Annotated in this window: 192 protein-coding genes, 1 tRNA gene, 1 other RNA gene and 3 pseudogenes (2 of these 197 running past the window's edge); 90 read left to right on the top strand and 107 right to left on the bottom strand. The window is 70.1% G+C overall.

The window, feature by feature from the left end; genetic code table 11:
- Nucleotides 1-2,776: the 5' portion of a BTAD domain-containing putative transcriptional regulator gene (locus ACIRRY_RS09545; RefSeq protein ID WP_403969848.1), read on the bottom strand. It extends 533 nt beyond the left edge of the window; only the first 2,776 of its 3,309 coding nucleotides appear in the window; it begins with the start codon at nt 2,774-2,776; its stop codon lies beyond the left edge, outside the window.
- A gap of 213 nt (nt 2,777-2,989) precedes the next feature.
- On the opposite strand from ACIRRY_RS09545, the gene ACIRRY_RS09540 reads away from it, so the two are divergent.
- Entirely contained in the window at nt 2,990-3,790 is an 801-nt protein-coding gene (locus tag ACIRRY_RS09540; protein WP_403969845.1) for a site-2 protease family protein, read from the top strand.
- Here the strand turns inward: ACIRRY_RS09540 and ACIRRY_RS09535 are convergent.
- From ACIRRY_RS09535 to ACIRRY_RS09525, 3 genes are all read right to left on the bottom strand, one after another.
- On the bottom strand, nt 3,780-3,977 hold the full coding sequence (locus tag ACIRRY_RS09535) for a hypothetical protein (protein WP_403969842.1): 198 nt from the start codon (nt 3,975-3,977) through the stop codon (nt 3,780-3,782). The genes ACIRRY_RS09540 and ACIRRY_RS09535 overlap by 11 nt on opposite strands.
- 78 nt (nt 3,978-4,055) lie before the next feature.
- The gene (gene npdG, locus ACIRRY_RS09530) at nt 4,056-4,796 is read right to left on the bottom strand and encodes an NADPH-dependent F420 reductase (RefSeq protein WP_200691542.1); all 741 of its coding nucleotides are present in this window, start codon (nt 4,794-4,796) and stop codon (nt 4,056-4,058) included.
- Nucleotides 4,797-4,833: 37 nt separating this feature from the next.
- Nucleotides 4,834-5,907, bottom strand: a complete 1,074-nt coding sequence (locus ACIRRY_RS09525; protein ID WP_403969839.1) for an exo-alpha-sialidase — start codon at nt 5,905-5,907, stop codon at nt 4,834-4,836.
- Nucleotides 5,908-6,012: 105 nt separating this feature from the next.
- On the opposite strand from ACIRRY_RS09525, the gene ACIRRY_RS09520 reads away from it, so the two are divergent.
- Both ACIRRY_RS09520 and ACIRRY_RS09515 read left to right on the top strand, forming a co-directional pair.
- Nucleotides 6,013-6,615: a hypothetical protein gene (locus tag ACIRRY_RS09520; RefSeq protein ID WP_403969836.1), complete on the top strand. Its 603-nt coding sequence runs from the start codon at nt 6,013-6,015 to the stop codon at nt 6,613-6,615.
- Between the two features lie 149 nt (nt 6,616-6,764).
- Nucleotides 6,765-8,072 (top strand): MFS transporter, encoded by a 1,308-nt coding sequence (locus ACIRRY_RS09515; RefSeq protein WP_403969834.1) that lies wholly within the window; start codon nt 6,765-6,767, stop codon nt 8,070-8,072.
- A 1-nt stretch (nt 8,073) separates the two neighbouring features.
- Here ACIRRY_RS09515 and ACIRRY_RS09510 read toward each other — a convergent pair whose 3' ends face one another.
- Nucleotides 8,074-8,304 carry a hypothetical protein gene (locus tag ACIRRY_RS09510; RefSeq protein WP_403969831.1) on the bottom strand — a complete coding sequence of 77 codons (231 nt, stop codon included), beginning with the start codon at nt 8,302-8,304 and terminating at the stop codon, nt 8,074-8,076.
- 58 nt (nt 8,305-8,362) lie between these two features.
- Here ACIRRY_RS09510 and map point away from each other — a divergent pair, with 58 nt between their 5' ends.
- Nucleotides 8,363-9,220, top strand: coding sequence for a type I methionyl aminopeptidase (map, locus tag ACIRRY_RS09505; RefSeq protein WP_403969828.1), 858 nt, complete (start codon nt 8,363-8,365; stop codon nt 9,218-9,220).
- A gap of 122 nt (nt 9,221-9,342) precedes the next feature.
- A complete protein-coding gene (locus ACIRRY_RS09500) occupies nt 9,343-9,990 on the top strand; it encodes a heme oxygenase (biliverdin-producing) (protein WP_403969825.1) in 648 nt (215 codons plus the stop codon).
- Between the two features lie 27 nt (nt 9,991-10,017).
- Here ACIRRY_RS09500 and ACIRRY_RS09495 read toward each other — a convergent pair whose 3' ends face one another.
- Genes ACIRRY_RS09495 through ACIRRY_RS09485 form a run of 3 tightly spaced genes read right to left on the bottom strand, consistent with a single transcriptional unit; the run spans nt 10,018 to nt 12,379 of the window.
- Entirely contained in the window at nt 10,018-10,611 is a 594-nt protein-coding gene (locus ACIRRY_RS09495; RefSeq protein WP_403969822.1) for a hypothetical protein, read from the bottom strand.
- The gene (locus ACIRRY_RS09490) at nt 10,601-11,710 is read right to left on the bottom strand and encodes an AAA family ATPase (RefSeq protein WP_403969819.1); all 1,110 of its coding nucleotides are present in this window, start codon (nt 11,708-11,710) and stop codon (nt 10,601-10,603) included. The genes ACIRRY_RS09495 and ACIRRY_RS09490 overlap by 11 nt, the downstream gene beginning before the upstream one ends.
- A gap of 48 nt (nt 11,711-11,758) precedes the next feature.
- Complete coding sequence (locus ACIRRY_RS09485; protein WP_403969816.1) at nt 11,759-12,379, bottom strand: ATP-binding protein; 621 nt, start codon at nt 12,377-12,379, stop codon at nt 11,759-11,761.
- Between the two features lie 193 nt (nt 12,380-12,572).
- On the opposite strand from ACIRRY_RS09485, the gene ACIRRY_RS09480 reads away from it, so the two are divergent.
- Both ACIRRY_RS09480 and ACIRRY_RS09475 read left to right on the top strand, forming a co-directional pair.
- Nucleotides 12,573-13,457, top strand: coding sequence for a helix-turn-helix domain-containing protein (locus ACIRRY_RS09480; protein ID WP_403969813.1), 885 nt, complete (start codon nt 12,573-12,575; stop codon nt 13,455-13,457).
- Nucleotides 13,454-13,657 (top strand): DUF397 domain-containing protein, encoded by a 204-nt coding sequence (locus ACIRRY_RS09475; RefSeq protein WP_403969810.1) that lies wholly within the window; start codon nt 13,454-13,456, stop codon nt 13,655-13,657. The genes ACIRRY_RS09480 and ACIRRY_RS09475 overlap by 4 nt, the downstream gene beginning before the upstream one ends.
- 18 nt (nt 13,658-13,675) lie before the next feature.
- Here the strand turns inward: ACIRRY_RS09475 and ACIRRY_RS09470 are convergent, their stop codons facing one another.
- The 3 genes from ACIRRY_RS09470 to ACIRRY_RS09460 all read right to left on the bottom strand — a co-directional run bounded on the left by ACIRRY_RS09470 (nt 13,676) and on the right by ACIRRY_RS09460 (nt 17,357).
- Complete coding sequence (locus tag ACIRRY_RS09470; protein ID WP_403969807.1) at nt 13,676-14,320, bottom strand: PhzF family phenazine biosynthesis protein; 645 nt, start codon at nt 14,318-14,320, stop codon at nt 13,676-13,678.
- 64 nt (nt 14,321-14,384) lie between these two features.
- Nucleotides 14,385-15,869: an HtaA domain-containing protein gene (locus ACIRRY_RS09465; RefSeq protein ID WP_403969804.1), complete on the bottom strand. Its 1,485-nt coding sequence runs from the start codon at nt 15,867-15,869 to the stop codon at nt 14,385-14,387.
- A gap of 60 nt (nt 15,870-15,929) precedes the next feature.
- Entirely contained in the window at nt 15,930-17,357 is a 1,428-nt protein-coding gene (locus ACIRRY_RS09460; RefSeq protein ID WP_403969802.1) for an HtaA domain-containing protein, read from the bottom strand.
- A gap of 120 nt (nt 17,358-17,477) precedes the next feature.
- Here ACIRRY_RS09460 and ACIRRY_RS09455 point away from each other — a divergent pair, with 120 nt between their 5' ends.
- The 8 genes from ACIRRY_RS09455 (at nt 17,478) to ACIRRY_RS09420 (ending at nt 25,380) form a co-directional block, all read left to right on the top strand.
- Complete coding sequence (locus tag ACIRRY_RS09455) at nt 17,478-18,482, top strand: hemin ABC transporter substrate-binding protein (protein ID WP_403969799.1); 1,005 nt, start codon at nt 17,478-17,480, stop codon at nt 18,480-18,482.
- Nucleotides 18,479-19,564, top strand: coding sequence for a FecCD family ABC transporter permease (locus ACIRRY_RS09450; RefSeq protein WP_403969796.1), 1,086 nt, complete (start codon nt 18,479-18,481; stop codon nt 19,562-19,564). The genes ACIRRY_RS09455 and ACIRRY_RS09450 overlap by 4 nt, the downstream gene beginning before the upstream one ends.
- Nucleotides 19,565-19,615: 51 nt before the next feature.
- On the top strand, nt 19,616-20,143 hold the full coding sequence (locus ACIRRY_RS09445; RefSeq protein WP_403969793.1) for a hypothetical protein: 528 nt from the start codon (nt 19,616-19,618) through the stop codon (nt 20,141-20,143).
- Nucleotides 20,140-20,958 (top strand): heme ABC transporter ATP-binding protein, encoded by an 819-nt coding sequence (locus tag ACIRRY_RS09440; RefSeq protein WP_403969790.1) that lies wholly within the window; start codon nt 20,140-20,142, stop codon nt 20,956-20,958. Before ACIRRY_RS09445 ends, ACIRRY_RS09440 begins: the two co-directional genes overlap by 4 nt.
- A gap of 161 nt (nt 20,959-21,119) precedes the next feature.
- Nucleotides 21,120-22,256, top strand: a complete 1,137-nt coding sequence (gene efeO, locus ACIRRY_RS09435; protein ID WP_403969787.1) for an iron uptake system protein EfeO — start codon at nt 21,120-21,122, stop codon at nt 22,254-22,256.
- 9 nt (nt 22,257-22,265) lie between these two features.
- Nucleotides 22,266-23,552, top strand: coding sequence for an iron uptake transporter deferrochelatase/peroxidase subunit (gene efeB / locus ACIRRY_RS09430; protein ID WP_403969785.1), 1,287 nt, complete (start codon nt 22,266-22,268; stop codon nt 23,550-23,552).
- Nucleotides 23,553-23,555: 3 nt separating this feature from the next.
- Complete coding sequence (efeU, locus tag ACIRRY_RS09425; protein ID WP_403969782.1) at nt 23,556-24,428, top strand: iron uptake transporter permease EfeU; 873 nt, start codon at nt 23,556-23,558, stop codon at nt 24,426-24,428.
- Nucleotides 24,388-25,380: a hypothetical protein gene (locus tag ACIRRY_RS09420; protein WP_403969779.1), complete on the top strand. Its 993-nt coding sequence runs from the start codon at nt 24,388-24,390 to the stop codon at nt 25,378-25,380. Before efeU ends, ACIRRY_RS09420 begins: the two co-directional genes overlap by 41 nt.
- 31 nt (nt 25,381-25,411) lie before the next feature.
- Here ACIRRY_RS09420 and ACIRRY_RS09415 read toward each other — a convergent pair whose 3' ends face one another.
- The 4 genes from ACIRRY_RS09415 to ACIRRY_RS09400 all read right to left on the bottom strand — a co-directional run bounded on the left by ACIRRY_RS09415 (nt 25,412) and on the right by ACIRRY_RS09400 (nt 29,767).
- The gene (locus ACIRRY_RS09415; RefSeq protein WP_403969776.1) at nt 25,412-26,149 is read right to left on the bottom strand and encodes a bifunctional DNA primase/polymerase; all 738 of its coding nucleotides are present in this window, start codon (nt 26,147-26,149) and stop codon (nt 25,412-25,414) included.
- Nucleotides 26,150-26,299: 150 nt separating this feature from the next.
- Nucleotides 26,300-27,292: a small ribosomal subunit Rsm22 family protein gene (locus tag ACIRRY_RS09410; protein WP_403969773.1), complete on the bottom strand. Its 993-nt coding sequence runs from the start codon at nt 27,290-27,292 to the stop codon at nt 26,300-26,302.
- A 64-nt stretch (nt 27,293-27,356) separates the two neighbouring features.
- A complete protein-coding gene (locus ACIRRY_RS09405) occupies nt 27,357-28,544 on the bottom strand; it encodes a serine hydrolase domain-containing protein (protein WP_403969770.1) in 1,188 nt (395 codons plus the stop codon).
- Nucleotides 28,481-29,767: a multidrug effflux MFS transporter gene (locus ACIRRY_RS09400; RefSeq protein ID WP_403969767.1), complete on the bottom strand. Its 1,287-nt coding sequence runs from the start codon at nt 29,765-29,767 to the stop codon at nt 28,481-28,483. Before ACIRRY_RS09400 ends, ACIRRY_RS09405 begins: the two co-directional genes overlap by 64 nt.
- 87 nt (nt 29,768-29,854) lie before the next feature.
- On the opposite strand from ACIRRY_RS09400, the gene ACIRRY_RS09395 reads away from it, so the two are divergent.
- Both ACIRRY_RS09395 and ACIRRY_RS09390 read left to right on the top strand, forming a co-directional pair.
- Nucleotides 29,855-30,853: a Gfo/Idh/MocA family protein gene (locus ACIRRY_RS09395; protein ID WP_403969764.1), complete on the top strand. Its 999-nt coding sequence runs from the start codon at nt 29,855-29,857 to the stop codon at nt 30,851-30,853.
- Between the two features lie 16 nt (nt 30,854-30,869).
- Nucleotides 30,870-31,277 (top strand): annotated as a pseudogene (locus ACIRRY_RS09390) (SDR family oxidoreductase); the annotation flags it as partial.
- 216 nt (nt 31,278-31,493) lie between these two features.
- Here ACIRRY_RS09390 and ACIRRY_RS09385 read toward each other — a convergent pair.
- The gene (locus tag ACIRRY_RS09385; protein WP_403969761.1) at nt 31,494-32,711 is read right to left on the bottom strand and encodes a D-alanyl-D-alanine carboxypeptidase family protein; all 1,218 of its coding nucleotides are present in this window, start codon (nt 32,709-32,711) and stop codon (nt 31,494-31,496) included.
- A gap of 275 nt (nt 32,712-32,986) precedes the next feature.
- Between ACIRRY_RS09385 and ACIRRY_RS09380 the strand changes: the two genes are divergently transcribed.
- A complete protein-coding gene (locus ACIRRY_RS09380; protein WP_403969758.1) occupies nt 32,987-34,465 on the top strand; it encodes an ABC transporter permease in 1,479 nt (492 codons plus the stop codon).
- A gap of 130 nt (nt 34,466-34,595) precedes the next feature.
- The gene (locus ACIRRY_RS09375; RefSeq protein WP_403969755.1) at nt 34,596-35,348 is read left to right on the top strand and encodes an ABC transporter ATP-binding protein; all 753 of its coding nucleotides are present in this window, start codon (nt 34,596-34,598) and stop codon (nt 35,346-35,348) included.
- A gap of 443 nt (nt 35,349-35,791) precedes the next feature.
- Here the strand turns inward: ACIRRY_RS09375 and ACIRRY_RS09370 are convergent, their stop codons facing one another.
- Together ACIRRY_RS09370 and ACIRRY_RS09365 are read right to left on the bottom strand one after the other, a co-directional pair.
- On the bottom strand, nt 35,792-36,781 hold the full coding sequence (locus tag ACIRRY_RS09370; protein ID WP_403969752.1) for an aldo/keto reductase: 990 nt from the start codon (nt 36,779-36,781) through the stop codon (nt 35,792-35,794).
- Nucleotides 36,782-36,855: 74 nt separating this feature from the next.
- On the bottom strand, nt 36,856-37,182 hold the full coding sequence (locus tag ACIRRY_RS09365) for a nuclear transport factor 2 family protein (RefSeq protein ID WP_403969749.1): 327 nt from the start codon (nt 37,180-37,182) through the stop codon (nt 36,856-36,858).
- Nucleotides 37,183-37,329: 147 nt separating this feature from the next.
- Here ACIRRY_RS09365 and ACIRRY_RS09360 point away from each other — a divergent pair, with 147 nt between their 5' ends.
- The 5 genes from ACIRRY_RS09360 to ACIRRY_RS09340 all read left to right on the top strand — a co-directional run bounded on the left by ACIRRY_RS09360 (nt 37,330) and on the right by ACIRRY_RS09340 (nt 41,532).
- On the top strand, nt 37,330-37,899 hold the full coding sequence (locus tag ACIRRY_RS09360) for a DoxX family protein (RefSeq protein ID WP_403969746.1): 570 nt from the start codon (nt 37,330-37,332) through the stop codon (nt 37,897-37,899).
- Between the two features lie 42 nt (nt 37,900-37,941).
- Nucleotides 37,942-38,334 carry a MazG-like family protein gene (locus ACIRRY_RS09355; protein WP_403969743.1) on the top strand — a complete coding sequence of 131 codons (393 nt, stop codon included), beginning with the start codon at nt 37,942-37,944 and terminating at the stop codon, nt 38,332-38,334.
- A 37-nt stretch (nt 38,335-38,371) separates the two neighbouring features.
- Complete coding sequence (locus ACIRRY_RS09350) at nt 38,372-39,787, top strand: hypothetical protein (RefSeq protein WP_403969740.1); 1,416 nt, start codon at nt 38,372-38,374, stop codon at nt 39,785-39,787.
- 100 nt (nt 39,788-39,887) lie between these two features.
- The gene (locus ACIRRY_RS09345) at nt 39,888-40,766 is read left to right on the top strand and encodes an NAD(P)-dependent oxidoreductase (RefSeq protein WP_403969737.1); all 879 of its coding nucleotides are present in this window, start codon (nt 39,888-39,890) and stop codon (nt 40,764-40,766) included.
- 304 nt (nt 40,767-41,070) lie between these two features.
- A complete protein-coding gene (locus ACIRRY_RS09340) occupies nt 41,071-41,532 on the top strand; it encodes a DUF4232 domain-containing protein (protein ID WP_403969734.1) in 462 nt (153 codons plus the stop codon).
- Between the two features lie 32 nt (nt 41,533-41,564).
- Here the strand turns inward: ACIRRY_RS09340 and ACIRRY_RS09335 are convergent, their stop codons facing one another.
- The 5 genes from ACIRRY_RS09335 to ACIRRY_RS09315 all read right to left on the bottom strand — a co-directional run bounded on the left by ACIRRY_RS09335 (nt 41,565) and on the right by ACIRRY_RS09315 (nt 47,519).
- Nucleotides 41,565-42,182 carry a GTP-binding protein gene (locus tag ACIRRY_RS09335; protein ID WP_403969731.1) on the bottom strand — a complete coding sequence of 206 codons (618 nt, stop codon included), beginning with the start codon at nt 42,180-42,182 and terminating at the stop codon, nt 41,565-41,567.
- On the bottom strand, nt 42,163-42,537 hold the full coding sequence (locus tag ACIRRY_RS09330; RefSeq protein WP_403969728.1) for a DUF742 domain-containing protein: 375 nt from the start codon (nt 42,535-42,537) through the stop codon (nt 42,163-42,165). Before ACIRRY_RS09330 ends, ACIRRY_RS09335 begins: the two co-directional genes overlap by 20 nt.
- On the bottom strand, nt 42,534-42,974 hold the full coding sequence (locus tag ACIRRY_RS09325; RefSeq protein WP_403969724.1) for a roadblock/LC7 domain-containing protein: 441 nt from the start codon (nt 42,972-42,974) through the stop codon (nt 42,534-42,536). The genes ACIRRY_RS09330 and ACIRRY_RS09325 overlap by 4 nt, the downstream gene beginning before the upstream one ends.
- The gene (locus ACIRRY_RS09320; protein WP_403969721.1) at nt 42,971-46,321 is read right to left on the bottom strand and encodes a nitrate- and nitrite sensing domain-containing protein; all 3,351 of its coding nucleotides are present in this window, start codon (nt 46,319-46,321) and stop codon (nt 42,971-42,973) included. The genes ACIRRY_RS09325 and ACIRRY_RS09320 overlap by 4 nt, the downstream gene beginning before the upstream one ends.
- A 739-nt stretch (nt 46,322-47,060) precedes the next feature.
- Nucleotides 47,061-47,519, bottom strand: a complete 459-nt coding sequence (locus ACIRRY_RS09315) for a sigma-70 family RNA polymerase sigma factor (protein WP_403969718.1) — start codon at nt 47,517-47,519, stop codon at nt 47,061-47,063.
- A 91-nt stretch (nt 47,520-47,610) separates the two neighbouring features.
- On the opposite strand from ACIRRY_RS09315, the gene ACIRRY_RS09310 reads away from it, so the two are divergent.
- From ACIRRY_RS09310 to ACIRRY_RS09290, 5 genes are all read left to right on the top strand, one after another.
- Nucleotides 47,611-47,949, top strand: a complete 339-nt coding sequence (locus tag ACIRRY_RS09310; RefSeq protein WP_403969715.1) for a hypothetical protein — start codon at nt 47,611-47,613, stop codon at nt 47,947-47,949.
- Between the two features lie 153 nt (nt 47,950-48,102).
- On the top strand, nt 48,103-54,435 hold the full coding sequence (locus ACIRRY_RS09305; protein WP_403969712.1) for a protein kinase: 6,333 nt from the start codon (nt 48,103-48,105) through the stop codon (nt 54,433-54,435).
- Nucleotides 54,436-54,462: 27 nt separating this feature from the next.
- On the top strand, nt 54,463-57,420 hold the full coding sequence (locus ACIRRY_RS09300) for a helicase-related protein (RefSeq protein ID WP_403969709.1): 2,958 nt from the start codon (nt 54,463-54,465) through the stop codon (nt 57,418-57,420).
- A complete protein-coding gene (locus tag ACIRRY_RS09295) occupies nt 57,420-61,550 on the top strand; it encodes an Eco57I restriction-modification methylase domain-containing protein (protein ID WP_403969706.1) in 4,131 nt (1,376 codons plus the stop codon). The genes ACIRRY_RS09300 and ACIRRY_RS09295 overlap by 1 nt, the downstream gene beginning before the upstream one ends.
- Nucleotides 61,551-61,582: 32 nt before the next feature.
- Complete coding sequence (locus ACIRRY_RS09290) at nt 61,583-62,725, top strand: EcsC family protein (protein WP_403969703.1); 1,143 nt, start codon at nt 61,583-61,585, stop codon at nt 62,723-62,725.
- Nucleotides 62,726-62,776: 51 nt separating this feature from the next.
- Here ACIRRY_RS09290 and ACIRRY_RS09285 read toward each other — a convergent pair whose 3' ends face one another.
- From ACIRRY_RS09285 to ACIRRY_RS09265, 5 genes are all read right to left on the bottom strand, one after another.
- Nucleotides 62,777-62,962 (bottom strand): DUF397 domain-containing protein, encoded by a 186-nt coding sequence (locus ACIRRY_RS09285; protein ID WP_403969701.1) that lies wholly within the window; start codon nt 62,960-62,962, stop codon nt 62,777-62,779.
- Entirely contained in the window at nt 62,959-63,813 is an 855-nt protein-coding gene (locus tag ACIRRY_RS09280; protein WP_403969698.1) for a Scr1 family TA system antitoxin-like transcriptional regulator, read from the bottom strand. Before ACIRRY_RS09280 ends, ACIRRY_RS09285 begins: the two co-directional genes overlap by 4 nt.
- Nucleotides 63,814-64,414: 601 nt before the next feature.
- Nucleotides 64,415-64,960: a hypothetical protein gene (locus ACIRRY_RS09275; RefSeq protein ID WP_403969695.1), complete on the bottom strand. Its 546-nt coding sequence runs from the start codon at nt 64,958-64,960 to the stop codon at nt 64,415-64,417.
- On the bottom strand, nt 64,957-66,102 hold the full coding sequence (locus tag ACIRRY_RS09270) for an ImmA/IrrE family metallo-endopeptidase (protein ID WP_403969693.1): 1,146 nt from the start codon (nt 66,100-66,102) through the stop codon (nt 64,957-64,959). The genes ACIRRY_RS09275 and ACIRRY_RS09270 overlap by 4 nt, the downstream gene beginning before the upstream one ends.
- A 108-nt stretch (nt 66,103-66,210) precedes the next feature.
- Nucleotides 66,211-68,610: a DUF2786 domain-containing protein gene (locus ACIRRY_RS09265; protein WP_403969690.1), complete on the bottom strand. Its 2,400-nt coding sequence runs from the start codon at nt 68,608-68,610 to the stop codon at nt 66,211-66,213.
- A gap of 299 nt (nt 68,611-68,909) precedes the next feature.
- Here ACIRRY_RS09265 and ACIRRY_RS09260 point away from each other — a divergent pair, with 299 nt between their 5' ends.
- The 5 genes from ACIRRY_RS09260 (at nt 68,910) to ACIRRY_RS09240 (ending at nt 74,997) form a co-directional block, all read left to right on the top strand.
- Complete coding sequence (locus tag ACIRRY_RS09260; protein ID WP_403969687.1) at nt 68,910-69,200, top strand: type II toxin-antitoxin system Phd/YefM family antitoxin; 291 nt, start codon at nt 68,910-68,912, stop codon at nt 69,198-69,200.
- Nucleotides 69,193-69,645: a PIN domain-containing protein gene (locus tag ACIRRY_RS09255; protein WP_403969684.1), complete on the top strand. Its 453-nt coding sequence runs from the start codon at nt 69,193-69,195 to the stop codon at nt 69,643-69,645. The genes ACIRRY_RS09260 and ACIRRY_RS09255 overlap by 8 nt, the downstream gene beginning before the upstream one ends.
- A 102-nt stretch (nt 69,646-69,747) precedes the next feature.
- Nucleotides 69,748-71,565, top strand: coding sequence for a DUF4357 domain-containing protein (locus ACIRRY_RS09250; RefSeq protein ID WP_403969681.1), 1,818 nt, complete (start codon nt 69,748-69,750; stop codon nt 71,563-71,565).
- Complete coding sequence (locus tag ACIRRY_RS09245) at nt 71,562-72,821, top strand: McrC family protein (protein ID WP_403969678.1); 1,260 nt, start codon at nt 71,562-71,564, stop codon at nt 72,819-72,821. The genes ACIRRY_RS09250 and ACIRRY_RS09245 overlap by 4 nt, the downstream gene beginning before the upstream one ends.
- A gap of 40 nt (nt 72,822-72,861) precedes the next feature.
- A complete protein-coding gene (locus ACIRRY_RS09240; protein ID WP_403969675.1) occupies nt 72,862-74,997 on the top strand; it encodes a UvrD-helicase domain-containing protein in 2,136 nt (711 codons plus the stop codon).
- A 28-nt stretch (nt 74,998-75,025) separates the two neighbouring features.
- On the opposite strand, the gene ACIRRY_RS09235 is transcribed toward ACIRRY_RS09240, so the two are convergent.
- The 5 genes from ACIRRY_RS09235 to ACIRRY_RS09215 form a co-directional block, all read right to left on the bottom strand.
- Entirely contained in the window at nt 75,026-76,678 is a 1,653-nt protein-coding gene (locus ACIRRY_RS09235; RefSeq protein WP_403969672.1) for an N-6 DNA methylase, read from the bottom strand.
- 109 nt (nt 76,679-76,787) lie between these two features.
- Nucleotides 76,788-79,805: a pPIWI_RE module domain-containing protein gene (locus ACIRRY_RS09230; RefSeq protein ID WP_403969669.1), complete on the bottom strand. Its 3,018-nt coding sequence runs from the start codon at nt 79,803-79,805 to the stop codon at nt 76,788-76,790.
- Between the two features lie 41 nt (nt 79,806-79,846).
- Nucleotides 79,847-83,485: a hypothetical protein gene (locus ACIRRY_RS09225; RefSeq protein WP_403969666.1), complete on the bottom strand. Its 3,639-nt coding sequence runs from the start codon at nt 83,483-83,485 to the stop codon at nt 79,847-79,849.
- Nucleotides 83,478-84,638, bottom strand: coding sequence for a hypothetical protein (locus tag ACIRRY_RS09220; RefSeq protein ID WP_403969663.1), 1,161 nt, complete (start codon nt 84,636-84,638; stop codon nt 83,478-83,480). The genes ACIRRY_RS09225 and ACIRRY_RS09220 overlap by 8 nt, the downstream gene beginning before the upstream one ends.
- On the bottom strand, nt 84,635-85,927 hold the full coding sequence (locus ACIRRY_RS09215) for a PD-(D/E)XK nuclease family protein (RefSeq protein WP_403969660.1): 1,293 nt from the start codon (nt 85,925-85,927) through the stop codon (nt 84,635-84,637). The genes ACIRRY_RS09220 and ACIRRY_RS09215 overlap by 4 nt, the downstream gene beginning before the upstream one ends.
- 526 nt (nt 85,928-86,453) lie before the next feature.
- Here ACIRRY_RS09215 and ACIRRY_RS09210 point away from each other — a divergent pair.
- Nucleotides 86,454-87,953 carry a serine/threonine-protein kinase gene (locus ACIRRY_RS09210; protein WP_403969657.1) on the top strand — a complete coding sequence of 500 codons (1,500 nt, stop codon included), beginning with the start codon at nt 86,454-86,456 and terminating at the stop codon, nt 87,951-87,953.
- A 94-nt stretch (nt 87,954-88,047) separates the two neighbouring features.
- Here ACIRRY_RS09210 and ACIRRY_RS09205 read toward each other — a convergent pair whose 3' ends face one another.
- From ACIRRY_RS09205 to ACIRRY_RS09160, 10 genes are all read right to left on the bottom strand, one after another.
- Nucleotides 88,048-90,057: an N-6 DNA methylase gene (locus tag ACIRRY_RS09205; RefSeq protein WP_403969654.1), complete on the bottom strand. Its 2,010-nt coding sequence runs from the start codon at nt 90,055-90,057 to the stop codon at nt 88,048-88,050.
- Nucleotides 90,058-90,804: 747 nt separating this feature from the next.
- On the bottom strand, nt 90,805-92,157 hold the full coding sequence (locus tag ACIRRY_RS09200; protein WP_403969651.1) for a TIGR02679 family protein: 1,353 nt from the start codon (nt 92,155-92,157) through the stop codon (nt 90,805-90,807).
- The gene (locus tag ACIRRY_RS09195) at nt 92,154-96,416 is read right to left on the bottom strand and encodes a TIGR02680 family protein (RefSeq protein ID WP_403969648.1); all 4,263 of its coding nucleotides are present in this window, start codon (nt 96,414-96,416) and stop codon (nt 92,154-92,156) included. Before ACIRRY_RS09195 ends, ACIRRY_RS09200 begins: the two co-directional genes overlap by 4 nt.
- Complete coding sequence (locus ACIRRY_RS09190; protein ID WP_403969645.1) at nt 96,416-97,792, bottom strand: TIGR02678 family protein; 1,377 nt, start codon at nt 97,790-97,792, stop codon at nt 96,416-96,418. Before ACIRRY_RS09190 ends, ACIRRY_RS09195 begins: the two co-directional genes overlap by 1 nt.
- Nucleotides 97,792-99,498, bottom strand: coding sequence for a TIGR02677 family protein (locus ACIRRY_RS09185; protein ID WP_403969642.1), 1,707 nt, complete (start codon nt 99,496-99,498; stop codon nt 97,792-97,794). The genes ACIRRY_RS09190 and ACIRRY_RS09185 overlap by 1 nt, the downstream gene beginning before the upstream one ends.
- A 123-nt stretch (nt 99,499-99,621) precedes the next feature.
- On the bottom strand, nt 99,622-101,394 hold the full coding sequence (locus ACIRRY_RS09180; RefSeq protein ID WP_403969639.1) for a helix-turn-helix domain-containing protein: 1,773 nt from the start codon (nt 101,392-101,394) through the stop codon (nt 99,622-99,624).
- Between the two features lie 529 nt (nt 101,395-101,923).
- Entirely contained in the window at nt 101,924-102,463 is a 540-nt protein-coding gene (locus tag ACIRRY_RS09175) for a hypothetical protein (protein WP_403969636.1), read from the bottom strand.
- A gap of 142 nt (nt 102,464-102,605) precedes the next feature.
- Nucleotides 102,606-103,421: an SAM-dependent methyltransferase gene (locus ACIRRY_RS09170; protein ID WP_403969633.1), complete on the bottom strand. Its 816-nt coding sequence runs from the start codon at nt 103,419-103,421 to the stop codon at nt 102,606-102,608.
- Nucleotides 103,422-103,694: 273 nt separating this feature from the next.
- Nucleotides 103,695-103,874, bottom strand: coding sequence for a TIGR04141 family sporadically distributed protein (locus ACIRRY_RS09165; protein ID WP_403969630.1), 180 nt, complete (start codon nt 103,872-103,874; stop codon nt 103,695-103,697).
- Nucleotides 103,868-104,197: a hypothetical protein gene (locus ACIRRY_RS09160; protein WP_403969627.1), complete on the bottom strand. Its 330-nt coding sequence runs from the start codon at nt 104,195-104,197 to the stop codon at nt 103,868-103,870. The genes ACIRRY_RS09165 and ACIRRY_RS09160 overlap by 7 nt, the downstream gene beginning before the upstream one ends.
- Before the next feature lie 102 nt (nt 104,198-104,299).
- Between ACIRRY_RS09160 and ACIRRY_RS09155 the strand changes: the two genes are divergently transcribed.
- Nucleotides 104,300-107,686: a type ISP restriction/modification enzyme gene (locus tag ACIRRY_RS09155; RefSeq protein WP_403969624.1), complete on the top strand. Its 3,387-nt coding sequence runs from the start codon at nt 104,300-104,302 to the stop codon at nt 107,684-107,686.
- Here ACIRRY_RS09155 and ACIRRY_RS09150 read toward each other — a convergent pair.
- The gene (locus ACIRRY_RS09150; protein WP_403969620.1) at nt 107,659-107,886 is read right to left on the bottom strand and encodes a hypothetical protein; all 228 of its coding nucleotides are present in this window, start codon (nt 107,884-107,886) and stop codon (nt 107,659-107,661) included. The genes ACIRRY_RS09155 and ACIRRY_RS09150 overlap by 28 nt on opposite strands.
- Nucleotides 107,887-108,202: 316 nt before the next feature.
- On the opposite strand from ACIRRY_RS09150, the gene ACIRRY_RS09145 reads away from it, so the two are divergent.
- On the top strand, nt 108,203-110,053 hold the full coding sequence (locus tag ACIRRY_RS09145; RefSeq protein WP_403969617.1) for a DUF262 domain-containing protein: 1,851 nt from the start codon (nt 108,203-108,205) through the stop codon (nt 110,051-110,053).
- Nucleotides 110,054-110,197: 144 nt separating this feature from the next.
- Here ACIRRY_RS09145 and rnpB read toward each other — a convergent pair.
- From rnpB to ACIRRY_RS09125, 4 genes and pseudogenes are all read right to left on the bottom strand, one after another.
- An RNA gene (rnpB, locus tag ACIRRY_RS09140) (RNase P RNA component class A) lies at nt 110,198-110,616 on the bottom strand.
- Nucleotides 110,617-110,755: 139 nt separating this feature from the next.
- A pseudogene (locus ACIRRY_RS09135) lies at nt 110,756-111,538 on the bottom strand (DMT family transporter); the annotation flags it as partial.
- 22 nt (nt 111,539-111,560) lie between these two features.
- On the bottom strand, nt 111,561-112,388 hold the full coding sequence (locus tag ACIRRY_RS09130; RefSeq protein ID WP_403969614.1) for a helix-turn-helix domain-containing protein: 828 nt from the start codon (nt 112,386-112,388) through the stop codon (nt 111,561-111,563).
- 49 nt (nt 112,389-112,437) lie between these two features.
- The gene (locus ACIRRY_RS09125) at nt 112,438-113,103 is read right to left on the bottom strand and encodes a TetR/AcrR family transcriptional regulator (RefSeq protein ID WP_403969611.1); all 666 of its coding nucleotides are present in this window, start codon (nt 113,101-113,103) and stop codon (nt 112,438-112,440) included.
- Nucleotides 113,104-113,149: 46 nt separating this feature from the next.
- On the opposite strand from ACIRRY_RS09125, the gene ACIRRY_RS09120 reads away from it, so the two are divergent.
- Nucleotides 113,150-114,739, top strand: coding sequence for an FAD-dependent monooxygenase (locus tag ACIRRY_RS09120; RefSeq protein WP_403969608.1), 1,590 nt, complete (start codon nt 113,150-113,152; stop codon nt 114,737-114,739).
- A 33-nt stretch (nt 114,740-114,772) separates the two neighbouring features.
- Complete coding sequence (locus tag ACIRRY_RS09115) at nt 114,773-115,318, top strand: hypothetical protein (RefSeq protein WP_403969605.1); 546 nt, start codon at nt 114,773-114,775, stop codon at nt 115,316-115,318.
- On the opposite strand, the gene ACIRRY_RS09110 is transcribed toward ACIRRY_RS09115, so the two are convergent.
- A complete protein-coding gene (locus ACIRRY_RS09110; RefSeq protein ID WP_403969602.1) occupies nt 115,269-116,705 on the bottom strand; it encodes an RNB domain-containing ribonuclease in 1,437 nt (478 codons plus the stop codon). The two genes, ACIRRY_RS09115 and ACIRRY_RS09110, sit on opposite strands and share 50 nt — an antisense overlap.
- Nucleotides 116,706-116,781: 76 nt before the next feature.
- Between ACIRRY_RS09110 and yaaA the strand changes: the two genes are divergently transcribed.
- Together yaaA and ACIRRY_RS09100 are read left to right on the top strand one after the other, a co-directional pair.
- Nucleotides 116,782-117,564, top strand: coding sequence for a peroxide stress protein YaaA (gene yaaA, locus ACIRRY_RS09105; RefSeq protein ID WP_403969599.1), 783 nt, complete (start codon nt 116,782-116,784; stop codon nt 117,562-117,564).
- 93 nt (nt 117,565-117,657) lie between these two features.
- On the top strand, nt 117,658-118,296 hold the full coding sequence (locus ACIRRY_RS09100; RefSeq protein ID WP_403969597.1) for a bifunctional 4-hydroxy-2-oxoglutarate aldolase/2-dehydro-3-deoxy-phosphogluconate aldolase: 639 nt from the start codon (nt 117,658-117,660) through the stop codon (nt 118,294-118,296).
- On the opposite strand, the gene ACIRRY_RS09095 is transcribed toward ACIRRY_RS09100, so the two are convergent.
- Genes ACIRRY_RS09095 through ACIRRY_RS09085 form a run of 3 tightly spaced genes read right to left on the bottom strand, consistent with a single transcriptional unit; the run spans nt 118,271 to nt 121,149 of the window.
- The gene (locus ACIRRY_RS09095; protein ID WP_403969594.1) at nt 118,271-119,515 is read right to left on the bottom strand and encodes a bifunctional RNase H/acid phosphatase; all 1,245 of its coding nucleotides are present in this window, start codon (nt 119,513-119,515) and stop codon (nt 118,271-118,273) included. The genes ACIRRY_RS09100 and ACIRRY_RS09095 overlap by 26 nt on opposite strands.
- Before the next feature lie 12 nt (nt 119,516-119,527).
- Nucleotides 119,528-120,271, bottom strand: a complete 744-nt coding sequence (locus tag ACIRRY_RS09090) for a zinc ribbon domain-containing protein (protein ID WP_403970867.1) — start codon at nt 120,269-120,271, stop codon at nt 119,528-119,530.
- The gene (locus tag ACIRRY_RS09085; protein WP_403969591.1) at nt 120,268-121,149 is read right to left on the bottom strand and encodes a Nif3-like dinuclear metal center hexameric protein; all 882 of its coding nucleotides are present in this window, start codon (nt 121,147-121,149) and stop codon (nt 120,268-120,270) included. The genes ACIRRY_RS09090 and ACIRRY_RS09085 overlap by 4 nt, the downstream gene beginning before the upstream one ends.
- Before the next feature lie 198 nt (nt 121,150-121,347).
- On the opposite strand from ACIRRY_RS09085, the gene ACIRRY_RS09080 reads away from it, so the two are divergent.
- Entirely contained in the window at nt 121,348-122,655 is a 1,308-nt protein-coding gene (locus ACIRRY_RS09080) for a hypothetical protein (protein WP_403969587.1), read from the top strand.
- 126 nt (nt 122,656-122,781) lie between these two features.
- Nucleotides 122,782-122,952, top strand: a complete 171-nt coding sequence (locus ACIRRY_RS09075) for a hypothetical protein (RefSeq protein WP_403969585.1) — start codon at nt 122,782-122,784, stop codon at nt 122,950-122,952.
- Between the two features lie 57 nt (nt 122,953-123,009).
- Here the strand turns inward: ACIRRY_RS09075 and ACIRRY_RS09070 are convergent, their stop codons facing one another.
- Genes ACIRRY_RS09070 through ACIRRY_RS09060 form a run of 3 tightly spaced genes read right to left on the bottom strand, consistent with a single transcriptional unit; the run spans nt 123,010 to nt 125,963 of the window.
- Nucleotides 123,010-123,960: a 3-oxoacyl-ACP reductase gene (locus ACIRRY_RS09070; RefSeq protein ID WP_403969582.1), complete on the bottom strand. Its 951-nt coding sequence runs from the start codon at nt 123,958-123,960 to the stop codon at nt 123,010-123,012.
- Nucleotides 123,961-123,969: 9 nt separating this feature from the next.
- The gene (locus ACIRRY_RS09065) at nt 123,970-125,055 is read right to left on the bottom strand and encodes a Zn-dependent alcohol dehydrogenase (RefSeq protein ID WP_403969579.1); all 1,086 of its coding nucleotides are present in this window, start codon (nt 125,053-125,055) and stop codon (nt 123,970-123,972) included.
- 38 nt (nt 125,056-125,093) lie between these two features.
- Entirely contained in the window at nt 125,094-125,963 is an 870-nt protein-coding gene (locus ACIRRY_RS09060; RefSeq protein WP_403969576.1) for a MaoC/PaaZ C-terminal domain-containing protein, read from the bottom strand.
- Nucleotides 125,964-126,248: 285 nt separating this feature from the next.
- Here ACIRRY_RS09060 and ACIRRY_RS09055 point away from each other — a divergent pair, with 285 nt between their 5' ends.
- The 4 genes from ACIRRY_RS09055 to ACIRRY_RS09040 are packed head-to-tail and all read left to right on the top strand — an operon-like array spanning nt 126,249 to nt 129,461.
- Nucleotides 126,249-127,193: an ABC transporter ATP-binding protein gene (locus ACIRRY_RS09055; RefSeq protein ID WP_403969573.1), complete on the top strand. Its 945-nt coding sequence runs from the start codon at nt 126,249-126,251 to the stop codon at nt 127,191-127,193.
- A gap of 50 nt (nt 127,194-127,243) precedes the next feature.
- Nucleotides 127,244-127,396 (top strand): hypothetical protein, encoded by a 153-nt coding sequence (locus ACIRRY_RS09050; RefSeq protein WP_403969570.1) that lies wholly within the window; start codon nt 127,244-127,246, stop codon nt 127,394-127,396.
- Nucleotides 127,393-128,109 (top strand): ABC transporter permease, encoded by a 717-nt coding sequence (locus ACIRRY_RS09045; RefSeq protein WP_403969567.1) that lies wholly within the window; start codon nt 127,393-127,395, stop codon nt 128,107-128,109. The genes ACIRRY_RS09050 and ACIRRY_RS09045 overlap by 4 nt, the downstream gene beginning before the upstream one ends.
- Before the next feature lie 17 nt (nt 128,110-128,126).
- The gene (locus ACIRRY_RS09040; protein ID WP_403969564.1) at nt 128,127-129,461 is read left to right on the top strand and encodes a sensor histidine kinase; all 1,335 of its coding nucleotides are present in this window, start codon (nt 128,127-128,129) and stop codon (nt 129,459-129,461) included.
- On the opposite strand, the gene ACIRRY_RS09035 is transcribed toward ACIRRY_RS09040, so the two are convergent.
- Nucleotides 129,439-131,001, bottom strand: a complete 1,563-nt coding sequence (locus ACIRRY_RS09035; protein WP_403969561.1) for an alpha-L-arabinofuranosidase B — start codon at nt 130,999-131,001, stop codon at nt 129,439-129,441. The two genes, ACIRRY_RS09040 and ACIRRY_RS09035, sit on opposite strands and share 23 nt — an antisense overlap.
- A 335-nt stretch (nt 131,002-131,336) precedes the next feature.
- Here ACIRRY_RS09035 and ACIRRY_RS09030 point away from each other — a divergent pair, with 335 nt between their 5' ends.
- The gene (locus ACIRRY_RS09030; RefSeq protein WP_403970865.1) at nt 131,337-131,969 is read left to right on the top strand and encodes a response regulator; all 633 of its coding nucleotides are present in this window, start codon (nt 131,337-131,339) and stop codon (nt 131,967-131,969) included.
- 26 nt (nt 131,970-131,995) lie between these two features.
- Here ACIRRY_RS09030 and ACIRRY_RS09025 read toward each other — a convergent pair whose 3' ends face one another.
- From ACIRRY_RS09025 to ACIRRY_RS09015, 3 genes and pseudogenes are all read right to left on the bottom strand, one after another.
- Nucleotides 131,996-132,751, bottom strand: a complete 756-nt coding sequence (locus ACIRRY_RS09025) for a class I SAM-dependent methyltransferase (protein WP_403969558.1) — start codon at nt 132,749-132,751, stop codon at nt 131,996-131,998.
- 343 nt (nt 132,752-133,094) lie between these two features.
- Nucleotides 133,095-133,304, bottom strand: a pseudogene (locus ACIRRY_RS09020) (IS1380 family transposase); the annotation flags it as partial.
- Between the two features lie 101 nt (nt 133,305-133,405).
- A complete protein-coding gene (locus ACIRRY_RS09015) occupies nt 133,406-133,741 on the bottom strand; it encodes a hypothetical protein (protein ID WP_403969555.1) in 336 nt (111 codons plus the stop codon).
- 203 nt (nt 133,742-133,944) lie between these two features.
- Between ACIRRY_RS09015 and ACIRRY_RS09010 the strand changes: the two genes are divergently transcribed.
- Complete coding sequence (locus ACIRRY_RS09010) at nt 133,945-134,472, top strand: SigE family RNA polymerase sigma factor (protein ID WP_403969552.1); 528 nt, start codon at nt 133,945-133,947, stop codon at nt 134,470-134,472.
- Nucleotides 134,462-135,055, top strand: a complete 594-nt coding sequence (locus tag ACIRRY_RS09005) for a hypothetical protein (RefSeq protein WP_403969550.1) — start codon at nt 134,462-134,464, stop codon at nt 135,053-135,055. The genes ACIRRY_RS09010 and ACIRRY_RS09005 overlap by 11 nt, the downstream gene beginning before the upstream one ends.
- A gap of 228 nt (nt 135,056-135,283) precedes the next feature.
- Here ACIRRY_RS09005 and ACIRRY_RS09000 read toward each other — a convergent pair whose 3' ends face one another.
- Nucleotides 135,284-135,514 (bottom strand): hypothetical protein, encoded by a 231-nt coding sequence (locus ACIRRY_RS09000; protein WP_403969547.1) that lies wholly within the window; start codon nt 135,512-135,514, stop codon nt 135,284-135,286.
- A 666-nt stretch (nt 135,515-136,180) separates the two neighbouring features.
- On the opposite strand from ACIRRY_RS09000, the gene ACIRRY_RS08995 reads away from it, so the two are divergent.
- Nucleotides 136,181-136,987 carry an SDR family oxidoreductase gene (locus ACIRRY_RS08995; protein ID WP_403969544.1) on the top strand — a complete coding sequence of 269 codons (807 nt, stop codon included), beginning with the start codon at nt 136,181-136,183 and terminating at the stop codon, nt 136,985-136,987.
- Between the two features lie 36 nt (nt 136,988-137,023).
- Complete coding sequence (locus tag ACIRRY_RS08990) at nt 137,024-137,908, top strand: helix-turn-helix transcriptional regulator (protein ID WP_403969541.1); 885 nt, start codon at nt 137,024-137,026, stop codon at nt 137,906-137,908.
- A gap of 237 nt (nt 137,909-138,145) precedes the next feature.
- On the opposite strand, the gene ACIRRY_RS08985 is transcribed toward ACIRRY_RS08990, so the two are convergent.
- The 4 genes from ACIRRY_RS08985 to ACIRRY_RS08970 all read right to left on the bottom strand — a co-directional run bounded on the left by ACIRRY_RS08985 (nt 138,146) and on the right by ACIRRY_RS08970 (nt 142,548).
- Nucleotides 138,146-138,976 carry a hypothetical protein gene (locus ACIRRY_RS08985; RefSeq protein ID WP_403969538.1) on the bottom strand — a complete coding sequence of 277 codons (831 nt, stop codon included), beginning with the start codon at nt 138,974-138,976 and terminating at the stop codon, nt 138,146-138,148.
- Nucleotides 138,976-139,524, bottom strand: coding sequence for a SigE family RNA polymerase sigma factor (locus tag ACIRRY_RS08980; RefSeq protein ID WP_403969536.1), 549 nt, complete (start codon nt 139,522-139,524; stop codon nt 138,976-138,978). Before ACIRRY_RS08980 ends, ACIRRY_RS08985 begins: the two co-directional genes overlap by 1 nt.
- A gap of 51 nt (nt 139,525-139,575) precedes the next feature.
- A complete protein-coding gene (locus ACIRRY_RS08975; RefSeq protein ID WP_403969533.1) occupies nt 139,576-141,276 on the bottom strand; it encodes an MFS transporter in 1,701 nt (566 codons plus the stop codon).
- Nucleotides 141,277-141,351: 75 nt separating this feature from the next.
- The gene (locus ACIRRY_RS08970; RefSeq protein ID WP_403969530.1) at nt 141,352-142,548 is read right to left on the bottom strand and encodes a lipid-transfer protein; all 1,197 of its coding nucleotides are present in this window, start codon (nt 142,546-142,548) and stop codon (nt 141,352-141,354) included.
- Between the two features lie 210 nt (nt 142,549-142,758).
- Between ACIRRY_RS08970 and ACIRRY_RS08965 the strand changes: the two genes are divergently transcribed.
- On the top strand, nt 142,759-144,492 hold the full coding sequence (locus tag ACIRRY_RS08965; protein WP_403969527.1) for an MFS transporter: 1,734 nt from the start codon (nt 142,759-142,761) through the stop codon (nt 144,490-144,492).
- Between the two features lie 137 nt (nt 144,493-144,629).
- Nucleotides 144,630-145,280 (top strand): class I SAM-dependent methyltransferase, encoded by a 651-nt coding sequence (locus ACIRRY_RS08960; RefSeq protein ID WP_403969525.1) that lies wholly within the window; start codon nt 144,630-144,632, stop codon nt 145,278-145,280.
- Nucleotides 145,281-145,282: 2 nt separating this feature from the next.
- Here the strand turns inward: ACIRRY_RS08960 and ACIRRY_RS08955 are convergent, their stop codons facing one another.
- Entirely contained in the window at nt 145,283-146,260 is a 978-nt protein-coding gene (locus ACIRRY_RS08955) for an alpha/beta fold hydrolase (protein WP_403969522.1), read from the bottom strand.
- 119 nt (nt 146,261-146,379) lie between these two features.
- Here ACIRRY_RS08955 and ACIRRY_RS08950 point away from each other — a divergent pair, with 119 nt between their 5' ends.
- The 3 genes from ACIRRY_RS08950 to ACIRRY_RS08940 all read left to right on the top strand — a co-directional run bounded on the left by ACIRRY_RS08950 (nt 146,380) and on the right by ACIRRY_RS08940 (nt 149,290).
- Nucleotides 146,380-147,297, top strand: coding sequence for an N-acetylmuramoyl-L-alanine amidase (locus tag ACIRRY_RS08950; protein ID WP_403969519.1), 918 nt, complete (start codon nt 146,380-146,382; stop codon nt 147,295-147,297).
- A gap of 86 nt (nt 147,298-147,383) precedes the next feature.
- Nucleotides 147,384-148,166, top strand: coding sequence for a hypothetical protein (locus tag ACIRRY_RS08945; RefSeq protein WP_403969516.1), 783 nt, complete (start codon nt 147,384-147,386; stop codon nt 148,164-148,166).
- A gap of 119 nt (nt 148,167-148,285) precedes the next feature.
- On the top strand, nt 148,286-149,290 hold the full coding sequence (locus ACIRRY_RS08940; protein WP_403969513.1) for an LLM class F420-dependent oxidoreductase: 1,005 nt from the start codon (nt 148,286-148,288) through the stop codon (nt 149,288-149,290).
- Here ACIRRY_RS08940 and ACIRRY_RS08935 read toward each other — a convergent pair.
- Nucleotides 149,287-149,865: a hypothetical protein gene (locus ACIRRY_RS08935; protein ID WP_403969510.1), complete on the bottom strand. Its 579-nt coding sequence runs from the start codon at nt 149,863-149,865 to the stop codon at nt 149,287-149,289. The genes ACIRRY_RS08940 and ACIRRY_RS08935 overlap by 4 nt on opposite strands.
- Nucleotides 149,866-150,027: 162 nt before the next feature.
- Between ACIRRY_RS08935 and ACIRRY_RS08930 the strand changes: the two genes are divergently transcribed.
- On the top strand, nt 150,028-150,318 hold the full coding sequence (locus ACIRRY_RS08930; protein ID WP_403969508.1) for a hypothetical protein: 291 nt from the start codon (nt 150,028-150,030) through the stop codon (nt 150,316-150,318).
- A gap of 138 nt (nt 150,319-150,456) precedes the next feature.
- Here ACIRRY_RS08930 and ACIRRY_RS08925 read toward each other — a convergent pair whose 3' ends face one another.
- From ACIRRY_RS08925 to ACIRRY_RS08915, 3 genes are read right to left on the bottom strand one after another with little or no spacing between them, the layout of a single operon-like run.
- Complete coding sequence (locus ACIRRY_RS08925) at nt 150,457-151,524, bottom strand: prenyltransferase (protein WP_403969505.1); 1,068 nt, start codon at nt 151,522-151,524, stop codon at nt 150,457-150,459.
- The gene (locus tag ACIRRY_RS08920; RefSeq protein WP_403969502.1) at nt 151,521-152,255 is read right to left on the bottom strand and encodes a class I SAM-dependent methyltransferase; all 735 of its coding nucleotides are present in this window, start codon (nt 152,253-152,255) and stop codon (nt 151,521-151,523) included. Before ACIRRY_RS08920 ends, ACIRRY_RS08925 begins: the two co-directional genes overlap by 4 nt.
- A complete protein-coding gene (locus ACIRRY_RS08915; RefSeq protein ID WP_403969499.1) occupies nt 152,249-153,652 on the bottom strand; it encodes a glycosyltransferase family 4 protein in 1,404 nt (467 codons plus the stop codon). Before ACIRRY_RS08915 ends, ACIRRY_RS08920 begins: the two co-directional genes overlap by 7 nt.
- Nucleotides 153,653-153,862: 210 nt before the next feature.
- Between ACIRRY_RS08915 and ACIRRY_RS08910 the strand changes: the two genes are divergently transcribed.
- Nucleotides 153,863-154,525, top strand: a complete 663-nt coding sequence (locus tag ACIRRY_RS08910; RefSeq protein WP_403969496.1) for a TetR family transcriptional regulator — start codon at nt 153,863-153,865, stop codon at nt 154,523-154,525.
- Between the two features lie 34 nt (nt 154,526-154,559).
- On the opposite strand, the gene ACIRRY_RS08905 is transcribed toward ACIRRY_RS08910, so the two are convergent.
- Both ACIRRY_RS08905 and ACIRRY_RS08900 read right to left on the bottom strand, forming a co-directional pair.
- Entirely contained in the window at nt 154,560-155,459 is a 900-nt protein-coding gene (locus ACIRRY_RS08905; RefSeq protein ID WP_403969493.1) for a hypothetical protein, read from the bottom strand.
- Nucleotides 155,456-155,830 carry a peptidase inhibitor family I36 protein gene (locus ACIRRY_RS08900; protein WP_403969490.1) on the bottom strand — a complete coding sequence of 125 codons (375 nt, stop codon included), beginning with the start codon at nt 155,828-155,830 and terminating at the stop codon, nt 155,456-155,458. Before ACIRRY_RS08900 ends, ACIRRY_RS08905 begins: the two co-directional genes overlap by 4 nt.
- 195 nt (nt 155,831-156,025) lie before the next feature.
- Here ACIRRY_RS08900 and ACIRRY_RS08895 point away from each other — a divergent pair, with 195 nt between their 5' ends.
- Nucleotides 156,026-159,259, top strand: a complete 3,234-nt coding sequence (locus ACIRRY_RS08895) for an AfsR/SARP family transcriptional regulator (protein ID WP_403969487.1) — start codon at nt 156,026-156,028, stop codon at nt 159,257-159,259.
- A gap of 10 nt (nt 159,260-159,269) precedes the next feature.
- On the opposite strand, the gene ACIRRY_RS08890 is transcribed toward ACIRRY_RS08895, so the two are convergent.
- Complete coding sequence (locus tag ACIRRY_RS08890) at nt 159,270-159,503, bottom strand: ferredoxin (RefSeq protein ID WP_403969484.1); 234 nt, start codon at nt 159,501-159,503, stop codon at nt 159,270-159,272.
- Between the two features lie 7 nt (nt 159,504-159,510).
- Nucleotides 159,511-161,004 carry an aldehyde dehydrogenase gene (locus ACIRRY_RS08885; protein WP_403969481.1) on the bottom strand — a complete coding sequence of 498 codons (1,494 nt, stop codon included), beginning with the start codon at nt 161,002-161,004 and terminating at the stop codon, nt 159,511-159,513.
- Nucleotides 161,005-161,120: 116 nt separating this feature from the next.
- Between ACIRRY_RS08885 and ACIRRY_RS08880 the strand changes: the two genes are divergently transcribed.
- A complete protein-coding gene (locus ACIRRY_RS08880) occupies nt 161,121-162,155 on the top strand; it encodes an MBL fold metallo-hydrolase (protein WP_403969478.1) in 1,035 nt (344 codons plus the stop codon).
- 69 nt (nt 162,156-162,224) lie between these two features.
- On the opposite strand, the gene ACIRRY_RS08875 is transcribed toward ACIRRY_RS08880, so the two are convergent.
- Nucleotides 162,225-164,435 carry an ATP-binding protein gene (locus tag ACIRRY_RS08875; RefSeq protein ID WP_403969475.1) on the bottom strand — a complete coding sequence of 737 codons (2,211 nt, stop codon included), beginning with the start codon at nt 164,433-164,435 and terminating at the stop codon, nt 162,225-162,227.
- A 111-nt stretch (nt 164,436-164,546) separates the two neighbouring features.
- Nucleotides 164,547-165,275 (bottom strand): alpha/beta fold hydrolase, encoded by a 729-nt coding sequence (locus ACIRRY_RS08870; RefSeq protein ID WP_403969472.1) that lies wholly within the window; start codon nt 165,273-165,275, stop codon nt 164,547-164,549.
- A gap of 160 nt (nt 165,276-165,435) precedes the next feature.
- Between ACIRRY_RS08870 and ACIRRY_RS08865 the strand changes: the two genes are divergently transcribed.
- Both ACIRRY_RS08865 and ACIRRY_RS08860 read left to right on the top strand, forming a co-directional pair.
- Complete coding sequence (locus tag ACIRRY_RS08865; protein ID WP_403969469.1) at nt 165,436-166,299, top strand: helix-turn-helix domain-containing protein; 864 nt, start codon at nt 165,436-165,438, stop codon at nt 166,297-166,299.
- Nucleotides 166,296-167,537, top strand: coding sequence for a hypothetical protein (locus ACIRRY_RS08860; RefSeq protein ID WP_403969466.1), 1,242 nt, complete (start codon nt 166,296-166,298; stop codon nt 167,535-167,537). Before ACIRRY_RS08865 ends, ACIRRY_RS08860 begins: the two co-directional genes overlap by 4 nt.
- On the opposite strand, the gene ACIRRY_RS08855 is transcribed toward ACIRRY_RS08860, so the two are convergent.
- Entirely contained in the window at nt 167,525-168,472 is a 948-nt protein-coding gene (locus ACIRRY_RS08855; protein WP_403969463.1) for a glutamate ABC transporter substrate-binding protein, read from the bottom strand. The genes ACIRRY_RS08860 and ACIRRY_RS08855 overlap by 13 nt on opposite strands.
- A 508-nt stretch (nt 168,473-168,980) precedes the next feature.
- Here ACIRRY_RS08855 and ACIRRY_RS08850 point away from each other — a divergent pair.
- The 3 genes from ACIRRY_RS08850 (at nt 168,981) to ACIRRY_RS08840 (ending at nt 170,815) form a co-directional block, all read left to right on the top strand.
- Complete coding sequence (locus ACIRRY_RS08850) at nt 168,981-169,397, top strand: transglycosylase SLT domain-containing protein (RefSeq protein ID WP_403969460.1); 417 nt, start codon at nt 168,981-168,983, stop codon at nt 169,395-169,397.
- A 73-nt stretch (nt 169,398-169,470) separates the two neighbouring features.
- Nucleotides 169,471-170,163 carry a YoaK family protein gene (locus tag ACIRRY_RS08845; protein ID WP_403969457.1) on the top strand — a complete coding sequence of 231 codons (693 nt, stop codon included), beginning with the start codon at nt 169,471-169,473 and terminating at the stop codon, nt 170,161-170,163.
- A 67-nt stretch (nt 170,164-170,230) separates the two neighbouring features.
- The gene (locus tag ACIRRY_RS08840; RefSeq protein ID WP_329351033.1) at nt 170,231-170,815 is read left to right on the top strand and encodes a TerD family protein; all 585 of its coding nucleotides are present in this window, start codon (nt 170,231-170,233) and stop codon (nt 170,813-170,815) included.
- Between the two features lie 57 nt (nt 170,816-170,872).
- On the opposite strand, the gene ACIRRY_RS08835 is transcribed toward ACIRRY_RS08840, so the two are convergent.
- Nucleotides 170,873-172,108, bottom strand: a complete 1,236-nt coding sequence (locus ACIRRY_RS08835) for a cytochrome P450 (protein WP_403969454.1) — start codon at nt 172,106-172,108, stop codon at nt 170,873-170,875.
- 225 nt (nt 172,109-172,333) lie between these two features.
- Between ACIRRY_RS08835 and ACIRRY_RS08830 the strand changes: the two genes are divergently transcribed.
- Complete coding sequence (locus ACIRRY_RS08830) at nt 172,334-173,503, top strand: steroid 3-ketoacyl-CoA thiolase (protein ID WP_403969451.1); 1,170 nt, start codon at nt 172,334-172,336, stop codon at nt 173,501-173,503.
- Between the two features lie 173 nt (nt 173,504-173,676).
- On the opposite strand, the gene ACIRRY_RS08825 is transcribed toward ACIRRY_RS08830, so the two are convergent.
- A complete protein-coding gene (locus tag ACIRRY_RS08825) occupies nt 173,677-174,564 on the bottom strand; it encodes a LysR family transcriptional regulator (protein WP_403969449.1) in 888 nt (295 codons plus the stop codon).
- A 139-nt stretch (nt 174,565-174,703) separates the two neighbouring features.
- On the opposite strand from ACIRRY_RS08825, the gene ACIRRY_RS08820 reads away from it, so the two are divergent.
- Nucleotides 174,704-175,597 carry an SDR family oxidoreductase gene (locus ACIRRY_RS08820; protein WP_403969446.1) on the top strand — a complete coding sequence of 298 codons (894 nt, stop codon included), beginning with the start codon at nt 174,704-174,706 and terminating at the stop codon, nt 175,595-175,597.
- On the opposite strand, the gene ACIRRY_RS08815 is transcribed toward ACIRRY_RS08820, so the two are convergent.
- Both ACIRRY_RS08815 and ACIRRY_RS08810 read right to left on the bottom strand, forming a co-directional pair.
- The gene (locus ACIRRY_RS08815; RefSeq protein ID WP_403969443.1) at nt 175,581-175,787 is read right to left on the bottom strand and encodes a DUF397 domain-containing protein; all 207 of its coding nucleotides are present in this window, start codon (nt 175,785-175,787) and stop codon (nt 175,581-175,583) included. The two genes, ACIRRY_RS08820 and ACIRRY_RS08815, sit on opposite strands and share 17 nt — an antisense overlap.
- Entirely contained in the window at nt 175,744-176,607 is an 864-nt protein-coding gene (locus ACIRRY_RS08810; RefSeq protein ID WP_403969440.1) for a helix-turn-helix domain-containing protein, read from the bottom strand. The genes ACIRRY_RS08815 and ACIRRY_RS08810 overlap by 44 nt, the downstream gene beginning before the upstream one ends.
- A 122-nt stretch (nt 176,608-176,729) precedes the next feature.
- Between ACIRRY_RS08810 and ACIRRY_RS08805 the strand changes: the two genes are divergently transcribed.
- The 3 genes from ACIRRY_RS08805 (at nt 176,730) to ACIRRY_RS08795 (ending at nt 179,767) form a co-directional block, all read left to right on the top strand.
- On the top strand, nt 176,730-177,140 hold the full coding sequence (locus ACIRRY_RS08805; protein WP_403970863.1) for an ATP-binding protein: 411 nt from the start codon (nt 176,730-176,732) through the stop codon (nt 177,138-177,140).
- A gap of 105 nt (nt 177,141-177,245) precedes the next feature.
- Nucleotides 177,246-177,686, top strand: a complete 441-nt coding sequence (locus ACIRRY_RS08800) for a hypothetical protein (protein WP_403969437.1) — start codon at nt 177,246-177,248, stop codon at nt 177,684-177,686.
- Nucleotides 177,683-179,767, top strand: coding sequence for a hypothetical protein (locus ACIRRY_RS08795; protein ID WP_403969434.1), 2,085 nt, complete (start codon nt 177,683-177,685; stop codon nt 179,765-179,767). The genes ACIRRY_RS08800 and ACIRRY_RS08795 overlap by 4 nt, the downstream gene beginning before the upstream one ends.
- A gap of 63 nt (nt 179,768-179,830) precedes the next feature.
- On the opposite strand, the gene ACIRRY_RS08790 is transcribed toward ACIRRY_RS08795, so the two are convergent.
- Nucleotides 179,831-181,891 (bottom strand): bifunctional glycosyltransferase 87/phosphatase PAP2 family protein, encoded by a 2,061-nt coding sequence (locus tag ACIRRY_RS08790; RefSeq protein ID WP_403969431.1) that lies wholly within the window; start codon nt 181,889-181,891, stop codon nt 179,831-179,833.
- Nucleotides 181,892-182,214: 323 nt separating this feature from the next.
- Here ACIRRY_RS08790 and ACIRRY_RS08785 point away from each other — a divergent pair, with 323 nt between their 5' ends.
- Both ACIRRY_RS08785 and ACIRRY_RS08780 read left to right on the top strand, forming a co-directional pair.
- Nucleotides 182,215-183,360 carry a DUF2330 domain-containing protein gene (locus ACIRRY_RS08785; protein WP_403969428.1) on the top strand — a complete coding sequence of 382 codons (1,146 nt, stop codon included), beginning with the start codon at nt 182,215-182,217 and terminating at the stop codon, nt 183,358-183,360.
- Between the two features lie 38 nt (nt 183,361-183,398).
- Entirely contained in the window at nt 183,399-184,070 is a 672-nt protein-coding gene (locus tag ACIRRY_RS08780; RefSeq protein WP_403969425.1) for an O-methyltransferase, read from the top strand.
- Nucleotides 184,071-184,091: 21 nt separating this feature from the next.
- On the opposite strand, the gene ACIRRY_RS08775 is transcribed toward ACIRRY_RS08780, so the two are convergent.
- On the bottom strand, nt 184,092-184,484 hold the full coding sequence (locus ACIRRY_RS08775; RefSeq protein ID WP_403969422.1) for a hypothetical protein: 393 nt from the start codon (nt 184,482-184,484) through the stop codon (nt 184,092-184,094).
- Between the two features lie 82 nt (nt 184,485-184,566).
- On the opposite strand from ACIRRY_RS08775, the gene ACIRRY_RS08770 reads away from it, so the two are divergent.
- A complete protein-coding gene (locus ACIRRY_RS08770; RefSeq protein WP_403969419.1) occupies nt 184,567-184,995 on the top strand; it encodes a DUF1992 domain-containing protein in 429 nt (142 codons plus the stop codon).
- On the opposite strand, the gene ACIRRY_RS08765 is transcribed toward ACIRRY_RS08770, so the two are convergent.
- Together ACIRRY_RS08765 and ACIRRY_RS08760 are read right to left on the bottom strand one after the other, a co-directional pair.
- Nucleotides 184,984-185,718, bottom strand: coding sequence for a hypothetical protein (locus tag ACIRRY_RS08765; RefSeq protein ID WP_403969416.1), 735 nt, complete (start codon nt 185,716-185,718; stop codon nt 184,984-184,986). The genes ACIRRY_RS08770 and ACIRRY_RS08765 overlap by 12 nt on opposite strands.
- A 5-nt stretch (nt 185,719-185,723) precedes the next feature.
- Complete coding sequence (locus tag ACIRRY_RS08760; protein ID WP_403969413.1) at nt 185,724-186,362, bottom strand: hypothetical protein; 639 nt, start codon at nt 186,360-186,362, stop codon at nt 185,724-185,726.
- Nucleotides 186,363-186,551: 189 nt separating this feature from the next.
- On the opposite strand from ACIRRY_RS08760, the gene ACIRRY_RS08755 reads away from it, so the two are divergent.
- Nucleotides 186,552-187,178 (top strand): dihydrofolate reductase family protein, encoded by a 627-nt coding sequence (locus ACIRRY_RS08755; protein ID WP_403969410.1) that lies wholly within the window; start codon nt 186,552-186,554, stop codon nt 187,176-187,178.
- 10 nt (nt 187,179-187,188) lie between these two features.
- Complete coding sequence (locus tag ACIRRY_RS08750) at nt 187,189-187,680, top strand: GNAT family N-acetyltransferase (RefSeq protein WP_403969407.1); 492 nt, start codon at nt 187,189-187,191, stop codon at nt 187,678-187,680.
- Here ACIRRY_RS08750 and ACIRRY_RS08745 read toward each other — a convergent pair.
- A complete protein-coding gene (locus tag ACIRRY_RS08745; protein ID WP_403969405.1) occupies nt 187,673-189,754 on the bottom strand; it encodes a DHA2 family efflux MFS transporter permease subunit in 2,082 nt (693 codons plus the stop codon). The two genes, ACIRRY_RS08750 and ACIRRY_RS08745, sit on opposite strands and share 8 nt — an antisense overlap.
- Before the next feature lie 158 nt (nt 189,755-189,912).
- Between ACIRRY_RS08745 and ACIRRY_RS08740 the strand changes: the two genes are divergently transcribed.
- Nucleotides 189,913-190,932 (top strand): peptidoglycan-binding protein, encoded by a 1,020-nt coding sequence (locus ACIRRY_RS08740; protein ID WP_403969402.1) that lies wholly within the window; start codon nt 189,913-189,915, stop codon nt 190,930-190,932.
- Nucleotides 190,933-190,999: 67 nt separating this feature from the next.
- Here ACIRRY_RS08740 and ACIRRY_RS08735 read toward each other — a convergent pair whose 3' ends face one another.
- Nucleotides 191,000-191,659, bottom strand: a complete 660-nt coding sequence (locus ACIRRY_RS08735) for an HAD-IA family hydrolase (protein ID WP_403969399.1) — start codon at nt 191,657-191,659, stop codon at nt 191,000-191,002.
- 273 nt (nt 191,660-191,932) lie between these two features.
- Nucleotides 191,933-192,514, bottom strand: a complete 582-nt coding sequence (locus ACIRRY_RS08730) for a TMEM165/GDT1 family protein (protein ID WP_403969396.1) — start codon at nt 192,512-192,514, stop codon at nt 191,933-191,935.
- 400 nt (nt 192,515-192,914) lie between these two features.
- On the opposite strand from ACIRRY_RS08730, the gene ACIRRY_RS08725 reads away from it, so the two are divergent.
- From ACIRRY_RS08725 to ACIRRY_RS08715, 3 genes are all read left to right on the top strand, one after another.
- A complete protein-coding gene (locus ACIRRY_RS08725; RefSeq protein ID WP_403969393.1) occupies nt 192,915-193,568 on the top strand; it encodes an HNH endonuclease family protein in 654 nt (217 codons plus the stop codon).
- A gap of 84 nt (nt 193,569-193,652) precedes the next feature.
- Nucleotides 193,653-195,281 carry an alkaline phosphatase D family protein gene (locus ACIRRY_RS08720; protein WP_403969390.1) on the top strand — a complete coding sequence of 543 codons (1,629 nt, stop codon included), beginning with the start codon at nt 193,653-193,655 and terminating at the stop codon, nt 195,279-195,281.
- A gap of 89 nt (nt 195,282-195,370) precedes the next feature.
- Nucleotides 195,371-197,317: an FAD/NAD(P)-binding protein gene (locus ACIRRY_RS08715; protein ID WP_403969387.1), complete on the top strand. Its 1,947-nt coding sequence runs from the start codon at nt 195,371-195,373 to the stop codon at nt 197,315-197,317.
- Here the strand turns inward: ACIRRY_RS08715 and ACIRRY_RS08710 are convergent.
- Nucleotides 197,289-197,837: a superoxide dismutase family protein gene (locus ACIRRY_RS08710; RefSeq protein WP_403969382.1), complete on the bottom strand. Its 549-nt coding sequence runs from the start codon at nt 197,835-197,837 to the stop codon at nt 197,289-197,291. The genes ACIRRY_RS08715 and ACIRRY_RS08710 overlap by 29 nt on opposite strands.
- A 229-nt stretch (nt 197,838-198,066) precedes the next feature.
- Between ACIRRY_RS08710 and ACIRRY_RS08705 the strand changes: the two genes are divergently transcribed.
- On the top strand, nt 198,067-198,708 hold the full coding sequence (locus ACIRRY_RS08705; protein WP_403969380.1) for a DedA family protein: 642 nt from the start codon (nt 198,067-198,069) through the stop codon (nt 198,706-198,708).
- Between the two features lie 249 nt (nt 198,709-198,957).
- Here the strand turns inward: ACIRRY_RS08705 and ACIRRY_RS08700 are convergent, their stop codons facing one another.
- Entirely contained in the window at nt 198,958-199,182 is a 225-nt protein-coding gene (locus ACIRRY_RS08700) for a DUF2277 domain-containing protein (RefSeq protein ID WP_403969378.1), read from the bottom strand.
- 120 nt (nt 199,183-199,302) lie between these two features.
- On the opposite strand from ACIRRY_RS08700, the gene ACIRRY_RS08695 reads away from it, so the two are divergent.
- Nucleotides 199,303-200,208 (top strand): ketopantoate reductase family protein, encoded by a 906-nt coding sequence (locus ACIRRY_RS08695; RefSeq protein ID WP_403969375.1) that lies wholly within the window; start codon nt 199,303-199,305, stop codon nt 200,206-200,208.
- Nucleotides 200,209-200,216: 8 nt separating this feature from the next.
- Here the strand turns inward: ACIRRY_RS08695 and ACIRRY_RS08690 are convergent, their stop codons facing one another.
- Both ACIRRY_RS08690 and ACIRRY_RS08685 read right to left on the bottom strand, forming a co-directional pair.
- Nucleotides 200,217-200,717 carry a GNAT family N-acetyltransferase gene (locus tag ACIRRY_RS08690; protein ID WP_403969372.1) on the bottom strand — a complete coding sequence of 167 codons (501 nt, stop codon included), beginning with the start codon at nt 200,715-200,717 and terminating at the stop codon, nt 200,217-200,219.
- Nucleotides 200,718-200,913: 196 nt separating this feature from the next.
- The gene (locus tag ACIRRY_RS08685) at nt 200,914-201,480 is read right to left on the bottom strand and encodes a hypothetical protein (protein ID WP_403969369.1); all 567 of its coding nucleotides are present in this window, start codon (nt 201,478-201,480) and stop codon (nt 200,914-200,916) included.
- Nucleotides 201,481-201,543: 63 nt separating this feature from the next.
- Here ACIRRY_RS08685 and ACIRRY_RS08680 point away from each other — a divergent pair, with 63 nt between their 5' ends.
- Both ACIRRY_RS08680 and ACIRRY_RS08675 read left to right on the top strand, forming a co-directional pair.
- Nucleotides 201,544-201,900 (top strand): hypothetical protein, encoded by a 357-nt coding sequence (locus ACIRRY_RS08680; protein ID WP_403969366.1) that lies wholly within the window; start codon nt 201,544-201,546, stop codon nt 201,898-201,900.
- A 45-nt stretch (nt 201,901-201,945) separates the two neighbouring features.
- The gene (locus ACIRRY_RS08675) at nt 201,946-202,341 is read left to right on the top strand and encodes a nuclear transport factor 2 family protein (protein ID WP_403969364.1); all 396 of its coding nucleotides are present in this window, start codon (nt 201,946-201,948) and stop codon (nt 202,339-202,341) included.
- A gap of 33 nt (nt 202,342-202,374) precedes the next feature.
- Here the strand turns inward: ACIRRY_RS08675 and ACIRRY_RS08670 are convergent, their stop codons facing one another.
- Together ACIRRY_RS08670 and ACIRRY_RS08665 are read right to left on the bottom strand one after the other, a co-directional pair.
- Nucleotides 202,375-202,785: a hypothetical protein gene (locus tag ACIRRY_RS08670; RefSeq protein ID WP_403969361.1), complete on the bottom strand. Its 411-nt coding sequence runs from the start codon at nt 202,783-202,785 to the stop codon at nt 202,375-202,377.
- Between the two features lie 113 nt (nt 202,786-202,898).
- Nucleotides 202,899-202,973: transfer RNA gene (locus ACIRRY_RS08665), tRNA-Val, on the bottom strand.
- 204 nt (nt 202,974-203,177) lie between these two features.
- Between ACIRRY_RS08665 and ACIRRY_RS08660 the strand changes: the two genes are divergently transcribed.
- Nucleotides 203,178-203,963 carry a DUF4097 family beta strand repeat-containing protein gene (locus ACIRRY_RS08660; protein WP_403969358.1) on the top strand — a complete coding sequence of 262 codons (786 nt, stop codon included), beginning with the start codon at nt 203,178-203,180 and terminating at the stop codon, nt 203,961-203,963.
- 71 nt (nt 203,964-204,034) lie between these two features.
- On the top strand, nt 204,035-205,423 hold the full coding sequence (locus ACIRRY_RS08655) for a hypothetical protein (protein WP_403969355.1): 1,389 nt from the start codon (nt 204,035-204,037) through the stop codon (nt 205,421-205,423).
- 63 nt (nt 205,424-205,486) lie between these two features.
- Here ACIRRY_RS08655 and ACIRRY_RS08650 read toward each other — a convergent pair whose 3' ends face one another.
- The 3 genes from ACIRRY_RS08650 to ACIRRY_RS08640 all read right to left on the bottom strand — a co-directional run bounded on the left by ACIRRY_RS08650 (nt 205,487) and on the right by ACIRRY_RS08640 (nt 210,273).
- Nucleotides 205,487-206,656: an amidase domain-containing protein gene (locus tag ACIRRY_RS08650; protein WP_403969353.1), complete on the bottom strand. Its 1,170-nt coding sequence runs from the start codon at nt 206,654-206,656 to the stop codon at nt 205,487-205,489.
- 109 nt (nt 206,657-206,765) lie between these two features.
- Nucleotides 206,766-208,046, bottom strand: coding sequence for a hypothetical protein (locus ACIRRY_RS08645; RefSeq protein WP_403969350.1), 1,281 nt, complete (start codon nt 208,044-208,046; stop codon nt 206,766-206,768).
- Between the two features lie 43 nt (nt 208,047-208,089).
- Nucleotides 208,090-210,273, bottom strand: coding sequence for a transglycosylase domain-containing protein (locus ACIRRY_RS08640; protein WP_403970861.1), 2,184 nt, complete (start codon nt 210,271-210,273; stop codon nt 208,090-208,092).
- 300 nt (nt 210,274-210,573) lie between these two features.
- Between ACIRRY_RS08640 and ACIRRY_RS08635 the strand changes: the two genes are divergently transcribed.
- Nucleotides 210,574-210,786 (top strand): zinc ribbon domain-containing protein, encoded by a 213-nt coding sequence (locus ACIRRY_RS08635; protein WP_403969347.1) that lies wholly within the window; start codon nt 210,574-210,576, stop codon nt 210,784-210,786.
- A 50-nt stretch (nt 210,787-210,836) separates the two neighbouring features.
- On the opposite strand, the gene ACIRRY_RS08630 is transcribed toward ACIRRY_RS08635, so the two are convergent.
- The 3 genes from ACIRRY_RS08630 to ACIRRY_RS08620 are packed head-to-tail and all read right to left on the bottom strand — an operon-like array spanning nt 210,837 to nt 215,490.
- Complete coding sequence (locus ACIRRY_RS08630) at nt 210,837-211,652, bottom strand: HAD family hydrolase (RefSeq protein ID WP_403969345.1); 816 nt, start codon at nt 211,650-211,652, stop codon at nt 210,837-210,839.
- Nucleotides 211,652-214,309 carry a phosphoribosyltransferase domain-containing protein gene (locus tag ACIRRY_RS08625; RefSeq protein ID WP_403969342.1) on the bottom strand — a complete coding sequence of 886 codons (2,658 nt, stop codon included), beginning with the start codon at nt 214,307-214,309 and terminating at the stop codon, nt 211,652-211,654. The genes ACIRRY_RS08630 and ACIRRY_RS08625 overlap by 1 nt, the downstream gene beginning before the upstream one ends.
- A 14-nt stretch (nt 214,310-214,323) precedes the next feature.
- Entirely contained in the window at nt 214,324-215,490 is a 1,167-nt protein-coding gene (locus ACIRRY_RS08620) for an HpcH/HpaI aldolase/citrate lyase family protein (protein WP_403969339.1), read from the bottom strand.
- Between the two features lie 176 nt (nt 215,491-215,666).
- Here ACIRRY_RS08620 and ACIRRY_RS08615 point away from each other — a divergent pair, with 176 nt between their 5' ends.
- Nucleotides 215,667-216,434 (top strand): TerD family protein, encoded by a 768-nt coding sequence (locus tag ACIRRY_RS08615; protein ID WP_403969336.1) that lies wholly within the window; start codon nt 215,667-215,669, stop codon nt 216,432-216,434.
- A 91-nt stretch (nt 216,435-216,525) separates the two neighbouring features.
- Here the strand turns inward: ACIRRY_RS08615 and ACIRRY_RS08610 are convergent, their stop codons facing one another.
- From ACIRRY_RS08610 to ACIRRY_RS08585, 6 genes are all read right to left on the bottom strand, one after another.
- Nucleotides 216,526-217,260, bottom strand: coding sequence for a Tellurium resistance (locus ACIRRY_RS08610; RefSeq protein ID WP_200689781.1), 735 nt, complete (start codon nt 217,258-217,260; stop codon nt 216,526-216,528).
- Nucleotides 217,261-217,369: 109 nt separating this feature from the next.
- Nucleotides 217,370-218,515 carry a DUF475 domain-containing protein gene (locus ACIRRY_RS08605; protein WP_403969333.1) on the bottom strand — a complete coding sequence of 382 codons (1,146 nt, stop codon included), beginning with the start codon at nt 218,513-218,515 and terminating at the stop codon, nt 217,370-217,372.
- A 154-nt stretch (nt 218,516-218,669) separates the two neighbouring features.
- Nucleotides 218,670-219,248, bottom strand: coding sequence for a TerD family protein (locus ACIRRY_RS08600; protein WP_403969330.1), 579 nt, complete (start codon nt 219,246-219,248; stop codon nt 218,670-218,672).
- A 290-nt stretch (nt 219,249-219,538) separates the two neighbouring features.
- The gene (locus ACIRRY_RS08595) at nt 219,539-220,114 is read right to left on the bottom strand and encodes a TerD family protein (RefSeq protein WP_403969327.1); all 576 of its coding nucleotides are present in this window, start codon (nt 220,112-220,114) and stop codon (nt 219,539-219,541) included.
- 113 nt (nt 220,115-220,227) lie between these two features.
- Nucleotides 220,228-220,686 carry a peroxiredoxin gene (locus tag ACIRRY_RS08590; protein ID WP_200689780.1) on the bottom strand — a complete coding sequence of 153 codons (459 nt, stop codon included), beginning with the start codon at nt 220,684-220,686 and terminating at the stop codon, nt 220,228-220,230.
- A 138-nt stretch (nt 220,687-220,824) separates the two neighbouring features.
- Nucleotides 220,825-221,262, bottom strand: coding sequence for a DUF3052 domain-containing protein (locus ACIRRY_RS08585; RefSeq protein ID WP_019060358.1), 438 nt, complete (start codon nt 221,260-221,262; stop codon nt 220,825-220,827).
- Nucleotides 221,263-221,631: 369 nt separating this feature from the next.
- Between ACIRRY_RS08585 and aceE the strand changes: the two genes are divergently transcribed.
- Nucleotides 221,632-224,379, top strand: coding sequence for a pyruvate dehydrogenase (acetyl-transferring), homodimeric type (aceE, locus tag ACIRRY_RS08580; protein ID WP_403969323.1), 2,748 nt, complete (start codon nt 221,632-221,634; stop codon nt 224,377-224,379).
- A gap of 109 nt (nt 224,380-224,488) precedes the next feature.
- Nucleotides 224,489-225,355, top strand: coding sequence for a potassium channel family protein (locus ACIRRY_RS08575; protein ID WP_403969320.1), 867 nt, complete (start codon nt 224,489-224,491; stop codon nt 225,353-225,355).
- A gap of 327 nt (nt 225,356-225,682) precedes the next feature.
- Here the strand turns inward: ACIRRY_RS08575 and ACIRRY_RS08570 are convergent, their stop codons facing one another.
- Nucleotides 225,683-225,961: a small hydrophobic protein gene (locus ACIRRY_RS08570; protein WP_403969318.1), complete on the bottom strand. Its 279-nt coding sequence runs from the start codon at nt 225,959-225,961 to the stop codon at nt 225,683-225,685.
- A 265-nt stretch (nt 225,962-226,226) separates the two neighbouring features.
- On the bottom strand, nt 226,227-226,650 hold the 3' end of the coding sequence (locus ACIRRY_RS08565) for an MFS transporter (protein WP_403969315.1). It continues 1,196 nt past the right edge of the window; the window shows 424 of its 1,620 coding nt (coding positions 1,197-1,620); its start codon lies off the right edge, out of view — the gene reads right to left on this strand; its stop codon occupies nt 226,227-226,229.

The following is a 226,650-nucleotide window of genomic DNA, read 5'->3' as shown; positions in this document are numbered from 1 at the left end:
GGTGCTGCTGCTCGATCACCTCGCGCAGCAGGCGTTCGCCCCGCTCGAACTCGCCGGCCTCGATGAGCGCGCTGCCCAACCGGGCACCGAGTACGGCCGTCTGCCCGTGGGCACCGAGCAGTTCGGCCTGTTCGATCGCGGCCTCGTAGTCGAGGGCGGCCCGTCGGTAGTCACCGGTGCGTTCCCGGGCCTCGGCGCGGGCGGAGAGCGCCTCGGCGGTGCCCCAGCCGTCGCCGAGGCGGCGGAAGATCTCCAGCGACTCGTCGGCGTCCCGGGCCGCGTCGCCCGCCCAGTCGGTGCGGTTGGCGAGCATGTTGGCGCGCATCTGGAGCGTGGTGGCCAGCTCCCACTCCATGCCGGGGGCGGTACGGCAGGTGTGGACATCGGCGTCGAAGATCGCGGGCAGCCGTTCCACGCTGCCGGTCAGCAGCACGGCGAAGAACCAGAACATGCCGGGCATACGGCAGGTCTGCGGCTGGCCCGGTTCGTAGACCTCGGTGATGAGGCGCAGCTTCTCCTTCGCGGCCGGTGCCTCCCAGGCGTCCAACTCCGTGTCCATACAGGCCAGATGCGCGAGATGGAGGCCGCGCCGGGCCTCGGCGAGGAGTTCTCCGGTGAGCGGGGGCGGGACGTCGGTGCACCGCTGCCAGACCGGGGCGGCGCGCTGGACGGGGGCGGCGAAGGGGTCCGGGCCCAGGGCCATCACCTCGACGCACCAGTTGCGGGCCTCCATGCGGACGTCGCGCATGTGCCAGTACCAGGTCAGCGACAGGACGAGGCAGATCCCCTCCTGCTCGTCGCGCTCGGCGACGGCGTGCCGCAGGGCGGTGCGGAGGTTCTCGTACTCCAGCTCCAGCCGTCCCACGGCGGCGAGTTGGCCGGGGCCGCGCAGCAACGGGTCGGTGGTGCGGGCGAGTTCGCGGTAGTACGTCAGATGGGCGCGGGCGGCGCGGGGGCGGCGGCCGGCCTCGTCGAGGCGTTCGCCCGCGTACTCGGCGACGGTCTCCAGGAGCCGGTAGCGCATCTCCCCGTCGCCCGAAGGGGCGGCCACCACAAGGGACTTGTCGACCAGCGAGCCCAGCGTCTCGAACGCGACGGGCCCGCACACAGCCTCGGCGGCGGCGAGGTCGCAGCCGCCGGCGAAGACGGACAGGGTGGTCAGCACGTCCCGTTCGTCCGCGTCGAGCAGGTCCCAGGACCAGTCGACGACGGCCCGCAGGGTCTGCTGGCGGGGCAGCAGCGTACGACTGCCCGAAGTGAGCAGCCGGAAGCGGTCGTCGAGCCGGTCGGCGATCTGACGCGGCGTCAACATCCTCAGCCTGGCGGCCGCCAGCTCGATGGCCAGCGGCATCCCGTCGAGCCGCCGGCAGATCTCGGCGCAGGCCTCGGGGTCGTCCGCGACCGTGAACCCCGGCCGGGCGGCGGCACCCCGGTCGGCGAGCAGCCGTAGCGCGACGGGGTCGGGGAGTGGCTCCACCGGGCGCAGCAACTCGCCCGGTACGCCCAGGGGTTCGCGGCTGGTGGCGAGCACGGTCAGTTCGGGGCAGCGCTCCAGCAGGGCCTCGACGAGGCGGGCGGCGGCGTCCACGACGTGCTCGCAGTTGTCGAGGACGATCAGCATCCGGCGCCGGCCGCAGTGCTCCGCGAGCCGATCGAGCGGGTCGTCGTGGCGCTCGCCGCCGGCGGCCCGGATCGCCTCGGCGCCGGCGCCGTACATCACCGTCTCGCGCGCCCCGACCGCGGTGAGCACGGCCGTCGCCACGGCCTCGGGGGCGTCGACGGGGGCGAGTTCGGCCAGCCACACCCCGTCCCGCGCCGCGTCCCGCACCCCTTCCGCCACCTCCTGCGACAGCCGCGTCTTCCCGGCACCGCCGGGCCCGAGCAGCGTCACCAGGCGGGCGGCGGCGAGATCGCCCCGGATGACGTCGATGTCGGCTTCCCGGCCGACGAAGGAGGTCAGGCGGGCACGGAGGTTGCCAAGGAGAGGGGTGGTGGATGGGAGGGAGGGTGTGGGGTCGCGGTGACCGGCGTCGCCCTGCGCACCGTCATCCGGACTGAGCAACTCCCCGTGCAGCGCCCGCAGTTCAGGGCCGGGGTCGGAGCCGAGGCGGTCCGCCAGGAGTTGGCGTACGTCCTCGTAGGCGGCCAGGGCCTCCGCTGTGCGGCCGGTGGCGCGGAGGGCGCGGAGGCGGAGGCACTGGAGAGGTTCGTCGAGGGGGTGGGTGTCGCACAGGGCGGTCAGTTCGGGGAGGGCGGTGTCCGCGTCGTCGAGGGCCAGGGCCGCTGTCAGACGGGCACGGCGGGCGTCGAGGTGGCGGGTCGCCCAGCGGGCCGCCTCCGCCGTGCGGTCGGGGAGGTCGGTGAGGGGCGGGCCGGTCCACAGGGCCAGGGCGTCGTCCAGCACCTCCGCCGCCTTCGTCGCGTTGCCGTCGGTCAGCGCCCGCAGCCCCTCCCCCGTCAGCCGCTCGAAACGGTGCAGGTCGATGTCGTCGGGGGCGGCGGCGAGCCGGTAGCCGGTGTCCGCCGAGGTGATCGCGTCGGCGCCGAGCGCCCGGCGCAGCCTGCCCACCAGCGCCTGGAGCGCGCCGAGCGCGTCGGCGGGCGGGTCGGCGCCCCACACCTCGTCCACCAGCACGCCCGCGGGCACCGGCCGGCCGGGCCGCAGGGCGAGCACCGTGAGCAGGGCGCGCAGCCGTGCCCCGCCGACCGGGACGGGCGTGCCGTCGGAGCGGAGTGCCTGGGTGGTGCCGAGAATGCGATAGCGCACGGGGTCCATTGTCTCTGGTGGCGACGGAAGCGGTCACGGGGTTGTGGCGGCGCGGCGCCGGGCACGGGGCCGTCCCGGAGGGGTGACGGGGTCGTAGATCGCGTGCCAGAGTCCCATGTCCCCACCTTCCCCGGAACCGACCACCGCTCGCGAGACGTTTTCCCCTCGGGCCCGGTACCGTCGGGCTTCGCGTCCACCGAACCCAGCAGGGAGCCCGCCCCCATGACCGCCACCACCACCCGCCCGAGCGACCGGCGGATCAGTCCCGTCTTCCTCGGGATCCTGGCCGTCACGGCGGTGACCGGCTGGGCCACCTGGACCGGGTTCGCCGAGCAGCCGGGCGTCGCCGTCTTCCTGCTCGTGACGGCGGCCTGGATCGTCTCCCTGTGTCTGCACGAGTACGCGCACGCGCGCACCGCCCTGCACAGCGGTGACATCTCGGTCGGCTCGAAGGGCTATCTCACCCTCAACCCGCTGAAGTACACGCACGCGCTGCTCAGCATCGTGCTCCCGGTGATCTTCGTCATCATGGGCGGCATCGGTCTGCCCGGTGGCGCGGTGTTCATCGAGCGGGGCCGCATCCAGGGCCGCTGGAAGCACAGCCTGATCTCGGCGGCGGGCCCGCTGACGAACGTGCTGTTCGCGGCCGTCTGCACCGCGCCGTTCTGGCTGCACTCGCTCGACGGGGTGCCGCGGGACTTCCGGTTCGCGCTGGCGTTCCTCGCGCTGCTCCAGGTCACGGCCGCGCTGCTGAACTTCCTGCCGGTGCCGGGCCTGGACGGCTACGGCGTGATCGAGCCCTGGCTGTCGTACAACGTGAAGCGGCAGGTGGAGCCGTTCGCGCCGTTCGGCCTGCTGTTCGTGTTCGCGCTGCTGTGGGTGCCGTCGATCAACACGTACTTCTTCGATGTCATCGACGCGATCCTGCGCGGGCTCGGCATCAGCGACTTCGAGACCTACTGCGGGCAGAACCTGTACCGCTTCTGGCAGGGCACCAACGAGTTCTGCTCGGTCAGCCAGTGACGGACCTGCCCCGCTTGAGGTAGTACCAGCACATGTTGGACGAGAGGCCCGCGAGCAGTACCCACACGATCCCGAGCAGGCTGCCCTCCACGAAGGAGACGACCGCCGCGGCCACGGCGAGCAGACAGACGACGAGGGCGTAGAGGGCGAGTCGCCGGGTTGGGTCGGGTGGGAGCAAGAGGTGCATGGGATCGGCTCCTGTCGGAAGACGGCTGAACAGATGGGGACACTGGCGGGTCGGCCGCCACCAGTGTCCCCCACCCGCTCAGACGTCCGTGACGCGCAGTCCCGCGTGGGCCTTGTAGCGGCGGTTGACGGAGATCAGGTTCGCGACCAGGGACTCCACCTGGTGGGCGTTGCGCAGCCGGCCGGCGAAGACACCGCGCATGCCGGGGATACGGCCGGCCAGCGCCTGCACGATCTCGACGTCGGCGCGCTCCTCGCCCAGCACCATGACGTCCGTGTCGATCTCGGCGATCTCGGTGTCCATGAGCAGCACCGCCGACAGGTGGTGGAAGGCGGCGGCGACCCGCGAGTCCGGCAGCAGGGCGGCGGCCTGTTCGGCGGCGCTGCCCTCCTCCGGCTTCAGCGCGTAGGCGCCCTTCTTGTCGAAGCCGAGCGGGTTGACGCAGTCGACGACGAGCTTCCCGGCCAGTTCCTCGCGCAGCGACTCCAGCGTCTTGCCGTGGCCGTCCCAGGGCACGGCGACGATCACGACGTCGCTGCGGCGCGCGGTCTCCGCGTTGTCGGCGCCCTCGACCCCGTGGCCGAGTTCCTCGGCGGCGGCCTGTGCGCGGTCGGCGGCGCGGGAACCGATGATCACCTTCTGGCCGGCCTTGGCGAGCCGGTAGGCGAGGCCCTTGCCCTGCGGCCCGGTCCCGCCGAGCACGCCGACGACCAGTCCGGAGACGTCGGGGAGGTCCCACGGGTCCTTGGCGGGGGCCTTCGCGGGGGCGGTCCCGGAGGCCGTCGCGGGGGTCTGTGCAGCACTGTCGGTAGAGGTCATGGGCCGACTTTACGTCCGCCTCCGCACCCGTATCGGCTCAGGTGAGGTCCGTCACGGGCACCCGGCGGAACGTGATCGTCTCGTACGGCCCGAAGTCGCCGGTCTCGTAGAGGAGTCCGACCGTGTCGTCGTCGACACGGACGAGGTCGGAGTAGGCGGCGGGCAGACCGTCGACCGTGAACACCGGGCGCCAGGTGGTGCCGTCGTCGGTGGAGGCGCGCAGGGTCAGCAGGGCGCGGGCGGCCGGGTCGCCGGGGCCGGAGTACACCAGCACGTCGGGGTCGCGGAGTTGGAGGACGCTGGCCTCGCACACGGGGGCGGTGATGCCCGCCTGCGGGCGGAAGGGTTTGACGAGGGTCCTCCCGCCGTCCGCCGAGTACGCGTCGGCGCGGTTGCCGGGGGACGTCGAGTCGTTGCGGGTGTTGAAGTAGACGCGTCCGTCCGGGAGTTCGGCGGCGGTGGTCTCGTTGCAGTTGATGTAGCCGTCCGCGTTCTCGTCGAGGTAGCCGAGGTACCAGGTCCCGCCCTTGTCGTCGCTGAGCAGGCAGTGGCCGCTGTTGTACTTGGCCTCGTTGCCCACGTCCTTGCCGGTCGGCGGGATCGTGTGGTTGGCGGCGACGACCACGCGGCCGGTGCTCAGCTGGATCGCGTGTCCGGGCGTGGTGGCGTACCAGCGCCACTCGGGCTTCTTCACCTGCGCGGTGATCTCCGTCGAACTCGACCAGGTGACCCCGTCGTCGTCGCTGTAGCGCACCCAGATCCGCCGTCCGTCGGCCGGTGTCACCTGGCCGCGCAGGATGGCGTCCTCGGTGGCGGTCGCGGTCGCGCGGACGTAGACGAGCAGGACGCGGCCGGTGTCGAGGACGACGGGGGCCGGATTGCCCGCGAGGTGGGGGCCGTTGGTGGCGGCGGCGGTGAGCGGGCCCCAGGTGCGGCCGCCGTCCGTGGAGCGCCGCAGGACGATCTCGATGTGGCCGTGGTCGCTCGCGGAGTCGACGCGGCCCTCGCAGAACGCCAGGAGGGTGCCGGCGCGGGAGACCACGACCGCCGGGATCCGGTAGCTCGCGTAGCCCCCTTCACCCGCGCGGAAGGGAACGGTGACTTCTGTCATGAGTTGACTCCTTGTGTGGCCTATGAGCCCGCACCATCCCCAAGTTGGGCGAATTCGTGGTGAACTCCGCGTCACGAACGGCCGGTTGCGGCAGGATGCTCGGCCATGGACGCCGTACGGGTCGCGCTGTTGCGTGAAGTGCTCGCCGGGACCGAGTGGTTGGGGGCGACGCGGAGGTTCGCGGGGGTGTTGCGCGGGTCCGTCGTGTCGCACGGGGGTGGGCTGTTGCTGGTGGGCACGTCCGCGTACGAGCCGTGGCATCTCGCGGCGCATCTCGTCGACGAGGCGGCCTGGTCGGGTACGCCGGAGCTGGCGCCGACTCTCGTACGGCATGACGCGTGTCCCTCCGATCCGGCGCATCTGTCGGTCGGGCTGGGGCGGATCGAGGCGGCCCGGCGGGGTGAGACGTTGCTCGTGGTGTCGCCGGAGGGGCCGGGGGGTCCGCTTCTGGAGCGGGTGTCCGATGCGCGGCGGGCCGGGGCGACCGTCCTGGCGCTGGGCTCCTCGGACCGTGAACTGGCGTCCCTGGCCCACGAGTCGCTCGCCGTACCGGAGGGCACGGATCTGGACCTGGACACCGTGCAGCACCTGGTGAGCGCGGCGGCCGGGGAGAATGTGGTGCCGGTGACTCGGGGGCGACGGCGATTCCGGGACCAGGTGTCGCGGCTGACGGAGCATTTGACGGCACCGCCGCCTGCCCGCTGGTAGTTCTTTCCCCACCCACCCGTCTCGGTCGGTCGAGAGGTGGACGTGAAAAGCGGGTGATTTCCCACCCGGCCGTCCGGCTCGCCCAGCTGACAGGTGGACAGGAAAAAGCGGTTGCCCGGCCGCCACCCCCCAGGTGATCGTGGCGGATTGTGACCGCCGACTCCCCCGCACCCCCCACCCGCCTCCGCGCCCTCCTCCCCGATCTCGCCCCCTGGCACGCCTCCGTCGACTTCCGCAGGCTCTGGCTCGCCGGGCTGGTCTCGAACTTCGGGAGTTTTCTGACGTTCGTCGCGGTCCCGGTGCAGCTCAAGGAACTCACGGGTTCCGCGGCGGCGGTGGGCGCCGTCGGGGCCGTAGAACTCGTGCCGTTGATCGTGTTCGGGCTCTACGGCGGTGCGCTCGCCGACGCGTGGGACAAGCGGAAGCTGATCGTGTGGACCGAGGTCGGGCTCGGTGTGCTGTGCGGGGCGCTGCTGTTCAACTCGCTGCTGCCGGAGCCCGCCGTCTGGCCGCTGTACGTGATCGCCGCCCTGACCTCCGTCCTCGGTTCGATCCAGCGGCCCGCGCTGGACTCGCTGTGGCCGCGGATCGTGGCGCATGAGCACATGACGGCCGCGTCCGCGCTCAACTCGCTGCGCTGGACGGTCGGCGGGGTCACGGGCCCGGCGGTGGCGGGCGTGGTCGTGGCGTTCGCGGGGCTGCCCTACGCGTTCGCGGCGGACACGCTGACGTACGCGATATCCGTGGTCCTGATCTTCCGTATCGCCGCCTCCCCCGGCGCCCACGAGGCGCGGAAGCCCTCGCTGCGGTCGATCGCGGAGGGCGCCCGGTACGCGTGGAGCCGCAAGGAGCTGCTCGGTACGTACGCGATCGACCTCGCGGCGATGTTCTTCGCGATGCCGCTGGCGGTGCTGCCGTTCCTCGCGGACGATCTGCACGCCGAGTGGGCGCTGGGGCTGATGTACTCGACCGTTCCGGCCGGGGCGCTGCTGGTGAGCGTGACCAGTGGCTGGACCTCGCGGATCCACCGGCACGGGCGGATGGTGGTGCTGGCCGCCGCGCTGTGGGGCGCGGCGATCGCCTGCGCGGGCGCGGTCGGCAACGTCTGGCTGGTGCTGCTGTTCCTCACCCTCGCGGGCGGCTGCGACATGGTCAGCGGCATCTTCCGCGGGGTGATGTGGAACCAGACGATCCCGGACGAGCTGCGCGGCCGGCTCGCCGGGATCGAGCTGCTGTCCTACTCGGTGGGCCCGCAACTGGGGCAGGTCAGGTCCGGTGGGATGGCCGCGCTGTCCGGGGTGCGGACGTCGGTGTGGGCGGGCGGGCTGATGTGCGTGGGCGCGGTGGGACTGCTGGCCGCGGGACTGCCGAAGCTGATGTCGTACGACGCCAGGACGGACGAGCACGCGCTACGGCTGAAGAGGCAGCGCGCCGCCGACGCCACCGCCCCCGCCTGATTCAGTCCTCGTCGGCGCTGCCCTTGGCCGCGTCGTGCCACTTGGGGTCGGTCTCCCACTCCAGGTTGCGCTCGCGGGCCGTCTCCATCGCGTGCTCGGCCTCCGCGCGGGTGGCGTACGGCCCGAAGCGGTCCTTGGCGGGGCACTCCGGCCCCTCCTCGACCTTCTTGTGTTCGAGGCAGTAGTACCACTCGCCGGGCTTCCCGACCGTGCGCTTCTTGAACAGGGCCATCAAGGGCTCCTTTCCCTACGGCCATGTTCCCCCATGTCCGCTGGTTAGACTCGCTGGTATGTCTGGCCAGTCGCTGCTCGTACCAGGGGAGCTCTCCCCCACCCGTCCCGTGCCCGGAAACATCCGTCGCCCCGAGTACGTCGGCAAGCCCGCGCCGACCCCGTACACCGGGCCGGAGGTGCAGACCCCCGAGACGATCGAGGCGATGCGGACCGCCGGGCGGATCGCCGCGCGGGCGATGGCGGAGGCCGCGAAGATCATCTCGCCGGGGGTGACCACGGACGAGATCGACAAGGTCGCGCACGAGTACATGTGCGACCACGGCGCCTATCCGTCGACGCTCGGCTACCGCGGCTTCCCCAAGTCCCTGTGCACCTCGCTCAACGAGGTGATCTGCCACGGCATTCCGGACTCCACGGTGCTGCGCGACGGCGACATCATCAACCTCGACGTGACGGCGTACATCGGCGGGGTGCACGGCGACAACAACGCGACGTACCTGGTGGGGGACGTCGACGAGGAGAGCCGGCTGCTGGTCGAGCGCACGCGTGAGTCCCTGGACCGGGCGATCAAGGCGGTCCGGCCGGGCCGGCAGATCAACATCATCGGCCGGGTCATCGAGTCGTACGCCAAGCGCTTCGGGTACGGCGTGGTCCGGGACTTCACCGGCCACGGCATCAACTCGTCGTTCCACTCCGGGCTGATCGTCCCGCACTACGACAGCCCGCACGCGACGACGGTCATCCAGCCCGGGATGACGTTCACGATCGAGCCGATGCTGACGCTGGGGTCGTACGAGTACGACATGTGGGACGACGGGTGGACGGTCGTCACGAAGGACCGGAAGCGGACGGCGCAGTTCGAGCACACGCTGGTGGTGACGGAGTCGGGGGCGGAGGTCCTCACCCTGCCGTAGCGCCTGAGCATCGCCTCGGGACCCGTCCCCTGCTGGGGGCGGGTCTTTTCTTGTACGCTTTTACCGACAGGGCGTCGGTAACCTGTTGACTTAGGTAAGCCTTGCCTTAGAGGATAGGGCTCATGGACTCCTTCTCGACAGTCATCCGCACCGCCTCCCACGAACAGCATGTGGAGGCCGAGACCTCCACCTTCATGAGCGATCTGCTCGGCGGCCGGCTCAGCGTGGACGCGTACGCCCGGTACACCGAGCAACTGTGGTTCGTCTACGAGGCGTTGGAGACCGGGGCCGGGCGGCTGGCGGCGGATCCGGTGGCCGGGCCGTTCATCCGGGCCGAGTTGTTCCGACTGCCCGCGCTGGAGCGGGACCTGGCGCATCTGCGGGGTGCGGACTGGCGTTCCGGGCTGACCGCGCTGCCGGCCACCCAGGCCTACGCGGACCGGGTGCGCGCGTGTGCCGAGGAGTGGCCGGCCGGGTACATCGCCCACCACTACACGCGTTACCTCGGGGATCTCTCCGGAGGCCAGATCATCCGGGACAAGGCGGAGCGGACGTGGGGGTTCGCGCGGCGGGGTGACGGGGTCCGGTTCTACGTGTTCGAGGGCATCGGCAACCCGGCGTCGTTCAAGCGGGGCTACCGGGAACTGCTGGACGGCATACAGGCCGACGATCTGGAGAAGCAGCGGATCGTGACCGAGTGCAAGCGGGCGTTCGCGTTGAACACGGGGGTGTTCCGGGCGTTGGGTGAGGAGTTTCCGCTGTCGGCGTGACGTCGGGCCGAGCCTGCGAGGCCACTGTCACAGGAAGCGGAGTCGTTCCATCGCCGTCCGCAACTCACCGACCCAGCAGGCATAGGCGGGAATCCGCTGAAGCACCGTCAAGGACACGCGCTGGCCCAGCCGATCGAAGTCGTACTCGGGCCGGTGCCGTGGGCCGAACGCCTCGGCCAGGGCCTTCTTCGGATCCGGCACCTTCTCGACGTCGCGAGGTGACCGGATCAGGGTCCGTACCGATGCCTCCGCCGTCGCCGTGGGCAGCGCGGCGGCGTCGGCCAGCATCCAGGCCTCCGTCTCCCGCACCGGGACGATCCCGACGAGCCGGTGCGCTTCGCGGCCGAGCCTGGCCCGGACGGACTCGACCTTGCCCCGTTCGTTGTGGTCGTGATGGATCAGCACGATGTCCATGTGTTCCAGGAGCAAGGCGACCTCTTCGACCACCTGGTCGCGCGGCGCGACCGTGAAGCGGCTTCCGGGCGCAGTGCCTCCGAAGTCGAATCCGGGAGCGGACTCCGGCTCCAGCGCCGCCACTTGGCGGTCGATGAGCGGCAACAGGAACCACTGGTCGCTGAGCCCCTCGGTGAGCAGCGCGATGCTCAAGTACCTAAGCCCCATGCGCGTATCCCACCGGGTCCAGGTACTGGCGTACTTCCATGGGCGTGACGTAAGTACCACGCTCACCGGTCACGCCGACCTTCCGGGCCCGCGTCAATCTGGTCGGCGATTGCCCTCTCTCCAGCCGGGTGACCGTGTCCATGAACACCACGTCCTGAGAAGCCTCGTCCAGCAGCGAGGCCAGCACGACCGGGGAGTGGGAGGTGACGATGATCTGACGGAGCGCGTCACGATCGTCTTCGGTGGGTTCCTCGTATGCGGCGGGATCCGTGACGCTTGCCTTCAGCCGCTCCAGCAGACGGGGGACGCGATTCGGGTGCAGGCCGTTCTCGGGTTCTTCGACCATCAGCACACCTGGATGAGCCGGATCATGTGCGGCGGCGAGCAGGGCGAGCACCCGCAGCGTCCCGCCGGAGACGACTCGCGGGGCCATCCTCGGCTCATGCTTGTGCTGGATCCAGATGTCCCACAGGGCTTGGGTCTTGTCCTGTACGACGTCGATCTCGCGTACATCGGGAAGGACGGCCGCCACGTCTGCCAGGAAGGCGGACCTCCGCTCCGGTGTCCTCCACAACCGGCCGAGTACGGCACCGAGGTTGCGACCGTCTTCGGTCAGCACCTCGTTGTCGTACGCGTCGGCGGGTTGGCGCATGGCGTTGGGCAGGGGATCCAGCAGTCGCCAGCCGTTGGTTGCTTGCTTCAGAGCGTCGTACACCGCACTGTCAAGGTCAGGGCCATCGACCACCACCGAAACGGCCAACGGCTCCGGCGCCTCGCGGTAGCGAATGTACGCGGTGACCTCGTGCGGAACCAGCCCGAACTCCGGAGTCTCCAGCAGAACGGTCACTCCGATGCGAATCTCCTCCACCAGGCTCCCGTCCGGACGTCGCCGGAACAGCTCACGGGGCCCGCCCCGCCTGGCGCGACGGACCAGCGTCCGACTGGTGGGGCTCCAGACAAGATGACCCAGCAGGTCGATGGCCTCCAGCAGGTTGGACTTGCCGGAGCCGTTCGCTCCCAGCAGGACCAGGAACGGCGGCACGTCGAGTGAGAAGTTGTCGAAGGTCTTGAAGCCGTCGATCTCGATCCGGGTGATCACCGCTGCTCCTCACTCACCGCGTCTGCGCGAACCGGCTGCGGTCCAACACTATCCGCCCTGCCTCCGCCGTACGGCCAGCGGCTCGGCCGCGTGTACGCGCAGCTCCGGGCCCTCGTCCAGCCTCAGTACGACCGTGGATTCGTGCGATTCGCTCTGCTCGGTGTGAACGTCGAGGACCGCACGCCAGGCACCCCACACCCGCACATGCTGCCCGGGGCGGACCATGACCGCCGCGACCTCCGTCTCGACAGGCTCGGCCACGATGTCCGGTGCCTTCAGCTCCGCGAACACGGTTTTGCCGACCCCGCCCGCACGTTTCTCAACTCCCCAGCGGTGGGCGAGTGCCTCGACCAGGAGCAGCCCGCGCCCACCCGTCTCCTCGTCCCCGGGCTCCCGTAACTCGGGCGTCCCCGCTCCGGCGTCGCTGACCTCCAGCCGCAGCATCCCCTCGTCCACCATGCGTGCGATCCGTACGCCTACCTGGCGATCGCTCGGCACGGGTACGCGCAGCGCGTTGGTCACGAGTTCCGAGAGCACCAACTCGGCGTTGCTCAGGACCTCTTGATCAACACCCCAGCCACCGAGCACCGCGAGCAGCGTGACCCTCGCTCTCGGCACGCTGCGATGACTGCGGGGCAGCCGGAAGGTGACTTCGTTCGGTGCGGCCATGCGGTGGCCTCCTTGGGACTCGGCGACTGTGGCGAACTCCCCGCAGCGCGGCTCCGGTTGGAGTCGCGGACATCAGCAGAATGCCCAAGGATGATGCGAGTCTGCAACGTTGCTGACTCGGATGATGCCTATTTTCACTCCTTCGAGTTAAGTCACCACCATCCCATCTGCCGTCCTGCTAGAAGGTGTTGTCATGCTTGCGAAAAGCACCACCCCGAACCCTTCAACCGTCCTCGGCCGCCAACTCGGCGACGAATTGCGCAGGTTGCGGGAAGCGGCGGAGCTGACCACCGCCCAGGCGGCCGAAGCACTGGACTGCACCAAGGGCAAGATCAGCAGGATCGAGAACGGCCGGGTCGCTGTCCGGCTCCCGGATCTGACGGCGATGTTGCTTGCCTACGGAGCGACGAACGCCGAGCTTCGCGATCGGCTCTCGGAGCTGGCCCGGAAGGCCAACCGCCGTCGCAGGCAAGGGTGGTGGAACGAGTACGGATCAGTGCTCGCGGACACCTACCGCGATTACATCGCCCTGGAGACCATGGCCGGGACGATCCATACGTTTCAGGCGCAACTGGTCCCCGGCCTGCTCCAGACTCCGGAGTACACCCGTGCCGTCACCGTCGCCTCGCGGCAATGGCAGACGGCGGACGAGATCGAGAAGTTCGTCCAGGTGCGTCTCGCCCGTCAGGAACGCCTCGCCGGAGACTCCCCGCTGCACCTCTGGGCAGTCCTGTCGGAGGCCGTGCTCCTCCAGCAGGTCGGCGGACCGGACGTGATGAAAGGGCAGTTGGCACAACTGCTGGCCGCCTCGGAGCAGTCGAATGTGACCATCCAGGTGCTGCCGTTCTCCCACGGCGCCCATGCGAGTATGTTCGGGCCGTACGTAGTCTTGGGTTTCCCCGAGGAGGCAGCACTCGACGTAGTGCTGGCGGACAACCCGACCGGCTCCACGTGGTTCGAACGGGAGACTGAAGTCGCCCGGTACCAGGAGCTGTTCGACGCCGCGCGCACGTCCGCGCTCTCTCCCGTGGAATCCCTCGCCGTCATCCGACACAGGGCCAAGGAGCACAGGGCATGAACACCGCACGCCACAACACGCCGGACCTGTCGGGCGCGAGGTGGCGGTGCAGTAGCTACAGCGGTGGTAACAACGAGTGCCTCGAACTCGCCCCTGACATCCCCGCCTTCGCCCCCGTCCGCGACAGCAAAACCCCCACCGGCCCGGTCATACCCTTTGGCCGCACCGCCTGGAGTTCCTTCGTCGCGCAGGTCAAGTAACCCTGTTCCCAAGGGCGTTCAGCGCTCCAGAACCACCCGCCCCCCGACCTCCACCCATCCCCCCGGCTGCGGAGCCGTAAGTATCTGCGACCCCGCGCCCTGCGTGATGTTGAGGGCGCGGCCCAACTGGTCGGTCAGGAGCAACGCCGCCGCGCCGGTCGCCTCGTCCTCGTGGATGCCGTCGTCCCGGCCGGGGAAGGCGCGGGCGCGGACGCGGCCCGCCGCTTCGTCCTCCCAGGCCCAGGCGTAGATCCACTCGCCGGGCGGGGGGACGGGCAGGGCGTCCACCTCGGCGGCGGTGGCGTACTGGCGCAGGGTGCGGGGCGGGGCCCACTCCGGGAGGGCCTCGATCCAGCTGAACTCGCCGTCGAGGCGGGTGCCGACTATGCCCGCGGGAGTGACCAGTTCGGGTATGTCCAGGAGCCAGGCCGTGCCGACGCAGGGGTGGCCGGCGAAGGGCAGGCGGGTGGTCGGGGTGTAGATGTCGATGATTCCGCGCTCGGGGTCGTCGACGAACACCGTCTCGCTGAAGCCGAGTTTCCCGGCGAACACCTGCCGCTCGTCCGGGTCCGGCATGACGGAACCCTCGCGGACGACGCCGAGTTCGTTGCCGTATCCGCCGCTGGGACCGCAGAAGACACGCAGTACGTCGTAGTCAGTCACGGGGGAATTGAAGCATCGCCGGGGCTGTCCCGTACATCGAGCACGGGACCGCCCCGACCAAGCCCTACGCCTGAGTACGGCGCCTGCGCATCGCGAACACCACGCCCGCGCCCGCCGCCACGGTGACCGCCGCCGCCGTGCCGAGTGCCGCCGCCGGTATGCCGGAGCCCGTCGAGGCGAGGGAGCCGGTCGCGCCGCCCGTCGTCGAACCGGTGACGCCGCCCGAAGTCGAGCCCGTCGTACCGGAGTTGCCGGAGGAGCTGCCCGTGCCGCCCGACGACGAGGAGCCGTCGGAGGGGAGGGTGGCGTCCGCGGTGAGGGCCACCGACAGGTCGAGCGGGTCGAGTTCCGCGCCGGTCTGGTAGAAGCCGCCGAAGGCCTTCGCGCCGGCCGCGGTGAGGGTGGTGGTGACGTCGTCGAGGGTGATGACGTCGTCCTTCGCGGTGAGGTCGGTCGAGCCCGCCTTCAGGTCGGCCAGGACGACGTCCTCGGACTTCTCGCCGAGGCTCGTCACGTCCGCCGTCAGCTTGCCGGAGCCGCCGTCGAGGGTCGCCTTGAGGTCGGTGAAGGTGAGGTCGAGGCCGTAAGTGCCGTTGTCCTCATGACCCTTGAAGTTCACCGCGCCCTCGAAGGCGGCGGAGAGGGTGTCGGCGTCCGTGTCGTAGCTGCCGGTCGCGCCGGTGAAGGTGAAGACACCGTTGCCGGTGGCCTGGGCCGCCCCGCCCGAGGTGGTGATCTCGCCGTTGGCGACGCTGCCGACGACGTAGGAGCGGAAGGACTCCTTGACGCCCCAGGCGAGGGTGCCGTCCGCGATCTCGCCCTTGGTGGCGGCCGGTTCGGAGGCGGTGTCCGAGGGGCTCGCGGTCTCGGAGGGCGGGGTGGACGGGGTGGCCGTATCCGTGGACGTGGGGCTGGGCGTGGTGGACGCGGGCGTCGACGGCGGCGGCGAACTGGGCGCGCTCGGGGTCGGGGACGTCGTCGACACGGGCTTGACCGCCGACAGCGGGTCGCCGGCCGCGTTCGCGTACGTATCGCTGCCGAGGAACGTGCCCGCGGCGGCGGTGAGCGTGGTGGCGAGGTTCGCCAGGTCCTGGCCGGTGGGCGCGGCGACCGTGGCGAGCGTCACGTCCTGCTGCTTGGCGCCGCCGTCCGCGACGAGGTCCGCGGTGAGGGTGCCCGCCGCGCTGTCGTACTGGAAGTCCGACATCTCGCGCACGAAGCCGTGCAGCGTCGACTTGGCGGTGATCGCGCCCTTGAACGTGAGGTGCACGGCGTGGCTGGTCGTGTCGTAGGTGCCTGCGCCGGCGGTGAAGGTGAAGGTGCCGTTGTCGACGCCCTGCGAGGCGCCGTCCGTGGTGGTGAAGGAGCCCTGCGCGTAGGTCTTCACATAGGTGCGGTACGACTGCTTGATGCCCCAGGTCAACTCGTAGCCGCTGAGCGGGACTTCGGCCGCCGACGTGGTGGTCGTGGCGAGCGCGGTGGCGCCGAGCGCGGCGGCGGTCGCGACGGCCGCGGCGAGGGCGAAGGAACGACGAGGTCTGACGGGCATGGCCGTGGTTCTCCTTGGGGTGAGTGGATGGTCCGTCAACAGGCGGACCGAGTAGGGGGGTTACTCCGCTTCCGGCGACGCGCTGTCGGTCGCCGGGCGGGTGCGGCGCCTGCGGACGACGACGAGCGCGGACACCGCGGCCACCACGAGCAGGGCGCCGGCCGCGAGGCCGATCGGCAGGGCGGCCGAAGTGCCGTCGCCGGCAGCGGAGTTGTCGGCGACCGGCTCGGCGGAGACCGAGGGCTCGGCCGACTGCTCCTCCGGGGTCCCGCTCGCCGTGGGTGCACTGCCCAGGTCGGGCAGCGCGGGCAGTTTCGCGTCGTCGGTGAGGGCGACGGCCAGGGACACCGGGTCCATGTCGGTGCCCGCCTGGTACATCCCGGCGAAGGCCTTGGCGCCCTGCGCGGTGAGTGTCGCGGGTGCCTCGGTGAGCTTCGCGAGCCCCTTGACCGCCTTGAGGTTCTTGGCGGTGAAGGTGACCAGCGGCACCTTCTTGCCGGTGAAGTCGGCGCTGGTGACGTCGGCGTAGAGGGTGCCCTTGCCGTCGTCCTCGACGGTCGTCCGGACCCCGCTCAGCTTCAGATCCAGGCCCTCGGTGCCGGTGAAGCGGACCGCGCCCTTGAACGAGGCCGTCAACTGCCCGCTCTTGTAGGTCCCTTCACCGCTCGGGAAGCGGAAGAGGGCGCCGCCGTCCTCCGCTCCCGCCGACAAGGTCCACTTGCCCTTCGCGATGTCACCGGTGACGTACTCCCGGAAGGTGCGGCGCACCCCCCAGTCGACGGCGCCGTCCACGATCGCGCCGCTCGAACTCTCCTTCTTCGCGGCGGACTTGGTCGGTGTCGGGGTGGGCGTGGCCTTCTTCGTGGCCGCCGCCCTCACGTCCGCCGAGAGGCTGACCGGGTCCAGGACCGTGCCGGCCGTGTAGTAGCCGGCGAAGGACCTGGCGCCCTGCGAAGTGAGCGTGGCGGGCAGGTTGTCGAGGACGACGGAGGTGCCGGCGCCCTTCATGTTGATGCCGCCCAGGGAGAGGTTGGCGAAGGGCACCTGGGAGGACGTCGTGACCGTCCCCGTTCCCTTCGCCTTGCTGGTGACGTCCAGATAGAGCGTGCCGCCGGAGCCCGTGATGCGGACCGTGGGGCGGCTCAGGGTGAGGTCCAGCTCGTAGGTGCCGTCGGTCTTCTTGTGGCCGACGAAGTGCACCCCGCCCGCGAAGGACGAGCGGAACGTGCCCGTCGAGCCGTCGTACGAACCCGTCGCCGAGGGGAAGCGGAACTGGCTGCTGCCCACCGTCGCCGCGCCGCCCGTGAGGGAGTAACTCCCGTTCGCGATGGGCCCGGTGACATAGCTCTGGAACGAGGACTTGATGCCCCAGTCGAGCCGGCCGCCCTGCACGGTACGGCTCTCGGCGTGGGCGAGGGCCGTGGGGAGGAGGGCGCCGAGGACAGCCGTGAGCAACACGGTGACCAGGGCTTTGAGGCGCGCGGGCATGGATGGGTCCTCCGGTGACGACAGCCGGTAGCGAACGAAGGTAAGGCTAACCTAAGCTTTCTTCACCAGAAACGACAGAGTCCGAAGCAACAGAGAGAGACGGGCGGGACCGTGCCACGCTTGCGCACACGACTGGCGGGAGCACTGTTGACCGTGCTCGCGCTCACGCTCACCGGATGCGGGGGCACCGGGACGTCCGCGACCACGGCGTCCTCCGCGTCCTCGAAGGCCGCCGTCGCGGCCAACCGCGTGGAGCCGCTGACCGACACACCGGAGCCCCGGCTCCCGGTCACCGTCGGCTCGGCGGACGGCAAGAAGGTCACCGTCAGGAACGCGCGGCGGATCGTGCCGCTCTCCGGCAGCCTCAGCGAGATCGTGTTCACGCTCGGGCTCGGCGACCGGGTCGTGGCCCGGGACATCACCGCCACCTTCCAACAGGCCGCGAAACTCCCCCTGGTGACCCGCAACCACGACGTGTCCGCCGAGAGCCTGCTGTCCCTCAAGCCCGATCTCGTGCTCGCCGAGAAGACCACCGGACCGGCCGAGGCCATGGGCCAGATCCGCGCGGCCGGCATCCCCGTCCTGGTCGTCGACCCGGCCCAGGGTCTGGCGGACGTCGGCCCGCGCATCCAGGCGGTGGCCGACGCGCTGGGCGTACCGGCCGCGGGCAAGGAGCTGACCCAGCGCTCGGAGGACCGGATCGCCGCCGTGCGCAAGGCGATTCCGCAGCACAAGGAGAAGCCGCGGGTCGCGTTCCTGTATCTGCGCGGGTCCGCCTCCGTGTATCTCATCGGCGGCAAGGGCTCCGGCGCGACCTCGCTGCTGGAGGCGGCCGGGGCGGTCGACGCGGGCGCGGAGTCGGGGCTGAAGCAGGACTTCACCGCCATCACCACCGAGGCGCTCGCGCAGGCCGCACCCGACGCGATTCTCGTCATGACCAAGGGACTTGAGTCGGTCGGCGGGATCGACGGGCTGGTGAAGATCCCCGGTGTCGCGCAGACCCCGGCCGGGATGAACCGGCGGGTCGTGTCGATCGAGGACGGGGTGCTCCTCAACTACGGGCCGCGTACCGACCAGGTGCTCACGTCGATCGTGGCGCAGCTGTACGGGGGCGGGGCCAAGTGACCGTACTGGACAAGGGGGTTGAGGCAGCTGTTACGCCAACTCCCGCGCGTCGCAAGCGCAGTGCGGCCTGGCTGCTCACCGTCGGGCTGGTCGTGGCGCTGCTCGTGCTCGTTCCGGTGGCGGCGGGTCTTGGCGCGTATCCGATTCCGACGGGGGATGTCCTGTCGTCGGTGCAGCACCGACTGGGGCTCGGCGGGGGCGCGTTGGACCGCGTGCCGGAGTCGGTGCTGTGGAACGTGCGGTTCCCGCGGATCGTGCTCGCGCTGCTCGTCGGGGCGTCGCTGGGGTGCGCGGGGGCGTTGATGCAGGGCGTGTTCGGGAATCCGCTCGCCGAGCCGGGGGTCATCGGGGTGTCCTCGGGGGCGGCGGTGGGCGCGGTCGCGGTGATCGCGTTCGGGCTGGACTTCCTCGGGACGTGGACGGTGTCGGCGGTGGCGTTCGTCTCCGGGCTCGCCACGGTTCTGCTGGTGTACGCGATGTCACGCTCGGGCGGGCGTACGGAAGTGGTCACGCTGATCCTCACCGGGATCGCGCTGAACGCGTTCGCGGGAGCGTTGATCGGTCTGTTCCTGTTCTTCGCGGACACGGCGGCGGTCAACCAGATCACCTTCTGGCAGCTCGGTTCGCTCTCGCAGGCGACCTGGCCGAAGGTGCTCGCGATCCTGCCGTGCGCGGTGATCGGGCTGACGCTCGCGCCGCTCCACGCCGGCCGCCTCGATCTGCTCGCGCTCGGTGAACGCCCCGCGCGGCATCTGGGAGTTGACGTCGAACGGCTTCGGATCGTCCTGGTGCTGGTCATCGCGCTGCTGACGGCGGCGGCGGTCAGTGTCTCCGGGATCATCAGCTTCGTCGGGCTGGTCGTGCCGCATCTGCTCCGCATGGCGGCGGGGCCCGGTCATCGTTTTCTGATTCCGGCCAGTGCGCTGCTCGGTGCGTTGGCGTTGTTGGGGGCGGATTTGACGGCTCGTACGGTTGCGGCGCCGGCGGAGTTGCCGCTCGGTGTGTTGACGGCGTTGCTCGGTAGTCCGTTCTTTTTCTGGCTGTTGCGGAGGACGCGGCGCAGGCAAGGGGGGTGGGCGTGATGCGGGTTGTGTGGGACGCGGTGTTTGTTGCCCGGTCGAGAATGCCACGGGATGTGCGTTGGGGGGGTGCGGGCCGGTGGGGGCTGGTCGCGCAGTTCCCCGCGCCCCTTCTGCTCCGGCCGTCAGTTGTCCGCCGACCACCGGCTCCTCTCCGGCCACCCCTTCCGCTCCGGCCGCCAGTCGTCCGCCGACCACCGGTTCTCCTCCGGCCACCCCTTCCGCTCCGGCCGCCAGTCGTCCGCCGACCACCGGTTCTCCTCCGGCCACCCCTTCTGCTCCGGCCGTCAGTCGTCCGCCGACCACCGGCTCCTCTCCGCCCGTCCCATCTCCTCCGGCCGCCAGTCGTCGGCCGACCACCGGCTCTTCTCCGGCCACCCCTTCCGCTCCGGCCGTCAGTCGTCCGCCAACCGTCGGTTCTCCTCCGGCCGTCGGTTCTCCGCCCGCTGGCGGTTCTCCGCCGCTCGCCGACTCTTCTCCGCTCGCCGACTCTTCTCCGTCGCGACGGTGCCCAGCGCCCGTGAACCATCCCGGCGGTGCCGAACAGCCCCCATCCCCCACCCCCAAGGAACCCCCGCATGAGACTCCTCCGCGGTCGACCCGTGCCTCCCGTCCCCGCCGAACCGGGTGACGTACTCGCCGAGGCCGAGGATCTCCACGTTCGGCTCGGGCAACGGGAAGTCCTCCACGGGGTGTCCGTGCCTGTCCGGGCCGGTGAGGTGTTGGCGTTGGTCGGGCCCAACGGGGCGGGGAAATCTACCCTGTTGGGTGCGCTGGCGGCCGATCTTCCGGTCGCGGCAGGGGTCGTACGGATTCACGGGCGGCCCGCGACGGGGTGGTCCGCTCCCGAACTCGCGCTGCGGCGGGCCGTGTTGCCCCAGTCGGCCACGCTGTCCTTTCCGTTCACCGTCGAGGACGTCGTACGGATGGGGCGGGCGCCGCACGCCACGACGCCCGCCGAGGACGATCTCGCCGTGGCGGAGGCGATGGCGCGGACGGAGGTCACGGGCTTCGCGCTGCGGCCGTTCTCGGCGCTCAGTGGTGGTGAGCGGGCCCGGGTCGCGCTCGCCCGGGTGCTGGCTCAACGTGCGCCGCTGTTGCTGCTGGACGAACCGACGGCCGCGCTCGATCTACGGCATCAGGAACTGGTGCTGCGGCTGTGCCGGGAAAGGGCGCACGCGGGGGACGCGGTGGTCGTGGTGCTGCACGATCTCGCGCTGGCCGCCGCCTACGCGCACCGGGTCGCGATCCTGCGCGCCGGTCGTGTCGCCGCCGACGGTCCGCCCGGGGACGTATTCACCGAGAAGTTGCTTTCGGACGTCTACGACCAGCCGGTTGAGGTGTTTCCGCATCCGCGCACGGGGGCGGTCGTGGTGACACCGAAACGCCCCGCTTGACTCTCCCTTGACCGTTCGTTGACGTTTGTTTTTGGCCGTTGAGATCAAGCCGTGTCTGTGATTTTTCTGTGGGCAGTGAATGCCCACCCGGACGGGTATGACTGAGGTAAGCCTCAGGTAAGTTAGGGCAGCCTCACCACACTCTCCCGCTTGGAGCCTGCATGCGTGCCGTCCGACTTCCCGTCGCCACCGCCGTCGCCGCCGCGGCCGCACTGACCGCCGTGACGGCGTGCACCGCGAAGAGCGATGCCAAGGACGGCGACGCGATCCAGGTGACCGCCGCCGACTCCAAGTGCACGACCTCCACCAAGTCGATCCCGGCCGGCCAGGTCACGCTGAAGATCGAGAACACCGGCTCGAAGGCGACCGAGGTCGAGATCCTCTTCCCGGACGACCGGATCGTCTCCGAGAAGGAGAACATCGGGCCGGGCACCAAGTACACGCTCACCGCCGAGGTGAAGGCCGGGTCGTACGAGATCGCCTGCCGGCCGGGGATGAAGGGGCACGGCGTCCGGCAGAAGCTCACCGTCACCGGTGGCTCGGTCGCCAAGCGCGACCCCAAGCTGGACGCGGCCGTCGCCGCCTACCGCGAGTACGCGCAGGAGCAGGCCGACGCGACGATCCCGAAGGTGGAGACGTTCGTCAACGCCATCAAGGCGGGCGACCTCACCGCCGCCAAGAACGCCTACGCCCCCTCCCGCGTCGGCTGGGAGAGCACCGAGCCGATCGCCGAGTCGTTCGGGGACATCGACCCGAAGACCGACACCCGCGCCGACGGCCTGGAGAAGGGCCAGAAGTGGACCGGCTGGCACGCGCTGGAGAAGGCGCTGTGGCAGGACAAGAAGATCGGCGCCGAGCAGAAGACGCTCGCCGACGAACTGCTCACCGATCTGAAGGACTGGCAGAAGCGGGTCGGCAAGGCCGAGATCACCCCGACCTCGATGGCCAACGGCGCCAAGGAACTCCTCGACGAGGTCGCCACCGGGAAGGTCACCGGCGAGGAGGACCGCTACTCGCACACCGACCTGAGCGACTTCAAGGCCAACGTCGACGGTGCGAAGAAGGCGTACGAGCTGCTCAAGCCGGTCGCGCAGAAGAACGACGCGGCGCTGACCACCGAGCTGGACAAGCAGTTCGCCGCGATCGACACGCTGCTCGACAAGTACCGGTCGGACAAGACCTCCGACGGCTTCGTGTCGTACGACACGGTCACCAAGGACCAGCAGAAGGAGCTGTCGGACGGGGTCAACGCGCTTGCGGAGCCGCTGTCCAAGCTCGCCGCCGCCGTCGTGAAGTAGGGGATCACCATGGCCGAGACCCCGAAATCCGAGACCCCGAAATCCGAGAGCCCGTCCCGGCGTTCGCTCATCGGCTGGGGCGGTGCCGGGCTCGCGCTCGGTGCCGTCGCGGCCGGTGGCGCGGTCGCGATGAGCCGGGTCGGTGAGGACGTCGATCCGGCGGGCGCCGAGACGGGTGCGGCCGTCGCCTTCCACGGCACGAACCAGGCGGGCATCGCCACGCCCGTGCAGGACCGGCTGCACTTCGCCGCGTTCGACGTGAAGACCGACGACCGGGCCGAGTTCGTGCAGATGCTGAAGGACTGGACGGCCGCCGCCCGCCGGATGACCGGCGGGCACGCGGTCGGCGACGGGGCCTACGGCGGGCTCGCCGAGGCGCCGCCGGACGACACCGGTGAGGCGCTCGGCCTGAAACCCTCGCGGCTGACCCTCACCATCGGCTTCGGGCCGTCGTTCTTCGAGAGGTTCGGTCTCCAGGACGCCCGTCCCGAAGCCCTCGTCGACCTGCCGCAGTTCCCCGGCGAGAACTTCGACAAGTCCCGTACGGGTGGCGACCTCTGTGTGCAGGCCTGTGCGGACGATCCGCAGGTCGCCGTGCACGCGATCCGCAACCTGGCCCGGATCGGCTTCGGCAAGGTCGCCATCCGCTGGTCCCAACTGGGCTTCGGGAAGACCTCGTCGACGACACCGGGGGCTCAAACCCCGCGCAATCTCATGGGGTTCAAGGACGGCACCCGCAATATCGCGGGCACGGAGACGGACCGGCTGAAGAAGTTCGTATGGGTGGCCGAGGGCGACACCACCAAGAACTCGGCCTGGATGACCGGGGGTTCGTATCTCGTCGCCCGGCGCATCCGGATGAACGTCGAGACCTGGGACCGGACCTCGCTCCAGGAGCAGGAGGACGTCTTCGGCCGGGACAAGGGCGAGGGCGCGGCCGTCGGCAAGGCGAAGGAGCACGACCCGCCGTTCCTGAAGGCGATGAAGCCCGACGCGCACGTCCGGCTCGCGCACCCCGACACCAACGGCGGGGTCACGATCCTGCGCCGGGGCTACTCCTTCACCGACGGCACCGACGGCCTCGGCCGGCTCGACGCGGGCCTGTTCTTCCTGGCCTACCAGCGCGACGTACGCAAGGGATTCATTCCGCTGCAACGCCGGCTGTCGGCGACCGACGCGCTCAACGAGTACATCCAGCACGTGGGTTCGGCGGTCTTCGCCGTCCCGCCGGGCGTCCGTGACCAGGACGACTGGTGGGGCAGCACGCTGTTCTCCAAGAACGCGAAGGAGTCGTAGACCGTGTTCTCGAACTATCTGATCGGTCTGCGCGAGGGGCTGGAGGCCAGTCTCGTCGTCTGCATCCTGATCGCCTATCTCGTCAAGACGGACCGGCGGGACGCGCTGAAGCCGATCTGGATCGGCATCGTCGTCGCGGTGCTCATCGCGATGGGCTTCGGCTGCGCGCTCGAATTCGGTTCGCAGGAGATGACGTTCCAGGCGCAGGAGGCGCTCGGCGGCTCGCTGTCGATCCTCGCGGTCGGTCTGGTGACGTGGATGGTGTTCTGGATGCGGCGCACCGCCCGGCATCTGAAGGCCGAACTGCACGGCAAGCTGGACGCCGCCCTAGCGATGGGCACCGGCGCGCTGGTCGCCACCGCGTTCCTGGCGGTGGGCCGCGAGGGCCTGGAGACCGCGCTGTTCGTGTGGGCGTCGGTGCACGCGGCGAGCGACGGCACCCCGCGCCCGCTGGTCGGTGTGGGACTGGGTCTGGCCACGGCGGTGTTCCTGGGCTGGCTGTTCTACCGGGGCGCGCTGAAGATCAACCTCGCCAAGTTCTTCACCTGGACCGGCGCGATGCTCGTCGTCGTGGCGGCGGGGGTGCTGGCGTACGGCTTCCACGACCTCCAGGAGGCGGACTGGGTCCCGGGGTTGACGAAGCTGGCCTTCGACATCAGCGACACGATCCCGCCGGACAGCTGGTACGGCACCCTCCTCAAGGGCGTCTTCAACTTCCAGCCGGACCCGACCGTCCTCCAGGTCACGGTGTGGCTGCTGTACCTGATCCCCACGATCACCCTCTTCTTCGCCCCGGTAGGGTTCGCCTCCGGGAAGGGGAAGGTGAAGACACCTGATGAGCAGGGATCGCAGCCCTCGAAGGCTCCGCAGGCTTGACCGGCGCGTACTCATAGCGGCCTCGATGACCGCTTTGTCGCTGACGGCGAGCGGTTGTGTGGTGGTCCACGGCGAGCGGGAGGTGCTGCCCGCCACCACCCGCGCCGAAGCGGCCACGGCGCTCCAGCAGTTCACGACCGCGTACAACGCGGCGGACAAGGCGTACGACAGTTCCCTGGACGCCGCTCATGTCACCGGCGCGCTCGGTGACATCGACGCGGCGCGGCTGAAGGCGGGGCACACCAACTCCCCGGCCGGGAACGCGAATTACTCGCCGCTGGAGCTGACGGACGCCAAGTTCACCATCCCGAAGAAGGCCGGCTGGCCGCGCTGGTTCGTCGCCGACACCGCCGCCAACAAGGGTGGCAGCGCCCGCTGGTTGCTGGTGTTCACCCGCAACGACCTGTCCGAGCCGTGGCAGGTGGCGTATCTGACGCTGCTCGCGGCCGGCGCCGTACCGAAGTTCGCGACCGACAAGGACGGCTGGGCCGAGGCCGTACCGGCGAACTCGACCGAACTGACCGTCGCCCCGGGCGAGTTGAGCCAGAGCTACGCGACGTATCTGAAGAGCGGCGGGACCGCCTTCGCGGACGGCACGCACACCAGCGCGTGGCGCGCGGACCGGGCGAAGAACGCCTCGAAGCCCGGCCTCGCCACCCAGTACCTCGACGAACCGCTGACCAGCGGTGACTACGCCCCGCTGGCGCTGCGGACGGCGGACGGCGGGGCGCTGGTGTTCTTCACCACGCGGTACTTCCAGAAGGAGACCGCGGCGGAGGGCACATCGGTGCCGACCCAGAACAAGGACGTCCAGGCGCTGACGACGGGCGAGGTCGAGCAGTCCCTCACCCTCCAACTCATCTCCAACGAGGTGGCGTTGGACCCGAAGCGGGGCGGCAAGGTGTCGGTGCTGGGGCGGATCGAGGGGTTGACCTCCGCGCAGGGCGGCTGACCCCGGAGGCCCGCGACAAGCCCCTGTCGACCTAACGGCCCAGTGGCCAGGCGGCGTTGGCGTGGTGGTCCGGTTCCTGGCCCGCGTACCGGGCGCACGCGTCCGTGAGGGTCTCCAGGAGGGTCAGCGGGTCGGGCAGGGGGTGCTCGGGGCCGCGGACCCAGTACACGGACTGGTTGTCGCCGGGGAGTTGGGCCGGGGGGACGAGGACGTAGGAGCCGCGGCAGTGCCAGCGCAGGCCGGGGTGTTCGTCCATCGTCTCGGGGTGGCAGTCCAGTTCACACGGCCACCACTCGTCCTCGTCCTCGGGGGTGCCGCGGGTGAGGGTGAAGAAGAGCAGCCGTCCGTCGTCGCTCGCGGCGACCGGGCCGACCTCGATGCCGGCGGCGAGCAGCCGCTCCAGGGCCTCCTGGCCCGCTTCGAGGGGGACGTCCAGGACGTCGTTGACCATGCCGGTCGCGGTGATGAAGTTGGCCTGCGGCTGGTGACGGGCCCAGCGCTCGATCTGGGCGCGGTCGGTCGTGGACTGCGTCTGCCAGGCGAAGGACACCGGGTGCCGGGCCGGTGTGGGGCAGCCCACACGGTCGCACGAACATCGGTAGCCCGGGGCGGGGTGCGCGGCGGGCGCGAGCGGCAGTCCCGACTCGGCGGCGGCCAGCAGCAGGGCTTCACGCCCGCTGCCGTCGGGGGCCTCCTGCGGGCGGCGTCCGCGCAGCCACGAGGAGAGTCTGCCCTGCCGACCGGTCCGGCCACCGAACGTCGCGCTCATCTATCTCCTCGCCTTGCTGCTTGCCCTGTCGTTGTGCGGAGAACTTCCCCTATGGTCCCACCATCCTGCGCCCCGAGAGGCCGGACCTCACATCCGGGGTGGGTGGGACGAGACACACGAGTCAGATGTGTGTCGCTTTCGGCGAAAGTGTCACGCTTTTTCCGGCCAGGGGTCTCCCCAGCTCACGTCCCGTGCCGCCTTGTACAGGTCGCCGTGGCGTTTGGTGACCGTCGTCCGACGCAGCTGCTCGTCGGCCTCGCAGAGGTCGAGGAGTACCTGGCCCTTGCGGATCTGCGGGCGTCTTACGACGCGGGCGGGGGCGGGGTCGACCTCGACGGGGAGGCGGGCGGCGGCGACGTAGCTGAACTTCTCGTCCTCGTACGGCAGGGAGCCGCCCTTGACCTGGCGGTGCAGGGAGGAGCGGCTGACCCGTGCCGAGAAGTGGCACCAGTCCTCGCCGGGGGTGATCGGGCAGGCGGCGCTGTGCGGACAGGGGGCGGCGATGTGGAAACCGGCGGCGATCAGGCGGTCGCGGGCCTCGATGACGCGGGTGTAGCCGGCGGGGGTGCCGGCCTCGACGATCACGACCGCCTGTGCGGCGGACGCGGCGGCGTCGACGAGGGCGGTCCGGTCGGGGGCGGTGAGTTCGTTGAGGACGTAGGAGACGGTGATCAGGTCGGTGGCGTCGAGGGTGAGGGCCGGGCCGATGCGGGCGCGGCGCCAACTGGTGTCGCGCAGGGCCGAGTTGGTGGCGGCGAGTTCCTTGCCCAGGGCGAGGGCGGGCTCCGCCCAGTCGAGGACGGTCACCGGGCGGTCGCCGGGCCAGGTGGCGCTGACCGCCCAGGTCGCGGCGCCGGTGCCGCCGCCGATGTCCGTGTGGGCGGTGGGGGTCCAGTCGGGTACAGCGTCCGCGAACGCGTCCAGCGCGGAGCGTACGGCTTCGAAGGTCGCCGGCATCCGATAGGCCGCGTAGGCCGCGACGTCCGCACGGTCGCGCAGGATCGGGGCGTCGGTGGGGGTGGCTCCGCGGTAATTGGCGATCAGCCGTTCCACGGCACCGGTGGCCTGCCTGGGCGGAAGCCCGTCGAGCAGGGACGCGAGTGCGGTACGGAGGGTTTCAGCTGGGGCCACGGGGTCGTTCACCCGCCGATTCTAAGTTGCCCGGGGTGGGTGCGGGCCCCGCTCCAGGTTGCCGGGGTGGGTGCGGTCAGCCCCGCACCGCCCGCGCCACCCGCGTCCCCGCCGCCGCCCTCGGCCCGCTGTCCGACCCCCGTCTCCGCGGGTGGACGGTGTTCGCGAGGAGGACCAGGAACGTGTCCGTGGACGGGTCCAGTACCAGTGACGTGCCCGTGAACCCGGTGTGGCCCACCGCCCCCCGTCCCGCCAACTCCCCCATGAACCACGCCTGATCGACCCCGAAGCCCAGCCCCGGCGGGGTCAGCAGGAGTTCCACGAAGTCCGTGCCGAGGATACGGGCGGGGCCGTAGGAACCGCCTGCCAGCAGGGTGCGGCAGAAGACCGCCAGGTCGCGGGCCGTCGAGAAGAGGCCCGCGTGGCCGGCCACGCCGCCCAGTGCCCACGCGTTCTCGTCGTGGACGACGCCCCGCAGCATGCCCCGGTCCGCCTTGGCCCAGGGGCGGCGCTGGTCCTCCGTCGCCGCCGCGCCCGGGCAGGGGCCGAAGTCCGTCGAGGTCATGCCCAGGGGGCGGGTGATGCCGTCGTGGACGAGGACGTCGAGGGTGCGGCCGCTGATGCGTTCCAGGACGAACTGGAGGAGGAGCAGGTTCAGGTCCGAGTACACGTACTCGCCCGGCTCCGCCACCGGCGCCTCCGCCCGCAGCATCGCCAGACGTTCCGCGTCGTCCGCGCAGTCGTAGAGCGGGAGTTCGGGGCGCAGTCCCGAGGTGTGGGTGAGGAGTTGGCGGACCGTGATGCCGTGGCGGGCCGCCGCGCGGAAGTCCGGGAGGTAGGCGCCCACGCGGGCGTCGATACCCAGCGTGCCCCGCTCGATCTGCTGCATCGCGGCCACCGCCGTGAAGAGCTTGGCGAGGGAGGCCAGGTCGAAGGAGGTGTCCACGGTGGCCGGGACGCGGGCGGCCGGCGGCAGTTCCACCCCCCGGTCGGTCTCGGGGTCGTAGGCGGAATACCGTACGGCCCAGCCCGCCGCCTCCTCCACGGCGATCACCGGGCCGCGGCCCGCGACCACGACGGTGGCCGCCGCCCAGGGGCGGTCGCCGGTGGTGAGGTCGTGGACCTCCCGGACCAGATGACGGAGTTCCTCGGGGTCGAGGCCCGCCCGTTCCGGGGTGTCGTGGCGCAGTCTCGGGGCGCTCAGCTCCCCACTCCCTCCGCGGTCGTACGTGTGTTCCAAGGACGGCACATTCCCACGAAACATGCCACCGCGACCAATGCGGCCACCAGTTGGACGACCGCCATCGGGACGGCGGTGTGCTCGCCCGCGATGCCGACGAGCGGGGAGGCCACCGCGCCGATCAGGAAGGAGGAGGTGCCCAGCAGCGCGGAGGCGGACCCCGCGGAGTGGCGGGTGCGCATGAGCGCGAGGGTCTGGGCGTTGGGGAGGGTCACTCCCATCGCCGACATGAGGACGAACAGGGCCGTGGCTATCGGGACCAGGCCCACCTCCCCGAACACCCCCGTCGCCATCAGCAGCAGCGCGGTCGCCGCCAGCACCACCACCGCCAGGCCCGCGGCCAGGGCCTTGTCCATGGAGACCCGGCCCACCAGCAGCTTTCCATTGATCTGGCCCACCGCGACCAGGCCGACCGAGTTGACGCCGAACAGCACGCTGAAGGTCTGCGGGGAGGCGCCGTAGATCTCCTGGACGACGAAGGGGGAGGCCGAGATGTAGGCGAAGAGGGCCGCGAAGGTGAAGCCGCCCGTGAGCATGTAGCCCGTGAAGGGGAGGTCGGCGAGGAGGGCGCGCATGCCGCGCAGGGCCTCGACGGTGCCGCCCGCGTGGCGGTCGGCCGGGGCGAGGGTCTCGGGGAGGCGGGTCCAGACGAGGACCGCCAGCGCCGTCCCGACGAAGGTCAGGATCACGAACACGCCCCGCCAGTCCGTCACCCGGAGGATCTGGCCGCCGACCAGCGGCGCGACGATCGGGGCGACCCCGGAGACCAGCATCAGGGTGGAGAAGAAGCGGGCCATCGCGACACCGTCGTAGAGGTCGCGTACGACCGCTCGGGCGATCACTATGCCGGCCGCGCCCGCGAGGCCCTGGAGGAGGCGGAAGGCGACCAGGGATTCGACGTTCGGCGCGAACGCGCACAGCGCCGTCGCCAGGACGTAGACCGCGAGGCCCGTCAGGAGCGGGCGTCTGCGGCCCCACTTGTCGCTCATCGGGCCCACCACCAACTGGCCCAGCGCCATGCCCGCCAGGCAGGCGGTGAGCGTGAGCTGGACGGTCGCGGCCGGTGCGTGCAGGGAGCGGGTGACCTCGGGGAGCGCGGGGAGGTACATGTCCATCGCCAACGGGGGCGTCGCGGTGAGGCCGCCGAGGATGAGGATGACGAGGAGGCCCGCTCGGCGGGTCGCCTTGAGCGACGACGGTACGGCGGACTGCGGCACGGCCTGCGCCTGCGCCCTCTGCTCGGGCATGTGCCCCTCCCTCCCTGGCTGATCCGCCACCTATGCTCTCAGCTCGTACAGGGTGCCGAGGTACTGGTGAGCGAGGGTGGGACCACGATGACGGAAGAGAACGTGCGCTGGGGAGTCCTGGCGACCGGCGGGATCGCCGCCGCGTTCACGGCGGCGCTGGTCGATCTGCCGGACGCCGAGGTGGTCGCGGTGGCCTCGCGGACGGAGCCCTCGGCGAAGGCCTTCGCGGAACGGTTCGGGATCGAGCGGGCCTACGGCGACTGGGACGCGCTGGCGGCGGACGGGGACATCGATGTCGTCTACGTCGCCACCCCGCACTCGGCGCACCGCGCGGCGGCCGGTCTCTGTCTGGAGGCCGGGCGGAACGTGCTCGTCGAGAAGGCCTTCACCCTCAACTCCCGTGAGGCCACGGAACTTGTGGAACTGGCGAGGGCGCGTGGCAGCTTCCTGATGGAGGCCATGTGGATGTACTGCAATCCGCTGGTACGGCGGCTGAAGGCGCTCGTCGACGACGGCGCGATCGGTGAAGTGCGCACGATCCAGGCCGACTTCGGGCTTGCCGGACCGTTCCCGCCCGCGCACCGGCTGCGCGATCCGGCGCAGGGCGGCGGCGCGTTGCTGGACCTCGGGGTGTACCCGGTGTCGTTCGCGCATCTGCTGCTCGGTGAGCCCGCCGACATCAAGGCGTCGGCCGTGCTCTCCCCCGAGGGCGCCGATCTCCAGACCGCGGCCCTGTTCTCCTGGGACAGCGGCGCGCTGGCGGCGCTGCACTGCTCGATCGTCGGCGGTACGGGGACCTCGGCGTCGGTGACCGGTTCGCTGGGCCGGATCGACATCCCGGACGGCTTCTTCCACCCGGAGCGGTTCGCGCTGCACCGGGACGGCCGTGACCCCGAGGAGTTCGTCCTCGACCCGGCGGACGGACCGCGCAACACGCTGCGGCACGAGGCGTCCGAGGTGATGCGGGCACTGCGGGCCGGCGAGACCGAGTCACCGCTGGTGCCGCTGGAGGGCACGCTCGCGGTGATGCGCACGCTGGACGCGGTGCGGGAGCGGATCCGGGTGCGGTACCCGCAGGAGGGGTGACGCGAGGTGTGACGCCGGGTTCCTATGTGCAGGGTGTCGGTACCGGCGGATGAAGGAGCGGGTGCCGCAGGGCGGGCGGATCATCAACAACGGGTCGATCTCCGCGCACGCGCCCAGGCCGCACTCCGTGGCCTACACCGCGACCAAGCACGCGCTGACGGGGCTCACCAAGTCCCTTTCGCTGGACGGGCGGCCGTACTCGATCGCGGTCGGGCAGATCGGCATCGGGAACGCGGCGACCGACATGACGCGGCGGATGGAGACCGGGGCGTTGCAGGCGAACGGGGTGGTGGCCCCGGAACCGGTGATGGATGTCGCGGATGTGGCGCGCACCGTGCGGCACATGGCGGAGCTGCCGTTGGCGGCGAATGTGCAGTTCGCGACGGTGTTGGCGACCTCGATGCCGTATGTGGGCCGTGGCTGAGGCAAGTTGCACAAACGGAATTTGACCGTCCGCACCATTGCGCCCGGTTACTGACTTATGCTCAACTCTTCTCCACCAAAGCTTCACAGTTGGGCACTGAGCTTCCGCGGCCACACCGAGGGGGGAGGCGACAGTCGTTCCATCGCCCGGGTGGGGGTGGGCCTCGCGTCGGACCGCGAGGTTTCACACCGGGCGGTGGAACGGCTGTCGCACAGTTCAACTCCCTTGCTTCTCTTCGGTCTTGGGCTCCGGCTCGGGCTCGGACCCTTCGGTCCCGGCCTTCGCCGCCGCCACGGCCGCCCGGCGCCTGCGCAGCGCGAACGCGCCGCCCGCGAGCACCACGACCGCCCCCGCCGCGCCTTCCAGCAGCCGCCAGGGCGAGGAACCGTCCGCCGACGAGGCCCCCGAAGCACCGGCGCCCGGCGCGCCCTTGGCGCCCTTCCCCGACGGTGTCGGGCTCGCGGTCGCGCCGCCCTCGCTCAGCGGATCGACCAGTGTGCCCACGGCGCGGGCCGAACTCCCTTTGCCGAAGCCCCAGTCGAGGAGCGCGGCGGTCTCCTTGTAGACCTCGTTGCCGCCGTTCGCGGGGTGCATCACGGTCACCAGGAGGGTGCGGCCGCCACGGGTGGCGGCGCCGGTGAAGGTGTTGCCGGCGTGGCTGGTGTAGCCGTTCTTCACGCCGATGATGCCCGGGTACGTGCCCAGACCGTAGGCGCCGGTGAGCAGGCGGTCGGTGTTCTGGATCTGGAAGGTCTTCTTGCCGCCGGCCGGGAAGTTCGCGGTCCTGGTGGAGCAGTACGCGCTGAAGTCGGCGTCGTGCAGCCCGTGCCGGGCGAAGAGCGTGAGGTCGTACGCCGAGGAGAGCTGCCCGGGGTGGTCGAAGCCGTCCGGGCTCACCACATGCGTGTCCAGGGCCTGGAGGTCCTTCGCCTTGGCCTGCATCTCGGCCACCGTCGCCGCGATGCCGCCGTTCATGTGGGACAGCACATGCACGGCGTCGTTGCCGGAGCGGAGGAAGACGCCCTGCCACAACTGGTGGACGGTGTACAGGATTCCGGGCTTGACGCCGACCATGCTGGAGCCGGAGGGGACGTCGGCGAGGTCCGCGTCGGTGGCCCGGTAGGTGCGGGTCCGCTCGAACTTGCCGAGCACGGTGTCGGCGAACAGCATCTTCAGCGTGGACGCGGGCGCGAGCCGCTGATGCGCGCGGTACGAGGCGAGCACCTCGCCCGTCCTGTGGTCGGCGACGATCCAGGAGCGGGCGGTGAGCTTCTTGGGCAGACCGGTGGCGTCGCCCACCTGGATCCCGTCGCGGGCCAGCCGCTCACCGCCTATCACCGTCGCCGCGGACGCGGGTGCGGCCGCCGCCAGGGGAAGAGCGGCGGCGGTCAGGCCGAGAGCGGCACGCCGGGTGAGCCGAGAGGAATCGCGCATCCCGGGACCGTACAAAATCAGGGTGGGGCGGTGCACGGCGGGGGTGGCGAAAAAGTGTCGGAGTGAAGGCGCGGGACCCCACACCAACAGGCCATTGAACAGGGGTTTCCTGGCAGGAGGCCCTCGACGGCTTAGGAATGAGCTGTCTGACACAATTCTGATTTCGGGCGTCTTTTTCTCAGCTCACACACATCCCTTACTCAGGACGACTCAAAGCTTTCTCCATAGCTTGTGGCCGCGCCCACAGCGGGCGCCAAGAACCTTTGGGGAATGGGATGTTTGGCATCTATCTCAAGCGCGAGCTGAGCCGGCGCAAGAAGGCGGCCCTGGTCATCGCCATGGGTCTGGCGCTCGGTATCGCGCTGGTCATCACCGTCAACTCGGTGTCGGCCGGCATGAGTCAGGCTCAGGACAAGGTCCTCAAGTCTCTTTACGGTCTCGGAACCGACATGACCGTGACCAAGGCGCAGTCGGCCCCCAAGGCCGGCAGCTCGCAGGGTCCCAGCTTCAAGTTCGGCGGCACCTCCACCAGCAGTTCGCAGAGCTCGGACCGGGTGAACACGCAGGGCGGTCAGGTCCTCGCGTCCTCCCTGGTCACCAAGGTCGGCTCGCAGAAGGGCGTGTCCGCCGCGGTCGGCTCGCTCACACTGAACGTCACCAAGGTCGACGGCTCCTTCACCCAGGGCAAGGCCAAGTCCTCCACCACGTCCGGCAGTTCGGGTTCCTCGCAGCAGGGCGGCCCCGGCGGCGGTGGCGGAACCAGCAGCACCGGCGCGCCGCAGGTCCAGGGCGGCGGCGCCAACTTCAACGTGAACTCGTACTCGGTCGCCGGCATCGACGTCACCGACCAGACGCTCGGCCCGCTGTCCACGTCGAAGATCACCTCCGGCAAGACGTTCACGACCGCGCAGACCAACGCGAAGGTCGCCGTCGTCAGCGCGTCGTACGCCAAGTCGAAGAAGTACAAGGTCGGTTCGACCTTCTCGATCTCCGGCACCAAGTTCACGGTCATCGGCATCGCGACGCCCAACAGCAGCGAGTCCACGGTCGACGTGTACCTGCCGCTGAAGCAGGCGCAGACGCTGGGCGACTCGAAGGACAAGGTCACCACGATCTACGTCAAGGCGACCGACTCCAAGCAGATCTCGGCCGTCAAGACGACGATCCAGAAGAACATCTCGGGTACGACGGTCACCACCTCCGCCGATCTCGCGTCCACCGTGTCCGGTTCGCTGTCCACCGCCTCCAACCTGGCGACCAGCGTGGGCAAGTGGCTGTCGATCGCGGTGCTGATCGCCGCGTTCCTGGTGGCCGCGCTGCTGACCTCCTCGGCGGTGTCCCGCCGGGTGCGTGAGTTCGGCACGCTGAAGGCGCTCGGCTGGCCGAGCCGCAAGGTGACCCGGCAGGTCGTCGGCGAGTCCATGGTCAACGGTCTGATCGGCGGCGGTCTCGGTATCGCGCTCGGTCTCGCGGCGGCCTACGCGGTCACCGCGATCAGCCCCAAGCTGACCGCGCAGCTCGGCTCCACCGGCGGTGGCGGCCAGGGCGGCGGTCCCGGTGGTGGCGGCCAGGGCGGTCCCGGCCAGCAGGCCACCTCCAACACCCTGGAGATCGCGCTCAACGCGCCGGTCTCGCTGACCACGATCGCCCTCGCGGTGGGCCTGGCCGTCACCGGCGGTCTGATCGCCGGTGCGATGGGCGGCTGGCGTGCCTCCCGGATGCGGCCGGCGGACGCCCTGCGCAGCGTGTCGTAGACGGCGGCTGTCACCGTGCGGCCTCCGTCGTGGAGCGCCGCACCCCCGAACCGGGGCGCCGCCACCGTTCCCCCCGGGCGGCGGCGCCCCGCCTCTCCTCTTCACAGACGTTCTTCACGACGGAGATCCCATGTACAAGCTCACCGGCGTCACCAAGCGCTACTCGCGGGGCAAGGAGACGGTCGAGGCGCTGCGCGGCGTCGACCTCACGATCGAGGACGGCGACCAGCTCGTCATCCAGGGCCCCACCGGCGGCGGCAAGTCGACGCTGCTGCAGATGATCGGCGGCCTGGACCGCCCCTCCGAGGGCAGTGTCGAGCTGGACGGCGTCAACCTCGCCACCATCAGCGAGGCCAAGCTGACCCGGCTGCGGGCCGAGAAGATCGGCATCATCTTCCAGTCCTTCAACCTCATCCCGACGCTCACCGCGCAGGAGAACGTGGAGACGGCCCTGGTCCCGCTCGGCGTCAAGCCGGCCGAGCGCCGCGAGCGGGCGGCCGAGGCGCTGACCTCGGTCGGCCTCGGCGACCGCCTCAAGCACGCCCCGTCCGAGCTCTCCGGCGGCCAGCAGCAGCGCGTCGCGATCGCCCGCGCGCTGGTCAAGAAGCCGAAGGTGCTCCTCGCCGACGAGCCCACCGGCAACCTCGACGAGGGCACCCGCGACGACATCATGGGCCTGCTCGAAGGCCTGTGGCACGAGTACGGGCTGACCTTCATCATGGTCACCCACGACTCGTCGATCGCCCGCCGCGCCCCGCGCCTCGCGACCATCAAGGCCGGCCAGATCACCCTCACCGAACAGGGCCGCGGCACCGGCCAGTTCGCCCCCCAGCGGAACGAGGCCGACCAGCAGTACGCGCAGTACGGCAACCAGGGCTACTGAGCCCCACGCCTCAACCGGGCCCGCGTGCCCACCTGTCCGGTCCCGCAAGGGCCGCTCACCCACCCGAGCACCTGGTCGACGCCGACCGACTGCGCGGCGGTGAGCGGCCCTTGGGCGTGCACGCCCACGTTCGCACGAGGCCTGGACCGCCCGCCCGGCGGCGAGCCGCTCTTCCGCCGCCGCGCCCGCACTCCCCTACGACCGAACCCAAGCCGCCCGCTGCCGCCGCCCCGTTGCGCCGCCCGCCGCCCCGGCATCCCGTCCGCCCCCAACTGCCCGGCAGTGAGCGGTCTTTGTGCGTCCAGACCCGCGTCCCCGTCCGGCCGAGGCCGACCGCCTGCCCGCCTGCCCGCCTGCCCGCCACTGAGCCGCTCCCCCGCCGCCAAGCCCCCGATCCCTTACGACATGACCAACCGCCCGCTGTCGTCACCCCGTTGAGATGCTCAGCGCCCCAGCACCCGGTCCACCTCCGCCAACTGGCTCGCTGTGAGCGGCCCCTTCGCGATGGCGCCCGCGTTCTGCTCCGCCTGCGCGACCGAGCGGAAGCCCGGGATCGGTACGGTGCGGGGGCTGCGGGCCCACAGCCAGGCGAGGGCGCCCTGGGAGGGGGTGCGGCCGTCGGAGGTGAGGATCTCGCGCAGGGCGTCGACGCGGGCGACCCAGTCGCCGTCGGCGCCGTCGCCCTGCTTGAAGCCCTGCATCCAGGCCGGGGGCGTGTTGCGGATGTCCCCGGGCTCCAACTCCCGCCCCACCGCCTGCTTTCCGGTGAGCAGACCCATCGCGAGCGGGCTGCGGTTGATGCTGGCGAGCCCCAACTCCTCGCACAGGGTGAACATGTCGGGCGCGTCCTGCAACACGTTCGCCGCGTGCTGTACGGCCGCGCAGTGCTCCCCCTCCGCGAACACGGCGGCGCGGGCCGGGTCGTCGGTGCTCCAGGCGTAGGCCCGGATCAGTCCCTCGCGCACGAACTCCTCGCACTGGTCGCGGAGTTGGGCGGCGCGCTCGGGATCGGCGTCGGAGAGGTGGAGCTGGTACAGGTCGACGTGGTCGGTGTCGAGGCGGCTCAGGGAGGCCCGCAGGGCTCGGCGGGCGTACTCCGGGGAGTCGTCGGCGCCGGTGAGGGTGCGGGTCTCCTCGTCGAAGACGTTGCCCCACTTGGTGGCGAGGACCACGTCGTCCCGGCGCTTGCCGAGCGCGCGGCCGAGGACGCGTTCGCTGTGCCCCGCGCCGTAGGTGTCGGCGGTGTCGAAGAAGGTCACCCCCAGGTCGAGGGCGCGCCGGATCGCCCGTACGGACTCCTCGTCGTCGACCTTGCCCCAGCCGAGCGGCTGCCCGCTCGTGTCCTGCCACTCGCCGCCGATCGCCCAGCAGCCGAAGCCGAGAGCGCTCACGTCGATGCCACTGCGTCCCAGGGTCCTGCTGTTCGTCTCCATGCCTGCGGACACTAGGAGTTGGAGCGCACTTCAGGGCAAGGGTTTTCACATCGGCGCGACGCCTTTTACGGCGGTCAGGCCTGCCCGGTCTCGAAGCGGGCGATCCTGCCGTCCTCGCCGACCGTGAAACGCCACGCGGTGCGCATCTCGCCCCAGGTGTCGTTGGCGTAGTTGGCGACGAGGGAACGGCCGTCGTTCGACTCGCGCTCGACCTCCATGTGACCGTGGGAGGAGAAGATCTCCCGGTCGATCCAGTCGCCGAGGTCACGGTCGGAACCGTCGTCCGCCATCGTCGCGTCCGGCGTGAGAAGCGCCAGGAACGCCTCGCGGTCATGGGCGTTGACGGCGCCGACGAAGGCCCGGACGGCCGGGTCGCTGAGTTTGGCCGGTTGAATCGTCATGCCGGTCAGACTCACACCGTTCCCGGGGGCCCGCCACCCGAACGGCGGTCTGCGGGGGCCCGCCGCAGGTCGGAGGTGCGACCGTGGAGGGACGTCGGGGGGGGCACCGCCGGGGGCCCGTCCCCGCCGTCCGTCCAGGGAGTCACCGTGACCTGTTACGACCGACAAGATCTGGGCCTGCTGCTGCTCCGGCTGGGTACCGGCGGCGTGCTGGCCGCGCACGGCTCGCAGAAGCTGTTCGGCTGGTTCGGCGGCGGCGGGATCGAGGGGACCGGCGCGGCCATGGAGATGATGGGCTACTCCCCCGGCAGGCAGAGCGCCACGATGGCGGGCCTCGCGGAGACGGGCGGCGGCGCCCTCCTCGCACTGGGTCTGGCGACCCCGGCGGCGGGTGCGGCGGCGGCCGGCGCGATGGTGGGCGCGACCGCCGTGCACGCGCCCAACGGCTTCTTCGCGGCGGGCGGCGGCTACGAGTACGCGGCCTCCCTCGCCCTGACCGCGGCCGGTCTCGCGGTCACAGGCCCGGGCCGGCTCTCCCTGGACCACGCGCTCGGGCACGCGGTGAACCGGGGCTGGATGGTGCCGGCGGCGCTCGCGGTGACGGGGGCGGCGACGGCCGTGGTGGTGGGGCTGCGGAACCGGCGGGTGCGGGAGGCGGCGGCGGAGTCCGGGCAGGAGACGTTGTTCGACGAGGCGGACGCGGTCTTCGGCAAGTAGGAGGCGGTCCGACGAGCAGGGCCGTGCTGGCAGGCTGGGTCCATGAGTGATCAGAAGGACCAGCCCGTCGACCTCTGGGCCGGCATCGAGGACCTGTGGACCTGGGTGGACACGAACCGTCCCCTCGACGGCCGGGAGGGACTCCTCCTACGCATCCTGAAGCTGTCCGAGGAGGTCGGTGAGGTCGCCCAGGCGGTGATCGGCGCGACCGGCCAGAACCCGCGCAAGGGCGTCTCCCACACCTGGGACGACGTCCAGGGCGAACTGTGCGACGTCGTCATCACCGCGCTGGTGGCGCTGCGCACGCTGACCCCCGACACGCAGGAGGTCTTCAGCCGCCATCTGGCCCGGGTCATGGAACGCTCCCTCGGCCCGTCCGCCGTTGTTCACCCTCAGGACCCGCCCGGGCCGCGCGGAGTTGGTGAGATCCGCTGAGCCTTCTCGTCGACACCGAGCCGACGAAGGGGTCCCAGTGCAGGACTACGTTTTCCCCAACGGAGTTTTCTCCGGTGGGCGCAGGACGGTCGCCGTGGCGGGCACCTGCCTCGCCCTCGCCGCCCTCGGCCTGGGCATCGACACCCAGGCGCACGCGGCGAGTTACGGCACGCCGACCATCTCCCTCTCGGCCACGTACCTGTCGGGCGCGGTGGGCGCGGTCGGTGATCCGACGGTCCAGGTGACGGTCGCTCAGAGCGGCGCGGACGTCGGCGCGTTGACGGTCGCGGCCGGCAAGAGCAGCAAGACGTCCGTGGCGCCGACGAGCGCGGTGACCGTCAGCGGCACCGGCGCGACCCGTCGACTCGCCGTCGCGGCAGCCGCGCAGGGCTACACCGACCTGACGGTGAAGGTCACGGGCCTCGGCGGCAAGACCGCGACGAAGACCCTCCACTACGCGGCCTCGGCCTCCGTCCAACAGCCCGCCGACACCCGCTACTTCACCGGCTCCAGCGACGCGTCCGCCGCGGTCGACGTGGGCGGCGGCTATGTCGTCGTGGCGGACGACGAGTCCAACGTCCTTCGCCTGTACGACCGTTCGGCCTCCGGGGCGCCGGTCAGGACCTGGGACTTCAGCGACGACATCGACGTCTCCAAGGAGATCGACATCGAGGGCGCGGCCCGCGTCGGCGACACGATCTACTGGACCGGCTCGCTGGGCAACAACAAGGACGGCGAGTACAAGGCGGCCCGCAACACGGTCTTCACCACGAAGGTGACCGGCAGCGGGGCCAACACGGCGCTCTCCTACGGCAGTTCGTACGGCAAGCTGCGCGACAACCTGGTGGCGTGGGACAAGGCGAACGGCAACCGGTACGGCTTCGCGGCGGGCACGGCGGACGGCCAGGTCCCCAAGGAGATCAACGGATTCAATGTGGAGGGACTGGAGTTCGCGCCGGGTTCGACGACGACGGCGTACCTCGGCTTCCGCGCGCCGCTCGCCCCGGCGGTGACAGGCGGCAAGGCGCTCCTGGTCCCCGTCACGAACATCGACAAGGTGGTGGCGAACGGGACGGCGGCGACCTTCGGCACACCGATCGAACTGGACCTCGGCGGCCTGTCGGTGCGGGACATCCGCAAGAACGCGGCGAACCAGTACCTGATCGTCGCCGGTTCCTGGGCCGCCGACGACAACTCCGACCCGTACGCCCTCTACTCCTGGACCGGCAGCCCCACCGACAAGCCGCTCAAGCTGCGCGACCTGCCGACCACGGACCCGGGCGCGTGGGAGGCGGTGGTGGACGTCCCCGACCTGACGACCTCGGGCGCCCGCGCCCAACTGATCACCGACGACGGCGCGGCCGACCTGTACGGCGACGACACCGAGGCGAAGGATCTCTCCCACCCCGAGTGGCAGAAGTCGCGCTCGACGTGGTTCACGGTCACCGGCTGACGGGCGAAGCCTTTGAATGGCGCGCCCGGCCGGGAGGCCGGGCGCGCGTCACCCTGGCACCCTGGTCCTCGACAACACCGTCGAGGACGAAAGCCGAGTCATGACCTCCGAAAAGCTGACCGTAGGCGTTCTGGGCACCGGCATCATGGGCGCCGCGATGGCCCGCAATCTCGTCCGCGCCGGGCACACCGTCCATGTCTGGAACCGGACCCGCGCCAAGGCGGACCCGCTGTCCGGCGACGGCGCGCACGTCACCGACACGGTGGCGGAGGCGGTGCGGGACGCGGACGTGATCCTCACGATGCTCTACGACGGTGACACCGTCCTGGAGGTGATGCGCGAGGCCGCGCCCGCTCTGCGTCCCGGCGCCGCGTGGATCCAGTCGACGACCTCGGGCCTCGAATCGGTGGGCGAACTGGCCGAGTTCGCGAACCGGCACGACCTCGTCTTCTACGACGCCCCCGTCCTCGGCACCCGACAGCCCGCCGAGGCAGGGCAGTTGACGGTGCTGGCGGCGGGCCCGGAAAGTGGCCGCGCGACGGTGACCCCGGTCTTCGACGCGGTCGGCGCCCGCACGATGTGGGTGGGCGAGGAGGGCGCGGCGGCGACGGCGACCCGGCTGAAGCTGGTCGCCAACAGTTGGGTGCTGGCCGTGACGAACGCGGCGGGCGAGGCGCTGGCCCTCTCCAAGGCCCTGGACGTGAACCCGCAGAGCTTCCTCGACCTCATCGCGGGCGGCCCCCTCGACATGGGCTATCTGCACGCCAAGTCGGCCGCGATCCTGGGCGGCCAGCTCACTCCGGCGAGTTTCGCGGTCACGACGGCCGAGAAGGACGCCCGGCTGATCGTGCAGGCCGGCGCGGCCAACGGCGTACGGCTGGATGTGGCGGCGGCCGGCGCGGAGCGGTTCGCGCGGGCGGCGGCGCAGGGGCACGGCGACGAGGACATGGCGGCGGCCTACTTCGCCAGCTTCGACTGAGCGTCACTATTGCGTCACAGCCCGTGCGTTGGCGAAACCCCGGGTGCGGCGGACCTGTCTCTCTCCGCGAGTACCGGTGAGAGCCGGTCCGTACGCGGCGAGTTCGGGGGACGTCATGCAGAAGAGCAGCATCCGTGGGGGCGTGGTGGCGCTGGCCGTGGTGTCGGCGGCGGTGTTCGTGGTGACGGGATGTCAGCCGACCGACACCGGCACCGACACTGGCACTGGCACTGGCACTGGCACTGGCACCGGATCTCCTGCTTCCTCCGGGGCCACGGGCGCATCCGGGTCCACGGGCGCGTCTGTGCCCGCGGGCTCCGCGGTGAAGGCCTGCGCGGCCAACTCCCTTGCGGTGAGCGCCTATCAGGCCGCCGACCGACCGCAGGGCACCGGCACCGGCGCGGCGATCGTGCGGTTCACCAACACCGCAGCCAGGCCCTGCACTCTCCAGGGTCACCCCACCGTCGCCGGCGCGGCGAACGGCTCCCCGGAGCTCAACGTCCCCCTCCAGGTCACCCCCGTCGGCTCCGCCTCCCCCGTGCGACTCGCCCCGGGCGGCCGGGCCTGGCTGAAGCTGACCTTCGTACAGGTGCAGGGCGAGGGGGACGGCTACTGCGCGTCCGGTTCGGCACCGGTCGTCTACCCGACCATGGTGATCGGACTGCCCGGCGCCGGCGCACACCAAGTCGCGCTGGACGACGGGCAGTTCGCGGAGTGCGACGGCACGCTGACCGCGACGGCCGTGACGGCGACGAAGCCCTCATGACCGTACGGTCGTAGTGGCGTGCGGCGGTGCGGCTACACCGACTGGCGGTCGCCCGACGCCTCGAACGCCAGCCCCCGCATGACGTGTTCGAGCAGGGCTAGCAGCACCGTCTTCACCGACTCCCGGTCGCGGGCGTCGCAGAGGACGAGCGGTATGTCGGGGGCGAGGTCCAGTGCCGCGCGGATCTCCTCGGGGTCCTCTTCGCAGATGCCGTTGAAGCAGTTGACGCCCACGGCGAAGGGGATGCCGCGGTGCTCGAAGAAGTCGACGGACGGGAAGCAGTTCTCCAGCCGCCGGGTGTCCGCGAGGACGACCGCACCGAGCGCGCCGCGGGACAGGTCGTCCCACATGAACCAGAACCGGTCCTGCCCGGGGGCCCCGAAGAGATAGACCACGAGGGCCGAACTGAGCGTGATCCGGCCGAAGTCCATGGCGACCGTGGTCGTGGTCTTCTGCTCCACCCCGGCGAGGTTGTCGACACCGACGCTGGCCTCGGTGATGAGTTCCTCGGTACGCAGGGGTGTGGTCTCGCTGATGGCGCCGACGAGCGTGGTCTTGCCGACGCCGAAGCCGCCCGCGACGAGGATCTTGGCCGTGGCGGCGTTGGGCGCGACCGTGGTGGAGCGGCGGTCAGATTCTACGAATGCCATCGATCACTGCCTGGAGGAAACGGGCGTCGGGGGTACCGGCCGCGGCGGGCGGGGAGACGGAGACGAGTTCGTTGTCCAGGAGGTCATCGAGCAACACCCGTATGACCGCGACGGGTTGATCGAGCCGGGCGGCGACCTCCACCAACGCGGTGGGTGCACGGCAGAGCGCGAGCAGCCGGTTCTGTTCGGGCTGGAGGCGCTGGTCGCGGGTCGGCGGCCGGACGGTGCTGATCAGGGTGATCAGTTCGATACCGGAGTGGAAGGTCGGGGTGCGGCCGCCGGTGACCGTGTACGGGCGGACGAGCAGGGCGGGTTCCTCGTCCTCCCACGGGTCTTCCTCGGACCAATGTCTCATTCATGCTCACCCGCGAAGGGAGCGCCGCTGTACTCCGGGAACCGCGGGGGCGCGCTGAGGAACTGCCCCACCTGCCGTACGACCATGGTCATCTCGTAGCCGACGTTGCCGACGTCCACCTGGGAGGTGGCGAGTACGGCGAGGCGGGCGCCGCCGCCGGCGGTGGTGACGAAGAGGAAAAGGTCGTCCATCTCGATGACGGTCTGCTGCACCCGGCCACCGCCGAAGTGGCGGCTGGTGCCGAGCGCGAGCGAGTGAACTCCCGAGGAAATGGCGGCGAGTTGCTCGGCGTCGTCCTGCGCGAGCCGTTCGGAGGAGCCGACGAGCAGGCCGTCCTCCGAGAGGACGATGGCGTGCAGGGTCTCGGGGATCCGCTCGATCAGGTTGTCCAGCAGCCAGGCCAGTCCGCCGCCGTGCGTGGTGTTGGGCGCAGTCATGGGTTGTTCCTTGTCGGACGGGGACGGGTGGGCAACTGACGCCGCTCGGGCGGGGCCGTGTTCCAGGTCGGCGCGGGGGCCTCCGGTCGCGGTGCCGGGGGCCGGGGGACGTCGCCGCGCAGTGACGCGGGCCAGGCGGGCGCGGGCACTTCCTCCGCGCGGGCCCGACGGGTGCCGTCCCGCAACGCGGCCAGCATCGACCGCGCCTGCTCCGGCCGCCGTTCGGCCTCCCGCCCCGCCCCGTACTCCCCGTCCGCCTCCGACGGCCGCGCCCGCAACTGCGGAGCGAGGTGTGCCTGCCGCACCCGCCGAGGAAGCCGGCTGGAACCGCCGCCGGCGCCGATGCGGGGGCTGGAGGAAGGGGCGGCCGGGGTGTGAGGGTGAGGGTCTGAGGGGGATCCGGAGGTGCCAGAGGTGGCAGAGGCGCCAGAGACACGGGAGTGCGGGAAGGAAACGAGACCCCGGGTGCCTGCGGGTGCTCCATCTGCACGGCGGCTTGCGGGGGACCCGTCGGCACCAGGGCCTGCGGCGGGTCCATCGGCACCGCGGCCTGCGCCGGCGCCAGGATCACGGGCGCCTGCGTAGGGGCTACCCGCACCGGGGCCTGCGCCGGCGCCAGCATCACGGGCGCCTGCGTAGGGGCTGCCCGCACGGGGGCCGGCTGAGGAGCCGGCCTCGCGGGAGTCCGCGAACGGTCCAGACTCACGCGAGTCCCCGAACGCCCCGGCCTCACGCGAGTCCGCCGGGAATCCGGCAGCACGGCGCTCTGCCGACGGCTCGGTGTCGCGAGTGCCCTCGAAGGGGCCGCCTGCACGAGGGCCTGCCGAGGAGCCGGTCTCGCGCGAGTCCGCGAAGGACCCCGCCTCACGGGAATCCGCGAACGGTCCCGCCTCGCCCGGGTCCCCGAAGGGGTCGGCCGTGTGGGCGTCCCCGGCGGGTCCGGCCGTACGGAAGTCCGGGGAGGACCCTGGCGTACGGAAGTCCGAAGACAGACCGGAGTCGCGGAAGTCCGCCGCCGGCCCGGACTCGGGGAAGGCCGCGGAGGCCCCGGTCTCACGGGTGCCCCCGGAGCTTCCTGACGTCCTCGCCGAGCCTCCCGAGCCGGACGTCGGCTGGGCCTGCGATCCAGGGCGGGTGCGGACGCGCATCGGCATGCCGCCGGCCGTCACGCCACCGCGTCCCGAACCGGTGACCGGACCGGTCACGGAACCGGTGCCGGGCCCTGTGGCCAGCCCGGCGGCCGAACCCCTGCCCGAACCGTTGCCCGAGCCTGACCCTGATCCCTGCCCCTGCCCTGGACCCATCGTCAGACCGGTCACCGAGCCCGACCCTGCACCCGTTCCCGAACCGGCGCCCGGCCCCGACCCCGTCGCCGATCCCGCGACCGAAGCCAGATGCCGTTCCGCCCTCGCGTCCAGCGTGGGCGGGAGCGTGTCCGCCGCCGACTCCGTGAGGGCGTGCGGGAGGACCACGACGGCGAGGGAGCCGCCGTAGGAGGAGGCCTGGAGGCTGACGGTGACGCCGTGGCGTTGGGCGAGGTGGCCGACCGTGAAGAGGCCCAGGCGCGGGTCCTCGCCGAGTGTGGTGAAGCTGAAGTCCTTGGGGTGGTGCAGGAGTTCGTTCGCCGCCGCGTACTCGTCGACCGAGAGGCCGAGCCCGCGGTCCTCGACCTCGACGGCGTACCCCTGCGCCACCGGCAGTGCCCGTACCCGGACTTCGGTGTGCGGAGGGGAGAACGTCACGCCGTTCTCGATGAGTTCGGCCATGAGGTGGATCGTGTCGCCGACCGCGGGTCCCAACACCGCGATCGGCGGCAGGGGTTCGACCACGACCCGGGCGTAGCCCTCGATCTCGGACACCGCGCTGCGCAGCAGATCCGCGAGCGGCACCGCGTGCTTCCAACGGCGCCGGGGTGCCGCACCCGACAGCACGGTCAGGCTCTCCGCGTTGCGGCGCATCCGGGTGGCGAGGTGGTCAACTCGGTAGAGATCGGAGAGGAGTTCGGGGTCCTGCTCCTTGCGCTCCATGGAGTCGATCACCGTGAGCTGCCGGTGCACGAGGAGCTGGATACGGCGCGACATGTTGTGGAACACCAGCCGCGCCCCCTCGCGCAGCGAGGCCTGCTCCAGCGCGACGCTCACGGCGGTCCGCTGGGCGCTGTTGAACGCCTCCGCGACCTTGCCCAACTCGTCGGTGCCGAAGTCGAGTTCGGGCAGGTCGTCGAGTTCGGCACGCTTGCCCTGGGTACGCAGCCGGGTGATCAGTTCGGGCAGCCGTTCGTCGGCGAGTTCGAGGGTCGCCGTACGCAGCCCGGACATGCGGCCGAGGAGGGAGCGGGTGATGCGCCAGGACAGCAGGGCCACGGCCAGTACGGCGGCCAACGCGACGACGCTGCCCGACATCGCCTTGACGAGCACCATGTGGGTCCGGTGCGCGGAGTCCTTGGTGACCTTGCCCAGGTACTGGCCCTCCACGGCCTGTACCGCGCCGGACACGCGCCCCGGGGCGGCGGCGCGGGCGGCCGGGACGGAGGGCACGGCGATCGTGCCGTCGTGCGCGGCGGACGCCGTACCGACGGTCTTCTCAAAGGCCGCCATGGCGGTCCAGTCCGAGCCGCTCATTGCCTTGCCCAACTGCGCGCCCAGGTCGGTGGGCAGGTAGGGCTCCACCTCGTTGGACAGCACGGAGTCCCGGACGGCCTCGGCATCCGCCAGCTCCGACCGTTCCTGAACGCTCAGCTTCCCGGACCCGGCGACTCCGCCGAGGATCGACTCCTCCTGCGTGAGCGCCTCCGCCCCGCGCAGGAACGCCAGGGCGTGGCCGGCGCCGGCCGCGGTGGCCGCGTCGCCCGCGTCGACGCTCAGCATGCCGAAGAGGTTCAACACCGACGCCACGGCGTCGGAGTAGACGGTGTAGGCGTCCTGCCGGGTGGCCTTCCCGCCGTCGACCGCGGTCCGTTCGGTGGCCAGCCGGGTGAGCCGCTCCCGTACGATGGTCAACTGGGCCCGGTACTGCGCCGATCCCACACCGTCGGAAGCGGAATCCGCCTTGCGGAACCCGGCGAGTACGGCGTCCGTCCGGCGCCGCTGCGCCTCAAGGGCGGTGGAGCTGCCGTGCGAGGCCAACAGGCTGATCGTCAGCTGCCGTTCCTTCTGGAACTCGCCGACCGCCGGCACCAGGGCATACGTGGTCTTCGCCGCCTGCCCGACGCTGTTGGCGTTGTTCCACTGGTCGAAGAGCGCGTACGAACCACTGACCCACAGCAGGACCATCGCCGCCGCCGGCACCACCGCGAGGGTGATGAGCGAAGCGCGGATACTGCGCCCCCGGCCTGTCTTTACTCCCACCTCCGTCTGCGCGGGTGTACCCCGATGTCGGCTCACCTCGCCCACCGGCACCCGATGGCACGGCAGAGAGGAGGAGCTGCGGTGAAGAACTGCGACACCGGCGTATTTCCTTTCCGGGGTGGCGCGCGACATATCCAGACGGGCAGCCGGACACGTCAACACGCCTGCACACACTGGGGAGTTGACGGCACAGCACGCCAGGAACGCCAAAGACACCCTGCGGATTCACGACGGGCGCCCGAGCCCCCCGCGCAGTTGGTGAGTTATGAAACCGAGCCATCCGATCCGGGTCAAGGGAACCCACAAATCCCGTTAGGCACAGAGGTTTAGGCCACCCGGAACACTATGCGCGTAGACAGCTCGACTCCGCCCACTCCAACTCCTCGGCCACGAAGACGTTTTGGCTGACTACCCACGGTGAGGCGAGGGGGAGAGGGTGATTCGGGGGACGTCAGGGGTGCCGGGAGGACGCCGGGGCCGGCACCCCGACACGGGAACAGATGTGACCAAGTTCACAGCATAAACACGGCTCATGCACATCAACTCCATCAAGTTCAGGGGTCGTTCCATGCTGCGCCGCACCACCGTGAGACCGAGCAACACTCAGGCAGACCTGGCCCGCCGTCGCAGGTGGCCCTGAGTGCATGCCCAGCCGGCCTGTCGGGACGGCAGTCGGTAGCGCGCCTCGGACGTCTCGGCCTCGACGATCCCGGAGCGGAGTCGATAGCCGCAGGTCGCGTCAGCCCCGCAACAAATATCCGGACCCCACCTGTGCGCACAGAGGTGGCTCGGTGTCGCCCTCATACGCCAAGTGGAGTTCATGTCGCGCACGAGTGGCCAGGACGTAGTACGTCATGCGCAGGGCAGCCGAGGTGGGATCGACCGCGGCATCCCTATGTGTGTCGGGGATGACGACGATCGTCTGCCGAACCCACCACGTGGCATACGTCGAGAACTTGTACCCCCTGGCCGGATCGAACTTCCGAGCAGCCTTCATCAGGCCCAGCACCGCGTGCTGGAACAAGTCGTCGTACTCCAGCCCCTGCTCCAGGTAGCCGCGCAGGATCGAGTGCGCGAGTCGCTGGTTGTGGACGACCAGACAGTCGCGCGCGGACTCTGATGTGGCCGGGAGGCAGACCGCACAGCTCGGCCTGCCGCAGTCGGGCCTCGGCGTGCAGTTCCGCCGTTTCCCTGGCATCGAGCCCGGCCAGCCGGGCCACTCCGTCCACGGCCCGTGCCGTCACATACCCCTCGGCGTCGGCATAGCGCGCCAGCAGCACTCGCACCGCATGAACACCAGGGAACACATTTTCTTCACGAAATCGTGCAACCTTTTCGGCGCTCGCACTGTCCGCGTCTGTGTGCAGGTGGACCCCTTGCACGAGCAGGCCCAATCGAGCCGGCTCGTCCCGCAACCGCTCCCGCTCGGCGTCGCCGAGTTCCAGCGCGCGCACGCTCTCCGCGAAGACGCGTTCCGGTACGACACCGTTCACTGCAGCATGCCGAAGCCGCGCCAGCAGCTCGACCAGGGCGGCCTTCACGCCGAACACGCCCGCCCCGCCGATGGATTGAGCTCTCATGGTGCCCCCAGGCTCATTTCACCGATGGCGATAGAGCTAGAGCGTTGACGATGTCAACAGATGCACACAAGGCATTTCCTGCCGGACTTCGTGTACAGTCACGGAAGTTGCACTCTCCGTTCTGACACGATGGACCGTGCGTCAGCAGGTCAGGGGGCGAGTTCCGTCATGGAGCCGGGCAAAGAGGAAGAAGGAGCGGCAGTGAGCCACGAGCTGGTCGACGGCAGATTCCGTATCGGGCGCGTCATCGGCAGAGGCAACATGGGGGAGGTCCACCAGGCCGAGGATCTTCAGGCCACCCAGGGATCCCCCGACCGCGCGGTCGCCGTCAAGACCATCCTGCGCCGCCGCACCGGCATCCAGATCGACACCGGCGGAGATCCCAAGGCTGTTCAGCGTTTCGATCGCGAAGTGCGGATCATGCGCCGACTGCGCCACCGGAACCTCACGCGGCTGATCGCCGGCGGTATCGCCGCGGACAGCGGCGGTCTCCCCTATCTCGCGATGGAGCTCCTGGACGGGGAGACGCTTCGCGATCTGATCGAGGAGGAGCCGCAGCTTCCGCTCGCCTGGGCCGCCGCGATCGGCGCCCAGATCGCCGACGGCCTCTCCGCCGCCCACACCGCCGGCATCGTGCACCGCGACCTGAAGCCCGCCAACGTCATGCTCACCCACGGCGGCACGGTCAAGGTCCTCGACTTCGGTATGGGCCGCATCGTCGACGACCCGGACGAGGCCCGGCTGACCAGCACGGGGGTCAGTGTCGGGACGGCTCGTTACATGGCCCCCGAGCAGTTCGAGGCCAAGCAGGTGACACAGGCCGCCGATCTCTACGCACTGGGCTGTGTGCTGTACGAAATGCTCGTGGGGGTACCGCCGTTCACCAGCGAGTCCCCGTACGAGCTCGCACGCAAGCACACCGGCGAGGACCCGACCCCCGTGGCCGCGATCCGCAGTGCGATCCCCGTCGAGTTCGCCCGCCTCGTGCACCGCCTGCTCGCCAAGGATCCGGCAGATCGGCCGGCGGACGCAGTGGCGGTCCGTGACGCTCTGCTGCCACTGGCGCTCGCCGGTGAGGAAGCCTCGCAACTGCCGCACTGGGCCGCCATGGACCCGGTCCTCCCCCTCCGCCCCTCCGCCGCCCCACAGGTGCCCGAGCGTCCGGCGCCCGCTCCCCAGGCCGCGCCCGGCACCGCTTCCGCCACCGGTATGGATGTCTTCCGCGTCCACGAGAAGCTCATCGAGGACTACCACTCCTTCACCAAGGGCGGCACGGTGATCCGCGACGAACGGATCGCCGCATTCGTCGAGGAGGACCTGGAGAACAAGTCGCAGTGGCCGAACCCCTGGCTGTCACTCAACCCCTTTTTCCGGGGTGGCGGCACGGTGGCGGAGCTGGCCGGGCAGAAGGTGCTCCACGACGAATGCGCCCGCATCTTCCAGGCCAAGAAGACCGAGGGCGGCACCGTCCCCGACGGGCGTCCGCTGACGCTCCACCAGCACCAGCGTGAGGCCCTAGACGCCGCAGCGTCCGGTGCGTCGTACGTACTGACAACCGGCACGGGCTCCGGAAAGTCGCTCGCCTACATCGTGCCCATCGTGAACAAGGTGCTGTACGAACGGGACGCCGAAGGACCCAACGCCCGCATGGGGGCACCCCCGGCCGGAGGCTGGGGGAGGGTGCGGGCGATCATCGTGTATCCGATGAACGCGCTTGCCAACAGCCAGCTCAAGGAGCTGGAGAAGTATCTGCGCGACGGGTACGGCGCGGGTCGCGAGCCGGTCACCTTCGCCCGCTACACGGGTCAGGAGGACGACGAGAAGCGCAAGGAGATCCGCGACAACCCGCCGGACATCCTGCTCACCAACTACGTGATGCTCGAACTGATGCTGACCCGCCCCGCCGACCGGGCGAGCCTGATCAACATGGCGCGGGGCCTGGAGTTCCTGGTCTTCGATGAACTCCACACCTACCGCGGCCGCCAGGGCGCCGACGTGGCGCTGCTGATCCGCCGGGTCCGCGAAGCGTGCCAGGCGCAGGATCTGCAGTGCATCGGGACGTCCGCGACCATGTCGACCGAGGGCACGGTGGAGGACCAGAAGAAGGTCGTCGCCGACGTGGCGAGCACCTTGTTCGGTACGTCGGTCCGGCCCGAGCACGTCATCGGCGAAACCCTCGTCCGGGCGACCCACGACACGCCCGACACCGTACCCGCCGAGCGTCTCAACTCCCCTGCCGCTCCGCGCGCGTACGACGATCTGGTACGCGATCCGCTGGCCCGCTGGATCGAGACCCGCTTCGGCCTGGCCACGGACAAGACGACAGGACAGCTCGTACGTCGCAAGCCCGCGCGGATCGAGGACGCGGCGGCGGAGCTGCACGAGCAGTCCGGGGTCGACGAGGAGGTGTGTGCCAAGGCGATCCGGGCCACTCTGGAGGCCGGTTCACAGGCCCGCCACCCGGTGACCGAAAGGCCGTTGTTCGCGTTCCGGTTGCACCAGTTCCTCTCCAAAGGCGACACCGTCTACGTCACCTTGGAGGACAAACTCTCCCGCTACCTCACCCGCGCCTACCAGCTCGAAAAGCCGGACAAGAGCGGCAAGTTGCTGATGCCGCTCGCGTTCTGCCGGGAGTGCGGCCAGGAGTATCTGACGGTGTGGCGGACCGAGAAGGACGGCGAATTCCGGTACGAGGCACGCCGGGACACCTCCGCGACGGGCGGACGGCAGGGCGACGGCTATCTGTACGTCGACCATGAACGGGAGTGGCCGGCCGCGCTCCAGTACGCGGTGGACGATCGCCGACTGCCCGAGTCCTGGCTGGAGTTGGACGAGAAGGGCCAGGAGGTCGTGAAGAAGTCGTACCGCGACCGAGTGCCCCGTGCCGTCTCCGTCGACCCTCTCGGCCACGAGGGCCGGGGTGAGCTCAAGGCCGCGTTCATCCCGTCCCCCTTCCTCTTCTGTCTGCACTGCGGGGTCGCCTACGAGCAGACGCGCGGCCGGGACTTCGCGAAGCTGGCGACGCTGGACCAGGAGGGCCGTTCCTCCGCGACCTCGCTGATCTCGGCGTCGGTCGTACGGTCGCTGAAGTCGGTGCCCGAGGAGGCGCTGGAGAAGGAGGCGCGCAAGCTCCTGACGTTCGTCGACAACCGTCAGGACGCCTCTCTCCAGGCCGGTCACTTCAACGACTTCGTGCAGATCACGCAGTTGCGCGGGGCTCTGTACCGGGCGGCGCTGGACTCGGGTGACGCCGGCCTGCACCACGAGGAGCTGGCGTCGACGGTGACGAACGCGCTCGCCATCGACCCCGCGGACTACACGGGCGAGGCGGATCTGCCGCCGTCACTGGCCGGCAACGCGGCCCGGACGCTCCGCGATGTGATCGCCTTCCGGCTGTATCTGGATCTTGAACGCGGCTGGCGTATCACGATGCCGAACCTGGAGCAGACGGGCCTGCTGGAGATCGACTACGAGGACCTGGAATGGGTGGCGGCCAAGCAGGATCGGTGGGCCACCACCCATGCGGCGCTGCGGGACGCCGACCCCGCCCTGCGGGCCGAGATCATGAAGGCGCTGCTGAACGAGATGCGCCGGTCGCTGGCCATCGACGTGTCGTACTTCCGCGACGACGTCTTCGACTCCTTGCAGCGAGCGAGCGAGGAACGGCTCGTCGACCCGTGGTTGTTGTCGGCCGCCGACAAGCCACGGATCGGTACCGCGTATCCGCACCCCTCCCGTCCGGGCATGGACCGATCGGGACTGTTCCTGTCGGCGCGCGGCAAGTTCGGCAAGTACCTGGGGCGCTCGGACCGTTCCTTCAAGGACCTCGACCAGGCCGATCTCCAGCTGGTGATCGTGGAGTTGCTGAAGGTGCTGACCAAGGCCGGCCTGGTGAAGGAGGTGGAGGTCGCCCCGCAGCGCGCGGGCCGCTACCGCAGGTCCACGACTCCCGCCGCGACGGGCTACCGGGTGGCCGCGCAGTCGCTCGTGTGGCGCGCGGGCAGGGGCGAAACGGGGACACACGACCCGTTGACGCGCACGTACCAGAGCGGCGACGGCCCCCGCGTGAACACGTTCTTCCGGGACCTGTACAAGGACGCGGCGGGCGCGCTGTCCGGTCTGTTCGCCCGCGAGCACACCGCCCAGGTGTCCCCCCAGGACCGGCAGGAGCGCGAAGAGGCCTTCCGCAAGGCGGAGTTGAAGCTCCTGTACTGCTCCCCCACGATGGAGCTGGGCGTCGACATCTCCTCGCTGAACGCGGTGATGATGCGCAACGTCCCGCCCACACCCGCGAACTACGCGCAGCGCTCGGGCCGGGCCGGCCGTAGCGGTCAGCCCGCGCTGGTCACCACGTACTGCGCGACCGGCAACAGCCACGACCAGTACTACTTCCGCCGCTCGGATCGTATGGTGGCGGGTGCGGTCGCCCCGCCCCGCCTGGATCTGGCCAACGAGGATCTGGTCCTCTCCCACCTCCAGGGCATCTGGATCGCCGAGGCGGGTCTCAAGCTGGGCCGGGCCATGTCCGACGTCCTTGAGGTGCCTGCTCCGGACAGCGGTGCGCACACGACACCGACCCTGGAGCTCCTCCCCGACATCTTCGCCGCCTCTCTCGACGAGAGTGCCCGGCGCCGCACCATCGACGCCTCACGGCAGGTGTTCGGGCCCCTGCTCTCCAAGTTCGCCGAGACAACCTGGTGGCACGACGACTGGATCGAGGACAAGGTCCGCTCGGTGCAGGGACGCTTCGACCATGCCTTCGAGCGCTGGCGCAGTCTGTTCCGTGCCGCGCTGAAGGACTACTACACCCAGAGTGAGCGCCGTATCGACTACGGCCTCGCGGACGGGGACCGCAAGCGGGCCAACACCCGCCAGCGCGAGGCATGGACACAGCTGAACCTGCTGATGAACGAGAGCGTCGACAACAAGTCCGTGCTCTCCGACTTCAATCCGTACCGCTACCTGGCCTCCGAGGGCTTCCTCCCTGGTTACAGCTTCCCGCGCCTCCCACTCGCCGCGTACATCCCGACAATCGGCCGCCGCCGCGGTGACGGCGACTACCTCCAACGGCCCCGCTTCCTCGCGATCCGCGAGTTCGGCCCGGGTGCCCTGATCTACCACGAGGGCGCCCGCTATCAGGTGACGCGTATCCAGCTGCCGCCAGACTCCAGCGGCGAGCTGACCACCGGCGAGGCCCGCCGTTGCGCGCACTGCGGCTACCACCATCCTCCGGAGGACCGCGAGGACCGCTGCGGCTTCTGCAACGAGCCGCTGGGCTCGGCGACTTACGGCCTGCTGCAACTGCACACGGTGTACACCACCCGCCGCGAGCGGATCTCCTCCGACGAGGAGGAGCGCCGTCGCGCCGGCTTCAAGCTGGAGACGTCGTACCGCTTCCCCAAGCGCGACGCCGCCGACAAGGGCCGCCTGGAGGCGTCGGTCACCGACACCTCCGGCGGCCGGATCGCCCAGCTCGCGTACGGCGACTCGGCGACGATCCGGATCACCAACACCGGCCGGGTGCGCGCCAAGAGCGACGAACCGGCGGGCTACTGGCTGGACTTGGCGGACGGCCGCTGGATGAACGACAAGGACGCATCCGAGGCGTCCGGCGACTCCAGCGAACTGCCGGTGATCGACACGGAAGGCAACGAGCGGCGGCGCAAGAAGCGCGTCATCCCGTACGTGGAGGACCGCCGCAACATCCTCGTGCTCACCCTCGACGAGCCGTTGCCCGAGCCGATCGCGCTGACCCTGATGTACGCGCTGGAGCGGGGCATCGAGGCCGCGTTCGAGCTGGAGGACGCCGAACTGTCCAGCGAGCTGCTGCCGCCGGACGACGGACCGCGTGGCCGCATCCTGTTCACCGAGGCGGCCGAGGGCGGTGCGGGCGTACTGCGCCGTCTCCAGGCGGAGGACGACGCCTTGGCGAAGGCGGCCCAACGAGCCCTGGAAATCTGCCACTTCGGCGCGCAGGGCGAGGACGAGGGCGGCGAGAAGCACCGCCCCGGCCGAGCCTGCGCGCTGGGCTGCTACGACTGCCTGCTGACGTACGGCAACCAGCTCAACCACGCGCTCGTCAACCGGCACACGGTGGCCCACCTGCTGGTGCGGCTGGCGTCGGCCACGGCGCGGCGGGAGGCCCGCGGCGAGTCGCGCTCGGAGCAGTACCGCCGCCTGCTCGCCGTGTCTCCCGCCGCGCCCACGACCGTGGAGTCGTCGGCCTCCGAACTCGCCGCCAAGGGAGACTTCCTGGGCTGGGCCAAGGCACGCGGGCTACGGCCGCCGGACGAGACCGGCACTTTTCTCACCGAGGCCAACGCGATGCCCGACTATGTGTACCGGCTGCCCGGTGTGAGCGTCGCCGTCTTCGTGGACTCGCCGGCGCGGGAGCAGGACGCCCTGCGCGACGAGGATGCCGAGGAACGCCTGTTCAACGCCAGTTGGGACGTCATCCGCTTTCCGCACGGCGGTGACTGGGACGCCATCGCCACCGCCCATGCCCAGTACTTCGGCTCCCCCGCCGCCGGCTGACCCGCCCTCCCAGAGGATTTGACCGACATGCCCCACGAATACTCCACCGGTTCCCTGGTGAAGGCCCGCGGCCGCGAATGGGTGGTGCTCCCGGAGAGCAAGCCCGACCTGCTGGTGCTACGGCCGCTGGGCGGCTCGGACGACGACATCGCCGCCGTGTTCCCGGCATTCGAGACCGTGGACGAGGCGAAGTTCGCGCCGCCGGAGCCCGGCGACCTCGGCAACCAGCTCGCGGCAGGCCTGCTCCGCACCGCGCTGCGCGTCGGCTTCCGCTCCGGCGCGGGCCCGTTCCGCTCGCTGGCGGGCATCGCGGTGGACCCACGCGCCTACCAGCTCGTCCCGCTCCTGATGGCCCTGCGGCAGAAGACCGTCCGCATGCTGATCTCGGACGACGTCGGCATCGGCAAGACGATCGAAGCGGGCCTGGTGGCGAGCGAACTCCTGGCGCAGGGCGAGGCGACGGGCCTGGCGGTGCTCTGCTCGCCCGCGCTCGCCGAGCAGTGGCAGCAGGAGCTGCGTACCAAGTTCGGCATCGACGCGGAGCTGGTGCTCTCCTCGACGGTGTCGCGCCTCGAACGGGGCCTGGACCTGGGCCAGTCCCTCTTCGACAAGTATCCGCACGTGATCGTGTCGACGGACTTCATCAAGTCCCCGCGCCACCGCGACGACTTCGTACGCCACTGCCCCGACCTGGTGATCGTCGACGAGGCGCACACCTGCGTGGCCGCCGACGACACGTCCTCGCACTCCCAGAACCAGCTCCGGTACGAGCTGCTGCGCCGCGTCGCCGAGGACACCACCCGGCATCTGGTGCTGGTGACGGCGACCCCGCACAGCGGCAAGGAGTCCGCCTTCCGCAATCTGCTGGGCCTGGTCAAGCCCGAACTCGCCTCGGTGAGCCTGGAGTCGGAGTCCGGGAGGCGGCTGCTGGCCCAGCACTTCGTGGCACGCAAGCGGGCGGACGTACGGCAGTACCTCACCAAGGAGGACGGCCTCAGCGACGACTCGCTCGCCGAGCGCACCGCGTTCCCCTCGGACCGGTACTTCAAGGACGAGACGTACAAACTGTCGCCCGAGTACCGGGCGTTGCTCGACGACGCGATCGCGTACGCGAGCGAGCGCGTGGAGGAGGCGGGCGGTCAGGGCAGGCGCGAGGCGCGGATCGCCTGGTGGTCGGCGATCGCCCTGCTCCGGTCGCTGGTGTCGTCGCCGCGGGCAGCCGCGAAGACCCTGCGGACACGTTCGGCGGCGGCGGTCGCCGCGTCGGCGGAGGAGGCCGACAAGCTGGGCGCACCACTCACCAGCGACGCGGCCGACAGCGACACCATGGAGGGGATGGACGTCGCCCCCGGCGCGGAGATCACCGAGGACGACGACCCGCGCTCGCGCCTGGGTGAACTCGCCGTCCGTGCGCAGGAGTTGGAGGGTCCGGCCAAGGATCTCAAGCTCAAGGCGCTCATCAAGCATCTCAAGGCGCTACTGGCGGACGGCCACAACCCGATCGTGTTCTGCCGCTACATCCCGACCGCCGAGTACCTCGCCGACCAGCTGGAGAACGACAAGGAAAGCGGCAAGCGCGGCCCGCTCGGCGCGAAGACCGTCGTCAAGGCGGTCACCGGCACGATCTCCCCGCAGCAGCGCATCGAGCGCATCGAGGCGCTCGCCGCCGAGGCGGGCGAGGACGCCGCCGCCCGCCGCGTCCTCATCGCCACGGACTGCCTGTCCGAGGGCGTCAACCTCCAGCACCACTTCGACGCCGTCGTCCACTACGACCTGGCCTGGAACCCGACCCGCCACGACCAGCGCGAGGGCCGTGTCGACCGGTACGGCCAGCGCCGCGACCAGGTCCGCGTCATCACGATCTACGGCGACGACAACGGTATCGACGGCAAGGTCCTCGAAGTCCTGATCAAGAAGCACCGCCAGATCAAGAAGGACCTCGGCATCTCCGTCTCCATCCCTGACGAACTGTCAACAGGCGTCACGGACGCGATCGTTGAATGGCTGCTGATGCGCGGGCGGGAGGGCCAGCAGGACACCCTGTTCGGCTCCGAGGCCCTGGACACGGCGACGGGCAAGGTGGAGAGCGACTGGAACTCGGCGGCCGAACGCGAGAAGAAGTCGCGTTCGCTGTTCGCACAGCGCTCGATCCACCCGGAGGAGGTGGCCCGCGAGGTCACCTCGATCCGGGAGGCGCTGGGCGGTGCGGGCGAGATCACGACGTTCGTACGGGAGTCGCTGGAAGCCCTGGGGGCGGTGCTGCGCGGCACCGGCGAGGAGTTCACGGCGCAGGTGGGCGGCACGCCCATCGGCCTCCAGGACGCGCTCGCGCCGGCCATAGGCGCCGAGGTGATCGAGAAGGACCGCCCGATCCCGTTCCGCACGGATCCGGCGGTGACCCGCGGCGAGGCGGCACTGGTCCGCACCGACCCGGTGGTCGGCGCACTCGCCGCCCACGTACTGAACGCGGCCCTGGACAAGGACGCCCCAGGGGCCCGCCCGGCCCGCCGCTGCGGTGTGGTCACCACGGACATGGTCGGCACGATGACGACTCTGCTCCTGGTCCGCTACCGCTTCCACCTGACGCTCCCCTCCCGAAACGGCGACCGGCAGGTCGTCGCGGAGGACGCCCGGCTGTTGGCCTTCGAGGGCTCCACGAAGAACGCCGTGTGGCTGCCCTCCGAGCGGGCGGCGGAGCTTCTGGACGCGAAGGCGTCCATCAGCACGGACCCGTACTTCGGCGAACGCACCATGACCCGGGTCCTCGGTCAACTCCCGAGTGTCAATGACCACTTGGCGGCGTACGGCGAGGAGCTGGCCGTCGAGCTGGACGCGTCGCACCGCCGGGTGCGGGCCGCGTCCGGTGAGATCGTGCGCGGTCTGTCCGTCACGGCCCAGAAGCCCGCCGACGTGCTCGGCGTGTACGTCTACCTGCCCAACACCGCCGCCCCTGCCGTCGCGATCGCTCCGGGAGTGTCCGCCTGATGTCCGCCACCACCCGCCACCAGGTGTTCACCGCTGTCCACACGGTCGGGGGGCTGCTGCCGGCCGACATGCTGGTGCGGATCTCCGAGGGCAAGGTCACCAAAGACCTCAAGGGCCTCGCGCCGGCTGACTACCGCATCCCGGGCTCCCGTTCGGTACGCGATCAAGCCGAGCGGCAGTGGGACGACCTCAAGTCGCTCTGGCGCGAACTGCGCGAGAAGCTGCCCGCTGAGCCGGAGGCATCCGTCCGCCCTGACAGCACCGGCTACGCCGACGCCAACTGGGTGAAGCCGCTGTTCGAGGCACTCGGATTCGGTCACCTCACGGAGGTGACCGAGGAGGGCATCGCGGCGGACGACGGCACGAAGACGTTCCCAGTGAGCCACCGTCGCGACAACACCCTTGTCCACGTGGTGACTTGGAACGCTTCCCTGGACAAGCGTCAGGGTGTCGGCTCCCCCGCTCCGCAGTCGCTGTTGCAGGAGGCGCTGAACCGCACGGACGCCCACCTGTGGGCCCTGCTCACCAACGGCCGCCAACTGCGCCTGCTGCGCGACTCCAACGCGCTGGCCACCACGTCGTACGTCGAGTTCGACCTGGAGGCGATCTTCGACGGCGAACTGTTCAGCGAGTTCGTCATCCTGTTCCGACTGCTGCACGCGTCCCGTTTCGAGAGCCCGCAGGGCGGCTCCCAGGTGACCTGCTGGCTGGAGGTCTGGCGGGATGCCGCGATCCGCCTCGGCGCGCGCTTCCTCGACGACATAAGCGAAGGCGTGCGGCAGGCCATCCGGGAGCTCGGCACGGGGTTCCTGAAGCACCCGGACAACGGCGCGTTGCGCGAGAATTTCGACCGGGACGAGTACCACGCCGCGTTGCTGCGACTCGTGTACCGCCTGCTGTTCGTCTTCGTGGCCGAGGACCGCGACGCGCTCCACCCGCCGGAGGCGGCTGCGGGGGCGCGCAAGCGGTACGCCGACTACTTCGCCACATCGCGGCTGCGTGAGCAGTCCCGGCGCCGTCGGGGTACGTCGCACTCGGACCGGTGGCAGGCGCTGCGCCTGGTGCTGGCGGCGCTGGGCGACGAGGCGGGCCGTCCGGAGCTGGGCCTCCCGGGACTGGGCGGCCTGTTCGACCCGACCTCAGCGGACGCGCCGCTGGAAGGTCTTTCCCTTTCCAACCAGCACTTGCTCGCAGCCGTGAAGCACCTCGCCATCGTCCGAGACACGGAGGCCCAGCGCTGGCGGACGGTGGACTACCGCACGCTCGACGCGGAGGAACTGGGCGCGATCTACGAGTCGTTGTTGGACCTGGTCCCCCAGGCCGGCGCGGACCGCACCTTCGAGTTGGTGCCCCGCGCGGGCAACGAGCGCAAGAAGACCGGCTCGTACTACACACCGAGTTCGCTGGTGGAGGTGCTGCTCGACTCCACCCTCGACCCGGTCATCCAGGCTGCGCAGGAACGTGGCGAGAAGACGGCGGCCGAGGCCAAGCAGTCGGACGCGGACGCGCGGGAGACCATCGTCGGCGAGCTGCTGTCGCTGACTGTCTGCGACCCGGCGTGTGGCTCCGGGCACTTCTTGGTTGCCGCTGCTCGTCGTATCGCGAAGCGGGTGGCGGCGGTACGCGACCGGACACCGGAGCCGACACCGGACAGTGTCCGGCACGCGTTGCACGAGGTCATCGCGCGGTGTGTCTACGGCGTCGATCTCAACCCCATGGCTGTTGAGCTGGCCAAGGTGTCCTTGTGGATGGAGGCGTTGGAGCCGGGGAAGGCGTTGGGGTTCCTCGACGCGCATGTGAAGCTCGGGAACGGGCTGATCGGGGCGACGCCGGCGCTGTTGCGGGATGGGATTCCGGAGGCGGCGTTCAAGGCCGTGGAGGGGGACGACAAGTCGGTCGCCACGGACTGGCTCAAGCGGAACAAGGAAGAACACCAGGGGATCTTCCGACTCGACGCGGAGGTCGACGAGTCGGTGAGCGTCACCAACACCGTGTTCGCCACCGAACTGCGTGACCTGGTCACGAACGCGGAGACCGAGAAACTCGGCCAGGTTCGCAAGCTAGCGAAGCGGTATCACGAGTGGGAGAACTCCCAGGCGTACAAGGACGCGTTGAAGATCGCCGATGCCTGGTGCGCTGCCTTTGTCTGGGAGAAGACGGTGGACGCACCGTCGCCGGTGACCCAGCGGGTGTTCCTGTCGCTCCAGGCTGACGAGGGCGCGGGCGCGCTGGAGGAAACGCACCGGGAGATCGAGCGGCTGCGGGACGAGTACCGGTTCTTCCACTGGCATCTGGAGTTTCCGGATGTCTTCAATGTGCCTGACGCGGCCTCGGTGGATGGGGTTGATCCGGTTACCGGGTGGGCTGGTGGGTTCGACTGTGTGTTGGGGAATCCTCCGTGGGGCCGAGTCGACTTTATGGACCAGGAGTACTTCAGCGTGGTCGAGCCGTCCATCGCGGCGCTCGCAGGTGCGGCAAGGCGCACGGCAATCACCGACTGGGTTGCCGAACACCCCGAGGAAGGTGCCCGGTATCACACGGCTCGGAGGCGAGTGAAATCATCGTTCCTATTCCTGGGGTCCTCGAACACGTATCCTCAACTCCAGAGGGGGCTGTCCATTAAAGGTGTCAACTCCCTACAGACGGATCAGCTGTTCACCGAGCGCTTCATCTCAATTACCGCCCTTGAAGGGCGATTGGGAACAATCGTCCCCACTAAAATCGCCACAGGCTCTGGAGCACAATTCCTCTTTCAGGATCTGGCTCAGCGGGGAGTAGTAAAGCACCTATATGACTTCGAGAACGGAAAGCGACAGAAGCTCTTTCCCGCAGTTCATCCCCAAACATGGTTCTCACTGATCTCCGCCACAGGTCGGGGACTACGCGAGCCAGCGTCCCGCTTCGCCTTTTTCCTTGGCCACCCTGACGAACTCTCAGACGGCGCCGCCGTGTTCACGCTTTCACCTCATGAAATCTCCATCATCAATCCAAATACGGGAACTCTGCCCGTATTTCGCACACGGAGGGAGGCAGATCTCGTAACTGCCATCCATCGCCGTTTCCCAGCCCTTCTCACGGAAATCGGAAAGCATGGCAACCCGTGGCACATCACCTTCAAGCATCTCTTCAATCTTACTGACGACTCCGATGTATTCCGCGATCGGGCGAGGCTGGAGCAAGAGGGTTGGGAATTGATAGGGAATGTGTTCATCCGAGAAGGGGAACGGATGCTGCCACTCTACGAAGCGAAGATGGCCCACCTCTTCGATCATCGCTGGAATCGCTACTACGGCCTGGGCAACGAGGACTACGAACACGTTCCGCTTGAGGAAAAAAAGGAAGCCTTTGGCGTTACACAACCCCGGAAATGGATCCAGGAGAGCGGACGGATCCCAACCGTGCGCAAGGATAAAGAAGTCGATATTTCCGGCGTAGACGTCCGACTTGGGGAATTGAAATGGGAACACGGCTGGCTACTCGGTTGGCGAGACATTACCAATACAGCCAACGAGCGCACTGCAATTCCTGCGTTTCTACCAAGGACAGCGGTTGGAAATACATTCCCCCTAATGTTTCCCGAGACCTCTGTCGAACTAACGGCCGCAATGGTAGCGGCGCAAAGTTCTCTAGTATTTGACTTTGTGGCCCGCCAGAAGATCGGCGGCACTCACCTCGGCCTCATGACGTGGAAGCAACTCCCCGTGCCTCGACCGAGTGATCTGACCCCGCACCTCGCCTTCCTCACACCCCGCACGCTAGAACTCGTCTATACCGCTTGGGAAATGGAATCCCTAGCAGCGGACCTCGGTGACACCAGAGCCCCATTCGTCTGGAATGAAGACCGTCGCGCTCAACTCCGCGCCGAACTAGACGCGTACTTCTTCCACCTCTATGGAATTTCCGCTCAGGAAACCGACTACATCCTGGAGTCCTTCCAGACGGAGAACGGCGGACTCAAGCACAGTGATATTTCCAAGTACGGCGAATACCGCACCAAGCGCCTGGTACTCACCGAATACGACCGCATGGCCAAGGCCGGGCTCAGCCTGGAAACTCCGCTAACCGACGGTGCGAACTACACCTCCACCCTCACCCCGCCCCCGGGCCACGGCCCCCGCCACTCCGCCTGACAGCTCGCCCAGAGACAGGAGCGCCACGGACCATGAGTGATCCGGAGTACCCGCAGCAGCCCGACCGGCTCCCCTCGGACTACGAGCTCGCGAAATGGCAGGCCGTCCAGCAGTTCAAGAGCCGACCGCTATCGCAAGCGATGAGCAACGCCGGTGAGCAAGTGGCCAGCGGGGTCGCGAACTTGGGCAAGCGTGCCGCGAAGCAACTGGAGAACCATCCGCGAGCCGCATCGGCGGTTTCTCGTGGACAGGAGTTCGTCGCCAAGGGCGCTCAGAAAGTCGGCGCCGGAACGCGCAAAGCAGCCGACGCCCTGCCGGACTGGAGCGGTACTGCCGTTCAGGCGATACAGAAGACACTGGGACGAGCTTCACGAGCGGGCCTGTCCCCCAAGCGCGTGGTGGCGCTCCACAAGAAGCGCGGGCATGATGTCACATCACTCTCCGACGTGCGCCGCCTCGACCTCGAACAGGTCGACGCGGTCCGCGGACGGGCGGCGAGCTGGTACTTTCCGGCCATCGCCGCGCTCTCGGGAGCGGGTGCGGGACTTGTGATCTCCGGAGGAGAACTCGTCATCGCCGCCTCCGCAGGCGCCGCGGCGGCCCCCTCGGGAGGCGCGATTACCGGTGCCTTCGTCACCGATGCCGCAGTCGTCCTCGGACTCGCGTCCCGCGCTGTAGGTCAGGTCTCGCTGTTCTACGGCTACGACCCCGAGGAACCCGCCGAGAAGCTCTTCGTGCTGTCTGTTGTGAACGTCGGGACGGCAAGCTCGGTCGCCGCCAAGAACCGTGCGATGTCAGACATCTCGCGGCTCACCCAGGCACTCTTCCGCGGCAAGACGTGGGAGGTCCTGAACGACGCGCTTGTCACCAAGGTCTCCCAGCAGTTCGCGAAGGCATTCGGCTTCCGTCTCACCCAGAAGGGACTCGGCAAGGCCGTACCGGCAGTCGGAATAGTCGTCGGAAGCACCCTCAACTGGGCAACTCTGGAAGGAGTCGTCGACGCCGCCGAGATGGCGTACCAGCGGCGGTTCCTCCTGGAGAAGTACCCGCATCTCGCTACCGAGGAGGCATTCGGATCGTTTCCCGACACCGGCCCGGACGTCGCGGACGACGCCGACGAGGAGATCAGTCTGCTCGATGAGATCGTCGAGGCAGGCGGACCCGACCTCCAGTGACTCGGTGTCCCGGCGGTGAACGTAACCACGCGACCGCCGGGACAACGCGGCTCAGGCTCCCGCTGCGAACCCCACGAACCGCGACCACTCCTCACGCCCGACGGCGAAGTGAGGCCGCGCCACGTCCTTGGAGTCCCGTACACAGATGGCCAGTTCGGTGACGGCGACCTCAACGCAGTCGTCGCCCTGGCTGCCGCTGTAGCTGGACTTGAACCAGGCGAGTTCCGTCGTGCTCATAGCTCTCCTCGCAGTCGCTCCAACAGGGCCCGTGAGTCTTGGGGGTTCAGGGCCTGCGAGCGCAGTGTGTCATAGCGTTGTTGGAGGAGACTCACCTCTTTCACGTCGATGATCAGTCGCCCGTTCTGCTGACCCTCGGAGTAGGCGAACCGTCGCCCGTCTCGCGTCTCCAGGAGCCGCACGGGTCCATCCAGACACGCATGCAAGCCGCCCTCCAGCGGCGCAATTTGAAGCGTTACGTTGCGCGGCGCGCTCTGCTCCAGCACATGGTCGTACATCTCCCGCATCTGCTCCGCATCCCCGAAACGGCGCCGGAACACGTGCTCCTCGACGATGAAGCTGAACGGAACCTTCTGCCGCTCAACCAACATCCGCTGCCGCTTCTGCCGCATCGCGAGCAGGTCCTCCAACTCCTTGTCCGTGGCTACCGGAATGGTGCCCTCGAACACCGCCCGCGCGTACCCCTCCGACTGCAACAACCCCGGCACCAAACGGCATTCATACGTACACAGACTCACCGCGATCTTCTCCAGCCGAGCCCACCGCCGGAACCAGACGGCCAGCCCCGCCTCTCCCCGTGTCAGGAACTTCGCCGACCGCCGCAGCGCCCCCGTGTTTCCCGTCGCCCCCTCCCCCAGTTCCACGAAGGAGTCGTCCGGCATCCGCCGCCCCAACTCCACTGACTCCACGGTGTGTTTGGAGTAACGGACCTTCTCCCCGAACTCGACCCTGCTGAGCCCCGCGTGCTCGCGCAGCGCCTGGACGACGGCCCCGAAGGTTCGCAGGCTGTCAGAGGGGTCGGGCTCCCGCTCCTCCTCGTAGTCCGTCAACTCGTCGCTGCTGTCCGTCATGCGCGGCCTCCTCCGGGTGCGTGCGCTGGTCCCCGCGATCGACTCACCCAGAGTGACCACAAGATCGGCGTACCGTCTACACACTGCCCCCGTACGCTGACGCACCGTACGGGGCGCGCTCCTGGAGCGTGCCTCCGTACGCCCGCCACAGTTGCCCCAGGAACGCCCCCACGCCCCAAATCCCTGTTACCGTACAAACTTTCGCCCAGCGGGAGGCTTGCACTCGCAGCGAGGGCCACCTCTCCCCACTGTTCGCTGCCGAGCGGCTTGGGGCCCGGCAGGCGTCACACGCCGTAGCCGAGGGAACCGACCAGGCCGTCACCGAATGCGTCCCAGAGGCCTGCGGCGTGCCAGACCCCCGAAGCGGATCCCCTCTGCGAGGTACTGGCAAAGCACTGCCGGACGACGCGGACGAACGTCAGCTCCCCGCCTGTCGGACCGGCCCTCCCCGCCACCTCCTGGGACGGTACGTCGGGCCACCTCGCGGCCCTCAACTCACGCGTGGCAAAACGCCGTTGCCGACACCAACCCGTCCCGAGCAAGACCTGAATCCTTGGTAGAGCCAGGGACCTGGAGCCTTGGTAGCCACTACGCGCCCCTCTCAACGCAACAGGTCCTCCGGTCTGCGCGGAACGTCTCGCAGGTGACGGTCGACGTGTTCCATCTCCATGAGGAGACGATGGCCCGCGTCGGCCAGGACCAGGCCGTCCACGACCGCCTCTCGCATGATGTCGACGGTGTCCTTGACGCTGATGCCCTTGCGGCGTGCGTAGCGGCCCGCTTCGCCGTCGTCGGTGATCCACACCGAGTCGGCGAATCCGTTGCGATGCTCGATGAGCACGAGCGTCTCGGCTTCACCGAGGTGTTGCAGGGGATGCGACGGGGCGCCCCCGAAGACGACGCGGCGGACCCGGTCCACCAGGGCGGTCTCGGCGGGGTCGTCGATCTCGATGGGCTCGCCGAGCCATCCGCCGGCCGTCACCTGACTCAGGGTCGGCAAGTAGCGCATCGACTGCCCGGCCTCGGCCGCGACAGCCTCCGTCCAACGGCCGCGACCGTCAAGGACCTTCTCCAGCAGGCCCAGCCGATCGACGGCGGCGAAATTGCACAGCACAGTGTTGTCGGGGAACCAACAGTGACGCGTCATGGCTGGTAGACCAGATCCCCTTCGTCCGCGTCAGTGGCGGCCAACACGCCTTCCTGCGGAGCCGGTTCGGGTTCGAGCGCCTCGCGGAGCGTGCCGACGTCCGTGCCTGTGTACGCGGCCAGCGGGCGCAGGGTGGTGTCGCCCGCGAGGTAGGCCTCGTACAGCAACTGAGCCGGGCGGAAGGGCAGTCGATTGGCTCGCGACCACGTGACGCGGGCCTCGAAGAGGTCGTTCTGCCCGATCAGCCAGTGACAGCCCCGTGTCGTGAGCCCGCGTAGTCTGTCCGCCGTCTCCCGGGCGATGACGCCCAACTGCCCGAGTCGTGCCGCGAGAGCGCTGGGCGACACCTGGAAGTGCACGACCAGTGCGGTGAGTTGCTCGTCCGTGACACCGTTCTCGCGTCCCGCCGCGCTGATTTCGCTCCGGGGCATGAGGAAGTTGGCGGCGAACACATTGGCGCGTACCTCCGTCAGGTCTTTCTGATGCCCCGGGGACAAGTGGGTCTCTGTCAGCAGGTCTTGAGCATCTCTGGCGAGAATGTGTCCGAGTTCGTGGGCGAGCGTGAATCGTTGACGGGTCGGCACCTCGGTTCGCGCGATCATGATGAGCCGGAATCCGTCCGCCTGCCATGCGGCACCGTCGATTCCTTCGGGCAGCCGGATCTTCGCCACGTCGACGCCGAAAGCGCGCTCCACGGCCTGGAGCAGATCGGCGGTGTCCAGGCCGCCGATCGCCGGCATGCCCGCGGCGGCGAGTCGGGCGAGCGCGTCGTCCGCGAGGGCGACGCCCTGGTCGACGTAGCGCCTGAGGTCCGGACGGACGGAGGGCAGCTCCGGCAGTTCGGGCGCCAAGTCCAGGAGATCCAGGACCTCGTGCGCCGTGGTGAACCTTTCCACGAGGTCCTGAAGCCTGCCATGGCCGTGCTCGCCGACCGCCGACGCGCTGGTGCGGGCCGCGATGGCGGGACGCAATGGCTCACGGCCGGTCAGCAGCCAATCGACCGTGGTGTTGCCGAGCTCCGCGATCCGGGCGAGATCGAGAGACGTGAACCTGCGGACACCACTCAGGGACTTCGACAGTTTGTCGGGAGCCAGCCCGATGGCCTCGGCGAACGCCCCTTGGTTGGCCGAGGCCTCACTCATTACCTTCCGTACACGCTCCGTCACATTTTCGCCCATGAATTCACCATACGAGCGAGATGCGAAAATCGCAACACGGCTACCCTGCGCGCGGCGGTACAGCCGCGACGATCAGGCGATGAGCTCGTCCAGCTCCCCGCTCTCGTCGTCCAGCGCGAGGCCACCGATGTCGGCCTGCTGCCCGTCCACGTGCCCCTGTCGGTATCCGCTGCCGGTGAAGCGCGTACGGCGCACCTTCCCGACCTTCGGGTAGCGGGCGGCGACCTCGGCCTGGATCTGGGTGCTTCGATCGGCGAGGACGAGTGCCACACTGCGCCCCTGCGCGGAGGGGGCGCTCGTGGCGGTCTCGGTGCGATCGCGCTCTGTGTCCTCCCGGGCCGTGCGCTCGGCCTCCGCGATCCGCAAGGCCACGGCCCGGATGAAGCCGAGCATCCAGGAGCGCTTGTAGGCACGCGGGAATTCCCCCGGCGGCCGGTACCGTACGTCCGCCCGTTCGGCACCCTGCAGCATCTGTAGGCGCAAGCTCGCGTACAAGACCTCGACGGAGTGCAGGTCCGAGGCGAAGCCGAAGATGTGGACCCGGTGAGTGTTGGCCTTGCCGCCGGGATAGATGGGGTGACAGCGCATCGCGTAGGCGATGGAGGACAGGAGCCGCTTGCACTCGCGCATCCACGGCGAGACGACTTCGACCACACGGTCCGCCGGCTGTTCGCGGGTGGGGTCGTCGCCCCGGAGCATGGCCTGCTCGATGCCGTACTTGGTCATCAGGGCCGCCGCCTTCTGTAGGAAGGCCTGCGCCTCGGGCCGCGTCGCCGCCGGGTCCTCGGCCTGCCGCAGGATGGCCCTCACCTTGGCCAGTACGTCGGCAGGAAGTTGGCCCGGCTTGGGCGGCGCAGGCGCCTCAGGGGTGTCCGAGCCGCTCGCCGTGGTGGTGGCCTCCGGCTGTTCCTGCTCGTCTTCCCCGTCGTCGTCTTCGTCGTCTTCGTCGTCCCACCACTCTTCGTCTTCATCCTTCTGCTCGTCCACGGGCCCTTCGGACGCGATCGCGTCCGCCAGGTCGTCGGCGTTCGGCACCAGTTTCCGCAGGCCGTGCAGTGCGCCCTGGCGCCAGTCCTCGGCGTCGGCCTCCGGGATCTCGGCGCGCAACGACCGGAGCGGTACGAACCTGCCGTCCGCGCCCCGGATCACGAACTCCAGCCGGGCGTGGCCGAGTTCGGCCAGAGTCAGGAGTTCGCACAGATCAGTGGCGCTGTGCCTGGAGTAGCGCAGTTCGACACCGGGTTCGGGGTACCAGTCCTCCGGGCCGTCGGCAGCCTCGTCGGATGCGAGCTCTTCGAACAGAACACCCTGACGCGCTACGACGACATCGGCGTGCACACGGATCGCGGACGCCGAAGCCGCTCCGGAGAAGGCCAGTGCGGCTGCCCGTTCCTGCGGGGAAGTGACGATGTGGTACCAGACCGGCACGGAGCCGCGCATGACATGCCAGGTCAGCTCTCCGCGCGCTTGGTGTTCTGCGGCCTGGTGGGCGACGTCGATATCGAGTGCCCCGTCCGTCCACGCGCCTGCCGAAGGGTTCGCCACGCAGTCGAGGAATTCGGTCAGGTACTCGTTCCGTGCGCGCCGCTCGGGAACCGTGACGGTGTGAAGCAGGTTCCGCTCACAGGCCGAGAGCGAGCCGATCAGCGGATCGAGGGACTCAATGACGTAGGTCTCGGCGCACTCGTACAGCTCCGTCAGGAACTCGTCCGTCGCTTGGGACGCACCCCGCGCGTGCGTGTCACACCATCTCCCCAACTCCCTTTCAAGGAGCTGCTGTTCGGCGATGTATGCAAGGTGTCCGGCGTTCTGGAGGCCTTCCTCGTACCCGGCCAGTGAGTTCTCGATCGCCTCGGCGGCACGGGGCTGCGACAGGACCGCCTGAGCGAGCAGTCTCTGGGGTTCCTCGGCCTCGGCCTCCAGGTGGTCGGCCAGGGACGTGAGCGACAACCCCTTCTCGTCGTGCCGTGTCCACTCGGGGTGCGGAACGCCGGCCGTGCCCGCCGCCCGGACACCCCAACGGGAGACCAGCTCATCATCGGCCCGGACCTGCCCGACAGCCCCGGCCCGTTCACGCCTCCAGAGCGCGAGGACGAGTTCCTCCCACGCCCCCGCATTCCAGGACCACAGTGCGGGGTCCTCGGCCGTGACGAGGTCTGAGCGCAGTCCGCGCACGGCGTCGGCCAGGTCGTGGCGGTGGCCGTGCGGGATCAACAGCTCCAGCCACGCGACTGTCTCCGGCACGGGTTGGACGCGCGCCTCGTCGGCCGCGACGCGGCACAGGACCAAGGCACCCACCAGCCGCCGGTCACCCAGATCCGTGGGTATCAGCGCGTGCAACCGCGGCCCGAAATCGCTCAGTACCTCACTCAACTCGGTGACTCGGTCCCGTAGCCAGAGTTTTCGGGCCAGGCCGAAGCCCGAAGCCGAGGCTGGTGAATGGGCTGCGCTCTGCTCCGTCATGACGTTCATGCCCTCCCCGTGGGCCAACCGCACCAGGCGGCTGTCCGCGCCCCGCGATCGAAAACGAGTTCACATCCTAGGGGCCTCGACCGCGGACGGATCGCAGCCCCTGCCAGTGGCTCGCCAGAGGCTGCGTGTGAGACCACACCAGGCTCGACAGCCGACAGGACCGGCCTTTTCGGCCCAGGCGCCAACGAGTCGGCATCGCCGGCGACCTGACCTGGCAGACGGCACGGAGCGACGGCCCGCGTCACGGCCGGCAGGGGCAGCCGCTCGCCGCCATGTAGAACGAGTAGTACGGTAGAGACATGGGTGACAGCGCGGAGGTCCCGCTGAGGGAGCTCAACCAGCAGACATCGCGGGTCCTGGCCCGTGTGGCAGCCGGGGAGACGGTGACCATCACCAAGGACGGGGTACCCATCGGAGACATCGTGCCCCGCGGCGCGCTGACGGGCCGGCCCGCCTATCCGTTCCGGACCGACGCCATGGGTGAGCTGGACCTTCCGGACCTGGGCGGCCCCGTGCTGGACGACCACGAGATCGAGGCGGCGCTGCGAGGCATGGGCACAGCCGTGGACGCCACGGGAACCGATGACTGACATTCAGGTAGCCATCGCCGACACCAACGCCCTGTACCGGCTGTTCACCCCCAAGGATCCCCGCCACGCGGCACACCGGGAAGCCCTCGCCCAGACCGGCCACCTCGTGGTCTCCTCGATGGTGCTCACCGAACTCGACTGTCTGCTGACCTCGCGGGTCGGCCCCGCGGCGGCCATGAACGCGCTCGACTTCATCGCCGGACAGGCGGAGGCGCTCAGGTTCGAGATCCCCGACACCGCACCACATCTTCGGAGCGCCATGGCCGTGATGCGGGGGTACGCGGACGCGGACGGCGGGGCGGGGGTCGGGCTCGTCGACGCGATGAATGTCGCCCTGGCGTCGGCGTTCCAGACGGCGGACATGTTCACCACCGACGGCCACTTCCGCATGATGCGACCACTCACCGGCCAGCCTGCCTTCCGGCTGCTCCCCGACGACCTGTGACGCCTCCTGGGGCGTAGCCGGCGACGGCCCGTACGGTTCGGGGCCGTTGTCAGTACGGGCCCCTACTGTTAAGGGATCTTCTGTCGAGGGGGAGCAGGACCAATGGTCGACGAGCACACGGAGTACCCGGAATTCCGGCTGCGGTTGCCGAACGGCGGGCCGGTGGCTCACGGGCGGCATACCGACGCGAAGGGGACCAACGGCAGCCGGAAGTTCGTCGTCGGTCCGGGAGAGCCCGTGCGGCCCGAGGTGGTGCCGTCGTTCGCCACGCGCGTGGCGTCCGCCCACCGGCTGCGCGAGGAGCTGATCCGGCAGGGACGGATCATGCCGTCGAAGAACTGGCCGACCTGGCTGGAGACCACCGACACCATCACGTTCAACTCCTCCTCCGAGGCCGCGGCGGTGCTGACCGGCCGCAGTGCCAACGGCTGGGTCGACTGGAAGACCGAGGACAATCGCCCCCTGGGCGACTTCATGCCCGGTATGTGGATGGGCCCCAACCGCCCCTGGCTGATCCGCGGTTCGAACGTCACCGGGCTTGACCTGGTCCAGCGCCTCTGGCTTCCGGAGGGCCGGGTCTCGCTCGCTGCCTCCCGACTCCGGCAGGGCGTTCAGCAAGGAACCAGCAAGGACGACCTGCGCACCTTCGTCCAGGAGGACTACGAGTCGACGGCCACCTACGGCCAGAAGCAGCAGCTCGTCGAGGAACTGCACGCCTTCCTCTCCCGCGTGAAGCCCGGCGACACGGTGTGCACGATCTCTGGCGGGGAGTTGTACGTCGGTGAGATCACGGGCGAGGCGGAGCAGACGGAGTCCGAGGACCGGCGGTCCAATCTGCGCCGGCCGGTGGAATGGCAGCCGACCGGATATCCGTACGACGACCTGCCGGAGGAGCTCCAGCAGAAGCTGTCGATCCAGCACGACGTCGTCGACCTCTCCTCGGTCCAGGCCCTCGTCGAAGGGCTCGGCCTGAGCGACGAGGAGTTGGTGGAGGAGGCCGAGGCCATAGAGCGGGATCCGAGCGGGGAGATCCCCGCCCTGGTCGCCCGCCGTGAGCTGGAACTGCCGGACCCGACGGACGAGTTGGCGGCCGAGCTGCTGGTGCACGACACAGAGTGGCTGCGCGAGGTGCGCGATCTGCTCGCGGACGAGCGGCAGTTGGTGCTGTACGGCCCGCCGGGTACCGGCAAGACGTATCTGGCACTCAAACTCGCCGAGTTCCTGGGCGGCGGGCCCGAGCAGGTGAAACTGATCCAGTTCCATCCCTCTTACGCGTACGAGGACTTCGTCGAGGGGTTCCGGCCGAAGGAGGACCCGAAGACCAAGGAGGTCGCCTTCCGGATCACCGCGGGTCCCTTGCGTGAGCTGGCCGCCCTCGCGGGCCGTGAGGGCAATCGGCACATCCCGCACTTCTTGATCATCGACGAGATCAACCGCGCCAATCTGGCGAAGGTCTTCGGTGAGCTGTACTTCCTCCTTGAGTACCGGAACAAGTCCGTTCAACTTCCTTACTCCGGCGACGACTTCGCGCTCCCGAAGAACCTGTTCGTGATCGGCACCATGAACACCGCCGACCGTTCGATCGCGCTCGTGGACACGGCGATGCGTCGCCGCTTCGCCTTCGTCGAGCTGTCCCCGCGCACGGAGCCGACGAGTGGGCTGCTGCGCCGCTGGCTGGCCGACGAGGGCAAGGACAGCGAGCCCGCCGATCTGCTCGACGCACTCAACTCCCGCATCGACGACGCCGACTTCCGCATCGGGCCCTCGTACCTGATGAAGAAGGGCGTCTACCGGGAGGGCGGTTTGGAGCGGACCTGGCGGACGAAGATCCTGCCCCTGCTTGAGGAGCACCACTACGGGGAGGGCGTGGACATCGAGAAGCGGTACGGTCTCGCGGCGTTGCGGGAGTCACTGGCGTGAACGCCGGCACCGAGTCCGTATCGGCCGATGAGTCCGTGCATCTCGTCGAGCACGCACCGGCCGTCTCCGTTCCTCTGTCGGACGCCGTCGGCCGGGCCCTCGCCGCCGCGCGCATCGTGGACGCCGCCCCGGACCCGTACACACCGGGCCGCTGGTCACTGCGGGCCGGCAGCAAGGTCGGCGCCGTGGCCGTCGCGGTCCCGGGTGGCGGAGAGCCGGTCACCGTCCGCATCACGCCGAAGGTGCCCGTCGCCCGGCTCTTCTTCCTGCTCGGTCACAGCCTTGACCCGAAGGGTGCCTGGCGGGACGGACAGGTGTCGGTGGCCGAGCACCGCGAGGTGCTGCCCGCCCTCGCCCACGCTGTGGAACGGCAGGTGGACCGCGCCCTGCGGCAGGGGCTGTTGCAGGGCTACCGGGCGACAGAGGAGGCCGCGCTCGTCGTACGCGGACGTATCCGGGAAGCCGAGCAGATACGGCGACGCTTCGGCATGACGCTGCCGGTGGAAGTGGCGTACGACGAGTTCACCACCGATATCGCGGAGAACCGGATCCTGCGGGCCGCCGTCGAACGTCTGCTGCGTCTGCCGGGTGTCCCGCGTGAGGTACGGCGCAGGCTGTTGCACCAGCGCGCCCGGCTGGCCGATGTCACCACGATCGTGCGTGGACAGTCACTTCCCGGCTGGCAGCCCACCCGTCTCAACTCCCGTTACCACCAGGCTCTGCACCTCGCCCGCACGGTCCTCGACGGCGCCTCCGCCGAACACACGCCCGGCGGACTGCACGTCGACGGATTCCTCTTCGACATGAACAAGCTCTTCGAGGACTTCGTGACCGTGGCCCTGCGGGAGGCGTTCCGGGGCACCGGGCACACGGCCCGTCTCCAGGATCCGCACCACCTCGACTCCGCCGCGGCGATCCGTATGAAGCCCGACTTCGTGCTGTACGGCGTGGACGGAGTGCCGTGCGCGGTGGCGGACGCCAAGTACAAGGCCGAGAAACGGGACGGATATCCGGATGCGGATCTGTACCAGATGCTCGCGTACTGCACCGCTCTCGGTCTGCGCGAGGGGCACCTGGTGTACGCGAAAGGCAACGCCTCGCACGCAGCCCACCAGGTGCGTCACGCGGGCATCGTCCTCCACCAGCACGCCCTGGACCTCGACCAGGAGCCGGCCGCGCTGCTCACGGACATCGAGGCGGTCGCCCGGCGGATGGCCGATACGGACATACGGACGGTGAACACCCCGCGCGTATGATCGACTGCGGAGTGTCCGTCCAGGGTGGGGAGTTCACCTCGTGCCGCAGCTCGCGTTCGCCAACAGCTTCTGGGAGAGCTACGACGTCCTGGAGAAGCCGGTCAAGGCGGGCGTGCGGAAGGCGATGAAGAAGTTCCAGCTGCTCACCGTGCCCGAACTACAGGCAGACAAGGGCCTCCACCTGGAGTCCGTGCAGAACTCACAGGACACACGGATGCGCACCATCCGGATCAACGACTTCTGGCGCGGTGTCGTTCTCGCCCCGAACGACGGCAGCGACGTGTTCCTGCTCGTCAACGTCGTACGGCACGACGACGCGTACAGCTGGGCGGCCAAGCGGCTGTACACGACGAACTCCGCGACGAGGGCACTCGAAGTCCGCAACGTGGTCGCCATCGAGCAGTTGACCCCGGCTCTGGAGAAAGCCGCCGCGGCCGCCACCTCCCTGCTCTTCGCGAAGTACTCGGACACCGTGCTGCGTGAACTCGGCGTCGACGACCAGGTGTTGCGTGCTGTTCGAACCATCGTGGACAAGGCGCAGTTGCAGGCGTTCGAGACACTGTTGCCGGAGGACCAGTGCGAGGTGCTCCAATACCTCGCCGAGGGGTTCGGTCCCGAAGAGGTCTACCGAGACGTGGTCGGCGTGCGCCGACCGGTCGACGCGAGCCCCGACCCGGACGAGAGCCTCGCCGTCGCCATCGCCAACACCACCAGCCGTATCACTCTGGTCACCGGTCCCGAAGAGCTCGCGGACATCCTGGAGAAGCCGTTCGCGGCCTGGCGTGTCTTCCTGCACCCTTCTCAACGCCGGGTCGCCTACCGAATGTCGTACGGCGGCCCTGTCCAGATCACCGGCGGCCCCGGCACCGGCAAGACGGTTGCAGCCCTGCACCGGGTCAGGCATCTGCTCACGCGCTCACCCGACACCCGAGTCCTCCTCACCACTTACACGAACGCTCTGGCAGCCTCGCTGCGCGAGAACCTGTCCCTGCTCCTGGACGGCGACGAGGTGCTCCTCGGCCGCGTCGATGTGACCACGGTCAACGCCTATGCGCACGGAGTCGTGACCCGCCTCGACGGCAAGTCCCCCTCCCTCGTCAACGACCGTGCGGAACGACAGCTGTGGCAGCGTGTCGTCAAGCAGTTGGGGCTGCCGTGGTCGGAACAGTTCCTGGCTCAGGAGTACCGGAACGTCGTCCTCGCTCAGGATCTGCGTTCCCCCGACGCCTATCGCACCGCCGTGCGGCGCGGTCGCGGCAGTGCGCTGCCGTCGGCACGACGCGACGAACTGTGGTCCTCCGTCGAGCTGTTCGAGTCGATACTGCGCAACCAGAAAGCCACCACGCACCTGAAGGTGTGCGCACGCGCGGCCGACCTCCTGGCCGGTTCGGCGCCCACGCACGACCATGTCGTGGTCGACGAGGCTCAGGACCTGCACCCCGCCCAGTGGCGTGTCCTGCGCGGTGCGGTGGCTCCCGGCAGCGACGACCTGTTCATCACGGGTGACCCGCACCAGCGAATCTACGACTCGAAGGTCTCCCTCAGGTCTCTGGGGATCTCGGTGGCCGGACGCACCTACCGTCTGCGCATCAACTACCGCTCCACGGAGGAGATCCTCGTCTGGTCGACCGGCATCCTCAGCCCGGTTTCGGTCGACGATCTGGGCGGTGAGGGCGGCGACAGCCTGGCGGGCTATCGCTCTCTGCTGCACGGTCGAAGGCCCCACACGGACGGATATGGTTCCGAGCAGGCAGAGGTCGCGGCCCTCGTCGAGCGCATCGAGGGCTGGTTGGCACAGGGCATCCGCCCTTCGGAGATCGGCGTGTGCGCCCGTTTCAACGTGTTGCTGGACAAGGCGTACGACAGATTGGCCAGTGCCAAGGTGCCGGTGGTCAGGGTCAGAGACCACCCGGGACCAGCCGTGAACGGGGTGCGGCTGGCCACCATGCACGCCATGAAGGGGCTGGAGTTCCGCTGCGTCGCCGTCCTGGGGGTGACGGCGGGCGCGATGCCGTTCGCCCGTGAGGTCACGCCTGTCGCCGTGGACGCGTTGCAGCACGACTCGGACCTGCTGCGGGAGCGGTGCCTGCTGTTCGTCGCATGCACCCGGGCTCGGGAGGCACTGGCGGTTTCGTGGAACGGGGCCGTCAGCTCGTTCGTGCCGCAGTTGAACTGACCTACCCCGTAAAGGACATGACGCTCCGTCAACTCTCGGGTTCCAGGGCCCCGTTGGCGAGGCCGTCCCTCGCCAAGCTCGCCACGTCCCGGCTCAACTCCGCGACCCGCCGCGTTCGTTCCTCGAATTCCTGGAGAGCGCGGAAGGCTGCTCCGTATCGCCGTTGTCCTGCGATGTCCATCTGCGGGATACGCGCGCCCTTGCCGTCGAAGCGGAAGGTACCGCTGGTGCTCGTGGAGCGCCGTGTGTTGGTCACGCTGCGCAGGAAGCCCTGGAGATAGTCGGTGTTGAGCTGGTCACTGACCGAGACCGGCTCCGGGTCTCCGTACTCGACGAGCCCGGCGCGGGCGAGGTCGGCGACACTGACGGTCGGTCCGTCCAGGGAACTGGGCCCGCCTCCCGCGGCCAATGCCGGCAACAACTCCGCCAGCATCCGCACCTGCTCGGTCAACTCCCGCTGCAGGGACTGGTATGCCACCGCGTAGTCGCGATGTGACTCCTCGACATGACGTCCGGGAGTGAGGTCCACGGCATCGTCGAGCAGATCGATCAGAGGAACCTCCGCCAACTGGCCGGGGCCCGGTTCCAGGGAGCCGTCCGGATCGCCGGCCGTCAGATCGACCATGCGCACGACGGTGACGGCATCGCCCAAGGCCCGTGGGCGGCGCAGGTGCCACAGGTGGACCGGGAGTGCGTGCGAGGCCGCGGTACCGGGCGGCAGGGCGGTGACCTGGGTGAGGATGCCCCGTCGTACGAGCTCGGCCCGGATGCGGCGGCCCGCCTTGCGGTAGGCCACCGAGGCGGGCATGACCACGACTACGCGACCGCCGGGCGCGGTGTGCGCGTAGGCGTGCTGTAGCCAGGCGAGTTCGCTTTCGGCACGCGACGGGATGCCGAACTCCCAGCGCGAGTCGAGCAGCAGGTTCTCGCGTCCCCAGTCGGGCTCGCTGACCGGTGGATCGCAGACGACCAGATCGGCCCCCAGCTCCGCCCACCGGTCATCGCGCAGCGAGTCTCCCGTGGCGACGACCACACCGGTACGTCCGCTGAGGTCGGCCCGCAGTTGCGCGAAGCGGGCACTGCGGGCGTCCAACTCCTGTCCCCGGCGCACGAGGCCCTGCTCGGGACCGACGGCCAACAGCAGAGTGCCGATGCCGCAGGCGGGGTCGAACAAGGTCGCGCCGGAGGCCACCTCGCCGGCGAAGTGGCGTACGGCCCGGACAATACGGGGCGAGGTGACCTGGTCCGATCCGGCCCGGCGTACAGAGTCGGTGAAGCGCTCCGCAAGGGCACTCACCACCTCGGCCGCACCACTGCTCCCGGTGAACTCGCGGGCGAGCCCGACGACATCGGACGGAAGCCCGGCGGGCGTCTCGCCCTCCGCGAGAAGTCGGGCGACATCCGCGAGTCCGCCGACCATGTCGTCGCCGTATGCTCCGCGCAGCGCCTGCCACAGTTGCACGTCGACCGAGACGTCCTGCCCCTTGCGCTGCCTGTCCAGCCAGACCTGCACTTCGGTCAGGTCGAACAGAGGACTGTTGACACCGCCAGCGGCCGGAGCTGGAAAGTCGTCGTAGCGTCGCCGCCAGTTCGAGACAGCGGCGCGGGTGACGCCCGCCAGCCTGGCGATCTCGGAGCCGGTGACCAGCGGACCGGTCGGCGGGGTGGGGGTGTCCGTCATACCGGCAACCGTACACAAGGTCCATCTCGTCATCAATGAATGGATTCGTTGACGACGTTAACGACGTATTCAGGAATCTACTTGTGTACTAAATCTTCCGGTATCCCCTTCATCCCCGGAACGCCTCCTCGAAGAGAAGCAGCTGCTCGTCCTCGGCACTGCGGTCCCGGGCTTCGGGTTCCTCCTCCAGCCCGGGTGCAGGGTACTTCGCCGGATCGGGATCCGCCGCCGGCGCCTCCTCCTGCCCACGTGTCGGCAGCACATACTGCTGGCCGAGGCCCGCCAGGTGGAGGGGCAGAGGAAGAGCGAGCGCCTCGGGGTAGTCCGGTGGCTGGCGCAGGAGGTGGGCGGTGAGGGCCAGCGCCTGGGGGTCGTCGCCGTCCTCCTCGTGACAGCCGAGGACAGCGAGTTCGACCAGGGTGGGCATCCAGCCCATCTCACCCGTGTCGATGGTCGGCTGCCCCTTGCGCTTGCCCATGCGGATCGGACGCGGGGCCAGCTTGTCGGCCTCGACGGCCGAACTCTTGAACTGCACCGGCTTGGGAGTGGTGGAGTAGAAGACCCGGCCGGAGCCATCTCCCTCGGGCAACCACAGGTGGGAGGGCATCCCATTGGGGCCTTCCTTCGGGTTGACGCCCCACCACTGGGGGGTCTCGCGGCCGGCCGACGAGCGCACCCGCAGCAGCCGCAGATCAGCGTCCAGGCGGCGCGCTTCGGCGTGCCCGTCGCGGATCCGGTCCGGCACCGTACGGCCGTCCTGGAGCCAGGTCCAGTGCGAGCGGGCGTTCTGCGCGTCCACGAACAGCAGCGTCGGCTCCCGGCGCAGCGAGGCTCGTACCTTCTGCAGCCACTCCTCGGCCAGTCGTCGCTGCTCCGCACGGTCCGCGCGCCAACTGCGCCGCTTCCCACCTGCCTGCTGCGCGTCCTCGGCGCCACGCGGTGCCGGAACGAGGGGCCGGACCTCGGCCAGCCGGGTCAGCTTCAACAGCATCGCCGGGTACGGCACCCAGGCACCGGCGCCGTCGTCCGCGTCCGGGTCCCAGCCCTGCACCTTGGCCAGGCCACTGCCCTGGGCATGCGGGGTGACCAGCACCGCCACCGGGACGTCGGCCGCCCAACGGGTGCGCGTGGTGCGGTTCTTGCGCACCATCCAGACGGCCGCGTACCGCATCCCCTTGGGCAGTCCCTCCTCCAGACCGTGCTCGGGGTGCACGCGAGCACCGAGCTGGCGCAGGCCGTCGTCCCAGGCCATCAGCGCACGGTGACGCTGGTTGCCGACCGTGTTGTAGCCCTTGACCTGTTTGGGCACCGTCATGAACTGGGTCACGAAGCCGGCGTCCGCGCAGCCGAGCCGGAGCGCGAACTTGGGATCGTGGTCACGGGTCTCGAAGTCCTCGGGGCGGTCGATCTCCACGAGCGCCAGAGTCGGTGTGCCGCCCGTGCGGTCCCGACGCAGCCACTCGGCGGTTTCGGTCCGTCGAGCGTGCACGGCCGCCGTGACAACCTCCCTGGTGCGCCGGGCTCGCTCCGGGACGGCCAGTCCGTCGGTGAGTGCGACGGCCGCGTCAGCGCTCTCGGCACCGTCCCGGACGGGCCGGTAGCAGCGCAGCCGTACGGTGAGTTCGGGGGCCTGCCACTCCAAGACGACCGGGGTCGCGGGTGTGGCCTCCCGGTGGGCTTCCTCGGTGGGAGTTCCGCCGTCGCCCTTGAGGCCGAGCCGCTCGACGAGTGCCGCAATCGCCGTCGCGCGCATCTCGCCGGTCTGCCACAGCAGCCGGGCCTCAAGGACCGGAAGGTCGTCCGGCACGTCACCGAGGGCCGCGACGGCATGGGCGACGGCGGCCCGGCGCTCAGCCGTCCGCCTAGCCGCCTCCTGCTCCTTCTCCTCCTTCTTTACGCTTCCTGGCGGGGCGTTGAGGGGTTTCGCACCGGCGAGCGCCGTGTGTGCGAGCCGGGGGGCGGGGCGCAACTGCTCGGGAATGGCCTGCTGGGCCCACTCGGTGAGCTGGGAACACTGGTTGGACATCAGACCGGCCTTGACCTCGTGGGTCCCCATGGCCGTGCGATACACGATCCCGGCGCGGGCTTCGCGTCGCAGCCAGCCCTCGGGGTCGGTGAGGATCGCGTCCGCGTCCGGGAACGGCTCGCCGAAGGCGATGTCCGCGAGCAGCCGTGCGGGGCCGCCGTCTGCCCAGCCGTCCGCGAAGGTCTCCTTCTCCTTGTCGAAACGCCGCTCCAGCTGCGCGACGGCGAACCGCTCACTGAGCGGGACGCCCGGCAGGACGGGGACGCGCGGGCGCAGCAGTACTGTCGTGCGGCTGCCGTAGGGCAGGTGCAGACGGCCGGACTTGGCACCGACGCGGGTCGCCCAGCGCCGGATCGACCAGTGCAGATGGAAGCGGGGCAGCGGGTCGAAGGGCACGGTGTGCAGGGTGATGTTGAGGACCACCGAGAACCACCAGGTGCCCGCGGGCTTGCCCGGCTCGTGCGGCAGCGGTTGCGACACGAGCTCGGCTCCCTTGTCCTTGGGCCCGCGTGGCATGGCCCGGAAGCGCAGGGATCCCGCATCGTGCGGGTACGGGCCGAGGTCGAGGATCCGCCGGGCCAACCAGTCGGTGGCGAGCGTGAATTGGTGGGCCTCGGGAGCCGCGGTGCCGCCACTGGTGAGGCCGCCCACGAGGAGTTCCCGACGTACCGGCTCCCACGCGGGCGGATCCGCGGCGAGCTGGGTCCGGACACTCTTGAGCAGTTCGCGGTGCTCTCGTTCGGGGCGGAGTTCTCCGAGCCAGCGGTTCAGCAGAGGGGTGAGGACATTGGACGGCAACGGGTCGGGCGCGTCCGCGGCAACGTAGAGCCAGCGGGCCGGCTCGTCTCCGCGCTCGTGGGGCGAGCGGGGCATCACCAGCACGTCCGGGGCGAATGCCTGAAGCACCTGTTCCAGACGGCGGGGCGGCACCGTGCGCCAGGGCTCGGCGTCCGGTGCGAGGCCCGCGTTGCAGAGGGTGAGGATCGCTTCACGCCACTGCTCCGGGAAGGGCAGAACCCGGTAGTCGGCGATGATGGAGGCATCCCGGTCCACGGGGATCCAGGAAGCGGTCTGAACATTGCGGTAGGTCGCGGCAGCCATGGCGGATCACTCCTGAGGAGTCTGCGGAGTACGGAACGCGCTCAGCGGCGCGCGTGGTGGTCGAGGGTGCGCAGCGCGTCGTGGAACGGCTCGTACAGAAGCCTGGCGACCACGGGATCTGCGGGGTCCTGGAAGGCGGACGGGTCCGCGTTCGGAGAGAAGTACGGGGCAAGCGCGGTGCCCAGCGTCCTGAGCAGGCCGTCGGCAGCGGGCAGGACCTCATCGGTCGTCGCGGGGGCCAGGGCATGGGCGAGCCTCGGGGCGAAGGCGGCGTCGACGAAGACCACCCGGGCGGGCACACCGCCACGCACGAGGCGGCCGATGACCTGCCACATGGTGACCAACTGGTCCCATGCGAAGGCCCGCTTCTCCCACGGAGGCAGGCGGGAGTAGATGTAGCGGCGCTTCAGCAGACGCCGCCACTCCTGACGGCCCTCGGTGCGCAGATCGCGACCCGCCTGGTCGAGGTCGTGCGCGTGGGCGACCAGTTCACTGAAGGTGGCCGGGCCCTGGCGGCGGTCGTCACGCCGCTGGTCGCGCACGAAGCGGCACACCCAGTCGTTGACGGCGTAGATCGCCAGGGTCAGGTCATCGGGGCGGGGGTGTGGCCGGGCAAGGAACAGTGCGGTTCCGAAGGCCGCGGTGGACTGGGCGTTGAGGATGTTGTGACCGCGTTCCACCGCCATGAGCGGTGCGACAAGCACCTCGGCCGTCGGATCCTCCGCGAACAGGGCGAGATCTCCCCGACGCAGGGTGGCGGCGTAGGACATGTCGGTGCCGTCGAGCGCCAGGTCGAGGTCGGCGGCGTCGGGCATGAGGACGCGAACCCCGTCGTGCCAGCGGTCCTCGCGGCGCAGCGTGTCGGCGACGGCGTACGCCTCTTTGTAACTGCCGACCAGCAGGATGGCGCGTTTGCGGTAGTCGTCGGTGACCCGGGCGAGTTCCAGATCGAGCGGGCTGGAGGAGCCGCCGGGCCCGAGGCGGCCCAGCCTGGTGGCCATGGCGCGGGCCTGTTCGATGCGGGCCTTGGGCTGCGTCCCGGAGAGGAACATCGGTTTGCCGTTGTCCTCGTCGTAGAGGAAGTGGGTGCTGAAGCTGGTGCGTCCGACGGCGTCCAGAGACCGTTGGGACGGTTTGAGGACTGCGCCCACGGGGGCCAGGACATGAGCGCGGGTGGATTCACCGGCCCAGCTGGTGCCGGACATCAGGACCACGTGCGGGCCGGGGCGGCCGGTCGCCGGGTCGGAGCCGAGGGTGGCGAAGGCGTACAGCAGCTCGCGTCCGACGCCCGTGCAACGGAAGAAGCGCAGGGTGCCGCTGGTCCGTCCGTCCTCGTCGCGCTCCCGTTCGTCACGCAGGTACTGGAAGCCGAGGACGTTGCCCATGGGCGCCTCGGGGATGACGGGGGCGTAGTCCAGCGGGGCACGGCGGGCGAGTTCCTTGCCCTGGCTGTCGAGCCGCAGGGCCGCTTCCACTTGGGGCCACAGGAAGGTCAGCCGGTCGAGACGCTGGTGCAGGGCGGACAGCAACAGGGTGAACTCCAGTCTGCGGCAGGTGAGTTCGTACCACTTGAGGTCGTCGCCCTGCGGCAGGTCGGGAATACCGTCCAGGAGACTCCGTAGGAGTGCGCGCACTCGCTCCCGGCTGCGGGGCGGGGACTGGCTGTGCAGGAGGTCCTGGACCGTCTCGACCATGGCGTCGGTGAGTGTTCCGTACGGGCCCAGGCCGCCCAGCGGGTCGTCACGGAACGCATCGAGGAGGCGGGTCAGTTCGGTACGGCGGGGGTTCTCGTGTACTGGGGATTCAGGCTCGGGGTCGTCCTCGTCGTCCTCGTATCCCTCGTACAGATCACGCTCGTCGGCGATGCCGTCGGGGGCATCGGAGCCCGCGGGCCGGTAGGCGTCCGGCCCCGGGAGTTCGCCGAACCAGTCGGCGAGCAGCTTCTCCTGAAGCGCCCAGGGGCTGAAGTACTCGATGTCGACCCACTCGCACAGGTCCTCTTCGGAGATCAGCATCCGGTAGAGCCGATCCGTTGTGGTGGTGACGACGGCAAGCGCCGCGTTCCACTGCTCCACGTCGCGGTCGGTCAGCGGCAGCCGGCCGTACCGCGACAGCTCCTCGATCTTGTGGGTGTGGAGCTGGTCCAGCCAGGACTCCACGTCGGGCCGCACAAGCGTCGCGGACGGCGCGAACAGGTCGTCGAGCCGCATCTGGACGGCGTCGGCCTCGTCGACGAAGACGATGTCGCTGCGGGTGCAGGCGAGTTCGAGGTGGCGCAGCCGCTCGTCGTTGAGGTGAGCGGGCACGGCGCTCTGAACGAGGCTGGCCGGGTTGGCGACCCAGATGAGGGCGTCGACCTGGTGGCGGGCGGCGCGGTGGCGCGGGCACTCGGCCCAGATCGGGCACCCGCGCGGGGTGCCCTTCAGCTCGTCGTCGGGGCGCGGCTTCGGTTCACGCACCACCCGGGCCGTCGGATCCCATACGCCGGGCAGACCGTCCTCGGGCTCCGGGTGGTCCGCCGCCTTGTGCTTTTCGGGGTGGAGGGTGGTGCAGGGCGCGTCGGCGTAGCGCAGTGGCTCGGCCGCCTCGGCGCCACGGAGGGCGTCCACCACGCATACGGTGCTCAACTCGTCGAAACCGTAGGCGTCGTGGTCGAGGAGGTTGTCGAGGCCGCGTGAGGCGAGCCTTCTGTGCAGGCGCTCCACGTGGGTCTGACGGGCCGTAGGGCCGAGTACGGGTACGGCGGGCAGGTCGAGATGGGTGAACAGCTCGCACAGGCGCAGCTGTTCGGCCACGTCTCCCACAACGAGCGTGGTCCTCAGGCCTCTTTGGGCTCCCCACACCGCGACGAGTGCCATCAGGGTGCTCTTGCCCGCGCCGACCATGCCGACGAGATGCAGCAACCCATCGAGGCGGAGCGTGTCGCTGTCGGTGAAACCGCGGCCGTCGGCGTCACGCGGGGCGATCCGCAGCTCGGCCAGACGGGCGGCCCAGTGTCCGGGCCGTTCGACGTCGGCCTCGCGCTCCATGTCGTCCATCCACCGTGCGGTGTCGCCGAGTTCGGCGCGCGTCATGGTCAGCGGCTTCGAGCCGCCGGGGCGGTTCGCCACGAGATCGTGGCCCGGCGGGCGCTCGAAGAGGAGTTGTTCGGGGATGGTGACGGACGTGGTGCGGCGCTGCTCGCGGAACTGGCTGCGCCCGGCCGGAGCCAGGGACAGCGGGCGGCGAGCAAAGTCAGGAAGGCCCGCCAAGGCATCGTCGTACACGGCGGTCCGGGCGGCGGCGACGGTGGGCCGTAGCGGTCGCGGCGGCTCGCCGGATCCGGGCAACGGCACGTCATAGGCGCGCAGCCGCTCCGGAACCCGGCGGTAGGAATCCAGCATCTGCTGCCAGGCGCGGCCCCTGCGCAGCGTCCACAACAGATGGCGGGCCGCGGTGAGCATGGTGTCGTGCTCCGGGGTATGTGCCAGGCCGGCCGCCTTGGCGAACGGGTAGCCGCCGAGCAGCGTGTAGGCGCCCTCCGCGGGCTCGTCCGGGGCCATGCGTTCCAAGAGCCGCAAGGCCAGTTCGACCTGGCACACCTGGACGGACTTCATGCCTTCCAGTTCCGACGGCGATCCGTGCCAGACCCGGGCCAGTTCGCGGCTCACCGGCTTGTGCCAGCTCTCCCTGTCACGCACGGTCGGTGTCTCCTTTCAGTGTGCGCAGACGGGCACGGGCCCGCGCGACGAGGTCGACGTCGGTGAGCAGCGGAAGGTCTCGGGCCCGCGCGGGCCGGGCTCGTTCGAAGGCGGCGATGTAGCCGGGCCGGGCCAGCGTGCGGTGTTCCGGCACGCACCAGAACGCCTCTTCGTACGGCGGGTCCTGCGGAACCAGCCGGGCTGAGCGGCCAAGAAAGAAGGGGTGCGCCCAGTCCTTGACGTCGACGGCCCAGCGGTGGCCGTCGGGAAACTCCACCAGCAGGTCGTACGTGTCGTAGCCGGGCCACATACGTACCTGGAGGCCGAGCGCCAGCAGGTCGCGTTCCAGGTCGGCCTCCGCGCGTCCCGGCCCGGTCACGAACTGCCGCAGTGGGCGCTCCAGTTGGCAGACCTCACCGGCCGTCTCCCGGAGGATCCGGCGCCCGGTCGGGGCCGGGCCCTGCCGTCTGCATCGGTCCCGCTCGCACCACCAGTCGCCGTCCCGGGAGGGTACGAGGAGGGTGAGGCAGCGCTCGCAGCAGGTGTAGGCGCCGTCGTGGAGGTAGGAGTCGGGCACTGGCCGGTAGATCTGCCGGATCAGACCTCGGACGGGTTCGAGCACCATGTCCCCGTCCAGTTCGTGCATCTCGAACAGGGTGAGGACCGGTCGGTGCACCAGCAGGCCGCGGAAAGCCGTGTACGCCTCCTCGTCGCCGTACTCCCGGCACACACGCAGTGCGGCCCGCACGATCTGCCGGTCGCGGAACTCCACGGCTGCGTCCGGGGTACGCCAGGCCCACTCGTGGCAGAGCTCGGTAGGGCGCCCGGACTCCTCGTCCAGCAGCCGGTCCTCGGGGCCGATCGCATCGGGGGGCAGGCCGAGCGGCCATTCGGCGAGCGGGAGGGTACGGCAGCGGTCGACGAGTTCGGTGAGGCCGGTGGGGGGCGGTTCCCCGTGCAGCAGGCAGGTGAGCACCGTCCGGTCCAGAGCGCGCTGTGCCTCGGCCGGATAGGGCAGTGCGAAGGCATCGAGACCGACGGCGGCCTCAAGGACGATGAGCGCGTTGGCGAGGGTCCGCAGCAGGGGTACGCCGTCGTGGGCGGCCCATTCCTCCGCGGAGAGCGGGACGGTGTCGGGATCGTCGAGGGTCATCGGAGAACTTCCCCCGGGCGGCGCGCGCCATCGACTCGTGGGGTCCGGGCCGAGGTGCACCAACGGCGGGCCTCGCAGTCGGCGCAGTCGAAGTCGTGGGCGGGGGCCGCGCTGTAGGTCTCGTCGGCCGCCCATGCGGCGGCGAGTTCGGTGATGACGCGACGGGACTGGTCGAGTGTGACAGCGTCGAAGGGGTCGACCTCCTCCAACCGTGCACCGTCCTCGCGCAGCACCTCCAACTCGATCCGCGAGCGGCGCGGATCACCGCCCAGCGCTCCCGAGGCCATGAGAAGGACAGCGAGGGCGAGTTGGGGGTAGGTGCGAACCAGTTCCTGCCGCTCGCCGAAACGGTGCGAGGCCGTCTTCGTCTCGCGCACGACCACGCCGCCCCGGTCGGTGTGCACGAGATCGCAATCGGCGATGACGACGACGTCGGCGTGCGGGTCGTACACGGCAAGCCGCCGCTGCGGCTCGACGGTCTCGTCCGCCGCCAGTCCGTCGAAGGGGCAGCGGCCCCGGTGATGGCGGATCATGGCGAGCGCGGCAGGAAGTTCCTCGGCAGTCAGACCGGGCAAGGCCTTCGGGAGCGACACCTGTCGGCAGGGAGTTCCGGGTCGGGCGGCATGACGCTCATTCAGCCAGGCGTCCACAGCCCGCCCCCGGCGGATTGCCGCGTTCTCGGTTCGTCGCTCCCTGAGTTTCAGGACACGGGTGAGGTAGTAGCGGGCGGGGCAGTCCCGGTAGGCCCGCAGATCGGAGACGGATACGCTGCGCCGCTTACGAGGACGCAGCGGGGCCGGCACACCCAGCAGTCCGGGCACACGCGGAACGGCCGCGCAGCCGTTGAGCGCTTCACAGCGGGCGCAGTCCTGACCTGGGCGCAATTCGCTGCCGTCGGCCGCGCTGGACATCAACTCCTTGGCGTGCTCGTCGAATTGACGCTTGGCCTCCGCCGCGTCCCAATCGGCCAACACCTGAGTTCCGCCGTCGCCGAGTCCCACGCCGACGACCCGGACTCGCTGGGGCAGTACACCGTGGCTCTCCGGCAGTTGGGCCCGTTTGCCGTAAGGAATGTCAGCGGGAACGCCACTCGCCGCGACGTACGCGGCAGCGGCGATCTCCGACAGCGGCCGGTCCCGCTTGACGCAGTCAATGGACGGGATCCAGATCTCCCGCAGGGAGCCGTCCTCGCTGGCGTACTGCCGCCCCCACGCGGTGCGTTCGTACCGATCGGCGCCGCGGCCGTCCGGCTCGCGCAGCCGATCCGCCCCGACCCACTGCTGCCGCACGGGGCGAGTGGCAAGCTGTCCGGCAGCCCTCCGAACGCTCTGCTCGCGGGCTCGGGCGGCGAGATACGTACCTGCCGCCTCCGCGGCCCAGAGCACGTGCGCTTCGGAACAGCGACGCACGTTCACAGGGCTCGCCACAGCCTCGGCAAGGGACTTGCCGCGATACTCCACGGAGTCTACGAGGTTGCCCCAGGGAGCGAAGGGGAAGTCTTCGACCGGCTTTCGGCGGCTGCGATCGGGTTGCTGGGTCAACAGAGGCCTGGCGCGCAGCGCACGGCCGGCAGGGCAGGCGTCCGGCTCCTGACGCAGCAACGGCAGGCCGATGCGGACCAGTTGATCGTCGCCATCCACCTGGGGCGGCTTCCGAAACGCACTCACGAGTGACGTCTCCTTACAGCTCGGCTGAGCGGGACCTCCTCAGCATGAAGGTAGGCTGTGTACAGAGTCAAGCGACGCACATTTAGTTGGGGTGCTTCCACTACGCTGTGCGCGATCGACTACGGAGTGCTACGAGAGGGGTGTGGGCATGGACCGTGGGCAGGTGTTCGCCGAGAGATTCAAGATCACTCATGCGCCCAAGAGCGGCGGCATGGGAACCGTGTACCGGGCCGAGGATCTGAAGACCGGCCAGATCGTCGCGGTGAAGTTCCTGGTCCGCCCGCCACGCGATTCCACGCCCGCCCGCGGGGATCACTTCGGCCGACTGACCCCCAACGAACTCAAACGTTTCGAGCGCGAACGAGATATGCACGAGCAGTTGGGTGGGCACGGCATTCCGCGCCTCATCGCCTACGACTTCTACAGCGGACGGCCCTATCTCGTCACCGAGTTCATCGACGGCAAGAACCTGCGCGATTTTCTGGAAGCACACCGACCCACCCTGGCGGCCACCGCATCGATCGTCGTCCAGCTGCTGCAGATCCTGGAGCGGGTGCACGCAAAAGGGGTGGTTCATCGGGACATAAAGCCGCAGAACATCATACTCGCCGAATCCGGCGAGGTGTTCCTCGTCGACTTCGGCATCGCGCTTCCGGACGATCCCGACGCCACCCGGCACACCGAGGGCCGTACCCCAGGCAGTCTCGGTTACAAGGCCCCCGAAATCATCCTCGGAGAGCGCAACCCCACTCCGGCCGCCGACATCTACGGCGTCGGCTGTACCGTCTTCCGCCTCATCGCCGGCGACCGGGTCTTCAACGGCGCCTCCGAGCACATCATCGAGCAGCAGCACTGTGACACTCCGGCGCCCCGGATCGACCACCGCATCCCGGGTCTTCCGCCCGGACTCGCCGACTTGGTGGCGCGCATGCTGGCCAAGAACCCCAGATCACGTCCCTCAGCAGGTGGAGCAGCAGCGGCGCTCGCACCCCTGCTCCCCAGGCCCGATGACCCCGCGCCGGACCCGGCGCTCGACCCCGACCCCACCATCCCTTTCCGCATGAACACGGATACTCCCGCGACCGCGCCCGCCGCTCCACCCATCCGGGGGCGCAATCGCCGGCCCATTGTGCGCCGTCAAGTCGGCGGCATTCCGAACCGCTCCGCGTTCCAGGCGCTACTGGCCGAAGCAGAGCAGGAATTGGCGCACAGCGAGACGGGGCCGCAGGCGGAACGGCTCGACGCGATGCTCAAAGAGGTCCGCGGCCCTTGGGGAGTCTGTGATCCGGATGTCGTACGAGCCCGCCTACTGTGCGCGGACCGGCTCCGGTACAAAGGAGACTGGCCGGGCGCGGGCGGACGGTACCGGTTGCTGGCACGAGACCTCGACGGCGCCGAGGCGGGAACAACGGAGCACGAACGGTGGCTGGAGGCCCGGATCGGGGTGGCGGAGTGCATGGTTCCGGAGGAGGACAGCACGGACCGTGCGTTCCCGCTGTGGGAAGCTGCGGTCCGACACCTGCGTGCTCTGCTGCCCTCACCGCCACAGCGGGTGGTACGGCGGGCCCGCGAGTCCGGCGACGAGTTCGCCGAATGGGGCCACCGCACAGCCGTAGAGGCGCTGTTGGGCGGGCTGCCGCAGGACTGAGCAGGGCACCGGCAGACAGCCACGGACGCCCGCTCGTGCGCGCGGCATCGTCGGGCAGAGGCCCCGTCGGCACACCGGCCTGCCGGGGGCCTGCTCACTCGGTGGCGATCTGCCCCACCGCCAGCAGTTCGGACAGTGTCCCGCCCAACGACCCCGACACCGAGGACAGTTCCGCAGCAGCCCGCTCGAACTCGATCAACTGCCGGTGAATCGCTCCGTACCGTCGCTGCTCGTCCATCGGCAGCCGAAGCGCTCTGAGACGTCGTACGTCCACACGTGAGCTGACTGATGCGTGGGTACCGGCCTGGCGGGCGTTGAACCGCACTCGAAGGCAGGCCGCGAGGAACCACGGGTCGAGCCGCTCCGGATCCACCCGAAGCCGCTGCAGATGTGGGCCGAGCACGTTCGGTGCAGATGTCTCGACCCAGGCGTCGAACTCCGTGAACGTGGTGACGACGACGATGTCCCCGAAGCCGGTGACGGTCAACTCGCGCTCCCGCTCACCGCGTTCCACATCGTCCGCAGCCATCCACCATTGTTCGCCCTGCCCCTCCCCCAGGTGCGCGGCCATGAGGACCGGCACACCTTGGTCGGGACGGGAACCACGTCGAAGCGCTCCCTCGGGCAACGCTCCGCCCGGCGTCAGCGCGAGAGCGTCGGCGGCCTCGAGTTCACCCACGCTCACGGCCACACGCACCTGCGGCGAACGTGCCGAAGCCAGCGGTCGCAAAGCCTGCCCGGCGTCGCGCACAGCGAGCAGTGTCTGGTCGAAACGTGTCCAAGATCTGTTGAGTTCGACGGCGGACGTGGCGACGGCGGGTGGCACGTGGCGCGCAGGAGTAAGGTCCGTCTCCTCCCCCAACAGGTCCACCACCGGCACCGTCACGACGCCGGGCGGGGCATCGCCGCGCACGGCGGCAAAGACCCGCTCCTGCACCCCGTCCCAGTCGACCACCTGCGTACCGCCGTCAGTCGGTGTATGGCGGCAATCCGCCGCATCGACCAGCAGGACACGCCCTTCGGCTTCGCTCGTGTCCGGTGCCCGGAGAACCCAGAGGTGCAACCCCACTCCGTAGGGCGGCGCAGCGCCCGGCGGCAAGGCGACCACTGCTTGCAGCGATCCGGCGCGCAGCAACCCGGCCCGGATCCGGCGGCCGGCCCGTCGGGAGGCCACAGCAGGAGGCAGGAGGACGACTGCCACTCCGTCATCGGCCAGGGCGGACACGACATGCTGCACCCAGGCGAGTTCCGGCTCGGTGCGGGGTGGCTGGCCGAAGAGCCAGCGTCGGTCCGTGGCCAACTCGGCGTGGCCCCAGTCCCGTTCGTTGGCAGGCGGATTGCACACGATGATGTCCGCGGGACCACCCACAACGGGGGCGTCGCGCAACGTATCGGCAATCACGATCTCGACCTGCTCGTGCCCCATGGCCAGGGCCAGTCGGGCCGTCGCGAGCCGCACCAGGACAGGATCGATGTCAAGGCCCGTGAGCTGCAACGGTTCCCGCACCGACCATTGTCGAACGGCGGCCAGCAGCAGCGTGCCGGTACCGCAGGCCGGATCTGCCACACGCCGCACCGGGCGCCGCTCGTGAGCCTCGTCGGCGAGTGCCACCATGAGGTCGGCAAGTGGGACAGGTGTGGTGGTGATCTGCCGGACATGGGTACTCAGCCAGCGCTCCAACAGAACATTGAAGGCTTCCACGCCACTGACAGTCAGCCCGGCCTGCGTCGCCTCGTCCACCAATCGAAGTTCGTTGGGGGACAGTTGAGACACTCCATCCGGCCAGTCACGCGCTGCCGAGGCGGAGCCAAGCCTCAGACCCGCCTCAGCGATGACGAGTCCCATACGGTCACGGTCACCGAGTGCCTCGATATGGGGCCACAGCCGATCCAGAACCCCGGCGGAGGCGCGGAGTTTGCCATGGGCCAGCAGCCACTCTTCGACTGTGTCGAGTGCGAACTGCGGGCTGGCGTCGCTTCCCCCGACAGGGACAGGAAAGTCTTCGAACCGCCGCCGCCAATTGCTGACGGCCGCGCGTCCCACGCCGGCGAACCGAGCGATCTCGGCGAGCGTCACCAGAACCCGCTCATCACGCTGCGTCATACTGCCCTTTCTGAAGCCGACCCCCTGCCGTGCCACCTGGCACGACGAACCCCCGCATACCTCATGGCGGATTGATTGACTGAGTTTTCAGTCTACTGCGAGCATTTAGGCAACCCTATGAGGCCTCAGGGTCACATCCGCAGCCCTCAAATCCACCGATCTCTGGGCTTGTGGTGGATGGGCCAGCGGTGTCGTATGGGCCAAGCGGCTGGTGGAGGCCCAACGCTCCGCCGCATGAGGCGACCGAGGCTGTTCAAAGCGCCGCAGGCTGAGGTCAGACCCCAGACAAGAAGCATTCGGTACGTTCCCGGACAGATTGAGGGGGAACCGTCAGCGGATGTCGTCCCTCTTCTTGCGCCGGGAGGGAGGAGGGCGACGGGGCTCTGCGGGAGCGGCATCCCCTTGGGCTGCCGGTCCGCCCGTACGGTCGTCCGCTACGCGCAGCGAGCCACGCATCCAGTACCTTCCGACCGCCCACGTCGTAGAAGCGCATCCGCTCGTCCACACCACGAAAGATCCTGTCCCCGACGGTCAGGGCTTGATGCTCGGCGTCCAACTGTAGTCGTCCGGGCGAGGATTCAGGATCGACGGGAGTGTATGGACCATCACCGAGTGCGTCGCGAGGGCATGCGTCGACCGCAGCGAGGCTCTACAGGATGAGGGACCTGTCGGCGTTTTTTGGGGCGGGGGTCTCGGTCTCGGTGAAGCCGGCCACAAGGTTCCGTCCTGCCGTGGAGATGTGGACCTCTACACCAGATCCTCCAGGAGCAGGTCCAGAACCGCCTCCTCGTGCAGGGCGATCCCCAAGGCGTCCATGGCCGGGGCCAGTTCCGGGTCCCACGTGGCCTCGACTCGGGGGCCGGTGAGCAGGAGCTGGGGCGTGCCGTGCACCTGTGTGCGGGTCGCGAGGTACTCGTAGTCCGCTGCCTTCATGCGCCATGACTCGGCCTGATAGCGGTGGATGACGCGGTTCGCCAGCGCGATCCCCGGCCAGTCGAAGTCCCCGTGGTAGGCGAAGACGCAACCGGTCGCGGCCAGCGCGTCCAGGAGGGTGCGGACGACCGTCGTCGCACTGCCCGAGGTACAGATCAGCGGTGCGGTGCGGCCGGCGTCCGCCGCGGCCTCCACGACCCGTGGGTTCTCGCAGATGTGGATACGGGTGCGGGGCGGCAACTCCAGGTTCAGGGTGCGGAGTTCACGCAGGGTCAGATGGGTCTCCAGGTGGTGGCCGGCCCGATCGCGCAGGGCGGCCTCCTGCCAGGTGCCGCCCGTCGGGCGCAGGCCGTAGGTCAGGACCGTGCTGGAGACCTCGTCGGGGGTGACGGAGGCCAGGTGCCACAGCGCGCGGCGGCCGGGGGCGTCGATCGGGACCTCTGCACCGCACGCCAGGGCGATGCCGCGCTGCACCAGCCGCGCCAGCAGGGTGCCGTCGTCCAGGCCGTGGGCCGAGCCGGTGGTCCGGGTGGCCAGTTCACCGCGGCCCCAGATGGCGGGCGTGGGATCGGGGCCCGGGCCGGGGAAGAGCGCGGCCAGGGTCTGGATCGCCTGAGTGACGGTGGTAAGCGCCGTGTCCGCCGGCCGGCGGGTGAGTGTGCCGCCCCGCCGTATCTCCTCCAACCAGGGGCGGGCCCAGGGCTGTTGGGTCAGCGAGGTGGCGGCCAGGGTCGCTTCGGCCGTGGACCACAATCGAGTGCGCTCGGCCGCTGCCGCGTCCCGGACCGCACGGCGGTCGGTCAACGGCGGCCCCAGTTCCGCCAGTGTCGCGGCCAGGCCGCGGCCGACCGCGCTGGTGCGCAGGCGGGCGTCCAGGTCCGCCAGACGGAGGGAAGCGCCGGGCGCGGTGAGGGGTTTCGCGAGGAGGAGGGACAGTGCCTCGCGCTCCGCCGAGTCCAGGTTCTGGAGTCTGACAGTGCCGGTCGGCTGCAGGCCGTTGCGTTCCAGGCGTGCGCGTACGGTCGCCCAGAGGCGGGCGAGACCCGGGCGGTTCAGGAACGCGAGGGCGTCGGCGGCGGGCCTCCGGTCCGCCGCGCGCTCCCTCGTCTCGTCCCCCATGCCCTCCCCCATCTCCGCCTTCGTCTCCTCCCCCGTCTCCTCCCTCATACCGGCATCAGGCGTCTGTGCCGCCCGTTCCACATGTAGTGGAGCGTGGCCACTCCCCGGACATGCGGGTCGCGCAGGCACTCGTAGATGTGCAGGGACGGGACGTCGGGCCAATTGCCGATCAGGCGTTCACTGGTGAGAACGAAGTCGAGGTCCAGGTCGACCAGGATGCGGCCGAGGCGGGCGTGGGTGGGCTCGTCGACCTTGGCGAACGCGTCGTCGAGGAGGATGAGGCGAGGAGCGTGCGGGGCCGAGTCCGCGAGGCTCGTGAAGTGCGCGGCGGCGGCTGCGAAGAGGACCAGGTACGACAGCACCCGCTGCTCGCCCTGGCTGAGCCCCGTGCGGCCCGACAGCTTGCGTCTGCCGGTCGGGGCCGCGTCGTTGACCACCCAGGGGGTGAAGGTGAACCAGTCCCGGTAGTCGAGGGCCGTACGCAGATGGGAGGCGTAGCCCGCGGCCGGGTCGGCCCGTCGGGCGTCCTCGATACGGCGCTGGAGGACGTCCCGCAACCGCTCGGACTCCTCCCGGGTGCGCAGGCCCGAGGGGCTGCGCAGCAGGTCGACGGCTGCCTTGACGTCCGCTTCCACGCCGTCGGCCAGTTTCCAGTCGAGCGTGACGCCCAGGCCGTGCGAGGTACGGACCGTGGACAGGGTGGCGTTGAGGGCCGCCACCAGAGCGCCCGCGGCCAGGACCTGGGTCGAGAGGTGGTCGCCGAGTTCGCCCGTCAGGAAGCGCTGGAAGACCTCGCGCTCGCGTTCTGTCAGCCGGTCGCGGGCGTCGGCCGCCTGGCCGGCGATGCGCTCGCCCACCGCGGCGATGTCCTGCGGGCCGTGGTCGTCGACGAGCCGGCAGAGCTTGATGCCGTCGTGTTCCTCGATCGTCGCGTCGTAGCCTCCGGAGAGCTGGTCGCGTAGTTCGGTGTGGCGGTTGAGGAGCGTGGTGTCCGAGATGTCACGGCGTTCGGCGTCCAGTCGGCCGCGTACGGCATCGACCAGCAGGCGCAGCACTTTCACTCTTTCCCGTACGTCGTCGTGGACGGGGTCCGACGACTTCAGGGCCCCGGCCTCCTCATCGCCGTCGCCGTCGAGGCCCGCTCCCCCGGACACACCCGGCAGCGACAGGGCTGTGCGCAGATGCCGGCCGCGGGTCAGGGCCTCGTCCTCCTGGGCGGCGAGGGACTCGCGCTGTACTCTTTCGTCCTCCTCCGCGCGTACGCGCCTGTCGTGCAAGTCGTCCATGTCCTCGCGTATGCGCGGGAGTTGGCGTACCACGGCGTCCAGGCGGCGCTGTCCGTCGGCCTCGCGCGCGAGGATCTCCTGCTCGGTGGCACCGAGCGCCTCCTCCATGCCCTGGACGGTGCGGCGGGCGGCCTCCAGACGGTTCAGCGGCTCGGTGCAGTCGGCTTCCGCGTCTCTGCGGGCCGCCGCCGCACGCTCGTAGTCCGTACGGCCGGCGCGATGGCCGTCGGCCGTGGACCTGACCGCGCGCACCCGGCGCCGCAGGCCCGCGACACCCTGGCCGAGGCGGTCCAGGGCGAGCCGGACCGTGTCGAGCGCGGCGGGATCCGCGGGGAGGTCGTGGGCGCTCGCCGTCGCCTCCGTCGCCCGTCTGGCCGTTACCGCGCGGGCCCGTGCCTGCTCCGCCTCGTGCGTCGCCGTGGCCGCCTGCCCGGCGAGGATCTCGGCCGTGTGCTCGGCCTCGGCGGTACGGGCCCAGGCGTCGGTCAGCCGACGCGCGGGAGGTGGCCGGCGCAGGGTGTCCGCGACGCGGTCGCGGTGCTCGGTCAGGATGCGCAGGCTGTGCTCGCGCTCCGTCAACCGGTCCTGCAGCGCTGTCAGTTGATCGTCGAGTTCGGCCAGTGCCCGGCGGCGGGTCTCCGCGCGCACCTCCGCGCCGACGTACTCGGCGGCCCGCTTGGTGTGGCGGCCACGGGCGATGCCGAGCCGCCACGAACCGTCGGTCCCCATCGCCGTGTCGCCCGCGCCGCCCGCCTCGTCTTCGCCTGCCCGGTTCTCGCCCACCGGGTCCACACCCGCTGCGCCCCCGGCCGCCGCGTCCCCGGTCACCAGCGCCACCGCCCCCAGCACCCGCTCGACCTGCCCCGCCGTCACCCCGCTGTCCGGCGCGGCGACCGGCCGCAGCGCCCGGGCGAGCGTCGTCCCGGCCTTCGGCGCTCCCGGAACCAGCAGGATGTCCCGTGTGGCCGGGTCCAGGATCGTACCGTCGGTGCGGACCCAGGCGTCGAGCAGTCCGCTCGCCTCCAGTGCGGCTTCCAGGCCCGCCCGGGCGTCCTGCGTCAGGTCGTCCACGAAGTCCACCAGCCGGTACAACGGTGCTCCGGTACCGGGTGCGCGGGGAGCCGCGCGGTGCGGTGGAGGCGGCGGCTCGGGGTCGGTACGGCGCTCCCATTCCGCACGCTCACGTCGCAAACGCTCACGGTCACCGGTGAGTTCGCGGACCGTGACGGCGAGGGCATCGCGTTCCTCGCCCAGTTCCGCGAGCCACGGGTCGACGGCCGAACGGGCCGCGTCGGCCACCTCGTCCGGGGCCTGCGCGGGCAGCGGCCCGTCCGCCGGATCGTGCGTGATCAGGGCGAGTACGGCGTCCATGCGCACCCCGATGAGATCGCGCAGCCGCTCGCTCCAGATCCCGACCGCGTCGGCGTACGCCTCTCCCTCCCGCGCGGTTCCCTGTCGGCGATGGTCAACCTGGAGGCGTGCGCGATCCGTCTGTTCCTCCAGTCGCTCGCGGGCCACATCGGCCTCCTGCGCCTCGCGCCGGGCCCGGTCCGACTCCTCGATGAGTGCGCGCAGTTCGGTGACCGTCCGGGAGCGGTTCCTGATCACCGGTTGTGCGGCGTCGAGTTGGGCGTCCCAGGCGGGCAGCGCGGTCGCGCAGGCATCGGCGTCGACCGCCAGCACCTCGGTGTGGCGTACGAGGTGGAAGTCACCCTCCGGTGCGGTCAGTTCGACCGTGCCGGCCGGGGAGACCGGCGCGGCGGTGGGCGCGACCGGATCGCCCAAGTGCACGGGGGCGAGGCCGGCCCGCTCCGCCTCGCGGACCAACTCGCCGTGTGCCGTGCTCAGTTCGACGAGTTCTTCGCCGAGTCGGCCGGCCTCGGCGGTGAGCCGGCGCCCGGCCTCCTCCTGGTTGCCGTGCGCCTGGCGCAGGGACTTGAAAGCGGTGCCGGCCGCGTTGTGCAGAGCGGTGACGGTGGCGCGCTTCTCCGCTAACTCCTCGATGCTGCGGTATCCGGCGCTGGCGTGCAGCGCGGCGAGGTCCGTCTCGGCGGCGGTCCGCTCGCCGACGAGGGTGTCGACGCGGGCGGCGATCTCCGCCTCGCGTCCGCGCAGCGCCTCCGCGTTCCGCGCCGCGTCGCCCGCGGACCTGCGGCACTCCGCGAGCCGGTCCAGTTCGGCGCCCGCCCGGTCGGCTCGGCGGCGCAAGGCCCCTTGCAGATAGCCGCGGTAGCCGGTGAGGAAGGTGCGCAGCGCCTGGTCGGTCCGCTCCAGGCGCCCCAGATCGGCCCGTACGGCGTCGAGGTCGTCGAGGTTGCGGGCGACCTTCTCCACGATCTCGTCGTCGAGCGCCGGCAGTGTCTCGGCGAGCACGGAGACCAGGCCGCCGGAGTCGATGCGGTCGCCGATGGTGGGCCGGCGCAGCCGGTGGAGGAGGTGGAGGAGGTTGCGGTAACGGGCCGGGTCGGTCAGGCCGAACAGTTCGCGGGCCACCCTCGCCCGGTGCTCCACGGCCCGGTCGGTGACGTTGTCCGCGCCGACCTTCTCCTTGAGCTGGTCCAGGGAGAGCGGCTGGCCGGCGGGGGCGAGGTGCAGGTCTTCGCCGATCCGGAGCGGGGTCACGAAGAAGAACGGCTTCGCCGTCCTGGTCGACCGGGACGCTCGGACGGCCGCGCCGAGTGTGAGGTGATGGTCGACGCCTTCTTCGTCGGTCCGCGCAAACTCCACCCAGAGATAGCCCAGTCGGTTGGTCTGCTCGAAGCCGTCCAGCATCAGCCAGAGGAGGGTGGTGCGCCCCGTGCCCGTGGCGTCCAGGGCGCGGGCGTCGCCGTCGAGCAGATACGGCAGCAGCATCTCCAGAGCCTTCGACTTGCCCGCGCCGTTCTTGCCGCGCAGCAGGAGACGGCCGCCGCCGAACGCGAACTCCTGCTCGTCGTACTGCCAGACGTTGCGGATACCGGCGCGGTGCAGGCGGTATCGGTGGGAGGAGATGGGGGTGGACGTGTGGGTGGTGGGGGTCATCAGGGCGACTCCTCGATCACGGCGTCGGTCACGGCGTCCGCCGAGGACTCTTCAGCAGGGAGTGAGAATTGTGCGGGCTGTGCGGTGGCACGCGGTGTGATCGCGACTGTCGTCGCATACCGGGCCGCTGCGGCGAGGAGCAGCCAGCCCGCCGCTCGTTGCGGACCGCGGGCGCCCGAGACGTCCGTCACGGAGCGGCCGTCGGCCACCGTGTCCTCATACCCCTCGGGCAGACCGTGACCGTCGGCGCGCACGGGTCCCGCGGGCGCCATCAGCCGCATCCGGACGAGGAGGTCCAGCACGGCGGCGAGGAATCCGTCCCGGTCCTCCACATGGCCGCGCTGCCAGTTGCCGCGTCTGCCGTACTCGTCGACCAGTCCATCGAGCAGTTCGGGCAGCAGACCCGCCGGGACCGGTACACCGATGACCAGCCGGCCGCCGATCGCGGGATGCCCCGGCTCGTGCGGGCGCAGCCGGTCGACGAGCCGCTCCACGAGCAGCAGCGCGGCCTGGGCGACCGTGCCGGTGCCCGGCAGGTGCAGATCGGTGAGTTCGGCGTCCGGGTCGATGAGGGCTATGCCCTCGGCGCGGATCTCGGCCTCCAGACCGAGCAGTTCGGAGAACGCCTGCGCCTCGCGCCGCTGCCGCGTGCGCAGCCATTCGCGCTCGGCGTCGGTGAGGTCGTCGAGGTGCACGACCGGGGTTTCGACGAGACGCCTGCGGACGTAGGTACGCGGTCCGCCGAAACCGGGGTCGGCTGCCCGGCGTACGAGGTCCGCGCCGTCGCGGCTCTGGGCGAGCGGGCCGGCGACGACGGCCCGCGCGATCTCGCGGTCCACGGTCAGCAGTGCCTCGCCGGCCTGCTCCTCGGCGACCGCCGACACATGGCCCTCGGTCTCCGCGAGAACGCCCCAGTCGACGAGCCGGCGCAGCGCGGCGGCGAGTGTCCGCCGCTCGGCCTGCCGCCCGATGTCGGTGACCTCGATCCCGGCGTCGACGGCGGCGGCCCTCAGGTCGGCGACTAGCTGCGAGAGCAGGATCTGTTCCGGCGCGGTGACAAGGACCGACAGGGCGAGGGCCAGATAGGCGTACGTCCTTGGCGTGAACGGCGTCCCGGTCGACGGCCGCTCCAGCCGGTGCCCCGAACCCGGCCCGAGGCCCGACTTGAACAGCCGGGCGTACGTCGCCTCCACCAACAGCCGGTAACCGAACACCTGTTGAAAGCGCTGGCCGAGCCAGTCGGCGTGCCGCCGGACGAGCGGGAAGGTGTCGCTGTGCGGTCCGCCGCTGGTGACCAGGGGGTGCGCCAGGAGCAGCCGGGCGGCGGTACGGCGTTCGGCTGCAAGCGCGACGTCGTGGGCAGAAGGCAGCGGCATCAGGCGCTCGCCTCCTCGACGGCAGGGGGTGGGGCACTCCCGATGATGGAGGGCGAAACACTCCGGACAGCCGGGGCTGACGCACTCCCAGTGGCAGGGGTCGATGCACTCCGGGCAACGGGAACCAAGACATCCCCGACGACAGCAGCCGATGTCCTCTCCACAGCCAGCGTGAGGTCGTCGGCCGTCAAGTCCCCGTCCACGGAACGCAGAACCGTGTGCCGGCCAGGAGTACGCCACGCCGTCAGCCGGATGCCGAGGTCCGCGTCGGCGGCCTGGGCGCCCTCGATCTGGAAGTCCTTGGCGTCCTTGTGCAGTTGGGCATTGCCCAGCGCCGAGGTGAGCAACTCCAGAAGCAGCCGCATGGCCGCCGCGCCGAGCCTCACCTGATCGAACCTGCCCGACGCGCTGCGCAGTTCGTCGGCCGCCGCTCGCCGGGCCTCGGCCTCCTCCCGCGCCTGCTCCATGAGGCGGTGCTTCTGCTCGGCATGGTCCTCGGCCGCCGCGGAACGTCCACGCGGCGCCCTGCTGCCACGCTCACGCAAGGCCACGGGTACATCCACCACAGGTCCGGTCCACCAGCTCACATACGCGGGCACGGGCCGGTCCGGGTCCGGTGCGACTCCGAGGTGTCGCGCCCCGTAGAGCCCGAAGGCGGCGACCCCGATGTCGTGCGCCTCCTCCGGCTCCGCGGTGTCGAACCAGACCGCCAGCCGCAGCAGATCCTTTCGGCGGGACATCTCACCGGAGGCCGAGCGCAGCATCCGCTTGGCGTTCGCGAGCAGGGACTGCAGGGCGCGCAATGTGGCGTCCCGGAGCTGGTCCACCTGACTGCCGTGTCCGTACCCGCCGGTGTCGGTGAACCAGTCGCGCAGCCCCTCCCAGTCGGGGAGGTCCCGTCCACGGCTGCGCTGCACCCGGGTCTCGGGCAGCCCGTCGGCGAGCGCTCCGATCCCTGCCGCGTGCGCGTCGATACGGGCGAGCAGCGCAGGCAGGTGTGGCCACACGGAGTCCAGGTGGGCGGCGATGCGCGGGGCCCGGAAGGAGACCTCCTCGGTGATGGCCTCCACATAGTCGAGCAACAGCTCCTTGAACCCCTGGTACTCGGCACCGTCGAGGTCGTAGCGCGCCAGGACCTGGCCCAGGTAGGCGTAGAAGTCCCTTACGGACTCGGCGAATTCGGCGAACTGCACGAAGAGCGTGCTGACCCGCTCCAGTGCCTGCCGCGGATCCGCGCCGCCCGGTGCCGCGACGAGCGTCGCGATCTCGTCCAGGCCGCGGTCGACGAGCGCGAGCAGTTCGCTGCTCACCTCGCGGGCGGCGTCCGCGCCGGCCAGCACCTCGTCCGCGTCCCGCTGCACGCGCTCCCCGAGCTTGGAGAGCTGGTAGCGGGACCGGGAGCGCTGGTATTCGGCGATGGTCGTCGCCCGCACCGCGTGTGTGCTGCGCAGCAGATTGCCCCAACGCACGAGTTGTTCGAGCCGGGCGGTGAGCGTCTCCGCGTCCAGCGCCGCCCCCGGCCCGCCCGTCCGCCTCAGCTTCGCGAGCACGTCGGGTACAGCCAGGTCTGCGAGCAGCGTGCCACAGAACACCCGCATCACCGCGAGGTGTTCCAGCCGCTCCGGGGCGCTGAGATAGGTGTATGCGCTCAACCGCCGCCAGGCTCCCGCACCGGGTCCCTCTTCGTAAGACTCGTTCCCCTCCATGTCACCGAGCGTACGGATCGCCTCTGACACCTCGGCGCAAGTCGGCGAAATCAGGGACATCGGAGGATCACGGGCATCAGGCGGGCAGCACGACAGGACCCGCCGTACGCACGCGCCCCACCCTCACCCCCGCCCCGGCGCCTCCAGCAGCGCCAGGCTCTGTCCCCCGAGCCACGTCATCCCGTACGTCTCCGCTCCCCGCGCCGCCTCCCGCAGCAGCCGTACCGCGTGCGGCGCGCTGCCCGGGCCGCCCGCGCGGCGCAGTGCGCGGGCCTGGGCCAGGCGGAGGCGGGCGAGTTCGGGCTGGGAGGAGCGGGCCGGGACCGCCGCCTGGCGGAAGTGTTCGAGGGCGGTCTCCGGCTCGCCCGCGGCGAGGGCGAGGACACCGCAGGCCCGGGCGGTCGGGCCGACGAGGACGGTGGGCCAGCCGCCGAGGGCGATCTGCTCGCCGTCGTGCGGCGCGAGGCGGGCGCGGAGTACGGGCAGCACGCCCGCCAACTCCGTCTCGAATCCGCCCTGGAGGTCCAGCGCCGCGCAGACCTCCGCCAGCAGGACGAGCGCGGGTACCGCCCAGCCCGACGGCGGGAACCGGTCGACGTCGGCGACGCAGCCCAGGAAGAGGTCCGCGCCCTCGGCATGCTGCCCCGTCTCGCACAGGGCGAGGGCGAGACCCGCCCGCCAGACCGGGAAGTAGGAGTGGCGCTCGACGTCGCCGGCCAGGTCGGAGGTGAACAGCTCGGCCAGCCGGCCCTGTTGCCTCAGCAGCCAGTAGGCCTGGCCGAGGCGGGTCTGGGTGAGGTTGTCGGCGGGCACGGCGTAGTCGGCGCGGAGCAGTTCGATGAACTTCAGCGACTCCACGAAGATCCACTCGGCGGCGGCGTCCCACCGGCCGTGCCACAGGTCGAGGAGGGCGTCGAGGGTGTGCCGCTGCCAGAGCGCGAGGGCGCTGTGCGTGTCCGCGGCGTGCTTGCGGTACTGGTTCGCGGTGGCGAGGGCGCTGAAGATCCTGCCGTTGCGCAGTTGGTCGATGGCGACGGCCATGAGGGCCTCACCGCGGAAGTACGGCGAGTCGTGCCGGGCGGCGGCCTCGCGCAGTCGTTCGGAGAGCGTCGACGAATCCGGGGCCGGCATGAAGTCGTACTGTGCCCAGCGGCATTCGGTGAGGACTTCGCAGCGCACCTCGTCGTCGGCGTCGTCGGGTAATCGGCGCAGTGTGTCCTCGGCGATCCGCGCTCCCTCGGCGGGCCCGGCGAGTCCCGCCGCGGTGTCCTGACTGACCGCGAGGGCCATCTTCTTCGCGAGGTGGGCTTCGAGCCGTAGCCGCAGACCCGCGGCCTCCGCCCCGCCGTCGCCGTCCAGCGCGGCGAGACACCCGCGGATCGACTGGATCAGCTCGCGGTCGACCTGTCCGGGATCGGACCAGCGGCGGGCCATCCTGATCACGGCCTCGGCCTGCGCCCGCGGGTCGCCCTCGGCGCTGCGGTAGGCGGCGGTGTAGTGCCGTTCGGCCTCCCGCATCTCGCCCGCGGCGTGGCTGAGGTCGCCGCGCCGCAGCAGCCGCCGGAACTCGGCACGGTCCTGCCCGAGCGCCCAACGCCCGTTCTTCTCCGGGGACTTGACCGCCCCGGACGCCCGCTCACCGGCCCCGCCCCGGACCGCCTTCACCGCCGTGTCGGAGCCGGGCGGCGGTGCCAGCCCGACCAGTGCTCCCTTGGCGCCCAGCACCTCGTCGCACAGCTGGGCCAGCTCCAGGGACGCCCTGCGGCGACCGTTCTCCACGCGGCTCAGGAAGCTGCGGCTGCAGTACACCTTGCCGGCCAGCTCACTCAGCGACATGCCGGCCGCGATGCGGCGCCGGCGTAACTCGGCGCCGAACCCGTCGTGCTCGATGACCATCCCCCCAACAACACACCGCCCGAGCGGTGTTGCCAAATACCCGCTGGCAACACCCGACCCCTCCGGACCGGCCCGAAGACCGGGGAAGCTGTCTGTGCCGGAGCCTACGGGCACGGGGGCGCGTCCCATGGGGGAACGGGCGCACTGATCATGCCTTCGGACGAACCCGGGGCGTGTGCTGTGGTCGATATGCCGGGGGCACCCGACCACAGCACATCCGGCACCAATTCCCCCGTGCGGGACGGGGGTACCGAAGAGCTGAATGACGACGGGGAATGGGGGGTCCACGGTCCGGGGCGCGCGGGGGGCGCTCCGGACCCCGGATCAGGACCCCGCGTCAGGACCCCGGATCAAGAATCCGGATCGGGACCCCGGATCAGAAACCTGGATCAGGCCCTCGAAATCAGGAAGCCGGACCCCTGACCCCGGACCCGATCGCCAGCGCCCGCCCGCCGGACCGGGTGGGGTCCGACGGGCGATCCCGTGACGGCTGCGGAGGACGCGCCCCGGCCCTACGAGGTCAGGTCGGTCACCAGGTGTGAGCCACGTCCACCACGAGATGGTTGGCCGTCTGGAAGACGCGGAACGGCAGCCGGGCGCGGACGCCCAGTCCGGCCTGGGTGTATCCCTCGGAGCCACCCGTGACCTTGAACTCGCGGAAGGTCCGGTACCCGGTGACGTCGACGGACGGAAGCGCCGGGTAGGGCTGTCCGGTCGCCGGGTCGTAGCGCGAGGAGAACAGCGAGATCTCCAGAATCGCCCCGCCCTTGATCGGTACCACGATGTCGCTCGGGTCCTGGTGCAGTGCGTCGACGTAGCGGACCGAGTAGCCGATCGCGTCGGCCCCCGTGCCCTGGGCGTCGAAGACCAGCCGGTCGTAGCACTCGTGCTGCCCGACCCGCACGTCGGTCAGCCGCCTGTTGGCGGCCGGGGCACCGGTCTTGTCCAGGCTCCCCCACGTCACGGCGCAGTCCACGGCCGCCGGCGCGGCCACCGCCGGAACCGTGCCGGCCAACAGCCCACCGCCCGCCAGCATCATCGCGGCCAGTGCAGTACCTATCCGTCGCATGACTACCCCCCGGTTGCTCGCGCAGGTCTGTGTCTTTTCAGACCGGCGGCATTCCGGAAGGTTGTGCGCAGGGGGCAGTCCATCGCGGCGCAGCGGCCCCTCCCGCACCAACTGCCCCGCAAGACCCCAGGATTCCCTGTCGCTACGGCTTACGCGCAAGCCCACCGTGCTCGGCGATGACCGCCGGAACGCCCGAACCGGCCTCCGGACGCCACTCGGTCACCGAGACGACACCGGGCTCGACGAACTCCAGGCCGTCGAAGTACGCGCTGATCTCATCGACGGAGCGCAGGTTGTACGGAACGGCGCCGCTGTTGTTGTAGGCGTCCTGGGCCTGCTCGAAGACGGGGTCGATACCGCGCGACCCGTCGTTGATGGAGAGGTAACTGCCCGAGGGCAGGGCTGCCATCAGCCGGGTGACGATGGAACGGGCCTGGTCGTAGTCGGCGACATGCCCCAGGATGTTGCTGAGGATGAGCGCGGTGGGACGACCGAAGTCCAGCGTCCCGGCGGCGACCTCGAGAATCCGGTCCGGGTCCGTCACGTTGGCGTCGATGTACGCGGTCGCGCCCTCCGCGGTGGAGTACAGCAGGGCACGGGCGTGCGCGAGCACCATCGGATCGTTGTCGACGTAGACGATCCGCGCCTCGGGAGCGAGCCCCTGGGCGACCTGGTGCGTGTTCTGCGCGGTCGGAAGACCGGTACCGACGTCCAGGAACTGCCGGATGCCCGCCTCGGAGACCAGATAAGCGATGTTCCGCCGCAGGAACCCCCGACTGGACCGAGCGATGGTGACAATCCCGGGAAACACCTCGGTGTACGCGTCACCGGCCGCCTCGTCGACGGGGTAGTTGTCCTTCCCGCCGAGCCAGTAGTTCCAGATCCGCGCGGAGTGCGGCACGGACGTGTCGATCTTCTGCTGCTCCGCCGGCTCGGGGGTCGGCACGGGGTCGGTCATGAGTCGTGTACGTCCTTAGGGCGGGGCGGGATCAACGGGGATCATTCGCGGCACATCTTAGGACCCAACTCCCTTGGCTGGCGCGCTAGTCCGGGTGTTGCGACGGGTGCGCTGCGAAGGGGGCGGACGAGCCGGGCCGTACGCCGGGGAGGGGCACCACAGCGCTATGGCCTGTGCAAAAGCGCGGGGAGGGCACCCATGCGGCTACCTTGATGGCTACGCAAGACGAGATCCCGTCCAGGATCATGGGCATGTCCTCGGGTAGAAGCAGGATCACGAAAACAACCTTCGAAGGCCGGAAGCCTTTCGCCAGCCCCTGCCGGGCCGGGCCGCAGCCACCTTGCGAGCGAAAGCGTCCATGGCCTCCGGCGAGTGCAGCAGGGTCTGCACGGCGACCAAAGCCTGGCCGAACAGATGGCTCCGCGCGTCGGACCCCTTGGCCCGCTTCACCATGACCAGGACGTCGTCCGGGCACAGCAAGTCTCAGACCTCTGCACCGTTGCCCCGTGCAGCGCCGTCCGGACGTTGTCACGGTCGAAGCAGACGTACCCGGGCCGCAGGTCGGACACCGACGCGTTGCACTTCCGCTCCGTCTCCCCGGGCGCCACCTCCGCCTCGATCCAGCGCAGCACACTTGACGTCCAGATGACGTCGCCCTTCTCCGCTCGGGTGTGCGCGTAGAGGGTGACTGTGCCGTCCCGGAGCGCGGCGAAGCGCGTTCCCTCCCCCTGCACGCGAGCCCGGTTGAGGACGTACTCCGGACTGGGTTTCGACACGTGCCACCAATCCGCCCACATGTATCGGTGTTTGCTGCTTGCAATGTCATGGGCATTCTGTATGGGTCTGATCACCTGCGTGGGTGCAGCCTTGGGGGGCCGATGTCACGAGGGGATGTCCGGACAGGAAGAGGAAAAGGCGCCACCGGATCGGTCGCCGATCTCGTCGCGGAGTTCGGGCAGGAGGTCAGGGCCAAGCTGCAAGGTCCCGGCGGGGCAGACAGCAGCAAGGAGGAGAGCCTCACCGCGCCGGTGGAGCACCTGCTGCGCGGCATGGCGTTGCGGCAACGCCTCAAACTCATCGCCCACGGTCAGACTCGCGTGAAGCGACTCAGGATTCGACCCGACTTCGCCATCAGCTGCGGCAGCAGGACCATCGGGCACGTCGAACTGAAGCAACCGGGCAAGGGGGTCGATCCGGAGAAGTGGTCTGCGAAGAGCCACGACCGGAAGCAGTGGGAGAAAGTCAAGGCTCTCCACAACGTCCTGTACACGGACGGATACACATGGGCGGTCTACCGTTTCGGCGTGCAAGTCGGCCCCACCGGAATTCTCGTCGGAGATCTGGAGTCCGGCAACCGGCAACTCGCCGTCGCGGACAGCGGGTTCGAGCGCACCCTCACGCACTTCTTCGCGCCGGCGCCCCTCGCTAACGGCAGCATCGACGAACTGGTCAGGCGCATCGCGGGAATCTGCGCCCTGCTGCGCGACGAAGTCACCGAACGTCTCACCCGCGAGGAGAGCGGAGAAGCCGATGCGGCGTTCTCGATCCTGGCCGGGAACTGGAAGGATCTGCTCTTTCCCGACGCTCGTCCAGAAGAGTTCGCAGACCACTACAGCCAGACCCTGACCTTCGCCATCCTGCTGGCCCGCCTCGATCGCATCGATCTGGACAAGCTCTCCCTCCCCGATGTCGCGATCCGACTAGGTAAACGGCACTCCCTGATGGGCAAGGCGCTGGCGGTGCTGACCGATGAGGCCCTCGACGATCTGCGAGGGATCATCGACCCGCTGATCGACGTCATATCCGCCGTCGACCCCGAGATGTTCAAGGACGAGACCGGCGACGCCTATCTCCACCTGTACGAGGGCTTTCTGAGCGCCTACGACCCGGAGCTGCGGCGACGGACGGGGACGTACTACACACCTGGTGAGATCGTCCGCTTCATGGTCGGGTTCACCGACGAGGTACTGCGTGACCGGCTCGGCCAGGAGGACGGGTACGGAAGTGACGACGTCACCGTGGTCGACCCGGCCATGGGTACCGGAACCTTCCTCATCAACATCATCGACCACGTGGCCAAGCACTTCGCGCTGAAGTTCGGCAGCCAACTCAAGTCCGGGCTCCTGCGGGAACTCTCGAAGCGGCTCGTCGGGCTGGAGAAACAGACCGGGCCCTACGCGGTGGCCGAACTCCGTGTCCACCATGCCTTCCAGGCTCATGACACCGATGTGGCACGCCAGCCACCAAGACTTCTCGTGGCCGACACACTCGATGACCCGGCCGTCGAGCACCATCTGGGGCTGATGTACGAGGCGATCGCCCGGCACCGCCGCATGGCGAACAAGGTCAAAGCGGACGAGAAAGTCATGGTGGTCATCGGCAATCCGCCCTACCTGCGGGGCGCGAAGCAGTCGGGTGTCGGACGCTGGGTCACCGACGGCAATCCGAACGGCCAAGGCCCGATCCTCGCGCGCTTCCACCCGGAGGACAACGGCCGCGTCGGATACGCCCTCGACAACCTCTACGTCTACTTCTGGGCGTGGTCCACCTGGAAGGTGTTCGACCAGCTGACGGCTTCGGGCACGCCGAAGGCGCCCAGCGGGGTCGTCGCTCTCATCACCAACTCCGGTTTTCTGGACAGTGAGGGCGCGGCCGGCATGCGTCACTACTTGCGCGAGGCGGCCGACGAGGGTTGGGTCATCGGTCTCTCACCCGAAGGCCCCTACTCCGACGCACGCACCCGTGTCTTCCAGGACGTGAAACGCGAGATCTGCATCGCCGTCTTCGTCCGTCGGAGTTCCCCTGATCCGACGAATCCGGCGCGGGTATGGCGACTGGACGTCCCTGCGGGCACGCGTGAGGAGAAGTTCGGCTGGCTGGAAGGACTCGGCCTCGAAGGTCACCAGGACGGGATTTCCTGGCAGCTCTGCCCCACACAGTGGACCGCGCCCTTTCACGTCACGTCCGACTCCGAATGGTCAGCCATGCCGCCAGTGGACGCCTTGCTGCCCTGGACGAGTTCCGGCAACAAGAACAACCGCAGTTGGCCCGTCTCGCCCAGCCAGGACGTTCTGGAAAGACGCTGGCGAAGGCTCGTCCAGGCTCCGGCAGAGGCCAAGGCGGCGCTGATGAAGAGCACAGGGGATCGCCGTCCGGACAAGCCCGAACCGCCCCTGCCTGGCCAGCAGGAGAACGTCAGTCTCTCCGCGGAGAAAGAGACAGATCCGGTCATTGCCCGGTACGGCCGGATGACCTTCGATCGGCAGTACATCATCGCGGACCGGAGAGTGATCGACCGGCCGCGGCCGGCCTTGTGGTTCGCCCACAACGACGACCGTCAGATCTACCTGTCCGAACTCCACACAGAATCGGGCCGCCCTGGCCCGGCGGTGAGCTTCACCGCCCTTCTGCCCGACATTCATCACTTCAAAGGCACCGAAGGCGGCCGCGTCGCGCCCCTCTACCGCCACCCTCACCAGGCGGAACCGAACGTGACGCCCGGACTGCTACAGCTGCTCACCAGGACGCACGGTGTCACCGTTACCGCCGAAGACCTCTTCGCGTACATCGCGGGGATAGCAGGCCACAGCGGCTACACCCGGCGCTTCGCCACGAACCTGGCCGAGCGGGGCGCTCGGATCCCCCTGACGCGTGACCCGGCCTTGTGGACCGAAGTGGTGGAGGCGGGCAGGCGTACGGTGTGGATCCACACGTACGGCCAGCGTTTCGCCTCTCACCACCACGGCAGCCAGCCCGGACCGGTACCGAGACTTCCCCCGGCAGAGCAGCCTGAATGCGTCGTCGCGATCGGAGAGGACAACGAGTTGCCGGACAGCATCACCTACGACACTTCGACGCACACCCTCACCGTGGGTACCGGATCCATCCGTCCTGTGGCGCCGGAAGTCTGGAACTACCAGATCGGCGGAGTACAGGTGATCCGCAAGTGGTTCGGCTTCCGCAAGCGCAAGCCGGATGTGGAGCGACAGACCCCTTTGAACGACATCCTGCCTCCGAGCTGGCCTTCCCGGTGGACCGTCGACCTGTTGGATCTCATCAACGCGCTCGGGCTCCTCGTGGCCCTCGAGCCTCGACAGGCCTGGCTTCTGGACGCCGTGAACAGCGGCTCGCTCATCACCACCGAGGACCTCCGTGGCGAGGGCATCCTGCCGGTGCCCGCCTACGCGACCAAGGAACCGAGGCCACCGCGGCAGTCTCGGCGCACCCCCGGGCCCGGTCAGGAGGCCTTCGATTTCCCGAACTGACAGGTGATGGCATCCGCCGGATCCTCCACCCCACCGCTCACCACGTCTTCCAGGTGCCGCAGGCGAACGGCCCGTGAGCAGTAGCGCTGGACCGCGACGAACACGCCCCACATGTGGACGAAGGTACGCAGAGGCGCGAAGGACTGGGCCCGCTGAGCGCTGGTGGCGGCACGCAGGGCGTCCGGGGTCAGGGCGGGCATGGGGACGAGCGGCTCACCGGCCTGCGGCTGGGCATGCGGTGCGCTCGCGGTCGTGCTCCCGGTTCGGGGGTGGACGTTGACTGCGCTCTGGACGGAACCCGCGCCGCACTGAATCGACCGCCGGATCGGCTCAAGGACATTGAGTCGATCGCGCCTGATCACGGCGTCCATTGTCAGTGACCGAGTCCCGGTGGCGGTCCCCAACCAACAATGGGACTCGGCCACTTCGCTCGCCGCGTGTCCGGTTCACCCATCGGCCTGAGACGGGGACCGTAGATCGATAGCGTGGTGCGAAAACGAGAGTGATGTGGGGGCCATGAGAGCGGACACCGTCGATCTACGACGCATCTTCGGCAGGGACATCCGATACACGGTGCCGTTGTTCCAGCGGCCGTACGTGTGGACCAAGGACGACAACTGGGCAGCCTTGTGGGAGGACATTCGCCGCACCGTCGAGCGGGCCGAACAGTCCGCGCAGACCGGGGACACGGTGGCGCCGCATTTCCTCGGCGCGGTGGTCTTCGACGAGACGCCCTACCCTTCGTCGAGCCTGGAGACCCGCCAGGTCATCGACGGTCAGCAGCGTCTGACGACACTTCAGTTGTTTCTCTTCGCAGCCCGGCTGTCGGCGACGGCACTCGACCACGAGCGGTCGGTGCGGCTCCTGAGCAAGTTCTTGGAGAACGACCAGGACTTGTTCGACAGCGGCCAGCATCCGGACCACTTCTACAAAGTCTGGCCCACCAACGCCGATCGTGACGAGTTCCGCTCCGTGATGCTCGGAGAGGGAGGAAACGGTCGTCTCGCTGAGGCTGTCGCCTTCTTCCAGCAGGAGATCGACGCGTGGCTGGCGGAATGCCCTGAACCTCACGCACGCCTCGGAACGCTGGTACAGACGATGCGGGAGCAACTGCGCCTGGTCATCATCGACTTGGAGGAGCACGACGACGCACAGGTCGTTTTCGAGACGCTCAACAGCCGCGGTACGCCTCTGGAACACGCGGATCTGATCAAGAATCTGCTCTTCCGCAACGCCGAACACTCCGGAGCGGACGTCGACCGGCTCTACAAGGTGTACTGGTCTCCCTTCGACCAGGACGAGTGGCGCACCGTGCAGACAACCGGCCGCATCACACGCAGCCGCCTCGACGTCTTCCTGACGTACTGGCTCACGATGCGCACACGGCGTGAGTTCACCGCGTCCTCCCTTTTCAAGGAGTTCGAGCACTGGGTGAACTCGGCGAACGCCCCCAGTGAGGAGGTCTTCGCCGAACTCGCGCGCTACGCCGAGATCTACGACCGGATCGACCAGCGTCCGCTCCCCGGCATCGAAAGTCGTTTCCTGTACCGCATGAAGGTCATGCAGACCTCCACCCCGATGCCCCTGCTCCTCTTCCTCTACGGCCTCGACGACTCCGTACTGCCGGTGGAGCGGCGGCACCGGGCCATCCGGGCGATTGACAGCTACCTCCTCCGCCGGGCGATTCTCAACCTGAGCAGCCGCGACTACAACAACGTCTTCCGCGAGCTCGTCACAGCCGCAGCTCGGCAGCCCGAGCGCGCGGACGAAGCGATCATCAAAGCGCTCTCAGCCATGCATGGTCATCACCGCCAGTGGCCCATCGACGCCGAATTCCGTACCGCACTGGAACAAGACCCCATCTACACCCGCCTCTACCGTCACCGCGTCCGCATCCTCCTCGAAGCGCTGGAGGACGAACTGCGCACGGACCACACCGAGCAACTCACCGTCCCTGTCGGCGAGCACCTCGGGGCGAAGCTGACCATCGAGCACGTCATGCCGCAGAGCTGGCGCGAGAACTGGCCTCCCCTCGACGACGATCCCTCCGAAGGCGCCGACCGCGACGAACTGGTCCACACTCTCGGCAACCTGACCCTGGTCACCGCCCGTCTGAATCCCGCACTGGGCAACATGGCATGGGACGACAAACGGCAGTGGCTCAGCGAACACAGCCTCCTTCGGCTCACCCACGGCACGCTGCTCAACCCGCCGCCGACCGCCGAGATCGACGGGTGGGCCTCTGCCTGGAACGAGCACCGCATCCACGCGCGGGGCGCCTATCTCGCGTCGCTGGCTCTGAATATCTGGCCGCGCGCAGACCAACTGCTCGCCGCTCCAGTGCGATCAGGACCCGAAGGCGAGTGACGTAGGCAGCGCTCCGCAATCAGTTCGTTCAGTTCGTTCAGTTCGTTCAGTTCGTTCAGTTCGTTCAAGGGCACTCATACATCGCCACCGTACGAACAATGGTCCTGGCCTGGATCAATATTCCCAGGTCAGGACCATAAACGACAGACGAGCCGGGCCGTACGCCGGGTTCTGTGTCCGGGAGGACCTCACGGTCCCCCCGGCGACGGCCATCCATCTAGGACCGGTGTTGCCACCGGCCTCGTGCGGTCTACCCGCGGACTCGGGCGGGCAGCCCTCGGACGTCCGCGCAGGAGCCCTTTCCAATCCTAGGAAGGAACTCCCTTTTGACCTTGCTCCGGGTGGGGTTTACCTAGCCGCCTGAGTCGCCTCAGGCGCTGGTGGTCTCTTACACCACCGTTTCACCCTTACCCGGCGCCGAAGCGCCGGGCGGTCTGTTTTCTGTGGCACTGTCCCGCGGGTCACCCCGGGTGGCCGTTAGCCATCACCCTGCCCTGTGGAGCCCGGACGTTCCTCGGGGAGTTCCCGCTAGGGGCACTCCACGCGACCGTCCGCCCGGCTCGTCTGCCGTGTCGACCATGCTACCGGGCGGGCGCGGCCCTTCCGACCGGCACCGGATCCTCCCCCGCCCGGCCCCGCCGTCGCCAGCACCGACCCCGCCAGGATCAGCGTGAAGGCCACCGCGATGCCCACCGTCAGGCTCTCCCCCAGGAACAGCGCGCCCGCCGCCACCGCCACCGCCGGGTTGACGTACGTGATCACCGTCGAACGCGTCGGGCCGACCTCCTTGATCAGCTCCAGGAAGGCCACGAACGCCACCGCCGTGCAGATCACGCCCAGGCCGGCGAGGGAGGCCAGGACATGGGGCGAGGGGACCGAGGACGGCCAGGTCAGGGCCGCTGCCGGGGCGTAGACGAGGGCCGCCAACGCCAGGCAGGGGGCGGTCAGTTGGAGGGTCGGGACGTCCTTCAGGTAGCGGGCCGCGATCAGCGGCGCCGTCGCGTAGCCGAGCACCGTCAGCAGCACCTCCGCCAGCGAGCGCGCGTCGCCGCCCGTCAGATGCGGGACCGTGAGGACCGTGACCCCGGCCAGGCCAAGGCCCAGGCCCGCCACCCGCCGGGTGCCCAGCCGCTCCGTCGCGCCGAAGAAGCGCGCCATCAGCACGCCGACTATCGGTACGCCCGCGATCAGCAGACCCGCAGTGGAACTGGACAGATGGCGCTCGGCGTCCGTCAGCGTGAACCACGGGACGATGATCTCTATGCACGCGAAGGCCAGCATCGGACGCCAGTGCGACCGGACCGTACGGGTCAGGCCGCCCTGTCGTAGCGCGAACGGGAGCAGGAGTACGGCGCCCAGGGCGCAGCGTGTGAAGACGACCATGGACGGGGACAGCGGGGCCTCCACCGCCACCTTGATCATCAGGTAGGGGATGCCCCACACCACTCCCATCAGGGAGAACAGGAACCAGCCGCGTGCAGTCATACGGCGAGGATGGGCCGTCCCCTCATCGGGCGTCTTGAACGCTGTTGCGGTACGCCGCCGGCGTCACCCCCAGCACCCGCCGGAACCACCGCGTCAGATGCGCCTGGTCCGCGAAGCCCACCTGCGCCGCGACCTCGGCGGGGCGCCCGCCCGCCTCCAGCAGGCAGCGGGCCCTCGTCACCCGGTGCTGGGCGAGCCAGGCGTAGGGCGGGATCCCCATCGTCGTACGGAAGGCCCGCAGGAGCTGGTAGCGGGACAGGCCGAAGTCCTCCGCGAGGCAGGAGAGCGAGGGCGGGGTCAGCAGCTCGTCGGCCAGGCGGTCCCGTACCGCGTGTGCCACCCAGGCCGCGCCCACGACCAGGTCCGGTGCCGGGCGGGACGTTGAGTGGCGGCGGGCCAGGGCCGTGAGGAGCCACGGGAGGCGGGACTCCGCCTCCAACGGGTCCGGGCAGACGCTGAGTTGGGTGTGCGCCGTGCGCAGGGCTACGGCGAGTTCGGCGTCGTCGAGGAGGGGTTCGCGGAAGTGCGGGAGGCCGCCGAGGATGCCGTCCGTGAGGAGTGCGGGGTCCGCGTAGAGGGCACGGTAGGCGTAGCCGGCGGTGGTGCTGCCGGGGCCGCCTGTGTGCATCTCGCCGGGCTCGAGTACGACGATGGAGCCGGGGGCGGTACGGATGTGGCCGCCGCGGTAGTCGATGAGTTCCGAGCCGTCGACGCAGACGCCGATCGTGAACTCGGCGTGCGCGTGCGGGGCGTAGACGTGCCGGTCGAAGCTGGCCGTCAGGAGGTCGAGGGGCGGGCCGCAGGGGCCCAGTCTCGCTCTCGTCCACAGTGCCTGCTCACGTGCGCCCACCGGCCGCACCCCCTTTCCTCCACAGGGTGCAACGCTCCGGGGCCGCGTGTCATGCCGGGGTGAGCGCCCGCTCCAACGCGTCGAAGGCCGCGCACACCCGTGCCCGGTGGTCGTCCACCAGGCTTTCCGCCGACTCCCCCGCGAACACGCGGCGCGCGGTGGTGACGTAGACCGTGCGGTACGCGGCGACGGTCAGGGCCGCGGTGAGGGCGGGGTCGGGGGTGTCCGGGGCGGTTTCGGCGAGGGTCTCGGCGAGGGCGTTCTCGATCTCCTCCAGCGCCTCGCGGCCCCGGGCGCGCAGGGCGGGCGAGTCGGCCACGACCTCCCAGAAGTCGGGGAATCCGCGGTCGGGGCCGCCCAACGGGTGGCGCCGGTCGAGGAGTTCGAGGGCGAGGCGGCGGAGCGCGGCGAGCGGGCTCTCGCCGGGCGCGCGGTGGCGTACGGCCCCGCTGAACACCTCGACGGCCTCCGGGATGCGGTCGAGGAACAGGTCCTCCTTGCGCGGGAAGTAGTTGAAGACGGTCATCGTCGACACCTCGGCGGCGCGCGCGACCTCCGCCACCGACACCTGGTCGAAGCCGCGCTCCCGGAACAGCGCCGAGGCGACGTTCGAGATCCGCTGCCGTGTGGCCCGCTTCTTGCGCTCCCTCAGCGGCAGCTCGGCCGCGTCTGCGCTCCCGGTCTCATTCCCGTTCTCGTTCTCGTTCTCGTTCACGGGAGCAGTGTAGCCAATATAATTTTTTAGTGACTACAATCAACCCATGAACACTGACACTGACACTGACACTGACACTGACTACGACGTCGTCATCGCCGGCGCCGGGCCCATCGGGCTGCTGCTCGCCTGTGAGCTGCGGCTCGGCGGGGCGCGGGTGCTGGTCGCGGAGCGGCTGGCCGAGGTGGACGAGACCGTCAAGGCGGGCGGCATCAACACCCTCACCGCCGTCGCCCTCTACCGGCGGGGGCTGCTGCCCGCGCTGAGCGAGGTCCAGACCGAGACGGCGAACGGCATGAAGGAGTTCCTGCGGACGCGGAGCGGTGGCGAAGGAGCCGCCCCGCCGCCGAAGTCCGCCGGCCACTTCGCCGGGATCACCCTGCGCGCCGATCTGCTCGACGCGTCGGACCCCGCCCTCGCGGAGGTCGGTCCACCCGGCGAGGTCGGACGGTTCGTCCCGCAGGCCCCGCTGGAACGGCTGCTCGGCCGGCGCGCCGACGAACTCGGCGTGGAGGTGCGCAGGCAGGTCGAGTTGACCGGCTTCGACGCGGACGCCGAGGGCGTGACCGTGCACCTCGCGCCCCTCGCTCCTGCGGACGGTTCCGCGCCGCAGTCCGTCCGGGCCGGCTGGCTGGTCGGCTGCGACGGCGGACGCAGCATCGTGCGCAAGCTCACCGGGGTCCCGTTCCCGGGCAGCGCACCGGAGATCACCGGCTACCAGGCGATCGCCGACCTGACCGGCACAGAGGATCTGCGGAACGGCTGGAACGCCACCGACGCGGGGATGTACACATACGGCCCGATGCCGGGACGGATCGTCAGCATCGAGTTCGACGGGCCGCCCGCGGACCGCCAATCCCCGCTCACCACCGAGGAGTTGCAGGCCAGTGTGCGCCGGGTGACCGGTGTCGACGTCACCGTGCACAAGGTCCGCTCGGCGACCCGGTTCACCGACAACTGCCGTCAGGCGGCGACCTATCGCGCGGGCCGGGTACTGCTCGCGGGCGACGCGGCGCACGTCCACTCGCCGTTCGGCGGGCAGGGGCTCAACCTCGGTGTCGGGGACGCGATGAACCTCGGCTGGAAGCTCGCCCTGGTGGTGAGCGGCCGGGCGCCTGCCGGGCTGCTCGACACCTACACGGCGGAACGGCATCCGATCGGCGCCTGGGTGCTCGACTGGACCCGCGCCCAGATCGCGGTGATGCGCCCCGACGCGCACGCCCGTGCCCTGCGCGGGGTGATCACCGACCTCGCGGGGACGGTCGACGGGACGACGTACTTCGTCCAGCGGATCTCCGGCGCCTGGCAGCGCTACGACCTCCCCGGCGACCACCCCCTGACCGGCCGCAGCGCCCCCGACCTCGAACTCGCCGACGGCAGCCGCCTCGGCGACCACCTCCACACCGGCCGCGCCCTCCTCCTCGACCTCACGGACGACCCCGGACTCCGGGCCCGTGCGGCCGGTTACGAGGGCGTGGTGGAAGTCCTCACCGCCACCTGCCCCCAACACCCGGAACTCGCCGGACTGTTGGTGCGCCCGGACGGGATCACCGCGTGGGCGGCGGACCCGGACAACGGCAAGGACGATCCGACGGAGGCGCTGCGGCTGTGGTTCGGCGCGCCGCTTGGCGCTTGACACTGACGCGGCGGCAGCATCTGCACTGACCCCATGAGAACCAACTGGGCAGGCGGCGGGCGGGTGTTCGGGTATGCGCGGGCACGACGGGCCCTGGTGGCCGGGTCGGCGCTCGCGTGTGTACTGGAGACGCTCACCATGTCGGTACTGCTGCGGCACTGGCCGGTGCTCCACGAACTGGTGCCGGCCCTGGGCGTCTGCGCGGTCGCGTCCGTCGCCGCCCTGCACGCGTCCTCGCTCGCCCGCCCGCACCTGCTGGACACGCGTGATCTACGGCTCCGGCGGGCCGTCCGCGCCGACGTGGTCGTCCCGCTGGGTCATATCGCCTCCGCCGAGGGCGAGTTGCGGGTGGCCCGCCGCCGGGCCGACGGCGAACTCGACCTCCCCGTCGGCTTCCGTACCTCCGTCACCCTCCAACTCGCCGAGCCCGTGACCCACTTCACGCTCCTCGGCCGCCAACGGACGGTCCACACCGTCCACTTCCACGCCGACGACGCCGACCGTGTCGTAGAGACAGTCATGGAAGCGGTCAGGCGGGCGCGAACCGTACCTTCGACGTGCCCGGGTCCGCCTGCGTGAGGCGGACGCGCAGGCGTTCGCCCAACGGCAGCGGAGTGGTGCCGCCTTCGAGTCGGGCGACTACGGCCGGGGTGTCCAACTGGACCTTTCCCACGTTGGGTTGGCGTTCCTCGACGTCCACCACGTAGCCGTCGAAGAGTTCGCCGACGCGGTCCTTGAGGAGCGCGGCCTCGACGATGTCGACGCACTCGCGCTCGACGGTGCCCGCGAGACGAGTGCCGTCGGCCATCTCTTTGGGGAGGGCGTCGAGGCCGGCCAGTACCCAGGCGGGCGGGGCGCCGGGAGCGAGGCAGAGCTCGGCGGTGTAGCGGTCGACCAGCCGTCGTAGCGGGGCCGTGCAGTGGGTGTAGGGGGCGGCGACGGCCGCGTGGGTGGTGACGGGCGGGAGGACGCCGTCCCGGAAGACCGTGTAGCCCGCGCCGCGCAGCAGGGTCGTGCACTCCTGGAGGAAGGCCGCGTGGTGCGGGAGGTGCGGGTCCAGGGAGCGGATGAGTTCGGCGTACGACATGTGGTGCGGCCAGTCGATGCCCAGGGCGTGCGCGGTGTGGTGGAGGCGGCCGACGGCGCCGTCCGGGGCGGTGGGCAGGGTGCGCAGGACGCCCGTGCCGTGGGTGAGCATCAGGTCGGCCGCGGCCATGCCGGTGAGCAGGGAGATCTGGGCGTTCCAGCCGTCGGCGGGGAGCGGGGCGCGGTAGGCCAGTTCGTAGCCGTGGTCGCGCTCGACGATCTCCTGCTCGGGCACGTTGAGGGAGATGCCGCCACGCTCGGCCTCCAGCCGTTCGCGCGCCTCGCCGATGTCCTTGAGCAGCGCGAGCGGCTCCTCCGCGGTACCCGCGTCGATCCGCCGCTGCGCGGTCGCGTAGTCGAGTTTGGCCCGGCTGCGGACGAGGGCGCGACGGACGTCCACGGCGGACGTACGGCCGTCCGCGTCCAGGTCGATCGTCCACAGCACCGCCGGCCGGGTCACGTCCGGCAGCAGACTCGCGGCGCCCTCGCTGAGCAGGGGCGGGTGCAGCGGGGTCTTCTCGTCGGGGAAGTAGAGGGTGGTGACGCGGCGGTGGGCCTCCGCGTCGAGCGCTCCGCCGGGTACGACGAAGGCGGCGACGTCGGCGATGGCGTACCGGACGCGGAAACCGCCGCCCGCCCGGCGGGACAGGTGCATCGCCTGGTCGAGGTCCATCGACGTGGGCGGGTCGACGGTGAAGAAGGGGATGGCGGTCGCGTCCTCGCGGTCGGCCGGTGCGGGGGCCTTCGCCGCCCGTTCCGCCTCGGCCACGACCTCCGGCGGGAAGCTCTCGGGTACGCCGAGTTCGGTGCGGAGCGCGGTGAGGGCGGCGCGGAGCGGGGCTTCGGGGGTGCCGGTCACCCGGATGCGGCGGCGGGGCATGACACGAGCGTAGGCATAATCCGCCCGGCCGCACCCTTTACGCTGGCGCAGCACCCACCGTAAGGAGAAACCCACCGTGCTCGTCCTGCTGCCGCCCTCCGAGGGCAAGGCCTCCGCCGGCCGCGGTGCCCCGCTCAAGCCGGAGTCGCTCTCGCTGCCGGGCCTCGCCGACGCCCGCGCGGCCGTCCTCGACGAACTCGTCGACCTGTGCGCGGCCGACGAGGACAAGGCACGCGAGGTGCTCGGCCTGAGCGAGGGGCTGCGCGGCGAGATCGCCAAGAACGTCGACCTGCGGACCGCCGGCGCGCGACCCGCCGGGGAGATCTACACGGGTGTCCTCTACGACGCCCTCGACCTGGCCTCGCTGGACACCGCCGCGAAGAAGCGGGCCGCGCGCTCGCTGCTGGTGTTCTCCGGGCTGTGGGGCGCGGTGCGGGTGACGGACCGGATTCCGACCTACCGCTGCTCGATGGGGGTACGGCTGCCCGGGCTCGGGGCGCTGGGCGCGCACTGGCGGGCGCCGATGGCGGCCGTGCTGCCCGAGGTCGCGGGGAGCGGGCTGGTGCTGGATCTGCGGTCCTCGGCGTATGCGGCGGCGTGGAAGCCGAAGGGGGAGATCGCTGGGCGGACGGCGACCGTACGGGTGCTGCACGCGCCGACCCGGAAGGTCGTCAGCCACTTCAACAAGGCGACGAAGGGGCGGATCGTGCGGAGTCTGTTGACCGCGTCGGCCGCGCCCGGGACGCCGGCGGAGTTGGTGGAGGCGTTGCGGGGGCTGGGGTACGAGGTGGAGGCGGTGGCGCCGGGGCGGGCGGGGCAGGCCTGGGCGCTGGATGTGCTGGTGGACGAGATTCACTGAGCATCGCGCTTGGGTTCTCAGTAGGATCGAGCGTGCGTTGCAGTCTGCGCAATGACCTTTGCGTGCGCTGCATCGGCTCGGCAGGATGAGGGCATGGTCTCCTCCTCCCTGCTCGGGCTCGCTCCCGTTCTTCCCGTCGTCGTCATCGAGGACGTCGCCGATGCCGTGCCGCTCGCGCGGGCGCTGGTGGCCGGTGGGCTGCCGGCGATCGAGGTGACCTTGCGGACGCCGGTCGCGCTGGAGGCCTTGCGGGCGATCGCGGGTGAGGTGCCGGGGGCGGTGGTCGGGGCCGGGACCGTGCTGACTCCGGGGCATGTGAAGGAGTGCGTGGCGGCGGGGGCGCGGTTCCTGGTCAGTCCCGGGTGGACGGAACTGCTGCTGGAGGCGATGCAGGCGTCCGGAGTGCCGTTCCTGCCGGGGGTGTCGACGACGTCCGAGGTGGTGGCGCTGCTGGAGCGCGGGGTGCGGGAGATGAAGTTCTTCCCGGCTCAGGCGGCGGGCGGTACGGCGTATCTCAAGGCGCTGGCGGGGCCGTTGCCGCAGGCGCGGTTCTGTCCTACCGGCGGGATAGGGGTCGACTCCGCGCCGGAATACCTGGCGCTGCCCAACGTCGGCTGTGTGGGCGGGAGTTGGATGATCCCGGCGGATGCGGTGGCCGCGCGCGACTGGGGGCGGATCGAGGTGCTGGCCCGCGAGGCGGCGGGGCTCAGCGCAGGTGGGACGTGTCGTTGAACAGCCGTACGCTCGCGTTGCCGTCCGCGTAGTACGCCACCGCGGAGATCGAGGCCGCCGAGAGTTCCATGCGGAACAGGGCCTCCGGCGGGGCGCCCAGGGCGAGTTGGACGAACGTCTTGATCGGGGTGACGTGGGTGACGAGCAGGACCGTGCGGCCCGCGTAGGCCGCGATCAGCTTGTCGCGGGTGGCGGCGATACGGGTTGCCGTCTCCGTGAAACTCTCGCCGCCGCCGGTGGGTTGGGCCGTGGGGTCGCCGAGCCAGGTGGTCAGGTCGTCCGGGTAGCGCTCTCTGACCTCGCCGAAGGTCAGGCCCTCCCAGGCGCCGAAGTCCGTTTCGCGCAGGCCCTCTTCGATCGTCACGTCCAGGCCAAGGCGGTCTGCTACGGCCGCTGCGGTTTCCCTTGTGCGGGTGAGAGGGGAGGCGAGGATGTGCTGGATGGTGCCTCGGGCTGCCAACTCGGTTGCCGCGCGGGTGGCTTGGTCCTGGCCTGTGGGTGAGAGGGAGGGGTTGGTGCCGCCGCTGCCGGAGAAGCGCTTCTGGGGGGTGAGGGGGGTTTCGCCGTGGCGCAGGAGGACGAACGTCGCGGGGGCGCCCATGTCTGCGGGGGCCCAACCTGCGCTGGGGGTGGCTACGTTGCGGGCGGCGCGGACGTCAGGGTCGGTCGTCGTCGGAGTGCGGGCCGGTGGGGGCTGGTCGCGCCCGCGCGGCGGAGCCGCGTGTGTCACGGCCCCGCGCCCCTTAGGTGTGTCGCCTGAGCCGGTGCTTCGAAGTTCGGCCGTTGAATCCGCAGCCGACCACTGCTCGCCCCGCTTCCCCGCGTCCATCGCCTCGTTGGCCAACCTGTCCGCGTGCTTGTTCCGCTCCCTCGGGATCCACTCGTACGTCACCTGACCGTCCGGGAACACCGAACCCGCCTGCGCCGCCAAGGGCTTCATGTCGGGGTGTTTGATCTTCCAGCGGCCCGACATCTGCTCGACGACCAGCTTGGAGTCCATGCGGACGTGGATGTGGGCGGAGGGGTCCAGGGCGTGGGCGGCGCGCAGGCCCGCGACCAGGCCGCGGTACTCGGCGACGTTGTTCGTGGCGATGCCGATGTACTCGGCCGCCTCCGTCAGGGTCTCCCCCGTCGTCGCGTCGATGACCACGCTGCCGTAGCCCGCGGGGCCCGGGTTGCCCCGGGAACCGCCGTCTGCCTCGACGATGAACTCCCGCACGGCGCAAGCTCCTTACAGGCCGGACTCGGACGTGCGCACCAGGATGCGGCGGCAGTTCTCGCAGCGGACCACCGTGTCGGGGGCCGCCGCGCGGATCTCGTTGAAGTCGGTGATGGCGAGCTCCTGGCGGCAGCCCTGGCAGGTGCGCTGGTACAGCTTGGCCGCGCCGATGCCGCCCTGCTGCTGGCGCAGCTTGTCGTAGAGCTTGAGGAGGTCCGCGGGGATGGTCGCCGAGACGACCTCGCGCTCCTTCTCGGCCGTGGCCTCATCGGCGTCGAGGGTCTCGTAGGCGGCCTCGCGGCGGGCGGTCGCGTCGTCGATCCTGCCCTGCACGGAACCGACCCGCTCGGTCAGTTCGGCGGTGCGCTCCTGCGCGGACTCACGGCGCTCCATGACCTCGAGGACGATGTCCTCCAGGTCGCCCTGGCGCTTGGCGAGGGAGACGATCTCGCGCTGGAGGTTCTCCAGGTCCTTGGGGGACGTGACGGCGCCCGAGTCGAGGCGCTGCTGGTCGCGGGTGGCGCGCTGGCGCACCTGGTCGACGTCCTGCTCGGCCTTGGTCTGCTCGCGGGCGCAGTCGCTCTCCTCGGTCTGCACGGCCACGAGCAGGTCGCGCAGTTGCGTGAGGTCCTTGGTCAGCGAGTCGATCTCGGCGTGCTCGGGCAGGGAGTTGCGCTTGTGCGCGAGCTGCGAGAGGCGGACGTCGAGTGCCTGGACTTCGAGGAGTCGGATCTGGTCGGCGGGCGCGGCGTTCAGTTGGGGGCTCCCAGTGGGTCAGGTGTGGTGGAGGACGCCGCGTGGGCGGTCCAGGGGTCGGTGACCGTCTTGGAGACGTGGACCCTGAGGTCCCATCCCTCGCGGTCGGAGATCTCGTCGAGCTGGGCGGCGGCCAGCTCGCACCAGGGCCACTCGGTGGCCCAGTGCGCGGCGTCGAGCAGCGCGAGAGGGTTTTGGGCGCGATCCGCAATAAATTCTGACACGGGGTGGTGGCGGAGGTCCGAAGTCAGGAACGCGTCGACGCCCGCCGCTCGTACGTCGTCGAAGAGGCTGTCGCCGGAGCCGCCGCTGACGGCGACCGTGCGGACCAGGGCGTCGGGGTCGCCGGCGACGCGGATGCCCTGCGCGGTGGCGGGCAGCCGCTCAGCGGCGCGGGCCGCGAGTTCGCGGACGGTGAGCGGGTGGTCCAGCTCGCAGACCCGGCCCAGGCCCCGGCGGCCCTCCGGGTCGGTGGGGTCCGGCACGAGCGGCCGTACGACACGGAGGTCGAGCGCGCCCGCGAGGGCGTCGGAGACTCCCGGGTCGGCGCGGTCGGCGTTGGTGTGGGCGACGTGCAGCGCGATGTCGTGCTTGATCAGGGTGTGCACCACGCGGCCCTTGAAGGTGGAGGCCGCGACCGTGGTCGTACCGCGCAGGTAGAGGGGGTGGTGGGTGACCAGCAGGTCGGCGCCCAGCTTCACGGCCTCGTCGACGATCTCGCGCACGGGGTCCACGGCGAACAGCACGCGGGTGACGTCCTGGTCCGGGTCGCCCACGACGGTGCCGACCGCGTCCCAGGACTCGGCCCGCTCGGCGGGCCACAGGTTCTCCAGCGCGGCGATGACTTCGGACAGGCGGGGTACGGACTGACGGGGCACGGGCAAAGGCTACCTGGCCGGACCGATCGGCTGAACCGCTGAAGCGGCCGCGGGGAGGCGGGCGGCCCCGTTCAGCACACCCGCCCCCGTTTCCTCAGGCGAATCGTTACTTGGCCACCCTTATGTGTGATGAGCCTGCTCATCGGTCCCACGTCCGTACGTGCGAAAACTAGTTTCGTCGCCGGAGGTGACCGAACCATGACGGCATGTGCGATCGAGCCCACGGCGGCGGACGAAGACGGGGACGAGCGCGTGGACGAGCGCGGGGCTCCGCAGAGCGATGGCACCGCGTGTGCGATCACCGCGGACGGGGCGTACGCCGCCCGCCTCGCGCCGGCCGGTGACTGTCTGTTCCCGGAGCGCTGGACGCTGGACGGCCCCGAGCCGTACGCCGTGCCGCTGCCCGGCAACCAGCCCGAGGAGCCGGGTACGGAGGTGCAGCCGATGGGCGACGGGCGGGTGCTCATCCGGCGGCTGGTCGACGGGCGGCACGCGTTCTCGCTGCTCTACCCGACCGGCCCGGGCACCGGTGAGCTGCCGCTCGGCGCGGTCGAGTGCCCGGACCCGGACACCCGGCTGCGGCTGCTGCCGCCCGCGCCGGGCGGTGAGAAGGCGTACGCCCTCGCCGTGGGCCGGCGTTCGACCGCCGTGTGGCTAGTGGCGGGCGGGGCCTTCGGTCCCGAGCATCTCGCGATGGTCCCGGGGCGCTGTTCGGGCGGGGTGTGGCTGGACCGGTCGGGGCGGATGCTGGCGCTGGACCGGGAGGTCGGCGGGCGCACCAAGGCGATCGTGGTCGACCTGGAGCGGGACGGGGAGGTGTCGCCGCTGCTGCAGATCGCCGCGGACAGCGACGACCGGCTGCTGGCCGCCGATCCCGACAGCGGGCTGCTGCTCATCCGCTCGGACGCGCCGTCGCCGGGGCGGGGGGACCGGCTGGGCTGGGGGGTGATCGGCTCCACGCTGCCGGTGCGCTTCCCGGAGTGCCTGCGGGTGCCGGACTGCACGGTGACGCCGTTCGCGATCCAGCCGGGGCAGGTGCTGATGCCGGAGAACTGCGGGGTGGCGCTGCGCGTCGACGGCCCGGCCGGCACCTGGTTCGCCGTATGGCGGCCCGCGGAGCGGCAGTTGCTCCAACTCCCGGCGCCCGAGGGGTGGTTGGCGGGCGCCGGGCTGTGGACCGAGGACGGGGTGCTGCGACTGCCGTACGCCACACGGGAAGTCCCGTGCGGTGTGGCGCGGTTCGCGGTGCCCAGGGGGGCGGGGGGAACGGGGGACGCGGGGACCGCGGGGGTGGGGGCCCTCGCGGTCACGGGGGACGCAGGGGGGACCGGGGACAGGGGGGACAGGGGGGAATCGCGCCCGGAGGATCCGGTTCGGGACGGGACGGCAGGTGCGCCTGGGGAGGCCGCGCCGAAGCCGTCCGAACCAGATCCTCCGGTGCCGGTGACGCCCCGCCCGGTGCCCTTGCGGGAGGCTCCGCTCAAAGGCCGGGTGGCCGTCGGGTAACAAACGGGTGCGGCTCGGTAACGAAGTCGTTCCGGACCGCGGTCCGTCGCGCGTCACCCCGAGGACGGCTGGATAAGATCGCCGTGCTGTAAGAAGGATCATGTTTTCTACGGGGTGAAGTATCCGATGAACGACAACACGAACAGCGCGCAGACCATGTCTGCCGACGCACACGACGCCTCCGGGCACGGCAAGCACCGGGGCCCGGTCTCGGCACAGGACGGCGACGCTGCCGCCCACGGCCGACACCGCAAGCCGTCCGAGCAGTCCACGCAGTCGAAGTACGCGAACGCCTGACGGAACGTCAGTACCATGGCCCCGCTCGTCTCCGGACGAGCGGGGCCTTCGCGTTCCCTACCCCGCGCCCGACTCCCGCTTTAGCCCCAGCACCTCCGCCGCCGCGAACGTCTCGCCGTCCGGTCGCTGCGCATAGTGCGGAGTGAGTACGGCGTCCAGCTCGTCGTAGCTGAAGAGGTCCTGCTTGCTGTCGAACTTGGCCTGGACGTGCGGGCGTTCGACGATCGCGACCATGCCGCCGTGGACGACGAGGAGCTGCCCGTTGATCCGTTCGGCGGCCGGTGAGGCCAAGTAGCCGACGAGCGGGGCGACATGCTCGGGAGCGAGCGGGTCGAGCCCCTCGTCCGGTTCCTGGAAACCGGCGAAGACGTCCTCGGTCATCCGGGTGCGGGCGCGCGGGCAGATGGCGTTCGCGGTCACGCCGTACTTGGCCAGCGCCAGGGCCGTGGAGGTGGTCAGGCCGACGATCCCGCCTTTCGCGGCGGCGTAGTTGGGCTGTCCCGCCGAGCCCGCGAGGTAGGCCTCGGACGAGGTGTTCACGATCCGCCCGTACACCGGCGCACCGGTGGCCTTGGACCGCTCGCGCCAGTGCCGGGCCGCGAAGTGGGTCGTGTTGAAGTGGCCCTTGAGGTGGACGCGGATCACCGCGTCCCACTCGCCCTCCGTCATGGAGAAGACCATGCGGTCGCGCAGGATGCCCGCGTTGTTGACGACGATGTCGAGCTTGCCGAACTGCTCGATCGTCAACTCGACCAGTTCGGCGGCCTGGTGGAAGTCGGCGACGTCCCCGGTGTGGGCGATGGCCCGGCCGCCCGCCGCGCGGATCTCGGCGGCGACCTGTTCGGCGGGGCCCGCGGAGGCCTCGCCCGAGCCGTCCCGGCCCGGCTGTCCGTAGTCGTTGACGACGACGGCCGCGCCGAGCCGGGCGAGTTCGAGCGCCTCGGCCCGGCCCAGGCCCCGTCCGGCACCCGTGACGATCGCGGCGAGTCCCTCAAGTGGCAGTGTCATGACCGGCCTTCAGATCTCGATGCAGGTACGCAGGGCCGTCCCCTGGCGCATCTGGTCGAGGGCCTCGTTGATGTCGGCGAGCGGCACCCGGTGGGTGATCAGGCTCTCCAGGTCGACGCGGCCCGCCCGCCACAGGGCGATCGTGCGCTCGTAGGAACGCAGGACGTCTCCCCCGCCGTACATCGAGGGCAGAATGCGCTTCTCGTCGAAGAACAGCTCGAACATGCTGAGTTGGAGATAGTCGTCGAGGGCGCCCGCGCCGACCACGACGAGGGTGCCGCCGCGGCGGGTGTTCTCGTAGGCGGTGCGGGCGGTGGCGGAGCGGCCGACGACCTCGAAGACGTAGTCGAAGCCCTCGCCCGCGGTGACCTCCTGCTTGGCGGCGGGCAGCTCGTCCGGTGAAACCGCCCTCGTGGCACCGAACTTGAGCGCGGAGTCGCGGCGCGAGGCGACCGGGTCGACAGCGACGATCTCGGCGGCGCCCTTGAGCCGGGCGCCCTGGATCGCGGAGATGCCGACACCGCCGCAGCCGATCACGGCGACCGACGAACCGGCTTCCACGTCGGCGGTGTTGAGGGCGGCGCCGAGTCCGGTGGTGACCCCGCAGCCGATCAGGGCGGCGATGTCGAAGGGCACGTCGTCGGGGATCGGCACCGCGCAGCCCGCGTCGACGACGACCTCCTCGGCGAAGGTGCCGGTGCCCGCGAAGCCGAATACGTCGGAGGGACTGCCGCCGGGGCGCTTGAAGTTGGGGGTGCCCGCGTTCATGAAACCGGCCAGGCACAGCTGGGTCTGGCCGCGCTTGCAGGCGGGACACACGCCACAGGCCGGCAGCCAGCAGACGACGACCCGGTCGCCGGGCTTCAAGTGGCCGACGCCCTCGCCGACTTCGAGGATCTCGCCGGCGCCCTCATGGCCGGGCACGAACGGCGCGGGCTGCGGCAGGACGCCTGCCATCGCGGACAGGTCCGAGTGGCACAGCCCCGTGGCGCGCACCCGGATCCTGACCCGGCCGGGCCCGAAGCCCGTCGTCTCGACATCGTCGAGGACTTCCAGTTTGTCCTGGCCTATCTCGTGCAGTACGGCTGCGCGCATGGGGCGCTCCCCTCGACTCTGCTCAACTCGGGCCTGGTTCAGGAGTGTTCGACGATCGTGTCGGCGAGGACGGGTGCGTCGTCCCGCTCGACGGCGCTCACCGCGACTCGCACGGTGCCCGCGCCCGGCTCGCCCTGCCGCCACATGCGGATGCGCAGCGTCTCGCCGGGGAACACCACTCCGGCGAACCGGGTGTCGTAGCCGCGCACCCGGGTCACATCGCCGTCGAGCAGGGTGTCGACGACCGCCTTGAGCGTCATGCCGTAGGTGCACAGCCCGTGCAGGATGGGCCGGTCGAACCCGGCGAGCTTGGCGAACTCGGGGTCGGCGTGCAGCGGGTTCCAGTCGCCGGAGAGGCGGTAGAGGAGGGCCTGGTCCTCGCGGATGCGCCGCTCGACCAACTTGTCGGGGGCGCCCGTCGGTGGTTCGGGGCGGGTGGAGGGCCCGCGGTCGCCACCCCATCCCCCCTCCCCCCGTACGAAGATCTGCGCGTCGTTGGTCCACAACGGGCCGTCGGCGTCGGCGACTTCGGTGCGCATGACGAGGACGGCCGCCTTGCCCTTGTCGTAGACGGCGGCGATGTTGCCGGTGCTGGTCGCGGTGGACTGGGCCGGGATGGGGCGGTGCAGGCGCAGGGACTGGCCGCCGTGCAGGACGCGGGCGAGGTCGACCTCGATGCCGGGCATGGACAGGCCGCTGATCACGCCGGGCGAGCCGTTGCCCGCGACGGTGGCGAAGCTCGGCAGGACGTGCAGCCGGGACTCCAGGGTGTAGCGCAGCTCGTCGGGGTCGGTCGCCGGGGTGCCCGCGCCGAGGCCGAGGTGGTAGAGCTGGACGTCCTTGGTGTTCCAGGAGATCTGTCCCGAGCGGGGTTCGGCGGCGAGTGCCTTGGCGGCGTCGATCGGCATGGGTCTCCTGTCGGTCGGTGGCGGACATCGGCGGCGGCTCATGTCCATGGCGGCGTAAGACCTCGGTGCGGCCGTCCGCACCGTCGGCCGCACCGAGGTCGCCACGGGCCGACCTAGAACGCGTTCCAGTCCGGCGACCCTTGTATAGCCGAGCGTCCCTTACTTGTGAAGTCTCCTGACACTGTGTCAGGTCGGTGCCCGTGGCGGCACCCGTGACATTTGTCCCGCCCGAGTCCGTACAAGCGCATCTGCCGCGCGGCGGCCCGGATTCGTAGCGTCGTAGCCATGACACAGACAGGTGGGGCGGCGGGTGGGGCGGCAGTCCGGGAGCGTGCCGTGTCCTTCGCGGGGGCGGTCAAGACCTTCGGCGCGGTGCGGGCCGTGGACGGTGTGGACCTGGAGATCGGGCGCGGCGAGACGGTCGCGCTGCTCGGCCGCAACGGCGCGGGCAAGTCGACGGCGATCTCGCTGCTGCTCGGGCTGAACGCGCCCGACGCCGGCACGGTCGAACTGTTCGGCGCGGCACCCGAGTCGGCCGTACGCGGCGGTCTGGTCGGGGCGATGTTGCAGGAGGCGCGGGCGGTGCCCCGGGTGACCGTCGGCGAGCTGGTCGCCTTCGTCGCCCGGCGCTATCCGGCGCCGATGCCCGTGCCCCGGGCCCTGGAACTGGCCGGGATCGGCGAGCTGGCCGGGCGGCGGGTGGACCGGCTGTCGGGCGGGCAGACGCAGCGGGTGCGGTTCGCCGTGGCGCTGGCCGGGAACCCGTCGCTGATCGTGCTGGACGAGCCGACCGCGGCGCTGGACGTGGAGGCGCGGCACGCGTTCTGGCAGTCGATGCGGGGCTATGCGCGGCGCGGCCACACCGTCCTGTTCTCCACCCACTACCTGGAGGAGGCCGACGCGCACGCCGACCGGATCGTCGTCATCGACCGCGGCCGGATCGTCGCGGACGGCACCGGCGAACAGCTCAAGCGGGCGGCCGGCGGCAGCCTCGTCTCCTTCGACCTGGCGGGCCGCCCCACCGAGGACCTGGCCCACCTCCCCGGCGTCCGCAGCCTCGAAGTCCGCGGCGACCGCGCCCTGTTGCGCACCGACGACTCGGACGCGACGGTGATCGCCCTCGCCGCGCGGAACGCGATCCGCGGCCTGGAGGTCACCCCGGCGTCCCTCGACGACGCGTTCCTGGCACTGACCGCACACGAACTCGAACCCGGACTGGAGACGGTGTGATGCCCGGCCGCCCTCGGCCCGGCCGCCCTCGGCCCGGTGACCGCCGCACTGTGCGTGATCCCGGCTCGACGACCGGCCGCACGGACACCGATCGCACGAACATCGATCGCACGGACACCGACCGCCCGCTCGACGCCACCCCGGCGACCTCGCGCCACCGTTCCCCCGCCCGCACCACCCCCGAGACGGAGACCGCCCGATGATCGACTACCTGCGCCTCGAAGTCCGCCGGACCCTGCGCGACGTCGGCTTCGTCATCGGCGGTGTCGCCATGCCCGTGCTGATGTACCTGCTGTTCACCAACCTCGGCGGCGACGACAGCGGCTACAAGGCCACCGCGATGGTCGGCATGGCCGCCTACGGCGCGGTCGGCTCCGCGCTCAACACCGGGGGCGGGGTCGCCGAGGACCGGGCGATCGGCTGGCTGCGGCAGTTGCGGGTGACTCCGATGACCCCGCGCCAGGTCGTCCTCGGCCGGGCCCTGACCGGTTCGGTGACCGTGCTGCCGGCGATCGTCGCGGTGCTCGCGGCGGGCGGTCTGGTCAACGGCGTACGGCTGGCCGTCTGGCAGTGGGCGCTGATCGCGCTGCTGCTGTGGCTGGGCTCGATCCCGTTCACCCTGCTCGGCCTCGCCAACGGCTACGGCCTCACCTCCCAGACCACCGGCGTCGCCAACATGGCCTGCAACCTGGGCCTCGCGGTGATCGGCGGCCTGTGGTTCCCGATCAGCCTCTTCCCCGGCTGGCTGCGCGCGGTCTCCGCCTGCACCCCCACCAACCGCTTCGCCGAACTCGGCACCTCCGTCGCCGACGGACACGCCCCCGCACTCGGCGCGATCGTGGTTCTGACGGCTTGGCTGCTCGCGTTCGGTTCGTACGCTGTCCTCGCGTACCGCCGGACCGGGCGGACCGTGTGACCGGGGGAGCGGGAGAGATGTCCTGGATGCGAGGGATCAAGTGCCAGGTACGGGCCTGGCGGGCGGCGCGGGTCCAGTGGCGGGCCGACATGAAGGAGTTCAAGACCGCGCAGAAGGAGGCCCGCCGCAAGGGCGAGTGGCCCGAGAACCCCGGCCCGCCGCCGACCGGCTTCACCCTGCTGCCCTGGCTGCTCATGGGCATGGGCTCCTTCTCCAACCTCCTCCAGGGCAAGACCTCCAACCCCTGGATCGGCGGCCTGGGCCTGTTCGCCTTCAACTCCCTCTACATCTACGTCGTGTTCCGCTCCTTCGTGAAGGAGAAGCGCGAGGCGGTGTCGACCTGGGGGGCACTCGTCGCGATGGGCCTGATCACCTGCGGCCTCGCCCTCGGCTACGGCGGCAGCTGGCTCTACTTCTTCCCGCTGCTCGGCCTCGCCACGGGAGCCGTCGTACGCGGCCCGCGCCTCGGCCAGGTCGGCCTCGCCCTGACCGCACTCGCCGCGACGGTCTCCGTCTACCGGTCGGGCTGGGAGGCGATCAACGTCGCCTACGGCACGTTCCTGTCGACGATGGTGACCGCCGCGATCCTCTCCCTCTCCGAGGCCGTACGCGAACTGCGCGCCGCCCGCGAGGAGTTGGCCCGCCGCGCGGTCGAGAAGGAACGGATGCGCTTCTCCCGCGACCTGCACGACCTGCTCGGCCACACCCTCTCGGTGATCGTGGTCAAGTCGGAGGCGGCCCGGCGCCTCGCACCCCGTGACATGGAGGCCGCGCTCGGCCAGATCACCGACATCGAGGCCGTCGGCCGACAGGCGCTCACCGAGATCCGCGAGGCCGTCACCGGCTACCGCGAAGGCAGCCTCGCCACCGAACTGGACCGCGCCCGCTCCGCCCTGTCCGCCGCCGACATCGACCCGGTGGTCCGCCAGTCGGGCCCGCCCCTGACCCCGCAGAACGAGGCCCTGCTGGGCTGGGTGGTCCGCGAGGCGGTCACCAACGCCGTACGGCACAGCGGCGCGACCCGCTGCGAGATCACCCTCGACGGCATCCTGGACCGGGTCCGACTGACGGTCGCCGACGACGGCACGGGGGCCGTGGGGCCGGCGACCGGTTCCACCGAGGGCATCGGCGGAACCGGCCTGAAGGGCCTGACGGAACGCCTCGCGACGGCGGGCGGCTCCCTGCGAGCGGGTCCGTCACCACGCGGCGGCTTCACGGTCACCGCCGAACTCCCGGTGGAGCAGGCGGACTTGACGTCTCACGTGGTGACTACGGCGGTGACTGCGGCTGGGACTACGACTGGGCCTACGGCTGGGCCTACGGCTGGGACTACGGCGCCCAGGGAGCCGTGACCACCCAACTCACGTCGTCCGTCCACGAGGTGGCGCTGTCGAAGGCGTTCGAGCCGCCGTCGCTCGCTATGTAGACGTTGTAGTTGTAGTGCCGGAGGTACCTGGTCGGGTAGTTGTACGACGCGAACGAGGTGCCCGTACCGCTCTTGCCGGTCGAGGCGCAGAACGTGGCGTCCTGTCTGAACTGCGTGGTGCCGACCATGGGTTGGCGGTAGAGCTGGTAGTTGTAGTGGCGCAGGAAGTCACCGGGGTAGTTCCGCGACTCGAAGGAGTAGCAGGAGCTGTCGGCCAGTCCCCTGCGGACGATCCAGGTCGCGTCGCCCTTGTCGACGGCCGCGCTGCTCGACGTGATCGCCGAGAGGACGGCCGCGTTGTTCTGGTGGCGGATGTAGTCGGCCGTGCAGCACGAGGTGGTCGCCCGCAGCGAGATCTCCGAACCCGCCGCCAGCGTCCCGGTGGTCCCGGTCGAGCCGCCGTAGCCGACGGACACGATGTTGGCCTGTACGGAGTTGTCGGCGGCGTCCGTCGGGATGCCGGCGGTCATGACGCCCTCGAAGAACGAGCCGATGGAGCCGTTGCTGTTGTCCCCGCCGGTGCCCAGGACGATCGCGCCCTCCTGATGCATGGGCGAGTAACCGCTCGTGGTGGGTTCACCCCCGGAATAGGTGGTCGTGAGACTCCCCGACTGGGCGTTCCCGTATTTCAGCGCGAAATGGTCCTGACCGTTGTTCTTCAGCAAAGCGGTGACGAACGGTATCGCCCCGGTGCCGGTGTTCGCCGTGTTCTTGCTGTACCCGGAGTCCGACTGGAACAGCCCGTTCTCCAGGTCGGCCTGCACCCAGGGACCGCCGCCGTAACAGGGCGCGAACCAGCACTCCGTACCGAAGTTGATCGCGTCCATGTGACCGTTGCCGGTGTCCTGGTTGTTGGTCTCGGCGTTGCCGTAGTCGAAGCAGCAACTGCCGTTGACGTGCGTGCCGGAGGTCACCATGTACATCCCCTCGGCGGCGCCGTTCGTCGCCACGCCCGAGGTGGAGTTGTCGCGGTAGCCCATGCCGGCGGAGATCTCCAGACCGTAGACCTGATGCCCGCCGACGGTCACCGGCAGCGCGTCCGCGGGCGCCCCGACATCGGCGACACCGGCTCCGCCCGCGCCCTCGATCGTGAGGTCGTTGTGGCGCGCGGACTGGTCGTAGATCTTGGTGATGATGCACGTCGTGCCGGAACAGAACGAGTCCTGCGCCGCCGCGTTGGCGTATCCCCCGGCCGCCAGCAGGCCGATGTTCGCGGTAGCGCTGTCGGAGGCCCGTTGCACCTGGTACAGCGAGCCGTTGTACGACGAGTAGAGCGCCCTGACGAGACTGTGCGCGGCGACGCAGGGCGTCCCGGCGGTGGCGTAGATGTCGCACGGCAGCGAGGTCGCGGCCGAGGCCTGCGGGACGCCGACGGCGAGCGCGAGGAGGGTCACGAGCGCGGACAGCGCGGCCAGGGTGGCGTTTCTCAGCCGGCGCGGCCGGGTGCGGAGGAATCTCAGGAACACGGTGCACCTCTATTTCTGGTCCTGGTAGGGCGGTGCGGGTGACCGACAACCTGGAGAGCCCGACCGGTCGCCCGATCAACCGGTCAGCCGATCGGCTGGTCGATATATCGGACGACGTTCGATCGAAATACCGAACCCATTCGCGATCGAAATGTCGAACTGTCGAAAGTTTTCCGAAAGCGGCTCTGTTCGGGAAATTCCAGGTGGTCGGCGGAATGCCGAGGCGATTGTTTGCCCGCAGCCGGAGACCGTCAAGACTCGCGGACGCGAACAATGAAGAGTTTTTGACAACCGCCCCGGGTCTCTCCGGGCCTTACTCTTGCCCCGTGGATGAGATGCCCCGGGACCACCGGCCCGCCAAGTCCGTCAGAGTGCTGCTCGCCGAGGACCAGGGCATGATGCGCGGCGCCCTCGCCCTGCTGCTCGGCCTGGAGGCGGACCTGGAGGTCGTCGCCCAGGTCGGGAGGGGTGACACGATCGTGGACGCCGCACTGCTCCACCGTCCCGATGTCGCCCTCCTCGACATCGAACTCCCCGGCATGAGCGGCCTGGACGCCGCCGCCGAACTCCGCGAACAGGCCCCGGACTGCCGGGTGTTGATCCTCACGACCTTCGGCCGCCCCGGTTATCTCCGCCGGGCGATGGAGGCGGGCGCGGCCGGCTTCCTGGTGAAGGACGGACCGGTGGAGGACCTCGCCGCCGCGATCCGCCGCGTCCTGACCGGCGAGACGGTCATCGACCCGGCCCTGGCCGCCGCCGCCCTGAGCGCGGGCCCGAACCCCCTGACCGCCCGCGAATGCGACGTCCTCAAGGCCTCGGTGGACGGCGCGACGGTCTCCGACATCGCCACCCAACTCCACCTCTCCGAGTCCACCGTCCGCAACTACCTCTCCTCGGCCATCGGCAAGACGGGCACCCGCAACCGCATGGAGGCGATGCGGGAGGCACGGCAGCAGGGGTGGTTGTAACTCCCTGCCGGCTCCCTGCCGACTCCCTACGCTCCGAGGCCCCGGCGGAACAACGCCGTCCAGAGGAAGTCCTCCCCGAAGCAAGGCGATTCGGCCGGTTCGTCACGCATCCGGCGCAGCTCGACCACATCCAACTCCCCGAATATCCAGCGCAACTCGTCTGCCGTGTAGGCCAGTCCGCCCTGTAGACCCGAGCCCCCGTAGAGCTCGGCGTCCGGCAGCTCCGACCCCATACCGCCCGCCGCGAAACAGGTGAGCGCGAAGTGGCCGCCGGGGGCGAGGACTTGGTCCAGCAGGGCGAGGTAGCTGATGCGCCGGTGCGGGGGCAGGTGGTGGAAGCAGCCGGAGTCGTAGACGAGGTCGTAGGGGCCGGGGAGTTCCCGGCCGGCGAGGGTGAACGCGTCTCCGCAGCGGAAACGAACCCGGCCTCCAGAGTCACGGGCTCTCTCCTCCGCCCACGCGACAGCGGTCGGCGACAGATCCACCCCGTCCACCTCGAAGCCCCGCGCGGCCAGGTGAAGGGCGTTGCGCCCCGGGCCGCACCCCAGGTCCAGGGCACGGCCGCCCGCGGGCATCAACCCCCGGTCGAGATACCCGACCAGGCTCTCGTCCGGCTTCGCCACAAAGAACGGCACCGGCTTGTCACGGTCGGCATAGAACCCGTCCCACCAGGAGGCACCCCGGGAACTCCAACGGTCGGCCTCCGGCGCGAACAGGCCGTCCAGAAGCCGGAGTACGTCGTCGACCGTGCGGATGTCACGTCCGTGCCGGTTCCAGTCCATCTGGTCCCCCCTCTCCGAAGAGTCGATGGTAGGAGCGGACGGACCGAAGGCCCAGGTCGGCATGGATCCGTGATGTCCTCGCACATGCCGTCAACATCCTTGTACGAGGCGGAAGTCGACGCCGGAAACCCGCCATACCGGAGGCAGGGCGAAACACTGCAGGCACCCCACCCCAAGGCCACCAGGACACCAGTCCCGGCCACGCAGACCACACTTTTCGACAATCGAGTCCGGCGTCAGACCGTGGCCTGGGCCTTGATGAGCGGCACGTCCTGCGGTAACCACCGGAATCCGAGGCCGCAATACTGACCGCACGCCGATCGGTCCGCCAACGCGGACGTCGGAGGACCTTGCCCGGGTCGTGCACCGTCCTCGGCTTGCGCCACGGCGCCATTGCCGCCGATATCGCGGTGTCCAGGCCCACCTTGCGGACTGTCTCGACCAGCAGCACTGCCCCGGCCTGCGAGACCACCCCGCTGCCGCCGCCCTCGAGGCGGACACGTGGGTACACCCCGATTCGCTGCTTACCTGGAGAGTGCTTCCTTCCGTGCAGCCAACAGGACCCTAGACAGGTCCCATCGTTACAGGTCAGAAGCACTCTCCGCTTATTTGATCAGGCATGGACGAGCACGCTCATGAAAGATACGAGGTCGATCAGCCCTTCGGCGCGTGAGCTATCGCGATCGTCTTCATCTTCAGGGTGCGCACCGCCGCGGGGTCGGTCACGGGCCGGGGAGTCTGCCCCTTGGCCGCGGCGGCCTTCTTCGCCTTCAGGGCCTTTGCGGCTTCGGGGCTCGGCGTGGTGCGAGAACTCTTCTCCTTGGCCGCGGCGGCGACCGCCTCGGCCCTCTGCTTCTGTGCGCGTGCGGATTCGTCGTCCGTCGTGGAGTGCGAGGTCGCCGTGGCCGCGTGGACCTGCGACCCCGCCGCCACCGTCAGACTGCCGAGCGCCAGCGCGCTGACCGCGGCGGTCCTGAACGTCGTTCCCATCCTGCTCGGCTTACGGGGGGCTGCGTGGCGCATGGGAGTTCCTCTGCTGTCGGTTTGACTTGGACAGCCGGACTACGCAGCGCGGGGCCCCGGACGCGACACCCGGATGCGGTGATACGGATCACAGGGAACCGCTGTAGCGGGGGATCAGCGCTCGTGCGTACTTCCCGAACAGAGGACCCCTGGCCGTTCTGTGGACGGATATGAATGGCGGAAGAGTGGCGAGAGGCACGGCGGAAGAGGAGTTCGATGAGTTCTATGCAGTGGCCTACCCCAGGCTCGTTCGGCAGCTTTACGCGATGACCGGCGATCTGCCGGAGGCCCAGGATGTCGTCCAGGAGGCGTTCATAAGGGCCTGGAGCCGGCCTGGGATATTCACGAGCGACGGTTCCCAGGAGGCGTGGATCCGCACCACGGCCTGGCGGCTCGCCGTATCGCGCTTCCGGCGTCTGCGGCGCGGTGTGCAGCTCATTCAGCGCCATCACGACCAGCGCCACATCGAAGGCCCATCCCCCGAGCGCATCGCTCTTGTCGAGGCACTTCGCACTCTTCCGAAAAAGCAGAGAATTGCCGTCGTCCTCCACCACCTGTGCGATCTCAGCGTCGAGCAGATAAGTGCCGAGACGGGCTGGCCGGCCGGCAGCATCAGGGTCTGGCTGGTCCGCGGGCGCCTGTCGCTCGCCCGCCACCTTTCCGCCCTGCCGGACCAGGAGGTGGGCCATGTCCGATGAGTACGAGCGTCCTGTCTGGCTTACCGAGAGCGTCGCCCAGTTGGAGAGTGTCCGGGTGGACTGGCCGGTGTCCGCACAGGAGTTGCGTCGCCGAAGCATCCGGCGCCGTCAACGCCGTACCCGTTCTGCCGCTCTCGCGGCGGTTGTCGTGGCGGCACTCGGTGCGGGCGCCTACTGGAATTCCGTGGGCGCGGACCGATCGGCGGAAGATCCCGCCCGCCTCGGTGAGGTTTCCAAAATATCGGCGGCCCAGGAGCAAATGCGGGCTTACTACTCGGCTCTGCCGGATGCCTTCGCCACCCGGCATTCGACGTCGAAGCTGCGGAAGCTGATGACCATGTACTTCACGGACACGGCACTGAAGCGAGAAGTTGTTCTCGAAGGCCGCGGAGCCGGCGACCTGGCGGCCACGTGCGGGGATGTGGAGGCCACCACCACCTTCACCGTCGGCGACCCCCGTAGCACCGGGGCCGACACCGTCCGTGCACGCGTGACGAGCAACAGCGCACCGGAATCGATCGAGGTCGATTTCGATCTCCGCACCATGAGAATCTTGAGATGGTCCTGCCCCGACGGGTCCTGACCTCTGCCGGCCGTCACGGGCCGTAGGCCCCGGGTCCCGGAGGGCCGGTCCCCTCGGCCCGGATCCACCGGCTTGATTCCCGGTTGGTCGTTTCTGGGTCGTGCAGGCCGTGTTGGGGCTGAGCTGTGGATTCGGGCATGGGGTGGCCGCTGGTCTGCCCAGCTCTTCCACTCTGTCCACAGGCCTCGGGCCCTTTCGGGCCGGTCGCTCAGGGAGCGTGAGAGGGCGTCAGAGGGCGGGCGGTGCATGCACCGTGCTGAACAGCTGGGTGAAGTCCTCGCTCCAGGGCCAGCGCTCGGGCAGGTGCAGGGTGAGGCGGCGGGCGGTGCGGGCCAGGCGGGCGGGCACGTTGATCAGGAGGTCACGGATGGTGGCGGTGGTCGCCCTGGCATGGAAGGCGAAGGTCAGGGCGCCGGCGGCGCGGGTCAGGTTGTGTGCCAGGGCGCCAGGGCGAGCCACGCGGGCCTGGCCTGGGAATGACCGGACGGCGCGTGGACGGGGCCCGCACTCCGGAGAACAGGCGGCCCATCGCGCCGTGCCGCAGCCGGTCCATGGCGTCGATCCTGTCGGCGCCCGCGGCCATGCCGCCCAACAGCGACATCGGTTTCGCCGCAGGGAAGGCGCCGGTGCCGTCCTTCGAGGCGGGCAGCCGGACGTGCTCCCCGGCCGGCTTGGGCAGACCGCACCGCTCGGCCGGCCGCACCACCGGCTCCAGTACGCCGTACGCGATCAGGTTCGGGGCATCGAACGCGGATGAGACGTCCGCTGCGACATGCGGCACGGGAACTTCGCATCTCGGAAGTGTCTTGTCGATCGCGCTGATGCGGTCCTGGAAAAACCCCGTCATCGCAAGTCGCAAGGCACTTCTTCGTTTCTGGGTGAACCATCCACGGGAATCAAGCCGGGGTGATCCGGACTCCGCGCACCAGGGATGGGGGGTTCTGGCAGTACCTGTATCACCAGGGTCTCCCCGATGTTCCGAACGCCTGTCAACCTGGTCGAGCCGAAAGCGCCGACGACACTCCATGGAAACGCACTGCAGCTTTACCATCATCATTTAATTCAGCTGCCCCGAGTACGCGACCGTGTCGGCACATTCTTTTACGACAGAATTGACGGAGACCAATGGCGGATAACCAGTTCACCACTCACACAGAACTTTTCGATCTGAGGGGAAAGTACGCCCTTGTCACTGGCGGTACCAGAGGAATTGGGATGATGATAGCGCGCGGACTTCTCCAGGCGGGCGCCCGCGTCGTCATCAGCTCACGCAACGCGGAAACGTGCGCGGAGGCACAGCGTCTACTGTCCGAATTCGGCGACGTTCGGGCAATCCCCGCCGACCTGTCCAGGCACGACGAGTGCCAGCGCCTCGCTGATCTTGTCCAGGCCGACTCGGAACGCCTGGACATCCTTGTCAACAACGCGGGAGCGATGTGGCGCGAGCCGCTGGAGACGTTCCCGGACGAGGCCTGGGACACCGTGCTCGACCTCAACCTCAAGTCGCCGTTCTGGCTGGTGCAGGCACTGCTCCCGGCACTTCGTAAGGCGGGCACCGCCGATGATCCCGCACGGATCATCAACATCGGCAGCATCGCCGCCATCCACGTCGCCCCGTCGCCCAACTACTCGTACGCCGGCAGCAAAGCGGCACTCCATCAGCTCACCAGGGTGCTTGCCAGAGAGCTGGGCCCACAGCACATCACGGTGAACGCGGTAGCACCGGGAGTGTTCCCGTCGCAGATGATGGCGACCACTCTCGATGCCATCGGCGACACGATCGCGGCGGCGGCCCCTCTGCGCCGGGTCGGCCGCGACGACGACATGGCGGGTGCCGCCGTGTTTCTCGCCAGCCGGGCCGGGTCCTACCTCACGGGCGCCATCATCCCGGTGGACGGCGGCACCGCAACGACCGCAACAAATATCCACTAGCCTGCGGGACGGGCTTACGGTGAGGAGATAACCGCGATGGATCTACGCACCGAGATCCGGGAGTTTCTCAGCTCGCGTCGCGCCCGCATCGCACCCGAGCAGGCGGGCCTGCCCGCTTACGGCGGCAACCGCCGGGTCAAAGGTCTGCGCCGCGAGGAGGTCGCGCTACTGGCGGGGGTATCGGTCGACTACTACGTGCGCATGGAGCGCGGCAGTCTCGCCGGTGCCTCCGACGGCGTGCTCGAAGCGTTGGCCTCTGCCTTGCAGCTCGACGAGGCCGAGCGCGACCACCTGTTCCACCTCGCGCGCCAATCGAGGGCGCCCCGCAGCCCACGCCGGCGCAAGCCTGCCGTGACGGTGCGCTCGACGCTGCAGCAGGTGCTCGACGCGGTCTCCGATGCGCCGGCCTGGATCGGTAACGGCCGTTATGACGTGCTCGCCATGAATCAACTCGCTCGCGCGCTGTATTCACCGGTACTCGCCGACCCGCGACGGCCCGCGAACACAGCGCGGTTCGTCTATCTGAACCCTGAGGCGGCCAGAGATTTCTTTGTCGACTACGACCAGGTTGCCGGTGGCGTGGCCGCGAAGCTGCGCATGGAAGCCGGCCGCAATCCGCACGACGAGGAGCTGATCGCCCTGGTCGGCGAACTGTCAACGCGCAGTGAGCTATTTCGGCAGCGGTGGGCATCTCAGGACGTGCGGCTGCACCGGTCCGGCCGCAAGCGTATGCACCATCCGATCGTGGGCCGGCTCGACTTGGACGTCGAATCCCTGGAACTGCCCGCCGAACCCGGCCTGCACCTCAATATCTACACCGCACCCGCGGGCACACCGACCGCTGACAATGTGGCGCTCCTGGCGTCGTGGGCGGCCACCCAACAGACGCTGGCGACCGAGCTCGAAGCACACAACGGATAGTCCAACCCCTTCAGCCGTACCAGGGTCCGTCTCCCCGACCAGCAGCACTGCCCCGGCCTGCGAGACCACCCCGCTGCCACCGCCCTCGAGGCGGACACGTGGGTACACCCCGATACGCATGCTCACCTGGAGAGTGCTTCCTTCCGCGCAGTCAACAGGACCCTAGAAAGGTCCCATCGTTGCAGGTCAGAAGCACTCTCCACTTATTTGATCGGGCATGGACGAGCACGCTTACTGCTACTCCGTCACCTTCACCGAGTCGAACGACTTCCCCTCCGGTGCGACGCACACGAACCAGTTGTCCGGGGAGCCGGCCGCCGGGCGGATCGTCGCCTCGTCGCTGTTGACGTCGGCCCCCGCGGCCACCCTGCGGGCCACGGTGGACGAGCCGTCCTTCCAGGTGCAGGTGACCGCCCGCGCGGTCTTGGCGACATGGCCGACCACCAGCCGCTGGGGGCCGTCGGTCTTGTTCGGGTCCAGCGTGGACGCGCCCGACTTGAGGTCCTCGCCCGCCATGGTGTCCTGCCGAGAGGCCGAGTCACCCATCAGGAGACTCGGGGCCTCGCTCCCGAAGGTCCGTCGTACGAAGTACGTGGTCTTGCCCACCAGTGCGGATGCCTGGTCCTTGTCCCAGGGCTGCTCGTCACGGCCGGCCATGGCCTGCAGTTGGGCCTGGGCCTCCCCCTCGGTGCGGGGAGCGCCCCACACATCGACCGAGATGTACCACTCCTCGCCCTTCTCGGTGCCCGTCGCGAGCATCGTCTCCTGCGGCGCGTACACATGCCGCTCCTGAGTCGACGGCGCTGTCGACTTCTGCGTCACCGCAGGCGACACCTCGACCCCGTTCCCGTCGCGCAGCCCCGCCAGTGCGAGCGTGCCCGATGTGCCGGCGATCACCAGGGCCGTGGCCGTCGCGAGCGCCCAGCGGCGGGCCCGGCGCCTGCGGCCGCCCCGGATCACCGCCTGGTAGGGGGCTATACCGATCTCGACCTCGTCCGCGGCGTCGGCCAGCAGCAGGGCGATGTCTCTGTCCGTCATGGTCTGGTTCGTCTCCCGGTCCGCGCTCATCACTTCCGCCCTCCCTGCGTCACCGTCTCGGCCAGTCCCGGTATGGCGCGGAGCTTCGCGATCCCCTTGGCCGCGTTGCTCTTCACCGCGCCGACCGAGCAGCCCATCGCCTGGGCCGTCTGTGTCTCGGTCAGGTCCTCCCAGTACCGCAGCACCACCGCCTCCCGCTGCCTCGGCGGCAGTTGGGCCAGCGCCTTCAGCAGGGTGCTGCGGTCCTCGGCCTGGGCGATCCGGTCACCGGTGTCGGCGATCTCGCGCACCAGGCCCGAGTCGTCCTTCGGTGCCAGGAACTCCTTGAGCCGTCTGCGGTGTTTGCGTGCGTGCGCGTTGATCATCACGCGCCGTACGTACGCCTCCGGATCGTCGGCCGAGCCAACCTTGCGCCAGGCCACGAAGACCTGCTCAAGCGTCGACTGGACCAGATCCTCCGCGGTGTGCTGCTCCCCCGTCAGAAGAAATGCCGTCCGCAACAACCGCGGCCAGCGGCCGATGACAAAGCTCTGGAACTCGTCATCGCGAGTCTCCCGAGCCTCCCTGCGCTCCCCCATGGGCACCTCCTAGATGTCTAAAGGAGTCCATGAGCCGCCCGAACCGTTGCCTCACTTCTCAAAACTCGTGGAAGCCGCACCCTGAGCGGCCTCCGCCGGATCCACACCCTCGATAACCACTCCCGGCTCCACACCGACCCCCGGCTCTACACCAACCCCCGGCTCCACGCCGACCCCCCGCTCCACACCGACCCCCCGCTCCAGACCGACCCCCGCCTCCACACCAACCCCCGGCTCAGCACCCGCCCCGGCCACCGAAGGCACCCCCGCCTCCTTGCCCCACGGCAGCCACACCACCATCAGCACCACCCCGCCGAGCAGCACCCCCGCCCCCGTCCGGAACGCCAGCGCGTACCCCTCGGTCAGCGCCTCCGCCGTACCGCCGCCGCTCCTCGCCGTACGCGCCGCCGCGATCGTCGACATCACCGCGAGCCCCAGCGAACCGCCCATCGTGCGCGAGGTGTTGACCAGCCCGGAGACGAGGCCGGCCTCTCCCGGCGCGGCCCCGGACGTGGCGAGCGCGGCCAGCGGCGTGGCTGCCAGTCCCGCGCCCAGCATCATCAGGATTCCGGGGAACATGATCTCGGTCAGGTAGTCGCCCCGCACCGTCATCAGGGACTGCCACCCGAAGCCCACCACCGCCACCAGCGTCCCGAGCACGGCCACGTTGCGCGCGCCGAGCACCGGCATGAAACGGGGTGCCGCCTTGGAACCCACAAGAACGGCCAGGGAACTCGGCACCAGCGCGAGCCCCGCCTCCAGCGGGCTGTACCCGAGGACGTTCTGCGCGTACAGCGTCATGAAGAACCACATGGAGAACATCGCGGAGCCGCACAGGAACATCCCCGCGTTCGCCGAGGACACCGCCCGCACCCGGAACAGTCCGAGCGGCATCAGCGGAGCCGCCGTACGCGCCTCGACGACAAGGAAGAGGACGATCAGCGCGAGTCCGGCGGCCAGCGGGAGCAGGGTGTCGGTGGACGTCCACCCCTGGGCCTCGGTCTGCGAGATGCCGTACGCCAGCACCCCAAGCCCCGCCGTGACCAGGACGGCACCCGGCAGATCGAGCCGCCGCCCGTCGCCCGCCCGGCTCTCCGGGAGCCGGCGCAGCGAGCCGAGCAGCAGCACCGCGCCGACGGGCACGTTGATCAGCAGCACCCACCGCCAGGACAGGGTGTCCACGAGCACTCCGCCGACGAGTCCGCCCGCGGCCCCGCCGCCCGCGCCGACGGCCGTCCAGGTGGCTATGGCCCGGGCGCGGGCCGCGCCCTCCGGCACCGCCGACGTGACGATCGTCAGCGTCGAGGGCGCCAGTACGGCGGCGCCGAGCCCTTGCGCGGCCCGGGCGAGGAGCAGTTGCCAGCCGTCCTGGGCGAGTCCGCCGGCCAGCGAGGCCACGGTGAACAGGGCGAGCCCGACCAGGAACATCCGCTTACGGCCGTAGAGGTCACCGGCCCGTCCGCCGAGGAGCATGAACCCGGCGAACGCGATGGCGTACGCGTTGACCACCCATTGCAGTCCCGACGCGCTCATCTCCAGGTCGGTCCGCATCGACGGCAGCGCCACGTTGACGACGGACACATCGAGGACGACGAGGAACTGCCCCGCACAGGCGAGCGCGACGACCAGCCAGGCGACGGGCGGTACCGAGCCCCGCCGGGACGGGCGGGACGTTCGGGAGCGGAAGCGGACGCGGAAGCGGGAGGGTGCGGGTGAGGGTGAGGCGTCAGCGGCTCGGTGCATGGTCGTCATACTCTCAACCGGTCCGTGCCCCTTGCATCGGCATTTCGCCCCAGCCACGGGCCCGCCATAAGACCTACGTCAGACCTACGCCGCCCGCAGCAACGTCACCACGGCCGCCCCGCCCAACCCGATGTTGTGCGCGAGCCCCACCTCGGCCCCCGGCACCTGCCGCTCCCCCACCGTCCCCCTCAACTGCCACACCAGCTCGGCGACTTGGGCGATCCCGGTGGCCCCCAGCGGATGCCCCTTGGAGATCAGCCCGCCGGACGGGTTGACCACCCACCGCCCGCCGTACGTCGTCCCCCCGGACTCGACGAGCTTCCCGGACTCCCCAGGCTCGCACATGCCGAGCGCCTCGTACGTCAGCAGCTCGTTGATCGAGAAGCAGTCGTGGAGTTCCACGACGTCCACGTCCTCGATGCCGAGTCCGGACCGTTCGTAGACCTGGCGGGCGGCGGCCCGGGACATCGGCTGTCCGACGACGTCGACGCAGGAACCGGAGGCGAAGGAGTCCTCGGTGTCGGTGGTCATCGCCTGGGCGACGATCTCGACGAGCGAGCGGGACGACAACAACTCGCGTTCCCGCGCGAAGCGTTCGGAGACGACGACCGCTGCCGCCGCCCCGTCCGAGGTCGGTGAGCACTGGAGTTTCGTGAGCGGGTGGTGGACGACCCGGGCCGCGAGGATGTCGTCGACGTCGTACACGTCCTGGAACTGGGCGTACGGGTTGTGGGCCGAGTGCCGGTGGTTCTTGGCGGCGACGGCGGCGAGCTGCGCCTCGGTCGTGCCGTACTTCTCCATGTGTTCGCGGGCCGCGTCGCCGAAGATCTGCGCGGTGGGCGGGGTCATCTCGAAGCCGTGCCGGGCGGCCATGATGCCGTAGTGCCGGGCGACGGGGGACGTGGCGAAGTCACCGCCGTCGGAACCCCCGCCCAGCGCCCCCCTCTTCATCTTCTCGAAGCCCACCGCCAGCACACAGTCCGCCGCCCCGCCCTCCACGAGTTGCCGGGCCAGCATCAGCGCGGTCGAACCCGTCGCGCAGTTGTTGTTGACGTTGTAGACGGGGATGCCGGTGAGACCGAGTTCATAGGCGGCGCGCTGGCCGGCGGTCGAGGGCTGGAAGCAGTAGCCGACAGGAACCTGTTCCACGTCGTCGTAGGAGATCCCGGCGTCCGCGAGGGCGGCGTTCCCGGCCTCCCGCACCATGTCCCAGTACTGCCATTCCCGGCTCTCGGGCTTCTCGAACTTCGTCATCCCGACGCCTGCGACATAGGCCTTCATGGCGGGCGAGATTAGAACACGTTTCAGTAAATGGCCAGAGCTGACAGAGGGTCAGATATTCACGGGTCGGTCAAGGATTCGTTAGTACGCCGAAGCATCGGAATAGTTGCCCATGCATACGAGGTTTACCGTGCACTTATCCCGCACGGATCACCTCACACCTACGGCTCACACCTAGGGCTCACTCTCACGGCCTGGAGGCCTCACTTCATGACGCACACGTCGACCGACCAGCCCGCACGGAGGCCGTCCGGCGCCGTCGTGCCGGTGCTCGCCTTCGCAGGCATCGTTGTCGCGGTGATGCAGACCCTGCTCGTCCCGGTCATCAAGGACCTGCCGCAACTGCTGAGCACCGAGCCCAGCAACGCCACCTGGGTCCTGACCTCGACACTCCTCTCCGGAGCCGTCGCCACGCCGATCATGGGCCGCCTCGGCGACCTCTACGGCAAGCGCCGGATGCTGATCGTCAGCCTGGCCGTGATGGTCGTAGGAGCACTGGTCAGCGCCCTCACCAGCGACCTGCTCACGATGATCGCGGGCCGTGCGCTCCAGGGCTTCGCGATGGGCGCGATACCGCTGGGCATCGGCCTGATGCGCGACATGCTGCCCCGCGAGAAGCTCGGCTCGGCCATGGCCCTGATGAGTTCCTCGATCGGCGTCGGCGGCGGCCTCGCGCTGCCCGCCGCGGCCCTGGTCGCCCAGCACGCCGACTGGCACGCCCTCTTCTACGGCGCCGCCGGCCTCGGTGTCCTCGCGATCGTGCTCACCCTCCTCGTCGTACCGGAGTCCCCGATGCGCGCCGAGGGCACCTTCGACGTGCTCGGCGCGATCGGCCTCTCCGCCGGTCTCGTCCTCTTCCTGCTCCCCATCACCAAGGGCAGCGACTGGGGCTGGACCTCCGGCACCACGCTCGGCCTGTTCGCCGCCGCGGCCGCCGTCCTGCTCCTGTGGGGCGTGATGGAGCTGCGCCTGAAGGCCCCGCTGGTCGACCTGCGCACCACGGCCCGCCCCGCGGTCCTCTTCACGAACCTCGCCTCGATCATGGTCGGCGTCTCCTTCTACGTCGTCTCCCTCGTCCTGCCCCAGCTCCTCCAGCTCCCGAAGTCCACCGGCTACGGCCTCGGCCAGTCGATGGTCTCCGCCGGTCTGCTGGTCGCGCCGCTGGGCCTGACGATGATGTTCACCGCCCCCGTCTATGCCCGTCTCTCCGCGAAGTACGGCCCCAAGGTCACCCTGATCCTCGGCATGCTGATCATCGGCATCGGCTACGGCGCGGGCATCGGCCTCATGAGCGCGGCCTGGCAGAGCCTGGTCATCGCGGTCGTGCTGGGTGCGGGTATCGGTCTCGCGTACTCGTCGCTGCCCGCGTTGATCGTGGGTGCGGTGCCGGCGTCGGAGACCGGTGCGGCGAACGGGCTCAACACCCTGATGCGGTCCATCGGTACGTCCGTCTCCAGTGCGGTGATCGGGATGGTGCTGGCGAACACCGCGAACCATGTGGGCGGGGTCGCGGTCCCGACGATGCATGGATTCCGGGTGTCGTTCCTGATCGCCACGGGTGCGGTTGCCGTCGGTCTGGTGATGGCGCTGTTCCTTCCCAAGCCGAACCGTGCGCAGCAGTTGAACTTCAGCAGCGACGAGGAAGCCGTCCTTGAGCGAGCGGAGAAGATCCTGCGGGGGTTCCGGGGGCGGGTTCTGGGCGCCGACGGGTCACCTGTCGCCCGTGCCAAGGTCACGCTGATCGACCGTCGTGGGCGGCAGGCAGGGGCCACCTTGTCCTCCGAGGACGGGAGTTATGCGCTCGCTGTGCCGTCGGAGGGGGCGTATGTGCTGGCCGCGCGGGCGGCTGGGCATGGGCCGCTTGCCTCTTCTGCGTCGCACGCGGGGGACTCCGTCACGGTTGACCTGGATCTTTCGTTGCCCGGTGAGACTGTCAGCGCGTAATCGGGTTCGTTGTCTTCTGCGGGTGCGTGGGGGCTGGTCGCGCCCACGCGGCGGAGCCGCAAATCGACACAGCCCCGCGCCCCTGAAGGAACGTAGCCTGGCGGCGCTCACAAGTCGCCGGTACCGAAGGAACCGCCATGCCCCTGGCACCCAAGCCCGAAATCCTCGCCGCGTTCGAGACAGCGAAAGGGTTCATGCCGGTCGACGAAGGGCTCGCCCTGTACTCCGCTGCCGTAGAAGCCGGGGGGCTCGGGCTGCCGTTGCTCGAAGTCGGGACGTATTGCGGGCGGTCCACGATCCTCCTCGCCGATGCCGCCCGCGAAACCGGTGTCACCGTGCTCACGCTCGATCATCATCGGGGCAGTGAGGAGCAGCAGCCGGGGTGGGAGTTCCACGACGTGGAGACCGTCGACCCGGAGATCGGGCTGATGGACACCTTGCCCACGTTCCGCAGGACGCTCCACCGGGCGGGTCTGGAGGAGCACGTGGTCGCCCTGGTGGGGCGGTCGCCGCAGGTCGCCCGGATCTGGGGGACCCCGCTCGGGCTCGTCTTCGTCGACGGCGGGCACACCGACGAGCACGCGAACGGTGACTACGAGGGGTGGGCGCCCCATGTCGCCGAGGGCGGGCTGCTCGTCATCCATGACGTGTTCCCGGTCGTCGAGGACGAGTTCACCGGCCAGGCGCCCTACCGCGTGTATCTGCGGGCCCTGGAGTCCGGCGCGTTCACGGAGGTCTCGGCGACCGGCTCCCTGCGTGTCCTACGGCGTACCGGTACCGGCATCTGAGGTCAACTGGGCAGCCCGGCCAGCCACTTGACCAGGTGCTCGTTGACCTCCGCGGGACGCTCCTGCTGGATCCAGTGCCCGCAGCCCTCCAGGATGTGCGAGCCGCGCAGGCCGGGCAGGGTCACCGGGTAGGCGGCGATCGCGTCGGACAGCCAGGTGGTGGAGGCGTCCAGGGAACCGCCCAGGAACAGGGACGGCTGGGTGATGGGTGCGCCGTCGTGGTCGGCGAGGTCCTCCCAGTCGCGGTCCATGTTCCGGTAGCGGTTCAGGGCGCCGGTCAGGCCCGTTCGCTCGAACTCCCCCGCGTAGACGTCGAGTTCGGTCTCGCTCAGCCAGGCGGGCGGTTCGGTCGCCGCCGGGAAACGGTCGCGCAGTGTCCCGCCCTCCCGGGTCACGAAGTGCGGGTCGGGCGTGCCGGGTGCGGGCATCGTGTCGGCGGAGAACGCGGCGTAGAAACCGGCCAGCCAGCCGCGCACGTCGGGTTCGATCTCGGCCTCGGCCCGGCCGGGCCGCTGGAAGTAGGAGACGTAGAACTCCTCGTCCCCGCCCATCCCGGCGAAGATCTCGCTGGGGCGCGGGCCGCCGCGCGGGGCGTAGGGGACGCTCAGCAGTCCTACGGCGCGGAAGACGTCCGGCCGCAGGAGGGCGGAGTGGGCGGCGATGCCCGCACCCCAGTCGTGCCCGACGATCACCGCCGACCGCTCGCCGAGCGCGTGCACCACGGCCACGGCGTCCTCGACGAGGTCGAGCATCCGGTACGCCGACGCGTCCTCGGGCCTCGACGAGCGGCCGTAGCCGCGCACGTCGACGGCGACCACGCGGTGTCCCGCCGCGGCCAGCGCGGGGAGCTGGTGGCGCCAGGAGTACCACGACTCCGGGAAGCCGTGCACCAGCAGGACCAGGGGGCCGGTGCCCTGTTCCACCAGGTGGATACGGCCGGCGGGGGCCGGGACGAGCCGATGCGTGACGTTCTTGACCATGGTGACGAGTCCTCCGTGACGGGGGCCGGTCCGACGATCCTGCGCCCGATCCCGGCGCGCCCACGACTCTTGTTGCCGCTTCGGCAAACCCGCTCCGGGTGGCGGCTAGGGTGACTCCCGTGTCGTACGTAGGTCCGGACTTCGATTCCCCGCAACCCCGCCGTCCCCGTCGAGGGCCCCTGACCGTGGCGCTGGCCGCGCTGGTCCCGGGGGCACTGATCGGATGGTTCGTCTATGAGGCGGTGGCCAGTCCGGGCGGTGACTCGGGCAGCGCGGCCGCCCATTCGTCCGCCACGGCGTCGGGCGCGCCCGCGTCCCCGACGGGTACCGCGTCGAACGACGACAAGCCGCCGAACCCCAGCCCCCTCAAGGGCAAGGTCGTCGTCATCGACCCGGGGCACAACATCACCAACTTCCAGCACACCGCCGAGATCAACCGCAAGGTGGACATCGGCACGAACTGGAAGGAGTGCGACACGACCGGGACGTCGACCAACGCGGGTTATTCGGAAGCCCAGTTCACGATGGACGTGTCCCACCGGCTGCGGACGCTGCTCGAACAGCAGGGCGTCACGGTGAAGTTGACGCACGACGGCGACTCCCCCGCCTGGGGACCCTGCGTCGACCAGCGCGCGAAGATCGGCAACGACGCGCACGCGGACGCCGCGATCTCCATCCACGCGGACGGTGCCGCCGCCGGCGACCGCGGCTTCCATGTGATCCTGCCCGCCTCGGTGCACGCGGGCTCCGCCGACACCCGTGCGATCGTCGGCCCCTCCGCTCTTCTCGGCCGCGGCATCAAGACCGACTACCTTCGGGCGACGGGCGAACAGCTCTCCAACTACGTCGGCGACGGCACCGGTCTCGTCACGCGTGAGGACCTGGGCGGTCTCAATCTGTCAACGGTTCCCAAGGTGTTCATCGAGTGCGGCAACATGCGCGATAGCAATGACGCGGCACTGCTGACGAACAGCGCCTGGCGACAGAAGGCGGCGCAGGGGATCTCTGAGGGAATCGTGAGTTTCCTGCGCGGGTAGCGATCAGCGGGCTGATCCGGGCGGACACCCAGGCAAGGTGGACGATAGGGTCAACCGACGACGAGACGACCTACGAAGGACCTGAAGTGAATATCCGCTCCCTCACACGAGGCGACGGCGTGGTGATCGGAGCAGCGGTATTGCTCTTCATCGCGTCGTTCCTCCCCCTGTACTCCGCTGCGGGTTACTCAGACGCGCCGAACGCGTGGGAGAACCTCGACACCGGTCTCGGCGTCTACATGGGCGGAGTCATCGGCGCCGCCCTGATCGTCGTCAGCCGCTGCCTGCCCCAGCCCCTGAAGCTCGTCGGGCTGGACCTGGGCGCGGTCGGCGTGGCGTTCACCGTGCTCGTCGCGTGGATCCAGTTCTGGGCCCTGGTGGATGTCCCGTCCGGCATCAGCGCCTCCTCCGGTCTCATCCTCGGCTTCCTCGCGGCCCTCGTGCTGGCAGGCGCGGCCGTCGCGAGCCCGCTGGTCCCGCCCCTCCAGGCCGCCCTCGTCCCGGCCCCCAAGCCGGCCGCCCCGCAGCCCTACGGCGCCCAGCCGCCCGGTGGTTACGGCTACCCGGGTGCTCCTGGTGCCGGTGCGCCGCAGCAGCCCTCGTACGGCACCCCGCCGCAACAGGCGCAGGCCGCCCAGCCGTTCGGGCAGCCCGCGCCGGTGCCGGCCGGGGACTTCTCGCCGTTCTGGTTCGCGGTGCCGGTGGCCCGGCCGCTGTTCGCGGAGGACGGTTCGCCGGCGCCGATCGCCGAACTGGCGCCGGGTACCTGGTACTTGGCCGTCGAGCAGCGCGGTCCGGCGCTGGTCGCGCAGACCCAGGACGGCCGTCGTGGCGTCCTCCAGGACACCTCGGGGATCCAGCGCGGCTGAGCCCCTCCCCAGCGTCGACCGCGGCCCCTCGCCCTTCCGGGTGGGGGGCCGTTGTCGTACAGTCGCAGCCGTCGAACGGTTTGCTGACATGCCGTCAGTTCCTTTGCTGTGGAGGCGATATGCGGCTCGGTCTCGCACTCGGGTACTGGGGGCGCGGGCCCTCCGCCGATCATGTGCCGCTGGCCCGGGAGGCCGAGCGGCTCGGGTACGACTCCGTGTGGACGGCCGAGTCGTGGGGGTCCGACGCCTTCACCCCGCTGACCTGGATCGCCGCGCAGACGTCAACGATCAGGCTGGGGACGGCCGTTGCGCAGATGGCGGCCCGCTCCCCGACCACCACCGCGATGCACGCGCTCACCCTCGACCATCTCTCCGGCGGGCGCGTGCTGCTCGGCCTCGGGCTGTCCGGGCCGCAGGTCGTGGAGGGGTGGTACGGACGGCCGTTCCCCAAGTCACCGCTCACCGCGACCCGGGAGTACGTCGAGGTCGTACGGCAGGTGCTGCGGCGGGAGGCGCCGGTCGAGGTGGCCGGGCGCTTCCACGCGCATCCGTACCGGGGCGCGGACGGGACCGGGCTCGGCAAGGCGCTCAAGTCCATCACCCACCCCCTCCGTTCGGACCTGCCCGTGCTGCTCGGCGCGGAGGGGCCGAAGAACGTGGCGCAGACGGCGGCGATCGCGGACGGATGGCTGCCGTTGTACTGGTCGCCGAGCCGGCCCGAGGTCTACGGCACGACCACCTTCCGCGAGGGCTTCCTCGTCGCGCCCATGGCGCAGGTGAAGGTGTGCGACGACGTCGCCGAAGGGCTGCTCCCGGTGAAGATGATGCTCGGCTTCTACATCGGCGGGATGGGGCACGCAGCCCGCAACTTCCACGCCGACCTGATGGCGCGCATGGGGTACGAGGAAGAGGCCCGGCGGATACAGGAGTTGTTCCTCGCGGGTCGCCGGGAGGAGGCCGTGCTCGCCGTGCCGGACGCGTTCGCCGACGAGATCTCGCTCGTCGGGCCGCGTGAACGGATCGCGGAGCGGCTGGAGTTGTGGCGCAAGGGCCCGGTGACGGACCTGCTGGCCCTTGCGCCCGACCCGCATACGCTGCGGGTGCTGGCCGAACTGAACTCCTAGTTCCCGCCCGCCAGTTGCCCGGCCGACGGCACCTTTTCGGTCACCTCGGCACCGGCGCTCTTCCCGGCGTCCTTGACCTTGTTGATGATGTCGTCGAAGGAACTCGCCGTCGCGTCGGTCGAGTCGCCCTTGCGCAGCTTGGACGGCAGGTCCTTCAGCGAGTCGATGCCGGCGCTGAGCGGGGCGACCGCCTTGGCGAGCGTGGGGTCGCCCTTGGCGTTCTTGGTGGCCGCCTTGAGCCGGTTGTACGCGAACGCGCCCGCGAGGCCCGCCTTGACGAGGGCGAACCTGCGTCCGCTCGCGCCCTTCTTGAACTTGCCCGCCTTCCAGGGCTTCACGATCCACTGGTAGGTGGCACCGGCGGCGAGGCCCGCGTTCGCGACGAAGCGGGTCTTGGCGAACTTCTGCCGTTCGGCGGAGGTGCTGGGGCTCGGGGTGGCGGCGGCGACCGCGGCCACCACGGCCGCGGTGTCCTGCGTGGCGTCATCGGTGGCGCTGCCGCAGGCCGTGGCACCGGCGAGCAGGGCGCAGCACAGGGTGAGCGCCACGAAGAGGCGCCGTATCGGTACGGGCACGGGGTCCTCCGGGGTGTTCTCCCCGAGTGGGTGTCCTTACCCCGGCAGCCTCGCCCGGACCGGCCGCGCGCGCCACCCGGCACGGCCGTTCGGGTTCCATCCGGGCGGTTCGGGTTTGAAGCGGCCGGGTTTCATACGGCCGGAAGCGGCAATCCGGTTCCCATGTCCCCCTACTACCGACGTGGTTCGAATTCCGCCGGCAATGTCATCGTGATCATCGCCGACATCATGGCCCTCATCCTGGGCCTCTGGATTCTGATGTACCTCCTGGACGCCAACCGCGCGAACGATCTCGTGCAGTTCGTCCACCGCTCGGCCAACTGGCTCGCCGGCTGGTCCCGGGACCTGTTCACGTTCGACGAGGCGTGGGCGAGGGTTGTGTGCGGTTATGGCTTGGCTGCGGTGGTGTACCTGTTCATCGGGCATGCGATCGCGAACCGGGTCAATCGCTGAGCAACGGGCCGGATTTCGTCTACGGCCCGGTGGGGGCTGAGCGCGCGGTTCCCCGCGCCCCTTAAAAGCAGGTCGGCTTGAACGGCCCGTCTTTTAGGGGCGCGGGGAACTGCGCGACCAGCCCCCACCGGGCCGCACTCAGCAACAATCCGGATCCAGCCCGTTCGGCAGATGCTCCGCCCCAAACACCGCACACGTCGCGTCATGGCCCCCCAGCGCAGCCACCGCGAGCAGCAACGACCCGGCGGTCCACGTGGTCAACTCCCGCGGCCAGACCGCCCCGTCGTCGAAGACATACCCCGTCCAGTACAGCCCGGTCTCCGCGTCACGCAGATGCTGGATGGACTGGAGAATCTCCAGCGCACGGTCGGACTCGCCCAACACCCACAGCGCCAGGGCGAGTTCGGCGGACTCACCCCCTGTCACCCACGGGTTGGGGACGACGCAGCGCACCCCGAGACCGGGGACGACGAACCGGCTCCAGCCGTCCTCCACCCGGGACTTGGCCTCCGTACCGGTCAACGCGCCGCCCAGGACCGGGTAGTACCAGTCCATCGAGTAGCGCCCCTTGTCCAGGAACCGTTCCGGATGGCGGCGGATCGCGTGTCGTAGCGCGCCGACCGCCAACTCCCAGTCGGGCTGGGGCTCTTCACGTTGTTCGGCGATCGCGAGGGCGCAGCGCAACGCCTGGTGGATGGAGGAGGAGCCGGTGAGGAGCGCGTCCGTCGTGTCCGTGCCGTCGTCCTCGCGCTTCCACCCGATCTGCCCGCCCGGCTGCTGGAGACGGAGCACGAACTCGACCGCCGCGAACACCGTGGGCCACAGCCGGTCCAGGAACGTGTCGTCGCCGGTCGCGAGGTAGTGGTGCCACACGCCTACGGCTATGTAGGCGACGAAGTTGGTCTCGCGCCCCCGGTCGGTGACCTCGTGCGGGTCTCCGTCGGCGTAGGCCGCGTACCAGGAGCCGTCCTCGTTCTGGTGCCGGGCGAGCCAGGTGTACGCCCGGTCGGCGGCCTCGTGCTCGCCCGCCGCGTCGAGCGACATCGCGGCCTCGGTGTGGTCCCACGGGTCGAGGTGATGGCCCCGGAACCACGGGATCGCCCCGTCCTCCCGCTGCACGGCGAGGATGCCGGCGACGGTCGCGGCGGCCTCCTCCGCGGTGAGGACCCCGGGCAGGACGAGGTGTTCTGTCCGGGGAGTGGTCACTTGGTCTCCGCCAGCGGCAGGTGCGGCTTGGTCGCGTATGCCACGAAGCTCTTGCCGATCAGCGGGTTCAGCGCCTGTTCGGCGACCCGGGTGGCGAGCGGTTTCTTCATGATGTCCCAGACCAGGAGCTTGTGGTACGCCTGCACGGGCAGCGCCTTGTCGTTGTCCACGCCGAACGCGCACTTCAGCCACCAGTACGGCGAGTGCAGCCCGTGCGCGTGATGGGTCCCGTACGGCTCGAGGCCCGACTCGCGGATCTTCGCGAGGAGTTCGTCCGCCTTGTAGATGCGGATGTGGCCGCCCTCGACCTCGTGGTAGGCGTCGGACAGGGCCCAGCAGACCTTCTCGGGGCCGTAGCGCGGGACGGTGATGGCGATGCGGCCGCCGGGCTTCAGGACCCGGACCATCTCGGCGAGGACGCCCTTGTCGTCCGGGATGTGTTCCATCACCTCGGAGATGATCACGACGTCGAACGACTCGTCGGGGAAGGGGAGTTGGAGCGCGTCGCCCTCCATCGCGGTGGCGGTGGCGCCGGCCGGGGCCTCGCCGGCCTCCTTCATCGCCGCGAACCACTTGGCGACCTCGCGGATCTCCTCGGCGTTCTGGTCGAGGGCGACGACCTGTGCACCTCGCCGGTAGCACTCGAACGCGTGCCGCCCACCGCCGCACCCGAGGTCCAGGACACGGTCGCCAGGGGCGAGCGGGAACCGGGAGAAGTCGACGGTCAGCACGAGGCCCTGCTTTCGGGATAGACGCCGGTAACACTGGTCGGGGAGGGGGAGGGAGCGGTGGTGGCGCCGGGGAGTGCCTCGCGGTACCTGGCCACCGTGCCCTCGGCGGCCTTCGCCCAGGTGAAGCGGGCCAGGACGCGTTCGCGGCCCGCCGCGCCGAGCCGGGCCCGCAGTGCCGGGTCGGCCAGCAGGCGGCTCAGGGCGGTCGCCAGCGCGCCCGGGTCACCCGGCGGTACCGCCAGGCAGGTCTTGCCGTCGCGTCCGGCGACCTCCGGGATCGCCCCGCCCGTCGTGGCGACGAGCGGCGTGGCCGTGGCCATCGCCTCCGCCGCCGGGAGCGAGAAACCCTCGTACAGCGAGGGCACGCAGGCGACCTCCGCCGAGCGGACCAGGTCGACGAGTTCGGCGTCCGAGATGCCCTTGACGAACTCGACGGCGCCTTCGAGGCCGTAGCGCTCGACGGCTTGGGCGACCGGGCCCTCCGTGGGGCGTTTGCCCACGACGATCAGGTGGGCGTCGGGGTGTTCGGTGCGGACCTTCGCGAGGGCCTCGACGAGGTGGACGAGGCCCTTGAGGGGGACGTCCGCGCTGGAGGTCGTCACGATCCGGCCCGGGACCTGGGGTATCGCGGGGTTCGGGGAGAACAGGTCCGTGTCGGCGCCGATGTGGACGACGTGGATGCGGTCGTCGCGGACGCCGAGGTGGTCGATGATCTCCTGGCGCGAGGTGCCCGAGACGGTGAGCACGGAGGGGAGGCGGCGGGCGACGCGCTTCTGCATCCGCGTGAACGCGTACCAGCGGCGCTTGGACATGCGCCCGCGCCAGTTCTCCGCCGCGTCCAGCTCCAACTGCCGGTCCACGGTGATGGGGTGATGGATCGTCGTCACCAGCGGGGCGCCGACGTCGCCCAACAGCCCGTAGCCGAGCGTCTGGTTGTCGTGCACGATGTCGAACTCGCCGCGCCGGGCGCGGAGATGGCGGCGGGCGCGGAGCGAGAACGTGAGCGGCTCGGGGAAGCCGCCGGTCCACATCGTCGCGACTTCGAGGGCGTCGATCCAGTCCCGGTACTCGTCGCGCTTCGGGGTGCGGAAGGGGTCCGGGGAGCGGTAGAGGTCGAGCGAGGGCAGCTCGGTCAGGGAGATGCCGTCGTAGCCCTCGTCGAGCACGGGGTAGGGCTGCGATCCGATGACCTCGACGCGGTGGCCGAGACGGGCCAACTCGCGGGAGAGATGGCGGACATAGACGCCCTGGCCCCCGCAGAACGGGTTCCCCTTATAGGTGAGGAGTGCGATACGGAGCGGTCGCTCTCCCCCACTCTCGACTTCGCTCGACCGGGAGGGACCCCCACCGCCTGCCGAGTCCTCCTGGGGACCCGCCTGACTGGCCTCAGCGGTCACTCTGAGCCCCCTTCTGCCTGCACTGTCCCGCGAGATTACGCCGGGACGCTAATCTAGAACAAGTTTCAGACTTGATCGTCCAGGAGGTTCTGAATCTACCGGCCGGTACGGGCCCTCGGAGAAGTGGATCAGGTGATTCACACCACGGCCGACGCCCTGCCATGATCGGTCCGATCAGTCGCCCTCACCGACAGTCACGGAACGGGAGCCATGCCAGCGCAAGCCAAGCCCGAAGCCACTGCGCGGACCTCGCCGCCCCTCACCGAGCGGCAGGCGGCCCGGCGGCGGCGCATCCTGCACGCGAGCGCGCAGTTGGCGAGCCGGGGCGGTTTCGACGCGGTGCAGATGCGGGAGGTCGCGGAGTCCTCGCAGGTCGCGCTCGGCACGCTGTACCGGTACTTCCCGTCCAAGGTGCATCTGCTGGTCGCCACGATGCAGGACCAGTTGGAGCACATGCACGGCACGCTGCGGAAGAAGCCGCCGGGCGGCGAGAGCGCGGCCGAGCGGGTCGCGGAGACCCTGATGCGGGCCTTCCGGGCGCTCCAGCGCGAGCCGCATCTCGCGGACGCGATGGTCCGCGCGCTGACCTTCGCGGACCGCAGCGTCTCCCCCGAGGTCGACCAGGTCTCCCGGCAGACCACGGTGATCATCCTGGACGCGATGGGCCTGGAGAATCCGACGCCGGAGCAGCTCTCCGCGGTGCGGGTCATCGAGCACACCTGGCACTCGGCCCTGATCACCTGGCTCTCGGGCCGCGCGTCCATCGCGCAAGTGAAGATCGACATCGAGACGGTGTGCCGCCTGATCGACCTGACGGACCCGGAAAACCCTGAGAACCCTGAGAACCCCGAGAACCCGGAGAACAACGGCTGACGCGGAAACGCCGGCCTCCAGGGAGGCCGGTCGTTCACGCGGTGGCGGCGGCCAGTGCCCGATGCCGGTCCGTCACATAGCTTGCCACGGTCTTTCGGTCCGCCGCCATCAACAGGCGCTTCTCGACCGCCCGTTGGACGTCCTGGACCGCTTCGGACAGTCCCGTCTCCAGCTGGCACTCCGCGTCTGCGCGGGCGGTGCGGATCTCGTCGTTGCCGAGCGCACGCAGGGCCCGCTCGTCCGACGCGGCCTTCCGCAGCCGCGCGTCGACGGCCTGCCGGGGCGCCTGGAGGTCCGTCGCCGGGTGCCCCGCCTTCGTCATGCACGAGGACCAACGCCGTACGGCGGAGAGGTAGTTGGAATCCTTCTCCACAGCGCCCAGCACCTGGTTCGCCAGTCCTACGGCTTGGGGCTCCACCGTGTTCCAGTCCGCCCCGTACAGCTCGGCGCGGGCCCGGGCCACACAACCGTCGCTGGAATAGGCCAGGTTGACGCCGTCGGCCAGTCGCAGGCTCACCCGGTGTGCCGGGGTTCCGGTCAACGCCCGTTGCCAGGCGGCCGGATGGGCCTCGCTCGCGGGGACGGGCGTGGACCGCTGGTAGAGGTACTCGCCGACGATGCCGTACCCGTCCTGGGTCGCCTTCTTGACGGTGAGCAGCCCGTAGGGGTTGGTCTCCTCGCCGCGCGCGGACGCGGTGCGGGGCTGTGCCGTGTAGGTCTGGCCGCGGGCGCTCATGCAGGCGGCTACGGCTCGTTCCTCGCGGTCGTGGAGGCGTACGGCGTCGGCGTGGGTGGACGCGGTGACGCCCGACAGGGGACGGACGTCGAGCGCCTCCGGCCCGCGGGCCGGCTGCTCTCCCCCGGGGGAGCAGCCGGCCGCGGTCAGCACAAGGAACACCGCGAGCAGTGTCCGCCGCGCCGTGGTTGTGGTCACACGCACCAGTCGTTGGAGGCGACGTTGTGCCAGTACACGGTGTTCGCCAGGGAGCCGTTGTAGTAGCCCTTGGCGAGGATGTAGCTGGAACCCGTGTAGCCCGTGCCCGAGTAGATCCGGACGTTGCAGCTGCTGCCGTTGTTGTACAGCGACTCGGCGTTGTTGAACTTGTTGTACTGGAGCAGGTTCGAGTTGTCGCCGTAGACCACGCCGGGGTCGCCCGAGCCGTTGACGCCGAGGTAGGCGCAGAGGCCCCCGGAGGGACAGTCCGACAGCGCCGCGCTCGCTGGGGCGGCGGTGATGAACGCGCCGGTGGTGGCCAGGGCCACGCTTCCCAGGGCGATGCCGGCCTTGGCCAGGATCCGCTTCATTCTCTGTGTTCCTCCATCACTCGGGGCGCCGCCCGCAGACCCGAAGTCGCCTGCGGTGCGGGCGAGTTGCCGTGCCCAAGGTGGCGGAGGGAGGTGGTCGGGGAGCTTGCGCAAACCTTGTCCCGCAGGTGGGCAGGTGATTGGGTGCCCGGTGGAGAACCTGTGAAGCGCGTGGGGTGGGACGGTGGGGACGGCGTGAGGGGATTTCGGCTGCTGGGGCCCGTGGAGTTATGGGTCGCGGGCCGTCCGGTGGATCTGGGTCCCGCGAAGCGGCGTACGGTCCTGGCCGCGCTGCTGGTGGACGCGGGGCGCTGGGTGGCGGCCGAGACGCTGATCGACCGGGTCTGGGGCGAGGATCCGCCGGCGCGGGGGCGCGGCACGCTCTACGCCCATGTCGCGCGCATCCGCCGGGTGCTGGCGGACACGGGTCCGCTGCCGTCGTCCGAGGGCTCTGAACTCCCTCCCGCTGCCGTGGAGTTGGTGCGCGGCCCGGCGGGCTATCGGCTCGATGTCGCGGCGGACCTGGTCGACGTACACCGTTTCCGGCAGCTGGTCGCACGAGCCCAGCGGGCCGAAGTTCCCGACGCGGCGCGGGTGTTGACGTTGCGGGAGGCGATGGGGCTGTGGCAGGGCACGCCGCTGGCCGGGCTGCCCGGTGACTGGGCGGCGCGGACGCGGGAGAGCTGGCTGCGCCAGTACGTCGACGCCGTGCTCGTCTGGGCGGACGCCGAACTCCGGGTCGGTGGGCACCTGGTGGTGGTCGACGCGCTGTCCGTACTCGTCGCCGAGCACCCGCTGGTCGAGCCGCTCGCCGTCGCGCTGATCCGGGCACTGCACGCCGCCGGGCGGGCCCCGGAGGCACTGGCCTGCTACGCCTCGCTGCACAAGCGGCTGGCCGACGAACTCGGCACGGGCCCGGGGGCGGAGGCCCGGCAGGCGCACCAGGCGGTCCTCGGCGGGAAGGCCGCCCCGCGCCCGCAGTCCGGGGCCGGTGGCGGACGCGTGAAGGTGGTACCCGCCCAACTCCCCCTGGAGGCAGCGGGGTTCACCGGCCGCGAGGAGGAACTGGCCCGGCTGGAGAAGGTCTTGGGAGCGGGCGCGGGCACGGTGCGGCCGACCGCGGTGGTGGTCTCGGCGGTGTCCGGGACGGCGGGCGTGGGCAAGACGGCGCTGGCGGTGCACTGGGCGCACCGGGCCCGGGACCGGTTCCCCGACGGGCAGTTGTATGTGAACCTGCGCGGCTACGACCCCGAGCGGCCACTGACCGCCCCCGACGCGCTGGTCCGGTTCCTGATCGCGCTCGGGGTGTCCGAGCAGGACATCCCTGCGGAGCCGGACGACCGGGCGGCGCGCTACCGCACGGAGGTCGCGGACCGGCGCATGCTGATCGTGCTGGACAACGCGGCCACGGTGGAGCAGGTCCGGCCGCTGCTGCCCGGCACCGGTTCCTGCGCGGTCCTGGTGACCAGCCGCGACAGCCTGGCCGGGCTGGTCGCGCGGGAGGGCGCCCAGCGTCTCGACCTCGACCTGCTGCCCGCCGACGCCGCCCGCACGCTGCTGCGCCGGCTCATCGGCCCCCGCGCCGAGGCCGAGCCCGAGGCGGTGGACACCCTCGCCTCGCAGTGCGCACGGCTGCCACTGGCACTGCGCGTCGCCGCGGAACTGGCCGCCGCCCGCCCCGGCACCCCGCTGACCGACCTCGTCGCCGAACTCGCCGACCAGCAGCGGCGCTTGTACCTCCTGGACGCGGAGGGCGACCCCCGGGCGGCCGTCGTCACGGTGTTCTCCTGGTCGCTGCGCCAACTGCCCACGGAGGCGGCGCGCACGTTCCGGCTGCTCGGCCTGCATCCGGGCCCGGATCTCGACGCGTCCGCCGCCGCCGCGCTGACCGGCAGTTCCACGGCGGATGCCCGCCGTGCGCTCGACGTCCTCGCCCGCGCCCATCTGGTCCAGCGCGCGGACGCGGCAGCCGCACCGACCGGCGCGTCCCCGGACCTGTCCCCTCTGGAAGCCGGGGGCATTTCTAACCGGTCAAAGCCCAAGACGGTGGTTAGTTCTACCCCCAGCTTCCAGCAAGCCCCCACCCCCACCCGACTCGCCCCACGCACGCACACCCCCCGCTACGGCATGCACGACCTGCTCCGCGCCTACGCCGCCCGGCTCGCCTCCGCGCAGGACTCGCCGGAGGATCGCGACGCGGCGCTGGACCGGCTCTTCGATCACTACCTCGCCAGCGCGGGTGCCGCCATGGACCAACTGCACCCGGCCGAGGCCCACTTGCGCCCCGCCGCGCCCGAAACCGCGAGCCCTGTCCCCGACTTGTCCGATCCTGATGCCGCGCGCGCCTGGCTGGTCGCCGAGCGGGTGTGTCTGACGGCGATGTCCGCGCACACCGCCGCCCATGGCCGGCCCACGCACGCCATCCGGCTCTCGCTGACCCTGTACCGCCATCTCATCAGCGGCCACCACACCGACGGCCTCACGATCCACGGGCACGCGCGTGACGCCGCCCGGCTGATCGGCGACCCGGCGGGCGAGGCCCGCGCGCTGCTCGGGATCGGCACCGCCCACTACCAACTCGCCCGGCACGAACCGGCCCGCCGGCATCTCCAGGAGGCGCTGACCCTGTTCCGGCAGGCCGGTGACCCCACCGGTGAGGCACGCGCGCTGGTCAACCTCGGCCTCGTGGACGAACGCCTGGGCCGCTTCCGGTCGGCCGTCGAGTACCTCGAACAGGCGCTGCACCTGTACCGGAGCATCGAGGACACGTCGGGCGAGTCGATCGCCCTCAAGAATCTCGCCCACGTAGAGGGGCAGTTGGGCCACTACGGCCCGGCCGCCGACCATCTCCAGCAGTCGCTGACGCTGCTGCGCCGCACCGGCAACCGCTACCTGGAGGCGCACGCGCTCATGGACCTCGGCACGGTCGAGACCCGGCTCGACCGGCTCGACGAGGCCGCCCGGCACCAGGAGCAGGCGCTCGCGCTGATGCGGGAGGTCGGCGACGGGTACGGCGAGGCCGGGGCGCTGCACGGCCTCGGCATCGTGCACTCGCTGCGCGACCGGCACGCGCGGGCCGCCGAGTACCACCGCCAGGCACTCGCCCTCTACGCCCAGAACGGCGACCGCGACGGCGAGACCAGAGCTCTCAACGGCCTGGGCGAGGCAGCCCGCGCCTCCGGCCGCCCCGCCGACGCCCTCGCCCACCACACCGACGCCCTCACCATCGCCGAGGACATCGGCAACCCGGGCCAACAGGCCCGCGCCCACGCCGGGTTGGCCGAGGTGCACGTCGCGCGCGACGACACCGACACCGCCGTCCGGCACTACGAACGCGCGCTCAGCCTGTACACCGAACACGGCATGCCGGAGGCCGACACCATCAGGGCGCGGCTGGCCACGGTCACCGGCACCGGCACCGGGGACTGAAGCGAAGGCGTCACTCCTCCGGTGGGAACACCGGCTCCCCGCTCCCCAGCAGCGTGATCATGATGGCCTCCACCGGGCAGCCCTCCGCCGCCGCGAGGATCTCCTCGTTGGCGTCGGTCTCCGGGGCGGCCGGGTGGGACTGCATGGCCGAGTCGAGGTGGAAGCGGTCGGGCGCCTGGTGGGTGCACTGGGCCGAGCCGATGCAGATGGAGCGGTCGACCTCTACCTGCCAGCGGTCCCCCATCGCCCGTTCACCCCTCCCAGCCGGCCGGCAGGTGGATCATCTTGTGTTCGAGGAACTCGGAGTAGCCCTCGGGCCCGAACTCCCGTCCCACACCGCTGTTCTTGTAGCCGCCGAAGGGGCCGAGCATGTCGAGGCTGAAGGTGTTGACGTTGTAGGTGCCGGTGCGGACCTGCCGGGCGATGTCGATGCCGTGGGCCACGTCGCCGGTCCAGACGCTACCGCTCAGCCCGTAGTCGGAGTCGTTCGCGATCTTCACGGCCTCGGTCTCTTCGCCGTACGGGAGGAGGCAGATGACCGGGCCGAAGATCTCCTCGCGGGCGATGCGCATCGAGTTGTCGACGTCGCCGAAGAGGGTCGGCTCGACGTACCAGCCGTGGTCGAGACCGGGTGGACGGCCGCCGCCCGTAAGGATCTTGGCGCCTTCCTCCTGGCCGATGCGGATGTAGTCGAGGTTGCGCTGCTGCTGGCGTTTGGCGACGAGCGGGCCGACCTGGGTCGCCGGGTCGAGCGGGTCGCCGACCACCAGCGCGCTCGCCGCCGCCGCGAAGGCGTCCGCGAACTCGTCGTAGCGGGAGCGCGGTACGAGGATGCGGGTCTGGGCGACGCACGCCTGGCCGTTGTTCATCCAGGCCGAGGAGACGATGCCGGGGACGGTCGTCGTGATGTCCGCGTCGGGCAGCACGATCGCCGCCGACTTGCCGCCCAACTCCAGTGTCACGCGGGTGAGATTGCGGGCGGCGACCTCCATCACGCGCCGGCCGGCCGGGACCGAACCGGTGAAGGAGACCTTGTCGATGCCGGGGTGTCCGACGAGGTACTCGCTGACCTCGCGGTCGGCGGGGAGGATCGACAGGACGCCGTCCGGCAGCCCCGCCTCCTTCGCTATCTCGCCCAACAGATAGGCGTCCAGGGGTGTTTCGGGCGACGGCTTCAGGATCACCGCGCAGCCGGCGAGCAGCGCGGGCGCGAGCTTGGCGGCGGCCACGAACTGCGGGACGTTCCACGGCACCACGGCCGCGACCACCCCGACCGGCTCGCGGCGGACGAGGATCTTGCCGAGGACTCCGTCGCGGTACTCCTCGTACGTGCTGTGCCCACCCGGGGGACGACCCCCGGAACCCCCGAAAGTCTTCGCGACGGTGATCGCCGCGTCCCACACCATCATCGCGCCGAGCGCCTGCCCGAGGATGCTCCAGGAGTACGGCGACCCGTTCTCGGAGGAGATGACGCGGCCGATCTCCTCGTACCGTACGGCGATCGCGTCCTTGATGCGGGTGACGACCGCGAGCCGTTCGTCGAGGGTCAGGCGCGGCCAGGGTCCTTCGTCGAAGGCCTTGCGGGCCACGGCGACGGCCCGGTCCACGTCCTGGCTCGACGCGTGCGGCACGCGTCCGATGACCTCCTCCGTGTGCGGGGAGATCACCTCGATGACGTCCGTGCCCAGGGGGTCGGTCAACTCCCCGCCGATGAACAGCTGTCGGTGTTCCACGAGCTCTGTCATGGCCGAACGCCTCCCCGGTACCACTGTCTGACGCTCCATCAGATACGAAGACTGAATACCAGTTCCGGTCGATGGAGTCCACGTATAGTGGCCGGAAGGCGGCGATTGGGGAGTCCATGACGTCCACGGGTCAGGTCCACGACCACGGCGGCGGTGTTCGTTCCATCGAAGTCCCCATCCCCGACAACCCACTTGGGACCACGCTCGTCTACGTCGTCGACACCGATCGTGGACCGGTCCTGGTCGACACGGGCTGGGACGACCCGACGTCGTGGGACACGCTGGTCGAGGGGCTCGCGGCCTGCGGTACGGAGGTCGGCGAGGTCCACGGTGTGGTCATCACGCACCATCACCCCGACCACCACGGCCTGTCCGGGCGGGTGCGTGAGGCGTCCGGGGCGTGGCTCGCGATGCACGCTGCGGACACGGCGATCGTGCGGCGGGCCCGTTCGACCGAACCGGGCCGCTGGCTGGCGTACATGACCGCGAAGCTCACGGCGGCCGGTGCCCCCGAGGAGCACCTGGCGCCCCTCCGAGCCGCCCGCCCGCGCAGCGTGCCGGGACTCGCGCCCGCGCTGCCCGACCGGGAGATCGTCCCCGGCGAACTCCTCGACCTGGCGGGTCGCCGGCTGCGCGCGATCTGGACCCCGGGCCACACACCCGGGCACGTCTGCCTGCATCTGGAGGAGGACCACCCCGCCCAACTCCCCGGCCACGGGCGGCTGTTCTCCGGCGACCACCTGCTCCCCGAGATCACCCCGCACATCGGCCTGTACGAGGACCCGGACGACACCACGATCGCCGACCCGCTCGGTGACTACCTCGACTCCCTGGAGCGCGTCGGCCGCCTCGCCCCCGCCGAGGTGCTCCCGGCCCACCAGCACACCTTCACCGACGCGCCCGGCCGCGTACGGGAGTTGCTCACCCACCACGAGGACCGCCTGACCGGCCTGCTCGCCCTCCTGTCGGAACCGCTCACCGCCTGGCAGGTCGCCGAGCGGATGGAGTGGAACCGCCCCTGGTCCCAAATCCCCTACCAGTCACGGAACATCGCCGTGTCCGAGGCGGAGGCCCATGTGCGGCGCCTGGTGAAGCTGGGCCAGGCGGAGGTCATGACGGGGAGCGACCCGGTGACGTACGTGGCGGTGTGAGTCACCGACTCCCTGTCGCCGACTCCCCTTCGCCGGCTCTCCGTCACCGGCTCCCGTCACCGGCTCCCGTCACCGACCGCCCGGCCAGTTCGTCGCGTACGCGATTGCCTCGTCGTACGACATGGTCAGGCCTGCCCGGTATTCGTGCTGGTAGGCGAGGTCGCCGAGGTGTTCGCGGACGCGGAGTTCGCAGGTGCGGCGGGTGGCGATGAGGTCGGGGGAGTCCATCTGGGCGCGGCCGGTGAGTTCCCAGAGGCGGGTGCCGATGCCGAGGAGGCGGGCGGCGCGGTGGGCGTCGCCGGTGGTGACGACGGCGGTGGCCAGGAGATCGAGGGACATGGCGGCGCCGACGGTGTTGTGCAGCAGGGCGTGGCCCGCGACGGAGGTGCGGGCGCCGCGCACCGCGGCCGGTACGTCGCCGTACGCCAGGTCGGCCTGGGCGATGAGGTAGTCGGCGAAGGCCCCGCACCAGTACTCGCCCTGTTTGCGGCTGGCGCCCCGCACCTCGTCGGCGACCTCACGGCCGCGTTCGTACTCGCCGCGCAGCACATGCGCGAGGGACAGCGCGAGCCGCGCCTGGAGCTGGGCGGCGCCGAACGCGTCGTCCTGTATGGGGAGTCGGGGCGCGGCGGCGAGGACGTCGATCGCCTCGGCCTGCCGCCCGGTGAGGGCCAGTTGGCCGCCCCTGAGGTAGACGGCGGCGACCATGGCGACCGGTGAGCCCTGTTCGCGGGCCGCGTCGGCGCAGCGCACCGCCCAGTTGGCCGCCGCCTCCTGGTCGCCCTGAAGGATGGCGACCGCGCCGCGCGACCACAGGGCCAGGGTGCGGCCGTGGCCGGGCGGCGGGTCGGCGGCGAGGGCCTGGTCGAGGCAGTGCCGGGCCTCGCGGAGGTAGCCGCAGTGCCGCCACAGGAATCCGACCTGGCCCGCCATCTCCACGGCCGCCGTCCGGTCCGGTCCGGCGAGCGCGCTCTCGACGGCCGCCCGGAAGTTGGCGTGTTCGCTCAACACCCGTTCGCACCAGGCGACCTGCCGTCCGGTGTTCCACTCGGCGCAGCCCTGGTGCGCGAGCCGCGCGTAGTGCTCGCGATGCCGGCGTCGTACGGCGCGTTCCTCACCGAGCGCGTACAGCCAGTCGGTGCCGTACTCGCGCACGGTGTCGAGCATCCGGTAACGGGCCGAGATGACGGGGTCGGGCAGGACGATGGACTGGGCGACGAGCCGGGCGAGCAGCCCGGGGATCCGCTCCGGGGCCAACGGGCCGCCCGCGCACACCTGTTGGGCGGTCTCCGCGCAGAAGCCGCCGGTGAAGACGGACAGCCGCGCCCACAGCAGGCGTTCGAGCGGGGCGCAGAGTTCATGGCTCCAGCCGATGGCGGTGCGCAACGTCCGGTGCCGGGGCGGGCGTTCACCGGGGTCGGAGGCCAACAGGTCGAGGGGGGACGGCACATCGGAGGGCGCGGGCCCGTCCGTGGGTGAGGGCAGGCGTTCGCCGAGCCGGGCGTGGAGCTGGTCGAGGGTGAGGTCGGCGAGGCGGGCGGCGGCGAGTTCGAGGGCGAGGGGGATGCCGTCCAGGCGACGGCAGACGGCGGCGGCGGTGGCCCGGGCGGCCAAGTCGCCGTCACCGAGCGGGCGTCCGGCGGCTGCGGCCCGCTCGGCGAACAGGGTCACGGCGTCACCGGCGGCGAGGTCACCGGCCGCGGCTGTTCCACCACTGCTGACCGTGCCGCCGTCCACCGGCAGTGGTTCGAGGTGGAGTACCTCCTCGCCGGGCAGCGCGAGGCGTTCCCGGCTGGTGACGAGGACGCGCAGGTCGGGCAGCCGGGCCAGCAGGGCGGCGGCGACCCTGGCACAGTCGGCGAGGAGGTGTTCGCAGGAGTCGAGGACGAGCAACAGCCGTTTGCCGTGGGCCCATTCGGTGATGACGTCGATCACCGGGCGGGTGGACTGGTCGGCGAGCCGGAGGGTCTCCATGACGGCGAGGTCCACTATCCCGACGGCGCGCAGCGGGGAGAGTTCGGTCAGCCAGACCCCGTCCGGGTAGGCGTCCCGGACCTCGGCCGCCGCGCGCAGCGCGAGCCGGGTCTTGCCGACCCCGCCGACGCCGACCACGCTCACCAGCCGGGCCGCCGGACCGGCACCCGGATCCCGGGACGAGCCCGGGTCCGGGTCCAACGCGGCTTTGAGCAGGGCGAGTTCCGCGCGCCGCCCGACGAAACTATGTCTCTCGGGCGGCAGATTCCCGAGGTTCCCGGTGTTCGGGTGAGTCGTGTCCGGCACGAGGCCCAGTGTGTCCGGAGGTCACCGGCGCCATGCGCGGGTCCCGGAACGCGGTCCACGGCTGCCCGAAAGAGTCGTAGGAGTGCCGGATCCGCTGTTCTTTCAGATCGTTTACGCGCCCAGCTTGAGCAACAGGTCGGTCAGTTCGGCCGGCTTGGTGACCATGCAGTCGTGGCCGGTGTCCAGTTCCCACACCTGCGCCGGGGTGCCGTTGGGCTGGGTCGCGGGGACGGGGCGGCGCTCGAAGCCCTCCGGTTCGTCGGCCACGCAGTGGATGTGCGTCCGGGGGATCCTGTTCGCGGCGGGGTTGTCCAGCCGGACGGGTTGCTGGAGGCAGCGCGCCGACTGGTCCGAGAGCAGCGTGCGCAGCCAGGCGACGTCCGCCGGGTCGGTGACCCCGAACAGGCCTGCGGGCGGGGGCAGTTCGGGCAGCGGCGGAATCCGCCAGCCGGTGCCGGACCGCTCGGCGAGATCGATCAGGGTCTGGGTCACCGGCATGATGTCGGTCGCGCTCTCACCGTCCTCGGGGACCATCGCGTCGAGGTAGACCAGGTCGGCGATCCGGTCCGGCACCCGGTCGGCCGCCGACGCGACGACCAGCCCGGCGTAGCTGTGCCCCACGAGGACCACCTCGGTGAGGTCCTCCTCGGTGATCAGCCCGACGACGTCGTCGACGTGGGTGTCGAGGCCGACCTCGGGGCCGAGCAGGTGCGCCTTGTCGCCGTGGCCGGTCAGCGAGGGCGCGAACACCCGGTGTCCGGCCGCCGTCAGCAGCGGGATCACCCGCTTCCAGCTCTCCCCGCCGTGCCAGGCACCGTGGACCAGTAGATACGTGGACATGGGCATCGCTCCTCGTGGTGGTGGCCGGTGCCGCCGATCGGCGCGCCTTCTGCCGGCCACCGGTCACGCTGCCGCCCGGGCCGCACCCCAGCCAGGGCCCCGCCGACCCTGGGGGTGACAGGACCAGGCACGCGCACGCCGCCCGAATTACAGTCGGGAGATGGCCGACGAACCGAACCCGCTGGGCGAGTACGTGCGCGCCCGCCGCGAACTCGTCACCCCGGAACAGGCCGGTGTCCCCGCCTTCGGGGTACGGCGGGTGCCGGGCCTGCGCCGCGAGGAGGTCGCGCTGCTCGCCGGCATCAGCGCCGACTACTACCTGCGCCTGGAGCAGGGCCGCGACCGCAACCCCTCCGTGCAGGTCCTGGAGTCCATCGCGCGGGTGCTGCGGCTCGACGAGGCCGCGACGGCGCACCTGCTGCGGCTGGGGGCCGGGGGAACCCGACGGCGGCGCCCCCGCCCCCGCGTCCGCAAGGAGACCGTCGCCCCGGGCATCACCAAGCTCCTCGCGACTCTCCCGCTCCCCGCGCTGGTCGAGGGCCGCTACTTCGACGTCCTGGCCGCCAACTCCCTTGCCACCGCGCTCTCCCCGCACTTCACGGCGGGAGCCAACCGCCTGCGGTCCTTGTTCCTCGACCCGGCCGAGCAGGCGCTCTATCCGAGCTGGGAGAGCGCCGTCGGGGGCATGGTCGCCGCCTTCCGCGAGTCCGTCGGCACCGACACGGACGACCCCCGGTTCATCGAGCTGGTCGGTGAACTCTCCCTCGCCAGCCCGCTGTTCAGCCGTCTCTGGGCCCGTCACGACGTCCAGGCCTGCGAGGCCGCGCCCAAGGACATCGACCATCCCCAGGTCGGCGGCCTCCGGCTGAACCGCGAACGGCTGAGCATCGACGGCTCCCCTGGCCAGACCCTCGTCCTCTACCACCCGGACCCCGGTACCGACGCGGCCGACAAGCTCACCCTCCTCGCCTCCGCGTCCCGGACGCCGGCCACCGGCCGTCATCAGGGAGCGGGGGTGCGATGACAGCCGACGTGCGCCCGTTCACCGAGGCCGCCGAGGGCACGGGGCCGGCGGAACTGGACTACCGGGGTCCGCAGGGCTGGGCCACGGTGGTCCACCGCGCCCACGTGGGAAGCTTCACCCTCCTCGGTCGGCTCGGCCCTCCCGGTGCCGAACACACCGACCTGGTCCGGGAGTTCGAGCCCGAGCAGCACCGTACGGAGGAGCCGCGCACCTGGGAGTACCGGGTGGGCCTGTCGGGACCGCAGCGGTTGCGTATCGAGGCGGCCGAGCGGTGGTCGATCTCCGTCACGCCGCTGGAGCAGGACGAGCCCGAGGACGGCGGCGTCTTCTGCCGCCGGGGCATCGGGAACCAGACCGTCGAACTCCCCGAACCGGAGCCGGAGTCGAAGTCGGGAGGAGGGGCCATCCTCGAGTTCACCAGGATCGAGAGCGTTCGCCCCACGAGCCTGTTCCTCCGGCTGCACACGGGCTTCGGCGACCAGACCTACTGGCCCGTCGGCAACGACGACCGTGCCAGGTTCCTGTACGGCCACGACACCCCGGCCGTCTGGTCGACGGCCGGCCGGGTCGAGGTCGCCAACGCCGCAGGCTGCGAATGGCGGCTGCGGGTACTGCCGTTGTCCGCTGCCCGCCCGCTGGAGGAGGCAACCCGGGGAACCGGTGCGGAGGTCCTCGCCCACACGGGGGCGCCGGCCGCGCTCGCGCTGTGCTCCCTGGCCGACGCGGGGAGCACCTCCAAGGCGGAGGTCCGCATCGAGTCACGCGGCTACAAGGTGACCTTGTCCGCCGATCACCATCACGCCACGGAGGGCTGGGTCGTCGGACTCGGTCCCGGGCCGACGCTGCTCCAGACCGGGGGCGCCGGCGGCTGGGAGCTGGTCACCACCCCGCTCGACACGGTGCCCACCTTCGACGGGGAGATCACCGGCACGGGCGGGAAGGTGCTCCGCTACACCGGGCCGCCCGTCACCGCCCGGGTCACCACCGAGTCGTGGCACAAGTGGGCCGGCATGGTCTCGGTCCGCACCCTCACCCCCGAACTCCTCTGGAAGGACTGGGTCAACACCAAGGGCGGCCTGGCGGGCCGGCTCCGGGGCGAGCGGCTGGACCTGCGCCCCGGGACGCCGCTGACGATCACCGGACCCCATGACGGGTCCGGCTGGCGGATCCGGATCGAGCGCGGACAGGGACGCGGACACGGACGCGGACAGGGACACGAGCGCGGTCAGTCGCTGTAGCGCGGCGCAGGCGGATAGAAGTTCCCGTAGGGGCCCAACCACCGTTCGTGCAGGGCTCGGAGCGCGCCCGAGGCACGCAGGCGCGCGAGCACGCCGTTGACGAAGCGGACGAGTTCCGGTGTCGTCTTCGGGACGGCGATCCCGTGCGGCTCGTAGGTGAACCGCGGTCCGGTGATCCGGGTGGCCGGGTCCTGGGCGCTCAGGCCGGCGAGGACGTTGTCGGTGGTCGACACGGCGGCCACATCGCCCTGTTGCAGGTGGAGGAGGCAGTCGGTCCAGTCGGCGACGGCCACCGGCCGCACCGCCGGGCGGGCGCGGCGCAGCTCGGTCAGCGAGGTGGTGCCCCGGGCCGTGCACACCTTCTGTCCGGCGAGATCGGCCAGGGTCTTCACCGGGGAGGTCTCGTCGACGAGGACGCGCTGGCCGGAGTCGAGGTAGTCGCTGCTGAACAGCACCTGTTCCATGCGCTCGCAGGTGATCGTCATGGAGTGGGCGACCAGGTCGACCTGACCGCGTCGCAGTATCTCGATGCGCTGCGCGGACGGCACGGTCTTGAACTGCACCCGGTCCGGCCGCCCGAACAGGGCCCGGGAGATCTCCCGCACCAGGTCGATGTCGAGCCCGTCCAGCTGTCCGGTGTCGGAGTTGCGATAGCCGAAGAGATACGTGTTCTGGTCCACTCCCACGATCAGCCGACCCCGTTCGACGATCCGCGCCATCGCCGTACCGCTGGGCATCGCGCCGCCCGGCGTCGGCATGTGGGCCGGCGGTCTCAACGACCGCAGCGGGTCGCACTTCTCCCCGGCCCCCGCCTGCGCGCTCGCGGACGCGCTCCCGGCAGGCGGGCGCGCTCCGGCGGACGGACGGCGGTCCGGGGCGGACGATCCCGCGCAGGACGCCGTCAGCGCGATCACGGCCAGCGACGCCGCGCCCACGGCAAGAACCCGCCGGCGTAACGGCACCCGACGGCCCCCGGCACCAGCCGACGACCGTCCCTCTCCTCCACGTGCCCGAAGTTCCCTCACACTGCCCCGCAGCCCTCGGAACCGTCACACCGTCGTCGACGGTGACGCGTTCACGTCGACTCGCGGTTCCCCCGCGTGAGAAGTCGCCCACCGACCGTCACACCAGCGGTGAAGCACCCCACATGACGCAGATCACCAACTACTTGGATTAGTAGTGTTTAGGCATGTCATGTACGCATCCCAAACACCATCTGACCTGGGGTTTGAGAGCCACGTCACACTGTTCACCTTTCACCCACATGCGACCACAACTAGTAAAAGGGGTCTTTGCGGACACGGATCGAGAGTGTTTCTCTGGAGCAGTCGCACGGCGCCGACGAGTCCTCACGGGCCTCGGCGCCGACGCACTGCCACCGCCGCGCACCGCGTGACACCGGCAGGCGTACGACGTCTCTGTCCCCGAAGAAACAGGTTCTCCGTGTCCGTCTCCCGCATCGTCGCTCGCATCGCCTCCCCAAAGAAGGCCCTGACCGCCGCCGCCCTGGCCGCCGCCACCACCGGTCTCGTGCTGACCTCGGCTCCCGCCCAGGCCGCGACGACCTCCGCCTCCTCCGCCCAGGCGATCGCGCACAAGATGATCCCGAGCTCGGCGCAGTACAACGCGTTCAGCAAGATCGTCTCGCACGAGAGCGGCTGGAACGTCACCGCCACGAACTCCTCCTCCGGCGCCTACGGCCTGGTCCAGGCCCTCCCGGGCTCCAAGATGGCCTCGGCCGGCTCCGACTGGAAGACCAACGCCGCCACCCAGATCAAGTGGGGCCTGGACTACATGAACTCCCGCTACGGCTCCCCCGCCGCCGCCTGGAACTTCTGGCAGTCCAACGGCTGGTACTGATCACCGGCCAACGCACCCGCACCTGTAGCGGCGGTCCCCCGGCATCCCGGGGGGCCGCCGCTACATTGCGTGCATGGTTCAGAACGACGACCCCCCGTCCTACGACCGTGAAGCGCGCGGGGTCCGGCTCGTGGCCGTGCTGCTCGGGCTGACCGTGGTCAGCGGGCTCATCGACGCCGTCAGTTATCTGGCCCTCGGGCATGTCTTCACCGCGAACATGACCGGCAACGTCGTCGTCCTCGGCTTCGCCGCCGCCGGGGCGCCCGGCTTCTCGGTGGCACACACCCTCACCTCCCTCGGCGCCTTCGTCGTGGGCGCGATGGCCGGCGGCCGGATCGCGGTACGGATGGACACCGGGTCGCGCCGCACCTGGGCCCGGGTGAGTCTCGGCGCGGAGGCGCTGCTGGTGGGTGTGGCGGCCGTCATCGCCTTCGCGGCACCGGGCGACCACGCCACCACGTACCCCCTGATCGCCCTCACCGCCTTCGCGATGGGTCTGCGCAACGCGACCGTCCGCAAGCTCAAGGTCAGCAACTTCTCCACCACCACCGTCCTGACGATGACCCTGACCGGCCTCATCGCGGACTCGGTCGCGGGCGACGGCGCGGGCCCCGGTTCGCTGCGCCGCGCCTCGGCCGTCGTGGCGATGGCCTCCGGCGCGTGTCTCGGCGCCTGGCTCACTCTGCACCACGGTGCGCGTTACCCACTCCTGCTCGCGGCTCTGGCCGCCGGGGTGTTCGCGCTGACCGCATCTGGACGGGAGTAGCCCAAAGCCCGGTCAAGAAGGCAGAATTCGTGCGTCTCAGTCCCACGATCAAGAGGATCGATCACGCATGATCACGCTCACGAAGGAAGACGGTCCGGCGGATCTGGACGGAGTGACCCATCTGGAGATCGGGGCGTCCTGGGACCCCACCGTCGGCAGCAGCGGCGGCTTCATCGGGAAGCTGCGTCAGAAGGCCGGTACCGACCTCGATCTGATCGCCATCGCGATGCAGGGCCAGGACCCGGTACGGCTCGCGGGGCTCGACTCCGTGGACCCGCTGGGCAACGGCTCGTTGGTGCACAGCGGCGACAACCAGACCGGCAAGGGCGAGGGAGACGACGAGACGGTGACCGTCGATCTCGCGCGGATACCCACCAACATCACGTCGATCGTCTTCGTCGCCGCCGCCTACAAGAAGGGCAGTTCCTTCCAGAAGGCACGCAACATCGCCTTCAAGGTGTACGACGCGACGGGCGGCAGCACCCAGCAGGTCGCCGAGATCTGGCCCAACCTGCTCAGTGACCACAACAGCTGCGCGGTCGCCAAGGCGGTCCGGGAGGGCGGGAGTTGGAAGCTCCAGGTCATCAACGAGACCGGGAAGATCAAGCAGGGTGACGAGCGGGAGCTGATGAAGTTCGCCGTACGGAAGTAAGCGCGACGGTGTGGGAGAACGGGCCGGCGGCGCCGGGATGCCGCCGGCCCGAGTTTCTCAACTCGCCGTCACCCGCAGCTCCTTGACCCCGTTGATCCAGGCGGAGCGCAGCCGGCGCGGGTCGCCCGTCAGGGTCAGGTTCGGCATCGCGTCGGCGATCGCGTTGAAGATGAGGTCGATCTCCAGGACCGCGAGGGACTTGCCCAGGCAGTAGTGCGGGCCCCCGCCGCCGAAGCCCAGATGCGGATTCGGGTCCCGCATGACGTCGAAGACGTCCGGGTTCTCGAAGACCTCGGGGTCGTGGTTGGCGGAGGCGTAGAAGATGCCGACCCGGTCGCCCTTCCGGATCAACTTGCCGCCGAGTTCGGTGTCTTGGGTCGCCGTGCGCTGGAAGGCATTCACCGGGGTAGCCCAGCGGACGATCTCCTCGGCGGCGGTCGACGGGCGCTCCCGCTTGTACAGCTCCCACTGCTCGGGGTGGGTGAGGAACGCGTGCATGCCGTGGGTGATGGCGTTGCGGGTCGTCTCGTTCCCGGCGACCGAGAGCATCAGCACGAAGAAGCCGAACTCGTCGGAGTTCAGGTTGCCCTCGTCCTCGGCGGCGACCAGCGTGCTGACGATGTCGTGGGCCGGGCACTGCTTGCGTTCGGCGGCCATTCCCATGGCGTAGGCGATGAGTTCGGCGGCGGACTCGGCGCCGACCTGCTCCGTGATGGCGTACTCGGGATCGTCGTACGCGATCATCTTGTTGGACCACTCGAAGATCTTGACGCGGTCGTCCTGCGGGATGCCGATGAGTTCGGCGATGGCCTGGAGGGGCAGTTCGCAGGCGACCTCGGTGACGAAGTCGAAGGGGCCGGAGTGGGCGCGGGCGCCCGCCACGATGGCCTGGGCGCGGTCGCGCAGACGGTCCTCCAGCGCGCGGATCGCCCGTGGGGTGAAGCCGCGTTGGACGATCTGGCGGACCCGGGTGTGCTCGGGCGGGTCCATGTTGAGCAGGATCAGCCGCTGGGCGTCGATCGAGTCGCGGTTCATGTGCTCGTTGAAGCGGATGATCGCCGTGTTGAGGGTGGACGAGAAGATCTCCGGGTGGGTGGAGACGTACCGGACGTCGGCGTGCCGGGTGACGGCCCAGTAGCCCTCGTCCTGGAACCCCGCGATGTTGGCCGGCTGCGGTATCCAGCGGACCGGTTCGGCCGCGCGCAGTTCGGCGAACTCCGGTAGGGGCACGCGGTGGTGGAGCAGGTCCGGGTCGGTGAAGTCGAACCCGTCGGGGAGAGCTGGACAGGGCATGGGTACTCCAGCTTGGTTCTGACGGTCCATCAGGAATGTGCCGTGAAGGTAATAACGGGTTCTAGAAGTCGCAAGGGGTACGGCAACCCGAATTCCCTGCACGACCCTTGCGGTTGTGGACGGCCTGTCAGCAGACTGCACACAGAACTAGAACGCGTACTAGTTCTGCGTGGCGGGTGGCCGGGACGCCCGCGCCGCGCGGTGTACGAGGAGAGGACGTGTCCCATGGTCGCGGAACCCGTCATCGTGGAAGCCGTACGCACTCCCATCGGCAAGCGCGGCGGCGCGCTCGCCAACCTCCATCCCGCCTATCTCCTGGGCGAGACCTACCGTGAACTCCTCGGCCGCACCGGCATCCACGCCGACTGCGTCGAGCAGGTCGTCGGCGGCACGGTGACCCATGCCGGCGAACAGTCCATGAACCCCGCGCGCACGGCCTGGCTGGCCATGGGTCTGCCGTACGAGACGGCGGCCACGACGGTCGACTGTCAGTGTGGCTCCTCGCAGCAGGCCTCGCACATGACCGCCAACATGATCGCGGCGGGCGTCATCGACGTCGGGATCAGCTGTGGCGTCGAGGCGATGTCGCGGGTGCCGTTGGGTTCGGGGTCCAAGCACGGGCCCGGGAAGCCGTTCCCGGACGAGTGGAACGTGGACCTGCCCAACCAGTTCGAGGCCGCCGAACGCATCGCCCGCAACCGGAAGTTGACCCGCGAGAACGTCGACTCGCTGGGCCTGATATCGCAGGAGCGGGCGGCGAACGCCTGGTCCGAGGAGCGCTTCAAGAAGGAGACGTTCGCCGTCCAGGTGCCGACGACGGAGGACGAACAGGGCGCGGGCCTCGGCATGTGGCGGCTCGTCGACCGCGACGAGGGCCTGCGCGACACGTCGATGGAGGCACTGGCGAGGTTGAAGCCGGTGATGCCGACGGCCGTCCATACGGCGGGCAACTCCTCGCAGATCAGCGACGGCGCGTCGGCGATCATGTGGGCGTCGAAACGGATGGCGAGGGCGCTGAAGCTGCGCCCCCGCGCCCGGATCGTCGCGCAGGCACTGGTCGGCTCGGACCCGCACTACCACCTCGACGGGCCGATCGACGCGACCCGTGCCGTGCTCGGCAAGGCGGGCATGACGCTCAAGGACATCGACATCGTCGAGATCAACGAGGCGTTCGCGTCCGTGGTGTTGAGCTGGGCGCAGGTCTTCGGCCAGGACCTGGAGAAGGTCAACGTGAACGGCGGCGCGATCGCCCTCGGCCATCCGGTCGGGGCGACGGGAGCACGGCTGATCACCACGGCACTCCATGAACTGGAGCGCTCCGACAAGGAGTTCGCGCTGATCACGATGTGCGCGGGCGGGGCACTGGCGACGGGGACGATCATTCAGCGACTCTGAACACGGGCTCGGGAGACGGCGGCTGGCCCTCGCGGGCGGGGTCGGTGCCCTCGCGGGCGGAGGCCAACGGCCCGCGCGGGCGGGAAGCCCAGCCCGCGCGGGCGGAGGCCGGCCGGCCCCTCCGGCGGGGGCAGGGGCCTCCGGCGGGGGGCCGGCGGCCTCGGTGGCAGGGGTCAGGCGGGGTCCTCCACGGGGGCCAGTTGCTCCTTCGCGCAGGTGCGGAAGGCCGCGAGGAGGCGGCGGTTCTCCTCGCCCGCGCGGGTGGCCAGGACTACCGGGACGGGATCCACGCCCTCCAGCGGGACCGTGGTCAGATCGGGCCGCAGGCCCTTCCTGATGGCGCCCACCGGAACGAGCGCCACCGCCTCGCCCGCAGCGATGACTTCGAGCTTGTCCTCCAGATTCTCGACGAGCGGACCGTCCGGCACCCGCCGTCCGTCCGGGCGGGGATCGACCCGCCAGAACGTGTTGAACTCCTCGTCGGGGAACCGGGGTACGGGCTCGTCCGCGATGTCGTCGAGGGTGACGTACTCCTTGCCGGCCAGCCGATGGCCGATCGGCATCAGCAGCACCCGGGGCTCCTCGAAGAGGACCGTCACGCTCAACCCCTCGGTGGCGAACGGGAATCGGCCCACCACCACGTCCACCCGGTGCTCCAGCAGGGCGGCCGGCATCTCGCCCCAGCCGAGAAAGGAGTGCTGCACATCGGCGTCCGGGCAGCGTGCACGCAGGGCGCGGACCGCCGGGGTGACGAGCAGCCCGGTCATGTACCCGATCACGATCCGGCTCGGCCGCCCGACCGCCCGCGCCACAGCCGCCGCCTCCGTCGCCGACCGCAACAGCTCCCGCGCCCGGGGCAGGAACGCCGCCCCCGCCTCGGTGAGTTGGGTGCCCTGCGTGGTCCGGTCGAAGAGCCGCACCCCCAACTCGCCCTCCAGCCGCCGGACATGACGACTGAGGGACGGTTGCGCGAGATGCAGGGCGGCTGCCGCCCGGCCGAAGTGCAGTTCCTCGGCGACGACGGTGAAGCAGCGCACCAGGCGCAGGTCCAAGTCAGTCATACCCCGACTGTACGACCGCACGAGCTGCGGTGATACCGGAACTGAATCACGTCTTCCGGAGTCGGTCTTGGACGGGCGGGCCCGGGCGGGCGCACGCTGGAAGCACACCACTTCCCGACCCACCTGAGGTGATTTCGTCATGCGTGTTTTCGTCACCGGAGCGACCGGTTTCGTGGGCGGCGCGGTCGTTCGCGAACTGCTCGACTCGGGGCACCGAGTGCTGGGACTGGCCCGTTCCGACGCCTCGGCGGACCGGCTCGCGGCGACCGGAGCCGAGGTCCACCGGGGGTCCCTGGACGACCTCGACGCCCTCCGCGCCGGTGCGTCGGCCTGCGACGGTGTGATCCACACCGGTTTCATCCACGACTTCTCGAACTACGCCGCATGCGTCGCGACAGACCTGCGCGCGGTCGAGACCCTGACCGACACCCTCGCCGGTTCGGACCGCCCCTTCGTCCTCACCTCGGTGATGAGCCACGGCCCGACCGAGGACGAGGTACCCGACCTCGCCACCCACCCCCAACTGCCGCGCCTGGCAGCCGAGGTGACGACCCTGGCGGCAGCGGAGCGAGGCGTACGCGCGTCGTCCGTCCGGCTTCCCCAGGTGCACGGCGAGGGCGACTACGCCTTCGTCCCCGCCCTCATCGGCATCGCCCGCGCCAAGGGCGCCTCGGCCTACGTCGGCGAGGGCGCCAACCGCTGGGCCGCCGTCCACCGCGACGACGCCGCGCTGCTGTACCGGTTGGCGTTGGAGAACGCCCCGGCGGGTTCGGTGCTGCACGCTGTCGCCGACGAGGGCGTACCTGTACGGGAGATCGCCGAACTCATCGGCAAGCGGCTCGCCCTACCGGTGACGAGCGTGCCGCCCGAGGAGGCCGAGGCCCACTTCGGCTGGCTGGGCCACTTCGCCGCGACCGACCTCGTGGGAACGAGCACGCTCACGCGGAAGCGGTTCGGGTGGACACCGACGCGGATCGGACTGCTGGCCGACCTGGACCACGACTACTACTTCGAGGTCAACCAGCCGTCGTAGCGGACCAGTTGACGAAGGCGGTGAAGGCGGCGGGACCGAGGGTGAGGATCGGCCCCGCCGGGGTCTTGGAGTCACGGACGGCGAGGGTGGTGGAGATGGTGGCGGTGCAGGAGGTTTCGGCGATCTCTATGCAATCGCCGCCCTGGTCACTGCTGTAGCTGGACTTCCGCCACTGAGTCCCCGTCGGCATCGCGTTCTTCCCCATAACGTTCCTCCATCACGCGCCGGATCAGCCCCGCCGAGTCCCTGAGGGAAAGGGCGGCAGCCTGGAGATGATCGTAACGGAGCGAACAGTCCTTGACGGTCTCCGGGTTGGCAGTTGGATGCCCGCTGCCGTAGCTCTCCGTGTAGACGATGGACGGGTCGCTCGCGAAGCGGTAGACGTTGAACGAGCCTGTCAGCCCAGCGTGTGTTCCCGCCGAGAACGGCAGGATCTGGATGTTGATCCGGGGATTGTTCTCGTGTGCCAACAAGCGGGCCAGTTGGTTCCTCATGGTCTGCCGGCCGCCGATCTCCAGATACAGCGCGGCCTCGCTCAGGATCACCCAGAAGCTCGGCGACTCCTCCTTCTCGAAGATGCGCTGACGACCCACTCGTACGGCGGTCCGATCGTCCAGGTTGCTCTGGTCCAGCGTGCCGAGCACGGTCCGGGCGTACTCCTCGGTCTGGAGGAGACCGTGGATCATCTGCGACTCAAAGGAGCAGATCTCGACGGCCCGCGACTCCAGCTCGCCCACCTGCCGGAACCAGGCGGGGAGTTGGCTGCGCAGTACGAGGTCCAGCAACCGGGACAACAACCCACCCGTACCCAGCGCAGCGTCAACCGCGTCGCTGAACGCCTGCGTGGGCAGCTTCCTCGCCGTCTCGATCTGGCCGATCAGCGACCCTGTGTAGTTGATGATCGCGCCGAGTTGCCGCTGCGTAAGGCCCGCCGCCTCCCGATACCGACGCAACTCGAAGCCGTAGTAATCCAGCGGCGACGCCCCTGGATCAAGGGTGTTGATGTGCACGCGAAGCCCCCTGCCTCCCGACCCGACAACTGTCCACCCGTAAACGGGTTGTATTCATCCTGTTGCCGACGGTAGCGGCGAGACCTCAGCCTCGTAGTGTGAATGAACCAATTCCCCCCGCCATGCTGGCCTTTCCGCGCCGCCAGCAGTACGTCATGCACCTCACCGTGGGTGAACACTCCGCCCGGCACATCCGCCGTATCGTCCGCTCCTTCCTCCTGGAGTGGGGCATGCCGGAGCTGTCGGACGCCGTCGAACTGGCCATGACGGAGCTGGTCGCCAATGTCGTACGGCATGTTCCGGACCGGCGCTGCGGACTGCTGTTGCTGCGGCTGCCGAAGGGCGTGCGGGTCGAGGTGAGCGACGGGTCGTCCCAACTCCCGGACATGCACGCCGAGTTGGACCCCGAGTCGGAGAACGGGCGGGGGCTCGTGATCCTGGACGCGGTGACCGACAAGTGGGGAGTGACGCGGAAGTCGGGGGGCGGGAAGATCGTGTGGTTCGAGTACGGCAGGCCCGACACGGTGTCGTAGGCGGCGTCATCCAGTTCTCCCGAAATCGTCCTGACGCCACATCAGTTGCCCCAGGATGAACTCCCGGCACCGACGGGGCTGCCGGTTCGGGGGAGGAGACGGGGAGTGCTGAGCGAGATCATGACGGCCGGTGCGGCGGCCGGCGGGACCGCTGTCGTCCAGGCTGTGGGTACCGATGTGTGGGTCTGGCTGCGGAGTCGCGGCGCGCGGCTGATCGGCCGGGGCGATCCGGCGCGCGAGAACGACGCGCTCGATCGCCTGGACCGGACGGCCGCCGCCCTCACCGCGGCCGCCGACGAGGCGGACCGGGAACGGCTGCTGGTGCTCCACCAGCGTTTGTGGCAGGGGGAGTTCGCCTCGCTGCTGGAGTTGCTGGAACCGGCGGAACGGGACGGCGCTCTCGCCGAACTGCACGCGCTGGAGCGCGAGTTCGGCGGGAATGGCTCCTCGGGCGGTGTCGTGTCCCGCAACACCTTCGAAGGTCCGGTGGCCTTCCAGACGGGCAACCACGCTCGTCAGGAGAACCGCTTCGGGGCGGCCGGATGAACCACGCGGACTCGGCGGGCAGTTCGGGGACCGGTACGGGCCAGGTCTCGGGCAACACCTTCAAAGGCTCCGTCGCCTTCCAGACCGGTCCCGGCAGCGTTCAGCACAACTACTACCAGGCCATGGCGAGTTCACCGCTCGACGCGGAAGCCGACGAACTGGCCCGCGCGGTGCACGTCCAGTGGCAGGAGGAGGCCGCGCTGCGGCGCCTGCTGGAGCCCGCTCCGCTGCCGCTGCGATGGCGGTTGACCGAGCGCAAGATGGCGGGCCGGGTCGCCGCCGCGACCGGCCAGGGGACCCGCCGCCGGTTCACGCCACTGCCCGGCCTGCCGCCGGTCACCGGCGAAATCCTGCGCGCGGGCGGTGCGTTGGACCAGTTGTACGAGGTCTACGGCGGGCTGGCTTCCGGGCGCCTCCAACTGGTCGGCAACCCGGCGGCGGGCAAGACGTCCGCCGGGGTGCTCCTGCTGCTGGACGCCCTTGAGCATCGCAGGACCGCCGCCCCAGCGGACCGGGCGCACATCCCCGTCCCGGTCATGCTGTCGCTCGACGGCTGGGACCCGGCGCGGGAGGGCCCGGTGGAGTGGGTGGTCGACCGGCTGTCCCGCGAGTACACCCTGTTCGCGGGCCGTGGCGGGCGCGTGCGCGCCCGAAGGCTGGTGGAGGCGGGCCGCGTCGCGCCGTTCCTGGACAGCTACGACGAGGTCCACGGCAGCAAGTTGCGGGGAGCCATGGCGAGCGCGCTGGAGTTGGCCCCCTTCCGGCTCGTACTGATCTCCCGGTCACGGGAAGCGTCCGCGTCCGCCCATCGGGCCCGGCTCGGCGGAGCCGCGACCGTGGAGATCCAGCCGGTGTCTCCCGAGGACGCGGCCGAGTACCTTCTCAACACCCTGTCCAGCTCACCCTCGCCCGCCTGGCTGGCGCTGACCGAACGCCTCCTGCACGACCCCGGGAGCGTCGTGGCCAAGGCACTCGCCAACCCCCTGGCGATCACCCTCGTACGCGACGGCTACGCCGACGACGGTCCGGTCGACGAGCTCCTCGACCTCCCCACCACCGAGACCCTGCGGGACCACCTCCTCGACCGCGCGGTCGCCACCGCCTACGCGCGGCGGCCTGGACATCCGCACCCCGACTGGTCTCCCGAGACCGCCGAGCGGACGCTGCGGTACATCGCCCGGCACCTCGCCCGGCAGGACAGCCACAGCCTGTGCTGGTGGCACCTCCCCGGTTGGACGCGCCCCCACCCCAGAAGGCTGGCCATGCAGGCCCTGGTCACGCTGGTGGGCGGGATTCCCCTCGCGCTGCTGGTGTGGATGGCGACCCACTCCGTGTACGCCTGGCTGATCGGGCTCCCCTCCGCGTACCTCTTGGGGATGACGGCCGGTCTCCGCTTCACGGATCTCAACGATCCGCAGCCGCTGCCCAGTGCCGGATGGCGCGACATCTTCAGCACCGGGGCGATCGTGTCAGGCGTGGTCGAGTGGCTGGGGTTGGGCACCCTGGCGAGCGTGACCGCGCCGTTCCTGCCCGGTGACCGGACGCTTCCGGTGTGGCTCTGCTTCCTCACCACACTGCCCCTGGGATTCACCGGAGTGCTGGTGACAGGGCGCGGTCACGGGATCGTGGCAGGCACCCCGTTCCTGTCCGCGGGCGCGGGACCCTGGTACGACCCGGTGAGAGAGCACTACAACCGTCCTCCGGAGGCGGACACCCGGTCGATCGGCCCGCACGACGTATGGCGCCACCACCTCGGGCTGCGGCTGGTTCTCGGGCTGCTGACCGGGCTCGCGGCGGCCCTGATGATCGCCCCGTTGGTGGCCTGGTGGCTCGGTCCGAAACTCGCGGTGGTGGCGGCCGTCGGGGCCGCCCTGCCGACCGTCCTCATGGCCGGCCCCGCCAGCAACCTCGCCGTGGCCACCGCCTTCACCGCGGCGCAGCTCCGGATCGAGGAGGGCACTCCCCTCCGTCTGATCCACTTCCTGGAGGACGCCCGGCGCCGCAACCTCCTGCGCGCCTCCGGCACCGTCTACCAGTTCCGCCATGCCCGCCTTCGGGACCGTCTCGCCCGGGAGCGGTGAACGCCGAGGACCGTGACCGCGCGCCGGGCGAGGAGCGTGACCGCGTGCCGTACGCGTACCGGATCAGCCCGAGCCACGACCCGTCGCCGCCACCAACTCCCCCTCGACCTCGGCCGGTTGCGCCTTCGCCGACCGCGCCCGCGGCCCCTGGAACACGTACGCCAGACCGAAGCCCGCCGCGACGACCGCCCCGCCGCCGACCGCGTCGAGCACCCAGTGGTTGCCGGTCGCGACGATCGCGGAGACGGTGAAGAAGGGGTGCAGGAGGCCCAGGGCCTTCATCCACCACTTGGGGGCGAGGGCGAAGATGACCACCCCGCACCACAGGGACCAGCCGAAGTGCAGGGACGGCATCGCGGCGTACTGGTTGGTGAGGGCGGTGAGGGTGCCGTAGTCCGGCTTGGAGAAGTCCTGGACGCCGTGCACCGTGTCGATGATGCCGAGGCCGGGGAGCAGACGCGGCGGGGCCAGCGGGTAGAGCCAGAAGCCGACCAGGGCGAGGAGGGTGGCGAAGCCGAGGGCGGAGCGGGCCCAGCGGTAGTCGACCGGGCGGCGCCAGTAGAGGACGGCCATGACCGTGAGCGGGACCACGAAGTGGAAGGACTCGTAGTAGAAGTTGAAGAAGTCCTTGAGGAAGTCGACCTTCACGACCCAGTGGTTGACCGCGTGCTCGATGTCGATGTGCAGGAAGCGCTCGATGTCGAGGATCTCGTGGCCGTGGTGTTCCGCCGTGGCCCGGCCGCCCGCGTTGGTGCCGCCGGTCGCCGCGAGGCGGACCTGCTGGTAGGCGGCGTAGGTGACGCGGATCAGGAGGAGTTCGAGGAGGAGGTTCGGGCGGGTCAGGACGCGCCGCAGGTTCGGGATCAGCGGGACGTGCTTCCAGCGCGTCGGGACCGGCTCGGCGTACTCCGTGGGGATCGGGCGGCGGTAGTACTCCGAGGTGCGGGACAGGAACGGCACGACGGTCGCGGCGGCGAGCGCCATGAGCAGGACGACGTTGTCACGCAGCGGATAGACGGCCGCCATGTTCGGCAGCATCATCTTCGCGGGCAGCGTGACGACGAGGACCACCGCGACCGGCCACACATAGCGGTCCGAGGCCCGCTTGCCGACCCGGCCGACCACCGCGAGCAGCACCCACAGCAACTGGTGCTGCCAGGTCGTCGGCGACACGGCGATCGCCGCGCAGCCGGTGACCGCGACCGCGAGCAGCAACTGGCCGTCGCGCGCGTACTGTACGGCCCGGCGCAGGCCGAGGTAGGTGACGGCCGCGCCGAGCGCCAGGAAGACGCCGATCTCCAGCGGGCCGGTGAGACCGAGCCGTAGCAGCGCGCCGTGCAGGGACTGGTTGCCGAGGCCGTCGGCCGCGCCGCCGAGGCCCGCGCCGGCCATGTGGTGCACCCAGTAGGTGTACGAGTCGTGCGGCATCGCCGCCCACGCGATCACCGCGCTCGAGGCGAACGTCAGCGCGGAGGTGATCGCGGCCCGGCGGCGGCCGGTGAACCACAGCAGCGGCGCGAAGAGCAGCACCGTCGGCTGGAGCGCGGCGGCGAGGCCGATCAGCACACCACTGGCGCGCTCGCCGCGCACGGTGAAGCAGCCGAGCAGCACGAGCAGGACCGGGATGATGCTGGTCTGGCCGAGCCAGAGCGTGTTGCGCACCGGGAGCGACAGCATGAGCAGGCTGATCGCGACGGGCGCGGCGAGCAGCGAGGCACGGCGGGTGACGGGCTGCGGCAGCGCGCGGGAGACGACCAGGCCGAGCGCGACGACGAGCAGCAGCGTGCCGAAGGTCCAGCCCCAGCCGAGGGCCTGTTCGGCCGCCCGGGTGAGCGGCTTGAGGACGAGCCCGCCGAAGGGGGTGCCGGTGAACTGCGTCGAGTCGTACAGCGAGCCCTTCACATGCAGCACGCCGTTCGTCCCGACCCAGGTCTCCAGGTCCGTCAGCCGTTCCCCCTGCGGGGTGCCGAGGACCACGGCCACCTGTCGTACGGCGAGGACCGCGGCGACCAGCCACAGGCCCAGGCGCGCCACGCGCAGCCGTGTCCTGGCCGTCTGGGCGGCACTCGACCCGAAAGCTCCCGCGGCTCCCGCCGGTCGCCCGCTGTGCTCCACGTTCGCCACGCCTCGTAGGCCTCCGCCCCGCTCGTCCCACGCGTCACCCGCGCGGCTGTTCCCTCTGGGAACCCTATGAGGGTCGCACCCCCTGGGGGAGAGACGCAGGCAACCCTCTCGTCACCTGACGTCCGCCCTCCTTTTGTCCGGATGACGATAGTCGGCCCGGGGTTGCCTGGGCACAGCGGACAACCGCGCGCTTCCGACCGGGCACGATGGCCCGATAGCTTGTGGGCATGATCGGTTTACTGATCGTTTCGCCACGGAGGTCACCGCGGAGATCGGCGGGGAGGTCACCGCGGAAATCCTTGCCGGAGTCTTTGCCGGAGGCCTTGCCGAAGTCGTTGCCGGGGCGGGCACGCGCGCGTGTGGTGGCCGTCGTCCTGGCGCTCCTCGCCCTGCAGCTCGGATCGCTGGTGTCACCGGCCTGGGCGTGCGGCTGCGGCGCTCTGGTGCCGACCGCGGCCCAGCAGATCGCGGTGGGGCGCGAGGCGTCCGTGGTGCGCTGGGACGGGCGCCAGGAGCAGATCGTGATGCGGCTCACCGTCACCGGGGACACCCGGCAGGCCGCGTGGATCATGCCGGTGCCGCACCGGGCGACGGCCACGCTGGGCGACCCCGCGCTCTTCGACACGCTGAACGGGATCACCGCGCCCGTGCACCGGGACCGCTATCACTTCTGGCCCCAGGACGGTGACTGGCCGCTCGTCTCCGGCGACGTGGGCGGCGGCCCGCCGCCGGGCGCCGCGACGGCTCCCGGAGTGGGTGTGGTCGGCCGTGAGCGGCTCGGCCCCTTCGACGTGGCCCGGCTGACGGCCACCGACCCGGACGCACTGGGCGACTGGCTGAACACCAACGGCTTCGTGCTGCCGTCCCGCCTCGGCCAGGCCCTTCAGCCGTACGTCGACCAGCGCTGGGAGTACGTGGCGATCCGCCTCGCCCCCGCGACCGCCGGCACCGCCCTGACCGGCGCCCTCGACCCGCTCCACCTCACCTTCGCCGCCGAGTCCCCCGTCCACCCGATGCGGCTGTCCCGGCTGGCGGGCACCCCGCAGTCGCTGGGCCTGTACATCCTCGCCGCCCACCGCATGGAACCCAGCGGCGCGATCGGCGGCTCGCAGCCGCAGGTGGCCTACGCCGGCCGGATCACCACCGCCTCGGGCCCGCTGGCCGCCCTCGCCAAGGGCACCCCGTTCCTGACCGCCGTGAACCAGGAGTTCCCCGACCCCTCCCGCATCACCGGCGACCACCTGCTGCGCCGCACGGCCACGGACGCCCCGTTCCAGCAGGTGATCTACGAGGACCATCTGCGCGAGGTGGCCGGCGTACCGGCCTGGCTGCTGACGATCGTCGGCGGCCTGGCCGTCCTCGTCACGACCGCCGTCCTGCTGGCCGTACGACGGGCCCGGCGGCCGGTGCTCCCGCCGCCCCCGGTGATTCCGCCGCCGCCGACGCACAGGCCGGGTCGTTCCGGGTAGGAAGGGACCGTCACAGGATTCACGAAAGGCACAGGCGCATGAGCGAGTCACAGGTGTGGGACGACGTCGACGACTACTTCATCAGCCATCTCGCCCCGGACGACGAGGTGCTCCGGGCGGCCCTGCGCGACAGCGAGGCGGGCGGACTCCCGGAGATCGCGGTGTCCGCCGCCGAGGGCAAGCTGCTCCATCTCCTCGCCCTGACCCAGGGTGCCGGCCGCATCCTGGAGATCGGCACCCTCGGCGGCTACAGCACTATCTGGCTGGCCCGCGCGCTGCCCGCCGACGGCCGGCTCGTCACCCTGGAGTACAGCCCCCGGCACGCCGAGGTCGCCACCCGCAACATCGCCCGCGCGGGCCTCGACAAGATCGTCGAGGTAAGGGTGGGCGCGGCCCTGGAGTCACTGGCCGTGCTGGCCGACGAACACCCGACCCCCTTCGACCTGGTCTTCGTCGACGCCGACAAGGTCAACAACCCGTACTACGTGGAGTGGGCCCTCAAGCTCACCCGCCCCGGCAGCCTGATCATCATCGACAACGTGGTCCGCGGCGGCCGGGTCGCCGACCCGGACAGCACCTCGCCGGATGTCCGAGGCACGCGTACGGCGATCGAGTTGATCGGTTCGCACGCGCGCCTGTCCGGTACGGCGATCCAGACGGTGGGCAGGAAGGGCTACGACGGGTTCGCGCTGGCGCGGGTGCTCGACTGATCCTGCGATCCCGCCGGTCTGTCAACTCTCGTGGTAGAAGCCGACGTTGACGCTGCGCGGCCCGGTGCGGTCCTGGATGACGATCTCGCCGCTGCCGCCCCGGGGCAACGGCACGCTGCCTCCGTAGGCGACGGTCTGGGCGTACTCGCCGACGATCAGGCGTACTTCGGAGGACGGGTCGGGCTGGGAGCCGCGCAGCCAGTTCACCTGCCAGACGCCCTCGGGTCCGCACAGGAACTCCAGATGGACCCGCGAGATGAACAGCCAGTCGTCCGGTGTCACCAGCCGGCACACCGACTCGTCCCGGCCCACCCGCAGCACCGCGCCCGGGTCACTGGGCGACTCGGCCATCAGCATCCCGGCGGTCGCGCCCGCGTCCGCCCCGGAGACGGTGGCCATGGTGAGTTCGAGCACGTGCGCTCCCCTATGAAGTGTCCTTACAGCAGCGGGCGCATGATAAATCGCCCGGCCGTGCCGCGTCCGGCACAATGAAGTCATGACCGAGCGAAAGCCACCGGGTGTGTCCTTCGAGTCCTGGGTCGACAAGCAGATCCGCGACGCCGAGCGGGCCGGAGAGTTCGCCCAACTCCCGGGCGCGGGCAAGCCGTTGCCGTCCGGCTCCGACACGACGTACGACGAACTGTGGTGGATCAAGCAGAAGATGGCCCGCGAGGGCATCTCCGTGCTGCCGCCGACCCTGGCCCTGCGCAAAGAGGCCGAGGACGCCCTGGCTGCGGCGTACTCGGCCCCTTCGGAACGGATCGCACGGCAGATCATCACCGAAGTCAACGTGAAGATCCGCGACATGATGTTCAAGCCGCCGCCGGGTCCCCCACTGGGGATGAAGCCGTACGACGTGGAAGAGGTCGTACGGGAGTGGCGGGACCGGCGGGAGCGCCGGACGGTCGACGGGTCAGAGGTGTAGCAGCCGCTCCGTCAGCTCGCGGTAGTCCCGCAGGGCCAGGCGGAGTTGCTCGGTGTCGTCGGAGCCCTTGGACTCCCAGGAGCCGTGCAGGGTGGCGCGGCGCTTGGTCACGGCCTCCGTGAAGCGGGCGGCGACCTCCTCCAGTACGTGGTCGGCCTCCTCCACGGCCGAGCGGGGCTCGTCCACGAACCCGGTGACCGCGTGCTGCAGCCGCAGGTTGAACTTGTCGCTCTCGTCGTGCGGCAGGAGGCTGCCGTTCTCGGCGCCCTGCGCGAGATGCCGGCCGTTGCCGGGGGCGGGCTCGGGGGCGTGCACGGGGCGGTCGGCGGTTCGGTCGGTGGTGCGGTCGGTGGTTCGATCGGTACCGGCCGTGGACTCGCGCGGGGAGGTCGTCGTCGGGTCGCCCGCGCGGGGGGTCGGGATCGCGCTGCCGGTTTCGCGGGGCGAGGTGGTCGACGACGGGGACGACGGGGACGACGTCAATGGCGTCGAGGCGGTCGCGGTCCTGTCGGTGGTCCTACCGTCGGTGGTCCTACCGTCGGTCGTCTTGCCGTCAGCGGTCCTGCTGTCCGCGGTCCTGTCGGTCGTCTCCTTGCGGTCGACGCGCCCCGCGTTCTTGTTCTCGTTCGTGCCGTCGTTCCTGCTGTCGTTCTTCGTGTCGTTCTTACCGTCGTCCCTGCCGTCGTTCGTGCTGTCGCCTGTCGGCCGTATCGCGTCGGTCATAGAGCTCAACTCCCCTTCAGTGCCTGCTTGTTGAATGCGCCGATCGAGTGGCGGCCGCCACGTCCTTGGCCGTTGCCGCCACGGCTGCCGTCACTCACCAGGTCGTCGAAGAGGGCGCGGGCCTCAAGCATGGCCTCACGCATCTCCTCGGTGCCGGCCTGGCTCTCCGGTGTGCCGTTCGTGCGGGTGGTGACGACGCGGTGCACGCGCCGGTAGCCGTGGACGTGGGCCGCGTGGTGCACGGACAGCGCGTCGAACTGCTTCTCGTACTCGGCGACATCGGGGAAGCCCCGGGCGCCGGCGACCTCGCCGAGCAACTGGTCGACGTCGGTCAGGGCCTCGCGGGGCGAGTCGACGAAGAGTTCCTGCGCGGCGGCCCAACGGGCCTGGAACCGCTCACGGTCCGCGGGCTCCAGCGGCTGCTCGCGCAGCGAACCGTGCGCCTGGACGCGCTCGCCGAGCTCGCGCTCGGCGGCCTTCGTGTCGCCGTCGTGCCGGGCCACGGTCCGGTCGTACTCCGGACCGAAGCGGCGCTTCAGACCCGAGCCGCCGGTCGCGCCTCGGGCACGCAGCGCCAGGGCGGCCGGGGCAGCGACCACGCCGACCACGATCACGATCAAAACGATGATCACGCCTGTGGACATGAGTGCCTTCCGGGTTCTTGGTCAACCGGCTCTCGTAGTCGGTCGGTTCCCGTACCGGGTTGCCGCAAAGGCCTCCTTCAAACGACGGCCACGACTCCGGGGATTTCGTGGTGCGGGTGTGTCGATTTCGCGGCGGCCCGATCGACGCACCGGTGAGCGCATCAGGGAGCAACGATCGAGGAGGTTGTCATGGGTGAGGTCGTCGCACGGCTGGCCATGTCGTTGGACGGGTACATCGCGGGGCCGGAGTCGGGGCGGGAGCATCCGCTCGGGATCGGCGGGGAGCGGTTGCACGCGTGGGTGTTCGGGCTGCGGAGCTTCCGTCGGATGCAGGGCATGGCGGGCGGGGACACCGGTCCGGACGACGAACTGCTCGCCGAGTGGATCGAGCGGCCGGGGGCGGTGGTCATGGGTCACGGCATGTTCATCACCGGCGAGATCCCGTGGGGCGACGAACCGCCTTTCCACGCACCGGTGTTCGTGGTCACGCACCACCCGCGCGAGTCGGTGGTGAAGAAGGGCGGCACGACGTACCACTTCGTGACCGAAGGCCCGGGACACGCACTGGAGTCGGCCCGCGAGGCCGCCGCAGGCAAGGACGTCTCCCTGGCCGGCGGCGCCGATCTGGTCCAACAGTTCATCCGCGCCGGATGGCTCGACGAACTGCTCCTGCACATCGTGCCCGTGCTCGCGTGCGGCGGACGGCGGCTGTTCGACAACGTGGGCGACCGGCACATCGAGTGGCGGAAGACCCAGGTGCTGGACTCCCCCGAGGTCACCCATATTCGGTTGCGCCGGCTCCCCTCCGGGTCGTGACAATGCCCGCATGACCTGGACGATCGCCCCGGAACCCTTCGACTCCCCCGTGGCCGCCGCACTCTGGCGCGCGTACTACACGGAGGTCAGCGACCGCTGGTACCTGCTCCACGAGGGGCGGCGGACGGAGCCGGAGGAGCTGGAGCGGGAGATCGCCGCCCACACCGGTTCCGAACTCGCCCCGCCCGGCGGCCGGTTGCTGGTGGCCCGGTACGAGGGCACACCGGCCGGCAGCGCGGGCGTACGCCTCCTCGACCCGGCGACCGCCGAGCTGAAGCGGGTCTTCGTTCGCGAGGAGATGCGCGGCCGGGGCGGCGCCCCGAGGCTCGTGACGGCCGCCGAGGAGGCCGCACGCGAGCTGGGAGCAAAGGCGATGATCCTCGACACCCGGCACGACCTGGTGGAGGCCCGCGGCCTGTACACGCGGCTCGGCTACGAGGAGACCGAGCCGCACAACGACGACCAGTACGCGGAACACTGGTTCCGCAAAGGCCTCAACTGACCTTGCCCACCGCCCCGTTGTGCGGCTGCTCCCGATCCGACCCGCACAGCTCGCCGTTCAGCTCCTTCACCAGTCGGATCAGATCCGTCGGCCGGTCCGGGCCCCACCAGTCGCCCAGCGTCTCCGCGAGGGACTCCTCGCGGGCCTGTGACAGCCGTTCGGCCATCTCCCGGCCCTGGTCGGTCAGTTGGAGGTCGAGGCCCTCGCGTACGGCGAGCCGGCGCCCCTCGATCTGGCGGACGGCGGCGAGGATGACGGGCAGCGGCACGGTGCTGCGTTCGGCGAGCACACCCGGCTCCGCCCAGCCGTCCCGCTTGATGCGCAGGAGCAGCCAACTCGCCGCCGGCTGAAGGTCGTAGCCCGCCTTGGTGGTGATGGTCCGGTAGATCTCGCGGCGGCCCTCCCGCGTGCCGAGCACGGACAGCGCGCGGCACACCTCGTCGTAGGAGGAACGCTGGACGGGGTTGCTGGCGAGGGTCTCGGTGACGTCGGGGGCCGTGACCGAGCCGCGCAGCTTGTCCTCCTTGAGGAACCACGCCAGGACGAAGCCGACCACGGCGACGGGGGCGGCGTAGAGGAAGACGTCGGTGATGGAGGAGGCGTAGGCGTGCAGGGCCTCCGGGCGTACGGCGGGCGGGAGTTGGGAGATTCCGCGCGGGTCGGACTCCAGGCCGTCCGGGGTGACGCCGGGCGGGAGCGTGGTGCCCTGGAGGGCGTCGGTGAGTTTGTCGCCGAGGCGGCTCGCGAAGACCGTGCCGAAGATGGCGACGCCGAACGAGGCACCGATGGACCGGAAGAAGGTCGCGCCGGAGGTGGCGACGCCGAGATCCTGGTAGGAGACGGCGTTCTGCACGATCAGCACCAACACCTGCATGACCAGGCCGAGTCCGAGCCCGAAGACGAAGAAGTAGGCGCTCATCTCGCCGGTGGAACTGTTCTCGTCGAGCTGGTGCAGGAGGAGCAGACCTAGGGCGGTGACGCCGGTGCCCGCGATGGGGAACACCTTCCAGCGGCCGGTGCGGCTGACGATCTGGCCGGAGGTGGTGGACGACAGCAGCATGCCGAACACCATCGGCAGCATGTGGACGCCGGACATGGTCGGCGAGATGCCCTGCACGACCTGGAGGAAGGTCGGCAGATAGGTCATCGCGCCGAACATCGCGAAGCCGACGATGAAGCTGATGACGGCGGCGAGGGAGAACGTGCGGACGCGGAAGAGTTTGAGGGGGAGGACCGGTTCGGCGCCGCGTTGTTCTACGGCCACGAACGCCACGATCAGGACCGCGCCGAGCACCGCGAGCCCGATGATCTGCGGTGAACCCCAGCCCCAGGTCATGCCGCCGAGCGAGGCGACGAGGACCAGGCAGGTCGCGACGGCGGCGATGAGGAAGGTGCCGAGGTAGTCGATGACGTGGCGGGTGGACTTGCGCGGGATGTGCAGGGCGGTGGCGATGACGGCGAGCGCGACGACACCGACCGGGAGGTTGATGTAGAAGACCCAGCGCCAGCTCAGATGCTCGGTGAACAGTCCGCCGAGGAGTGGTCCGAGAACACTGGTGGCGCCGAACACGGCGCCGAACAGGCCCTGGTAGCGCCCGCGTTCACGCGGCGAGACGACATCGCCGACGATCGCCATCGACAGCACGATGAGCCCGCCGCCGCCGAGCCCTTGCAGGGCCCGGAAGCCGATCAGCTGGGGCATGTTCTGCGCCGCGCCGCAGAGCGCCGACCCGATCAGGAAGATCACGATCGCGATCTGGAACAGCCTCTTGCGCCCGTACTGGTCGCCGAGTTTGCCCCACAGCGGGGTCGCGGCGGTCGACGCCAGCAGATACGCGGTGACGACCCACGAGAGGTGTTCGAGGCCGCCGAGGTCGCTGACGATCGTCGGCAGCGCGGTCGACACGATGGTCTGGTCGAGGGCGGCGAGCAGCAGCCCGAGGAGCAGCGCCCCGATGGAGACGAGGACGTTGCCGGACACGTGTTCCTGGGCGGCGCTGCCCCGCCGCGGGGGTTCCTCCGGTGGCTGCGCGTCGTGCACATTCCCTGTCATACCGTGCGCATCGCCGGCCATGAAGACCTCCCGAGGCTCTCGTTACACATCCATGGTGATCGGTTTGGTCCGGTACGGCCTGTCGAGTCCGAATGGAAGCTGTCATTCCGGGGGTCGGAGGAGACGGCGTGAAGGAGATCCGCATAACCTCGGGAGTTCTGACGGGGAGGGACGAACACGTGAACGAGGCGAAGGGGCACATATGCCCGCAGTGCGGGGCACCCCGGGCGGCCGACGGCTCCCCGTCCTGCGCCTGCACCCAACGGGCGTCCGACGCGCTGCGTGACGCGCGCACGGCGGAGGCGGCAGCGGCGGAGGACTTCGACCCGTTGCGGATCAGGCCGTATGTGGAGCTGGAGGGGGACCCGCAGGAGCGGACGCCGCCGGCCGCACCGGCTGGGCCCGAGGGTGAGACACAGCGGCTGCCGGCGGTGGAGGAGACGATGCCGCTGCGCGCGGTGCCGCCGTTGCCGCCCTTGCCGTCCGCCATGGCGGAGACCTCGCTGCTCCCGACCCCGAACGCGACCGACCTGAGCCTGTTCGAGGGAGGGGGTGGCGACGGGGACGCCCCGGAACCGCCCACGGACGCCGACTCCCCGCGCCGCCACCGCCGTACCGTCCTCCTCGCCGTCGCGGGGGCGGTCGTCGCGGTGGCGGTGGTGGCCGGTTTCGCGAGCGGCATGTTCTCGTACCAGACGCCGTCCCGGGACGAGGCGGCTCCCCAGGACGTACGGGCGAGCGTCCCGACCGTGTCGAGGAGCGCGGCGCCGGTGACGCCGTCCACGAGCGGCTCCACGTCCGCACAGCCGACGTCGGCGTCCCCGACCCCGACGCTCAGCGAGACCCCGTCACCGACGGCGTCCTCGTCCCCGTCCGCCACGGCGTCGAGGTCCACGAACCCGACCCCGACCCCGACGGCGACCACCACCACGTCGAGCGCCGCCGCCACGGACCGCCAGGGCGGCAGCAGCCCCGCCGCGGTCCTCCAACGCGGCGACGAAGGCCCCGAGGTCTCCGAACTCCAGCTCCGCCTGGCCCAGTTGAACCTCTACACCGGCCCCGACAACGGCATCTTCGACAAGCAGGTACAGACCTCGGTACGCACATACCAACTCGCCCGCGGCATCCAGACGGACGGGCTGGGGGTGTACGGGGCGGCCACGCGAGCACGGCTGGAATCGGAGACGACGGAACCGTGACGCTGCGCCGGCTGGGGCGAGTCCCAGAACACCGGGACCGAAGGACACCTGAGCCCGAGGAGATCCGTCAGCCCACCCGCAGCCGAATCCCCCCGCCCCCCAAGTCCTCCACCCGCACCTCACGCAGATCCCGCACCACCACGTCCGCCCGGTGATACCCGGCCTGCGGCCCGACCCCCACGACGCGCATCCCCGCCGCGCGCCCCGCCGCGATGCCCGCGCCGGAGTCCTCGAAGACGATGCAGTCGGCCGGGGCGATGCCCAGTTCGGCGGCGCCCTTCAGGAAGCCCTCGGGGTCGGGCTTGCTGGCGCCGACGGACTCGGCGGTGATGCGGATCTCCGGCAGCTCCAGGCCGGCCGCAGCCATCCGTGCCGTGGACAGGGCCACGTCCGCCGAGGTGACCAGTGCGTGCGGCAGGCCCCGTAGGGACGCGAGGAACTCCGGTGCGCCCGGGATCGGGACGACGCCCTCGACGTCGGCGGTCTCCTCGGCGAGCATGCGGGCGTTCTCGGTGTGGTTCTGCTCCATGGGGCGGCTGGGCAGGAGGAGCGCCATCGACGCGTACCCCTGCCTGCCGTGCACGACCTTCATGACCTCGTCCGCTTCCAGCCCGTGCCGGTCGGACCAGCGCCGCCAGATCCGCTCGACGACGGCGTGCGAGTCGACGAGGGTGCCGTCCATGTCCAGCAGGAGTGCGCGGGCGGTGAGCACGGTCGTGGCCGTCATCGGCAGGCTCCAAGGAACGGGAGAGGCATACGAACGGGACAGGCATACGCGGGCCGGCCCGGTCGATCCGGCCCGCCCCCGGAGGGACAAGGTGGCCCCGTCCGCCGGTCAGGGGAAACGGACGGGAACCACTTTGTTTCCCTACGGTACAAAATCCGACCGGCATCGCGCCACCGCCCCCGGAAACAGTTCACCCACAGTTCAGCTCGCGCGCGCCCGCCCGGACCGCACACTCACCCGGCCCGTCACACCCATCACGCCGGCTCAACCCGCTCAACCCGCCACCGCCTCCCACAGGCTCCACGCCCCCAGCGCCAGCATCAGCACCGCCGCGATCTGCGTGATCAACTTCAGCGGCACCCGCTTCATCAGCGCCTTTCCGCCCACGATGCCGAGCCCGGCGACCGCCCACAGCGCCAGCACCGCACCGAGACCGACCGAGAACGGGTCGTCGTAGCGCGCCGCGAGGTTCGCCGTCATGATCTGGGTCAGGTCACCGAACTCCGCGACCAGGATGAGCATGAAACCGGCGCCGGAGACCTTCCAGAAGGACTGGTCCTTCGGCTTGCGGACCTCCTCCTCGTCGTCGCTCTTCTTGAAGAGCAGCACCGCGGCCCCGCCCAGGAAGAGCACCCCGGTCACCGCGGCCACGAGCTGCTGCGGGAGCAGGGTCAGCACGCTGCCCGCCGCCACCGCCAGCACGACATGGAGAAGGAACGCGGCGGCGACGCCGACGAAGACGTACGAGGCGCGATAGCGGGTGCCGAGGACGAGTCCCGCGAGCGCGGTCTTGTCGGGGAGTTCGGCGAGAAAGACGACGCCGAAGACGAGCGCCGTCACGCTGATGCTGATCAAGATTCCTCAATCGGTCGGGGCTGCCCCACCGAGAGTGTGTGTGCTGTCCGCGGACACCTCGGCACGGCAGCGCACGCGAAAAACTACTGGTGCACTGCTTTACCGAAGGTCTCGCTGGCCGACCCCGCCGCGTGAACGCGTAGGGCCTGCCTCCGGGCGCCGGCTCAGAACGAGCTGAGCAGTATGTCGACGGTCCGGCGAAGAGCTACTCCCCTTCTGCGCCGTCCACTGTACGCGAGACACGCCCCACCCCACCCGTGAGGAAAGTCTCGCCGCACCCCTTGTTGTGTCATGAACACGTCACTAACTTCTTACCCGACGCACACCTTCCCGCAACACGGCACCGCAAGCATTCCTTCGCTCGCACTCCAACGCCCCCCCCCACTACAAGGGAGTTCGAATGGCTCGCTTCTCGAAGGTCTACGCGCGTCGACGCCTGAGCATACTCGCGGCGTTCACCGGACTCATAGTCTCCGTCGCACTTTTCAACGGCCCGAACGCCTCCGCCGCCCTCCCCACCCCCGTCAGCGCCGCCACCGCCCGCACCTACCTCGCCTCGCTCACCGTGGCGACCGAGGTCCGGACGGGCTACGACCGTGACCTGTTCCCCACCTGGATCACGATCAGCGGCACCTGCAACACCCGTGAGTACGTCCTCAAGCGCGACGGTACGAACGTCGTCACCACCGCCGCCTGCGTCGCGACCAGCGGCAGCTGGTACTCGGTCTACGACGGTGCCACCTGGACCGCCGCCTCCGACCTGGACATCGACCACCTCGTCCCGCTCGCCGAGGCCTGGGACTCCGGTGCCCGCAACTGGACCACCGCCCAGCGCCAGGCCTTCGCCAACGACGTCACCCGGCCGCAGCTGATCGCCGTGACGGACAACGTCAACCAGTCCAAGAGCGACCAGGACCCGGCCGAGTGGATGCCCCCGCTCACCTCGTACGCCTGCACCTACGTGCGTGCCTGGGTCCAGGTGAAGTACTACTACGACCTCTCGGTCGACACCGCCGAGAAGGCCAAGCTGACCTCGGTCCTCAGCGGCTGCTGATCTCACGGGAGTTCTCCCTGGAGATCTAGGCGCCGGCCTCCGTCGTTCCGTACCGTACGGGGCGACGGAGGAAGGTGATCAACCGTGGCCGGACTGCGCCTTGGACCACTGCTTCGCTACGCCGACGGCTCGTCCGCGACCGTATGGGTCGAGGCGAGCCGTCCGTGCACCGCCGAGGTGCGCTGCGCCGACGGCGCCCGGGGCACCGCCCGTACATTCCAAGTGGCGGGCCACCACTACGCGTTGGTGGCGGTGGAGGGCCTCACACCGGGGACCTCGACGCCGTACGACGTGTTCCTGGACGGTGCGCAGGTGTGGCCGCTGCCGGACTCCGCGTTCCCGCCCTCGGTGATCCACACGCCGGACGCCGACGGGACGGTCCGGGTCGCGTTCGGTTCCTGCCGCTGGGCCGCGCCGCCCGCCGACGACCACGACCCGGTGGGCCCGGACGCCCTGGACACGCTGGCCTCGCGCATCGCGCGCGACCCGAAGGGCGAACGGCCGGACGTACTCGTCCTGTTGGGCGACCAGGTGTACGCCGACGAGGTCTCCGACGCGACCCGCCGCTGGCTGTCCGCCCGCCGTGATCTGAGCGAGCCGCCCGGCGGCGAGGTCGCGGACTACGAGGAGTACACGCGCCTCTACTACGAGTCCTGGCTCGACCCCGAGATCAGCTGGCTGCTGTCCACCGTGCCGTCGTGCATGATCTTCGACGACCACGACGTCATCGACGACTGGAACACCTCCGCGGCCTGGCTGGCCGACATGCGGGCCACCCCGTGGTGGCGCGAGCGGCTGCTGAGCGGGCTGATGTCGTACTGGGTGCACCAGCACCTGGGGAACCTCTCCCCCGCCGAACTCGCCGCCGATCCCCTTTACTTGGCGGTCCGTGACACCCCCGACGGCACCGACGAACTCCGTGCCTTCGCCTCCCGCGCCGACGCCGACCCGGCCTGCGTCCGCTGGAGCTACCGGCGCGACTTCGGCCGGGTCCGGCTGCTGATGGTGGACAGCAGGGCGGCCCGCGTCCTCGACGAGCAGCGGCGCGCGATGCTCGACCCCGGCGAGGCCGACTGGCTGCGCACGGAGGCGCTGGCGGACCCCGGTTCCTACGACCACCTCCTCATCGGCACCTCGCTGCCCTGGCTGCTGCCGCATCTGATCCACGACGCCGAGTCCTGGGACGCGGCCCTGTCCCGGGGCGAACGGGGGCCCCGCTGGGCCGAGTTCGGCGAGAAACTGCGCCGGGCGGCCGACCTGGAGCACTGGGCGGCGTTCCCGGAGTCGTTCGAGGAGTTGGCGGGACTGATCGCCGAGGTGGGGTCGGGGGACGACGCGCCGGCGTCGGTGCTCGTGCTGTCGGGGGACGTCCATCACGCGTACGTCGCGGAGCCCAAGTGGCAGACAGGGCAGCCGAGTTCCCGCGTCCTCCAGCTCACCTGCTCCCCCGTCCACAACTCCATCCCCGTGTACATCCGGGTCGGCTTCCGCTTCGGCTGGAGCGCCGTGGCCCGGGGGCTGGGCCGACGGCTCGCCCGGCACGGCCGTTGTCCCCGCCCCTCGGTCAAGTGGCGCAAGAAGGGCGGGCCTTGGTTCGGCAACCAGCTCATGACCCTGACGCTGCACGGCCGTTCGGCCCGGCTGCGGCTGGAGCAGGCGCGGGCGGACGGGACGCTGAAGACCGTGGAGGAGTCCCCGCTCACACCCTCGTGACCTCGGTGCGGGCATGATGAGGCGGGCCGTCCGCTTTCCCGGTGGGCGGTCTGCTCCATTGCGCCCCCACACGCCCGGGAGTCACCCCTTTGTCACCCGTGAACGCGTCCAACGACCGTCCGGCCTGCGTCTCCGTCGCTGTGGTCGGCGCCGGTCCGCGCGGCACCAGCGTCCTGGAACGCCTCTGCGCCTCCGCGCCGGAACTCCTCCCGCCCGGCGCCCGGCTCACCGTCCACGTCGTCGACCCGGCGCCCCCGGGCCCCGGCCGCGTCTGGCGTTCCGCGCAGTCCCCCGAGCTGCTGATGAACACCGTGGCCTCCCAGGTGACCCTCTTCACCGACGCCGGCGTCGACTGCTCGGGCCCGGTCCGCCCCGGCCCCAGCCTGCACGAGTGGGCGCCCGCCGAACTCGGCCCGGACGACTACCCCACCCGCGCCCACTACGGCCGCTATCTGGAGTGGGTGTTCGCCCGCACCGTCCGCGAGGCGCCCGACTCCGTCCGGGTCGCGACCCACCGGGCCCGCGCCGTCCGCCTCGACGACACACCCGACGGCCACCAGGCCCTCACCCTGGACAACGGCCGTACCCTGTCCGCCCTTTCGGCCGTGGTCCTGGCGCAGGGCCACCTCCCGACGGCCGCCGACACCACCCGGCGCCGCCTCGCCGAATACGCCGACGAGCGCGGCCTGCACCACATACCGCCCGCCAACCCGGCCGACGTGGACCTGTCCGTCGTACGCCCCGGCGAACCAGTCCTGTTGCGCGGCCTGGGCCTCAACTTCTTCGACCACACAGCCCTGTTGACGACGGGCAGGGGCGGCCGTTTCGTCCGCGCGAAGTCCGGCGGTCTGCGCTACGTCCCCTCGGGCAAGGAGCCCCGCCTGTACGCCGGTTCACGCCGAGGCATCCCGTACCAGGCGCGCGGCGACAACGCGAAGGGCCCCCACGGCCGCCACACCCCCCACCTCCTCACCCCCGAGGCGATATCCGCCTTCCGCAAACGCGCCGACTCCGGCGAGCCGCCCGAATTCCTCACGGACATATGGCCGTTGGTGGCGAAGGAGGTCGAGACAGTCTACTACACGACTCTGCTACGGCCCTCCCGGCGCCCGGAGTCCACGGAGGCCGCAGTGCTCACGGAGTTCACCGAGCGCTTCCTGGCCGTCCCGCACCGCGATCCCCAAGAGTCCCTGGTCCTCGACGAGTTCGGGGTCGCGGACGCCGACCGCTGGAGCTGGGACCGGCTGTCCCGCCCGTACACGGAACACGCTCTCGCGCACCCGGCGGCCTGGCGGGACTGGCTGCTGTCGTATCTGCGCGAGGACGCCGAGCACGCGGCGCTCGGCAATGTGGACGGCCCGCTCAAGGCGGCCCTGGACGTGCTGCGCGATCTGCGCAACGAACTGCGGCTGGTCGTCGACCACGGGGGCCTCGCGGGCGCCTCCCGCCGGGACCACCTGGACCGCTGGTACACCCCGCTCAACGCGTTCCTGTCCATCGGCCCGCCCCGCCGCCGTATCGAGGAACTGGCCGCGCTGGTGGCGGCGGGCGTGGTGGAGGTGCTCGGGCCCCGGCTGGAGGTGCGGGAGGCGGACGGCGCCTGGGTGGCGCGCTCCCCCGCGGTTCCGGGCTCGGAGGTGCGGGTGACGACCCTCGTCGAGGCGCGGCTGCCCGAGCCGGACGTGCGCCGCACCGCCGACGAACTGCTCGGGCGGCTGCTGAAGACGGGCCGGTGCCGGCCGCACACGGTGGACGGCTACGAGACGGGCGGGCTGGACGTGACGCCGCGCCCGTACCGTCTGATTGACCGTCAAGGAGGCGTCCACGCAAGGCGGTTCGCGTTCGGTGTGCCCACGGAGGGCGTGCACTGGGTGACGGCGGCGGGCGCCCGGCCGGGTGTGGACTCCGTGACGCTGTCGGACGCCGACGCGGTGGCGAGGGCGGTGCTCCGCGAGGTGACGGCGGGGCGGACGCCGGCCGGCGCCCGCCCCTGGACGTATCAGCAGGTCAGGGAGCCCAGCCGAACGGCACGGTGAAGCAGGCGGCGCGGACCCGGCTGCCCGGCATGTCGTGGATCACGACCGAGGACGCCTCGCCCTGCCGGAAGGTCCAGTCGTGCCGGGCGCTCGCCTCGGCGGCGCCGTGCTCGTCGGCCGTGAAGTCGAGCCAGACCTCGTTGTCGGCGGTGGCGGCGGCCGGGTCCGTGGACGGCTTGTGCTGGAAGTGCCCGCCCGCGGCGGCGGGGTCGGCTCCGCACGGCTTCTGGTGCACATGGACGGCGTAGGCGTGCCCCGGCACCATCCCGTCGACCCGGAGCTTCACGGTCGTAGTGCCGCTCACGGCCGTGTGCTGACTCACCTCGATCCACGCGGCGGCGGGCACCAGCTTGTTGTCGTACGTCACCGCCGCCGACGGCACGAGGGCGGCGACCGGCGCGAACCGCGCGTCCGTCCGCATCCAGAAACCGTCCGGGGCACCGGACGCGGCGGCGGTGCCGCCTGTGCCGCTCGCCAGTAGGGCCGCGACGACGGCGCCCGCGCATATGCCTGCCACCATGATGTGTACCGTTCCTCACATTTGGTTGCGCTTGAGTGCGCTTAGAACCCCTTTACGTTGCTACGGGATGCGAGCCCGCCTCGCCCCTCGGGACGGGGCAGCCGGGTGAACACACTGTGCGGATCACACGTGCCCCCCGTGAATCTCCTGTCCCCACCCAGGCGTACGCTGTATGGCTGTCACTGGCCGTCCTTGCCGCGGCCCACGGGGGAGTTCACGGGGAGCTGCGTTGTTCGAGAGTGTGGGGTCGCTGACCGGCAGCCCATGGATCTATGCCATGGTCGCCCTGTCCGTACTCCTTGATGTGTTCCTGCCGGTCCTGCCGAGCGGTGTCCTGGTCATCGCGGCCGCGACGGCGGCGGCAGCGGGCACCGGCGCGGCGGCGGACGCGGTCCCCGTCCCGCACGAGGTGCCCAGCATCCTGGCGCTGATCGCGTGCGCGGCCACGGCGTCCGTCCTGGGCGACCTGGTGGCGTACCGGCTGGCCTGGCTGGGCGGCGAACGCCTCGACCGCGCCATCTCCCGCTCCCGCCGCCTCACCACCGCGCAGGAACGTCTCGGCCAGGCCCTGGCCGGGGGCGGCGGCGCCCTGGTCATCCTGGCCCGCTTCGCCCCCGCCGGCCGCTCGGTCGTCTCCCTCGGCGCGGGCGCCGCCCACCACCGCGCCCGAGACTTCCTCCCCTGGTCGGCCCTCGCGGGCCTGTCCTGGGCGGCCTACAGCGTGGCCCTCGGCTACTTCGGAGCACAGTGGCTGGGCGCGACGTGGCTGGCGACGGGGGTGTCGTTGGTGGCGCTGTTCGGGGCGGGGGCGGGCGCGGCGTTTGTGATGCGACGGCAGCCGGGAGTGGCGGAGGCGACGGCGGCGCCGTAGGGGCTGGGCGGCGGGTGGCTGATGCGGATGCGCCCCTAAGGGCTGGGCGCCGCAGGCGACCGCTCTTAGCGGCGCGGGGCTGGACATGTGCGGCTCCGCCGCGTGGGGCGCGACCAGCCCCCACCGACCCGCACTTTGATCACAGGGCCGGGAGCCGCAGGCGACCGCCCTTCAGGGGCGCGGGGCTGTGACATGTGCGGCCCCGCCGTGTGGGCACGGCCAGCCCCCACCGGGCCCGCACTTTGACCACTACGCCCCCCGCGAAGCGCCCCGAATCTCAAGATCAGCAAGCAGCTCAGCCGTAGCCACCGCAATCACCTCGACCGCACGATCGAAAACCTCGCGATTGTGCGCGGCCGGAGCCCGGAAACCGGAAACCTTGCGCACGTACTGCAACGCGGCGGCCCGGATCTCCTCCTCCGTGGCCTCGTCGGGCTGGGCAGGCGGTCGAAGAGTCTTGATGCTGCGGCACATACACCCAGTCTCGCGCGCCGAACGCGATACCGCCGCCCCTCTCCCGAACACACCTGCGATGATCCCTTCCGAGGCGGCCACCGTCACCACGCACGGGGCCGACCGACGAAAGGAAGCACCATGACGAACAGAGAACTGACCGTGGCGATACTGGGCCCCGGCGGCGTCGGCGGCCTGCTCGCGGCGCTGCTGTCCCGGGCCGGCCACCGCGTGATCTGCCTGGCCGGAGAAGAGACGGCCGACGCCCTCCGTACGAACGGAATCCGGGTCCGCAGCACCGGTTTCGGCGACTTCACGGCACCGGTGGAGGCGGACACGGAACTACGCGAACCGGTCGACGCCTGCCTGATCACGGTCAAGGCGACCGCCCTGGACGCGGCACTCACCCGAGTCCCGGCGAAGACACTGGCCGACGGCCTCCTCGTCCCCTTCCTGAACGGCGTGGAACACCCGGCCCACCTGCGCGCCCGCCACACCCCCGCCCAGGTCGCCCCCGCGATCATCCGGGTCGAGTCAACTCGCGTCGCCCCGGGGGTGATTGAGCACGGCAGCCCGTTCGCGGAGATCGACCTGACGGGCGACACGGTCCCCCGCGAACGCCTGGACGCACTGGCGGCGGCACTGAACACGGCCGGCCCCAGCACCCAGGTCCTGCCCGACGAGACCGCGGCACTCTGGGCCAAGATGACGTTCCTCGCCCCGCTCGCCCTCCTCACCACTCGCTACGACCTCCCCCTGGGCGACGTCCGCACGCGCCACCGCGAGGAGTTGACCGCCCTGCTGACGGAGACGGCGGCGGTGAGCCACTCGTACGGCGGCCCGTCGGACGCGGCGGGAGCACTGGCCCGCTACGACACCTTCCCTCCGGGGACCAAGTCGTCGATGCAGCGTGACGCGGAGGCCGGCCGTCCACTCGAACTGGACGCGATCGGCGGGGCGTTGCTGCGGGCGGCGGAGCGACAGGGGATCCCGGTGCCGGTGACGGCAAGGCTGGTAAGGGAGTTGGGAGCGCCGAACGCCAACTGACAGGCGGGTCACCCCTGGAGGTCGAACCGCCAGTCGTTGGACGTGATCCAGTGCCCCTTGCGGTACTCGAACTCCGCCTCACCGAGCAGGGTGAACCCGGCTTTGCGGCACACCGAGTTCGACGCGTGGTGGTCGACGCTCGGGAAGGCGTGCAGATACCGGTGCCGCCCGGCGGCCCGAGCCGCCTCCACCACGGCACGGGCCGCCCGCGCGGCCAGCCCTCGCCCCTGGAACTCGGGCAGGACGCCCCACCCGGTCTCCCACACCGGCTCGCCCCGCCACTCCCGCTCCCAGTACCCGATCGAACCGACGGTCTCCCCGCCCGCCGCCAACTCGACCCGGTACATGCACCCCCGCTCCAGCCCGGCATAGCGCCGATGCCGGGCGGCGAGCCGCTCCTCGCTCTCGGGACCCCCCAAGTGCTCGGTCATCTCAGGGCTGTTGAGCCGCTTCAGCAACCAGAGGTCGCCGTCCGACCACGGTCGGAGCTCCACCTGTTCCTCGTCCATGCCCGGCACCCTAGGCAGGCCCACTGACATCCGCCGCGGCACGCGGGGAGCCGGTCGAGCGGGGCGACCGCCATGGCCGTACGGACGATGCGGGCGGGGCTGACCTCGTGCCCGAGGCCGGACACGGCGGTGTCGGCGAGCGCGAGGGTCGCCGGAGTGTGGCGGGCCGGGTCGCTCAACGTCCTTGCGGGGAGGGTCAGTTCGGCGGGTGGGGGTGGGGGTGGGGGTGGGGGCAGGTCGTCGAGGGCTCGCGCAAAGGTGGCCACAGTTCGGCGCGGCCTGCGGCGAAGCAGATCGCGGTCAGGGTGTGGAGCGCTTCGACGCGGACCAAGTCGTCGTCGGTACCGTCGGCGCCGTCCGTTTCGCCGGTTTCATCGGTTTCGTCGTCCGGGGGTGTCGGCTGCTCGTGACGGCCGAGGGCCGTGGTCAGCAGGCGGTGCGCGGTGTCCACGTCGCCATCGCCGTGCAGGAGTCGGTGCGCGGTCGCGACGGTGGCGACGAGGGGTTCGTCGGGGCCGGGGTGGGCGACGCGGGCCCGTTCGATCAGGCCCGGGGCGTCGCGCAGATCGCCGGTGACGAGGGACCCGAGGTAGGCGGCCTCGGCGAGCCGGCCGCCGCGGATGCGGCCGGGTGGGCTGCGGTCGCGGCCCCCGCCGCCCCACCGGCCCATGTTCTTGGCCACCGCAGCCTGAGCTGTGGTGATCCCCTCGTCGGTTGGGTCGGCGACGTCCTCGCCCCACACCCGTTCGAATGTGACCCACACCCGTTCGTATGAAGTCCCGGAAGGAACTCGCGACCCAAATTCGAACAGGCGTAGCATTAGCGCGTGCCTACGACCTACGACTTCCCGAGTGACCTCCTCGCCGGACAGGAGGAGCTGCATCAGGTCCGGGCCGAGCTTTCGGCCCTGCTGAAGCGGCTGCCCTGGTCGGTCGAGCCCCTGGACGGGTTCAGCGACGGGGGCGGCTGGCGCAAGGTGGAGCGCCCGGCCTCCCCCGGCTGGACGCCCGACGAACAGGCCGAGGTGGAGAAGCTCCGGCAGCGGGAGCACGAACTCGCGGTCTTCGTCAGCGGCCACCGGTTCTGGACCGAGGTCGCCGCGACGGAGCGCGTGGAGGGCCGGATGAAGCTGAAGCACGCCCACGGGACGACACCGGTGGACGACAAGGCGGACAATGATTGAGGTAAGCCTTATATCGCCGAAGCAACCGAGAGGCGGCGATCGATCATGGCCGACCACCCGCACGCACTCCTCGTCCGCAAGGGCTACGACGCCTTCGTCCGCGGCGACATGGACACCCTGCGCGGGCTGATGTCCTCGGACGTCACCCACCACGTGCCCGGCACCCACCCGCTGTCCGGCGACTTCAAGGGCCAGGACGCGGTCATCGACATGTACGGGCAGCTCTTCGCGCAGACGAACGGCACCCTGCGCATCGACCTGCACACGGTCCTCGTCGACGGCCGGGGCCACGTGGTCACCCTCCACCACGTCACGGCGGAGCACGACGGCAAGCACATCGACGAGACCGGAGGCATCGTCTTCCGCGTCCTCGGGGACAAGATCACGGACCTGGACGAGTGCGTCGAGGACATCGACAGGGCAAACGAGTTCTGGTCCTGACCCCGCCCGTCACCCGACAGCCCAGGTCATCGACTACGGCTTCCGCAGCGCCCGTTGGGCCAGCGCCAAGGCCGCCACAGCCCCGACGACTCCGACGACCCGCACCGCCCCCACGACCGGCACCCCGCCGAAACGGACCCCGTCACCGGTCCCGGCCCCGACCGCCCGGAAGCCGCGCGTCGACCGCCACGACAGCACCGACCACCGCGACTGCGCGGACAGCACCGACCCCGTACTGAGCCACGAGCCCGCCGAGACCAACGACAGCGCCGACCCGATCGACCCGACCGACAGCGAACTGCCGATCGACCCGACGGACAGCGCCGACCCGACGGACCCGATGGACAACACCGACCCCACCGATCCGATCGACAACACCGAGTCGTGCGACCACAGGGACAACACGGAGCCGGAGGGGGTGGTGCCAGTGCCGGGTTCAGTCATGGGGCCATCCTGCCCATCGCACCGGGAAATCGCGATACCGCCGCACGACCGTCCCGTACGGAAAGAGGCCTCCCGGAGATCTCCCCGGAAGGCCTCTGACCTGCTGCTTATCCTGGTGGGCGCGGACGGTTTCGAACCGCCGACATTCGCCTTGTAAGGGCGACGCTCTACCCCTGAGCTACGCGCCCAGGACGAGTCGACAGCCTACATTGCCGGGGGGCCTGTCCCGCAAACCCGTATCGCCACGGAAGACAGGTCAGGGCCGTGCCGGGGGTTTTCCCCACCCCGAGTCCGGGAGCGCGCCGGATGCCCCTGATGAGCGCCGCTCCCTACGGTCGAGGAGAGCCGTAGGAGTCATCGGGACTCCGCGTCCGTCCCAGGGGGAAATCACCGTGACCCGCACCCGCACCACCCGCTGTGTCCTCACCGCGACCGCCGGTGTCGCCCTGCTTCTCGCAGGTGCCACCGCCTGCGGTACCGCCTCCGCCGGTGACGACAAGCACCCCGATCACCGCACCTTCGCGCTGCCCGGCCGTACCCTCACCATCGACTCCGACGACTCCGCGCTCGAGGTCGTCGCCTCGGACGCGAACCCGGCGGGGAGGATCGAGGTCACCCGGTGGTGGCAGGGCAACGTGGCGATCGGATCGGATCCCGAGGTGAGCTGGGCGTTGAAGGACGACCGGCTGGTGCTGCGGATGAAGTGTTCCGGGGTGATCGCCGACTGTTCGGTCAAGCACCGGATCGAGGTGCCGCGCGGGGTCGCCGTGAAGGTGGAGGACGGGGACGGGAGTGTGCGGGCGCGGGGGTTCACGGACGCGCTGAACGTCCGTACGCACGACGGGTCCGTGCACGTGACCGACTCCACCGGGGCGCTGACGCTGCACAGCGGGGACGGCTCCGTGCACGCCGAGGTGTCGTCCCGGGAGGTGCACGCGACCACCGGTGACGGGTCCGTGCGTCTCGAACTCGGCGCCGTACCGGACCTGGTGGAGTCCCGCAGCGGCGACGGGTCGGTGACGATCACGTTGCCCAAGGGCGGCGGCACGAAGTACCGCGTGACGACCAAGACCGGGGACGGCGGCGTGGATGTGTCGGTGCCCCGGGACTCGTCGAGTTCTCATGTGGTGACGGCCCACACCGGCGACGGGAAAGTCACGGTGCGGAACGCGAACTGACCGGCTCGTGTGTTCGTCCTCTACCGGTGGGAGAATGACAACGGTCAGGACGGACAACACGGGAGAGGGATGTGACGGCGACACCTGCGCAGCCGTATTCGCCGCTCACACGGTCCAGGCGCGGTTCCGCCGCCGCCCGTGCCGCCTTCGACACCCTCGCGCTGATGGGCCTGCCGTTGCTCGTCGCGCTCGCGCTGCCCGCCGCGTTCGCCGGCGGCGGCACCCGGCGCTGGTTCGGCGGGCGGTCGGAGAGCCAGCGGGCCGAGGCGCAGGCGGCGAAGGACGCGGCCGCGGCGGCGTTCTACGAGCTGGACACCGCCCAGCGGGATCTGCGGATCTCGATAGACACCATCACCGCGGTCGACGACTCGCCGGCCGCCCGCCGCGCGGTGACCGACTTCGAGTCGCTGGGCCGGCGGATCGACGAGGCGAGCGGCCGGTACATCAACGCCGTCGACGCGCACGACCTCGACCGCGACGACCTGGAGGCCGCCGCCGCGAACCGCGCCCGCACCGAACTGACCGCAGCCAAGGACCAGTTGGGCCAGGTCAAGCAGGAACTGGACCGGTTCGAGAGCGGGCTCGGGCCGCTGCTCGGCAAGGCCGAGACGCAGTTGGCCCGGCTGGCCCCGGCCGTCGAGCGGGCCCGGCAGGCGCTGCTCGCCGCGAGCAACGCGCTGGACGCCGTACGGGCGTCGGGGCTGCGCGCCGACGATCTCGCCGGGCGGCTCGCCAAGCTGGGGCCGGAGCTCACGAAGCTGAACCAGGGCGCCGGACAGCACGGCGTACCGCAGACGCTGGAGCGGGCCACGCAGGTCGCCCGGGAGGCGGAGTCCATCCGGGCCGAGGCCGACAAGCTGCCCGAGCGGGCCGCCGAGATCGACCACCGGCTGGTGTCGCTGCGGACCCGCGCGCAGGCGCTGACCACCCGCGCGGGGCAGGTCGACCCGGTGCTGAGCGAGCTGCGGCGGCGCTTCTCGGCCGCCTGCTGGCAGGACCTCCAGCACGTGCCCGACCAGGCCGGCGAGAACGTACGGCAGGCCGAGGCGAAGCTGAAGGAGGCGCAGGCCGCCCGGGACGCGCAGCGCTGGCCGGACGCCACGTCGCTGCTGTCGACCGTGCGGGCGCTGCTGAACACCACCGACGAGGCCGTGTCGGCCGCCGGTGACCGCCTGCGCCGGCTGAACGCCGTGCAGAAGGACCCCCAGCAGGAGATCGACCGCACCCGCTTCGCGATCCGCGACGCCCAGCGCCTCGCGATGTCCGGCCGCTCCACCCCCGACCCGCGCGACGCCCGTCCGCTCGACGACGCCGTCGCCCGCCTCGACCGCGCGATCGCCACGCTGGAGGGCCGCCACCCCGACTACTGGCACTTCCTGACGGAGACGGAGGCCGTACGGCAGTCCGTGACCCGGGTGGTCTCCCGGATCCGCGAGGAGCGTGGGACGCCCGGGCACTGAACGGAACCGGCCCCCGGTCGCGTACCGAAGCGACGGGGGGCCGGTGCGTGCGAGCGGTGGATCTCAGGTGCGGTACGCGTAGTAGTACGCGTTCGGGTACGACGCGATGAGACTCGACAGCGACCTGCGGTAGGTGTTGTTCGAGTGGTACGTGACGTACGGGATGCCGTTGGCCTTGTACGTCACGATCATCGTGTGGTCCTTCGAGCCGTCCCGGTCGAAGTCGACCTGGATGACGTCGCCGACCTCGGCCTGGTAGACGTTGGCGAGCGGGGTGGTGCGCTTGGAGTTCTGCGCGAACCAGGACCACTCGTTGACGCCGATGAAGGAGTCCGACTGGATGTCGGCGGTGCCGAACCACTTCGTGTAGTCGTACACGTAGCCCGGGACGTGCTTCCAGCCGCCGGCCTTCAGGGACTGGCTGACGAAGTTGGTGCAGTCGCCGCCGTCCGCGTGGCCGTTGAAGTTCGGGTAGTCCGTGTTGTAGACGTTCCAGTACTTCTCGGCGTAGGTCGCCATCGCCTTGTAGTCGTACGCCGTGCTCGTCTTCGGGACCGCCACCGGGTTGCGGGTGACGGCCGCGCGCGGCGCGTCCGGCGTGGTGTTGCCGTCGTCCGGGGCCGGCGCGGGCGCCTTGACCGCGGGCTTGGACAGCGTGTTGACGGCGAGGCCACCGGTGTCGGTGTCCTCGATCTTCGACAGCTGCCAGGTGCCCTGCTGGTCAGCCTTGAAGGTCAGTTCGTGGTGCGCCTGGAAGCCGGTGGTCTTCGGCTCGTTCCCCGTGGCCTTCGCGTACGTCAGCGTGGTCGTCTCGGTGACATCGGCCTTGGCGGTACGGCCGGTGACCCGGGTCGCGTCGAGCGTGACCTTGGTGGCGCCGGTGCTGTACGTCTCGCCGAGCTTCGCGATGCTGCTCTGGCGGCCGCGCAGTTGGGTCAGCGCGGCCTTCTCGTCGCGCGACTGGGTGCTGGAGAGACGGACGTCGCCCGAGAAGCGCGAGGTGCTCTGCTTCGTGGTGGCCCCGTGCACCAGCGCCTGGGTGCGGTCGGTGAAGACCGCGTCGGCCAGCTTCTGGAAGGTCGCCTTGGTCGCGGCGTTCACGGTCGGGTCGTCGACGACGGCCGCGCCCGCGCTCCAGTTGGGCACGAGGGCGACGCCGGCGACGACCGAGGCGGCGGCCGCCGAGACTATGGCCGTACGGCTCCGCTTACGGCTCAGTTTTCTGGATTTCAATGGTGTTCCCCTCTACGCCGGTACGCCTACCGGGCGAGGGCATCTTCGCACGCCATGTGTGGCTCCTGTGAAGGGGGTTGCACTTGGTCGGTTCACCAGTCCCGAGAGGTCACTTGACCACCGTCGACCAGTCCGGCGACTGAGCCGGGTCCAGGCTGCGCAACTGCTGCAAAGTCTGGGGCGACTGCACGTCCATCCAGTCCGACAACTCCTTGAAGGACACGCACTTCACGCCCTTCTTGGTGCAGATCGTCGGGATGATCCGGTCGATCGCCTTCATGTAGATGCTGCCGTTCCAGTTCTCGAAGTGGTTGCCGATGAACAGGGGCGCACGGCTGCCGTAGTAGACCCGGTTGAAGCCCGCCATGTACGAGTCGACGGTCTTCTTCTCCCAGTCGGCGAACTTCGCGGGGTCGCCCTGGGTGGCGCCGCCCGACTGGTTGTAGAGGAAGTTGAAGTCCATCGACAGGGCCTGGATGTTGTCCCCGTAGGGGAGCAGTTCGAGCGGGAAGTCCCAGAGGCCGTCCTTCTTGGTGGGCCATATCTGGAAGTCGCCCGGCGAGCTGGCGTCGTAGCGCCAGCCGTAACCCTTCAGCGCCTTCAGGAGGTTGGGCTGGCCCTCCAGGCAGGGGGCACGGCCGCCGACGACCTCCTTCTTGAAGTCGAAGGGCAGGGCCGGGATGTCGGTGTAGCCGGTGTTGGTCTTCCAGTTCTCGACGAAGGAGAAGAACTGGTCGATCTCGCTCTTCCACTGCGCGACGCTCCAGTCACCGCCGCCCTTGGCCTCGCAGAAGTGGCCGTTGAAGTGGGTGCCGATGTCGTTGCCCTGCTCGTAGGCCAGGCGGAGCTGCTCCAGGGTGTCGCGGATGTGCTGGTCGGTGGGGAAGTCGATCGCGGCCGAGCCCACCGCGTGCATCGGCGGGTGGTACAGGTCCCTCTTGCTCTTGGGCAGCAGATAGATGCCCGTGAGGAAGAAGGTCATGTGGGCGTTGTACTCCTTGGCCATCTCCCGGTAGTGCGAGAAGAGTTTGTCGTCCCCCTGGAGGGCCCCGTCCCAGGAGAAGACGACGAACTGGGGAGGCTTCTCACCGGGCTTGAGCGGCACGGCCTTCAACTGGCCCGTCTGCGGCCCCGTGTACGAGGTCGAGCCGTCCCCCAGCACCTTCGTCTTGCCGTCCCAGACGGGTTCCTTGGTCGACTTGGGCGACGCGTTCTTGCCGGCCGACGCGGTCGGCGCCGTGTTGTCCCGGTTCAACGCCAGGTACCCGGTCACCAGCGAGGCGACGACAAGGAACACGGCCAGGGTGAGGAACCCCGGCTTCGGGGTACGACGGCGTGGTTCAGGGGCTCTGCGGCGGCGGCCGGACGGCGCCTTCGTCGGGGGCTTCATGGGCGGCTCATTCTGCGAGGAGGTGGCGGGTTCGCTGCGGTGGTCAGCCGAGCGGGGTCATGGCTCTCGACCAGATGCCGTAGGGGACGTCGGTGACTGGGGTGCCGGAAACTCCCTTCAGGGGCAGGGGTTCCAGGCTCTTGGTCAGATCGATGCGGTAGACGACGACCGCCGTCGACACGGACTTGGCCGTGCCGACGTACCAGGCGGCGGTGTCGTCCTGCGTGGTGCCGGTCTTGCCCGCCACGACGGTCCCGGCGGACTTCGCGGCGGTGGGATGCGCGGTGCCGAAGGAGTCCGTGAGCGCCTCCGTCACCTCACGCGCGGTCACCTTGCTCATCGCCCGGTTCGGCTCCGGCCGCGCCAGGGCGACCGCGGCGCCGTTGCGGGTGATACGGCGGACCGAGTACGGCTCGGTGTGGACGCCCCCGGCGTCGAACGTGCCGTACGCGCTCGCCATGCGCAGTGCGCTGGGTGTGGCGTTGCCCAGCGACAGCGCGGGCACCTGGGCCCCGAAACTGGACGACAGCAGTCCGGCCTTCTCGGCGGTCGCCCGCACGGTCGTCAGGCCGGTGTCCATGCCGAGCTGCATGAACGGGGTGTTCACGGACTGGGCGAGGGCCTGGCGCAGACTGATCTGCCCGTAGGACTTGTTGCCGTCGTTGTGCGCGGACACCTTCTTGCCGCTGCGGTCCCAGTACGGCCCCTCCGGTGTGGTGACCGGCACGGCGTCGTTCCCGTCGTACAGCGTGTCCGGGGTGACCGAGGTCGGCGGACTGCCACGGGTCTTGGTGACCCCGTGCTCCAGGGCGGCGGCGTAGACGAACGGCTCGAAGGCCGAACCGGCGGGCACCGTCGTGGCATTGGACTCGTTGAAGCCCTGCGTACGGTGGTCGGGGCCGCCGTAGACGGCGAGGATCCGGCCGTCGGAGGCCACCGAGGAGGCGCCGTAGTGGGCGGCCTTCGCGAGGGCGGGGTCGTCCTTCTGCGCGTCCTTGCGGGCCTTGGTGACGGCGTCGGTCAGCTCGGTCTCGCGGTCGCGGTCGAAGGTCGTGTAGATCTGGTAGCCGCCGAGGTCGAAGTCCTTGTCCGAGATGTGCGCGGTCTTCTTCGCGTACTGGGTGGCCAGTTCGACCAGGTAGTCGCTCTGCTTTCCGGTGTCGTAGGTCCGCGACTCCTTGAGCGGCTCGGGGAAGGTCTTGTACTTGGCGCGCTCGGCCGGCGACAGCTTGCCGATCTTCACCATGCGGTCCAGGATCCAGGACCAACGGGCCACCGCCCGGGCGTGGTTGGCCTTGCTGATCGTCGGGTCGTAGAGGCCCGCGCCCTTCAGCAGCGAGGCGAGGAAAGCGCCTTGGCTCGCGTTGAGCTGGCTGACGTCCTTGCCGTAGTACGCCTGTGAGGCGCGCTGGAGTCCGTAGGTGCCGCGGCCGAACCAGCTGGTGTTGAGATAGCCCTCGAGGATCTTGTCCTTGCTCATCTTGTTGTCGAGCTTGAGGGAGATCATCGCCTCGGTGAATTTGCGGCTCACCGTCTGGTTCTGGGTCAGATAGACGTTCTTGACGTACTGCTGGGTGATCGTCGAGCCGCCCTCGGTGTCCCCCTCGCCGACCGTGCGGTAGAGGGCGCGGGCGATGCCCTTCACGGAGATGCCGGGGTCGCTGTAGAAGCTCTCGTTCTCGGCGGCGAGCACCGCCCAGCGGACGTTCTCGGGAATGTCCTTCAGCGGCATCGCCTGCCGCTGCACCCAGCCGGTGCGGGCCATGGGCGTCCCGTCCGACCAGAAGTACACGTTGTCCTGCTGGGTCGCGTACGTGTTGAGGTTGGAGGGGACGTCGGTGATCGCGTAGGCGACGACCAGGAACAGTCCGCTGAGGCCGAAGGAGGCGAGCACGCCGCCGAGCCACTGCCGCCAGGAGGGTATCCAGCGGCGCCAGTCCGTACGGCCCGGGCGCGGGTACTGCGGGCGCATCTTACGGACGTACGGAGTGAGGAAGATCACGATCGGAGCGAGGCGGGCGACGACCGGGGCGAAGCGGGGGCCGAGGGCGGTGGCGAGCTGGGAGAGACGGGTACGGAGGGACGGGCGGGGGGCTTTGCGGCCCCGGTGCCGTACCGGTTTCGTCTCTCCCTCGGGTATCTCGGGCGCGCGGGGTATCTCCAGGTCGGACAACCGCAGCTGCATGGTCTCGTCCGGCCTGAACCCGGCGGGGAGCTTCAACTGCATGGTCTCGTCCGGTGCCTGGCGCTCCTCCCCGTCCCCCTCGTGGGTCACGACGCGACTCCCTCCGCACTCCGTATTGCTCGCACAGGCAGACGCATTGACGTACGAGGGTCTGAAAAGGTTGCCGTGAACACGACTGCAAATCCCGGTTCCCCCCGGTCTCACAGATCACTCGGCGCCCTCAAATTACCAGTGGTCTTCGCAAGTTCTCCATATAAGAAAACGACAGAACAGGACACAGCCGAAACCTTCATGAAAAAACAAGGTGCCGTACTCATGTGAGGGCGGCGCTAGCCTGGGGGCATGCCTCGCTATGAGTACCGCTGTCGTGTCTGTGGGTCCACGTTCGAAGTCAGCCGGCCGATGGCGGAGTCGGCGGCGCCGGCTTCATGCCCTTCGGGCCATGAGGACACGGTGAAGTTGCTGTCCGCCGTTGCCGTGGGCGGGGCGGCGTCCGCCCCCGCGGGTGGTGGGGGCGGCGGGGGCGGTTGTTGTGGGGGCGGGTGCTGCGGCTAGGCAAAGGCTGTGCGGGTGCGTTGTGGCTGGGCGCGCGGTTCCTCGCGCCCCTAAGGCATTGCCCTCAGGAACTCCTGGAGGATCCGTTCGCCTGCCTGGACGCCCCGGTCGGGTAGGGCTGTGACGTTGGGGGCCGTCCAGGACTCGTCTGCCAGTTCGCCGTGGCCTGGGCGCCAGGCCTTGTCGGCGGCGAGCAGTAGGTCGGCGTCCAGGAGGGAGTCTCCCGCGGCCAGGGTCAGGGTGGCACCCGTGCGGTGGGCCAGTTCTCGCATCGCCGCGCTCTTGGTGAGGGGCTTGGGGACGGCGTAGATCTTGCGGCCCTGGAGGGAGACCGTCCAGCCTCGGGTCTCCGCCCAGACCGCGAGCTCCTTCACCCACTCCTCCGGGAGGAGTTCGCGTTCTACGACGAGGTAGGCGAAGAGGTCCTCGGCGACGCGGTGCTTGCGGACCCAGGCCGGGTCGGCGGAGTCGGCGAGGTGGTGGCGGACCTCCTCCAGGGGAGCGCACTCGGCGGCCAGCTTCGTCTGAACCTGGGTGTGCCAGTCCTCGTCGGTCCCGCCGTCGACGAGGAGGTGGCCGCCGTTGGCACAGATCGCGTACTTCGGTTCCGGGCCGGGCAGGCTGATGCGCTGGTACTGCTTGCGGGTGCGGGTGGTGGTCGGGACGAAGACGGCCGTGTCGTCGCCGAGTCCGCCGAGTTCGGTGAGGAGTCCGGCTGCCGTCTCCGTCATGAAGGAGAGTGGCTTGCTCTCGTGCACCTCCACGCAGAGCAGCCGGGGCGCCCGCGCGTCCGGCATGGTCAGGGCGAGGGCGGCCGCGGAGTAGATGAGCGTACGGTCGAGGTCGCTCGCGACGAGTACCGGCATCAGACCGCCACCGCCTTGCCGTCGGCACCGGTCGCACCGCGCGTGTACTTGGGGTGGATCAACCCCACGCAGGTGTACGGCAGTTCGGCCACCTCCTCGACGGGTACGCCTCTCTGCTCGGCGAGCAGTCTGACGTGGTCGAGGTCGGCACCCGCGCCGGCCCGGGCGAGGATCTTCCAGGGCACCCGGCGCAGCAGCACCCGGGTGGTCTCGCCGACGCCGGGCTTGACGAGGTTCACGTCGTGGATGCCGTACTCCTCGCTGATCCGCTCGACTGCCGCCCAGCCCTCCCAGGTCGGGGTGCGGTCGGCGGCCAGCAGTTCCTTGGCGAGGGTCGCCACGGCGTCCGTGACGTCTGGGAAGCGGGCGGCCACGGCGTCCAGGAAGTCCACCGAGACGTCCACGCCCGCGAGTTCGCGGTAGAACTTCGCGCCGTGGAAGTCGTGCGGGCCGACCAGGTCCGAGCGCAGCACCGTGCGTGAAATCAGCCCCGACACGGTCGAGTTGAGGCAGGCGGAGGGGATGAGGAAGTCCTCGCGGGTGCCGTACGTCCGCACGCAGGAGCCGGGGTCGGCCAGTACCGCGATCTCCGGGTCGAAGCCGGTGATGCCGTCGGACTCCTCGAACTCCTTGACGGCGTCGGCGAGTTCGCGGGTGATGGCGCCCTTGCCGGTCCAGCCGTCGACGAACACGATGTCGGCGGGGTCGTGGTGGGCGGCGAGGTAGCGCAGCGCGTTGGCGTCGATGCCCCGGCCGCGCACGATCGACACGGCGTAGTGCGGGAGGTCGAGGCCGTGCCGGTACTGGGCCCAGCGGCGCATCAGGACGCCTACGGGGGTGCCGGCGCGGGCGAGGGAGACGAGCACGGGGTGCGGTGAGCGCTCGGCGAGGACGAGTTCGGTGACCGCCCCCACGGCCAGCGCGAGTCGGCCGGCGGCCTCGTCCAGGGCGGTGTGGAACAGCTCCTGGTACTGCTCGCTGGGCTGGTACTCCACCGGCAGCGACTCCGCGTAGTGCGCGCCGCCGCTCTGGATGGCCTCCTCGCGCTCCTCGGTCGGCGCCTCCAGCGTCACGTCCGAGAGGTCCTGGAGCAGCCAGCCGACCTCTTCGGGCGCGTACGAGGAGAAGGCGGGGCCGCGGAGGGGCTCGGGCAGCATGGGGGGCCTTTCGGGGACGTACGAGGGGATCACCGCGAGGACGACGTGCGGGGTGTGCGCGGCCAACTCGGCCAGCAGGCCGTGCAGTTCGGGGGTGTCCCCACGGGAGTCGACGACCGCGACCACCGCGTCGAAGTCGGCGCCGGCGATGTTGTAGGCGTAGCGGTCGCCCGGGCCGTCGGCGGGGGTGTCGTGGGCGGGGAAGGTGAGGCGGGTGCGGATCGCGTAGCCGGGGTCGTCCACCGCGAGGACGGGTGAGCGGGTGGTGGTGGAGTAGGTGACGTCGGCGTCGGCTATCTGCTCCAGCTCGCGGGCGAGTCTGAGGGGGGCGTACATCAGCTCTTCGAAGCCGAGGATGTGCACGCGGTGGGCGTTTGCGGGGAGGGTGTCCGCGAGGCGGGCGGCCATTGCGGGGAGAGCTGCTTCGAGGCGTATTCGGTGGTGGGGGGTGAAGCCGTGGCGTCCGCCGTCGGGGAGGTTTCGGGGCCAGCGGAGATCGACTCGGCGGATCCGGTTGTCTGCCGGGTGCGAGTCCGTTGTGGCTGGTCGCGCAGTTCCCCGCGCCCCTGGGGGGTGGGGGTTCGGGGCGGATTCAAGGCTCGGGTCGACATCCACGCCCTTGTCTTTCAGGGGCGCGGGGAACTGCGCGGCCAGCCCGGACGGCGCGGCAGACGACACACGACCTGTCCCGGCACCCCCTGTCTCGCTCAGGGGCGCGGGGAACTGCGCGGCCAGCCCCGACGGCGCGGCAGACGACCGACTACCCGCCCCGGCGCCCTCCGTCTCGTACCGTGCCACCAGCTCCTGGCCCTTTTCCAGCACACCGTCCGGCAAGGTCACCGTGCCCGATGCCGCTGCGACCAGGTCCACCCTCGCGCCTATCTCCGCCGCGAACTCGTCCAGACGCCCGGCGTCGGCGGGGGAACGCATGTCGACCAGGGCCACGACCACGTACCGGTCTCGTGGGTAGCGCTCGTGGAGGTCGCGGATGGTGTTGAGGACCGTGTTGCCCGTGGAGAACTCGTCGTCGACCAGGACCAACGGGCCGTCGCCGGCCAGGAGTTCGGGGTTCTCCGGGAGCAGGAGGTGGGAGGTCGCGTGGGAGTGGGACTCCTCGAAGCCGCCCGCCGTCGCGACGCCGGGGACCGGGCGGCGGGTGGAATGGAGGTAGGGGGCGACGGCGATGCCGTCCGCCACCGCGTGGCCCAGGCCCGTCGCGGTTTCCGCGTAGCCGAGGACCACCGAGCGACGGGACTCGTCCAGGCCCAGGAGGTCGCGGACTCGGCGGCCCAGGGTGAAGCCGTGGCCGTAGACGATCGACGGGGACTGGGGGACGTGCTTGCCGAGCACGTTCGACACCAGGAGGTGGGCCCGCTTGGGGTTGCGGCGGAGGGCCAGGCCCAGGAGGTCGGTCAGTTCGGGGTCGCCGAGCAGTTCGACACCGAGCCGCTCCGCGACCCAACTACCCGACCAGACACCGTCGTTCACTGCCTTGTTCATGCGTCCCTTGCGATTCAGCCGGGGATTCCGGCGGCGAGCAGCTCCACGAAGCCGACGTCCTCGCGTGCGACACCGAAGATCTCGGCGCGCAGCATCGTCCGCTCGGCCCAGGCGCGGTGCGGCTTCACCTCGTTCATCTTGTTCGTGTACGCCGAGCGCAGCACGCCCCCGCCGCCGCGCTCGGGCCGCAGGATGTCCTGCGCGTCGCAGAACTCCTCGTGGCTGACCACGGACAGCGCGTGCACGGGCAGCACGTGCGAGGGGTGGATGCAGGTCTTGCCCATCAGCCCGTTGGCCTGGTCGAGGGCGATCTCGCGCAGCAGCCCGTCCATGGCGTGCTCGATCAGCGCCTCGCGCAGCTCCTCCGCCTGGCCCTCCAGGAAGGGGCTGCGGCGCAGCTGCGGCTTGAACATGCGCTCCTGGACCCGGAAGTACTCCCAGACCGGGCCGGTCACCGTGAACCCGGTGCCGTCCGCGCGGCCCAGCATGTTCACCACGTCGCCGATCACGTTGGCGACGATCTGGACGTCGTAGGCCGTCATGTCGGAGGCTCTGCGGAGGCCGTAGGAGGAGCAGAAGTCCGTGACGCCCAGGCGCAGGGCGAGGACGCGGTCGCGGTACTTGTCGACCGCGCGGGAGATGCCCTCCAGGGTCTCGACGCGCGACTCGCGGTAGAGCAGCTCGGGCGACTCCAGGACCGGCATGCCGAACAGCCGGTGGCCGCTCGCCGCCTCAGCGGCGGCCAGCGCCTCCAGGAAGGGCGTGCCGCTCTCCTCGGTGAACTTGGGCATCACGAAGCCGGAGAGGAGGCGTACGGCCGGGCCCATACGACGTACGAGATCGGGGATCTGCTCGGGCACGCGGACCCGGATGAACAGCAGCGGGAGCTCGGTGTCCGGGCGGGCGGCCAGCTCGGTGAACTGCCGGACCAGGTTCTCCTCGGCGGCCGGGACGTCCTCGTCGCCGATCGAGTCCTCCAGGCAGAGCACCATCGACACGACGCCGCGGCCCGCCTGCTTGACGATGTCGTCGGCGAGGTGGGGGCGGGTGGCCGGGCTGTAGAGCGTGGCGCCCAGGGCCGCGGCGAGCAGCCGGGCCGGGGAGTCCGCGTCGAACTCGCACGGCTCCTGGAAGAAGAGACGCTGCCGTACCTCAGGGGCAATGTGCCCGAAATGACGCATAAAGCTCCCCCGTGGTGACGATGTGAACCGTGAGTGTTTTCGATAGGTGGCCGGTAATAGTACGTACAAACCCATGTCAGGGGTTCCCGCCGGGCATGAACTTCAGGTAACTCGGCCGTGTCGGTGTCCGAACCCCCACGTTGTCGTGACCAGGACCGAGAGGGCAGGATGACCGCATGACGCACGCGATGCTGAAGGGATCGAACGTCCCGCTGGAAGCCACCACGGTACGCGCCGTGCTGCGCTGGACGCCCGGGCAGGGGGTCCCGGACGTGGATGCCTCGGCGCTGCTCCTCGGCCCCGCCGGTCAGGTGCGTTCCGACGAGGACTTCGTCTTCTACAACCAGCCCCGGCACCCCTCCGGGAAGGTCTGGTGGCTCGGCAAGAAGCGTGTCGCGGAGGGCCCCACCGACACGATCCAGACAGATCTGGCCGGTGTCGAGCCCGAAGTCAGCCGGATTCTGGTGGTCGCTTCGGCGGAGGACAACACGTTCGACCGCGTAAAGGGGCTGCGCATCCTGCTGTACGACGCGGCCGTCGCCGAGGGCGATCCGCTGCTGTATTTCGACATCAAGCCGGAGACCGGTGAGGAGACCGCGCTGATCTGCGGGGAGCTGTACCGGCGGGGTGAGGGGTGGAAGTTCCGGGCGCTGGGTGAGGGGTACGCGAACGGGTTGCGGGGGCTGGCCGTGGACTTCGGGATCACGGTGGACGAGTCCGAGGAGATCGTGGTTCCCGAGGCTTCCCAGCCGTTGCCTCCGGCGGTTGCTGCGGTTCCTGTGCAGTCGGGGTACGGGTATCCGCAGGAGCCTGTGACTCAGCCGGCGTATGGGTATCCGCAGACCTCGCCCGCGGGGACGTACGGGTATCCGCAACCGGTGCCTTCGGCGATTGCGCCGGATCCTGACTTTCGCATGCCGCCACAGGGACCGCAGTTCATCTGAGGGTGGGTGCCGGAGTTCGTTCGGTGCGGGTCGGTGGGGGCTTGTCGCGCCGTTCCCCGCGCCCCTTTGGGGCGCGTCCCCCAAGGGTGTCCTAGCGCTCGACCTTCGTCTTGTAGCCCCGTCCCCACTGCAAGCCCCAGCCGTACAGGCGGTCCAGCTCGGCCTGGAAGCCGTAGACGAACTTGACCTCTCGGCGGACCACTAGTTCGCCCTTGACGTTCTCGATCATCACTACCGCGCAGGAGCGGGCCTGGGGGTGGCGTTCGTCGAGGCCTATCTCGATGCGGGGGCCGTTGCTGGGGTAGAGGGTGACGATCGCGTGGGTGCGGTCGAAGGCCGGGGTCTGGTCGTAGATGTAGACGAAGACCAGGAGGCGCTTGATCTGGTCGCGGTGGTCGAGGTTGACGTACATCGTCTCGCCGGACGCGGAGCCGAAGCGGTCGTCGCCGCTGAGTTTCACGTACGGGGGTGCGTTGACGTCGCCGAGGAGGCCGCCGAGGGGCTGGACCACGCCCTTGGTGCCGTCCATGAGTTCGTAGAGGCAGCCCAGGTCGAGGTCGACGTTGACCATGCTCTGGCTGTGGCCCATGACCTCCGGCGGCTTGAGGGCCTTGAAGGGGTGGCGCAGCAGGCTGTCGCGCTGGAGGCCGCCGATGTCGGAGGTCCGCATCCGCCAGGTCAGGTTGACGCGGAGGTTGCCGGTGGCCGCGCCCTGTTTGGTGAGCGAGACCTGGTGGTGCCGTTTGGTCAGTTCTATCGCGTTGCTGGCCGCGCTGCCCGAGTCGAAGTCGGCCTCGCGCCGCCAGATTCCGTCGAAGAAGCCCATTCCCGCCCCCACGTCCACATGACTCACGACAAAGCTGTCGGGGCGGCCGGACAGAGGACTTGTCCTCGACGGCCGCCCCGAACAGAGCGTTCCCTTACCAGGGAGCTTGTCACACCCCGGACGAGACCTCAGTCTTCTCGTCCGAGCCCGCTTTTCCCTCGGCTTCCGCGAGGGCCTTGTTCCTGCGGACCGAGGACCAGAAGGACCAGCCGATCAGGATGACGCCGACCAGGCCGGTGATGACCTCGTTGATCTGGTACTGGATGGTGACCATGAGGATCACGGCCAGGGCGCCGATCGCGTAGTGGGCGCCGTGCTCCAGGTAGACGTAGTCGTCCAGGGTGCCCTGGCGGACCAGGTACACCGTCAGGGAGCGGACGTACATCGCGCCGATGCCCAGGCCCAGCGCCATCAGGACGATGTCGTTGGTGATGGCGAACGCGCCGATCACGCCGTCGAAGGAGAACGAGGCGTCCAGGACTTCCAGGTACAGGAACATGAAGAAGGCGGCCTGGCCGGCCAGGACCACCGCCGAGCGCTGCTTGCCGGTGCGCGCGGCCTCTTCCTCCTCCTCGTGCTCCCGCTCCTCCTCTTCCTCGAGTTTGTCCTCGAAGTAGCCGGAGAGTCCGCCGACGATCATGTACGTGATCAGGCCGGAGATACCGGCGATCAGGACCGTCTGCGCCTTGTCCGTGTGCGCGCCGCCGTGCTGGTGGGCGTGGGCCGCGAAGGTGAAGGAGGTGATCAGCAGGATGATCAGGGCGATGCAGACCGACAGCATGTCGACCTTGCCGAGCTTGGCGAGCGGGCGCTCGATCCAGCGCAGCCACTGGATGTCCCGGTCCTCGAAGATGAAGTCGAGGAAGATCATCAGCAGGAACATGCCGCCGAAGGCCGCGATCGCCGGGTGGGCGTCGGTGACCAACTGCTGGTAGTGGTCCTTGTTGTTGAGCGCGAGGTCGACCGCGTCGATCGGGCCGATCTTGGCGGTGACCGCGACGATGACGACGGGGAACACCAGCCGCATGCCGAAGACGGCGATCAGGACACCGACCGTGAGGAAGATCTTCTGCCAGAAGGCGGACATCTTCTTCAGGATCCCGGCGTTGACCACCGCGTTGTCGAAGGACAGCGAGATCTCCAGGACGGCCAGGATCGCCACGATGCCGAAGGCTTCCCACCCCCCGTAGAACGCCGCTGCGACAAGGCCGAGCGCGGTGACCGCGAACGACCAGCCGAAGGTTTTCAGAAGCACTGGCTACCCAATCGTGTGTTGGGGGTCCCCCCAGACGGAGTCTGGGGGAAGGTCTCCCCCCGCGCCGCACTCGGCTTTACCTAAAATTTGACGTCGAGCACTGAGTCTAGAGGGAGACTCCGCCGACCGGGACAGCCGGTCGGGACCGACGCCTTTACGAGACGTTGACCCCGAAATCCATCGCGATGCCCCGCAGTCCGGACGCGTACCCCTGACCGACCGCCCTGAACTTCCACTCGCCCTGATAGCGGTAGAGCTCACCGAAGATCATCGCCGTTTCGGTGGAGGCGTCCTCGGAGAGGTCGTAGCGGGCCAGCTCCTGGCCGTCGGCCTGGTTGACGACGCGGATGAAGGCGTTGCTCACCTGGCCGAAGGTCTGGCCGCGGTTGTCGGCGTCGTGGATGGAGACCGGGAAGGTGATCTTGTCGCAGTTGGCCGGCACCTTCAGGAGGTCGACCAGGATCGACTCGTCGTCGCCCTCGCCCTCACCCGTGAGGTTGTCGCCGGTGTGCTCGACCGAGCCTTCCGGGCTCGTGAGCTGGTTGTAGAAGACGAACCACTCGTCCCCGAGCACCCGCCCGCCGCTGTTGAGCAGCAGTGCGCTGGCGTCGAGGTCGAAGTCGGCTCCGGTGGTGGAGCGCGCGTCCCAGCCGAGACCGATCAGGACGTTCGTGAGGTTCGGTGCGGCCTTGGAAAGGGAGACATTGCCCCCCTTGGCGAGCGTGACGCCCATAGTGCTGGTCCTCCCCGAGGCGATGCTGTGTGGTTGTCGTGCACTCCCCCGGAGGGGAGACCCCCGGCGCCGCACGCGGACCGTGCGGCGCCGGGCGGTGAAGCCCAGGTCCTGTCGTCGCATTCCCGTCGTCCGCCCGGAGGGCGGGCCGGGCGGTGTCAGGTGCGTGCTCTCGGCGTGCCGGGCGTGGAGCCTCGTACTGGATGTACTTGGGTCCGCGCCCGGTGCGGCGAGAGTGCGTGCATGGCGTCGCCCGGCAGACGGGAATGTGACGACAGGGCCTGGGGACGTCAGACGTTGACGCCGAAGTCCTGGGCGATGCCGCGCAGGCCCGAGGCGTAGCCCTGGCCGATGGCGCGGAACTTCCACTCCGCGCCGTTGCGGTACAGCTCGCCGAAGACCATCGCGGTCTCGGTCGAGGCGTCCTCGGAGAGGTCGTAGCGGGCGATCTCGGCGCCGCCGGCCTGGTTCACCACGCGGATGAACGCGTTGCGGACCTGGCCGAAGGACTGCTGGCGGTTCTCGGCGTCGTAGATCGAGACCGGGAAGGTGATCTTGTCGACGTCGGCCGGGACCGTCGCCAGGTTCACCTTGATCGCCTCGTCGTCGCCCTCGCCCTCACCGGTGGTGTTGTCACCGGTGTGCTCGACGGAGCCGTCGGGGCTCTTGAGGTTGTTGAAGAAGACGAAGTTCGCGTCACTGGCGACCTTGCCCGCGCTGTTCAGCAGCAGTGCGCTGGCGTCGAGGTCGAAGTCGGTGCCGGTGGTGGTGCGGACGTCCCACCCCAGACCGACGATGACCGCGGTCAGGCCCGGGGCCTCCTTGGTCAGTGAAACGTTGCCGCCCTTGCTGAGGCTGACTCCCACGAGTCCTCCATTGGTGTCCAGGGGCGGGGATGCCCCGTAGTGCGTCGGTATCGGATCAACGTCTCGATCCTAGTGACGGGTTCCCGACCCTCGCAGGCCCTGGAACCTAACAATCACAGGGTGTCGAGGGCCTTCACGTACTCGCCCAGGTCACGCGCGTCCGGCAGACCGTTGACGATCGTCCAGCGCACGACGCCCTCCTTGTCGATGACGAAGGTCCCGCGCAGGGCGCAGCCCTTGTCCTCGTCGAAGACGCCGTACGCGCGCGAAGTGTTGCCGTGCGGCCAGAAGTCGGAGAGCAGCGGGTACTCCAGGCTCTCCTGCTCGGCGAAGACGCGCAGGGTGTGGATGGAGTCGTTCGAGACCGCGAGGAGCTGGGTGTCGCGGTCGGTGAACTGCGGCAGGTTGTCGCGCAGGGAGCACAGCTCGCCGGTGCAGACGCCGGTGAAGGCGAAGGGGTAGAAGAGCAGCACCACGTTCTTCTCGCCGCGGAAGTCGGAGAGCTTCACGGTGGCGCCGTGGTTGTCCTTGAGCTCGAAATCGGGGGCCTTGTCGCCGACCTGGATCGCCATCTCGTCCTGCATCCCTTCGGTGGGGCTGTTCGGGTGAGACCACCCTGCGTCCACCCTACGCAGCGATCACGGCACGCGGACGGACGGGCTGGCGTGGCCAGCCCGTCCGGGGTTCGACGATCGAGGTACCTCCGTGGCTTACCTCTTGGACTTGGCCGCCTTGGGCGTCACCAGCCGGCTGCCACTCCAGTCCTTGCCCACGCTGACGCTCTTGGCCGCGGAGAGACCCGCGGTCGTGGCTGCTTCCGAGATGTCGCTCGGCTCGACGTAGCCGTCACGGCCCGTCTTCGGCGTCAGCAGCAGGATGGAGCCGCCCTCCTCGACGTACGAGATGGCGTCCACCAGCACGTCGGTCAGGTCGCCGTCCTCGTCGCGGAACCACAGCACCACGGCATCGGCGACGTCGTCGTAGTCCTCGTCCACCAGGTCGCTGCCGATGACTTCTTCAATGGCCTCGCGGAGTTCCTGGTCTACGTCGTCGTCGTAGCCGATCTCCTGGACCACCTGCTCGGGCTGGAACCCCAGCCTGACGGCAGGGTTCGTCCGCTCCTCCGCGTGGTCCGCGGTCGCGCTCACGGGTTGCCTCCTGATCATGTCTTGATGAATGTCCAGCCACGCGCGTACGCGAAGCGTTGGCCGTAGTCCACACGGACGGGCCGGATCGCGCAAGTACCCGGCGATTCGGAACGCCGAAACGGTGACGATCCTGGCCGTGTCGCCGCAACTCCAGGCACGCTATCGCGGCCACCGGTGACGTACACCACAGCGTTCTGCCCGGTTTGCACGTTTGAGAACCCTCCGAGGGTACGCGACTCGAATGGCTTTGCTAAACGAGTCACGGTTACCTCACGGTAGAGATGACGATTGCCGTCCCGCGGTAGACCATGGGGAACGGTGCAGCTCCCCCCTATGACACGTTTTCCCCTCTGACACGTAAGGAACAGCGTGGCTTCCGGATCCGATCGCAATCCGATCATCATTGGCGGCCTTCCGAGTCAGGTTCCTGACTTCGATCCCGAAGAGACCCAGGAGTGGCTCGACTCGCTCGACGCCGCCGTGGACCAGCGCGGCCGTGAGCGCGCCCGCTACCTGATGCTCCGGCTGATCGAGCGGGCCCGCGAGAAGCGCGTGGCCGTGCCCGAGATGCGCAGCACGGACTACGTCAACACCATCGCCACCAAGGACGAGCCGTTCTTCCCCGGCAACGAGGAGATCGAGCGCAAGGTCCTCAACGCCACCCGCTGGAACGCCGCGGTGATGGTCTCCAGGGCCCAGCGTCCCGGTATCGGGGTCGGCGGCCACATCGCCACCTTCGCCTCCTCCGCCTCGCTCTACGACGTGGGCTTCAACCACTTCTTCCGGGGCAAGGACCAGGGCGACGGCGGCGACCAGATCTTCTTCCAGGGGCACGCCTCGCCGGGCATCTACGCCCGCGCGTTCCTCCTGGACCGGCTCAGCGAGCAGCAGCTCGACGCGTTCCGCCAGGAGAAGTCGAAGGCGCCGTTCGGGCTGTCCTCGTATCCGCACCCGCGGTCGATGCCGGACTTCTGGGAGTTCCCGACCGTGTCGATGGGCCTGGGCCCGCTCGGCGCGATCTTCCAGGCGCGGATGAACCGCTACATGGCGGCGCGCGGGATCGCGGACACCTCGAAGTCACACGTGTGGGCGTTCCTCGGCGACGGCGAGATGGACGAGCCGGAGTCGCTGGGCCAGCTGTCGATCGCGGCGCGCGAGGGCCTGGACAACCTGACCTTCGTCGTCAACTGCAACCTCCAGCGGCTCGACGGCCCGGTGCGCGGCAACGGCAAGATCATCCAGGAGCTGGAGTCGCAGTTCCGGGGCGCCGGCTGGAACGTCATCAAGCTGGTCTGGGACCGCACCTGGGACCCGCTGCTGGCCCAGGACCGGGACGGTGTGCTGGTGAACCAGCTCAACACCACGCCGGACGGCCAGTTCCAGACGTACGCCACGGAGACCGGCGCGTACATCCGCGAGCACTTCTTCGGGCACGACCACCGGCTGCGCGCGATGGTCGAGAACATGACCGACGACCAGATCCTGCACCTGGGGCGCGGCGGGCACGACCACCAGAAGGTGTACGCGGCCTTCGCGGCGGCCAAGGAGCACAAGGGCCAGCCGACCGTCGTCCTCGCCCAGACGGTCAAGGGCTGGACGCTGGGCCCCAACTTCGAGGGCCGCAACGCCACGCACCAGATGAAGAAGCTGACGGTCGCCGACCTCAAGGGCTTCCGCGACCGGCTGCACCTCCCGATCACCGACCAGGAGCTGGAGTCCGGCGCGCCGCCGTACTACCACCCGGGCCGGAACTCGGAGGAGATCCAGTACATGCACGACCGGCGCAACGGGCTGGGCGGCTACGTCCCGACGCGGGTCGTCCGCTCGAAGCCGCTGACGCTGCCCGAGGACAAGACGTACGCGAGTGTGAAGAAGGGTTCCGGCCAGCAATCGATCGCCACGACCATGGCGTTCGTACGGCTGCTCAAGGACCTCATGCGGGACAAGGAGATCGGCCGGCGTTTCGTGCTGATCGCGCCGGACGAGTACCGGACGTTCGGCATGGACTCGTTCTTCCCGAGCGCGAAGATCTACAACCCGCTGGGTCAGCAGTACGAGTCGGTGGACCGTGAACTGCTGCTCGCGTACAAGGAGTCGCCGACCGGGCAGATGCTGCACGACGGCATCTCGGAGGCGGGCTGCACCGCTTCGCTGATCGCGGCGGGTTCGGCGTACGCGACACACGGCGAGCCGCTCATCCCGGTCTACGTCTTCTACTCGATGTTCGGTTTCCAGCGCACCGGTGACCAGTTCTGGCAGATGGCGGACCAGTTGGCGCGCGGTTTCGTGCTGGGCGCGACCGCGGGACGTACGACTCTGACCGGTGAGGGTCTCCAACACGCGGACGGCCACTCGCAGTTGCTGGCCTCCACCAACCCGGGTTGTGTCGCCTACGACCCGGCGTACTCGTACGAGATCGCGTACATCGTGCAGGACGGGCTGCGGCGGATGTACGGCTCGGACGCCGAACACCCGCACGGCGAGGACGTCTTCTACTACCTCACCGTCTACAACGAGCCGATCCAGCACCCGGCCGAGCCGGCGGACGTCGATGTGGAGGGCATCCTCAAGGGCGTCCACCGTGTCAGTCAGGGCGCGTCGGGCACGGTTCCGGCGCAGATCCTTGCGTCGGGGGTCTCGGTGCCGTGGGCGATCGAGGCGCAGCGGATTCTCGCCGAGGACTGGAACGTGCGGGCCGATGTCTGGTCGGCGACGTCCTGGAACGAGCTGCGGCGCGAGGCGGTCGAGGTGGAGCGGCACAACCTGCTGCATCCCGAGGAGGAGCAGCGGGTTCCTTATGTCACGCGGAAGTTGAGCGGGGCGGAGGGGCCGTTCGTGGCTGTTTCCGACTGGATGCGGTCGGTTCCCGACCAGATCGCCCGGTGGGTTCCGGGGACGTATCAGTCTCTGGGGGCTGACGGGTTCGGGTTCGCGGATACCCGGGGGGCTGCTCGGCGGTTCTTCCACATTGACGCGCAGTCGATCGTGGTGGGGGTGCTGACGGAATTGGCCCGGGAGGGGAAGGTCGATCGGTCCGTGTTGAAGCAGGCGATCGATCGGTATCAGTTGCTGGATGTTGCCTCGGCTGATCCGGGTGCGGCTGGAGGAGATGCGTAGTTTTTTTGTCTGCGGGGGTGTGGGGGCTGGTCGCGCAGTTCCCCGCGCCCCTGAAGGCGAGCCCCTTCGGGGCGCCTTTAGGAGGTGTCCGCCGCCCTACGATGCGGGCATGAACGAACTGTCGGCGCAAGCGCGTTGGGAGCTGCGGACTCAGCGGCCCCTGTTGGCGCTCGCCGTTGCGTTTGCCGTGGCCTATGCCCTGCCGATCGTGGACTCGACCGCCGGGCATCGGCTGACGACGGTGTGCACGGTGGTCGAGTGGGTGGTGTGGGGGGCGTTCGCCGCCGACTATCTGATGCGGCTCGCGATGTCCCGGGACCGGCGGCGGTTCGTGCGGACCCACTGGATGGATCTGTGCGCGGTGGTGCTGCCGATACTGCAGCCGCTACGGCTGTTGCGCATGGTGTCGACCCTGATACTCGTCGGACGCCGGGCGCGGATGGCCTCGCAGATCCAGTTGACGACGTATGTCGCCGGCGCGGTGATCGGGCTGCTGATGTTCGGTTCGCTCGCGGTGCTGTCCGTGGAACGGGACTCGCCCCACGGGAACATCCGGACGCTGGGTGACGCCGTGTGGTGGTCGTTCACCACGATGACGACGGTGGGGTACGGGGACCACGCGCCGACCACCGGGCTGGGCCGGATGATCGCCGTCGGCCTGATGCTGTCCGGGATCGCCCTGCTCGGTGTCGTCACCGCGAACATCGCCACGTGGTTCATCGCCCGCTTCGAGAAGGACGACGTGGAGGAACGGCGCCAGACGGAGGCGATCGAGGCGCTGACGGAGGAGGTACGGGGGTTGCGGGCGGAGGTGGCGGCGTTGGCGGGGGTGCCGGGGTCAACCTCGTCCGGGGCAGGGGTGGCGGCGCTTTCGGAGGCGGGGATGGCGGCCTTGTCCGGAACCCCGGAGGCAGCCTTCTCCGGGGCGCCGACGGCAGGTGTCCCGCAGCCGGTCGAGGACGAGTTGTCCCGCTAGCCGCGGCTCACAAGGAGGTTCGCCCAGCCGTAGTCCAGAAGAGCGTCGACTCGACCGCCGTTCAGAAGAACACGCGCTCAGCCGCGGCCCGAGAGCGCGTCCGCTCAGCCCCAGTTCGAGAGAACCTCCGCTCAGCCCCAGCCCAAGAGCACGTCCGCTCAGCCCCAGTTCGAGACAACCGCCGCTCAGCCCCAGCCCAGAAGAACGTCAGCTCGCCCCAAGCTCATCGGCAAAAGCACGTCCACTCGACCGCGTATCAACAGAGCGCCCGCTCAACCCCGGCTCACAAGAACACCCGCCCGCCCCGTCGCAGCCGCGCGCCCCCGCTCAGAAGAACGTCCACAGAATCGCCGCCACCGTGTCGATCGTGCCCAGGATGAGGGCCACCAGTGCCATCGCCCGGCGGGAGCCCGTCCACTTTCGGCCCATTGCCAGCCAGCCGCAGATCATCGCGATCGGGCCGAGGAGGATCCCCAGGGTGAAGAAGCCCGCGATCGCGCAGACCAGGCCGATGATGCCCAGGGTCGCGCGGTCCGGCCCGGTCCCTGGTCCCATGCGGCCAGGTGAGCGGGGGGTCCTGCGCGTTCCGTTGCCGAAGCCTGTCATCCACAACTCCCTGGGCATCCATGCCAGTTCGGCCTGTTCTCCTACGGTGAGCGGATACCCCCGTACGCACAAAAAAAGCCTGCTTGCGCGCTGCCCCCCTCCGGCAGCGCGCCGCAGACCAACCCGTCCCCCCTGCCCTGCGGAGGACTTGACTTACTGTGACCTGCGGCGCGTACCGAGCGCCAGGAATCTTTAGCGCAGTCACCCTGATAGGCGAACTCGGCCCGGGAGAGGGTTGGATGCGCGCCGTCCGGATGTGGGCCGTCTAGATGTGCGCCGCCCCCGCGCCCGCCTCCGCGTTCTCGCCGCGCTTGGTCAGCAGCGCGACGAACACCGCGACCACCGCTACGCCCGCGGCGACCAGGCAGGCCAGGCTCATGCCGGAGATGAACGTGTCGTGGGCGACCTGCGTGATCTTCGCGGCGACCGTCTCCGGGGTGCCGGGGGCGATCGGGGCGACTCCGACCTGGACCGCTTCGGCAGTCGCGTCCAGTTGGGGCCGGGTGAGCTTGGGCAGGCCCGCGTCGGCCCAGTTGCCGGCCAGGTCGCTGTCGACGCGCGAGGCCATGACGGCACCGAGGACGGCCGTACCGAGACTGCCGCCGATCTGCATCGCGGCCTGCTGGAGACCACCGGCGACACCGGACAGCTCCATGGGCGCGTTGCCCACGATGACCTCCGTGGCGCCG

Origin of the sequence: Streptomyces sp. NPDC101776 (genome assembly GCF_044766845.1) — a bacterium.
GTDB lineage: Bacteria > Actinomycetota > Actinomycetes > Streptomycetales > Streptomycetaceae > Streptomyces.
Note: the sequence above shows the minus strand (reverse complement) of the source record. Positions and strands in the feature narration are given on the sequence as shown.

Excerpts from the sequence above, each read along its gene's own strand:
- ACIRRY_RS09540 (WP_403969845.1), top strand. The coding sequence starts at position 2,990 with ATGACCGCCACCACCACCCGCCCGAGCGACCGGCGGATCAGTCCCGTC.
- ACIRRY_RS09535 (WP_403969842.1), bottom strand. The coding sequence starts at position 3,977 with ATGCACCTCTTGCTCCCACCCGACCCAACCCGGCGACTCGCCCTCTAC.
- npdG (WP_200691542.1), bottom strand. The coding sequence starts at position 4,796 with ATGACCTCTACCGACAGTGCTGCACAGACCCCCGCGACGGCCTCCGGG.
- ACIRRY_RS09525 (WP_403969839.1), bottom strand. The coding sequence starts at position 5,907 with ATGACAGAAGTCACCGTTCCCTTCCGCGCGGGTGAAGGGGGCTACGCG.
- ACIRRY_RS09520 (WP_403969836.1), top strand. The coding sequence starts at position 6,013 with ATGGACGCCGTACGGGTCGCGCTGTTGCGTGAAGTGCTCGCCGGGACC.
- ACIRRY_RS09510 (WP_403969831.1), bottom strand. The coding sequence starts at position 8,304 with ATGGCCCTGTTCAAGAAGCGCACGGTCGGGAAGCCCGGCGAGTGGTAC.
- map (WP_403969828.1), top strand. The coding sequence starts at position 8,363 with ATGTCTGGCCAGTCGCTGCTCGTACCAGGGGAGCTCTCCCCCACCCGT.
- ACIRRY_RS09500 (WP_403969825.1), top strand. The coding sequence starts at position 9,343 with ATGGACTCCTTCTCGACAGTCATCCGCACCGCCTCCCACGAACAGCAT.
- ACIRRY_RS09495 (WP_403969822.1), bottom strand. The coding sequence starts at position 10,611 with ATGGGGCTTAGGTACTTGAGCATCGCGCTGCTCACCGAGGGGCTCAGC.
- ACIRRY_RS09485 (WP_403969816.1), bottom strand. The coding sequence starts at position 12,379 with ATGGCCGCACCGAACGAAGTCACCTTCCGGCTGCCCCGCAGTCATCGC.
- ACIRRY_RS09480 (WP_403969813.1), top strand. The coding sequence starts at position 12,573 with ATGCTTGCGAAAAGCACCACCCCGAACCCTTCAACCGTCCTCGGCCGC.
- ACIRRY_RS09475 (WP_403969810.1), top strand. The coding sequence starts at position 13,454 with ATGAACACCGCACGCCACAACACGCCGGACCTGTCGGGCGCGAGGTGG.
- ACIRRY_RS09465 (WP_403969804.1), bottom strand. The coding sequence starts at position 15,869 with ATGCCCGTCAGACCTCGTCGTTCCTTCGCCCTCGCCGCGGCCGTCGCG.
- ACIRRY_RS09460 (WP_403969802.1), bottom strand. The coding sequence starts at position 17,357 with ATGCCCGCGCGCCTCAAAGCCCTGGTCACCGTGTTGCTCACGGCTGTC.
- ACIRRY_RS09445 (WP_403969793.1), top strand. The coding sequence starts at position 19,616 with ATGTGCGTTGGGGGGGTGCGGGCCGGTGGGGGCTGGTCGCGCAGTTCC.
- ACIRRY_RS09440 (WP_403969790.1), top strand. The coding sequence starts at position 20,140 with ATGAGACTCCTCCGCGGTCGACCCGTGCCTCCCGTCCCCGCCGAACCG.
- efeO (WP_403969787.1), top strand. The coding sequence starts at position 21,120 with ATGCGTGCCGTCCGACTTCCCGTCGCCACCGCCGTCGCCGCCGCGGCC.
- efeB (WP_403969785.1), top strand. The coding sequence starts at position 22,266 with ATGGCCGAGACCCCGAAATCCGAGACCCCGAAATCCGAGAGCCCGTCC.
- ACIRRY_RS09420 (WP_403969779.1), top strand. The coding sequence starts at position 24,388 with ATGAGCAGGGATCGCAGCCCTCGAAGGCTCCGCAGGCTTGACCGGCGC.
- ACIRRY_RS09415 (WP_403969776.1), bottom strand. The coding sequence starts at position 26,149 with ATGAGCGCGACGTTCGGTGGCCGGACCGGTCGGCAGGGCAGACTCTCC.
- ACIRRY_RS09405 (WP_403969770.1), bottom strand. The coding sequence starts at position 28,544 with ATGTTTCGTGGGAATGTGCCGTCCTTGGAACACACGTACGACCGCGGA.
- ACIRRY_RS09400 (WP_403969767.1), bottom strand. The coding sequence starts at position 29,767 with ATGCCCGAGCAGAGGGCGCAGGCGCAGGCCGTGCCGCAGTCCGCCGTA.
- ACIRRY_RS09395 (WP_403969764.1), top strand. The coding sequence starts at position 29,855 with ATGACGGAAGAGAACGTGCGCTGGGGAGTCCTGGCGACCGGCGGGATC.
- ACIRRY_RS09385 (WP_403969761.1), bottom strand. The coding sequence starts at position 32,711 with ATGCGCGATTCCTCTCGGCTCACCCGGCGTGCCGCTCTCGGCCTGACC.
- ACIRRY_RS09380 (WP_403969758.1), top strand. The coding sequence starts at position 32,987 with ATGTTTGGCATCTATCTCAAGCGCGAGCTGAGCCGGCGCAAGAAGGCG.
- ACIRRY_RS09375 (WP_403969755.1), top strand. The coding sequence starts at position 34,596 with ATGTACAAGCTCACCGGCGTCACCAAGCGCTACTCGCGGGGCAAGGAG.
- ACIRRY_RS09370 (WP_403969752.1), bottom strand. The coding sequence starts at position 36,781 with ATGGAGACGAACAGCAGGACCCTGGGACGCAGTGGCATCGACGTGAGC.
- ACIRRY_RS09365 (WP_403969749.1), bottom strand. The coding sequence starts at position 37,182 with ATGACGATTCAACCGGCCAAACTCAGCGACCCGGCCGTCCGGGCCTTC.
- ACIRRY_RS09355 (WP_403969743.1), top strand. The coding sequence starts at position 37,942 with ATGAGTGATCAGAAGGACCAGCCCGTCGACCTCTGGGCCGGCATCGAG.
- ACIRRY_RS09345 (WP_403969737.1), top strand. The coding sequence starts at position 39,888 with ATGACCTCCGAAAAGCTGACCGTAGGCGTTCTGGGCACCGGCATCATG.
- ACIRRY_RS09335 (WP_403969731.1), bottom strand. The coding sequence starts at position 42,182 with ATGGCATTCGTAGAATCTGACCGCCGCTCCACCACGGTCGCGCCCAAC.
- ACIRRY_RS09330 (WP_403969728.1), bottom strand. The coding sequence starts at position 42,537 with ATGAGACATTGGTCCGAGGAAGACCCGTGGGAGGACGAGGAACCCGCC.
- ACIRRY_RS09325 (WP_403969724.1), bottom strand. The coding sequence starts at position 42,974 with ATGACTGCGCCCAACACCACGCACGGCGGCGGACTGGCCTGGCTGCTG.
- ACIRRY_RS09315 (WP_403969718.1), bottom strand. The coding sequence starts at position 47,519 with ATGCCAGGGAAACGGCGGAACTGCACGCCGAGGCCCGACTGCGGCAGG.
- ACIRRY_RS09310 (WP_403969715.1), top strand. The coding sequence starts at position 47,611 with ATGAACACCAGGGAACACATTTTCTTCACGAAATCGTGCAACCTTTTC.
- ACIRRY_RS09300 (WP_403969709.1), top strand. The coding sequence starts at position 54,463 with ATGCCCCACGAATACTCCACCGGTTCCCTGGTGAAGGCCCGCGGCCGC.
- ACIRRY_RS09295 (WP_403969706.1), top strand. The coding sequence starts at position 57,420 with ATGTCCGCCACCACCCGCCACCAGGTGTTCACCGCTGTCCACACGGTC.
- ACIRRY_RS09290 (WP_403969703.1), top strand. The coding sequence starts at position 61,583 with ATGAGTGATCCGGAGTACCCGCAGCAGCCCGACCGGCTCCCCTCGGAC.
- ACIRRY_RS09285 (WP_403969701.1), bottom strand. The coding sequence starts at position 62,962 with ATGAGCACGACGGAACTCGCCTGGTTCAAGTCCAGCTACAGCGGCAGC.
- ACIRRY_RS09280 (WP_403969698.1), bottom strand. The coding sequence starts at position 63,813 with ATGACGGACAGCAGCGACGAGTTGACGGACTACGAGGAGGAGCGGGAG.
- ACIRRY_RS09275 (WP_403969695.1), bottom strand. The coding sequence starts at position 64,960 with ATGACGCGTCACTGTTGGTTCCCCGACAACACTGTGCTGTGCAATTTC.
- ACIRRY_RS09270 (WP_403969693.1), bottom strand. The coding sequence starts at position 66,102 with ATGAGTGAGGCCTCGGCCAACCAAGGGGCGTTCGCCGAGGCCATCGGG.
- ACIRRY_RS09265 (WP_403969690.1), bottom strand. The coding sequence starts at position 68,610 with ATGAACGTCATGACGGAGCAGAGCGCAGCCCATTCACCAGCCTCGGCT.
- ACIRRY_RS09260 (WP_403969687.1), top strand. The coding sequence starts at position 68,910 with ATGGGTGACAGCGCGGAGGTCCCGCTGAGGGAGCTCAACCAGCAGACA.
- ACIRRY_RS09255 (WP_403969684.1), top strand. The coding sequence starts at position 69,193 with ATGACTGACATTCAGGTAGCCATCGCCGACACCAACGCCCTGTACCGG.
- ACIRRY_RS09250 (WP_403969681.1), top strand. The coding sequence starts at position 69,748 with ATGGTCGACGAGCACACGGAGTACCCGGAATTCCGGCTGCGGTTGCCG.
- ACIRRY_RS09235 (WP_403969672.1), bottom strand. The coding sequence starts at position 76,678 with ATGACGGACACCCCCACCCCGCCGACCGGTCCGCTGGTCACCGGCTCC.
- ACIRRY_RS09230 (WP_403969669.1), bottom strand. The coding sequence starts at position 79,805 with ATGGCTGCCGCGACCTACCGCAATGTTCAGACCGCTTCCTGGATCCCC.
- ACIRRY_RS09220 (WP_403969663.1), bottom strand. The coding sequence starts at position 84,638 with ATGACCCTCGACGATCCCGACACCGTCCCGCTCTCCGCGGAGGAATGG.
- ACIRRY_RS09210 (WP_403969657.1), top strand. The coding sequence starts at position 86,454 with ATGGACCGTGGGCAGGTGTTCGCCGAGAGATTCAAGATCACTCATGCG.
- ACIRRY_RS09205 (WP_403969654.1), bottom strand. The coding sequence starts at position 90,057 with ATGACGCAGCGTGATGAGCGGGTTCTGGTGACGCTCGCCGAGATCGCT.
- ACIRRY_RS09200 (WP_403969651.1), bottom strand. The coding sequence starts at position 92,157 with ATGAGGGAGGAGACGGGGGAGGAGACGAAGGCGGAGATGGGGGAGGGC.
- ACIRRY_RS09195 (WP_403969648.1), bottom strand. The coding sequence starts at position 96,416 with ATGACCCCCACCACCCACACGTCCACCCCCATCTCCTCCCACCGATAC.
- ACIRRY_RS09190 (WP_403969645.1), bottom strand. The coding sequence starts at position 97,792 with ATGCCGCTGCCTTCTGCCCACGACGTCGCGCTTGCAGCCGAACGCCGT.
- ACIRRY_RS09185 (WP_403969642.1), bottom strand. The coding sequence starts at position 99,498 with ATGGAGGGGAACGAGTCTTACGAAGAGGGACCCGGTGCGGGAGCCTGG.
- ACIRRY_RS09180 (WP_403969639.1), bottom strand. The coding sequence starts at position 101,394 with ATGGTCATCGAGCACGACGGGTTCGGCGCCGAGTTACGCCGGCGCCGC.
- ACIRRY_RS09175 (WP_403969636.1), bottom strand. The coding sequence starts at position 102,463 with ATGCGACGGATAGGTACTGCACTGGCCGCGATGATGCTGGCGGGCGGT.
- ACIRRY_RS09170 (WP_403969633.1), bottom strand. The coding sequence starts at position 103,421 with ATGACCGACCCCGTGCCGACCCCCGAGCCGGCGGAGCAGCAGAAGATC.
- ACIRRY_RS09165 (WP_403969630.1), bottom strand. The coding sequence starts at position 103,874 with ATGGTGAAGCGGGCCAAGGGGTCCGACGCGCGGAGCCATCTGTTCGGC.
- ACIRRY_RS09155 (WP_403969624.1), top strand. The coding sequence starts at position 104,300 with ATGTCACGAGGGGATGTCCGGACAGGAAGAGGAAAAGGCGCCACCGGA.
- ACIRRY_RS09150 (WP_403969620.1), bottom strand. The coding sequence starts at position 107,886 with ATGCCCGCCCTGACCCCGGACGCCCTGCGTGCCGCCACCAGCGCTCAG.
- ACIRRY_RS09145 (WP_403969617.1), top strand. The coding sequence starts at position 108,203 with ATGAGAGCGGACACCGTCGATCTACGACGCATCTTCGGCAGGGACATC.
- ACIRRY_RS09120 (WP_403969608.1), top strand. The coding sequence starts at position 113,150 with ATGAACACTGACACTGACACTGACACTGACACTGACTACGACGTCGTC.
- ACIRRY_RS09115 (WP_403969605.1), top strand. The coding sequence starts at position 114,773 with ATGAGAACCAACTGGGCAGGCGGCGGGCGGGTGTTCGGGTATGCGCGG.
- ACIRRY_RS09110 (WP_403969602.1), bottom strand. The coding sequence starts at position 116,705 with ATGCCCCGCCGCCGCATCCGGGTGACCGGCACCCCCGAAGCCCCGCTC.
- ACIRRY_RS09100 (WP_403969597.1), top strand. The coding sequence starts at position 117,658 with ATGGTCTCCTCCTCCCTGCTCGGGCTCGCTCCCGTTCTTCCCGTCGTC.
- ACIRRY_RS09080 (WP_403969587.1), top strand. The coding sequence starts at position 121,348 with ATGACGGCATGTGCGATCGAGCCCACGGCGGCGGACGAAGACGGGGAC.
- ACIRRY_RS09075 (WP_403969585.1), top strand. The coding sequence starts at position 122,782 with ATGAACGACAACACGAACAGCGCGCAGACCATGTCTGCCGACGCACAC.
- ACIRRY_RS09070 (WP_403969582.1), bottom strand. The coding sequence starts at position 123,960 with ATGACACTGCCACTTGAGGGACTCGCCGCGATCGTCACGGGTGCCGGA.
- ACIRRY_RS09065 (WP_403969579.1), bottom strand. The coding sequence starts at position 125,055 with ATGCGCGCAGCCGTACTGCACGAGATAGGCCAGGACAAACTGGAAGTC.
- ACIRRY_RS09060 (WP_403969576.1), bottom strand. The coding sequence starts at position 125,963 with ATGCCGATCGACGCCGCCAAGGCACTCGCCGCCGAACCCCGCTCGGGA.
- ACIRRY_RS09055 (WP_403969573.1), top strand. The coding sequence starts at position 126,249 with ATGACACAGACAGGTGGGGCGGCGGGTGGGGCGGCAGTCCGGGAGCGT.
- ACIRRY_RS09045 (WP_403969567.1), top strand. The coding sequence starts at position 127,393 with ATGATCGACTACCTGCGCCTCGAAGTCCGCCGGACCCTGCGCGACGTC.
- ACIRRY_RS09040 (WP_403969564.1), top strand. The coding sequence starts at position 128,127 with ATGTCCTGGATGCGAGGGATCAAGTGCCAGGTACGGGCCTGGCGGGCG.
- ACIRRY_RS09030 (WP_403970865.1), top strand. The coding sequence starts at position 131,337 with ATGCCCCGGGACCACCGGCCCGCCAAGTCCGTCAGAGTGCTGCTCGCC.
- ACIRRY_RS09025 (WP_403969558.1), bottom strand. The coding sequence starts at position 132,751 with ATGGACTGGAACCGGCACGGACGTGACATCCGCACGGTCGACGACGTA.
- ACIRRY_RS09015 (WP_403969555.1), bottom strand. The coding sequence starts at position 133,741 with ATGGGAACGACGTTCAGGACCGCCGCGGTCAGCGCGCTGGCGCTCGGC.
- ACIRRY_RS09010 (WP_403969552.1), top strand. The coding sequence starts at position 133,945 with ATGAATGGCGGAAGAGTGGCGAGAGGCACGGCGGAAGAGGAGTTCGAT.
- ACIRRY_RS09005 (WP_403969550.1), top strand. The coding sequence starts at position 134,462 with ATGTCCGATGAGTACGAGCGTCCTGTCTGGCTTACCGAGAGCGTCGCC.
- ACIRRY_RS08995 (WP_403969544.1), top strand. The coding sequence starts at position 136,181 with ATGGCGGATAACCAGTTCACCACTCACACAGAACTTTTCGATCTGAGG.
- ACIRRY_RS08990 (WP_403969541.1), top strand. The coding sequence starts at position 137,024 with ATGGATCTACGCACCGAGATCCGGGAGTTTCTCAGCTCGCGTCGCGCC.
- ACIRRY_RS08985 (WP_403969538.1), bottom strand. The coding sequence starts at position 138,976 with ATGAGCGCGGACCGGGAGACGAACCAGACCATGACGGACAGAGACATC.
- ACIRRY_RS08980 (WP_403969536.1), bottom strand. The coding sequence starts at position 139,524 with ATGGGGGAGCGCAGGGAGGCTCGGGAGACTCGCGATGACGAGTTCCAG.
- ACIRRY_RS08975 (WP_403969533.1), bottom strand. The coding sequence starts at position 141,276 with ATGACGACCATGCACCGAGCCGCTGACGCCTCACCCTCACCCGCACCC.
- ACIRRY_RS08970 (WP_403969530.1), bottom strand. The coding sequence starts at position 142,548 with ATGAAGGCCTATGTCGCAGGCGTCGGGATGACGAAGTTCGAGAAGCCC.
- ACIRRY_RS08965 (WP_403969527.1), top strand. The coding sequence starts at position 142,759 with ATGACGCACACGTCGACCGACCAGCCCGCACGGAGGCCGTCCGGCGCC.
- ACIRRY_RS08960 (WP_403969525.1), top strand. The coding sequence starts at position 144,630 with ATGCCCCTGGCACCCAAGCCCGAAATCCTCGCCGCGTTCGAGACAGCG.
- ACIRRY_RS08955 (WP_403969522.1), bottom strand. The coding sequence starts at position 146,260 with ATGGTCAAGAACGTCACGCATCGGCTCGTCCCGGCCCCCGCCGGCCGT.
- ACIRRY_RS08940 (WP_403969513.1), top strand. The coding sequence starts at position 148,286 with ATGCGGCTCGGTCTCGCACTCGGGTACTGGGGGCGCGGGCCCTCCGCC.
- ACIRRY_RS08930 (WP_403969508.1), top strand. The coding sequence starts at position 150,028 with ATGTCCCCCTACTACCGACGTGGTTCGAATTCCGCCGGCAATGTCATC.
- ACIRRY_RS08910 (WP_403969496.1), top strand. The coding sequence starts at position 153,863 with ATGCCAGCGCAAGCCAAGCCCGAAGCCACTGCGCGGACCTCGCCGCCC.
- ACIRRY_RS08900 (WP_403969490.1), bottom strand. The coding sequence starts at position 155,830 with ATGAAGCGGATCCTGGCCAAGGCCGGCATCGCCCTGGGAAGCGTGGCC.
- ACIRRY_RS08890 (WP_403969484.1), bottom strand. The coding sequence starts at position 159,503 with ATGGGGGACCGCTGGCAGGTAGAGGTCGACCGCTCCATCTGCATCGGC.
- ACIRRY_RS08885 (WP_403969481.1), bottom strand. The coding sequence starts at position 161,004 with ATGACAGAGCTCGTGGAACACCGACAGCTGTTCATCGGCGGGGAGTTG.
- ACIRRY_RS08880 (WP_403969478.1), top strand. The coding sequence starts at position 161,121 with ATGACGTCCACGGGTCAGGTCCACGACCACGGCGGCGGTGTTCGTTCC.
- ACIRRY_RS08870 (WP_403969472.1), bottom strand. The coding sequence starts at position 165,275 with ATGTCCACGTATCTACTGGTCCACGGTGCCTGGCACGGCGGGGAGAGC.
- ACIRRY_RS08865 (WP_403969469.1), top strand. The coding sequence starts at position 165,436 with ATGGCCGACGAACCGAACCCGCTGGGCGAGTACGTGCGCGCCCGCCGC.
- ACIRRY_RS08860 (WP_403969466.1), top strand. The coding sequence starts at position 166,296 with ATGACAGCCGACGTGCGCCCGTTCACCGAGGCCGCCGAGGGCACGGGG.
- ACIRRY_RS08845 (WP_403969457.1), top strand. The coding sequence starts at position 169,471 with ATGGTTCAGAACGACGACCCCCCGTCCTACGACCGTGAAGCGCGCGGG.
- ACIRRY_RS08840 (WP_329351033.1), top strand. The coding sequence starts at position 170,231 with ATGATCACGCTCACGAAGGAAGACGGTCCGGCGGATCTGGACGGAGTG.
- ACIRRY_RS08835 (WP_403969454.1), bottom strand. The coding sequence starts at position 172,108 with ATGCCCTGTCCAGCTCTCCCCGACGGGTTCGACTTCACCGACCCGGAC.
- ACIRRY_RS08830 (WP_403969451.1), top strand. The coding sequence starts at position 172,334 with ATGGTCGCGGAACCCGTCATCGTGGAAGCCGTACGCACTCCCATCGGC.
- ACIRRY_RS08825 (WP_403969449.1), bottom strand. The coding sequence starts at position 174,564 with ATGACTGACTTGGACCTGCGCCTGGTGCGCTGCTTCACCGTCGTCGCC.
- ACIRRY_RS08820 (WP_403969446.1), top strand. The coding sequence starts at position 174,704 with ATGCGTGTTTTCGTCACCGGAGCGACCGGTTTCGTGGGCGGCGCGGTC.
- ACIRRY_RS08815 (WP_403969443.1), bottom strand. The coding sequence starts at position 175,787 with ATGCCGACGGGGACTCAGTGGCGGAAGTCCAGCTACAGCAGTGACCAG.
- ACIRRY_RS08805 (WP_403970863.1), top strand. The coding sequence starts at position 176,730 with ATGCTGGCCTTTCCGCGCCGCCAGCAGTACGTCATGCACCTCACCGTG.
- ACIRRY_RS08795 (WP_403969434.1), top strand. The coding sequence starts at position 177,683 with ATGAACCACGCGGACTCGGCGGGCAGTTCGGGGACCGGTACGGGCCAG.
- ACIRRY_RS08780 (WP_403969425.1), top strand. The coding sequence starts at position 183,399 with ATGAGCGAGTCACAGGTGTGGGACGACGTCGACGACTACTTCATCAGC.
- ACIRRY_RS08770 (WP_403969419.1), top strand. The coding sequence starts at position 184,567 with ATGACCGAGCGAAAGCCACCGGGTGTGTCCTTCGAGTCCTGGGTCGAC.
- ACIRRY_RS08765 (WP_403969416.1), bottom strand. The coding sequence starts at position 185,718 with ATGACCGACGCGATACGGCCGACAGGCGACAGCACGAACGACGGCAGG.
- ACIRRY_RS08760 (WP_403969413.1), bottom strand. The coding sequence starts at position 186,362 with ATGTCCACAGGCGTGATCATCGTTTTGATCGTGATCGTGGTCGGCGTG.
- ACIRRY_RS08755 (WP_403969410.1), top strand. The coding sequence starts at position 186,552 with ATGGGTGAGGTCGTCGCACGGCTGGCCATGTCGTTGGACGGGTACATC.
- ACIRRY_RS08750 (WP_403969407.1), top strand. The coding sequence starts at position 187,189 with ATGACCTGGACGATCGCCCCGGAACCCTTCGACTCCCCCGTGGCCGCC.
- ACIRRY_RS08745 (WP_403969405.1), bottom strand. The coding sequence starts at position 189,754 with ATGGCCGGCGATGCGCACGGTATGACAGGGAATGTGCACGACGCGCAG.
- ACIRRY_RS08735 (WP_403969399.1), bottom strand. The coding sequence starts at position 191,659 with ATGACGGCCACGACCGTGCTCACCGCCCGCGCACTCCTGCTGGACATG.
- ACIRRY_RS08725 (WP_403969393.1), top strand. The coding sequence starts at position 192,915 with ATGGCTCGCTTCTCGAAGGTCTACGCGCGTCGACGCCTGAGCATACTC.
- ACIRRY_RS08710 (WP_403969382.1), bottom strand. The coding sequence starts at position 197,837 with ATGGTGGCAGGCATATGCGCGGGCGCCGTCGTCGCGGCCCTACTGGCG.
- ACIRRY_RS08700 (WP_403969378.1), bottom strand. The coding sequence starts at position 199,182 with ATGTGCCGCAGCATCAAGACTCTTCGACCGCCTGCCCAGCCCGACGAG.
- ACIRRY_RS08695 (WP_403969375.1), top strand. The coding sequence starts at position 199,303 with ATGACGAACAGAGAACTGACCGTGGCGATACTGGGCCCCGGCGGCGTC.
- ACIRRY_RS08690 (WP_403969372.1), bottom strand. The coding sequence starts at position 200,717 with ATGGACGAGGAACAGGTGGAGCTCCGACCGTGGTCGGACGGCGACCTC.
- ACIRRY_RS08675 (WP_403969364.1), top strand. The coding sequence starts at position 201,946 with ATGGCCGACCACCCGCACGCACTCCTCGTCCGCAAGGGCTACGACGCC.
- ACIRRY_RS08670 (WP_403969361.1), bottom strand. The coding sequence starts at position 202,785 with ATGACTGAACCCGGCACTGGCACCACCCCCTCCGGCTCCGTGTTGTCC.
- ACIRRY_RS08645 (WP_403969350.1), bottom strand. The coding sequence starts at position 208,046 with ATGAAGCCCCCGACGAAGGCGCCGTCCGGCCGCCGCCGCAGAGCCCCT.
- ACIRRY_RS08640 (WP_403970861.1), bottom strand. The coding sequence starts at position 210,273 with ATGCAGTTGAAGCTCCCCGCCGGGTTCAGGCCGGACGAGACCATGCAG.
- ACIRRY_RS08635 (WP_403969347.1), top strand. The coding sequence starts at position 210,574 with ATGCCTCGCTATGAGTACCGCTGTCGTGTCTGTGGGTCCACGTTCGAA.
- ACIRRY_RS08630 (WP_403969345.1), bottom strand. The coding sequence starts at position 211,652 with ATGCCGGTACTCGTCGCGAGCGACCTCGACCGTACGCTCATCTACTCC.
- ACIRRY_RS08625 (WP_403969342.1), bottom strand. The coding sequence starts at position 214,309 with ATGAACAAGGCAGTGAACGACGGTGTCTGGTCGGGTAGTTGGGTCGCG.
- ACIRRY_RS08620 (WP_403969339.1), bottom strand. The coding sequence starts at position 215,490 with ATGCGTCATTTCGGGCACATTGCCCCTGAGGTACGGCAGCGTCTCTTC.
- ACIRRY_RS08615 (WP_403969336.1), top strand. The coding sequence starts at position 215,667 with ATGACGCACGCGATGCTGAAGGGATCGAACGTCCCGCTGGAAGCCACC.
- ACIRRY_RS08610 (WP_200689781.1), bottom strand. The coding sequence starts at position 217,260 with ATGGGCTTCTTCGACGGAATCTGGCGGCGCGAGGCCGACTTCGACTCG.
- ACIRRY_RS08600 (WP_403969330.1), bottom strand. The coding sequence starts at position 219,248 with ATGGGCGTCACGCTCGCCAAGGGGGGCAATGTCTCCCTTTCCAAGGCC.
- ACIRRY_RS08590 (WP_200689780.1), bottom strand. The coding sequence starts at position 220,686 with ATGGCGATCCAGGTCGGCGACAAGGCCCCCGATTTCGAGCTCAAGGAC.
- ACIRRY_RS08575 (WP_403969320.1), top strand. The coding sequence starts at position 224,489 with ATGAACGAACTGTCGGCGCAAGCGCGTTGGGAGCTGCGGACTCAGCGG.
- ACIRRY_RS08570 (WP_403969318.1), bottom strand. The coding sequence starts at position 225,961 with ATGACAGGCTTCGGCAACGGAACGCGCAGGACCCCCCGCTCACCTGGC.